Origin of the sequence: Sinobacterium norvegicum, from assembly GCF_923077115.1 — a bacterium.
In the GTDB taxonomy this organism is placed as follows: domain Bacteria; phylum Pseudomonadota; class Gammaproteobacteria; order Pseudomonadales; family Sinobacteriaceae; genus Sinobacterium; species Sinobacterium norvegicum.
The window spans coordinates 460,755-691,440 of the sequence record NZ_CAKLPX010000001.1; the positions used below are offsets into that span (position 1 = coordinate 460,755).

Annotated in this window: 211 protein-coding genes (2 of these 211 only partly in view); 62 read left to right on the top strand and 149 right to left on the bottom strand. The window is 48.2% G+C overall.

Features of this window, described 5'->3' with window-relative positions:
• A protein-coding gene (locus L9P87_RS01985; RefSeq protein ID WP_237442994.1) for a carboxy terminal-processing peptidase crosses the window boundary here: on the top strand, positions 1–1,288 show its 3' portion. The gene continues 809 nt to the left of window position 1, outside the view; the window shows 1,288 of its 2,097 coding nt (coding positions 810–2,097); its start codon lies beyond the left edge, outside the window; the stop codon is at positions 1,286–1,288.
• 61 nt (positions 1,289–1,349) lie between these two features.
• Here L9P87_RS01985 and gorA read toward each other — a convergent pair whose 3' ends face one another.
• The 7 genes from gorA to L9P87_RS02020 all read right to left on the bottom strand — a co-directional run bounded on the left by gorA (position 1,350) and on the right by L9P87_RS02020 (position 10,284).
• A complete protein-coding gene (gene gorA / locus L9P87_RS01990) occupies positions 1,350–2,714 on the bottom strand; it encodes a glutathione-disulfide reductase (protein ID WP_237442995.1) in 1,365 nt (454 codons plus the stop codon).
• Positions 2,715–2,734: 20 nt separating this feature from the next.
• Entirely contained in the window at positions 2,735–4,138 is a 1,404-nt protein-coding gene (gene cysG, locus L9P87_RS01995) for a siroheme synthase CysG (RefSeq protein ID WP_237442996.1), read from the bottom strand.
• A gap of 93 nt (positions 4,139–4,231) precedes the next feature.
• Entirely contained in the window at positions 4,232–5,515 is a 1,284-nt protein-coding gene (gene serS, locus L9P87_RS02000; protein ID WP_237442997.1) for a serine--tRNA ligase, read from the bottom strand.
• A gap of 16 nt (positions 5,516–5,531) precedes the next feature.
• The gene (gene crcB / locus L9P87_RS02005; RefSeq protein ID WP_237442998.1) at positions 5,532–5,924 is read right to left on the bottom strand and encodes a fluoride efflux transporter CrcB; all 393 of its coding nucleotides are present in this window, start codon (positions 5,922–5,924) and stop codon (positions 5,532–5,534) included.
• A 14-nt stretch (positions 5,925–5,938) separates the two neighbouring features.
• Positions 5,939–7,285 carry a replication-associated recombination protein A gene (locus tag L9P87_RS02010; protein ID WP_435531792.1) on the bottom strand — a complete coding sequence of 449 codons (1,347 nt, stop codon included), beginning with the start codon at positions 7,283–7,285 and terminating at the stop codon, positions 5,939–5,941.
• Positions 7,282–7,926 (bottom strand): outer membrane lipoprotein periplasmic chaperone LolA, encoded by a 645-nt coding sequence (lolA, locus tag L9P87_RS02015; RefSeq protein WP_354001873.1) that lies wholly within the window; start codon positions 7,924–7,926, stop codon positions 7,282–7,284. The genes L9P87_RS02010 and lolA overlap by 4 nt, the downstream gene beginning before the upstream one ends.
• A 27-nt stretch (positions 7,927–7,953) precedes the next feature.
• Positions 7,954–10,284, bottom strand: coding sequence for a DNA translocase FtsK (locus tag L9P87_RS02020; protein ID WP_290368475.1), 2,331 nt, complete (start codon positions 10,282–10,284; stop codon positions 7,954–7,956).
• A 209-nt stretch (positions 10,285–10,493) separates the two neighbouring features.
• Between L9P87_RS02020 and trxB the strand changes: the two genes are divergently transcribed.
• The 4 genes from trxB to infA all read left to right on the top strand — a co-directional run bounded on the left by trxB (position 10,494) and on the right by infA (position 13,265).
• Positions 10,494–11,444 (top strand): thioredoxin-disulfide reductase, encoded by a 951-nt coding sequence (gene trxB, locus L9P87_RS02025; RefSeq protein WP_237443000.1) that lies wholly within the window; start codon positions 10,494–10,496, stop codon positions 11,442–11,444.
• 40 nt (positions 11,445–11,484) lie between these two features.
• Positions 11,485–12,210: a leucyl/phenylalanyl-tRNA--protein transferase gene (aat, locus tag L9P87_RS02030; protein ID WP_435531793.1), complete on the top strand. Its 726-nt coding sequence runs from the start codon at positions 11,485–11,487 to the stop codon at positions 12,208–12,210.
• A complete protein-coding gene (locus tag L9P87_RS02035) occupies positions 12,198–12,911 on the top strand; it encodes an arginyltransferase (RefSeq protein ID WP_237443002.1) in 714 nt (237 codons plus the stop codon). The genes aat and L9P87_RS02035 overlap by 13 nt, the downstream gene beginning before the upstream one ends.
• 135 nt (positions 12,912–13,046) lie before the next feature.
• Positions 13,047–13,265, top strand: coding sequence for a translation initiation factor IF-1 (infA, locus tag L9P87_RS02040; RefSeq protein WP_237443003.1), 219 nt, complete (start codon positions 13,047–13,049; stop codon positions 13,263–13,265).
• Positions 13,266–13,338: 73 nt separating this feature from the next.
• On the opposite strand, the gene clpA is transcribed toward infA, so the two are convergent.
• Entirely contained in the window at positions 13,339–15,618 is a 2,280-nt protein-coding gene (gene clpA, locus L9P87_RS02045) for an ATP-dependent Clp protease ATP-binding subunit ClpA (RefSeq protein ID WP_237443004.1), read from the bottom strand.
• A gap of 23 nt (positions 15,619–15,641) precedes the next feature.
• Positions 15,642–16,010: an ATP-dependent Clp protease adapter ClpS gene (gene clpS, locus L9P87_RS02050; protein ID WP_237443005.1), complete on the bottom strand. Its 369-nt coding sequence runs from the start codon at positions 16,008–16,010 to the stop codon at positions 15,642–15,644.
• 237 nt (positions 16,011–16,247) lie between these two features.
• On the opposite strand from clpS, the gene cspD reads away from it, so the two are divergent.
• Positions 16,248–16,499, top strand: coding sequence for a cold shock domain-containing protein CspD (gene cspD / locus L9P87_RS02055; protein ID WP_237443006.1), 252 nt, complete (start codon positions 16,248–16,250; stop codon positions 16,497–16,499).
• Positions 16,500–16,550: 51 nt separating this feature from the next.
• Here the strand turns inward: cspD and icd are convergent, their stop codons facing one another.
• The gene (gene icd, locus L9P87_RS02060; RefSeq protein WP_237444354.1) at positions 16,551–17,804 is read right to left on the bottom strand and encodes an NADP-dependent isocitrate dehydrogenase; all 1,254 of its coding nucleotides are present in this window, start codon (positions 17,802–17,804) and stop codon (positions 16,551–16,553) included.
• Positions 17,805–17,907: 103 nt separating this feature from the next.
• Here icd and L9P87_RS02065 point away from each other — a divergent pair, with 103 nt between their 5' ends.
• Positions 17,908–18,531 (top strand): pseudouridine synthase, encoded by a 624-nt coding sequence (locus tag L9P87_RS02065; protein ID WP_237443007.1) that lies wholly within the window; start codon positions 17,908–17,910, stop codon positions 18,529–18,531.
• Positions 18,532–18,611: 80 nt separating this feature from the next.
• Here L9P87_RS02065 and L9P87_RS02070 read toward each other — a convergent pair whose 3' ends face one another.
• Entirely contained in the window at positions 18,612–20,843 is a 2,232-nt protein-coding gene (locus tag L9P87_RS02070; RefSeq protein WP_237443008.1) for an NADP-dependent isocitrate dehydrogenase, read from the bottom strand.
• A 300-nt stretch (positions 20,844–21,143) separates the two neighbouring features.
• Between L9P87_RS02070 and L9P87_RS02075 the strand changes: the two genes are divergently transcribed.
• The 6 genes from L9P87_RS02075 to L9P87_RS02100 all read left to right on the top strand — a co-directional run bounded on the left by L9P87_RS02075 (position 21,144) and on the right by L9P87_RS02100 (position 26,542).
• Positions 21,144–21,602 (top strand): NUDIX domain-containing protein, encoded by a 459-nt coding sequence (locus tag L9P87_RS02075; protein ID WP_237443009.1) that lies wholly within the window; start codon positions 21,144–21,146, stop codon positions 21,600–21,602.
• A 10-nt stretch (positions 21,603–21,612) separates the two neighbouring features.
• Positions 21,613–22,704 carry a tRNA 2-thiouridine(34) synthase MnmA gene (mnmA, locus tag L9P87_RS02080; protein ID WP_237443010.1) on the top strand — a complete coding sequence of 364 codons (1,092 nt, stop codon included), beginning with the start codon at positions 21,613–21,615 and terminating at the stop codon, positions 22,702–22,704.
• A 62-nt stretch (positions 22,705–22,766) separates the two neighbouring features.
• Positions 22,767–23,381, top strand: coding sequence for a high frequency lysogenization protein HflD (gene hflD / locus L9P87_RS02085; RefSeq protein ID WP_237443011.1), 615 nt, complete (start codon positions 22,767–22,769; stop codon positions 23,379–23,381).
• A 112-nt stretch (positions 23,382–23,493) separates the two neighbouring features.
• Entirely contained in the window at positions 23,494–24,861 is a 1,368-nt protein-coding gene (gene purB, locus L9P87_RS02090; protein ID WP_237443012.1) for an adenylosuccinate lyase, read from the top strand.
• Positions 24,862–24,969: 108 nt separating this feature from the next.
• Entirely contained in the window at positions 24,970–26,127 is a 1,158-nt protein-coding gene (locus L9P87_RS02095; protein WP_237443013.1) for a cupin domain-containing protein, read from the top strand.
• Entirely contained in the window at positions 26,099–26,542 is a 444-nt protein-coding gene (locus L9P87_RS02100) for a GNAT family N-acetyltransferase (RefSeq protein WP_237443014.1), read from the top strand. The genes L9P87_RS02095 and L9P87_RS02100 overlap by 29 nt, the downstream gene beginning before the upstream one ends.
• A 14-nt stretch (positions 26,543–26,556) precedes the next feature.
• On the opposite strand, the gene L9P87_RS02105 is transcribed toward L9P87_RS02100, so the two are convergent.
• The 3 genes from L9P87_RS02105 to L9P87_RS02115 all read right to left on the bottom strand — a co-directional run bounded on the left by L9P87_RS02105 (position 26,557) and on the right by L9P87_RS02115 (position 28,252).
• A complete protein-coding gene (locus L9P87_RS02105) occupies positions 26,557–27,087 on the bottom strand; it encodes a DUF1285 domain-containing protein (RefSeq protein ID WP_237443015.1) in 531 nt (176 codons plus the stop codon).
• Positions 27,087–27,818: a MiaE family protein gene (locus L9P87_RS02110; protein ID WP_237443016.1), complete on the bottom strand. Its 732-nt coding sequence runs from the start codon at positions 27,816–27,818 to the stop codon at positions 27,087–27,089. Before L9P87_RS02110 ends, L9P87_RS02105 begins: the two co-directional genes overlap by 1 nt.
• Before the next feature lie 62 nt (positions 27,819–27,880).
• On the bottom strand, positions 27,881–28,252 hold the full coding sequence (locus L9P87_RS02115) for a hypothetical protein (RefSeq protein WP_237443017.1): 372 nt from the start codon (positions 28,250–28,252) through the stop codon (positions 27,881–27,883).
• A gap of 120 nt (positions 28,253–28,372) precedes the next feature.
• Here L9P87_RS02115 and L9P87_RS02120 point away from each other — a divergent pair, with 120 nt between their 5' ends.
• Complete coding sequence (locus L9P87_RS02120) at positions 28,373–29,197, top strand: DNA replication terminus site-binding protein (protein WP_237443018.1); 825 nt, start codon at positions 28,373–28,375, stop codon at positions 29,195–29,197.
• Here L9P87_RS02120 and L9P87_RS02125 read toward each other — a convergent pair.
• Complete coding sequence (locus L9P87_RS02125) at positions 29,194–29,637, bottom strand: hypothetical protein (protein WP_237443019.1); 444 nt, start codon at positions 29,635–29,637, stop codon at positions 29,194–29,196. The two genes, L9P87_RS02120 and L9P87_RS02125, sit on opposite strands and share 4 nt — an antisense overlap.
• Before the next feature lie 2 nt (positions 29,638–29,639).
• The gene (locus L9P87_RS02130; RefSeq protein ID WP_237443020.1) at positions 29,640–31,292 is read right to left on the bottom strand and encodes a hypothetical protein; all 1,653 of its coding nucleotides are present in this window, start codon (positions 31,290–31,292) and stop codon (positions 29,640–29,642) included.
• 386 nt (positions 31,293–31,678) lie between these two features.
• Between L9P87_RS02130 and acnB the strand changes: the two genes are divergently transcribed.
• From acnB to L9P87_RS02165, 7 genes are all read left to right on the top strand, one after another.
• The gene (gene acnB, locus L9P87_RS02135) at positions 31,679–34,291 is read left to right on the top strand and encodes a bifunctional aconitate hydratase 2/2-methylisocitrate dehydratase (RefSeq protein ID WP_237443021.1); all 2,613 of its coding nucleotides are present in this window, start codon (positions 31,679–31,681) and stop codon (positions 34,289–34,291) included.
• 259 nt (positions 34,292–34,550) lie between these two features.
• Positions 34,551–35,606, top strand: coding sequence for an LbtU family siderophore porin (locus L9P87_RS02140; protein ID WP_237443022.1), 1,056 nt, complete (start codon positions 34,551–34,553; stop codon positions 35,604–35,606).
• Between the two features lie 48 nt (positions 35,607–35,654).
• Positions 35,655–36,902 (top strand): imelysin family protein, encoded by a 1,248-nt coding sequence (locus L9P87_RS02145; protein WP_237443023.1) that lies wholly within the window; start codon positions 35,655–35,657, stop codon positions 36,900–36,902.
• A gap of 82 nt (positions 36,903–36,984) precedes the next feature.
• Complete coding sequence (locus L9P87_RS02150) at positions 36,985–38,391, top strand: di-heme oxidoreductase family protein (protein ID WP_237443024.1); 1,407 nt, start codon at positions 36,985–36,987, stop codon at positions 38,389–38,391.
• A gap of 11 nt (positions 38,392–38,402) precedes the next feature.
• Complete coding sequence (locus tag L9P87_RS02155; RefSeq protein WP_237443025.1) at positions 38,403–39,524, top strand: imelysin family protein; 1,122 nt, start codon at positions 38,403–38,405, stop codon at positions 39,522–39,524.
• Positions 39,514–40,653, top strand: a complete 1,140-nt coding sequence (locus L9P87_RS02160) for a DUF1513 domain-containing protein (protein ID WP_237443026.1) — start codon at positions 39,514–39,516, stop codon at positions 40,651–40,653. Before L9P87_RS02155 ends, L9P87_RS02160 begins: the two co-directional genes overlap by 11 nt.
• 28 nt (positions 40,654–40,681) lie before the next feature.
• A complete protein-coding gene (locus tag L9P87_RS02165; protein WP_237443027.1) occupies positions 40,682–42,058 on the top strand; it encodes a multicopper oxidase family protein in 1,377 nt (458 codons plus the stop codon).
• A 60-nt stretch (positions 42,059–42,118) separates the two neighbouring features.
• Here L9P87_RS02165 and L9P87_RS02170 read toward each other — a convergent pair whose 3' ends face one another.
• The 3 genes from L9P87_RS02170 to L9P87_RS02180 all read right to left on the bottom strand — a co-directional run bounded on the left by L9P87_RS02170 (position 42,119) and on the right by L9P87_RS02180 (position 45,629).
• Positions 42,119–42,982: a hypothetical protein gene (locus tag L9P87_RS02170; RefSeq protein ID WP_237443028.1), complete on the bottom strand. Its 864-nt coding sequence runs from the start codon at positions 42,980–42,982 to the stop codon at positions 42,119–42,121.
• 124 nt (positions 42,983–43,106) lie between these two features.
• Entirely contained in the window at positions 43,107–44,249 is a 1,143-nt protein-coding gene (locus L9P87_RS02175; RefSeq protein ID WP_237443029.1) for a glycerate kinase, read from the bottom strand.
• Between the two features lie 36 nt (positions 44,250–44,285).
• Complete coding sequence (locus tag L9P87_RS02180; protein WP_237443030.1) at positions 44,286–45,629, bottom strand: GntP family permease; 1,344 nt, start codon at positions 45,627–45,629, stop codon at positions 44,286–44,288.
• A gap of 103 nt (positions 45,630–45,732) precedes the next feature.
• Here L9P87_RS02180 and L9P87_RS02185 point away from each other — a divergent pair, with 103 nt between their 5' ends.
• Positions 45,733–46,293, top strand: coding sequence for a DNA-3-methyladenine glycosylase I (locus tag L9P87_RS02185; RefSeq protein WP_237443031.1), 561 nt, complete (start codon positions 45,733–45,735; stop codon positions 46,291–46,293).
• Positions 46,294–46,353: 60 nt separating this feature from the next.
• Here L9P87_RS02185 and lipA read toward each other — a convergent pair whose 3' ends face one another.
• From lipA to leuC, 20 genes are all read right to left on the bottom strand, one after another.
• Positions 46,354–47,355, bottom strand: a complete 1,002-nt coding sequence (gene lipA / locus L9P87_RS02190) for a lipoyl synthase (RefSeq protein WP_237443032.1) — start codon at positions 47,353–47,355, stop codon at positions 46,354–46,356.
• A gap of 150 nt (positions 47,356–47,505) precedes the next feature.
• Positions 47,506–48,942 carry a glucose-6-phosphate dehydrogenase gene (gene zwf, locus L9P87_RS02195; protein WP_237443033.1) on the bottom strand — a complete coding sequence of 479 codons (1,437 nt, stop codon included), beginning with the start codon at positions 48,940–48,942 and terminating at the stop codon, positions 47,506–47,508.
• A gap of 28 nt (positions 48,943–48,970) precedes the next feature.
• On the bottom strand, positions 48,971–51,016 hold the full coding sequence (locus L9P87_RS02200) for a transglutaminase TgpA family protein (protein ID WP_237443034.1): 2,046 nt from the start codon (positions 51,014–51,016) through the stop codon (positions 48,971–48,973).
• Complete coding sequence (locus L9P87_RS02205; RefSeq protein WP_237443035.1) at positions 51,003–51,962, bottom strand: DUF58 domain-containing protein; 960 nt, start codon at positions 51,960–51,962, stop codon at positions 51,003–51,005. Before L9P87_RS02205 ends, L9P87_RS02200 begins: the two co-directional genes overlap by 14 nt.
• 4 nt (positions 51,963–51,966) lie before the next feature.
• Positions 51,967–52,881 carry an AAA family ATPase gene (locus L9P87_RS02210; RefSeq protein ID WP_237443036.1) on the bottom strand — a complete coding sequence of 305 codons (915 nt, stop codon included), beginning with the start codon at positions 52,879–52,881 and terminating at the stop codon, positions 51,967–51,969.
• A 114-nt stretch (positions 52,882–52,995) separates the two neighbouring features.
• On the bottom strand, positions 52,996–54,210 hold the full coding sequence (locus tag L9P87_RS02215) for an O-succinylhomoserine sulfhydrylase (RefSeq protein WP_237443037.1): 1,215 nt from the start codon (positions 54,208–54,210) through the stop codon (positions 52,996–52,998).
• A 6-nt stretch (positions 54,211–54,216) separates the two neighbouring features.
• On the bottom strand, positions 54,217–55,749 hold the full coding sequence (gene purF, locus L9P87_RS02220) for an amidophosphoribosyltransferase (RefSeq protein WP_237443038.1): 1,533 nt from the start codon (positions 55,747–55,749) through the stop codon (positions 54,217–54,219).
• A 94-nt stretch (positions 55,750–55,843) separates the two neighbouring features.
• The gene (locus L9P87_RS02225; protein ID WP_237443039.1) at positions 55,844–56,338 is read right to left on the bottom strand and encodes a CvpA family protein; all 495 of its coding nucleotides are present in this window, start codon (positions 56,336–56,338) and stop codon (positions 55,844–55,846) included.
• 76 nt (positions 56,339–56,414) lie between these two features.
• Positions 56,415–57,008, bottom strand: coding sequence for an SPOR domain-containing protein (locus tag L9P87_RS02230; protein ID WP_237443040.1), 594 nt, complete (start codon positions 57,006–57,008; stop codon positions 56,415–56,417).
• The gene (gene folC / locus L9P87_RS02235) at positions 57,005–58,264 is read right to left on the bottom strand and encodes a bifunctional tetrahydrofolate synthase/dihydrofolate synthase (protein ID WP_237443041.1); all 1,260 of its coding nucleotides are present in this window, start codon (positions 58,262–58,264) and stop codon (positions 57,005–57,007) included. Before folC ends, L9P87_RS02230 begins: the two co-directional genes overlap by 4 nt.
• Positions 58,265–58,303: 39 nt before the next feature.
• Positions 58,304–59,179, bottom strand: coding sequence for an acetyl-CoA carboxylase, carboxyltransferase subunit beta (gene accD / locus L9P87_RS02240; RefSeq protein ID WP_237443042.1), 876 nt, complete (start codon positions 59,177–59,179; stop codon positions 58,304–58,306).
• Between the two features lie 88 nt (positions 59,180–59,267).
• Entirely contained in the window at positions 59,268–60,083 is an 816-nt protein-coding gene (trpA, locus tag L9P87_RS02245; protein WP_237443043.1) for a tryptophan synthase subunit alpha, read from the bottom strand.
• Positions 60,084–60,114: 31 nt separating this feature from the next.
• The gene (trpB, locus tag L9P87_RS02250) at positions 60,115–61,335 is read right to left on the bottom strand and encodes a tryptophan synthase subunit beta (RefSeq protein ID WP_237443044.1); all 1,221 of its coding nucleotides are present in this window, start codon (positions 61,333–61,335) and stop codon (positions 60,115–60,117) included.
• Between the two features lie 3 nt (positions 61,336–61,338).
• Positions 61,339–61,971, bottom strand: a complete 633-nt coding sequence (locus tag L9P87_RS02255; protein WP_237443046.1) for a phosphoribosylanthranilate isomerase — start codon at positions 61,969–61,971, stop codon at positions 61,339–61,341.
• A gap of 105 nt (positions 61,972–62,076) precedes the next feature.
• Positions 62,077–62,907 carry a tRNA pseudouridine(38-40) synthase TruA gene (gene truA / locus L9P87_RS02260; RefSeq protein ID WP_237443047.1) on the bottom strand — a complete coding sequence of 277 codons (831 nt, stop codon included), beginning with the start codon at positions 62,905–62,907 and terminating at the stop codon, positions 62,077–62,079.
• Positions 62,908–62,914: 7 nt separating this feature from the next.
• Positions 62,915–65,830, bottom strand: coding sequence for a FimV/HubP family polar landmark protein (locus tag L9P87_RS02265; protein ID WP_237443048.1), 2,916 nt, complete (start codon positions 65,828–65,830; stop codon positions 62,915–62,917).
• 294 nt (positions 65,831–66,124) lie between these two features.
• Positions 66,125–67,237: an aspartate-semialdehyde dehydrogenase gene (gene asd / locus L9P87_RS02270; protein WP_237443049.1), complete on the bottom strand. Its 1,113-nt coding sequence runs from the start codon at positions 67,235–67,237 to the stop codon at positions 66,125–66,127.
• Positions 67,238–67,300: 63 nt separating this feature from the next.
• On the bottom strand, positions 67,301–68,383 hold the full coding sequence (gene leuB, locus L9P87_RS02275; protein ID WP_237443050.1) for a 3-isopropylmalate dehydrogenase: 1,083 nt from the start codon (positions 68,381–68,383) through the stop codon (positions 67,301–67,303).
• A 32-nt stretch (positions 68,384–68,415) separates the two neighbouring features.
• Positions 68,416–69,054, bottom strand: coding sequence for a 3-isopropylmalate dehydratase small subunit (gene leuD / locus L9P87_RS02280; protein WP_237443051.1), 639 nt, complete (start codon positions 69,052–69,054; stop codon positions 68,416–68,418).
• Positions 69,055–69,067: 13 nt separating this feature from the next.
• A complete protein-coding gene (leuC, locus tag L9P87_RS02285) occupies positions 69,068–70,492 on the bottom strand; it encodes a 3-isopropylmalate dehydratase large subunit (RefSeq protein ID WP_237443052.1) in 1,425 nt (474 codons plus the stop codon).
• 199 nt (positions 70,493–70,691) lie between these two features.
• Here leuC and L9P87_RS02290 point away from each other — a divergent pair, with 199 nt between their 5' ends.
• From L9P87_RS02290 to L9P87_RS02300, 3 genes are all read left to right on the top strand, one after another.
• Positions 70,692–71,555: a LysR family transcriptional regulator gene (locus L9P87_RS02290; protein ID WP_237443054.1), complete on the top strand. Its 864-nt coding sequence runs from the start codon at positions 70,692–70,694 to the stop codon at positions 71,553–71,555.
• Positions 71,556–71,636: 81 nt separating this feature from the next.
• Complete coding sequence (locus tag L9P87_RS02295; RefSeq protein ID WP_237443055.1) at positions 71,637–72,281, top strand: 2'-5' RNA ligase family protein; 645 nt, start codon at positions 71,637–71,639, stop codon at positions 72,279–72,281.
• An 81-nt stretch (positions 72,282–72,362) separates the two neighbouring features.
• Positions 72,363–73,517, top strand: coding sequence for a GNAT family N-acetyltransferase (locus L9P87_RS02300; RefSeq protein ID WP_237443056.1), 1,155 nt, complete (start codon positions 72,363–72,365; stop codon positions 73,515–73,517).
• A 1-nt stretch (position 73,518) separates the two neighbouring features.
• On the opposite strand, the gene L9P87_RS02305 is transcribed toward L9P87_RS02300, so the two are convergent.
• From L9P87_RS02305 to L9P87_RS02400, 20 genes are all read right to left on the bottom strand, one after another.
• Positions 73,519–74,985, bottom strand: a complete 1,467-nt coding sequence (locus L9P87_RS02305) for a hypothetical protein (protein WP_237443057.1) — start codon at positions 74,983–74,985, stop codon at positions 73,519–73,521.
• Positions 74,986–75,115: 130 nt separating this feature from the next.
• Positions 75,116–75,571, bottom strand: a complete 456-nt coding sequence (locus L9P87_RS02310) for a flavodoxin family protein (RefSeq protein ID WP_237443058.1) — start codon at positions 75,569–75,571, stop codon at positions 75,116–75,118.
• 24 nt (positions 75,572–75,595) lie between these two features.
• Entirely contained in the window at positions 75,596–76,207 is a 612-nt protein-coding gene (locus L9P87_RS02315; RefSeq protein WP_237443059.1) for a transglycosylase SLT domain-containing protein, read from the bottom strand.
• Between the two features lie 11 nt (positions 76,208–76,218).
• Entirely contained in the window at positions 76,219–78,237 is a 2,019-nt protein-coding gene (gene ligA, locus L9P87_RS02320) for an NAD-dependent DNA ligase LigA (protein ID WP_237443060.1), read from the bottom strand.
• An 81-nt stretch (positions 78,238–78,318) separates the two neighbouring features.
• Positions 78,319–80,310 carry a cell division protein ZipA C-terminal FtsZ-binding domain-containing protein gene (locus L9P87_RS02325; RefSeq protein WP_237443061.1) on the bottom strand — a complete coding sequence of 664 codons (1,992 nt, stop codon included), beginning with the start codon at positions 80,308–80,310 and terminating at the stop codon, positions 78,319–78,321.
• A 217-nt stretch (positions 80,311–80,527) separates the two neighbouring features.
• Entirely contained in the window at positions 80,528–84,037 is a 3,510-nt protein-coding gene (gene smc, locus L9P87_RS02330; RefSeq protein ID WP_237443062.1) for a chromosome segregation protein SMC, read from the bottom strand.
• A gap of 268 nt (positions 84,038–84,305) precedes the next feature.
• The gene (gene ccmI / locus L9P87_RS02335) at positions 84,306–85,580 is read right to left on the bottom strand and encodes a c-type cytochrome biogenesis protein CcmI (protein WP_237443063.1); all 1,275 of its coding nucleotides are present in this window, start codon (positions 85,578–85,580) and stop codon (positions 84,306–84,308) included.
• A complete protein-coding gene (locus tag L9P87_RS02340) occupies positions 85,577–86,092 on the bottom strand; it encodes a cytochrome c-type biogenesis protein (protein ID WP_237443064.1) in 516 nt (171 codons plus the stop codon). Before L9P87_RS02340 ends, ccmI begins: the two co-directional genes overlap by 4 nt.
• A complete protein-coding gene (locus tag L9P87_RS02345; protein ID WP_237443065.1) occupies positions 86,092–86,646 on the bottom strand; it encodes a DsbE family thiol:disulfide interchange protein in 555 nt (184 codons plus the stop codon). Before L9P87_RS02345 ends, L9P87_RS02340 begins: the two co-directional genes overlap by 1 nt.
• Before the next feature lie 2 nt (positions 86,647–86,648).
• Positions 86,649–88,640, bottom strand: a complete 1,992-nt coding sequence (locus tag L9P87_RS02350; RefSeq protein ID WP_237443066.1) for a heme lyase CcmF/NrfE family subunit — start codon at positions 88,638–88,640, stop codon at positions 86,649–86,651.
• The gene (ccmE, locus tag L9P87_RS02355) at positions 88,637–89,116 is read right to left on the bottom strand and encodes a cytochrome c maturation protein CcmE (RefSeq protein WP_237444355.1); all 480 of its coding nucleotides are present in this window, start codon (positions 89,114–89,116) and stop codon (positions 88,637–88,639) included. Before ccmE ends, L9P87_RS02350 begins: the two co-directional genes overlap by 4 nt.
• A 54-nt stretch (positions 89,117–89,170) precedes the next feature.
• Positions 89,171–89,368 carry a heme exporter protein CcmD gene (gene ccmD, locus L9P87_RS02360; protein WP_237443067.1) on the bottom strand — a complete coding sequence of 66 codons (198 nt, stop codon included), beginning with the start codon at positions 89,366–89,368 and terminating at the stop codon, positions 89,171–89,173.
• A gap of 3 nt (positions 89,369–89,371) precedes the next feature.
• Positions 89,372–90,121 (bottom strand): heme ABC transporter permease, encoded by a 750-nt coding sequence (locus tag L9P87_RS02365; protein ID WP_237443068.1) that lies wholly within the window; start codon positions 90,119–90,121, stop codon positions 89,372–89,374.
• Between the two features lie 108 nt (positions 90,122–90,229).
• Positions 90,230–90,937 (bottom strand): heme exporter protein CcmB, encoded by a 708-nt coding sequence (gene ccmB, locus L9P87_RS02370; RefSeq protein WP_237443069.1) that lies wholly within the window; start codon positions 90,935–90,937, stop codon positions 90,230–90,232.
• Entirely contained in the window at positions 90,934–91,563 is a 630-nt protein-coding gene (gene ccmA / locus L9P87_RS02375; RefSeq protein WP_237443070.1) for a cytochrome c biogenesis heme-transporting ATPase CcmA, read from the bottom strand. The genes ccmB and ccmA overlap by 4 nt, the downstream gene beginning before the upstream one ends.
• Before the next feature lie 227 nt (positions 91,564–91,790).
• Positions 91,791–92,129: an Hpt domain-containing protein gene (locus L9P87_RS02380; RefSeq protein WP_237443071.1), complete on the bottom strand. Its 339-nt coding sequence runs from the start codon at positions 92,127–92,129 to the stop codon at positions 91,791–91,793.
• Between the two features lie 41 nt (positions 92,130–92,170).
• Positions 92,171–92,470, bottom strand: coding sequence for an STAS domain-containing protein (locus L9P87_RS02385; RefSeq protein ID WP_237443072.1), 300 nt, complete (start codon positions 92,468–92,470; stop codon positions 92,171–92,173).
• A gap of 87 nt (positions 92,471–92,557) precedes the next feature.
• Positions 92,558–95,710, bottom strand: coding sequence for an efflux RND transporter permease subunit (locus L9P87_RS02390; protein ID WP_237443073.1), 3,153 nt, complete (start codon positions 95,708–95,710; stop codon positions 92,558–92,560).
• The gene (locus L9P87_RS02395) at positions 95,703–96,935 is read right to left on the bottom strand and encodes an efflux RND transporter periplasmic adaptor subunit (protein ID WP_237443074.1); all 1,233 of its coding nucleotides are present in this window, start codon (positions 96,933–96,935) and stop codon (positions 95,703–95,705) included. The genes L9P87_RS02390 and L9P87_RS02395 overlap by 8 nt, the downstream gene beginning before the upstream one ends.
• Positions 96,936–96,957: 22 nt before the next feature.
• Positions 96,958–98,340, bottom strand: coding sequence for a TolC family protein (locus L9P87_RS02400; protein WP_237443075.1), 1,383 nt, complete (start codon positions 98,338–98,340; stop codon positions 96,958–96,960).
• Between the two features lie 294 nt (positions 98,341–98,634).
• Between L9P87_RS02400 and L9P87_RS02405 the strand changes: the two genes are divergently transcribed.
• Positions 98,635–99,675, top strand: coding sequence for an LLM class F420-dependent oxidoreductase (locus tag L9P87_RS02405; RefSeq protein WP_237443076.1), 1,041 nt, complete (start codon positions 98,635–98,637; stop codon positions 99,673–99,675).
• Between the two features lie 143 nt (positions 99,676–99,818).
• Positions 99,819–100,514, top strand: coding sequence for an EthD domain-containing protein (locus L9P87_RS02410; RefSeq protein ID WP_237443077.1), 696 nt, complete (start codon positions 99,819–99,821; stop codon positions 100,512–100,514).
• Positions 100,515–100,625: 111 nt separating this feature from the next.
• Here the strand turns inward: L9P87_RS02410 and L9P87_RS02415 are convergent, their stop codons facing one another.
• Positions 100,626–101,816 carry a DUF1254 domain-containing protein gene (locus L9P87_RS02415; protein ID WP_237443078.1) on the bottom strand — a complete coding sequence of 397 codons (1,191 nt, stop codon included), beginning with the start codon at positions 101,814–101,816 and terminating at the stop codon, positions 100,626–100,628.
• 208 nt (positions 101,817–102,024) lie between these two features.
• Positions 102,025–103,035 carry a tryptophan--tRNA ligase gene (locus L9P87_RS02420; RefSeq protein ID WP_237443079.1) on the bottom strand — a complete coding sequence of 337 codons (1,011 nt, stop codon included), beginning with the start codon at positions 103,033–103,035 and terminating at the stop codon, positions 102,025–102,027.
• 267 nt (positions 103,036–103,302) lie between these two features.
• Between L9P87_RS02420 and L9P87_RS02425 the strand changes: the two genes are divergently transcribed.
• On the top strand, positions 103,303–104,094 hold the full coding sequence (locus tag L9P87_RS02425; protein ID WP_237443080.1) for an enoyl-CoA hydratase/isomerase family protein: 792 nt from the start codon (positions 103,303–103,305) through the stop codon (positions 104,092–104,094).
• A gap of 55 nt (positions 104,095–104,149) precedes the next feature.
• Here L9P87_RS02425 and L9P87_RS02430 read toward each other — a convergent pair whose 3' ends face one another.
• The 4 genes from L9P87_RS02430 to L9P87_RS02445 are packed head-to-tail and all read right to left on the bottom strand — an operon-like array spanning position 104,150 to position 108,992.
• Entirely contained in the window at positions 104,150–105,454 is a 1,305-nt protein-coding gene (locus L9P87_RS02430; protein ID WP_354001874.1) for a M18 family aminopeptidase, read from the bottom strand.
• Between the two features lie 44 nt (positions 105,455–105,498).
• A complete protein-coding gene (locus L9P87_RS02435) occupies positions 105,499–106,293 on the bottom strand; it encodes an undecaprenyl-diphosphate phosphatase (RefSeq protein WP_237443081.1) in 795 nt (264 codons plus the stop codon).
• A 29-nt stretch (positions 106,294–106,322) separates the two neighbouring features.
• Entirely contained in the window at positions 106,323–107,015 is a 693-nt protein-coding gene (tsaB, locus tag L9P87_RS02440; protein WP_237443082.1) for a tRNA (adenosine(37)-N6)-threonylcarbamoyltransferase complex dimerization subunit type 1 TsaB, read from the bottom strand.
• A gap of 6 nt (positions 107,016–107,021) precedes the next feature.
• Entirely contained in the window at positions 107,022–108,992 is a 1,971-nt protein-coding gene (locus L9P87_RS02445; RefSeq protein ID WP_237443084.1) for an ATP-dependent DNA helicase, read from the bottom strand.
• 106 nt (positions 108,993–109,098) lie between these two features.
• On the opposite strand from L9P87_RS02445, the gene mobA reads away from it, so the two are divergent.
• The gene (mobA, locus tag L9P87_RS02450; RefSeq protein WP_237443085.1) at positions 109,099–109,728 is read left to right on the top strand and encodes a molybdenum cofactor guanylyltransferase MobA; all 630 of its coding nucleotides are present in this window, start codon (positions 109,099–109,101) and stop codon (positions 109,726–109,728) included.
• Here the strand turns inward: mobA and hemH are convergent.
• From hemH to cysM, 5 genes are all read right to left on the bottom strand, one after another.
• Positions 109,725–110,711: a ferrochelatase gene (hemH, locus tag L9P87_RS02455; protein WP_237443086.1), complete on the bottom strand. Its 987-nt coding sequence runs from the start codon at positions 110,709–110,711 to the stop codon at positions 109,725–109,727. The genes mobA and hemH overlap by 4 nt on opposite strands.
• 92 nt (positions 110,712–110,803) lie before the next feature.
• The gene (adk, locus tag L9P87_RS02460) at positions 110,804–111,448 is read right to left on the bottom strand and encodes an adenylate kinase (protein ID WP_237443087.1); all 645 of its coding nucleotides are present in this window, start codon (positions 111,446–111,448) and stop codon (positions 110,804–110,806) included.
• Between the two features lie 206 nt (positions 111,449–111,654).
• Entirely contained in the window at positions 111,655–112,473 is an 819-nt protein-coding gene (gene mazG, locus L9P87_RS02465) for a nucleoside triphosphate pyrophosphohydrolase (protein WP_237443089.1), read from the bottom strand.
• A gap of 4 nt (positions 112,474–112,477) precedes the next feature.
• Positions 112,478–114,727, bottom strand: a complete 2,250-nt coding sequence (gene relA, locus L9P87_RS02470) for a GTP diphosphokinase (protein ID WP_237443093.1) — start codon at positions 114,725–114,727, stop codon at positions 112,478–112,480.
• A 72-nt stretch (positions 114,728–114,799) separates the two neighbouring features.
• Entirely contained in the window at positions 114,800–115,690 is an 891-nt protein-coding gene (gene cysM, locus L9P87_RS02475) for a cysteine synthase CysM (RefSeq protein ID WP_237443094.1), read from the bottom strand.
• Positions 115,691–115,861: 171 nt separating this feature from the next.
• Between cysM and L9P87_RS02480 the strand changes: the two genes are divergently transcribed.
• Positions 115,862–118,666 carry an ATP-binding protein gene (locus L9P87_RS02480; protein WP_237443095.1) on the top strand — a complete coding sequence of 935 codons (2,805 nt, stop codon included), beginning with the start codon at positions 115,862–115,864 and terminating at the stop codon, positions 118,664–118,666.
• On the opposite strand, the gene acpS is transcribed toward L9P87_RS02480, so the two are convergent.
• From acpS to rpoE, 12 genes are all read right to left on the bottom strand, one after another.
• Complete coding sequence (gene acpS, locus L9P87_RS02485) at positions 118,663–119,040, bottom strand: holo-ACP synthase (protein WP_237443096.1); 378 nt, start codon at positions 119,038–119,040, stop codon at positions 118,663–118,665. The two genes, L9P87_RS02480 and acpS, sit on opposite strands and share 4 nt — an antisense overlap.
• Before the next feature lie 5 nt (positions 119,041–119,045).
• Complete coding sequence (gene recO / locus L9P87_RS02490; protein ID WP_237443097.1) at positions 119,046–119,765, bottom strand: DNA repair protein RecO; 720 nt, start codon at positions 119,763–119,765, stop codon at positions 119,046–119,048.
• Between the two features lie 18 nt (positions 119,766–119,783).
• A complete protein-coding gene (gene era / locus L9P87_RS02495; RefSeq protein ID WP_237443098.1) occupies positions 119,784–120,695 on the bottom strand; it encodes a GTPase Era in 912 nt (303 codons plus the stop codon).
• Entirely contained in the window at positions 120,692–121,372 is a 681-nt protein-coding gene (gene rnc / locus L9P87_RS02500) for a ribonuclease III (protein ID WP_290368476.1), read from the bottom strand. The genes era and rnc overlap by 4 nt, the downstream gene beginning before the upstream one ends.
• An 18-nt stretch (positions 121,373–121,390) precedes the next feature.
• Positions 121,391–121,753 (bottom strand): DUF4845 domain-containing protein, encoded by a 363-nt coding sequence (locus L9P87_RS02505; protein WP_237443099.1) that lies wholly within the window; start codon positions 121,751–121,753, stop codon positions 121,391–121,393.
• A gap of 70 nt (positions 121,754–121,823) precedes the next feature.
• Positions 121,824–122,705 carry a signal peptidase I gene (gene lepB, locus L9P87_RS02510; protein WP_237443100.1) on the bottom strand — a complete coding sequence of 294 codons (882 nt, stop codon included), beginning with the start codon at positions 122,703–122,705 and terminating at the stop codon, positions 121,824–121,826.
• 17 nt (positions 122,706–122,722) lie between these two features.
• On the bottom strand, positions 122,723–124,525 hold the full coding sequence (gene lepA / locus L9P87_RS02515; protein WP_237443101.1) for a translation elongation factor 4: 1,803 nt from the start codon (positions 124,523–124,525) through the stop codon (positions 122,723–122,725).
• Between the two features lie 158 nt (positions 124,526–124,683).
• The gene (locus tag L9P87_RS02520; protein ID WP_237443102.1) at positions 124,684–126,072 is read right to left on the bottom strand and encodes a Do family serine endopeptidase; all 1,389 of its coding nucleotides are present in this window, start codon (positions 126,070–126,072) and stop codon (positions 124,684–124,686) included.
• 29 nt (positions 126,073–126,101) lie between these two features.
• The gene (locus tag L9P87_RS02525) at positions 126,102–126,566 is read right to left on the bottom strand and encodes a SoxR reducing system RseC family protein (RefSeq protein ID WP_237443104.1); all 465 of its coding nucleotides are present in this window, start codon (positions 126,564–126,566) and stop codon (positions 126,102–126,104) included.
• A 2-nt stretch (positions 126,567–126,568) separates the two neighbouring features.
• On the bottom strand, positions 126,569–127,624 hold the full coding sequence (locus L9P87_RS02530) for a MucB/RseB C-terminal domain-containing protein (protein ID WP_237443105.1): 1,056 nt from the start codon (positions 127,622–127,624) through the stop codon (positions 126,569–126,571).
• On the bottom strand, positions 127,617–128,267 hold the full coding sequence (locus L9P87_RS02535; RefSeq protein ID WP_237443106.1) for a sigma-E factor negative regulatory protein: 651 nt from the start codon (positions 128,265–128,267) through the stop codon (positions 127,617–127,619). The genes L9P87_RS02530 and L9P87_RS02535 overlap by 8 nt, the downstream gene beginning before the upstream one ends.
• A 71-nt stretch (positions 128,268–128,338) precedes the next feature.
• A complete protein-coding gene (rpoE, locus tag L9P87_RS02540; protein WP_237443107.1) occupies positions 128,339–128,926 on the bottom strand; it encodes an RNA polymerase sigma factor RpoE in 588 nt (195 codons plus the stop codon).
• 277 nt (positions 128,927–129,203) lie between these two features.
• Between rpoE and nadB the strand changes: the two genes are divergently transcribed.
• Positions 129,204–130,805, top strand: coding sequence for an L-aspartate oxidase (gene nadB / locus L9P87_RS02545; RefSeq protein WP_237443108.1), 1,602 nt, complete (start codon positions 129,204–129,206; stop codon positions 130,803–130,805).
• 17 nt (positions 130,806–130,822) lie between these two features.
• Here nadB and L9P87_RS02550 read toward each other — a convergent pair whose 3' ends face one another.
• Both L9P87_RS02550 and L9P87_RS02555 read right to left on the bottom strand, forming a co-directional pair.
• Positions 130,823–131,299 carry a protein YgfX gene (locus L9P87_RS02550; protein WP_354001875.1) on the bottom strand — a complete coding sequence of 159 codons (477 nt, stop codon included), beginning with the start codon at positions 131,297–131,299 and terminating at the stop codon, positions 130,823–130,825.
• Complete coding sequence (locus L9P87_RS02555; protein WP_237443110.1) at positions 131,217–131,480, bottom strand: FAD assembly factor SdhE; 264 nt, start codon at positions 131,478–131,480, stop codon at positions 131,217–131,219. The genes L9P87_RS02550 and L9P87_RS02555 overlap by 83 nt, the downstream gene beginning before the upstream one ends.
• A 159-nt stretch (positions 131,481–131,639) precedes the next feature.
• On the opposite strand from L9P87_RS02555, the gene ygfZ reads away from it, so the two are divergent.
• From ygfZ to L9P87_RS02570, 3 genes are all read left to right on the top strand, one after another.
• Entirely contained in the window at positions 131,640–132,650 is a 1,011-nt protein-coding gene (gene ygfZ / locus L9P87_RS02560) for a CAF17-like 4Fe-4S cluster assembly/insertion protein YgfZ (RefSeq protein ID WP_237443111.1), read from the top strand.
• 50 nt (positions 132,651–132,700) lie between these two features.
• Positions 132,701–134,476, top strand: coding sequence for an ABC transporter transmembrane domain-containing protein (locus L9P87_RS02565; RefSeq protein WP_237443112.1), 1,776 nt, complete (start codon positions 132,701–132,703; stop codon positions 134,474–134,476).
• Positions 134,477–134,784: 308 nt separating this feature from the next.
• On the top strand, positions 134,785–135,999 hold the full coding sequence (locus L9P87_RS02570; RefSeq protein ID WP_237443113.1) for an OmpP1/FadL family transporter: 1,215 nt from the start codon (positions 134,785–134,787) through the stop codon (positions 135,997–135,999).
• 75 nt (positions 136,000–136,074) lie between these two features.
• Here the strand turns inward: L9P87_RS02570 and eat are convergent, their stop codons facing one another.
• From eat to L9P87_RS02670, 20 genes are all read right to left on the bottom strand, one after another.
• Entirely contained in the window at positions 136,075–137,478 is a 1,404-nt protein-coding gene (gene eat / locus L9P87_RS02575) for an ethanolamine permease (protein ID WP_237443114.1), read from the bottom strand.
• Between the two features lie 57 nt (positions 137,479–137,535).
• Positions 137,536–138,084: a BMC domain-containing protein gene (locus L9P87_RS02580; protein WP_237443115.1), complete on the bottom strand. Its 549-nt coding sequence runs from the start codon at positions 138,082–138,084 to the stop codon at positions 137,536–137,538.
• A gap of 2 nt (positions 138,085–138,086) precedes the next feature.
• Positions 138,087–139,421, bottom strand: coding sequence for a 4Fe-4S dicluster domain-containing protein (locus L9P87_RS02585; protein WP_237443116.1), 1,335 nt, complete (start codon positions 139,419–139,421; stop codon positions 138,087–138,089).
• The gene (locus L9P87_RS02590; RefSeq protein WP_237443117.1) at positions 139,418–139,747 is read right to left on the bottom strand and encodes a BMC domain-containing protein; all 330 of its coding nucleotides are present in this window, start codon (positions 139,745–139,747) and stop codon (positions 139,418–139,420) included. Before L9P87_RS02590 ends, L9P87_RS02585 begins: the two co-directional genes overlap by 4 nt.
• A gap of 1 nt (position 139,748) precedes the next feature.
• Entirely contained in the window at positions 139,749–140,405 is a 657-nt protein-coding gene (gene eutL, locus L9P87_RS02595) for an ethanolamine utilization microcompartment protein EutL (RefSeq protein WP_237443118.1), read from the bottom strand.
• A gap of 48 nt (positions 140,406–140,453) precedes the next feature.
• Positions 140,454–141,419 (bottom strand): ethanolamine ammonia-lyase subunit EutC, encoded by a 966-nt coding sequence (eutC, locus tag L9P87_RS02600; RefSeq protein WP_290368477.1) that lies wholly within the window; start codon positions 141,417–141,419, stop codon positions 140,454–140,456.
• Positions 141,397–142,758: an ethanolamine ammonia-lyase subunit EutB gene (locus L9P87_RS02605; RefSeq protein ID WP_237443119.1), complete on the bottom strand. Its 1,362-nt coding sequence runs from the start codon at positions 142,756–142,758 to the stop codon at positions 141,397–141,399. Before L9P87_RS02605 ends, eutC begins: the two co-directional genes overlap by 23 nt.
• Before the next feature lie 10 nt (positions 142,759–142,768).
• Positions 142,769–144,208, bottom strand: a complete 1,440-nt coding sequence (locus L9P87_RS02610) for an ethanolamine ammonia-lyase reactivating factor EutA (protein WP_237443120.1) — start codon at positions 144,206–144,208, stop codon at positions 142,769–142,771.
• Positions 144,195–145,451 carry an iron-containing alcohol dehydrogenase family protein gene (locus L9P87_RS02615; protein ID WP_237443121.1) on the bottom strand — a complete coding sequence of 419 codons (1,257 nt, stop codon included), beginning with the start codon at positions 145,449–145,451 and terminating at the stop codon, positions 144,195–144,197. The genes L9P87_RS02610 and L9P87_RS02615 overlap by 14 nt, the downstream gene beginning before the upstream one ends.
• Positions 145,438–146,310: an ethanolamine utilization protein EutJ gene (gene eutJ / locus L9P87_RS02620; RefSeq protein WP_237443122.1), complete on the bottom strand. Its 873-nt coding sequence runs from the start codon at positions 146,308–146,310 to the stop codon at positions 145,438–145,440. The genes L9P87_RS02615 and eutJ overlap by 14 nt, the downstream gene beginning before the upstream one ends.
• A gap of 21 nt (positions 146,311–146,331) precedes the next feature.
• Positions 146,332–147,720 carry an aldehyde dehydrogenase family protein gene (locus L9P87_RS02625; RefSeq protein ID WP_237443123.1) on the bottom strand — a complete coding sequence of 463 codons (1,389 nt, stop codon included), beginning with the start codon at positions 147,718–147,720 and terminating at the stop codon, positions 146,332–146,334.
• A 103-nt stretch (positions 147,721–147,823) separates the two neighbouring features.
• Positions 147,824–148,126 (bottom strand): EutN/CcmL family microcompartment protein, encoded by a 303-nt coding sequence (locus tag L9P87_RS02630; RefSeq protein ID WP_237443124.1) that lies wholly within the window; start codon positions 148,124–148,126, stop codon positions 147,824–147,826.
• A 7-nt stretch (positions 148,127–148,133) separates the two neighbouring features.
• Complete coding sequence (eutM, locus tag L9P87_RS02635) at positions 148,134–148,415, bottom strand: ethanolamine utilization microcompartment protein EutM (protein WP_237443125.1); 282 nt, start codon at positions 148,413–148,415, stop codon at positions 148,134–148,136.
• A gap of 24 nt (positions 148,416–148,439) precedes the next feature.
• On the bottom strand, positions 148,440–148,730 hold the full coding sequence (gene eutM / locus L9P87_RS02640; RefSeq protein WP_237443126.1) for an ethanolamine utilization microcompartment protein EutM: 291 nt from the start codon (positions 148,728–148,730) through the stop codon (positions 148,440–148,442).
• Positions 148,731–148,757: 27 nt separating this feature from the next.
• Positions 148,758–149,735, bottom strand: a complete 978-nt coding sequence (gene pta, locus L9P87_RS02645; protein ID WP_237443127.1) for a phosphate acetyltransferase — start codon at positions 149,733–149,735, stop codon at positions 148,758–148,760.
• Positions 149,732–150,556 carry an ethanolamine utilization cob(I)yrinic acid a,c-diamide adenosyltransferase EutT gene (gene eutT, locus L9P87_RS02650; protein ID WP_237443128.1) on the bottom strand — a complete coding sequence of 275 codons (825 nt, stop codon included), beginning with the start codon at positions 150,554–150,556 and terminating at the stop codon, positions 149,732–149,734. The genes pta and eutT overlap by 4 nt, the downstream gene beginning before the upstream one ends.
• Before the next feature lie 4 nt (positions 150,557–150,560).
• Complete coding sequence (gene eutQ / locus L9P87_RS02655) at positions 150,561–151,214, bottom strand: ethanolamine utilization acetate kinase EutQ (RefSeq protein WP_237443129.1); 654 nt, start codon at positions 151,212–151,214, stop codon at positions 150,561–150,563.
• 22 nt (positions 151,215–151,236) lie between these two features.
• A complete protein-coding gene (locus L9P87_RS02660) occupies positions 151,237–151,689 on the bottom strand; it encodes a EutP/PduV family microcompartment system protein (protein ID WP_237443130.1) in 453 nt (150 codons plus the stop codon).
• Positions 151,690–151,708: 19 nt separating this feature from the next.
• Positions 151,709–152,065, bottom strand: a complete 357-nt coding sequence (gene eutS, locus L9P87_RS02665) for an ethanolamine utilization microcompartment protein EutS (protein WP_237443131.1) — start codon at positions 152,063–152,065, stop codon at positions 151,709–151,711.
• A 21-nt stretch (positions 152,066–152,086) separates the two neighbouring features.
• A complete protein-coding gene (locus L9P87_RS02670) occupies positions 152,087–152,272 on the bottom strand; it encodes a hypothetical protein (protein ID WP_237443132.1) in 186 nt (61 codons plus the stop codon).
• Between the two features lie 280 nt (positions 152,273–152,552).
• Here L9P87_RS02670 and L9P87_RS02675 point away from each other — a divergent pair, with 280 nt between their 5' ends.
• Together L9P87_RS02675 and L9P87_RS02680 are read left to right on the top strand one after the other, a co-directional pair.
• Entirely contained in the window at positions 152,553–153,974 is a 1,422-nt protein-coding gene (locus L9P87_RS02675) for a coniferyl aldehyde dehydrogenase (protein ID WP_237443133.1), read from the top strand.
• Positions 153,975–154,032: 58 nt separating this feature from the next.
• Entirely contained in the window at positions 154,033–154,599 is a 567-nt protein-coding gene (locus L9P87_RS02680; RefSeq protein ID WP_237443134.1) for a TetR/AcrR family transcriptional regulator, read from the top strand.
• A gap of 7 nt (positions 154,600–154,606) precedes the next feature.
• On the opposite strand, the gene L9P87_RS02685 is transcribed toward L9P87_RS02680, so the two are convergent.
• Complete coding sequence (locus tag L9P87_RS02685) at positions 154,607–156,613, bottom strand: transporter substrate-binding domain-containing protein (protein WP_237443135.1); 2,007 nt, start codon at positions 156,611–156,613, stop codon at positions 154,607–154,609.
• Positions 156,614–156,836: 223 nt separating this feature from the next.
• Between L9P87_RS02685 and L9P87_RS02690 the strand changes: the two genes are divergently transcribed.
• The gene (locus L9P87_RS02690) at positions 156,837–157,925 is read left to right on the top strand and encodes a hypothetical protein (RefSeq protein ID WP_237443136.1); all 1,089 of its coding nucleotides are present in this window, start codon (positions 156,837–156,839) and stop codon (positions 157,923–157,925) included.
• Here the strand turns inward: L9P87_RS02690 and L9P87_RS02695 are convergent.
• The gene (locus L9P87_RS02695) at positions 157,897–158,520 is read right to left on the bottom strand and encodes a 3'-5' exonuclease (RefSeq protein ID WP_237443137.1); all 624 of its coding nucleotides are present in this window, start codon (positions 158,518–158,520) and stop codon (positions 157,897–157,899) included. The genes L9P87_RS02690 and L9P87_RS02695 overlap by 29 nt on opposite strands.
• Before the next feature lie 182 nt (positions 158,521–158,702).
• On the opposite strand from L9P87_RS02695, the gene L9P87_RS02700 reads away from it, so the two are divergent.
• A complete protein-coding gene (locus L9P87_RS02700; protein ID WP_237443138.1) occupies positions 158,703–159,848 on the top strand; it encodes a GGDEF domain-containing protein in 1,146 nt (381 codons plus the stop codon).
• Between the two features lies 1 nt (position 159,849).
• Here L9P87_RS02700 and ttcA read toward each other — a convergent pair whose 3' ends face one another.
• Complete coding sequence (gene ttcA / locus L9P87_RS02705) at positions 159,850–160,794, bottom strand: tRNA 2-thiocytidine(32) synthetase TtcA (protein ID WP_237443139.1); 945 nt, start codon at positions 160,792–160,794, stop codon at positions 159,850–159,852.
• Positions 160,795–161,163: 369 nt separating this feature from the next.
• On the opposite strand from ttcA, the gene L9P87_RS02710 reads away from it, so the two are divergent.
• Both L9P87_RS02710 and L9P87_RS02715 read left to right on the top strand, forming a co-directional pair.
• A complete protein-coding gene (locus L9P87_RS02710; RefSeq protein WP_237443140.1) occupies positions 161,164–162,144 on the top strand; it encodes a malate dehydrogenase in 981 nt (326 codons plus the stop codon).
• A gap of 166 nt (positions 162,145–162,310) precedes the next feature.
• Entirely contained in the window at positions 162,311–162,706 is a 396-nt protein-coding gene (locus tag L9P87_RS02715; protein WP_237443141.1) for a hypothetical protein, read from the top strand.
• Between the two features lie 17 nt (positions 162,707–162,723).
• Here L9P87_RS02715 and L9P87_RS02720 read toward each other — a convergent pair whose 3' ends face one another.
• The 6 genes from L9P87_RS02720 to L9P87_RS02745 all read right to left on the bottom strand — a co-directional run bounded on the left by L9P87_RS02720 (position 162,724) and on the right by L9P87_RS02745 (position 168,193).
• Complete coding sequence (locus tag L9P87_RS02720) at positions 162,724–163,536, bottom strand: crotonase/enoyl-CoA hydratase family protein (RefSeq protein ID WP_237443142.1); 813 nt, start codon at positions 163,534–163,536, stop codon at positions 162,724–162,726.
• 140 nt (positions 163,537–163,676) lie between these two features.
• Positions 163,677–164,498, bottom strand: a complete 822-nt coding sequence (gene rluB, locus L9P87_RS02725) for a 23S rRNA pseudouridine(2605) synthase RluB (RefSeq protein ID WP_237443143.1) — start codon at positions 164,496–164,498, stop codon at positions 163,677–163,679.
• A gap of 20 nt (positions 164,499–164,518) precedes the next feature.
• Positions 164,519–165,577, bottom strand: a complete 1,059-nt coding sequence (gene scpB, locus L9P87_RS02730) for an SMC-Scp complex subunit ScpB (protein ID WP_237443144.1) — start codon at positions 165,575–165,577, stop codon at positions 164,519–164,521.
• Positions 165,574–166,542, bottom strand: a complete 969-nt coding sequence (locus L9P87_RS02735) for a segregation and condensation protein A (protein WP_354001876.1) — start codon at positions 166,540–166,542, stop codon at positions 165,574–165,576. The genes scpB and L9P87_RS02735 overlap by 4 nt, the downstream gene beginning before the upstream one ends.
• Positions 166,543–166,632: 90 nt before the next feature.
• Positions 166,633–167,256, bottom strand: coding sequence for an L-threonylcarbamoyladenylate synthase (locus L9P87_RS02740; RefSeq protein WP_237443145.1), 624 nt, complete (start codon positions 167,254–167,256; stop codon positions 166,633–166,635).
• Positions 167,257–167,317: 61 nt separating this feature from the next.
• Positions 167,318–168,193 carry a PHP domain-containing protein gene (locus L9P87_RS02745; RefSeq protein ID WP_237443146.1) on the bottom strand — a complete coding sequence of 292 codons (876 nt, stop codon included), beginning with the start codon at positions 168,191–168,193 and terminating at the stop codon, positions 167,318–167,320.
• A 110-nt stretch (positions 168,194–168,303) separates the two neighbouring features.
• On the opposite strand from L9P87_RS02745, the gene L9P87_RS02750 reads away from it, so the two are divergent.
• The 5 genes from L9P87_RS02750 (at position 168,304) to L9P87_RS02770 (ending at position 171,644) form a co-directional block, all read left to right on the top strand.
• Complete coding sequence (locus L9P87_RS02750; RefSeq protein WP_237443147.1) at positions 168,304–168,891, top strand: inner membrane-spanning protein YciB; 588 nt, start codon at positions 168,304–168,306, stop codon at positions 168,889–168,891.
• Positions 168,892–169,191, top strand: a complete 300-nt coding sequence (locus L9P87_RS02755; protein WP_237443148.1) for a YciI family protein — start codon at positions 168,892–168,894, stop codon at positions 169,189–169,191.
• Between the two features lie 203 nt (positions 169,192–169,394).
• Complete coding sequence (locus L9P87_RS02760) at positions 169,395–170,099, top strand: TIGR04211 family SH3 domain-containing protein (RefSeq protein ID WP_237443149.1); 705 nt, start codon at positions 169,395–169,397, stop codon at positions 170,097–170,099.
• 45 nt (positions 170,100–170,144) lie between these two features.
• Positions 170,145–170,819 (top strand): peptidylprolyl isomerase, encoded by a 675-nt coding sequence (locus L9P87_RS02765; protein ID WP_237443150.1) that lies wholly within the window; start codon positions 170,145–170,147, stop codon positions 170,817–170,819.
• A gap of 57 nt (positions 170,820–170,876) precedes the next feature.
• The gene (locus L9P87_RS02770; protein ID WP_237443151.1) at positions 170,877–171,644 is read left to right on the top strand and encodes a pyridoxine 5'-phosphate synthase; all 768 of its coding nucleotides are present in this window, start codon (positions 170,877–170,879) and stop codon (positions 171,642–171,644) included.
• On the opposite strand, the gene L9P87_RS02775 is transcribed toward L9P87_RS02770, so the two are convergent.
• The gene (locus L9P87_RS02775; RefSeq protein WP_237443152.1) at positions 171,634–172,692 is read right to left on the bottom strand and encodes a tetratricopeptide repeat protein; all 1,059 of its coding nucleotides are present in this window, start codon (positions 172,690–172,692) and stop codon (positions 171,634–171,636) included. The two genes, L9P87_RS02770 and L9P87_RS02775, sit on opposite strands and share 11 nt — an antisense overlap.
• Positions 172,689–174,083: an adenylate/guanylate cyclase domain-containing protein gene (locus L9P87_RS02780; RefSeq protein WP_237443153.1), complete on the bottom strand. Its 1,395-nt coding sequence runs from the start codon at positions 174,081–174,083 to the stop codon at positions 172,689–172,691. The genes L9P87_RS02775 and L9P87_RS02780 overlap by 4 nt, the downstream gene beginning before the upstream one ends.
• A gap of 313 nt (positions 174,084–174,396) precedes the next feature.
• Here L9P87_RS02780 and L9P87_RS02785 point away from each other — a divergent pair, with 313 nt between their 5' ends.
• Positions 174,397–175,407, top strand: coding sequence for a polysaccharide deacetylase family protein (locus L9P87_RS02785; RefSeq protein WP_237443154.1), 1,011 nt, complete (start codon positions 174,397–174,399; stop codon positions 175,405–175,407).
• Positions 175,408–175,459: 52 nt separating this feature from the next.
• Here L9P87_RS02785 and L9P87_RS02790 read toward each other — a convergent pair whose 3' ends face one another.
• Complete coding sequence (locus L9P87_RS02790) at positions 175,460–176,281, bottom strand: glucosaminidase domain-containing protein (RefSeq protein ID WP_237443155.1); 822 nt, start codon at positions 176,279–176,281, stop codon at positions 175,460–175,462.
• A gap of 236 nt (positions 176,282–176,517) precedes the next feature.
• Here L9P87_RS02790 and L9P87_RS02795 point away from each other — a divergent pair, with 236 nt between their 5' ends.
• The gene (locus L9P87_RS02795; RefSeq protein WP_237443156.1) at positions 176,518–177,120 is read left to right on the top strand and encodes a TetR/AcrR family transcriptional regulator; all 603 of its coding nucleotides are present in this window, start codon (positions 176,518–176,520) and stop codon (positions 177,118–177,120) included.
• A 6-nt stretch (positions 177,121–177,126) separates the two neighbouring features.
• Here L9P87_RS02795 and L9P87_RS02800 read toward each other — a convergent pair whose 3' ends face one another.
• Both L9P87_RS02800 and recQ read right to left on the bottom strand, forming a co-directional pair.
• Positions 177,127–177,819, bottom strand: a complete 693-nt coding sequence (locus L9P87_RS02800; protein ID WP_237443157.1) for a M48 family metallopeptidase — start codon at positions 177,817–177,819, stop codon at positions 177,127–177,129.
• Entirely contained in the window at positions 177,820–179,967 is a 2,148-nt protein-coding gene (gene recQ / locus L9P87_RS02810; RefSeq protein WP_354001877.1) for a DNA helicase RecQ, read from the bottom strand.
• Positions 179,968–180,078: 111 nt separating this feature from the next.
• Between recQ and bioA the strand changes: the two genes are divergently transcribed.
• Entirely contained in the window at positions 180,079–181,356 is a 1,278-nt protein-coding gene (gene bioA, locus L9P87_RS02815; RefSeq protein ID WP_237443158.1) for an adenosylmethionine--8-amino-7-oxononanoate transaminase, read from the top strand.
• Positions 181,357–181,462: 106 nt separating this feature from the next.
• Here bioA and L9P87_RS02820 read toward each other — a convergent pair whose 3' ends face one another.
• Positions 181,463–182,749 (bottom strand): NCS2 family permease, encoded by a 1,287-nt coding sequence (locus tag L9P87_RS02820; RefSeq protein WP_237443159.1) that lies wholly within the window; start codon positions 182,747–182,749, stop codon positions 181,463–181,465.
• Positions 182,750–183,307: 558 nt separating this feature from the next.
• Between L9P87_RS02820 and L9P87_RS02825 the strand changes: the two genes are divergently transcribed.
• Complete coding sequence (locus tag L9P87_RS02825) at positions 183,308–183,970, top strand: TetR/AcrR family transcriptional regulator (RefSeq protein ID WP_237443160.1); 663 nt, start codon at positions 183,308–183,310, stop codon at positions 183,968–183,970.
• Here the strand turns inward: L9P87_RS02825 and L9P87_RS02830 are convergent.
• Positions 183,967–184,743: an alpha/beta fold hydrolase gene (locus tag L9P87_RS02830; protein WP_237443161.1), complete on the bottom strand. Its 777-nt coding sequence runs from the start codon at positions 184,741–184,743 to the stop codon at positions 183,967–183,969. The two genes, L9P87_RS02825 and L9P87_RS02830, sit on opposite strands and share 4 nt — an antisense overlap.
• 126 nt (positions 184,744–184,869) lie before the next feature.
• On the opposite strand from L9P87_RS02830, the gene L9P87_RS02835 reads away from it, so the two are divergent.
• A complete protein-coding gene (locus L9P87_RS02835) occupies positions 184,870–185,646 on the top strand; it encodes a hypothetical protein (protein ID WP_237443162.1) in 777 nt (258 codons plus the stop codon).
• Between the two features lie 170 nt (positions 185,647–185,816).
• Entirely contained in the window at positions 185,817–186,920 is a 1,104-nt protein-coding gene (locus L9P87_RS02840) for a phosphoribosylaminoimidazolesuccinocarboxamide synthase (RefSeq protein WP_237443163.1), read from the top strand.
• A gap of 28 nt (positions 186,921–186,948) precedes the next feature.
• Here L9P87_RS02840 and L9P87_RS02845 read toward each other — a convergent pair whose 3' ends face one another.
• From L9P87_RS02845 to dapA, 4 genes are read right to left on the bottom strand one after another with little or no spacing between them, the layout of a single operon-like run.
• Complete coding sequence (locus L9P87_RS02845; RefSeq protein WP_237443164.1) at positions 186,949–187,878, bottom strand: peptidylprolyl isomerase; 930 nt, start codon at positions 187,876–187,878, stop codon at positions 186,949–186,951.
• A 33-nt stretch (positions 187,879–187,911) separates the two neighbouring features.
• The gene (locus L9P87_RS02850; RefSeq protein WP_237443165.1) at positions 187,912–188,679 is read right to left on the bottom strand and encodes an MBL fold metallo-hydrolase; all 768 of its coding nucleotides are present in this window, start codon (positions 188,677–188,679) and stop codon (positions 187,912–187,914) included.
• Entirely contained in the window at positions 188,679–189,770 is a 1,092-nt protein-coding gene (locus L9P87_RS02855; RefSeq protein WP_237443166.1) for an NlpB/DapX family lipoprotein, read from the bottom strand. The genes L9P87_RS02850 and L9P87_RS02855 overlap by 1 nt, the downstream gene beginning before the upstream one ends.
• Positions 189,771–190,649, bottom strand: a complete 879-nt coding sequence (gene dapA / locus L9P87_RS02860) for a 4-hydroxy-tetrahydrodipicolinate synthase (protein ID WP_237444361.1) — start codon at positions 190,647–190,649, stop codon at positions 189,771–189,773.
• Positions 190,650–190,826: 177 nt separating this feature from the next.
• Here dapA and L9P87_RS02865 point away from each other — a divergent pair, with 177 nt between their 5' ends.
• On the top strand, positions 190,827–191,333 hold the full coding sequence (locus L9P87_RS02865; protein WP_237443167.1) for a DUF3806 domain-containing protein: 507 nt from the start codon (positions 190,827–190,829) through the stop codon (positions 191,331–191,333).
• A gap of 6 nt (positions 191,334–191,339) precedes the next feature.
• On the opposite strand, the gene L9P87_RS02870 is transcribed toward L9P87_RS02865, so the two are convergent.
• From L9P87_RS02870 to sdhC, 16 genes are all read right to left on the bottom strand, one after another.
• Positions 191,340–193,631 carry a DUF1631 family protein gene (locus L9P87_RS02870; RefSeq protein WP_237443168.1) on the bottom strand — a complete coding sequence of 764 codons (2,292 nt, stop codon included), beginning with the start codon at positions 193,629–193,631 and terminating at the stop codon, positions 191,340–191,342.
• Between the two features lie 305 nt (positions 193,632–193,936).
• A complete protein-coding gene (locus tag L9P87_RS02875) occupies positions 193,937–194,701 on the bottom strand; it encodes an SDR family oxidoreductase (RefSeq protein WP_237443169.1) in 765 nt (254 codons plus the stop codon).
• Positions 194,702–194,921: 220 nt separating this feature from the next.
• Positions 194,922–196,055, bottom strand: a complete 1,134-nt coding sequence (locus L9P87_RS02880) for an NAD(P)/FAD-dependent oxidoreductase (RefSeq protein ID WP_237443170.1) — start codon at positions 196,053–196,055, stop codon at positions 194,922–194,924.
• The gene (torD, locus tag L9P87_RS02885; protein ID WP_237443171.1) at positions 196,048–196,686 is read right to left on the bottom strand and encodes a molecular chaperone TorD; all 639 of its coding nucleotides are present in this window, start codon (positions 196,684–196,686) and stop codon (positions 196,048–196,050) included. Before torD ends, L9P87_RS02880 begins: the two co-directional genes overlap by 8 nt.
• Entirely contained in the window at positions 196,686–199,184 is a 2,499-nt protein-coding gene (gene torA / locus L9P87_RS02890; RefSeq protein ID WP_237443172.1) for a trimethylamine-N-oxide reductase TorA, read from the bottom strand. The genes torD and torA overlap by 1 nt, the downstream gene beginning before the upstream one ends.
• A 12-nt stretch (positions 199,185–199,196) precedes the next feature.
• On the bottom strand, positions 199,197–200,375 hold the full coding sequence (torC, locus tag L9P87_RS02895; RefSeq protein WP_237443173.1) for a pentaheme c-type cytochrome TorC: 1,179 nt from the start codon (positions 200,373–200,375) through the stop codon (positions 199,197–199,199).
• Positions 200,376–200,418: 43 nt separating this feature from the next.
• Positions 200,419–200,589 carry a periplasmic nitrate reductase, NapE protein gene (locus L9P87_RS02900; protein ID WP_237443174.1) on the bottom strand — a complete coding sequence of 57 codons (171 nt, stop codon included), beginning with the start codon at positions 200,587–200,589 and terminating at the stop codon, positions 200,419–200,421.
• 299 nt (positions 200,590–200,888) lie between these two features.
• Positions 200,889–201,770, bottom strand: a complete 882-nt coding sequence (gene sucD / locus L9P87_RS02905) for a succinate--CoA ligase subunit alpha (protein WP_237443175.1) — start codon at positions 201,768–201,770, stop codon at positions 200,889–200,891.
• A gap of 6 nt (positions 201,771–201,776) precedes the next feature.
• Complete coding sequence (gene sucC, locus L9P87_RS02910; RefSeq protein WP_237443176.1) at positions 201,777–202,937, bottom strand: ADP-forming succinate--CoA ligase subunit beta; 1,161 nt, start codon at positions 202,935–202,937, stop codon at positions 201,777–201,779.
• Between the two features lie 161 nt (positions 202,938–203,098).
• The gene (gene lpdA / locus L9P87_RS02915; protein WP_237443177.1) at positions 203,099–204,547 is read right to left on the bottom strand and encodes a dihydrolipoyl dehydrogenase; all 1,449 of its coding nucleotides are present in this window, start codon (positions 204,545–204,547) and stop codon (positions 203,099–203,101) included.
• A 132-nt stretch (positions 204,548–204,679) separates the two neighbouring features.
• Positions 204,680–205,879, bottom strand: a complete 1,200-nt coding sequence (gene odhB, locus L9P87_RS02920; RefSeq protein ID WP_237443178.1) for a 2-oxoglutarate dehydrogenase complex dihydrolipoyllysine-residue succinyltransferase — start codon at positions 205,877–205,879, stop codon at positions 204,680–204,682.
• 117 nt (positions 205,880–205,996) lie between these two features.
• Positions 205,997–208,825, bottom strand: a complete 2,829-nt coding sequence (locus L9P87_RS02925) for a 2-oxoglutarate dehydrogenase E1 component (protein ID WP_237443179.1) — start codon at positions 208,823–208,825, stop codon at positions 205,997–205,999.
• A gap of 285 nt (positions 208,826–209,110) precedes the next feature.
• Positions 209,111–209,818 (bottom strand): succinate dehydrogenase iron-sulfur subunit, encoded by a 708-nt coding sequence (locus L9P87_RS02930; protein WP_237443180.1) that lies wholly within the window; start codon positions 209,816–209,818, stop codon positions 209,111–209,113.
• Between the two features lie 18 nt (positions 209,819–209,836).
• Positions 209,837–211,606, bottom strand: coding sequence for a succinate dehydrogenase flavoprotein subunit (sdhA, locus tag L9P87_RS02935; protein ID WP_237443181.1), 1,770 nt, complete (start codon positions 211,604–211,606; stop codon positions 209,837–209,839).
• A gap of 1 nt (position 211,607) precedes the next feature.
• Positions 211,608–211,976, bottom strand: a complete 369-nt coding sequence (sdhD, locus tag L9P87_RS02940; protein ID WP_237443182.1) for a succinate dehydrogenase, hydrophobic membrane anchor protein — start codon at positions 211,974–211,976, stop codon at positions 211,608–211,610.
• On the bottom strand, positions 211,973–212,347 hold the full coding sequence (gene sdhC, locus L9P87_RS02945; RefSeq protein ID WP_237443183.1) for a succinate dehydrogenase, cytochrome b556 subunit: 375 nt from the start codon (positions 212,345–212,347) through the stop codon (positions 211,973–211,975). The genes sdhD and sdhC overlap by 4 nt, the downstream gene beginning before the upstream one ends.
• 473 nt (positions 212,348–212,820) lie before the next feature.
• Between sdhC and gltA the strand changes: the two genes are divergently transcribed.
• Positions 212,821–214,101, top strand: a complete 1,281-nt coding sequence (gltA, locus tag L9P87_RS02950) for a citrate synthase (protein WP_237443184.1) — start codon at positions 212,821–212,823, stop codon at positions 214,099–214,101.
• 240 nt (positions 214,102–214,341) lie between these two features.
• On the opposite strand, the gene nhaA is transcribed toward gltA, so the two are convergent.
• The 3 genes from nhaA to L9P87_RS02965 all read right to left on the bottom strand — a co-directional run bounded on the left by nhaA (position 214,342) and on the right by L9P87_RS02965 (position 217,829).
• Positions 214,342–215,724 (bottom strand): Na+/H+ antiporter NhaA, encoded by a 1,383-nt coding sequence (gene nhaA / locus L9P87_RS02955; RefSeq protein ID WP_237443185.1) that lies wholly within the window; start codon positions 215,722–215,724, stop codon positions 214,342–214,344.
• A gap of 185 nt (positions 215,725–215,909) precedes the next feature.
• Positions 215,910–217,073, bottom strand: coding sequence for a TonB family protein (locus L9P87_RS02960; protein WP_237443186.1), 1,164 nt, complete (start codon positions 217,071–217,073; stop codon positions 215,910–215,912).
• 120 nt (positions 217,074–217,193) lie between these two features.
• Complete coding sequence (locus L9P87_RS02965) at positions 217,194–217,829, bottom strand: TetR/AcrR family transcriptional regulator (RefSeq protein ID WP_237443187.1); 636 nt, start codon at positions 217,827–217,829, stop codon at positions 217,194–217,196.
• Positions 217,830–218,004: 175 nt separating this feature from the next.
• Here L9P87_RS02965 and L9P87_RS02970 point away from each other — a divergent pair, with 175 nt between their 5' ends.
• Positions 218,005–218,649 (top strand): hypothetical protein, encoded by a 645-nt coding sequence (locus L9P87_RS02970; RefSeq protein WP_237443188.1) that lies wholly within the window; start codon positions 218,005–218,007, stop codon positions 218,647–218,649.
• A gap of 4 nt (positions 218,650–218,653) precedes the next feature.
• Here the strand turns inward: L9P87_RS02970 and L9P87_RS02975 are convergent, their stop codons facing one another.
• Positions 218,654–219,190: a YaeQ family protein gene (locus L9P87_RS02975; RefSeq protein WP_237443189.1), complete on the bottom strand. Its 537-nt coding sequence runs from the start codon at positions 219,188–219,190 to the stop codon at positions 218,654–218,656.
• 22 nt (positions 219,191–219,212) lie between these two features.
• Here L9P87_RS02975 and L9P87_RS02980 point away from each other — a divergent pair, with 22 nt between their 5' ends.
• On the top strand, positions 219,213–219,662 hold the full coding sequence (locus tag L9P87_RS02980; RefSeq protein WP_237443190.1) for an SRPBCC family protein: 450 nt from the start codon (positions 219,213–219,215) through the stop codon (positions 219,660–219,662).
• Here L9P87_RS02980 and L9P87_RS02985 read toward each other — a convergent pair.
• Together L9P87_RS02985 and L9P87_RS02990 are read right to left on the bottom strand one after the other, a co-directional pair.
• A complete protein-coding gene (locus L9P87_RS02985; protein WP_237443191.1) occupies positions 219,659–220,558 on the bottom strand; it encodes a DMT family transporter in 900 nt (299 codons plus the stop codon). The genes L9P87_RS02980 and L9P87_RS02985 overlap by 4 nt on opposite strands.
• Positions 220,559–220,847: 289 nt before the next feature.
• Positions 220,848–222,503: an FAD-binding protein gene (locus L9P87_RS02990; RefSeq protein ID WP_237443192.1), complete on the bottom strand. Its 1,656-nt coding sequence runs from the start codon at positions 222,501–222,503 to the stop codon at positions 220,848–220,850.
• A gap of 208 nt (positions 222,504–222,711) precedes the next feature.
• On the opposite strand from L9P87_RS02990, the gene L9P87_RS02995 reads away from it, so the two are divergent.
• From L9P87_RS02995 to dusA, 5 genes are all read left to right on the top strand, one after another.
• A complete protein-coding gene (locus L9P87_RS02995) occupies positions 222,712–223,497 on the top strand; it encodes a dioxygenase family protein (protein WP_237443193.1) in 786 nt (261 codons plus the stop codon).
• A gap of 207 nt (positions 223,498–223,704) precedes the next feature.
• Entirely contained in the window at positions 223,705–224,256 is a 552-nt protein-coding gene (locus L9P87_RS03000; protein WP_237443194.1) for a YtfJ family protein, read from the top strand.
• 136 nt (positions 224,257–224,392) lie between these two features.
• Positions 224,393–226,054 carry a GMC family oxidoreductase gene (locus L9P87_RS03005; protein ID WP_237443195.1) on the top strand — a complete coding sequence of 554 codons (1,662 nt, stop codon included), beginning with the start codon at positions 224,393–224,395 and terminating at the stop codon, positions 226,052–226,054.
• Between the two features lie 171 nt (positions 226,055–226,225).
• Positions 226,226–226,708, top strand: a complete 483-nt coding sequence (locus L9P87_RS03010; RefSeq protein WP_237443196.1) for a DUF6942 family protein — start codon at positions 226,226–226,228, stop codon at positions 226,706–226,708.
• Positions 226,709–226,812: 104 nt separating this feature from the next.
• Complete coding sequence (gene dusA, locus L9P87_RS03015; protein ID WP_290368492.1) at positions 226,813–227,820, top strand: tRNA dihydrouridine(20/20a) synthase DusA; 1,008 nt, start codon at positions 226,813–226,815, stop codon at positions 227,818–227,820.
• Positions 227,821–227,835: 15 nt separating this feature from the next.
• Here dusA and L9P87_RS03020 read toward each other — a convergent pair whose 3' ends face one another.
• A complete protein-coding gene (locus tag L9P87_RS03020) occupies positions 227,836–228,222 on the bottom strand; it encodes a hypothetical protein (protein WP_237443197.1) in 387 nt (128 codons plus the stop codon).
• A 168-nt stretch (positions 228,223–228,390) separates the two neighbouring features.
• Between L9P87_RS03020 and tal the strand changes: the two genes are divergently transcribed.
• Positions 228,391–229,341: a transaldolase gene (gene tal / locus L9P87_RS03025; RefSeq protein WP_237443198.1), complete on the top strand. Its 951-nt coding sequence runs from the start codon at positions 228,391–228,393 to the stop codon at positions 229,339–229,341.
• Positions 229,334–229,777 carry a tellurite resistance TerB family protein gene (locus L9P87_RS03030; RefSeq protein WP_237443199.1) on the top strand — a complete coding sequence of 148 codons (444 nt, stop codon included), beginning with the start codon at positions 229,334–229,336 and terminating at the stop codon, positions 229,775–229,777. The genes tal and L9P87_RS03030 overlap by 8 nt, the downstream gene beginning before the upstream one ends.
• Positions 229,778–229,787: 10 nt before the next feature.
• On the opposite strand, the gene L9P87_RS03035 is transcribed toward L9P87_RS03030, so the two are convergent.
• Together L9P87_RS03035 and L9P87_RS03040 are read right to left on the bottom strand one after the other, a co-directional pair.
• Complete coding sequence (locus L9P87_RS03035) at positions 229,788–230,285, bottom strand: STAS domain-containing protein (RefSeq protein ID WP_354001878.1); 498 nt, start codon at positions 230,283–230,285, stop codon at positions 229,788–229,790.
• 3 nt (positions 230,286–230,288) lie between these two features.
• Positions 230,289–230,686 carry the end of a SpoIIE family protein phosphatase gene (locus L9P87_RS03040; RefSeq protein WP_237443201.1) on the bottom strand. The gene runs 787 nt beyond the window's last position, so only the last 398 of its 1,185 coding nucleotides appear in the window; its start codon lies beyond the right edge, outside the window; its stop codon occupies positions 230,289–230,291.

A 230,686-nucleotide genomic window follows, 5' to 3' on the forward strand; every position in this document is an offset into this window, starting at 1 on the left:
CGCTGAGAAAACCGGTAAATTGCAACCCTCTGACCGCATTGTTGGCGTTGGACAGGGCAATAATGGCAACATAGAAGATGTCATCGGCCTTCGGCTTGATGAAGTGGTAGATCAGATCCGCGGAAAAAAAGGCAGTACGGTCAGGCTTGAAGTCATTCCCGTTGATGCCGAAAGCGACGACAAGACCAAAACCATTAAAATTGTTAGAGATAAGGTCAAGCTTGAAGACCAGTCAGCACAGAAACAAATGCTTGAACTCTATGATGACGGCAAGATTCGAAAAGTCGGCGTTATCAGTGTGCCAACCTTTTATATCGATTTTGCCGAATTGCGTAAAGGCAATCCAAACTATAAAAGTACAACCCGTGATGTCAGCAAATTACTTAAGGAGTTAACTGATGATGGTGCTGAGGGCATTATCATCGACTTGAGAGAGAATGGGGGCGGTTCACTACAAGAAGCAAACGAGCTGACTGGTCTGTTTATCTCTTCTGGCCCAACGGTGCAAATTAAGAACGGTGACGGTCGAATGGGCCGCCAGGGGAAAATGCCTGGAAAGCCTTATTATGATGGTCCTTTGGTTGTAATGATTAATAGAATGAGCGCCTCTGCCTCTGAGATTTTCGCCGGTGCAATCCAAGATTATCGACGTGCAGTCATCGTCGGAAGCCAGTCCTTTGGTAAAGGTACCGTTCAATCACTAATGCCTTTGCAACATGGTGAATTAAAAATAACGGAGTCAAAATTTTACCGTATATCGGGTGACTCTACACAGCATCGTGGTGTTATTCCCGATCTGAAATTCCCAGCTATTTATGATGTGGAACGGGTAGGAGAATCGACACTGGAAGATGCCCTTGCCTGGGATGCAATCTCGCCAGCTAATCATGACTTCTATTTTGAAATCACTTCTATGCTGCCCGAGTTATCGAAGAACCACCATAAAAGAATGGCAGATGATCCCGATTTTACCTATCTCAACGACCAACTAGCACTGCGTGATCTTATTAATAGTCGCACCTCGATATCACTTAACGAGGCGATTCGAGAAAAACAAAAGATTGACCATAAGGAACAGCAGCTAAGTATCGAAAACAAAAGAAGAAAAGCAAAAGGCCTTGAACTGCTAACATCGATCGATGATAAAGAAAAATCCGATAATGACACAGATCACAAATCAGGTGATAAAGGGGCTGATGATTCAACAAATGATGACGATGACATCTATTTGACTGAAAGTGGCTATATCTTAATCGACAGCATCAATATTCAACAACGTCAGCTCTAGCAGACGTAAAAAAGCCGCTAAACCCAATCGGGTTTAGCGGCTTTTTTACGCCGGTCGCCAGTTAGCTCGGCTCCCTCATGGTCACCAATTCTTCAGCCGCCGTTGGGTGGATACCAATAGTGGCATCGAAGGTCGCCTTTGTAGCCCCTGCTTTGAGCGCCACGGCAAAGCCCTGGACTATCTCACCCGCATCACTGCCTAAAATGTGCAAACCAAGAACCTTATCGGTATCAGCATCAACAATAATTTTCATCAGTGTCTTTTCCTCATTGCCACTAAGCGTATGCTTCATGTGACGGAATTTACTTTTGAAAACGTCAATATTACTGTACTGCTCCCTGGCTTGTTCCTCTGTGAGGCCGACCGTACCAATGTTAGGGTGCGAAAACACTGCCGTTGCAATATCACGATAATCGACTGGCTTTGACTGCTCTGAATATAGCTCATGGGCAACAGCCATGCCCTCTGCAAGTGCCACAGGCGTCAATTCCATGCCGCCGATTAAGTCGCCAACAGCATAGACGTTATCGATCGACGTCTTGAAGTTATCATCGACCACAACATAACCACGCTGATCGGTGCTCAATTGATCCGCCAAGCTGCCGATAAACTCGAGATTTGGCGAGCGCCCGACAGCCGTCATCAGCTGGTTGGTTGCTATGCGTGTACCATTAGCCAGGGTCAGTGTTAGGTCTCCCTGCTCACCCTCGACACTGCTCAGCAGTGTTTCTGAATGTATGGTAATACCTTTTTGTTGCATCTGTGCCGTTAACTCATAGGCAATCTCGTTATCAAATCCGCGTAACACTCTGTCACCACGACAGATTAAATGCACCTCAGCGCCAAGGCCATTGAAAATACAGGCGAATTCAACAGCAATATAACCTGAACCCAAGATAGTCAGTACCCTTGGAAAGGTATCCAAATCAAATACCTGATCTGACACCACCGATTTTTCAATGCCCATAATCTCAGGCAAAACAGGCTTGCCGCCGGTGCCCAACAGTATATTCTTGGCCGTTACCGTCTGTTTGTTTCCATCACTGTCGACAATCTCTAGTTCATGCTTTGTCAGCATTGTGGCATAACCATGAATGAGTTCTACACCCGCGTTAGAGAGCATATTGGTGTAAATACTGTTCAGTCGTTTGATCTCTTTGGTCTTATTATCGCGCAGCGTTGGCCAGTTAAAACTGGGCTTGTCGACTAACCAACCAAAGCCACGAGCATCGGTGAAATCTTCATGGTAATGAGCTGCGTAGCTATAGAGTTTTTTAGGTACACAGCCAACATTGACACAGGTACCGCCCCAATACTGGCCTTCTACTACGGCTACCTTGGCACCAAAACTGGCAGACATACGTGCACAACGTACACCACCAGAACCCGCACCTATAACTAATAAATCGTAATCAAATGAAGTCATAACTCACCCAAATAATAAAATTAACTGCTACCAATAGCGCCGAAGGCAGGATCAAACCAGGCTAATTGCTGATGTAAATCCACTACTGAACCAACAATAATTAACGTTGGCGCCCTTACTTCTTTTTCTGCAACCAAGTTGACAATGGTCTCTAGGTTGCCAGTAATCACGCGATGGTGACGCGTTGTCCCCTGCTGCACCAACGCAATTGACGTGGTCGGTGCTCGACCGTGCTCAATCAGCTTCTGACAGATAATAGGAAGACCCGTTAAGCCCATATAAAAAACAACTGTCTGATCGCTATAGACAAGCTTTTGCCAATTTAAATCCGTGGTATTATTTTTTAAGTGGCCTGTTACCAGCGTGACCGATTGAGAATGATCGCGGTGTGTCAATGGAATACCACTGTAACTGGCACAACCAGAGGCGGCAGTAATACCAGGAACAACCTGAAATGGAATGCCTAAATCCGCTAACTGTTCGATCTCTTCGCCTCCACGACCAAAGATAAAGGGGTCCCCACCCTTTAGCCTAACGACCTTTTTGCCCTGTTGTGCATAGTTCACCAACAAGTCATTGATTTCACCCTGAGGCACTGAATGATTCGATCTAGCCTTGCCCACATAAATCCGCTCGGCATCTTTTCGGCAAAGATCGACAATTTCATCTGCAACAAGGCGGTCGTATAAGACCACATCGGCTTTTTGCATTAGCCGTAACGCCTTAAAGGTTAATAGATCAGGGTCCCCAGGGCCGGCACCGACGAGGTATACTTCCCCGCGCTCATAATCTGTATCGTCTTGAAGATTTTGTGCCAATAGTTTTGCCGCCGCCTCTTCCTTGCCAGCAAAAACCAATTCAGACACGGGGCTGTCGAGAGTTTCCTCCCAAAATAGTCGACGTTGATCGATGGTTGAGAAGCGTTTTTTTACCTGTTCTCTGAAAGAGCCGACCAAGCCCGCTAAGCGTCCGTAGGCTGAGGGGATAAGCGTCTCTATTTTGGTCCGAAGTATGCGCGCCAAAACGGGTGATTGGCCACCACTGCTCACCGCAACAACAACCGGAGACCGATCAATTATCGCGGGCAGAATTACACTACAAAGTGCAGGGTTATCGACCACATTAACAGGAATATTATTGGCCTGCGCATCACGTGAAACGGCGGCATTTATCTCGTCATCATTCGTAGCAGCAATAATCAGTGTATATTGTTGGGCCAGTTCAGCACTGTATTTAACACGATGTAGAATACCACCTATGTTTGTAATCAGATCCGCTAATGTCTGATCAACCTGTGGGGCGATGACATCGATAATGGCCCCAGACTTTGCAATTAACTGCGCCTTTCTGGTGGCAATAGATCCACCACCAACAACCAGACATTTTTTCGATTTCATATCATAAAACAGCGGTAAATATTCCACGTAAAACCTCGGTAATGCTCATTATTCTTTGTTATGACAACGCTTAAAACAAAAATGGGCACCTAGGGGTGCCCATTATTTTTGCCTGATTGATCAAGATATTTTTTCTAGTCCACCCATATAGGGCTTTAACACCTCTGGCACCGTCACGCTGCCATCGGCATTCTGATAATTTTCTAGGACCGCAACCAGGGTTCTACCGACAGCCAGCCCAGAACCGTTCAGTGTATGCAGATATTCATTTTTTCCCGTCTCAGGGTTTTTCCAGCGAGCCTTCATTCTGCGTGATTGGAAATCACCAGTGTTTGAGCAGGAGCTGATTTCGCGGAACTTAGCCTGCCCTGGCAACCATACTTCTAAGTCATAAGTTTTACGTGCAGAGAAGCCAAGATCACCACCACAGAGTATAACCTTTCTATAGGGCAGTTCGAGTGCCTGCAATATAGCTTCAGCATGGCCGGTTAATTCTTCCAGGGCATTATTTGATTCTGCCGGTGCAGAGAAATGAATCAACTCAACTTTCTCGAACTGGTGCTGCCTAATCATGCCGCGAGTGTCACGACCAGCAGAGCCTGCCTCGCTGCGGAAACAGGCAGTATGTGCGGTAAACTTAAGGGGTAATGTATCCACAATCTCATCACGATAGAGATTGGTAACCGGCACTTCTGCTGTAGGCGCCAAGTAGAAAGATCGATCTCCTTGCAACTTAAAAAGATCTTCTTCAAATTTTGGCAGCTGTCCAGTACCCCGTAAGGAATCAGCATTGACAATAACCGGCACGTTGACCTCGGTGTAGCCGTGCTGATCGACGTGGGTGTTGAGCATAAACTGTGCCAGCGCACGGTGCAGTCGGGCAATGCCGCCCTTCATCACGGCAAAGCGTGAGCCCGCAAGCTTGGCGCCAGCGGCAAAGTCTAATTCGTTACCGATGCTTTCACCGAGAGAAACGTGATCAACAACATCAAAGTCAAAGACCTTTGGCTCACCATAGGTTGACACCTCAATGTTATCGTCCTCATCAGCACCGGCGGGTACTTCGGCATCGGGCAAATTAGGAATGGCCATGATCCAATTATCGAGTTCCAGTTGAATACTGCTTGCCACTGTTTCAAGCTCACCTAATTGCTGATCAATCTTCGATAACGTCTCATTGACCTCAGCCTTGGCCTCGTCCACAGACATGCCGGAGCCAACCAATTGACCAATTTTCTTAGAAGCCGCCTTGCGTTCGGCACGAAGACTTTGAGTTTCAACATCGGACTGCTTTCGGCGTGCCTCTAGCGACTTAAAGCTCGCTACATCGAGTTCATACCCTTTGATTTTTAGTTTTTCAGCTATTTCTTCGGGGTTGGCGCGCAGAAGTTTCGGGTCTAACATGTTCGTTCCTAATAAATTAAATCATTCTCGTTGCAATTATCGCTACCCAAGCAGCGGCAATCGAGAGCAACACACTGGCTAAAACATAGACAATCGCCACCTGAGGGTGGCCATTCTCAATAAAATTTATAGTCTCGATCGAAAAGGTCGAGAAGGTGGTGAAAGCACCGAGCAATCCTACCATTAATACGCCCTTAAAATCAGGGTGCAGATGTGCTTTTTCTGTAATCAAAACATACATAATGCCCATTGCAGCAGAACCGATAACATTAACCATTAATGTGCCGATCTGTAGATGCTGATGAACAATCACGTTTTTGTTAATATGGGTGCTCAAGGCAAAGCGCAGGCAGGCACCAATAGCGCCACCAGCGGCAATACTAAGCCAGGTGAAAAGGGAGTGTACCATTCCGCGTCCTCTGTTTAGTCATCAGGGTATCGCCGCCAATCGCTGGCCTCATCCAGTGCATTGAGATGCTCAATCTTTTGAGCAATTTTAATCTCCAGTCCTCTATCACTGGGCTGATAGACCCGCAGTGCGTGCAACGGTTGCGGTAGATAACTCTCACCGGCGGCAAACGCCCCGGGATAATCATGGGCATAGCGGTATTCTCCGCCATAATTTAGGTCTTTCATCAGAGATGTTGGTGCGTTGCGTAAATGCATCGGTACATCGTAACCCGGGGTACTTTTTACCAACGCCATCATTTCATTTAAGGCAGTATAGACTTTATTACTTTTAGGCGCCGCGGCAAGATACAGCACAGCCTGAGCCAGAGCCCGTTCACCCTCACCGCTGCCCAAACGCTTAAAGGCCTCCCAAGCATTGAGTGTGATTTCCAGGGCCCTGGGATCGGCATTGCCAATATCTTCACTGGCCATGGTCGTCAGGCGACGCGCAATATAAAGAGGGTCACAGCCACCATCAATCATTCGGCAAAACCAATACAGCGCACCGTCAGCCGAACTGCCTCGGACAGCCTTGTGCAGGGCTGATATCTGCTCATAGAAAATATCGCCGCCCTTATCGAAACGCTTAACCTCACCGGCCAACACTTGGTCTAATAATGCTTGATTGATCTCCGTGTTACCGCTGTCAGGTGACATGAGATCGGATGCCACCTCAAGTATGTTAAGCGCTCGTCTAGCATCACCATCGGCTGCGATGGCAATACTGTTGACCACCTGCTTATTTGCCGTAATATTTCGCTGGATCAACCCTCCACGGGGCTCGGTCAAAGCACGCTGTAATAACTGTTCGATATCGGCCACTTGCAGCGACTGCAAAACATAGACTCGACTACGAGATAATAAGGCGTTGTTGAGCTCAAAAGACGGATTTTCTGTGGTCGCACCAATGAAAATAACAGTACCGTCTTCAATGTGCGGCAAGAAAGCATCCTGCTGTGATTTGTTAAAGCGGTGAACCTCATCGATAAACAATATGGTGTTGGTACCATGCATCGCGCGTCGTTGCTTGGCCCGCTCAACTGCCTCACGGATATCCTTAACGCCAGCCAAAACCGCTGATAGAGTGTCGAAATAGGCATCGGTGACATGGGCAATCAATCTTGCCAACGTGGTTTTACCCACACCCGGAGGACCCCATAAAATCATGGAGTGCAACTGACCGCGATCGAGCGCATCCCTCAGTGGCTTACCTTTTGCCAGGATGTGTGTTTGACCGCTGTAATACTCCAATGCCTCAGGACGCATGCGCGCCGCTAATGGCTGGTTATCATGATTAGTGCTATCAAACAGCACCGTTATTGCTCGACCAAAACATCGGTACCCTGTGGAGGGGTAAAGCTGAACAGGTCATCATTAACCGCTGCGTTAACCACAACCTCTGAGAACTGTATATCCGTGGTCTGGCCAAAACCATCTAGCAAGATCATAGCGCTGACCCGCCCCTGATTAAAACGAATGACTAAGCTGTCAAACAGAGAATTAGTCGATGTTGGTATCAGGGTAAACTGCCCGTTTGATTGCTCATCAATCTGGCCTGTGACGGTATATTGCTGGTCAAGCTCTTCCACCTTGCCGCTCAGTATCATTGCTGGAGTCTGCGCTAGATCGATACTAAACGAGCCCACGGACGCTTGCTCCAAATCTTCATCATAGCGCCACAATTTGTGGCCATCGGTGACGACCAGCTGTGCAAACGGTTGCTCAGTTTGCCAGCGTAACTTACCACTATTGATCACAATCATAGTGCCGCTACTTTGTTGCATTATTTGATTATCCTCATCACTGAGTCGTTGCTCAAAGTTTGCTTGAAAGCTGTGCGTACCGGCCAACAGTTGGCTCAATTGCACAGAGCTACCGTCATCTGATCGCGCCATGACCGAAGCTGAAACAGCGACAAACAAAACGCCCAATTGGATCGATTTTAATACTGATTTAATCAATGGAAGCTCACTATATAGGGTAAAGAATTAGTTTTTAGGGGGCGCTGCGGCCAATACTTCTCTGGCGCCATTGTGCCCGGGCCCAGAAATAACACCGGCCATCTGCATCGCATCGACGAGATTAGCTGCGCGGTTATAACCGATACGTAAGTGTCGCTGTACCGATGAGATCGACGCCTTGCGAGTTTCCGTTACAAAGGCGACGGCTTGATCGTAAAGCGCATCTTGCTCAGACTTTTCGCCATCTTCACTGGCCACACCGGGCACCTCTGTATTGGCACCGTCGTCGAGCAGACCGTCGATATACTGCGGAACAGCCCTTTTCTTCCAGTCTTCCGCCACTCTTACCACCTCATCATCATCGACAAAAGCGCCGTGAACGCGGATGGGGACTCCGGTACCCGGAGGTAGATAGAGCATATCGCCCTGCCCCAATAACTGTTCAGCACCGCCTTGATCTAAAATGGTTCTTGAGTCAATTTTTGACGAAACCTGAAAAGCGATACGAGTGGGTACGTTAGCCTTAATAAGCCCTGTAATAACATCCACAGAAGGACGCTGTGTAGCTAAAATAAGGTGAATACCTGCCGCGCGTGCTTTTTGGGCAATACGAGCGATCAACTCCTCGACTTTCTTACCCACTATCATCATCATATCGGCGAACTCATCGATTACAACGACGATCGATGGCAGTGTTTCCAGCTCGGGTATGATGTTGAGCTGCGCATTGGCACTGAAGGTATCAGCCGGCTGCCATAAGGGGTCGGTTAGTGGCTCACCCGCTGCTATGGCATCTTTCACCTTCTTATTATATCCCGCTAGATTTCGGACCTTCATTGCCGCCATTAATTCATAGCGACGTTCCATTTCTGCCACACACCAACGCAGGCCATTAGCCGCATCTTTCATATCGGTGATCACCGGGGTAAGCAAATGAGGAATACCATCGTAGACCGAGAGTTCGAGCATTTTCGGATCTATCATAATCATCCGAACCTCATCGGGTGTCGACTTGTACAGCAGGCTCAATAGCATTGCATTGACGCCGACAGATTTACCCGAACCCGTTGTACCGGCGACTAACAAATGCGGCATTTTACCCAGGTCGGCTACCACCGGTTGGCCACTGATGTCATCGCCCAATGCCATGGTAAGATTAGACCGGCTATCATCGAAGGTCTTTGACGACAATATTTTCGCCAACGATACCATCTCTCTGTCTTCATTAGGGATTTCGATGCCGATAAACGATTTGCCCGGAATGACCTCAACCACTCGCACACTCACAATCGCCAATGAACGTGCTAAATCCTTCGCCAAGCCTGATATCTTGCTAGCCTTAACGCCAGCGGCAGGTTGTATTTCGAAGCGTGTGATAACCGGCCCCGGTGCCACCGACACCACCTCAGCCTTGACACCGAAGTCGAGCAGCTTGAGTTCCAGCATTCTTGACATCGCCTCCAGCGTCTCGCTGCTATAACCGCTGTCTTCACTGGGCTCTCTCGCCGTCAACAACTCTAACTTAGGGAGAGTTCCCTCTCCCATACCAGAGTCTTCAAATAAATCTGTCTGTTTCTCCTGCAAAATACGCTTCGATTGCTCTACAGCCTTCACCGGGGGGGCAATTTTCACCACCGGTTTGGCTTTAACCCGCTCTATTTCATTGGCAACCGCTTGCTTGCGGCTGAGCTTACTTCTATCGGCCAGCTTCCTTTCATGCCGGCGCTCCATAAACTGTCGATATAAGCCGCCACAGCGTTGAGACACATTGATCACCGCAAGCCCGATTTGCTCCATTAACCAAAACCACGATAAATCCGTAAACAAGGTTAAACCAACCAAAAATATAGCCAGTAAAACAAGTTGAGCGCCAAATACATTGAAGGCAGACAGGGCAAAACCACCGATCGCAATGCCGATGCCGCCACCATCGCCCATAGGCAGTAGCGACTGTGTTTCAACCGTGGCGATATGACACATCCCCGTCAAACCAATAACAACAAAGACAAAGCCGAAAAGACGAATTAAAATTAACCAACCGGGAATAGCAATAGAGTCATAGCGCGCCTTGAACAAAATCACGCCACGATAAGCCAGCATGATAGGCACTAGATAGGCGCTATAACCTATCATTGAAAACAATACATCAGCCAACCAGGCACCCGCACGGCCGGCAGCATTATCTACCTGAGCAGCCGTGCCAATAAATGACCAGCCTGGATCAGAGCCGGAATAACTCAATAAAGCCAGCATCAAATAACTCGACAAGGTGACCAGGGAAATTAACGCACCCTCTCTAAGTCTGGGCGAGAGGCCTCGATCGGATGATTGTGCTGCTGTAATTGACTGCTTTGCCACGGTAATATTTTTACTCTTCAGGTGAAATCAACAGAGTTAATATCCTAACAGATAAGTCAATCATCACTAAATAGTTAAAGTGATTGTATCGACAGGATAAAAAATAAGTCCGATGCCTTTAAATATGTCGACACCGCCCTAACATTCTACTTCAATAACTATTTTTCAATCTGGTTTCACTACCTTCAAGTTTTTATTGGGATTTTACAATGAGCGAAGTCATTCACCACAACTTAATCATTCTTGGTTCTGGCCCTGCCGGATACACCGCTGCAGTCTACGCAGCACGTGCCAACCTCAATCCAGTGGTTATCACCGGTATGCAACAAGGTGGCCAACTGACCACCACCACCGATGTCGACAATTGGCCCGGTGATGCAGAAGGCTTACAAGGTCCCGAATTGATGATGCGCATGCAGGCACATGCTGAGCGTTTTGATACCGAGATACTATTTGATCATATCGACAGTACTGATTTATCACAGAAACCATTTCGTCTAATGGGCGGCAACGCCACCTATACCTGTGACTCATTGATTATTGCCACCGGCGCCTCAGCTCAGTATTTAGGTTTACCCTCTGAAGAAGCTTTCATGGGTAAAGGCGTGAGTGCCTGTGCCACCTGCGATGGTTTTTTCTACCGCGGCAAGAAAGTTGCCGTCATCGGCGGCGGCAATACCGCTGTTGAAGAGGCCCTTTATCTTTCTAACCTCGCCTCGGAGGTGACACTTGTCCATCGTCGCGATAGCTTGCGTAGTGAAAAAATACTGCAAGACAAAATCATGGATCGCGCCGAAAATGGCAATATCAATCTGATGTGGAACCATACTCTGGACGAGGTCTTGGGCGATGATAGCGGTGTAACAGGCCTGCGTCTTAACAGCACTGTAGATGGTGCCGCGACAGAGATTGATGTTGATGGCGTCTTTATCGCCATTGGTCACAAGCCAAACACGGGGATTTTCGAAGGTCAGCTAGACATGAAAGATGGTTACCTTAAAATTAACAGCGGCACGGAAGGCAATGCCACGCAATGTAGCGTCGATGGCGTGTTTGCCGCTGGCGATGTAGCTGACCACATTTATCGTCAAGCAATTACCTCGGCGGGCTTCGGTTGCATGGCAGCCCTTGATGCCGAGCGCTTCTTAGATAACCAATAAGAGCTGCAGGCCGACAACCCAAACAGGTTGTCGGCCAAATATTATGCCGATACCGTGGTTACACGATGACGACCTCAGTTTTCCTGCCGTCGAAACAGCCCTAGAGGATCCCGACGGCTTACTCGCGGCGGGTGGCGACCTAACACCTGCTAGGCTGCTTTACGCCTATAGCCTGGGTATCTTCCCCTGGTACAACGATGATCAGCCAATCCTCTGGTGGAGCCCTAATCCAAGAACAGTACTACAACCAAGCAATCTGCATCTTGCCAAAAGTTTTAGGAAATTTCTTCGCAAAACGACTTTTGAATGCTCTATTAATGCGTCATTTGGCCAAGTAATGCACCACTGCAGGCAAAGCCGCGAGCAGTTAGAGGGCAGCTGGATCAGCGACGACATGGAAGCCGCCTACAACCACTTACATCAATTGGGCCACGCCCACAGTGTCGAGGTTTGGGATAAAGGAGAATTAGTTGGCGGCCTCTACGGCATCGCAATAGGTAAGGTGTTTTTTGGCGAATCTATGTTCAGTTATCGTAGCAATGCCTCTAAACTCGCTCTGCACACATTGGTTCAGCAATTATCCGCATGGGACTTCACCCTGATTGACTGCCAAGTGGCGACAGACCATCTATTATCATTAGGCGCCCAAGCAATATCACGGGGTGAATTTTCTGCACGATTAGCAACGGCTGTGCAAGCCCCAAATAGTCATTGGCCGAGCCCGCCAATAAATCAAACGGATAGTGACATACCATGGCCGATTTAAAGGTATATGCCACCCACCCACACAACTGTAGCTATCTTGATGGCCAGCAAGCTGTCACGTTGTTTGTCGACCCCAGCGCCGAGGTCGACAAGCACCTTTACAGCAAGCTTTCAGATATCGGCTTTCGCCGCAGCGGTAGCCACATCTACCGACCTCACTGCGACAGCTGCACTGCCTGCCTCGCCGCCAGATTGGATGTTAATCGCTTTTCCCCCAGCCGCAGCCAACGAAGGGTAATAAACAAGAACAAAGACTTAAGCTGTGAAATCATTGATGACATCAGTAGCGACGAGTTTTACCATTTATATGAAAGCTATATTAATCAAAAACACAGCGACGGAGACATGTTCCCACCCAGCCGAGAGCAATACGAGTCTTTTCTGTCATCACAGTGGGGAATTACTCAGTATCTTTGCTTCCGAGACACGGAAAACCATTTAATGGCTGTTGCTGTTGTGGATCAGATGAATAATGGTCTTGCGGCAGTCTACACCTTTTATCAAGTCGCAGCGCAAGAACGGAGCCTTGGAACTTACGCAGTACTCAGACAAATTGACCTAGCCAAACAATTACAGCTTCGATACATCTATCTTGGTTACTGGATTGAACACTGCGATAAAATGTCCTATAAAAGCAAATTCCAGCCGCTTGAAGTTCTTAAAGAAGGTGAGTGGTGCGAATTAATCGGCATATCTGGCTAGAGTCTTTGCTTATTTTATTAATTTAAGGCAAAATTGCGCGAAATTATTTTCTCAGTGATTTGGCTTCCATATATGGCCTGCTGGGAAATTGCACAATTAAAACACAACGTTTTTAACACAAAGGTGAAGCGCCGCATGGCAAAAGAAGACCAGATTGAAATGGAAGGGGAAGTTGTTGACACCCTTCCGAACACAACTTTCCGCGTTGAGCTAGAGAACGGACACATTGTTACCGCCCATATTTCTGGCAAGATGCGCAAAAACTATATCCGCATTTTGACTGGCGACAAAGTTCGCGTAGAGCTAACACCTTATGATTTGACCAAGGGCCGCATCACATACCGCGCTCGTTAATACTTGGTGAAAAATCAAAAAAATAGCGGCTAATGCCGCTATTTTTTTGACTGATCTTAGCTGATGCAAAGCATCAAGCAACGACCATCTCTTCAGTTTCCAACACCAAGCCATCATTCTCAACAGTAATGTGGACACTGCCTCCAGACTGCGCCAATTCACCAAAAAGAACCATCTCTGCAAGCGGCTTTTTTATGTGCTCCTGGATAATGCGAGCCATCGGCCTCGCCCCCATGTGCACATCATAGCCCTTCTCTACCAGCCAATGGCGGGCGCTGTCATCGATCTCTAACACTACTTTCTTGTCATCCAGCTGTGTTTGCAGCTCGACAAGAAATTTATCGACAACGGTCAAAATCACATCAGTGCTAAGGCTTGAGAATTGAATAATGCTGTCAATCCTATTGCGGAACTCTGGCGTAAAGGTCTTGTTAATGACCTCCATACCATCTGTTGTGTGATCCTGCTTAGAAAAACCAATCGAGCGCCGACTGATATCTTGGGCGCCAGCATTAGTTGTCATAATCAAAATGACGTTGCGAAAATCTGATTTACGACCATTGTTATCTGTCAGTGTACCGTGATCCATTACCTGCAGCAGCAGGTTAAAAACATCCGGGTGCGCTTTCTCAATTTCATCAAGTAAAACAATACTATGCGGAGCCTTGCTAACAGCCTCTGTCAACAGACCGCCCTGGTCATAGCCCACATAACCCGGTGGCGCACCAATAAGACGAGAAACGGTGTGACGCTCCATATACTCCGACATATCAAAACGAATCAACTCAACCCCGAGCTGCTTTGATAGCTGCTTGGTAACCTCCGTTTTACCAACTCCAGTAGGACCGGCAAACAGGAAAGAACCAACGGGCTTATCACCAGTTTGCAGGCCAGCACGAGACAATTTGATCGCAGTAGACAACACAGTAATCGCATCATCCTGACCGAAGATAGTCATCTTGAGATTATCTTCAAGCTTGGACAACACCGCTTTATCCGTGCTGGATACATTCTTAGCGGGAATACGGGCAATCTTGGCAATGATTTGCTCTATATCACCGACACCTATCAATTTCTTCCGCTTACTTATAGGCTGCAATCGCTGGAATGCACCGGCCTCGTCAATCACATCGATGGCCTTGTCAGGCAAAAAACGCTCATTAATATAACGATCCGCTAACTCTGAAGCCGCTTTCAGCGCCTTGGAAGTGTATTTAACCTCATGATGCGCCTCAAAACGAGACTTCAGACCTTTCAAAATCTGATAGGTTTCATCTGTTGATGGCTCAAGTACATCAATCTTCTGGAATCGACGAGCAAGTGCCTTGTCTTTCTCAAAGATACCTCGGAACTCTTGAAAAGTCGTTGACCCAATGCAGCGCATATCACCTGAGCTTAGCAGTGGCTTAAGCAAATTAGAGGCATCCATCACACCACCGGAGGCGGCGCCAGCACCAATTATCGTATGTATCTCATCAATAAAAAGAATCGCATGCTGCTGCTTTTTAAGCTCAGCCAATAAGCCTTTAAAACGTTTTTCAAAATCACCTCGATACTTAGTTCCCGCCAACAACGAACCGAGATCCAACGAATAAACAACACTTTCCAATAATATCTCTGGTACATCACCGTCGACAATAAGCTTGGCCAGGCCCTCTGCTATGGCGGTCTTACCAACGCCAGACTCACCGACTAACAAGGGGTTATTCTTTCGACGACGAGTTAATATCTGCGCGACACGAAGCACCTCACTGTCTCTGCCAATCAGCGGGTCAATTTTACCAAGCCTAGCCTGTTCATTAAGGTTGGTGGCATAACTCTCAAGCGCCGTCGCCTCTGCGCCCTCCTGAGCAAAACCTTCTTCACTATTGATCTCACGCTCAGAATTTTCTCCATCCAAGGGACTTTGTCCGCCTTCGACCTTAGAAATTCCGTGAGTAATATAATTAACGATATCGAGCCGAGCAACACTCTGTTGCTTGAGTAAAAATACGGCCTGGCTTTCCTGCTCACTGAAGATGGCGACCAACACGTTCGCACCGGTCACTTCATTCTTGCCGGAGGACTGCACATGAAACACGGCACGTTGCAATACCCGCTGAAAGCCTAACGTTGGCTGTGTCTCACGTTCCTCATCACCGACCGGAATCAATGGCGTTGTAGTATCGACAAAATCAATTAAGGCAGTTCTTAATTTACCAAGATCGGCGGCGCATGCGTTTAATACAGCCTGTGCGGCACTGTTATCTAATAGCGCTAGTAATAAATGCTCAACCGTCATAAATTCGTGACGCTTAGTTCTAGCACCCTTGAACGCTAAATTGAGTGTGGCTTCTAGATCTTTACTCAACATAAATTTTGAACCTCACTTTAGTATTATTCATCACTCGAGACTTCTATTTCACACAACAGTGGATGCTCATGCTCCCTGGCATAGTGATTGACCTGCACTGCCTTGGTTTCAGCAACATCCTTGCTGAAAACACCGCAAACCCCCTTGCCCTGATGATGTACTGCCAGCATAACTCTCGTCGCAGCTTCTTCATCAAGGTTAAAAAAACCTTGCAATACATGAACAACGAAATCCATTGGTGTGTAATCGTCATTCAATAATACAACTTGGTATTGAGGCGGTCGCTTTAATTGAGGCTTTTCAGTCTCTACAGCGAGGCCGCCACGACCTCCTTCAAATGCGTCCTCAGACCCCATACTCAATGTTAGTCGAAGATTATTAACTTTACCCATCTCACACTTTCTCACGAATAATTAGGCTTTTAATCGAAGTTAATATACTAACACTCTATTGACCATTAATTGATACTTGACTATAGAAAGCTTTGAGGTTAAATAATGTATACAGTTTACAATTAGTTGACCTAATGACTGGGTCTAAGGTTTTGACCAACTATTCAAGTAATAGTTCGATGAAATTTATAATCGTAAACACAAGACGTAATAAAAATATTAAAAAGGATTGATGTCATGCAAACTGGGACTGTGAAGTGGTTCAATAACGCTAAAGGATATGGTTTTATCTTACCCGACGAAGGAGAAGGTGACATTTTTGCCCACTACTCCTCAATTGAAATGGAGGGATATAAAACCCTCAAGGCGGGTCAAAATGTTGTTTTTGACACAGTACCAGGCCCCAAGGGCTTACATGCCTCTGTGATTATGAACCCCGATGGCGTAGAAACCCCAGCGGGACAGGTTACTCTTGAACCCTCCATCTAAAAATATTTAGACCTACATCTGAAGCACTGCCAGCACATGCTGGCAGTGCTTTTACATTCCTGCAATAATATCATCACCAAACTCAGAACAGCTACGTAAAACCGCGCCATCCATCAGACGATCGAAATCATAGGTCACTGTTTTGTTGGCAATAGCAGCATTCATGCCTTTGATAATTAACTCTGCCGCCTCATTCCAACCCAGATGACGCAACATCATCTCAGCACTAAGAATTAAGGAACCCGGATTTACCTTATCCTGACCAGCGTATTTTGGCGCAGTGCCGTGTGTCGCCTCAAACAGCGCTATATCATCACTGAGATTCGCTCCTGGGGCTATTCCTATACCGCCGACCTGTGCCGCCAGGGCATCCGACAAATAATCCCCATTGAGGTTAAGTGTGGCAATCACACTGTACTCTTCAGGGCGAAGTAAGATCTGCTGCAGCATGGCGTCAGCAATCACGTCTTTGATAATAATCTGCTCCCCTGTATCAGGATGGCTGAATGACATCCAAGGCCCGCCTTGATAGGGTGTGGCACCAAACTCTTCCGCTGCCAACTCATAGCCCCATTCCTTAAAGCTACCCTCGGTGTACTTCATAATATTGCCCTTATGAACAATCGTTACCGACGGTAGATTTTGCTCAATCGTATATTGAATCGCCTTACGGACTAATCGGCGAGTACCATCACGAGACACTGGTTTAATACCAATGCCGCAGTGATCAGAGAAGCGAATTTTAGTAACCCCCATATCCTCTTGCAGAAACTTGATCACAGCCTTGGCCTCATAGCTATCAGCCTGCCACTCAATACCACAGTAAATATCCTCAGCATTCTCTCTGAAAATAACCATATTGGTCTTTTCCGGTTCCTTCAACGGCGATGGCACCCCGTCGAACCAGCGAACAGGCCGCTGACACACATACAAATCCAACTCTTGGCGAAGAGCCACGTTCAGCGATCTAAATCCACCGCCAACAGGTGTGGTTAACGGCCCCTTAATACCAACAGAGAACTCCTTGATAGCATTAAGCGTTTCTGCAGGGAACCAATCCCCCTCGTAAAGCTCAGCCGCCTTTTCACCGGTGTATATTTCCATCCACGATATGCGCTTGGTGCCGCCATATGCCCTATCGACGGCCGCATTGACCACATCAATCATCACAGGGCAGATGTCGATACCAATTCCGTCACCCTCGATGAACGGTATAATCGGGTTATCAGGCACTGTTAATGAATAATCTTCATTGACAATTATCTTGCTGCCTTCAGTTGGTACCTTAATATGCTGAAAACCCATAACTCGCTCCGTTGTATTATTCATCCATACTGTATCGTTGTACTATACGGTAACAGTTTAAGAAATACAGCCACCTAACGCTGGCCATCTACCAGAGAGAAAAATGAGCGAAATACTGATATTAAACAAGCCCTTTAACGTATTGAGCCAATTTACTGACAAAGAACAAAGAAACACCCTCGCCGACTATGTCAACAAACCAGGATTCTATGCCGCCGGGCGTCTTGATTATGATTCAGAGGGTTTATTGTTACTGACCAATGACGGCCAATTAGCCAACCGTATAGCGGATCCAAAACACAAGCTAGAAAAGACTTATCTTGTGCAACTTGAGGGTGACATCAGCAACGATGCCATTGAGCAGCTAAAGGACGGCGTCTTGTTGAAAGATGGTAAGACGCGACCGGCGCAGGCCAAACGTGCGGATCAACCTAGCTGGCTATGGCCGAGAACCCCCCCTATTCGACAGCGTAAAAATCAGCCGACGTGTTGGATAGAGCTGAAAATAAAAGAAGGCAAAAACCGGCAAGTGCGCAGAATGACCGCCGCCGTGGGTCACCCTACTCTCAGGCTGATACGGGCACAAATAGGCCAATGGCATTTGAATGATTTACAGCCTGGTAACAGCCGCTTGGAAACAGTTCACCTGCCAAAACAAAAACCGGCCACAGCGCGAGCTAAGAGAGGCTCAACACCAGCAAGAAAAGCAAGCCATAAACGACGGTAAATATGACACAAAAAAGCCGCCACAGATGTCCTGCGGCGGATTTCCTCAATCACTAATTAACGCAACGGTTGATGCTGTCGCTACACAACTGCGGCCAAGGCCGCATTAAGCAGAGCGCTAGGTCGCATTGCTTTTTCAGCCTTCTCATCATCGAGCTTATAATAACCACCGAGATCAACCGCGACACCCTGGGCATTATTTAACTCATCCACTATCGCCTGTTCGCTACTCGCCAAGGTGGCAGCTAAAGGAGCAAAGATACTCTGCAAACCAGCATCAGATGATTGCTGTGCCAGCGCTTCAGCCCAGTACATGGCCAAGTAGAAGTGACTACCCCGGTTATCAAGCTCATTCACCCGACGCGACGGCGACTTATCGTTGTTAAGAAACTTACCAGTGGCAGCATTCAATGCATCCGCTAATACCTGCGCAGAGGCATTGCCCGTCTTAACCGCCAAATCTTCTATAGACACCGCCAGAGCCAAGAACTCACCCAGCGAGTCCCAACGAAGGTGGCCTTCCTGCTCGAACTGCTGAACATGCTTTGGTGCAGAGCCACCGGCACCGGTCTCAAACAAGCCTCCACCGGCCAATAGCGGTACAATAGACAGCATTTTAGCACTGGTACCCAACTCAAGAATTGGGAACAAATCAGTCAGGTAATCACGCAGAACATTGCCTGTTACCGAGATTGTATCCTCACCATTCTTAACGCGAGCCAGCGTATAGCGCGTCGCCTCAACAGGGGCCAGGATCTCAATAGTTAAGCCAGTGGTGTCATGGTCGGCCAAATAGGTTTTAACCTTGGCGATTAAGTTGCTGTCGTGGGCACGGTTTTCATCTAACCAGAACACGGCAGGAGCGCCAGTCGCCTTGGCGCGGTTAACGGCAAGCTTGACCCAATCCTGGATTGGCTCATCTTTAACCTGACACATTCTCCAGATATCGCCCTGTTCTACAGTATGCTGCAGCAACACACTGTCATCTTTCTGGTTAACAACTCGGATAATGCCATCGGCAGAGACTTTAAAAGTCTTGTCATGGGAGCCGTATTCTTCTGCTTTCTTAGCCATCAAACCAACGTTGGCAACATTGCCCATCGTGGTAACATCAAAGGCACCGTTCTCTTTACAGAACAAGATAGTCTCTTGATAAACGCCGGCATAGCAGCGGTCGGGAATCATCGCGATGGTGTCGTGCAACTGACCATCAACACCCCACATCTTACCGGAGGAGCGGATAGCCGCAGGCATTGAGGCATCGATAATCACATCGCTGGGAACGTGTAGATTGGTGATGCCGCGATCGGAATCAACCATTGCAAGCTCAGGACGCTCGCCGTATACAGCATCGATGGCGGCGGTGATTTCTTGCTGCTGAGCCTCAGGCAGGCCCTGAATCTTGGCGTAAACATCGCCTAGGCCGTTGCTGGCATCGACGCCTAGCTCAGCGAATAAATCAGCATATTTCTCAAACACTGCCTTGTAATATACGGTGACAGCGTGGCCAAACATGATGGGGTCAGAGACCTTCATCATTGTGGCTTTCAGGTGGAGTGACAATAAAACGTTGCTATCTTTGGCGGTCTGCATTTGCTGCTCGAAGAAGGCGCGCAGTGATGCTGTACTCATCAACGCAGCATCAATAACCTCTCCAGCTAGTAGAGGATTGCTGCTCTTTAAAACCTGCACCTCACCATTAACCACATGCTCGATGCGAATATCAGTGTCTTCACTCATTACCACAGACTGCTCACTGGCGTAGAAATCACCGGCGTCCATATGCGCAACTGTCGACTTTGAATCCTTTGACCAAGCCCCCATCGAATGCGGGTTCTTTTTGGCATATTCCTTTACTGGAGCAGCCACACGTCGATCGGAATTGCCTTCGCGTAAAACAGGGTTTACTGCACTACCCAGCACCTTGGCATACTGGTCTTTAATCTGTTGCTCTGCAGCATTTTGCGGCTCTTCAGGGAAATCAGGAATATCATAGCCCTTCGCCTGGAGCTCGGCAATTGCCGCATTAAGCTGAGGAATAGAGGCACTTACATTGGGCAATTTAATAATATTAGCCGCAGGGGTCTTGGCCAGTTCGCCTAGTTCAGCCAGTGCATCACTCTGCTGCTGCTCAGCGCTTAAGTTGTCTGGGAAGTTAGCCAAAATTCGGCCGGCCAGAGAAATATCTCGTGTCTCAACTGCAATCCCTGCAGCCTTGGTGAAAGCTTGGACAATCGGTAACAGTGAGTAGGTAGCCAATGCTGGCGCCTCATCTGTTTGAGTATAAATTATTGTTGGGTTTTCTAATGTCATGTCTGTTCCTACAAGTCTTTTGGCGCTTAAGGCGGGTTCGCCGGAGGCTAGATGAAAGACGACTCGTGATCGGCTTTGTCAACAATGCTCTAACCTCACCGTTAATTCGCGGACAGGAATATAACATCATTCACGTTGATATGCTCATTCATTTGGATGATTGAAATGGCAAAGCATGACAGCAGGTAACAGTTTAGCTTAGTTGCGGAGAACACAATCATGCTTTAATTGATTGTTTTATAATGATAAGTTATCGAAGCTATACTGGATGTCATACATTTTTATTATTGAGCAACTGCGATGATTCAATTTACCCCCCATGTCACCGTTGCCACTGTTGTGGTAAGACAAAAAAATGATCTAAAAGAATTCCTCTTGGTTGAGGAGCGCTGTAAGACAACCGGAGTAATGGTGCTTAATCAACCTGCAGGTCATGTCGAAGAGGGCGAAGAATTGGCCGATGCTGCACGACGTGAAACACGGGAAGAAACGGCCCATCACGTCAAACTAACGGGATTACTGGGCAGTGCTCGCTATGTTGGCGGTAATGGGATTACTTATTTTCGTACGACGTTTCTTGCAGAGGTTGAAAACCACGACAAAACCCTCCATTTAGACACTGACATTACCGCAATACATTGGCTTAACTTTGACCAAATCACTGCCTTGTCTGCTAGAATGCGCAGCCCATTAGTCATTTCATCTATAGAGCGCTATCTTAACGGCCATTGTTACCCGCTTAGCTTTATTTACTCGTAAAGGTTACCCCATGAATACACAACAAAAAGTCATAGTCGGCATGTCCGGTGGCGTCGATTCTTCTGTCTCTGCACTACTGCTGCAGCAACAGGGCTATCAGGTTGAAGGCTTATTCATGAAAAACTGGGATGAAGATGACGGTACGGAGTACTGTACTGCCAAGGACGACTTAGCCGACGCGCAGTCGGTTTCTGATAAACTAGGAATCAAACTGCATACCGCAAACTTTGCCGCAGATTACTGGGATAATGTGTTTGAGCATTTTCTTGCTGAGTACAAGGCCGGACGCACTCCCAACCCCGATATATTATGTAACCGTGAAATCAAATTTAAGGCCTTTCTCGACTATGCACTGACACTGGGCGCAGACTTCATTGCCACTGGTCACTATGTACGCCGCTTGGATGACGACAGCGGTACCCATTTACTCAAGGGGCTGGATAACAACAAGGATCAAAGCTATTTCCTTCATGCCGTTGGCGAGCACGAGATAGCCAAGACCCTCTTTCCCGTCGGTGAACTTGAGAAACCGGAAGTCAGACGTATCGCTGAAGAATTTGGCCTTGCCACAGCCAAGAAAAAAGACAGTACCGGCATCTGCTTCATAGGCGAGCGCCGTTTTAAAGATTTTCTCGCACAATACCTACCCGCACAGCCTGGAAAAATCTACTCCGTTGACGGTATAGAGATGGGCGACCACTCCGGCTTGATGTACCACACCCTGGGACAAAGACAGGGGCTTGGCATTGGCGGCGTCGCTGGCAACAACAAACATGATGCCTGGTATGTGGTGGACAAAGACCTGGACAACAATATTTTACTCGTTGCACAGGGTAGCGACCACCCTCGCCTATTCAAGAACCGTCTTACCACTAAACAGGTTTTTTGGGTCGATGAAAAAGGCCCCGCACAGAGCCTGAGATGCAAGGCAAAAACGCGCTATCGCCAACCAGATCAAGACTGTTTAATTGAACGCACAGACGATGGATACAGCGTCATTTTCGATCAACCACAACGAGCAGTCACACCGGGGCAATCTGTTGTATTCTATCTTGAAGAAGTTTGCCTAGGCGGTGGTGTAATTGAAGAAATATTCGACTAATCAAATATTTATCGTGCGAATATAAAGAGAATTCTATCTTTAAATCAAGGTGCATCAGCAGCATGAATCAAAAGCAACAACAGGCGATAGCGCTGGCTGGCATTGTCCAAGCGGCAAAACTGGTCGACCAAATTGCACGTACAGGCGTCTGCAATGAAAGCGATTTTCATACTAGTATTCGTAGCCTATTTGCCTTTGATGCTGCCACTACCGAGGCCGTTTATGGTGGTATTGATCAGCTGCACAGTGGCTTTGAATTGATTGAAAATCTACTGGGCAAAGGTGAAATTGAGGGTAAGCAGGAAATATTACGCTACACCATGAGCTTGCTACATTTAACACAGCGAGTCAGTAAGAATAACAGCATGCTTGGTGTTATTCATTCGCGCCTACAACACGCCAGCTTTAACCTAGAGAATTTCGACAGCAACCCAAAACCGCTGATCACATCTGTCGCCGGTCTGTACCAAGACACCCTATCCACACTCAGCTTTAGAGTCCAGGTCACCGGTAATGTTGAGCATCTCAAATCTCCGGCTAATGCCGACAAGATCCGCGCCCTGTTACTCGCTGGTGTTCGCTCGACAATGCTGTGGCGCCAGGTCGGCGGCAAGCGTTGGCAGCTGTTATTTCAGCGTCGCCAAATAGTGAATAATTGCAAGCAATTAGCCAAATAAGCAAGGATTGCGATTAACCGAGATACAAAACTACTGTATACTCACGCGCTTTTAAAGCACCCTCATTCCAACTGACCGACACGCTGTCGGCTAAAGCAACTCGGGAAAGCCCATGAAGCTATCTGCACTCACCGCTGTATCACCCATTGATGGACGTTACGGTAGTAAAACTGAAGTACTTCGCTCTATATTTAGCGAATATGGATTGATTAAAAGCCGCGTCACCGTTGAAGTTCGCTGGTTACAACACCTGGCAAACCACCCTCAGATCACCGAGCTCCCGGCCTTTAGCGATGACGCCAATCAGTTACTGAACAACCTAGTCAGTAACTTCAACACCGATTATGCAGATCGCGTCAAAGAGATTGAGCGCACAACCAACCACGACGTAAAAGCAGTTGAATACCTCATTAAAGAACAATTTGCTGGCAACGAAGAGCTTCTCGCCATCAACGAGTTTGTTCATTTCGCTTGCACCAGCGAAGACATCAACAACCTCAGCCACGCATTAATGCTGAAAGAAGGTCGTGAAGACGTTATTATTCCTACTTGTCAAAAGTTGATCGACAAGCTTCGCGATATGGCCCATGACCTGGCCACCGTCTCTATGCTGTCCCGTACTCACGGCCAAACAGCCAGCCCCACAACTGTGGGCAAAGAAATCGCCAACGTGGTAGCTCGCCTTGACCGCCAACTGGATCAGATTAAAGCCGTTGAGCTGCTTGGTAAGATCAACGGCGCCGTCGGTAACTATAATGCTCACATCAGTGCCTACCCCGAGATCGATTGGGTTGCCAATGCGCAAGCGTTTATTGAAGGCCTCGGCTTGACATTTAACCCCTATACAACCCAGATTGAGCCACACGATTACATCGCCGAGCTGTACGATGCCATCGCTCGCTTCAACACGATTTTAATCGATTTGGATCGTGATATTTGGGGCTATGTCTCGATGGGCTTCTTCAAGCAGAAGACCATTGCAGGCGAAGTCGGTTCATCGACAATGCCACACAAGGTCAACCCAATTGATTTCGAAAACTCAGAGGGTAATCTCGGCATCGCCAACGCAGTGATGAACCACCTCTCTACCAAGCTTCCAGTCTCTCGTTGGCAACGAGATTTAACCGACTCCACGGTATTGCGCAACATGGGTGTGGGTCTGGGCTACAGTGTTATTGCTTACGAGTCGACACTCAAAGGCTTGAACAAGTTACAGCTTAACGAGGCTCGCATCTCGCAAGACCTAGATAACGCTTGGGAAGTTTTGGCAGAGCCAATTCAAACCATCATGCGCCGCTATCACATTGAAGAACCTTACGAGAAACTCAAGGCTTTAACCCGTGGACAGGACATTAACAAAGACACTATTTTGGCCTTTGTTGAGACCCTGGAAGTACCCGAAGAGGCGAAGCAAGCCATGCGCGAATTGACACCGGCCAATTATATTGGCAACGCTATCAAACAGGCACAAGAGGTGTAACCCTCAAGGGTAATCACCCTGTGTGTCATAGAGGCCGCTTTTAGCGGCCTTTTTTTTGCTGCTATGATTGTTATCTAGTAGTTATCAGCCACGTTTAATAGGTTAGCTATGAATATTTTCGGTTCAATCAGTGCAGAGCATTTCATGCAGGAGTACTGGCAAAAAAAGCCGCTACTGATAAAAAATGCTTTCCCAGACTGGCAAAACATCGTATCACCTGAAGAGCTGGCTGGACTCTCCCTCGAAGACTTTATCGAATCAAGATTACTGATAGGCAACAGCGCATTTGACCACTGGCAATTAGAACATGGCCCTTTTCAAGAGGAACGCTTTAGCCAGCTCGATAAGAAACACTGGACGCTACTGGTACAAGGCGTCGACCAGTGGGTTGAAGAGGTCGGCATCTTACTGGATCAATTCCGCTTCGCACCCAACTGGCGGGTAGATGATGTAATGATTTCCTATGCCGTCGATCAGGGCAGCGTCGGGCCACACTTCGACAACTACGATGTATTTTTAATTCAGGGGCTGGGCAAACGTGAATGGCAGGTTGGCTCAGAGTGTGATGCATCGACACCACTGACCGATAATCAACAGCTCAAAATCCTCAAAAATATGGAAACGGTAGACCGCTGGGTATTAGAGCCTGGAGACATGCTCTATATCCCCCCTAAGTTTAGCCACTGGGGCAAGGCCATTGGTGAGTCGATGACCTATTCGATTGGCTTTACATCCCCTACTGAGAGCCAAATCATCAACCACATTTGTGATGATTATGTCAGCCGCTCTGATGACAATATCCGCTACGCTGACCCAGAACTAACATTGACCAAAACCCCAGGCGAGATAACCGCACAGGCAATAGACAAAATTAAAGCAATGCTTAACAATGTGCTCAACGATGAGGCGCAGCTTATTCGCGCCTTTGGCGAAATGGTTACCGAGCCCAAAAACCCAGACCTCTTTCAACATACTGACACACCGAGTGAAATCGAAATAAAACAGCAGCTTGAAAGCCACGCCGTCATCACAGTAAACAGCAGCTCAAATTTTAGCTATTTTGTACAGCAAAATAACTGCATACTCTTTGTTGATGGTCAAAGCTTTATCTGTACCAGTGAAGGCAGTATTGCCGTTGCTAAGCAACTGGCCGATGCCGGTGGCTTGATGATTGACGAAATGAGCAATCAGCTCAGCGACAATCAAACAATGATCTTACTCAGCGAGCTAATGTCACATGACAGTATCGAATTCATCAACGACTAAAGTCATTCCGGTAGACTGGTATGATCAACAGAAATCACTGACAGCAATACGAACAGAGGTTTTTGTCGAGGAGCAGAACTGCCCTCCCGAGGAAGAATGGGATGAATTTGACCGCAGTAGCAAACATTTCATTGCCTACGAGGGCGATAAAGTCTTGGGCTGTGGCCGACTAATGGCCAGCGGACAAGTTGGCCGCATGGCTGTACTCAAACACGCCAGAGGGATGGGCGTGGGCGGCTCAATACTCGCCTGTATTATCAAATATGCGCGTTCAAATAACATTGATCATATAAAGCTCAATGCACAAAGCCACGCCATTGATTTCTACCGCCGCTTTGGTTTCGAAGCTCAGGGGGAAACCTTTATGGAGGTAGGCATAGAACACCAGACAATGGTGCTAAAAGCACTCAGCTAAAGTAGCGGACACTGCTAGCTAGGCAATGCAAACTGCTGGCCAGCCGAGCGGAGATAAAACTCCCCCTTTTCCTCATAAGCAAATTCAGCTAAGTGGTAATAACAGGCGCGGTTCAAACGAACGTCAACACCCTTTCTTAGCTGCACCAATGGCACCCCTTGCTCAAATCTCAGCGGGTGATCGCAATCAATACGAACGATCTCGTCAACATTGGTACGTAGCCAAACAACCTGTTCACCCTCAGTTTCAACCTCAACCTCAACATCAATACCCACAAATGGAGCCGCAGCGACCGCTATTTTCCATTTCTCAACCGGCGTGACCAGAACAAAGCCATGATCGGCCTCGAAACGTAAGATAGAAGCAAACAATTTCACCAGCTTATGCCGCTCAATTTCACCGCCCTCATGAAACCAGCGACCATCCTTATCGATACGCATATCCATGTCGCCAGAAAGCTCAGGATTCCATTGATCAAGCGGTGGTAGCGACTGCTGCTCGCCGTCCACTTGTGTCAGCAGTTGGTCCAAGGCTGTTAAGGCCATTACTCACCCTCCTCTTCAGATTGATATACGCCACTATGAAACCGAAACTCAGTGTCGTCTGAACAAATCAATTGGCGTTCAAGTTCAGCGAAGTGATCGATACGTAACTGTAAATTCTCTGCACTACAATATTGCCCTGCTAAGTTGATATAATCTTGATAATGACGCGCCTCGGATTTGAGTAATGAGAGGTAGAATTTAGACAGTTCCGCATCCAAAAAAGGAGCAAGCTTGGCAAAACGCTCGCAGGAACGCGCTTCAATAAAGGCACCAATAATCAACGTGTCGACTAATTTATCGCGAAAATTTTTCCGGGTTTTACTGTGCAGCTGCTTGGCGTAGCGCGAACCCGAAACCACTTTGTAAGTGATCTCTCGCTTTTTCATAATAGCCATCACCTGCTCGAAATGCCTGAGTTCTTCGCGGGCCAACTTTGACATCTTATTCAACAAATCCATGCTGTCGATATCATTAAATTCAGCCGTAACTGCTGCACCAATGAATTCCCCCCCCTTTCCCTGAGAGGCTTCACTATCAGGGCAACGCCCTAAGGTTTGCCGAATCAAGGTCATCGCGGCCTGCCCAGCCATGATTTCAAGCTGCGCATGCTCTCGCAGTAGCAATGCTAAGCGCTCAGGCTTTGCTGCCTCAGCCAACCACAACTCTGGGGTCTGACATCGTAAAAAGGTATAAATAGGAGCCAATAGCTCGTCAGTTGTGTTAACCGCCATGCATTTCACCGCAAAATAAAACGATTATACACTAGGCAGATACCATAAGTTAACGGTTCTACTCAGCGAAAGTTGCGTCGTCTTGACGCTGGCGAATAGTCCCAGCGTTCCTCTCCCCTGGACTCGATAGAGCCATGCTTATTGCACTTATAGCTTCTTTTTTTCTTGTCTTCATCAATTTGATAGCGCAAATCAATTTCAAAACTACCGAATACGTTTTCCTCGCCACGGGACTGATAGCCAATAAAGTCGAAACTATCGCTATACCTAAGAGAGTCTCGCTTTTGCTTCTTTGTGGCGGCCTCGACACATTTTTGAAGAGAATTACTGGCTTGGGCTTCATACATGCTGCTCAACGATACTATCGCCATCATTAACACCCATACATTCAAGTTGCACTTGATGAGACAGCCTTTAACCGATAATTTCATCATCATAATTCCGTGATTTAGTAACCTAATATCCAGCTCAATATTAGCAAATATCCTAACTAACCTGTTATTACAGGATCATTTATCTTATTATCAACCCATCTAGATAACGGTATAATAACCATGCAAAAATTATCTCAATGCTTTGATGATTTAATTCAGTCTAATAATGAGCTTAATTTGGCCATCGAGTCTAATGATTCTGCAGGCTGGGTCTGCGGTAATACAGGAGACATTCAACAGGCCTTACAAGCGGCGTACAGTGATTACTGGTATACAGGCGATGGAGATGGGCGAAAAACAAAGAATTATCACGGCTTGTACTTGGCAGACGATAGAACAGTTGCCTGCGCCATCGACGTCAACGCAATGAAGTCTTCGTTTAAGCATGCGGTTCAACAGATACAAAAAGAGGATAAGCAACAATGGCTGCTAGAGTATGGAATGATTAACAACCGGTATAGAGAGCAATTAACAACAGCTCAACTAAGCCGATTAAACCTCAAGCAAACCTATCGACACATTCCCATACTGAATACATCTCCCGCTAAAATTGGCTTTAGCTGGTATACCCAGGGCAAAAGCATAACGCGGGTCAGTAAACAACAGGCTTACGACAGGTTGGCTAAATTTGGCGACAGCAGTCATATTCGCATTCAACAGCAAAAACTGGCCACACTTAACGACTATGAGAAGCTGGCTATTGTGCAAAAACAAGCACCTTTGGTCAGGGCAAACATCGTCTATCAGCAGGGAACAGAGATTATCCGCAAGGCCACCAACAGTTCCCTGCCCTTTATCATTGCAGACACTCATCACGGCAGGCTGCCAGAATTCAATCAAATTAATGAGTTGCCGCCCCAAACACATACCCGATTGCGACGCAGCGATAGCAAAATATCAGATGATGTCTTTTTACCAAGTATTAGGGCTTACCGCTATATTTAACGGTAACTTTCTTGGGCATTGTAATCGCTCTCACCGGCATCATCCTCAGACCTCGGTATTACCGACTCACTGCGCACCGATACGACTTGGTATAAATGCAGGTTGAGTACGGTGTTATTTACGGAGTACTCCAAGGCGAAGGTAACGACAACGCTTTGCTCATCCAACGACTCCAGCGTTGTTATAAAATCGAAATAGCCGTCTGTGTTGGTGACGACAGTCACCGTGTTCAAACCTATTAATTTGGCATTATCAGCGACAATGATATTCATCGTAAGGCCATCAACTGGAGCCGGCGCGTATAGCCGCCAAGACACGTTTATATAGCCATTATCCAGCTCAATGACCTCAAGTTGCTGCAGTTGCATCGGTGGCTGCACCTTGGCCATGCCCTGCGGGGCAAATAATGCGAACGCTAAAACCAATAACAGTAGCCTCATCCTTATCCCCTGAATGAAATATTATAACAACGGCTTGATGGATCCCGTTGAAACAGGTCAACCACATAATTACCCACAACAAGATTCAAATCTAATTGGCCATTAACCGATGTTTGAAGTGGCTCGCCAAGCCGATATACTGTCGCGGATAATTCACTACTAAAAATCAGTTCACCATCAATCGGACTGCTTACCTTCAAAAGAACTAACCGGTGGCCCGTTAACTCATTCGCGGAAGATGGCTGCCTTAGGCGACGGTCGAAGCACAGTGATAAATCGGTATTATTGACCACGATCGAATACAACGGCAAGACGCTGTCGGACAACATCAATCGAGTATCATTAACTTCATTGACGGCAAAAGTATCATCAACCACGTTAATACCAAACTCCCCAGCCAATATCTGCAAATCAGCCTGCCTTTCAGTTGGAATCTGAGCAACTATCTCTGCCAATAAGCTATAAACGGTAATCGATGACTGCTGGTCTTTTTGCCTTGCCAGTGCAGTAAATAAAACCGAAAGCGGCAGCGAGAATACATCCATGCCCTCATTATTTTGATCAAATAAATCAAATACCAGCTCTGTAATTGCCCCCTCATTGTACCAGCCGTAATCACTGTGCCACTGCACCAGGCCATCACTTGGCTGATCAATACCAAACGACCAACCACCGCCAGTCGGCAGCCCCGTATCAATGTAGAGGTTATCACCAGAAACCAGACCTGCTATTGCTGTAGCAACACCCTCTGAATAGGCGCTTCGGGGTTCAAGATAACTGGTTAAGCTATGGCGCCCACCCAAGCCATCTGAACGACCCAGGCTATCAACAACAAAGTGCGCCAACTCATGATTGACCACGTTAATATCAAACTCATCGGTATTGTCACCCGCCAAGCCTAAAAAATAGATGGCATTAGCCCCTGAATAATACTTCGATGATGCAATATTCCCCTGCGCATCATCACCGGCCTGGGTAGAATTCTTAACACTCCAAAATATGTTCAATGGCTCAAAGCTGGCGCTGGGATAATGATCAACGACCAAATCAAGCATCGTCATCGCTTGGTCGAGCAGGTAAAAGGGGGCGGCCAGCCTCGCTGCTCCATATCCGTTGCCTGTCCATCCGGTTGCCGCGTGTAAATCCCTGATTGGAGCATCTTCGGCCCTCAAAGACTCGCCGTAGATGGCATAAACCGCCCCTGACTGCGTATTGTCTGCAACAGCAATCTGCCAGTCTGGTGTGCTTGAAAAAGCCACCACTCTGATTTTTACAGCGATGTTATCGGGCACAGATAACTTGTACTCTCCTTGTGCATCGGTGATAGCTGCGCCGACAACCTCACAGGAACCAGCTTCTAGCGCTTCAACATTGGCATACCGTATCGGTCTCGCTTCACTGCGAGCAAAATCTAATCGTATCGGATCACTCGCCACCGGAACATATTGATAACTGACGGCGCCGGTAATACCTAGTAGAGTCTCACTCAGTTCAGGCAGACCTTGCTCGGACTGGCAGCCCAGTATGTTATTCGTCTGACTCTGCTTAACCTGCGGAACAGCATCAGATGAAGAGGAACCTGAACCAGAACCAGAACCACAGGCTGTCAGCACCATAAAAATGAAGATAGCAATGCAGTAGTGAAAACCGGACATTATTTCTTCCTTAGCGTAGCCAATATATCTTCCGTACTTAGTAGGCATACGCACAAACTGTGGTCTTGGATCGGTGAATATAATGAAAGTCTAGCCAGCTTTTGCCGTCGTAATGGTCAGATTTGAATTATTTGGCAGTACTATGATCGCTATTCACTAACAAAATAAACCGTCGCAGACTACCAATTACTAACAATAACAAATAGCTGGCGGGGTTAAACACCAACATCTGCCAACGCCCAAGCGACTCTGCCACTTAACTTACCGACGATTATCCTATATACTTCGGCCGCGTTTCACCTGTTCCAAAAGAACAAAACCTCGTATATAACGAAGGCCAAAGCAGCCTTTTGAGATAGAGTCAGGATCTGATAGGAGTCCCAATCGTGTTAGAAGCATACCGCGCCCATGTGGCAGAACGAGCCGAACAAGGCATCCCCGCGAAGCCACTTGATGCCGAGCAAGTTGCCGGTCTGGTAGAGCTGCTTAAAAACCCACCTGCGGGTGAGGAACAAGCACTACTAGAATTAATTACCGATCGTGTGCCACCAGGTGTTGATGAGGCTGCTTACGTTAAAGCTGGCTTCCTATCTGCCATCGTCAAAAACGAAACAACTTCTCCGCTGATCACCAAAGAAGACGCTGTCAAGCTGCTGGGCAATATGCACGGCGGTTACAACATCGAAACCTTGGTTGAGCTATTAGACGGCGACTTGGCCGCCCTAGCAGCCGACGAACTAAAGCACACCCTGTTGATGTTTGACGCCTTCCATGACGTTGAAGAGAAAGCCAAAGCCGGTAACGACTTCGCCAAGCAGGTTGTCCAATCTTGGGCCGACGCAGAATGGTTTACCGGTCGTAACAAAGTTGCCGAGTCTATCAAGGTTACTGTGTTCAAAGTCACCGGCGAAACCAATACCGACGACTTGTCACCGGCACCCGATGCCTGGTCACGTCCAGACATCCCGCTGCACGCCCTGGCCATGTTCAAAATGGAACGTGATGGCCTGACTCCTGATCAGCCTGGCACTGTTGGCCCAATCAAACAGCTTGAAGAGCTTAACAAAAAGGGTCACCAAATTGCCTTCGTTGGCGATGTTGTAGGTACTGGTTCAAGCCGTAAATCTGCGACTAACTCTGTTCTTTGGTTCACCGGTGAGGATCTACCTGGCGTACCAAACAAGAAGGGTGGCGGTATTTGTATCGGTAGCAAGGTTGCTCCTATCTTCTTCAACACCATGGAAGATGCCGGCGCACTTGTTTTCGAAGCCCCTGTTGAAAAACTCAACATGGGCGATGTTATCGAGATACGCCCATATGATGGCAAGATTCTAGCCGAAGATGGCACCGTGCTTTCTGAATTCGAGATGAAGTCAGACGTGCTATATGACGAAGTACAAGCCGGCGGCCGTATCAACCTTATCATTGGCCGTGGCTTAACCAGCAAGGCCCGTGAGTCTCTAGCTCTTAGTAGTTCTGACTTGTTCCGTCAGCCAACTCAGCCCGCCGATACCGGTAAAGGTTACTCGCTGGCTCAGAAAATGGTCGGCCGCGCCTGTGGCGTTGAAGGTATCCGCCCTGGCACTTACTGCGAACCCAAGATGACCACCGTTGGTTCTCAAGATACCACTGGTCCAATGACCCGTGATGAATTGAAAGACTTGGCCTGCCTCGGCTTCTCTGCCGACTTAACCATGCAGTCCTTCTGTCACACCGCTGCTTATCCTAAGCCAATTGATATCGATACACAGCACACGTTACCGGATTTCATCCGCAACCGTGGTGGCGTTTCACTTCGCCCAGGCGACGGTGTTATTCACTCTTGGTTAAACCGTATGCTGCTACCTGATACCGTCGGTACTGGTGGCGACTCACATACTCGCTTCCCAATGGGTATCTCATTCCCGGCCGGCTCTGGTCTTGTTGCCTTTGCTGCCGCCACCGGTGTTATGCCGCTGGACATGCCTGAATCTATCCTGGTTCGCTTTAAAGGCGAAATGCAGCCTGGCATCACACTGCGTGACTTGGTTCATGCCATTCCTTACTACGGCATCAAGCAGGGCTTGTTGACTGTTGAAAAGAAAGGCAAGATCAACGAATTCTCTGGTCGCGTACTAGAAATCGAAGGCCTAAACAACCTCAGTGTTGAACAGGCATTTGAGCTATCTGATGCCTCAGCCGAACGCTCAGCCTCAGGCTGCTCTATCCAGCTTTCTGAAGCCGCCGTTAGCGAATACTTGTCGTCAAACATTGTGCTACTTCGCGCCATGATTGCCGATGGTTACGGTGATCCACGTACGCTTGAGCGTCGCGCTGTGAAGATGGAAGAATGGTTGGCCAAGCCAGAATTGATGAAAGCTGACGCCGATGCTGAGTATCACTCCATCGTCGAAATCGACCTAGCTGACATCAAGGAACCGATTGTTTGTGCTCCTAACGATCCTGATGATGCTCGCCTTCTTAGTGATTGTTCTGGCGTTAAGATCGATGAAGTCTTCATCGGTTCTTGCATGACCAACATCGGTCACTTCCGCGCAGCCGGCAAGCTGTTAGAAGCACACTCTGGCGGTTTGGACACGCGTCTTTGGTTAGCCCCACCTACCAAGATGGATGCCAACCAGTTAATGGAAGAAGGCTATTACAACACTTTCGGTAAGGTTGGTGCTCGAACTGAAATGCCAGGCTGCTCACTTTGCATGGGTAACCAGGCACGAGTAAATGCTGGTAGCACGGTGCTGTCTACGTCTACTCGTAACTTCCCTAACCGTCTCGGTGATGGTGCTAACGTCTACTTGACCTCTGCAGAGCTTGCTTCTGTTGGCGCCATACTTGGCAAGCTTCCAACACCGGCTGAGTACCTCGAGTACGCACAAAGCCTCGACACCATGGGTGAAGAAGTTTACCGTTACTTGAACTTTGATCAGATGACATCGTTTACCGATGCTGCTGAAAAAGGCAAGCAAATCTCTGCGGTTCAAATCGAAGAAGTTCGCTCTTAATACGCATAAGACATCTTTTATAAAAAACGGCGCTTTTTAGCGCCGTTTTTTTTGCCTTAATATCTCTAATCCGAATCGTTAGCCCTAACAGGTGGCTATAGTCATTATTTTTACTGTAATTACATATTGACTATGAACAAGACTTTAATGATAATGATTCTCAGTTAGCTTACCAATAACAATACGGTTAGCGATAAAGGTCATTAGAATCTTAGGGTTACCCCAGAGCTGACACCCTACCTTGAAAAGAAGAATTGCTATGATGAAGAAAACACTGTTAACCAGCGCTATTGCTGCACTTACGATTGCCCCTAATTTTACCTTTGCCGATGACACTGAACTCAAAGAAATAAAACAACGGTTAGCGCAGTTAGAGGCTGAAAAAGCTGCGACTACATCTAACGTATCTTGGATAGACCAACTAGCATTCGCTGCATTGATCGAAATGGAAGCCAGCGCCAATGAATTCGTTGATGACAATGGCAAGATTGATAGTGAAAATGACCTGGTTGTTTCTACTGTAGAGCTTGGTCTTGAAGCCGTGGTCAATGACTACACAACGGCTACGATTATCGGTCTTTATGAAGAGGACGGCGATGGCCTTGATATCGACGTTGTGACGATCACCTTTGGCAATGAAGAGAAAACACCTTTTTCATTGGTACTGGGTCAGGACTACCTACCGTTTGGCTCCTATGAAACCAACTTAGTTAACGATACCCTAGGTTTAGAAATAGGTGAAACACTGGCCACAACGAGCATCGTTGGAGTTGACGTCAACGGTTTCAGCGCCAGCGCTTATATTTACAATAATGAACGTGATGGCCAAGACAATGAAGTCACTGCCACTGGTTTTTCCGCCGGTTATGCCAGCGATACATTCAGCATCGGCGCCGATTACATCAACGATATTCTGTCCTCTGACAGCCTCCGTGATTTAGACCTATCTGCCGTCGATGATACCTATGCCATCAGCTTACACGCCACCGCCCAGTTAGGTGACTTCAACCTAATCGGTGAATATATTGTTACCGACACCATCGAAGAAGCTGGTGTAAAGTCTGACCTCACCACTGCTCAGCTTGAAGCTGCCTACGCCTTTGGTGATTTCACCCTTGCAGCGGCTTATCAAGTGACAGAAGACGCAACTGAACTACTGCCTGAAGAGCGCCTTTCTATTGGTGGTAATTATGATGTGCTAGATAACCTCAACGTAGGTGTTGAATTCTGGCAGGACAAAGATTACAACAAAAATGATGGCGGCACCGGTGAGTCGCTCAATAATGTAGCAGTGTTGGTCGCTGTTGAATTCTAATCCACCGGGGGCTAAACAGGCCCCCGCCTTTGTTAAGGTGTTATCACAATGAAAAAAACACTCATGGCTGCGGCCATTCTTGCCACGACGGTTACTCATACTGCCAGCGCAAAAGAAAATGCTGTATTGGTTAATTACACCACGATTGCCCACGCAGTATTTGAAGATTCATTACTCACAGCCCAGGCACTTGAAACCTCTATCGATGCACTTATCGCCAGCCCCAGCGAAAAGACACTGAACGCAGCAAAAGTAGCATGGAAGGCATCGCGTGTGCCCTACCAGCAGAGCGAAGTATTCCGTTTTGGCAACAGTAATGTTGATGACTGGGAAGGACAACTTAATGCCTGGCCACTCGATGAGGGCTTGATTGACTACACCTCTACACAATACGAATATGAAATGGGTAATGTTGGCGCACAGGCCAACATCATCGGTAATGTGACCCTTGAAATCGGTGGCGAAGTCATTGATATGAGCACTATTACCCCGGACTTACTGGCCAGTTTGAATGAACTTGGTGGCTCAGAGGCAAACGTCGCTACTGGCTACCACGCGATCGAATTTTTATTGTGGGGACAGGATTTACATGGCTCTAATGCTGGTGCTGGCGAACGCCCATACACTGACTATGCCACAGGCAACGATTGCACCAACGGCAACTGTAATCGTCGCGCTGAATACTTGAAAGCCACTGTTGCACTACTCATTAACGACCTACAAGATATGACGGCACAATGGGCACCAAACGACCAGAATAACTATGCCGCCAGCTTCCTACAACAGGACAACTCCGAAGGCATGACTAAGATGTTCTTCGGTATGGGCAGCCTGGCACTGGGCGAACTGGCAGGTGAGCGCATCAAAGTTGCACTGGAGGCGAACTCGCCTGAGGATGAGCACGACTGCTTTAGCGACAACACTCATTTCTCACATTATTACAATGCCAAGGGTATTCAAAACGTTTATCTCGGTGAATATACTCGCATTGATGGCTCGGTCATCACAGGTGCCAGCCTATCGGATGTTGTTGCCAAGAAAGATAGCAAGGCAGACAAACAACTCACCGCAGCATTAGAGCTTAGTCAACAAAAGCTGCAGTTGTTGGTGGATAGCGCCGAACGAAAAGGTGGACAGAAATTTGACCAAATGATTGCCGAAGGTAACTCGGTTGGTCATAAAATCATTACCGATGTAATCTCGGCACTTGTGGCTGAAACCGCATTGATAGAAGAGGCTGCAATAGCCGCTGGAATTACCAATCTAAACCCTGACACTGCAGATCATCAATTTTAATTTCAAGTTGATAGCAGTATGATAATAAGCCAGTCAGGGTGACGCCTGTGCTGGGTTATTTTTTAATGTGGTATTCATAATCATGTCCAACTTCACCTCTGCAATACTGTTGGTTACGCTGCTCATTACCAGCGGCTACAGCAGATCGGCACTGCCTAACGATAGCGTTAAACTTGGTGGCGCCACCACCATCAAAGCCAGCGGAAAAAATGCCTATTCGATGCCGGCAGCTAATATGCCTATGGCCTCAAGACTGGATTTTAGTGTCGGTAATAGTTTTTTTAAAAACCCCTGGGTATTCGCTCCAGCAACTACCACGGCAAGAGACGGTTTGGGGCCTCTGTTTAATACCAATGGCTGCCAAAATTGCCATATCAAAGATGGCAGGGGCAACCTCCCCTTGCCAGGAAGCACTCATTCAGTATCGATGCTGGTCAGACTCAGTATCAAGCCTCAGGGTAACGAGGCAATATTAATCACCGGCGGCAATATTAACGAGCCTAACTATGGCGGCCAATTACAAGATTTTTCCGCCCCCGGCGTTAAACCAGAGGCCCAGCTCAATATTAGCTATCAATACCACTCGGTCAGCTTTGCTGATGGTAGTAGCATCGAGTTACGAAAGCCGGTGTTGCAATTTGAACAGCTTAACTATGGTGCGTTTCACCCTCAATTAGAAACCTCGCTGCGCATGACCCCGGCAATGATCGGCCTGGGATTACTGGCAGCCATTGATGATAAAACACTGCTCGATTTAAGCCAGGTTCAGTGGAATAACGGCGTCAACGGTAGACCAAATAAAGTTTGGGATGTTGAACATCAAAAGACAGTCATCGGCCGCTTTGGCTGGAAGGCGGGACAACCCAGCCTCAGACAACAGAACGCCGCGGCGTTTAATGGCGATGTTGGTATCACCTCCTCCCTTTTTAGCAATGAAAATTGTACCGCCATACAGAAAGCCTGTCTCAACACCCCCAATGGTAATGGCTCTGCCAATAAGCAGGGCTATGAACTGGCTGACAAGCTACTCGATGCCGTCACCTTCTACACCCACAATCTGGCCGTGCCCAGCCAAAGAAATGCCTCAGCCCCACAAGTAATAAGCGGTAAAGCACTGTTTAAAAAGGCGCAGTGCCATAGCTGCCATGTAGAAACGCTGACCACAGGCGATGCTGAGTTTAGTTGGCTAAGCCATCAAACCATCCACCCTTACAGTGATTTATTATTGCATGATTTAGGCGATGGCCTGGCCGACAATCGCTCTGAGTTTATTGCCACCGGCAACGAGTGGCGAACCCCGCCATTATGGGGTATAGGCCTGGCTAAAACAGTTAACCCCAATACCAGCTTTCTACATGATGGCCGAGCGCGTACCTTGCTAGAGGCTATAATATGGCACGGCGGAGAAGCAGAATACGCACAACAGCAGGTATTAAACATGAACGAAAAAGACCGCGGCGCACTGATAGCGTTTCTTCAATCTTTGTAAAAGAACAGACTATGAATACGATTAAAAAGACTCTTTTAACCGGCGTAATTACCTTTTTGGCAGCCTGCGAACAACCGGCAGACCAAAAGCAGTTGTTTCTTGAACAACAACTGGACAGTTTTATTCTGCCTCTGCATCAGCAATTAAGTCTACAAAGCCAGCATTTCATCAATCAAAGCACGCAATTTTGCCAGCAGCCTAACCAACAACATTTACAACAGGTGCAACTGCAGTGGTTGGCAACGATGAAGGCTTGGCAACAGGTACAAAGCATCAACTTTGGTCCGATCACCGATGACAATCAGGCCTGGAAAATGCAGTTCTGGCCGGATAAGAAAAACTTAATAAAACAAAAAACTGTCAAATTATTACGATCTGAAGACACAATCAATGTCGACAAAATTGAACAGAGCAGCGTTGTTATTCAAGGCTTATCCGCCGCAGAATACCTGCTTTTTGACCAGCAGCAATTAGTCGAACAGCAAACAATATTATCCAGCTTTGACGATAACAGCCGCAACGCCCAACGGCGCTGCCAAATGCTGACAGCCATCAGTCAACACAGTTTCAACGTGGCTGAGTTTCTACAACAACAATGGGGAAGCTCAACTCAGGGGTACGGTGCAGTATTTATCAACCCTAACAGCGACAATCTTGAGTTTGCCAGCCAGAATGAGTCGATCGCCAGTCTTATTCAATCGATTGTCAGTAGCTTGGAAGTCATACAGAAAAATAAACTCGGTGGCCCGCTTGGATATAATAATAAAAAGTCTATCCCCAGGCCGTATTTGGCAGAGGCCTGGCGTAGCCAGCAATCCCTGCTGCTGATTGCGGCCAATTTATCCGCTGTAGAACGTTTTTTAACCGATCAAAATGCAGGCTTATTTCAACTGATGGCTGACAATACCCAGGCCAAAACCTTGATCCCCGCTCTGCAACAAAAGCTGAAGGCCACTAAACAGGCTCTCAACGATATCGACCAACCACTGTTTACCGCCGTCACACATGAAGCCAGTAAATCTCAGGTAGAAACGCTGTATAAGCAGAATCAAAGCTTATTACGACTGATTAAACATGACGTGGTCACCAGCCTCGGACTAACACTGGGGTTTAACGCCAACGATGGCGATTAATCTCACACGGCGTAATGTGCTTAAAGCGCTGGCCAGCACCGGCGCAATCGGCCTAAGCCCACTGTCTTTTTCATCAGTCAGTACCGGCAGGCATTCGTTGCCTGTCGATTATTCCGACGTCATCTTAAGTGCCGCCAGCGATGGCGATAACAATCATTTTCTAACGGCATTTACACCGCAACGACAATTGCTCAAGGCCCCACTCCCCCACCGTGGTCACGCCTGTGCGATTAATAAAAAATATAATCACTGGGTGTTTTTCAGCCGTAGACCCGGACTAGAGCTGACAATCTACGACGCTAACAACAAAATCAAAGATGAAGTAACAAGCAGTGAAAACCGTCATTTCTTCGGCCATGGCTGCTTTTCAGCCGATCAAAACACCCTATACTGCACCGAGAACGCCTTTACACAGGCCAGCGACTCCAGCACAGGTGTTATTGGCATCTACGATGTGACCTCAGGGTATCGTCGTATTGGTGAAATCGATTGCCAGGGTATCGGCCCGCATCAGCTCGTCCTTTTGCCGGACAACAAGACCCTCGCCGTTGCCATCGGCGGCATCCTAACTCACCCCAGTAAGCCGAGGCAGAAACTCAACCTCGATACCCTACACAGCGCCTTAGTCTTCATTGACACGACGAGCCGTCGTGTGACTAAGCGGCTACTCTGTCCGGAGCCACAACTCAGCCTGCGACATCTGGCCATTGCCAGCAACGGTGATGTGATTATTGCTGGCCAATATCAAGGTGAGCCATCCGATAACATACCGCTGTTGTATCACTGTCGCGAACAACAATTACACCCTATGCAACTACCGCAACAGCAATGGCTGGGCTTTAATCAATACATTGCCAGTGTTGCAACAAGCCCTAATGGTATCGCCGTTACCACTTCGCCAAGGGCCAACAGCATCGAATTATGGGACCTCAGCAACAATGTTTTGTTGAGCAAGCATCGCATCAAAGACTGCGCCGGCATCACGTGGTCAACCTCACTCGCTGGCTTTATACTGAGCAACGGCAGTGGCCAATTACTATTGTTGACACTGGATGCCGACCAGAGCGCCAGCATTAAACGATTACAGCATCACGCATCACTGCGCTGGGACAATCACCTCAGCAGCTAATTACTGAACACGATAAGGGGACAAAACCTTGTTAACCCGCCGACAATTTATCCAGACCACGGCTATCGCTACAACGCTGACCTCATTGCCCGCTATATCTGTGGCCATGGGCTCTGGCCCGGATTATCACTATGATCTGATTGCCGAAGAATCTGCAATCAGCATACTACCCAATACACAGACACCGGCATGGACGTTCAATCAACAATTTCCGGCGCCGGTCATCCGTGCCAAACAGGGGCAACCGCTGACCATTCGCTTTACCAATAAACTCAAGGAGCCCACCACTATTCATTGGCATGGCTTGCGAATACCGATAGCCATGGATGGAGTGCCGTTTCTCAGTCAGCCGCCAATTATGCCCGGTGAAACCTTCACCTATCAATTCACTCCCCCCGATGCAGGCACCTTCTGGTACCACCCCCATATGAACAGCGTCAAACAACTGGGCAAGGGCCTGGTTGGCGTACTCATTGTTGATGAGGCAGAAAAGCCGGAGTTCGACCACGATGTGGTTATCGGCTTAAAGGATTGGCGGCTTGAGGATGACGGTAGTTTTTTACCGCTGTCGATTCCCCGCTATGCCGCCAGAGGTGGCACCTTGGGAAATGTTAAAACGGTTGAGGGGAAAATTAAACCGATATTCGAGATCCCTGCAGGGGGCCGTGTACGAGCGCGATTTGCCAATATGGATAATACCCGTACTTACAACCTCAGCATGAAAGGGTTTAATGCGACCGTAATCGCCGAAGATGGCAATGCAGTCGCCACGCCCTACCCACTCGTCGACAGAAAAACAGGGGTTGGCATGCGATTAGATCTTGGCTTTATCGCACCTGAGGAGGTTGGTAAAGAGGTCATTGTTTACGACAAGAAAGGTAAACTCCATTTTGAGATCTTTCGTTTCAAAACCGTTGCCTCAACGTCCAAGAAAATACACCGTGACATTCCCGTGTTGCCGGTAAACCCTATTGCCAGCGTTGATATTGAACAGGCAGAAAAACTCAGCTTTGTCTTCGAGTGGGCCGGAGCGTTGTCACCGACCAAAAAAGATGGCAGTGTTAAACACCAGTTTTGGACCATTAATAAACGCGCTTGGAAAGGCATGTCGGCAAATAACTTGCCGGAGCCGTTAGCAAGGCTTGAGCTGGGTAAGACCTACTTGATCACGCTGACCAATACCACCCCTCATCATCACCCCATCCACTTACACGGCCATACTTTTACGGTGCTAAAATCGACCAAACGTGACATTACGCCCTACCATACTGATACCATCCTACTGGCCAAGAACGAGCGCGCGCAAATTGCCTTCGTCGCCGACAACCCGGGTCAATGGATGTTTCACTGCCATGTGATCGAGCATATGAAGACGGGGTTGATGGGATTTATAGACGTTACTTAAATAGCTGTGACAAAAAAGCCAGCTTAATGCTGGCTTTCAAAGACAATCACAGCCTATCCATTAAAAACGCACCTGAGCAGCAAGCTTATAGCTGAACAGATCTTCTTCAATCTCCTCGTAGCCCGTTTCATCGTAGTTAATATCACCACGACCCAGCTCAACACTGACGCCGATCAACTCATTAAAATCATAGCTGGCATTAGCGACAAACTGTACCGTCGTTATATCCTCATAACGGCCATCAACACTGTCGACAATCAGCTGACCACCGAAGCCAAACTTCTCGGTGACATACCATTTAACAAAGCCATTGACCTGTGATAAATCGTCATCGTCTAGGCCTTCTTCTACGCTGCCTACAGATGCACCCCCACCGACAGACAGATGACTATTATTCAGTTTAATAATTTGCTTATAGCCAACACTGAATAGATCTTGGTCGACATCGACACGGCCATAGTCACCGCTTTCATTGCTGTAGGTGAAAGATAGCAAACCCAGTTCAGCCACATGCCAACCGAAGGTTAAGTCGAAGACATCACCGTCATAATCTCCATTGGTATGGCGACCGTAACCACCGCCTACTCTGAAAGGACTTTCACCAATGCGGATATCTGCAGCAACGCCATATAATTCACTTTTGAAGTCGGCATAAGAGGGCTTGGTAATCTCGTCCTGCATATAGCCAATGCCAATCTTAGACTGACGCCCCATGAAAGCGGCCTCACGAATAGGCTTGCCGTCAATTGACACACTGTCTAGATAATAAATCGCAGAAATACCAGTGTTTTCAGTTTCGATGTCGGTGTAATCAGTATCGATTTCAACACCCCCAAAATAACCATCAACCTGTAGATTAAAATCTGCTTGCGCGGAACCACACGCAACCAAAAGGGCCAGCGCAGGAATAAACTGCTTATTCATTGTTCTCTCCATAAAACTTTTTTTAGAATATCCGGCAATCAATTGCCTTAGGCGATGGAGAATAACAAGATATTAATATGATAAACACCCTAATAAAGGTGGAGTCAGCCGATAATATCGTTTTCTAACAAGCCTTTAATGTGGCAATTTTAAGTATCTGGCAAAGTTCCTCGATGACCTCTTGCAATAACACCTCACTGTTGGACATCGCCTGATCTAACGACATAGGCTTGTTACATAACGGCAACACCGTGGTAACGCCATACTCTCTGCCTTCACGGTAGCCATCGCCTCTACAACCGGTGACCACTACCACGGGTACTTGGTGCTGCTTGGCAAGATTCGCCAAGGCAATGGGAAGCTTGCCGGCAAAGCTTTGGCTGTCGAAGGCACCCTCACCAGTAATCACTAAATCAAGCCCTTGCTTAAACACGTCATCTAGGTGTAAATGCTCTCTAATAATATCAAAGCCTGGCTGCAACTTCGCTGGTAACAGCGCCAACATGCCTGCGGCCATGCCGCCGGCGGCACCGGCACCCGGTGTATTCACCACATCCTTGCCATACTGTGATAACAGCGAACTGAACTGAGTTAAAGCTTGTTCGAGAATAATTAAGTCGTGGGCATCGGCGCCCTTCTGCGGTCCAAAAACAGCCGTCGCCCCATCGCCGCCCAATAAGGGGTTGGCAACATCACAGGCAATAGTAAACTCACAATCAGACAGCCGTTGATCCAGGCCTTTAAGGTCGATGGTTACTAGTTGGCTCAATGCTTCACCACCGCGTATTAACACCTTATTATCCGCATCGAGTAGGCGACAACCCAAGGCTTGTAATGCACCTGCGCCACCATCATTAGTGGCACTCCCACCCAAGCCAATAATAAATTGTCGACAGCCCTTATCCAGCGCATCAACAATCAACTCACCCACCCCCCAAGTAGAGGCCTTAAGAGGATTTAGTGACGTTTTTTCGACCAGGGTGATACCTGCAGCGGCAGCCATTTCAATCACCGCCACTCCATTGTTGAGCTGACCCCAGACAGCATCGACCGGGCAGCCTAGTGGCCCTTTAACAGTACACTGATGGTAACGGCCACCTGCCCCTTCAATAATAGCTGCCACCGTGCCCTCACCACCATCAGCCATGGGGCGACAAATCACCTCTGCATTTGGCAGTTGCTGAGCGATCACCTGCTGACTAATTCGGCAAAAATCGACAGCCTCTAAACTACCCTTGAATGAATCTGGTGCCACTAAAATTCTCACCCACTGACTCCTCGTATTTTTGCCACAACAAGATCACTACAATAAGAACAGCGATAGTATCAAGATTACCGCCAAGGCAACAAAGCCCTGTATCAAGGTAGCCACAGTATGGGTACGATAGGCTGTCGCCACATCCATACCACTGAACTGCGTAACCACCCAGAAATAACTGTCGTTGGCATGGGATATTGTCATGGCACCGGCGCCAACGGCCATGACCGCCAATACAGCGCCCATATCACTGGCCAGTCCTAAGTCGCCTAGTAGCGGCGCGATAATCGCTGAGGTTGTCACCATGGCCACCGTTGATGAACCCTGTGCCGTTTTCAGCGCCGCGGCCAAGATAAATGGCAGCAATAGGCTGATGTTCATACCGTCCAAGCTACCGCCAATCAATTCAGCCATCGGCGTTGCCTTAAGGACTTGGCCAAAGGCACCGCCAGCACCGGTAATCATAATAATCAGGCCGGCGCTCTGTAGACCATCACTCATCCAGTCGTTTAGGGTTTCTTTATTCAAGGCAGGCATCAGGCGCATAGCGAGGAAGAAACCAATGATAAGGGCGTTAATTGGCTTACCGAGAAAGGCAAACAGGGTAAACAAGCCTTCTTGTCCAAACGGATGACTGGGGAAGTTGGCAACCGAGCCCAATGCAATCAACAAAATTGGCACGAAGATTGGGGCAAAGGCCTTGCCTGTCGAAGGCAGATTGGCGGGTTCTTCATAATCGGTTACCGACAGCTGAAGGTCTTCATCGGTTTTATAGCGATCACCAATATAGCGCGACCAGCTATAACCGGCTAAGGCAGCACACAGCGATACCAGCAAACCGACGACAATCACCATGCCGAGGTTATCGCTGATACCTAGGTTGGCCGCAGCAGCGATGGGACCAGGTGTTGGCGGTACAAAGGTATGGGAGGCATACAGCCCGGTACTCAATGCTATCGTCACCGCAACCGCTGAGGCGCCTGTTTTACTGATTAAAGACTTTCTCAATGATGACAAAATAACAAAGGCCGAATCGCAGAACACTGGAATCGATACGATATAACCGATTAACGTCATGGCCAGGGCCGGATGACGCTCACCGAGTCGGCGCTGAATAAAATTGGCCATACTGATAGCGGCATGGCTCTTCTCCAGTATGGTGCCAATCAGCGTACCAAAAAGGATGACAAGGCCGATATAGCCTAAGATATTACCAAAACCAACACGGATGGTTTCGCCCAGTTTTAACAGCGGCACACCGGTCGCAATACCGACACCATAAGCGGCAAAAATAAGCGCAAGAAACGGGTGTAAATGCCACCGTGTGGTTGATATCACAATAAAAACAATTGTTACAATAAAGATGATACTGAGCGTTAATAGATCCATGCTTGAAGCCTCGGTTTTGCCAATGGTTGTCATACCACGTTTTTTATCTATGCAGTATAGTAAGAAATCTCAATAAGTCGTTGATCTAATGAAAGGAAAGATAATGAAGCAGGTTATTCGCTGTGACTGGGCCGGAACGGATCCACTGTACCAGGCCTATCATGATCATGAGTGGGGCATCGCCGTCCACGATGAACGGTTGCTATTCGAGTTTATCTGCCTTGAGGGTCAGCAAGCGGGTTTAAGCTGGATTACTGTGCTGAAGAAAAGAGAGCGCTATCGTCAGTGTTTCCATAATTTTGAGGTCGAAAAAGTAGCGAATATGAGCGACGAATACATCGAGCAACAATTGTCCGACCCTGGATTGATCAGAAACCGGCTCAAGCTGTTCAGCATCCGAAAAAACGCGCTAGCGTTTATAACCGTGCAACAGGAATTTGGCAGCTTCGACCGTTATATTTGGCAATTTGTTGGCGGCCAAACACAGGTAAATCAGTACGAGACTATGGCTGATGTCCCCGCCAATACTGCCGCCAGCGACGCCATGGCAAAAGATTTAAAGAAACGTGGCTTTAGCTTTATCGGCACCACTATTTGCTACGCCTTTATGCAGGCAGCCGGCCTGGTCGATGACCACCTCACAACTTGCTATAAGCGCTGCTGATGTTTTTTTAGACGAAAAAAAACGCTGCAATGGCAGCGTTTTTATATCGGCAAAGCAGCCTTAAGCCGGCGTACCCAGGCCAACATTGTTCTTCAACAACACCTGCTCTGCCCGATAGCTCGAGCGGACAAATGTGCCCGAGACCACCTCCAAAAAGCCTTTTTCAAGCCCCCATTGACGGTATTTCTCAAATTCCTCAGGGTGAACATAGCGCTCGACCGGTAAATGATTTTCTGTCGGTTGCAGATATTGTCCCAGGGTCAAAATGTCGACGTTATTCGCACGCAAATCATCCATTGTCTCGATAATTTCTTGTTCACTCTCGCCCAAACCTAACATCAGGCTGGTCTTGGTCAACACCGACGCCCTGTGTTGCTTGGCATGGGCCAACACGTCCAGTGTTTGCTGATAGCTGGCTCGCGGATCACGCACAGGGTGGGTCAAACGTTTAACCGTTTCAACATTCTGGGCAAATACCTCGATACCACTGTCAACCACGACTTCAACATCGGATAGCACCCCTTGAAAATCAGGTGTCAATGCCTCAACGGCGGTCTCGGGGTTGTCCTGCTTAACCTTTTTGACCACGGCAGCGTAGTGGGCTGCGCCACCATCTTTGACGTCATCGCGGTTTACCGAGGTTAACACCAGGTATTTTAAGTTCATTAAACGCACCGAATCAGAAGTATGCTGGGCCTCATCGGGGTCGAGTTTACCCTGGGGGTTACCAGTATTAACCGAGCAAAATTTACAGGCGCGGGTACAGGTTTCGCCCATCAACATAATTGTGGCAGTGCCCGAACTCCAGCACTCACTGATATTGGGGCACATTGCCTCTTCGCAAACCGTGGCCAGCTTATGGTCATGAACAATACCCTTAACCTTGTCAAAGCCCTTGCCACCCTTGGCTTTGATGCGCAACCACTTTGGTTTCTCTAAGCGCTCTTTTTTTACTCGATTAGTGGCTTTGACACCATTTTTGATCGCGCTAACACCCTTGTTATTGACGAACTTTTTTCCGCTCTCTATATTTTGAACGGGAATCAAATTGTCTGCGGCCATGTTTACAACCCTAACTGTACGAAGTAACTATCAATTTACGCAAGAATATGCAGGAATGCCGGGCAGTATAACACGGCTTTATCGTCAAACGTTACCGGCACAACTACTTAGATTGATGCGCCAGAGTGCTGTATACATAAACAGCTGTTACTAGCGATACGGAAACCACTGCCGACCGCCTCTTTCTAATAGTGCGTCTGCCGCCGCTGGCCCCTCACTATGACTAACATAACTATAGAGTGGGCTGTTGTTTCTTCGCCAGCAATCAATGATTGGATCAACCCACTGCCAGGCAGCGACGATCTCATCGCGATGTATAAACAGCGATTTATCACCCTCAACCACATTCAACAACAGCGTTTTATAGCCATCGGATAGCTTACCTGTAAATTCTGTGGCTAGATTTAAATCCAAGCTAACGGGTTTTAACTTGTTACGAGAAGAATGAAGCTCTTTGACCATCAAACTCATCTTAATACTTTCTTCTGGCTGCAGACGAATAACCAAACTATTGGCTTCTAACGGGCCTGCTGAGGGAGAAAATACATTGTACCTGACAGGCCGAAACTGAATCACAATCTCAGCATAAGCATTTGCCAAACATTTCCCTGTGCGTAAATAGAAAGGCACCTTCGACCAACGCCAATTATCAATATGCGCTTTGATCGCCACATAGGTTTCTGTATTACTTTGCTCGCCAAGCTGTTGACAATAACCTGGTTGCTTTGCCGAGGCTTGGTATTGCGCCCTGATGGTTGCTCGGTCAATTTTCTCCGTGGTTATACGACGCAGAGACCGAAGCACCTTAATTTTTTCCTGTCTAATCGACTGTTCATCCAAGCGAGATGGCGGCTCCATGGCAACAAAACAAAGCAGTTGCAGCAAGTGATTTTGCACCATATCACGCAACGCACCGGTATGATTATAATAACCAAACCTGCCCTCGACCCCGACTGTTTCGCAAAGGCTAATTTGAACATGGTCAATACTGCTGCCATCCCACTGACGCTCTAGTAAAGCATTGCCAAAGCGGAGGGCAATCAAATTCTGTACGGTTTCCTTGCCCAGATAATGATCGATCCGATAGGTCTGCTGCTCGGTGAAGTATTGACTGATACGCGCATTAATTTCCTCTGCGCTGAGCTCACTGTGACCAATGGGTTTTTCAATAACCACCCGACATTGATCAGAGATCAGACCATGTTCGGATAAACGCTGACTGGCTTGACCATACAAACTCGCAGACAGGGCAAAATAATACAGAGTAATTTTAGTGTGCGGGGATAGACGTTCGGTAAGTTCACCCCAGCCGCGCTCACCATCAACATCGATAACCAGCATGTGTAAACGCTGACGAAAACGTTTCAACGTCGCGGCATCACACTCGTGGTCAGATAAAAATGCTGTCATCTTACTGATTGAACCTGCCAAAAATTCACGGGCACTTTGCTCTCGATGAACCGTCAGTATGATCCGGGTTTTAGGTGCCAGTGTTGACTCACAGCGATATAAGGCCGGTAAAAGTTTTCGTGAGGCTAAATCACCACCACCACCGAAGATTACAACATCAAAAGCCTGTACTGACATAACAACTCCAGTGAATGATTACGCGGCTCTATTTTGCGGGTACGATACGCTGCCAAAACCTCTTTAGGGTCAATTTAACCATAGCGTAGCGAAGCTGTTTTAGCTGTGTATTTACCACCACTAATTCAGAATCTTGCTGACCATATATGCAACGCTGGTAAGAGTCAGCAAAAGATATAAAATGTAGCCTTAACGACGGGAATTCAAGCGCCATTCGGCAGCAGTAATCATATTCTCCCTCCGCCGGTAATATGGGTTGACCCAGCCAGCTCATCAATCTCAGCAAACGGTCAAAATGAGATTGAGCACGCTGCGTTTTACCGGCTGGACGATAGCGCAGTATGGCGGGTAACAATGCCAGCAACGTTGCTAAAACAATAGCAAAGAGAATAAACAGTACGATACGTAATGGATTTATCTCACCCAGTAGTTTCTCCAGAATTCGTACTTGTTGCTGGCCATCAAAATTCAATATCCATGTATTCCACCGGTGGTTGAACGCATCATATTGTCTGTCTAGCTGCCTGAACCAATTACTATTAGCCAAACCAATCACCTCACTCAGACCGCCGGCAAGGAATTCATTACGCTGACGCAGCATCTCCATCGCCCCTTGTGAAACCCGCTCCGGTGCAATTGCTGCCGTCGGGTCTACTCTTACCCAGCCCCGGTCTTGCTGCCAGATCTCTGCCCAGGCATGGGCGTCGTACTGCCGAACTACCAGGGTGCCATCGCTGTTCAATTCACCACCCTGGTAGCCGCCAACAACGCGTGCCGGCACTCCAGCAGCTCGCATCAACAAGACAAATGCCCCGGCATAATGAGAACAATAGCCCTGGCGACTATCGAACAGAAAACGATCAACGCTATGATCTGTATTTACCTCTGGCGCCTGAAGAGTGTAGTAATAATCTTCCCGGTTAAATTTATCGACAATATGTTGGACAATATTGCCTGTTTGACCCGCATAACGCTCGGCTAGTTGACGACCATAATCGATGGTTCTCGGGTTGTTGGATGGTAACTGCCGATTAGCCAACAAAATATCTGAAAACTCTTTCGCTGCATCGGCCTCTACACCTGGGGGAGTCACATCATAGGCAAACCGCTGGCTGATATCACTGTCACGAAACAGCAGCTTGGCAGAGCTTTGCTTAATCGTTGCTGTCGATGAAAAGCTACCCCGCTGAGCATAAATATACGGCTGAAATGTTGGCTCTATAGTGACGCGATACAAACTCTTTTCTGTCGTCGTCTTTGTTACTCCCCCTTTTGGTAGTACTCGATGCAAGTTTTTATTAATCGTCCAGCGACGACCATCAAAGTCCTCTAGCACCATTCCCCGCCAGTAGCGGTCGGATCGCTTTGGTACCTGGACACTAAAATCAATTCTAAAGGCCACATCGCTGCTTTGACCCAGCAATGACATGGTGGCGCTATCTATCGTATCGCCCAAGCCTGATGTTTGCTGTGACGACAGATTCGGAATCGACCAAAGTGGAGGGATCCTAGGGATAATAAGATAAAAAACCATCATCACGGGCAGCGCCTGCAGAGCAATGGCCGCTGACTTCTTGGCACTGAACAGTGTCAACGAAACCTGCTGATTATTGACGTTTAACGTGACCAAGGTCGTGAGTAATAGCCATAAAGTCAGCAGGCAATAGAGTACCGTTAAAAAGTGCTGGTCATACAGCAAGCGCGAAGCGATAACCAAAAAGGAAATAAAAATATAGACATGGGCATCACGTCGATGCTTAGTTTCTAATAGTTTAAAGCTCAGGGCAAACAGCAACAGCATAATAAACTGATCGAGGCTGCCCCAGCGGAAATTAGCATTAATAACAGCCGCTATTGCGAGAACAACAAAAACTAGACGCAACCAAAAACCGGGTAAAAACCATCGCCCAATGGCGACAAAATATCGCCAAAACACTGCCACCGCTGCCACGCCATAGACCATTAAGGGTTGCTGCTGATAAAAGGCTATCAGCAAAAACACGTGGCAGCATAACAGCATAAAAATACTCTTACGCTGAACCGAGTTGAAGGGGCTGACCCTATTCAAGACCATATTCCCGGCCTCGAAACAACGCCAATGCCGTCAACAACTGCTGCTTGTGCTGCTCTCCACTGTTCGGTTGAATTTCTACGCCGGGAAGCCTTAATCCATAATTATTGGTGGTCAGAGACAACTGCAGAATGGCATAACTCAGTGTGGCTAAGTTCTTTTCAGTTCCCTCGTCTATTAGCTCGTCATAGTCCAGCCATAATGGTCGCCCCTCGGGCTCATCAAATTCTATCGACTGTAACGGCTGCTGCTTGGCCAACGTTTTCCACAACACATGCTTAAGAGAATCCCCTTGACGATAGCTACGCAAGTTGACTAATTCTTCCTGCCCCTGAGTCTTATGGTTATAACCTTCATCGGACTGACCACTGAACGGTAATGTGTCAACAGCGTTAGGGCGAGGATAGACGGGAATTTTAATTTCTAGGTCTAACCAACTCCAACACTGAAAAACAGACAATGGGAAGTGACTAAAAATTTTGAAACGCCCAGGATTTAACACACCACGATGGCCCGCAGGTAGATTGATTTTAACCCTGGCATCAACATCAGGCTCAACATCAAAACGTGTTAATGGCTGACCTGGCCATTGTATTTTAAGATCACTGTGTTTAGTGCCAGGCCGCCCTATTACCATTAATTCAATCTCGACTAAATCGCCACTGAAGTTCCCTTCAATAGCGTGCAGAGTTATACGCAGCCCCGACAGATTGCGGTAGGTATGAAATATAGTCACATGAATAATAGCCAGTAACCAAAAGAATAAAATAAAGACTGAATTGTTGACGAAATTATTTGCCATTAGGTACAGGCAGAAAACAACAACAATATAAATGCCGCCGAGGCCACTGACAAAGATAAACAATTGCTTTTGATTCAACTCAACACTGGTACTGGCTGGAATACGGCGCTGTACCCAGCGCTGAAACCATCGCTGATAAATATTCATTACCTTAAAAGACACTGACGCTATTGAGCACATGTTCCGCCAAGGCAGTGCCCGTTGTATTCATATCAACACTGCCTATTAGTCGGTGACCGGCGACAGCAACGAACACCTGCTGTATATCTTCAGGGGTGACATAGCCTCTTGCGTTGATATATGCCCAAGACTTCGCGCATTGCAATAACCCTAACGCTGCTCGTGGTGATAGACCCACTCCGATTCGCTTATCTTCTCGGCTAAACAATACCAGTCGATGCAAGTATTCTAATAACGGCTCGGAAGCCGTTACCGCATCAACCGCTTGCTGAATAGCCAATAACTGCTCGGTATTAATGATGGCTTTTAGGCTCTGCTTGACTGAGCGGCTAGCAGCATTTTTGTACATACTGATTTCGGCCTCTTTAGCAGGGTATCCCATTTGCATGCACATCAAGAACCGGTCTAACTGAGACTCAGGCAAAGCAAAGGTACCAGATTGAGAGGTCGGATTTTGCGTCGCGATCACGATAAATGGCTCGGGCAGCCGACGGCTACGGCCATCACTACTCACCTGCCCCTCGGCCATAGCCTCCAAAAGTGCGCTCTGGGTTTTAGGCGTTGCCCGATTGATTTCGTCAGCCAATAACAGCTGGGTGAAAATAGGCCCGGGTTTGAACACAAAACTCTGCTTCTCTCGAGCAAAAATTGACACGCCAATAATATCACTGGGCAGCAAGTCACTGGTAAATTGTACCCGGTTATATTTCAGCGACAACACATCGGCCAAGGCGTGCGACAAGGTCGTCTTGCCCATACCGGGTAAGTCTTCCAACAACAGATGACCGCCAGCAAAAATACAGCATAACGCGGTTTTTATTTGCTCTCTCTTACCCAGCAATACTTTGCTAATTTGATCTGCTAACTGATCAACGACTGTACTCATACCAGCACTCACTTTTATAAAGGTCACTGTAGATCAATATAACAGTTTTTATCGGCCTAAAAATAATAAAGGCGATCAATAGATCGCCTTTATTATTAAGATGCTAGACAAAAATTACAGCGCATCGAGGCCGCGTTGCATATCGGCAATTAAATCATCGATGTGCTCAAGGCCTACCGCTAAACGGATCAGGTTATCCTTAATACCCGCAGTTTGACGTAATTCAACCGTCAGTCTGCCGTGTGTCGTCGTTGCAGGATGAACAATAGTGGTCTTGGCATCACCGAGATTGGCGGTCAACGAAACAATACGCGTAGCATCGATAAATTGCCAAGCCTGTTCCTTGCCACCCTTGACCTCGAACGACAACACACCACCAAAGCCTGACATCTGCTGACAGGCCAGCTGATGTTGCGGATGATCCGATAAGCCTGCGTAGTGAACCTTATCGATCTGAGGCTGCTGCTGTAACCACTGAGCCATTGCCAGAGCATTATCACAATGCGCCTTCATGCGTAGGTTGAGTGTTTCCAGGCCTTTCATAAACACCCAGGCATTAAACGCACTCATGGTTGGCCCACAGGTGCGTATAAAACCCAATACCTCTGCCATATGCGTTTGATTACCTACGACTACGCCGCCAACACATCGACCCTGACCGTCTAGATATTTGGTGGCTGAATGCACAACAATATCGGCACCCAGCGCCAAGGGCTGCTGTAATACTGGCGTACAAAAACAATTGTCAACCACTAGCAGAGCCTTGTGACTATGCGCCAGTGCAGCAAGCTGCTGAATATCCGCTAACTCACACAACGGGTTAGATGGCGTTTCCATGAAAAACATTGCCGTTTTATCGGTCACAGCTTGCTGCCACTGCTCGATGTCAGTCAACGAGACAAAACTGATGTTGACGCCAAATTTTTCCATGTATTTGGTAAATAGCACTGTTGTGGTACCAAACACACTGCGTGAACACACAATATGATCACCCGACTTCAGCAGTGACATCACCGTACTGAGTATCGCTGCCATACCCGAAGAGGTGGCGACCGCGGCCTCAGCCCCCTCCATCGCAGCAATACGGTCTTCAAACGTCCGCACTGTTGGGTTGGTATAACGGGAATAGACATTGCCCTCTTCCTCACCACTGAATCGCGCGGCGGCTGAGGCCGCGCTATCAAAGACGTAAGAAGAGGTGGTGAAGATAGGTTCGCTGTGCTCGCCCTCTGGTCCACGTACTTGACCAGCTCTCACGGCCAAGGTATCAATGTGACAGGCGGCCAGCGCCTCGTCTCTCAATTGTTGCGGGTCTTGCTGGTCACTCATAGCGTGTTAATTCTCCTGTGACGCCTCGTTATGTATCTCGAGAAAGGCGCCATCGCCACTTTCTTCAGCAGCATTTTCTGATTTAGTTGAGTCATTTCGACTGGCATGAAGACGCTCTAAATAGGCGCGATCAATATCTGCGGTAACATAATCACCATTAAACACTGAGCAATCGAACGCTTTCACGTTTTCATTCATACCACTAGAACACTCAATCAAATCATCTAAGTCTTGGTATAACAAGAAGTCAGTACCAATCAATTGACCCACTTCGTCAATGGTACGCCCACCGGCAATCAACTCATCGACCGACGGCATATCGATACCGTACACGTTAGGGTAGCGTACCGGCGGCGCTGCCGAGGCGAAATACACCTTGTTTGCCCCTGCTTCACGTACCATTTCAATAATTTGACGACAGGTTGTGCCACGCACAATGGAATCATCAACCAGCATAATATTCTTGCCCTCAAACTCACTACGCACGGCATTAAGCTTTTGGCGAACAGACTTTTTACGCTGCGTTTGCCCTGGCATGATGAAGGTGCGACCAATATAGCGGTTTTTAACCAAGCCCAGGCTGTACTTAACGCCTAATTCCATCGCCATCGCCTCTGCCGCAATGGTAGACGTATCGGGGATAGGCACAATGGCATCGATTTTTAGATCACTGTAATCGCGATTGATTTTCTGTGCTAATTTAATGCCTTGCTTAACGCGAGACTGATAAACGCTGATACCATCGATGACGCTGTCGGGGCGAGCAAAGTAAACATGCTCAAAAATACAGGGCACCAACCGTGTGTTCTCGGCACATTGCTGGCTGTGAAGATTACCCTGCACATCGATATAAACCGCTTCACCGGGAGCAATGTCTCGGCTAAAGCTGAAGCCAAGTACATCGAGAGCAACCGATTCGGAGGCAATCATATACTCCTTACCCTCTACGCCATCACGCTCACCGAGGACCAGTGGTCGTATACCATTAGGGTCACGGAATCCCACCATGCCATGATTTGCTATCATCGCCACCACAGCGTAGGCACCACGGCACCGGCTATGCACGTTTTTAACCGCTGCAAATACGTCACGATATGTCGGCGTTAGTTTACCAAGGGTCTGCAACTCATTGGCGAAGACATTCAGCAACACCTCCGAATCCGAATCGGTGTTCATATGACGAAGGTTGGTTTTAAACACCTCCTTTGTCAGTTGTTCGGCATTGGTTAGGTTGCCATTATGAGCCAGGCTAATACCGTAGGGAGAGTTGACGTAAAAAGGCTGTGCCAAGGCTGGGCTTGAGCCACCGGCCGTTGGGTATCTGACATGCCCAATACCCATCGTGCCCACTAAACGAGTCATGTGCCGGGTTCTAAATACATCTCGAACCAACCCATTTCCCTTACGTTGATGCAAAGAACTTTGATCGCAGGTCACCATGCCTGCCGCATCTTGTCCTCGGTGTTGTAAAACAGTCAACGCATCAAATAAAGATTGGTTAACATTACTCTTGGCGACAACGCCCACTATTCCACACATGCGAGTTAACTCCGGCCTACATTGTAATAGCGATTATTCAGCATGAAATCATGCCCTAAAACCATTGCTGCGAAAGCCGCAGCAACGAGAAAACTTAAAACTTGCTGGTAACCCAACTGAACACAATTGAACCTGTTTCACGCCCCCAGGTCTCTAGCACCAAAAACTGCGGGATCAGGGTAGATTCACGCCACCAAGTGTCTTGGTCTATATGCAGTATAGGTGGCGCCAAAATTAAAACGGCAAGCACTAAAATAACCCCCCTCATGGCACCAAACACTGTACCCAGTAAACGGTCGGTGCCGCTTAAACCGGTCATTTTGACCAATTCACCGACCAAGAAATTGACCATCGAGCCGACGATAAGTGTCAATACAAATAAGATACCGAAAGAGGTTATTTGGCGGAGTGAGGCCGTTGCGATACTGTCGGACAGGAACGTGTTCATACCTTCGGCAAAAGTCATCGCCACAAAGAAGGCCAACGCCCAGACGACAAGAGACAGCGCTTCTTTAACAAACCCGCGCCAAAGGCTGATAACACAAGAAATGACGATAACCGCCACAATAATCCAATCAGCAACATTCATAGTGAAAAATAGTCAAATATCTATCTGTTCAAAGAGGCTGTGGATTGTAACAAACAGTCGATTCAAATAGCTACAATTATGGGACAAAGCGAACAATTAGGCCGCTAAATTGATGCGTCTTTGCTAATTTTTTATTTATTGCTAACGCATCCGATTTGTTGACCATCGGGCCAAGAAATACCCGCCATACCGGCTTCTGCTGTAACTTCGCCTTTTTCACATAGACAAGATAACCGCTATTTTTAAGTGACTTTTCAATCGCTCTGGCGTTTTTTTCACTTCCGAAACTAGCCACTTGAACTGTCCAGGCTATCGGCAGCCCCTGCGCATCCAATACCGGCTGCTGACGCTGCATATCAGACGTCATTGCCGGCACCTCATCCACCGCCAATCTCACTGGCGTATCAGTCTTATCAGCTGGGGCTGGCAACTGTGAACTAGCCGAGACATTCAGAGGCTCAATCTGGCGCTGATAGCTACCGACTGTCCCGCTGTCTTTAACAAGCCTGGGGTTATCGATAACAAAACGCTGAAGATCAGGCGAATTAAGTTTCATCTCGACAACAATCTCTTCCCCGTTTTGCGGGTTGAGTAATATCGGCAAAAAAATAACCGCCAAACCGGTTAAAATAATTGCGCCAATAACACGCTGTCTGATGTTTCTTGTCACCGCTTAGCCTCTTTCCGATTAAATAATGCTAATGCTTCTGATACGGTGAAAAACGAACCGCAAATAACAACCGTATCATCCTGCCCTACCAGCGTCGACAACCGGGCTAACGCTTGGCTTAAATTCTTGTTAATACTAACCATCTTTATATTGTTTTGGTACAACACATCGGCCAGATCTTCGGCTTTAGCAGCACGATCAACCTTTAAGTTAGTCACAAACCAACCGCCATCGACAACCTTTGCCAGTGGCTCGATTAAACCAGCCACATCCTTATCAGCCATTGCCCCAAGCAGTACATGACAGCGCCCAATAATGCCGTCATCAGACTTTAGCCGTCGAGCCAAACGTTCGGCAGAAGCAGGGTTATGAGCAACATCTAAGATAACCGAAAGCGTCTGATACTGTAGGCGCTGATATCGACCAGCCAGCTTGATCGAAGACAATACCTGCGAAGCATTCGGTGGCATGGTGAATGGCGATAATTCGATAACCTGCGCAGCCGTTGCGGCGGCCTCATAGGATAATGGCAGCTCATCGATAATTAACTCACAGCCAGATTGCGTCCAGAGCTGATCAGTGTCAAAACCAAAATCACGACCGATCCATAGCGGCTTGGCGCCTATCTGAGCAAAACTGGTAGACAAACTTTTGGGGGGATCTAAATCGGCACAGATGACGGGCCGCCCAATGCGGCATATACCGGCTTTCTCCGGCCCTATAACTTCTCGGTCGCTGCCCAACCAACTTTCATGATCTATCGATATATTGGTTACGACTGCGATATCTGCGTCGATAATATTGGTCGCATCCAAGCGACCGCCCAGACCGACCTCAAAAAGAATGACATCGACGCCCCTATCAGCAAAGCAATACAGCCCTGCCAGCGTGGTAAATTCAAAAAAGGTGAGATCTATTTCGCCTCGCGCTGATTCAATAGCCTCAAAAGCCTCGACCAAGGTATCGTCATCGATGGCAATGCCACCAATTTTAATACGCTCATTAAACCGTAAAATATGGGGGGAGGTATAGCAGCCAACCGACTGGCCGCTGGCTAAAAGAAGCGCCTCTAATGTCGCAACGGTTGAACCCTTACCGTTGGTGCCGGCAACCGTTACCACAAAAGAGCAAGGCTGCAGTAGCTGCAACCTTTTCGCGACTTCATTTATTCGGTCAAGACCGAGTTCTATATCAGCAGGGTGCAGCGCTTCTATACGCTGCAGCCAATCATTCACCGCAATCTTAGACTGCACCATAGCTAATTAACACTCCAATTCAGCCTTACAACAATCGCATTATGCGACGTTGCGGTGTGTCAACTTAGACAAGACTGAATAGAGCTTATCGCGCATTTCGTATCGAGGCACGATCAAATCGATGGCACCGTGCTCCATCAAGAACTCACTGAGCTGAAAACCTTCAGGCAATTTCTGGCGAATGGTCTGCTCAATAATGTTTGGCCCAGCGAAACCAGCCCGTGCATTAGGTTCAGCAACATTAATATCACCCAGCAGAGCCAAACTGGCAGAAACACCACCGTAGGTAGGGTCAGTTATCACCGACACATACGGAACACCCGCTTTTTTGAGTTTACGAATAACAGCACTGGTTTTGGCCATCTGCATCAGCGAAATTAACGCTTCCTGCATACGAGCACCACCGGTGGCGGAGTAACAGATAAACGGTACACCCTGTTCCAGCGCAGCGTTTGCAGCACGAGTGAATCGCTCACCAACGGCATAGCCCATTGAACCGCCGTGGAAGTTAAATTCGAAGGCCGCAACAACGACAGGCATTCCCTTCAGGTTGCCTTGCATTGCCACTAGCGCATCATCTTCACCGGTCGACTTCTGCGCCGCAGACAGACGATCTTTATACTTCTTTAAATCTTTAAACTTCAAGCGATCAACCGGCTGTACCTCAGTAGCAAGCTCAGTACGGTCACCTTCATCAAGAAAAATATCGAGGCGGCGACGGGCACCAATACGCATATGATGATCACACTTGGGACAGACATCCAGCGCCCGCTCAAGCTCAGGGCGATACAATACCGAATCACATTTGATACAGGTCTTCCATAGACCTTCAGGGACATTGCTGCCTTTATCGCCCTTATTAGAACGCTCTTCACCACGACCCATTGAGGGTAAAATCTTATCTAACCAGCTCATATTCTTCCCGTAATCCTCACTCAAAATAACGGTTTATCGTCCTAATACGCTTACAGTGGCCGGTGATTATATCGCCGACCCATCACTTTTATTTGTTATTATCGATCGCTGTACGCATATCTGCAATAAGTTCAGCCCCATATTGGGCCAACTCACTATTGTTCATTTTAGTAGACTGTTGATAGATACGCTGAACCAATGCACTACCCACAACCGCCCCATCGCTGACACTGGCTATCGCCGCGGCGGTGTCAGCATCTTTGATACCAAAACCTACACTGATCGGCAAATCGGTCATCGAACGCAGGCTGCTAACCCGGCTCGAGACCTCCTCAACATCAAGGTTACCAGCGCCTGTCACACCTTTTACTGATACATAATACAAATAGCCTGAAGCAGCATCACAAATCTTCTGCGCTCTAGCATCGGTTGTTGTCGGCGCTAACAAGAAAATATTGTCAATACCAACCTGCTTGAGCTCACTATCCAAACTACCAGCTTCCTCTGGCGGTAAATCGACGGTTAACAAACCATCAACCCCAGCCTGAGAGGCTGCTTTAGCGAATTCAGCATGCCCCATGACCTCAACGGGGTTAGCATACCCCATCAAAACAACCGGCGTAGTATTATCCTGCTGTCGGAAACTCGCTACCATAGCTAAAACATCTTTTAGGCCAACATTGTGCTCCAGCGCACGTTCGTGCCCCAATGCAATAGTCGGCCCCTCAGCCATAGGGTCAGAAAAAGGCACCCCGAGCTCGAGGATATCCGACCCCTTTGCCACCAGCTCATGCAGGGCTTCTACGGTAAATTCTGGGTTTGGATCACCCGCCACAATATAGGGTATTAATGCTTTACGACCCTGGGCTTTAAGTTCATCCCACTTATCACTTAATCGACTCACGTATCACTCCTCAATTCTTTACCTACTGGGACTAGACTTCTAAACCGTCAATAGCCGCTACAGTATGAATATCTTTATCACCACGACCAGACAAATTAACCAACACCGTTTGGTCAGGCCTCATTGTCGCGGCAAGCTTAGTGGCGTATGCGATGGCATGGCTGGATTCTAGCGCAGGGATAATCCCCTCAATCCGGGTCAAATCACGGAAGCCTTTAAGTGCCTCATCATCGGTAATCGACACATACTGAGCACGACCGATATCTTTCAACCATGAATGTTCAGGTCCAACACCGGGGTAATCTAGGCCAGCTGATACTGAATGAGTATGAACAATTTGGCCATTATCATCTTCCATCAAATAAGTGCGGTTGCCGTGTAAAATACCGGGCTGACCGACACTCAACGGTGCCGCATGCTTACCGGTTTCAACCCCATGACCACCGGCTTCAACACCGTAAATAGCAACGTCTTTGTCATCAAGGAACGGATGAAACAGCCCGATAGCATTTGAACCACCGCCCACACAGGCAACCAGCGCATCAGGCAAACAACCGGCCTGTGCCAGCATCTGCTCTCGGGCTTCGCGCCCGATCACACACTGAAAGTCCCTGACCAATTTAGGATAAGGGTGTGGGCCTGCGGCGGTACCAATGATGTAGAAGGTGTCATCGACATTGGTCACCCAATCCCGCATCGCTTCATTCATGGCATCCTTTAAGGTTTTTGAACCAGAGCTGACAGAGATCACCTCAGCACCCAATAGTTTCATACGATAGACATTCATCGCCTGACGCTGAATATCTTCCTCACCCATAAATACCTGGCACTCAAGCCCAAGTCGAGCAGCAATCGTTGCCGTGGCAACACCGTGCTGACCGGCACCGGTCTCTGCAATAACACGCTTTTTACCACTGTATTTGGCTAATAATGCCTGACCAATGGTATTGTTGATCTTATGGGCGCCGGTATGATTTAAATCTTCTCGTTTTAGGTATATCTGTGCACCACCAACAGACTTACTCAACCGCTCGGCATGATATAACGGCGAAGGGCGGCCGACATAGTGGGCTAAGTCATGATCAAATTCACGCTGGAACGCCTCTGTCTTTGACAGCGTCTCATACATGACATCGAGATCATCCAATGCTGCCATCAGTGTTTCTGAGACAAAACGGCCACCATATGCACCAAAACGACCATTGTCATCGGGCATGTTTCGTATTGTATCTGTCGTTATTTTATCGCTCATTATTTACTCCGCGTAGGTGAAACTGGCGTTTACACGACGACAGAATTCACTCACTTTACTTTTATCTTTAACCCCAGGGCGGGCTTCAACACCACCACTGACGTCAACTGCGTAGGGTTTGGCCGTTGCTATCGCCTGCCCTACATTTTCACTGTTTAAACCGCCGGCCAAGACAATGCGCGAAGCCAAATCAGCGGGTATCTTATGCCAATCAAAACGTTCACCTGTTCCTCCTGGAACACCTTTCTTATAAGCATCAAGCAACAGTGCTTGAGCTTGGTTATATCGTTGCGACGCCGCAATCAAATCAACGTCGTCCCGCATTCTTATCGCCTTGATCCACGGGCGATTGAATTGTTGGCAAAACACTGCAGATTCATCACCATGGAACTGTAAACAGCTTAATTTGACGTCAGCCAACACCGCATCAACAAAGCTCGCATCCGCATTAACAAATAAACCCACGCAGGTGACAAAGGGAGGCAGTGCCTGCGCAATCACTGCCGCTTGTTCTATAGTGACATTGCGCGGGCTATCGGCATAGAAGACGAGACCGATAGCATCTGCACCCGATGCCACAGCATGTAGAGCATCTTCTACCTGGGTAATGCCACACACTTTGATACGGGTTAACAAGAGTCCGACCTATGGCTTAAAAATTCAAGCACGTAGTCTACCAGAAGCTAACGACCAAACACCATTGCGGCCGAGCTATTTCCAATGATTTTACCTGTTTATGGGTCAATCAGTAAAAAAACAAGGACCTAATGGCATCACTGGTATGGCATAGCGCTCCGGGTAACCCACCTTGACCAAGTAGAGGCCGTTGGGCGCAGCTGTCGCTGCCGCCACAGAGCGGTCTTTACCTGCCAGCAATTCAGCCATCCACTCTACAGGTTGTCGACCATCACCAATTGCAAGAAGACTACCGACAATATTGCGTACCATATGCAACAAAAACGCATTGGCTATGATATCAACGACGATCAGAGGCCCCTGCCTGGTGACCGTTATATTGTGTACGTTGCGAAAGGCGGTTTTGGATTGGCAGGCGAGGGCTCGAAAAGAGGTAAAGTCATGCTCCCCTAACAATGCCTGGGCAGCCAGATGCATACGACGCTCATCAAGCGGGAAGCCGTGCCAGGTTAAGTTATTAAAGGCAATGGCTGGTTTGACGTCAGAGTTGGTGATGACATAACGGTAGCGACGCGAGGTGGCGCTGTGGCGCGCATGAAAATCATCGGCCACCTCCCTTGCCCATAACACTCTTACACTGCTTGCCAATTGAGTATTAGTACCCTTAACCCATGCTTTCATCGGGCGCTCAGCAGTGGTTTCAAAATGCACAATCTGACCGGTACCATGCACACCGGCATCGGTACGACCGGCGCAGTGTACTTTAATTGAATCGGTTGCAATTGCGGCAAGTGCTTTTTCTAAGGCCGCCTGAACGGTAGCCACGGGAGGTTTTCGTTGTATTTGCCAGCCATGATATTGGCTGCCGTCATACTCAACGCCCAATACAATCTTTCGTATTGGGCGCTGCAGGGTGTCGATACTACTTTTGGGCATTACATACTCAGTTGATACGGGCTAATAACTCTTCAGCTTCAACGCGCTGACTGTCATCCCCTTCTTGGACGACTTCTTCCAGTATATCACGAGCACCGTCATCATCACCCATATCAATATAGGCACGAGCCAAATCAAGCTTGGTAGCAACCTCATCGTCATCACTGACAGCGGGCTCCTCACCCTCGCCAGCAAGTTCAAGATCATCATCCGTCAAGTCGACAACCAAATCTTCGTCAACAGACAAATCATCGAGCTCAGTCGACTGCTCAGCCGAAGTTTCATCGAAAGCCGTCAGATCGAGATCGCCCAGATTAAGATCTTCAGACAGATCTAAATCATCAGACATTTCCAACCCTTCCGACAAATCGAAATCATCCGCCGCATCAAAATCTGCCAAGTCACCCGCAGACTCCTCCGACTCAGAATCCAACTCTGCCATCAACGACAGGTCGTCCAACTCAGGCAAATCCTCATCATCAAGATTAGGCAGCTCACTGTCATCCAAACCAGAGATAAGCTCAATGTCGGCCTCACTCATCTCAATATCAAGATCATCCAAACCCTCAGGCAAAGCCGACTCAGGAGCTTGCTCACCGTCTAGGTCATCCAGCGCCAGCGATAGATCATCATCACCTTCATCCAGCGATAAAGATAATTCTTCATCAAAGCCATCCAGTGATAACTCAATCTCATCAGCGACAGCAGCCTCATTTCCCTGATCTGTGTCTTCCAACTCATCCAGTAACATACTGTCTAGTTCAGCCAAGTCAGCAGAATCATCGACGACGACATCTTCAGACTGAACAGCCTCTGTAAAGTCCTCAATGTCATCGAGCTCCAAGTCATCACCGAGCGCAACATCAAGATCGAGATCTTGCTCCAGCTCAGTACTGCTGCTCACAGCGTTGATATCTTCCGACCATTGCGCACCATCACTGACACCGGACAACAAATCTTTTGCTTGCGCCAACGCACCGGTCCCAACAAGACCTGCCATCAGGTGATAGTGTGCGACAAAGCCTTCACGCTGACCGCTGTTTGCCAGCACCTCCATCTTCTTCAGATGCAGTGCCTCATCATCAGGACGTACAGCCAGCGCAGTATCCAATATCTCAACCGCCTGCTCATAACGGCCATAAGCCATATAAACATCGGCCTCACCGGCGGCATCCTCTGACACCTCTTGTTCCAGTGGCTCATCGTATTCACTGATGAAATTCTCATCCGCTAACGTCTCATCACCGGATAAGGGTTCAAACTCCTCGTCCAGCATAAAGTCTTCTTCTTGAGCATCACCCTGTTCAGCATACTCAGACTCATGCGTCTCATCCGTTTGATCGACATCGAGATTTTCAAACTCATCGAAGTCATCAAGTTCGCTCTGCTCAAGCTCATCAACCAACGGGTTCGGAGTCGTCTCAGCCGGGTCAAAACCTCCATCGATCTGATCGCCCTCATCTTTCTTACGACGACGCATAACAACCAGCAACAGCGCCAACAACGCTAAGCCACCTGCCGCTCCCAAATAAGCCGGATCTTCAATCAGCTCATCGATGAACGAGCCATCTTCTGGCAGTTGCGCAGGCAACACCACCGGCTTGACTGGCTCCGCCTTCGGCTCTTCAGCTACGGCTAATTCTTCCACCACCTCCTCGGTGACAGCAACACCGCCGTCGGCATCGGTTGTTATTATCTCGGTGTCGACAACCTCATCGACAGCAACAACCCCACCCTGTTCGTCAACGACAACAACGTCAGTATCCGTGACTAATGTCGCCTCGCCAGATTGGGCCTGTAGACGTTCAAGGCGAGCGTTTTGTAAATCGATAACACGCTGCAGATCCTCGACCTGACCATCCATGTCATTGAGCCTTGATCGCAGCTCTTCATTTTCGCGCTGTACTTTATTAAGGCTTTCCTGACTGCCAACCAAGGCTGTTTCAACACCACTTTCACCGGCACCACTACCCGTTCCGGCTGAGCCGCCATCTTCGGCTGGCGTTTTTAGACGAAGTTGGCCAGACTCACTATGCCGACTCGTTTCCACTGAGTTACTCGCATTATCACCCGCTTCAATAACTCGGTCTGCACCGCCATCAGCATTGCTGTTTTGCTGCTGAACATCGGCAACAGCCTGCTGACGTGAACGTCGTCTGATCTCTGCGAGATCTGGCAACTGTAAATTCTTGGCAACCTTAAGACGGTTAATATTACCGTTGATAAAGGCGTCTGGATTTTTTTGCTGGATAGCCAGCATGGTCTGCTGCACAGAAACACTGCTATCGGGGCGCGCCTTGGCGGCAATATCCCACAGCGTATCGTTAACCTGAGTAGTGTAGCTGTCGCCGTCGATAGTCGACTGGCGCTTAACCCTGACATTGGCAGGCTTATTTTCTAATGATGCAGGCTGAGAGGTTTCAACCTGTGAACTCGCCTGCCGAATAATCGTACCACTGGAGGCGGTATCAGGCTGGGCCACAACCTGTTCTGCCGGCTTGATATTGGCTGCGGGCTGAGCGTCGCTGTATACCGGCAAATCTATTAGCACGGTATATTCGCGCATTAACCGGCCTGAGGGCCAGCGGGTTTCCATGATAAAATTGAGGAAAGGTTCGCGAACCAGCTTATGACTGCTGATGAATAAGGTACCACCGCCCTTGCCGTCGACTTCGACACGAAAACGTAAATCGGTCAAAAAGAATAAACGCTCAACACCGGCACGGTTAAAATCATTCTCAGTTGCAAGGTTGATGCGGATTTGGCTGGCATCCAATTCGCCAACACTTAACAATTTAACCTCTGCATCCAACGGCTGGTTCAGCGTGGAATTTAACGTGAGATCACCCAAACCTAATGAGTGAGCTACTTGAGCATCTAACACACTGAGCGTTAATAACGCGCCTGCTAACTTGCGTACCATAAACCCAACCTATCCTTCTCGACTTTACTTCAGTCTTTTTATATTGAAAAGAAACGTTCACTGGCAATATTTGAATCTACTGCTACACAGAAAACTTTCATTTTATTTGTCGCCTAAGTATTCATTATCTTAGTGTTTTTAGCAATATATGACACCCAGTTAACACTTTTTGTCAGTATTTTTAACGAATAATCTGACTGATTGCACAAAAACGAAATTAACTTAGCTCAAAAAAAAGCGCCAAAGACTGCTTTGACGCTTTATTTAAGCACATAACGGTGTCAAGCCAGCGAATCAGCCCTGTTGTAGAATGCGCAACATTCTTCTCAGCGGCTCTGCAGCACCCCACAATAGCTGATCACCCACGGTAAAGGCAGACAAATATTCTCCTCCCATGTTCAGCTTACGTAGACGCCCCACAGGGACTGTTAAGGTGCCCGTGGTTGCCGTAGGCGTCAGGTCACGCAGCGTTTCTTCACGGTCATTAGGCACAACCTTTACCCAATCATTCGCTGAGGCGATGATTCTTTCGATCTCAGCAATTGGCAAATCCTTGGTCAATTTAATCGTCAATGCCTGACTGTGACAGCGCATTGCACCGATGCGTACACAGCTGCCGTCAATCGGGACAGGTGTATCGGTTTGCCCGAGAATCTTATTGGTCTCTACCTGCCCCTTCCACTCCTCCTTACTCTGACCATTGTCACGCTGCACATCAATCCAAGGCAACAATGAACCCGCTAACGGGTGGCCAAAGTTATCGGTCGGAAACGCATCCGAGCGCATCACCTCAGCGACCTTGCGGTCAATATCTAAGATCGCAGAGCGAGGGTCGGCCAGCTCATCGGCAACACTGTCTCGAATAGCACCCATTTGGTTGATTAGCTCACGCATGTTCTGCGCGCCAGCGCCTGAAGCCGCCTGATAGGTTTGGGCGCTAACCCATTCCACCAAGCCCTCGCGAAACAAGCCGCCAATCGCCATCAGCATCAAACTGACGGTACAGTTGCCACCGATAAAGTTTTTAACACCATCGGCCAAACCTTGGCGAATAACATCATCATTGACCGGGTCCAGCACAATAATGGCGCTGTCATCCATACGCAGCGATGAAGCGGCGTCTATCCAATAGCCGTCCCACCCCGTGGCACGCAGTGGAGCAAAAACTTGCTTGGTATAATCACCGCCCTGACAGGAAATGATGACATCCATAGCCTTTAAGGCATCAATATCCGCAGCGTCCTTTAATGCCGGCGCAGACTTACCAACTTCCGGACCCTGGCCACCGACATTACTGGTGGTGAAAAACACCGGCTCGATATCCGCAAAATCATTTTCCTCACGCATGCGGTCCATCAACACTGAACCGACCATGCCACGCCAACCTACAAACCCAACTTTTTTCATTTTAAGTACTCCAACACTTCAGCAAAGCGAAGCGGGCAGAAATCAACTCTGCCCCATCGATTTTCAGGCCTGTAAGGCCGCTAAGACGGCATCGCCCATTTCACTGGTAGATACCAGCTGACAACCCTCAGAGAAGATATCACCCGTGCGGTAACCTTGGTCGAGAACCACCTCGACAGCCTTCTCGATAACATCTGCAGCCCCACCTTCGGCCAGCGAGTAACGCAACATCATCGCCACAGACAAGATAGTGGCGAGCGGATTGGCCTTACCTTGACCGGCAATATCGGGGGCACTGCCGTGACAGGGCTCATACATACCGCGACCGTTAATATCCAAAGAGGCAGAAGGCAGCATACCGATTGAACCGGTCAGCATTGCCGCAGCATCCGATAAGATGTCACCAAACATATTTCCGGTCACGATAACATCGAATTGCTTCGGCGCTCGCACCAACTGCATAGCGGCATTATCGACGTACATGTGACTGAGTTCGACATCCGGATATTCTTTACCCAGCTCGATCATCACCTCGCGCCACAACATAGTCACCTCTAATACATTGGCCTTGTCGACACTGCAGAGACGTCCACCGCGCTTTCGAGCAGCCTCAAAGGCTTGACGACCAATACGCTTAATCTCAGACTCTTTATAAACATAGGTATTGAAGCCTTCACGCTCACCGTTCTCCAACGCACGAATACCGCGGGGCTGGCCAAAATAAATGCCACCGGTTAGCTCACGCACAATCAAGATATCCAAGCCAGAGACAACCTCAGGCTTCAGACTTGAAGCATCGGCCAACTGCGGGTATAGAATCGCTGGACGCAGGTTACCGAATAAATCCAGTTCAGAACGAATTTTCAGCAAACCACCTTTCTCAGGGCGATCCGCTGGTGGCAGATTATCCCATTTCGGACCACCAACCGCGCCGAGCAAAATAGCATCGGAGGCCTTGGCTAAATCGAAGGTACGCTGAGGGAGAGCCGTGCCCTCTGCATCAATCGCGGCACCACCGACCAGACCCTGATCAATCGTAAGGTTAAGACCAAATTTACTGTCGACAAAACGCAGGACTCGCTCTGCCTCGGTCATAATCTCAGGGCCAATACCATCACCGGGAAGGACTAATACTTTCTTGCTCATGCTGATCTCACTCACTCTAAATTTGTTATTAATTAACCGAACAACCACGGCGATTTCTGCTGCCACTGCTGTTCAAATGCCTTGATATCGTCGCTGTCTTCAAGCGTCAGGCCGATATCATCTAAACCGTTCAGTAAACAGTGACGGCGAAATTCATCAACCTCGAAAGAGATCGTCTCACCACTGGGTTTAATCACCACCTGCTGCTGCAAGTCGATAGCCAGCTCATAACCCTTAGCAGCTGCCACCTCAGAAAACAATTGATCGACAATTTCTTCAGGTAAAACAATAGGTAATATGCCATTCTTAAAGCAATTATTGAAGAATATATCGGCGTAACTTGGCGCGATCACAGCCCTAAAACCGTAATCGTCTAATGCCCATGGCGCGTGCTCCCGGCTGGAACCACAGCCGAAGTTTGCCCGCGAAAGCAAAATATTACAGCCCTGATATCGCGCCTGATTGAGCACAAAATCCGTGTTTAACGGACGCCCTTCACAGCTCTGATCAGGCATTCCCTCGTCGAGATAACGTAATTCATCAAACAAGTTTTTTCCAAAGCCGCTGCGCTTAATCGACTTTAAAAACTGCTTAGGAATAATCATGTCGGTATCGATATTGGCGCGATCCATAGGCGCCACAATACCTTTTTCAATCGTAAATGCTTTCATTGTTTATTCCCTATTAAGCCATTAATTCACGGACGTCGATAAAGCGACCAGTAACCGCAGCAGCAGCAGCCATTGCAGGGCTGACCAAATGCGTACGACCACCAAAACCCTGACGGCCTTCGAAGTTACGGTTAGAGGTTGAGGCGCAATGCTCACCCTGACCCAACTTATCAGCATTCATCGCCAAGCACATAGAGCAGCCTGGCTCACGCCACTGCAAGCCCGCCGCTACAAAGATCTTATCCAGCCCCTCAGCCTCAGCCTGCTCTTTCACCAAACCGGAACCAGGCACGACCAATGCTTCAATAATATTAGTGGCGACGGTACGCCCCTTTACAACCGCGGCCGCCTCTCGTAAATCTTCGATACGCGAGTTAGTACACGAGCCGATAAAAACACGATCGAGTTGAATATCGGTGATCGCCTGCCCCGCAGACAAGCCCATATATTCGAGCGCACGGGTAATCGCCGTCTGCTCTACCTCGTCCCGGCCATCCTGCGGCGCAGGGACAACAGCATCGACCGGCAGTACCATTTCTGGCGAGGTACCCCAGGTGACTTGGGGCTGTATAGCGGCGCCATCAAGCTCAACAATGGTATCGAAATGCGCATCGACATCGCTGACCAAGTCACGCCATGCTGCCTCAGCTTGCGGCCATGCGTCATCACTTGGCGCAAAAGGGCGGCCTTTAACATAGTCGAGAGTAATATCATCGACAGCGACCATACCGACACGGGCACCGGCTTCAATCGCCATATTGCAGACTGTCATACGGCCTTCCATCGACATCGCACGGAAAACTTCACCGCCAAACTCGATGGCACAGCCATTACCGCCAGCCGTACCAATTTTACCGATAACCGCCAACACCACATCTTTCGGTGTCACGCCGGCGCCGAGCTTACCTTCAACCCGTACCAGCATATTTTTCATTTTCTTCTGGATAAGACAGCCCGTGGCCAACACATGTTCAACCTCAGAGGTGCCGATACCGTGCGCTAACGCCCCTAAAGCACCGTGGGTTGCCGTATGAGAATCTCCGCAGACAATCGTCATGCCCGGCAGTGTTGCGCCCTGCTCTGGGCCGACGACATGAACAATACCCTGACGAATATCACCCATATCAAACTGCTGAATGCCGAAGTCCTGGCAGTTATCATCCAGCGTCTTTACCTGAATCTTGGACACCGGATCTGCAATACCCTCAATGCCTTGGCTACGCTCCTGCGTTGTGGTGGGGACGTTGTGATCAGGCGTCGCCAAGCTGGCACCTATACGCCAAGGCTGACGACCGGCAATGCGCAGCCCCTCGAAGGCCTGCGGTGACGTCACTTCATGCAGTAATTGGCGATCAATATAAATCAACGCGGTACCGTCATCGCGCTCTTTAACCACGTGTGATTGCCACAACTTGTCATACAGTGTTTTTCCAGCCATCTCTATCTCTCCGCGCCCTATCTTGGCAAGCTTGTTCTTAACCGTTAATCATAACGCCAATGTCTTGTTAGCAAGTATTATCTACATCAATACATATTCAATGTTGCAAATAATAATACCGCTATTAAAATAAAACAAATTCATATTTTTCATCTTTTGTATAACTTTTGGTAATGCGAAGCATCGGAGCAATCAGCCTATGGACAGCCAGGCATTAAAAACATTTGTAGCGATTGCTGAATGCGGCTCGTTTTCCATCGCCGCCGAGCAACTCCACCTCACGCAGCCTGCCGTTAGCAAGCGCGTGTCGGCCCTCGAAGAACAGCTAGACACCCCTCTGTTTGACCGCGTTGGACGACGGGTATTACTGACGGAGGCTGGCCGAAAATTACTGCCTCGCGCCCAGGGCATTCTAAACCAACTCAAAATAGCCACACAGGAGATTCATGACCTGCAGGGCGATATCAGTGGCCTGCTACAGATGGCCACCAGCCATCACATTGGCATGCATCGTCTGCCAACAATATTGCGTCAATATGCAGAGCAACACGCTCAGGTCGTACTCGACATTGATTTTATCGACTCTGAAAAAGCCTATGACAAAGTACTTAAGGGCGAGGTCGAACTGGCCGTCATTACTTTATCTCCTGTGCCCCAACCCCCGATAGAACAAAGGCTATTATGGCAGGACAAATTGGTTTTCGTCGCCCACAAACAGCATCCAATCTTCGATGGAAGAACCATTAGCCTGAAGGAACTGAGTCAACATCGGGCCATCCTGCCCGGCCTCAATACCTATACAGGTCAGATAGTTAGCAGTTTATTTGCCGATAACAAACTACAGCTCAACTCGAGCATGGCAACCAACTACCTTGAGACCATAAAAATGCTGGTGGATATCGGCCTCGGTTGGAGCGTAATTCCTGCCACCATGCTCGATGATGACGTGGGCGTCATCGACATCCATCAAGTCAACATCAACCGCAGCCTGGGGTATATTTTTCATCAGGATCGTAGTTTGTCCAATGCTGGCCAGGCTTTTATCGCGCAATTAAAGCGTTAAAAGCTATTTGAGCGTTCAACTAAAGCCTGTATTTGGTTAAGCTGATGTCGGTCAGAATAAATAAGCTGTTGAGGCTAAGCAATGTACGAGCAATTTCTGCAACACTTAACCACCACCGCCCACCAGGATAGGAACTTTGTCGAGTGGCATGGCGGTATCAAACATTACGGTTTCTGGGCCATTATCATTCAGAACCGGCCCTGGGAAAATCTTTTCAACGCTGCATCAGACCACATTCAAGGTCTTACTCTGAAAGGCTATCGACGCCAGCCCCACATTACGATCAGCAGCAGCGGCTTACTTGACCCTAAACACTTCAGCAAAGAACAGTTTGAGCAACAATATGAAGCACTGATACAGGCTGACATCGCCGCCTTCACCCTGACGGCGAACAGCTTAAACAGTTTTGCCGGCTCACCTTATATTTCTATCGATGATCAACAAGGTGGCCTTTCAGCTATCCGACGAGTACTGCATAGTATTATTGAAGAAGACAGCCCTGCCACTGAATACACGCCACACATTACCCTCGGTCTCTACGACGAGGCATTCAATTGCCCACTAGTGGTAGAGTGCCTTGAGCGTTTTGAACCAAGATCAGTCGCGGATTTATATGTCGATAAAATAGCCTTCTGCAGCTATGAAACCGACAGTATTCAGGGGCCGTTAGTGGTAATAGATAGCGTTAGATTAACACCCAACCATGGCATGCAAACCGGCCAGTGAGCTGGTTACCAAGACAACGAATACCATAATGCCAGTTTCACAATTGCAGCTTGTTCCCCGACAATAAATCAGACTCATTTTATGATTAACATCCAATACATTGACTCTATCAACGCCATCGATAAGGCGCTATGGAATAACACCGTCAACGCTGACTATCCCTTTTTACAACATCAATTTTTACAGGCACTGGAAGACAGTGGCGCAGTGACGACTGAAAAAGGCTGGCAACCTAACCACGGGCTTATCTATGATGATGAGCGATTAATTGGCATCATCCCGCTCTACTTCAAAAGCCACAGTTACGGTGAGTATGTTTTCGACTTTGAATGGGCCAACGCCTATCATCGCAACCAACTACAGTATTACCCCAAGCTGTTAAGCGCCATCCCGTACACCCCGGCAACGGGTCCCAGGCTCTGCCTGATCGCCCCGTATGACAATGCTGAAACAGTATCCGCCGTCTGCGAACATCTCATCCAATACGCGCAACAACACCGACTATCCAGCTGCCACATTCTATTCAGCGACCCACATCAATCCAGCCAGCTAAAAGATGGCGGCCTGAGCCAGCGTCGGGCCGTTCACTTCCAGTGGCACAACAAACAATATCGCGATTTCGACCACTACCTATCGACTTTCAACGCCAGAAAACGTAAAAACTGCCGCAAAGAAAGACGCTGTTTAGCACAACAGCAATTGAGCGTTGAGTATTTTAACGGCGACCAAATTGATGATCAGCTATGGCGGCAGTTTGGTCAGTTCTATCAGGCAACCTACGCAAAGCGCAGTGGCCACGGCGGTTATCTGCCTGTTGAATTTTTCAGCCAACTCGGCCGGAATATGGCCGACAGTATCGTGTTGATGACCGCACGAGGCCGCCATGGCATCATCGCTGGCGCATTGTATTTCAAGGATGCAACAACTCTGTATGGTCGCTACTGGGGCTGTGCCGAGGAGTTCGACAACCTGCACTTTGAGCTCTGTTATTATCAAGGCATCGAATACTGCATTAACCACAAATTACAGCGCTTTGACCCAGGCGTTCAAGGTGAACATAAGATTCAACGGGGCTTTGAACCCAACTACACCTATTCAAACCATTGGCTTGCACACCCCAGTTTTGCTGAGGCAATTGATAATTTTTTGCAGCAAGAATCTCCTCACATCGAACAATACAAGGCGGACTGCGAGCAGTATCTGCCGTTTAAAAGCGTGCTGAATAGTGCCGAATAGGTTATAGCGCCCGATCAAATATCGCCACGCCCTGCTGGCTTTGTATGACCTCTTGCAGCCGTAAATTTTCATCCGTCTCACCAAGGGCAACCGATAGATTGATGTATTCTAAGGCTGGCTCTGGTTGATTAGAGCCGGAATAGCACCAGGCAATTCGTTCTGCCCAGCCTGCCGTCACGCCGTATTCGAGTGCTGCCTTCATATGTTCAATGCCCATCTGACATTGTTTGTCGCGTTTAGCATACCAGGCCTTGTCTGCATGAGAGCGCCCCAGCAACAAATACAGCTTTGGGTTGAATGCCAGGTATTGCTGCTGCTCTTCAGCGAAGCCATCCATTTTGCTATATGAGCCACCCCAGCGTGGTTCTAATTTGTTAATATAGGTGCTTCGTACGTAATAGCTGCCCGGATTCTGCTCGATGGCTGCGTCAACAACCTCCCGTCGATCAACCCGAACACCCCTGGCAGTACTGATCGCTATTAATAATGGATACACCGGCATCATATCGGGCCGCTCTTGCAATACATGATTAAAATCATTAATCGCCAGCCGGCTATATTTTGTCTGATCTTTAAATTGCTGTTCGGTAACACATCTAGCCAAACAACTCCCTCTGGCCTCCATGGCCTTATCAGCAAACCACGCCCCTCTGGCGGTATAGGCATAAATTGAATCAGTTTTAGCCACCCAACCATTAACCATCTCGAAGGTAATACCGGCCTCAACCAAATTTAAAAATGAAAAATAATAGGCGGTTTCCCACTGAATATCTTTGCGGTAATCCATTTCAAGCGCAGACAATTCTGTCTCAAGAGCGTCATAATCTGCCACCAGCAAATAAGCAGACATATTAATTTTTTGATTGCTGAGCTGGTTGCTTTGGTAAACCGCTTTGCCTGCCGCCTGCGCCTTTGAAGATTGGCCGATGAGACTAAAGTCTGGCGGGTTAAACAGAGACAGTTTGCCCGCATAAACAACCACCAACACCACGACCGCAGCTATTATTTTACCCCATGGCAGCGGCGGATGATCAACAGCCTTAACAGCCTGACCTATCTGCTGCTCATTCTGCGGCACCTGCTCTTGCTGTACCGCTTGGGCGGCATTGAATTTAGCAAAGAAAATACCACAGTGCCGACATTCTACAGCCTTCTTAGCAACCTGTTTTTGGCACTTTGGACAGCTGCGACGCACTGACACCTCAGAGCTATCGTTAGAAGACTCTACCGCCAGTGCACTGACAGATGTCGACTGGGGTGGTCGATGCTTGTTGATCACCACCTGCAAACCGGTGGCCGAGAGCTTTCGCTGATAGGCAAAAGCCGTTTTATGGGGTAAATCTTTCTTAATTAACTGCTGTTTTCCAGCGAGTAATCGCTGGGCATTGGTCGCCGACATATTCAAATCAGCCAAGGCTTTTAACACCGATTCTCGACTAGCGCCCTCAGTCGGTCGACCTAGACTCAATACATCCCATGTAGTCTCGATGATTACTCTCCGCTAACAATGCATTCTATTTATTATTCGGCGAATCTAGACAGCAACGCCAAAAGTCAAAATAGTCTATCAAATCAGTCGGTAAGTTACGAAATAGATTTTAATAAATACCAAAAGCCAAGCCCACTGCCAGCTGTTGTCCCAGCTCATAACACCGTTGCAATGCCTTGTTGTCTGGAATACCTTTGACCACTATTTCCGTGGCCACCTTTTTCAGCGGATAGCCCTTACAAATTCTGTCAACATCACGCACCGCACCACTACCATCATTACCCGCACTGACCAGCAAGGCATAACTGAGGTTCATCTGCTGCTCAATACAGGCATAATAGGTTCGATCGAAAAAATCTTTTAACCCCCCTGACATGGTACCGAAGTTCTCGGGGGTGGCGAAAACAACCGCATCACTACTTCTCAGCAATGCAGCATCAGCTTCAAAGGCGCGACAGAGAACCGTTTCAATCTCACTTTCCGTCAAGGCACCACGATAAGCCGCCTGGGCGAGACTTGCAGTGGAGCCGCTCTGGCTGTGATAGATAATCAACAGTCTTTTCACACTCTTCCCCACTAAAAAATTAGGTTAAAAAAACCACAGAAATTTACTGTCTCTGATCAGTTTAGCCTCACAAACTTCGAGCTGTTTGCGGTAACGCCAGGCGTTATCGGCAACACCCTGTGAAACATTAATTAACCACTGTTTGTTTTTATAAGTGCCGCGGTTATAGCCACCGGGGCCATCGTGATAGGCCAGGTACAACGCCTTATTGTCCCAGGGCTTAATATTAGTTTGCTTGACCGTATTGCTGTTATACCAGGCTATAAAATCAGCAGCATCACCAAAGTTTTTACGACTGGCTCCACTGTTACCCGTTTTGCTCTTATAGTCATCCCAGGTGCCATTGAGCGCCTGGGAATAACCTAAAGCGTTAGAAGGCCTAGAGCCAGGAAAAATCCATAGAAAAGTTCCCCGCTGAGGCCGTGCATCATGAACGAAACGAGACTCTTGATGCATAAAAGCCATGATGGTTGGAATCGATCCACCCCATTTCTTGGAGGCCTTGCTGGCATCTTTATACCAGCCACTCTTCTCCTCGAAGATATCGCAGACATTATCCGTATTGCTCGGCGGCGTGGTCGCACAACCTGACAACAATAAAGTGATGGCGATAGTCTTTAGATAAGGTATGTTCATCTGTTATCGGCCTATTGATGCTGCGCTATTAGACTTAACAAGCCATCTTCATCGATGACGTCGATACCCAGATCCTGCGCCTTGGTCAGCTTCGAACCCGCACCCGGCCCCGCCACCACACAGTGAGTTTTTTTGGATACACTGCCTGCAACCTTGGCACCCAAAGCTTGTAACCTGGCTTTGGCATCGCTGCGTGAAATACTTTCAAGGGTACCCGTCACCACATAGGTCTGGCCCTCTAACGGCAATTCGGCCTGCTCATCTATATCGATATCGGACCAGTGTACACCCCGCTCCTGCAGCGCACTGATCACCTCTAGGTTATGCTCTGCGCGCATAAAACCATAAAAATATTCGGCGACTACTGCACCAACGTCAGGGGTAAGCTGTAACTGCTCCCGATCGGCATCGACCAACGCCGCTAGACTGCCAAATTGCTGGCTTAATGATCGTGCTGTAGCCTCGCCAACTTCACGAATACCGAGAGCATATAAAAATTTATCCAGCGTTGTAGCCTTTGCCTTATTAATTGCAGCCACCACATTTGCCGCTGACTTAGGGCCCATACGGTCCAGACTGGCAAGCTGATAGTCATTGAGTAAAAATAAATCCGAGGCATTTTTGATCAACTCACGATCAACCAGTTGATCGATGATTTTGTCACCTAACCCGTCGATATCCATCGCCTTGCGAGAGGCAAAATGCTTGATTGCCTCCTTCTGCTGGGCCGAACAATATAAGCCACCGGTGCAACGAGCCACAGCCTCGTCGGCCGAGCGTTCGACAGGGGATTGGCAGACAGGACATTGCTGAGGCAGAACCAGATTTTCCGCGCCACCTTGACGCTTATCAATAACCACACTGACAATTTGAGGAATCACATCACCGGCTCGGCGTACGATGACAGTGTCACCAACACGAACATCGAGCCGCTCAACCTCATCCATATTGTGCAAGGTAGTATTGCTGACGGTGACGCCACCGACAAAAACTGGCTTTAAACGAGCCACTGGCGTAATGGCTCCTGTACGCCCTACCTGAAATTCGATTCCCTCGACTGTGGTCAGCTCTTCTTGAGCGGGAAATTTATGGGCAATGGCCCAGCGGGGTGCTCGCGAAACAAAGCCCAACCTCTGTTGGTCCGCAATGCTATTGACCTTAAACACTATGCCATCGATATCCATCGGCAGCTGGTCACGACGCTCGCCGAGGCGAGAATAATAGTTCATACAGGCTTTGGCTCCAGAGACTACCGCCGAATCAACATTAATCCTCAACCCCCATTGATTGAGTTGTGCGAGGATTTCACTGTGCCTGGCTGGTAGATCACCACCCTCAACCAAACCAACACTGTAACAACACATCTGTAACGGTCGCTTGGCGGTAACAGTTGGGTCGAGCTGACGGAGGCTGCCTGCGGCAGCATTACGTGGGTTAACAAACTCCTTCTCGTAGAGTTCACGCGCCTTATCATTGAACGCTTCAAAACCACTTCGCGGCATATAGATCTCTCCCCGCACCTCTAGCACGTCGGGATAACCGCTGCCAATCAACTTCAACGGGATAGAAGGTATTGTTCGTACGTTGGAAGTGATATTTTCGCCTACCTGACCATCGCCTCGGGTGGCGCCTCGCTCTAGCACGCCGTTACGATATAACAGGCTGACAGCCACACCATCAAGCTTGGGTTCACAGGCATATTCTATGTCATCGTCACGACCGAGTAGCTTTTTCAGCCTTGTGTCGAAGCTATCGAAGTCTTGCTCATTAAAGGCATTGTCCAGCGACAGCATTCTAACCTCATGCCTTACCTGCTCAAAGCCATCGAGGGGGGCGGCCCCTACTCGCTGCGTTGGCGAATCGCTACGCCTCAATTCGGGCTGACGGTCTTCTAACTCTTTGACCGCATGGAAAACACGGTCGTATTCAGCATCGGGCACTGTCGGTGCGTCCAACACATAATACTGGTAATTGTATTGTTCTAATAATGATCGAAGTTGGGTGATTTGTTCGACGACAGTCATCGCCATAATTGACTCCAATTACACCAAAAATAAGGGCGGATATATCCGCCCTTATTGTCACATTTATATAAATCGTTAGGAAGTCTATCAGCTAGACTCAGCCAGATGCTTTCTTGAAAATTCTTTAATATCTTGACGGAAATAATCCAGCACCTGCTTATTAATATCGCTGCCGTCCTTATCTTTCATCACACCATCAAAATTATTCGCTACATATTCCGCTGTTTGAATCATTGCCTCAAGTGCAGCCAGTGGGTCGGCAGGACCCGGCAACCCCAAATAGAAACTTACCCCAGGGATGACCAACTTCCCCTCCTCCTCGGCCATAAAAATTCCCGATTGAACCTGGTTGGCCACGTTAAACTCTATCGCCCCTTTGCCATTGGCCTGCTCGTTACGCTGATAGACCTTGTGCCTGTTCAACTGAATGTCGCAGGCCTTGAAAAAACCATGCAGCTTATCCGCGTCAAAGCCAGCTGTGGCTTTAGCTCGAACGTTAATGATTTGTACATGTTGGTAGTCGGCTACACTTGGTTCCTCAAAGCCATCGCTGTCGTTGGAATCATCACTTGGCGGCTGAACAACCGCTGAGGGTTTACCAAATACGGGGATGTCTGCTAAGCGGTCTAGCAGTGTTTTATTAGCCGTTTTTGTGTTTGAAATCACCGTCGCTTCGCTTGTCACCTTCGGATCATTGGCCGGCGCAGCATCTTCAACCTCGTCAGCGATAACTGTTTCACGGCCAGCCTCTACAGCCGGTGATAGCGTCGTCTCTTCGCCGGCCGTCGTTTCTTCCTTTGCAATAGCAGGTTTTGATCTATCGGTAGAGCGCTCTGCCTCTATCGCTGGCGGCACTTCAACCGATTCAGTCACCTTGCGGACGGACTTCTTCGGTGTTTTACGCGGCACAAAACCGGTTTGCTCCGCCAGGTCAACAACCTCATCCTCATCCTTGGCAACAGAGTCAATCAGCATTGGCACACTGCCATCACCCAGGTCAAAGCTTTGCTGTTCAGGAACCTTGAAAGGATTGCTACGATACTTTTTCTGTTGGCTGGTCGCAGCAGCTTCTTGCTTACCGGGTTGACTGGATAACGACAAATTTTCATACAGTGTCTCGGCCGTCACTTGGGACTGCCCAACATCGAGCTCTGACTGTTGCTGATCAGACTCTTCGATTTTCGCTAATATGCTGTCAGTAGCCCGTTCGTCATCGTTCAAATCGCCCTGCGCAATCACTGTCTGCGGCTCGCTATTGTTGGAGGCATTGTTTTGATCAGACTCGACGATGACATCAGTGATTTCAATGTCATTGCCAACGGTGACATCTGACTCGTCTGCAATAACCCGTGAATCCGCAGCATCTTCGTCGACGTCGTTAGAGAGCTCTAGATCAATGTCTTTTAATGAGGGCAAGTCGTCAACGGTATCGTCAAGTTCAGGTTTTATTGGCTCTGTTTTTATTGGCTCAGCATGCACTTCAGAAACTTCTGGCACGGACAAATTATCACGAACATCTTGCTCAACCTGCGCTAGCATTTGATCAAAAATGGCATCAGAGCTGGTACCAAGGTCGGCACTAACATCATCAATTTTATCCGTCATGTCATCGCTATCCACCACCTGTTGCAGTGTCTGTTCAGCAGAAGACAGCAGTTCTGGTACAAGGTCAGGTGATTGTTCTTTTGACGGGGTCGGGTCGCTGCTCACCGTCGATGGTTGACTGGGATTTATCGGCGCCGCAATACTCGACACGCTCTCGACCGCCGCATTGTCTTCAACCGGCGGGTTGAAGACAAAATCTGCAGCCAGGTCATCCTCGATAGTGGAAGCCAAAGCTTTTTTGCGCTTGTTATCTAAACTTAGGCTATCAGCAGCGGTGTCTTTACTGTCAGAAACTACACGCGCCCCGCCATTGGGTAGCTCGCTGAGATAATCGTCTATGGGGTCTTTACTGGCGACCTTCATACGCATGTTGGAACGCCGATCTTGAATCACTCGGCGAACACCATCGGCCAGAACCAACAAAATTAGCAAGGCGCCGATCAGCAGCATCCATTCGCGCATTCCTAGTTCCATAACCATGACTCCAAAACTGTCATATTTCCTCGACTTATCCTATCTCAAATCTATCACTTAGACTGTAACGCGAACACATACAGCCAAGCAATGTTATCGTTTTATTGTACCGATCCGTCGCGTATTTTCTATCGACCAAATCTTACGATAACTCCCTATTATTTATAACGCATGGCATTTTAATACAAGTTCATCAAACTGCAATACCACGGGCCTATTATAGTGCAGCCAGCTCAGCAGCCTCTTCAATATCCACCGTTACCAGACGAGAAACACCGGCTTCCTGCATAGTAACACCCATTAATTGATCAGCCTTTTCCATAGCGATCTTGTTATGCGTGATATAAATAAACTGTACAGTCTGTGACATTTCTTTCACGATGTTAGCGTAGCGCCCAACGTTGGCATCATCAAGTGGCGCATCAACCTCGTCCAACATACAGAATGGCGCTGGGTTTAGCTGGAAGATAGAAAAGACCAATGCCAGTGCTGTCAGCGCTTTTTCACCACCACTTAATAAATGAATCGTTGAGTTACGCTTACCCGGTGGTCGCGCCATAATAGTGATACCAGTACTTAATAAATCATCACCGGTTAGCTCCAGGTAAGCACTGCCGCCACCAAAGACCTTTGGGAACAAGTTCTGCAGGCCATTATTGACTCTATCGAAGGTCTCCTTGAACTTGCTACGGGTTTCTTTATCGATGCGACGAATGGCCGACTCCAATGATTCCAAGGCCTCCATTAGATCATTGTGCTGATCATCAAGGTACACCTTGCGCTCAGACTGTGTCTTATACTCTTCGATTGCCGCCAGATTGATCGCGCCAAGGCGCTGTATTCTGGTTGCTATACGCTGCAAGTCTTCCTGCCAACGCCCCTCTTCGGCATTTTCTGGCAGCCCCTCAAGTACCTCTGCCAAGACAAAGTCGGCCTCGACAAGCCGGTCTTCCAATGCTTTTCGGCGTACCTCAAAGCTCTGACCTTCGAGCCGATGTTTTTCTAATTCACTGCGCAACTGCTGAGCTTTTTCCTCGCAATCACCGCGCTTCTTCTCATTGCGCCGCATGTCACTGTCGACGCCATCGAGACTCTCACGTGCCTTGCTTAACTTTTCCTCAACTAATAGTCGCTGCTCAAGCGCTGTCTCCAGCTCTAACTGCACCTCATCTGCAGGCATTCTTGACTCTGCCAACGACTCGGCAATCTCCGCATGGTTTGTCTCGTATTGACTGCGCTGCCCCATCAGACGCTGTAGCCCCTGGGCAATACCCGAGATCTTGGTCTTTAGTGACTGACCACGCATCTCGAGCTGGTGAGCACCGTCTTTATTTTGTCTGGCCTGATGACGCATTCGCTCGAGAGATTCACGGCTGCTGTCGCGCTGCGCAATCAACTGCTCACGACGCTCCGCATCATTTTCCATCGCATCCAGCGCAGTCTGCAGCTCAAGGCGAGCCTCACCAAGACTTTCTTGTTCGACGTGTTGTAACTCTTGCTGCTCAGCAATCTCTGCGGCGATATTATCTCGACGAACCACAACCTGCTCAAGTCTGGCCTGCAAGCCACTGTATTTTGCCGATAACTGTGATTGCTGCTGCGACTGTTGTTTTAATTGTTGCTGTAGTAGTTCTCGCTGTTGCTCGGCCTTTTTCAGCGATGCTTGCTGCTCGCCCTGTTGCTCGCCCAACTGTTCAATCTGCTGTTCTAAATAGCTCAGTCGCTCGGTCAACTGCTCCAACTCTTTTGCCCGTGCAATGACACCGGACTGCTTGTCGTCGTCTTTGCTAACCCGCAGCCACTGAGCCCCGAGCCATATACCCTGTTTAGTCACCACCGACTCGCCAGCTGCCAATTGTGGCTGTAGCTGCTGAGCCTGAATGACATCGTCAACCACATAGACACCGCTCATCAGATTGGCAACATCAAAGCCAGAGGTCTTGTCAGCCAACAAGGATGCCGACAGGCGAGGCAATGTTGACTGTGGCTGCGGGTTATCGACGACAAAACCAATACTGCCTTTACTCAACTGATCCAGAGCCTGCGAAACACTGCCGATACTGTCGACGCATACTGCCTGTAAATAATTACCCAGTACTGTTTCAACCGCCAACTCAAACCCCGGCTCGGTGGTCAACGACTCACCCAACCTGGCCGCCTTATCCAAAGCCTGGTCTGCCAGCCACTCGCTGACAACACCGCCAGATTGTCCCAGCGCTGCCTGCTGAAGCGTTTCGAGGGAGCTAAAACGCCCTTTTTTAGCCTGGTATTCTTCCCGATACCTGTTGAGCTCTTCAACAAGCTGTTGAGATTGCTCACGCTTCTTGTCCATACCCTGTCGCAGTGAATCTACCAACTGCTGATCGGACTCAGCCTGCAATTCAATCTCGGCCAGTTCTTCTTGCAATAATTCAATCTCTTCACTTTCACCATCGCTGACCAGGCCTTTTTGCTCCTCACTGAGTTTCTCAACGCGAAGATCAATGCGGCGTAATACCTGCTCGATGTGCTGTATTCTCGATTGCTGAACCTCTGCCTGCTGACGCGGCTGCTGAGCCTGCTGATTGAAACTATCCCAGGCCTGCTGCCACTGCTGCATCAACTCTTCAGCATGTAATAATTGTTCCGCCGCCTCTTCTTCTCCGGCACTGAGCATCTCCAGCTCAGGCTCAATCTCAAGTAACTCCTGATTGAGTTGCTCAAGCTCATCCTCGTCCAGCTTTAACTGTTCGACAACCTCTTCAATAGAGGCGCTGACGCGATGCAGGTCACTTGCCAACTGGGCCTCACGTTGTTTCTGGTGCTGAATATTTTGTTCGCTGCGCGCAATCTCGGCACCCAGTGTGTAGAACTGTCCCTGGACCTCATTAAATTGGTCTGTTAACTCTGTATGCTGTGTGCGCTGGGCATCTATCATTGATTCGGCAGCTAGACGCTCAGTAATCACATCTTCCAATGAGTGTTCCAGCTGTTTGACCACGTCTTCTTGACTGCCGGCAAGTCCATCCAACTGCTGCCACTGAATGGCCTGTAATTGCGCCTTGAGTAAACGTTCCTGTGACCTGAACTCTGTGTATTGCTCTGCCGCTCTGGCCTGACGTTTGAGGTGAGACAACTGACGCTCAAGTTCTTCGCGTATATCGGTTAATCGTTCGAGGTTTTCATGGGTACGGCGCATGCGGTTTTCGGTGTCTCGCCGACGTTCTTTGTACTTCGATATACCCGCCGCTTCTTCGATAAAGACGCGGAGTTCTTCCGGCTTTGACTCGATCAGTTTACTGATCATGCCCTGTTCGATAATGGCATAAGAGCGCGGCCCTAAGCCGGTGCCGAGAAAAATATCAGTAATATCACGACGACGGCATTTAACACCATTGAGGTAGTAACTGTTTTGAGCCTCTCGCGTAACTTTTCGCTTAATCGATATTTCACTGAAGCGGGCATATTCTCCCGTCAGGGTACCGTCGCTATTATCAAAAACAAGCTCTATCGTCGCCTGTCCGACAGGCTTTCGTGCGTTAGAACCGTTAAAGATAACATCGGTCATATTCTCGCCACGTAAATTCTTGGCTGAACTCTCCCCCATTACCCAACGTACCGCATCGATGGTATTCGATTTACCACAACCGTTAGGACCAATAATGGCTGACATATTACTGCTAAAGCTAACAGTAGTCGGATCTACAAATGATTTAAAACCAGCGAGTTTTATAGACTTTAGGCGCATATAGAATAAATTCAAATATTCCCGTCGCACAGGCAACAGGAGGTCAATTAAAGAGTCATGGAGTGGCTGTAACAGCCGTTATATCGGCAGCCAATTATTATTTGAGTTATTGGCAAATCCCTAACAAACAGTACAACATTGGTAAACTAACCACTGCTAACTAGTGTATAGCTTTTCGACCCCAACAACTACGCTCAATCCACAAAGCTTGAACAAATAAATAGCCCAGCAATACCTTTGCGATATCGCGAGCTAAAAAGTCCGGTCGCTATTGTACTACCTGGCTAATTTCCAGGCTTAATGGCGACGCTTTTGATGGTTCAAAGGCGCCACTGACTATCTGATAATCACCGGCAGATGGCGTTACCTGACCACTTCTTGAGACCCTGGCAACAACCTCAACCTGAGGAAAGCTGGAAATGTTAACATCGGGCATCATCGACATGGTGTCATCCAGCGTTACTGTCAGTGGAAGTTTGCCGACAGTGGTGCGATGAATAGCCAGTGGCATCTTGGGGCCACCGGCAGCGCGAACATAGATAAACACGGTATCGGCGCTGGAGACATCGATGGAATCGGCCAACGATACGGTCACGGCAACTGAGGCAACCGCACTGTCATCAGCAGTCGGTGCTACAGCCTTATTTTGATCGCTAACAGTTGCCTGCTCACCGGCACCACCACTGGCAATCAGCTCCTGGACATGGACGATAGTGTCAGCCAACAACTGTCCGTTCTGAGTATCAGGCGGTGTCACACGCTGCAGTTGCTGCCAATATTGTAGCGCCTTGGTGTAATCTTCCTGGCCATAGGCATCCATGGCTACCAGCGCAAGCAGAGTTGGCTGCTGCGGATCCGCGGTCAACACACGACTAATAATCATTTCGAGCCGGTCGTCAATTTGTCGATTATTGGCCAGGTATTCTGCCTGTACGTACTCCGCAGCCAATTGCATATCTTGGGGCATTTTCTTAACCAGTGCCTTCAATAATACAGCCGCCTCACTGTAATTCTTTTGACGCATTAATAGCGAGGCCAGTAAATACTGATTGCCTTGGTTATCGCTATTTTCTAGATGACTGACAAGGTCTTGTTTCATCATATCAATTTGCGCTTGAGTCTTTTCACCAGACTGTGCCGCGGCGGAGATCTGCTGCCACTTATCGGCAACAATAACATCGTTAATAGCACCCACTTGGCTGTAGGTAAAAATTGCCAAGCCGGCAAAAACAACGGCACAAACCACAATCGAACCACGTCCGCCTTGGTAGCTTGCCACCACCGCTTCACTGGTGCCGGCATCCTCTAGCAGAGCCAGCTTCAATTCCGCAGATAAACGATCAGCATCGTCCCGGCTGATCAAGCCTTGAGAGCAATCAGCCTCTATCTCAGATAGACGCTGCTTATAACTGGCAATGTTGAATGCCTTACGCTCGGCCTCCATATCGACTGTCGCACTACTGCGGCTCAACAGGGGTAATATGATAATCACCAAGGCAAACACCAGCATAATTGCTGCAATTATTACAAACTCAGTCATCATGATTGGTCTTTACCGTCTATTAGAAGTTGATCTAACTTTTTCTGTTGTTCGCTCGATATGGCGGCAGGGGCCGGATCGGTGCTGGCTTCGTTCGCCTGCGTCGCATTGCTCAATGCCGCTTTCTGACTGCGCCGAACCACCACAATCAGCACAATGCCGGCGAATAATAAAAGTACACCAGGGCCAAACCATAAAATCATTGTTTCAGCGTTAAGTTGCGGACGATAAAGAATAAACTCTCCATAGCGGGCAACCATAAAGGCCGTGATTTCAGTGTCACTTTTGCCATCATCGATCAACAGGTGCAACTGCTCCCTTAAATCTGCTGCAATCGGCGAATCCGAATCTTTCAAGTTTTGATTTTGGCACTTAGGACAGCGCAACTCATCAAGAAAATGCTGATAACGTTTTTCATCAACGGTACTGGTAAATTCATAGGTTTCAATAACCGCAAAACTCATTGGGCTGATCAATACCGAGAAAAAACCGATGAATAATAGTGCGATTCTCATTACAGCACTCCCTGGGGCTGATTGTATTTATCAACGACAGGTTTCAATACTTCCAGCCAAACCTTTTCATTCACTTCACCAACGTGTTTGTAACGGATTACTCCGCGTTTATCGACAACATAAGTCTCTGGCGCGCCGTACACACCAAGATCTAAGCCAAGACGGCCATTAACATCCTCGATATTATAATCATAGGGGTTACCTAACTGCTCCAGCCACTGCAATGCCTTCGGCTTATCGTCTTTGTAGTTAAGGCCGATAATAGGCACCTGATAACGGTTGGCTATATCCATTAAATAAGGGTGCTCAACCCGACAGGTGGGGCACCATGTCGCCCATACGTTCAACAGCACCACCCGGCCGGTCAAATCAGCCTCCGTCACTAACCGCTGGGGATCTTCCAGCGATCGAATTGAAAAAGCAGGTACCTGACGATCAATCAAGGCAGAAGGCAGCTCTTGTGGGTTGTAATCCTCCGTGGTCAACACGGAGAAAAAAACACCGGCCAAGGCAATGAAAAACAACAGCGGTAAAAACAAGCGTAGACGAGCCATTGTTACGCCTCCCTTGTCGCAGCGGCAGAATCTAGCGGTTGCGATTGTGCGACAGCCTTCCTCTTCAGCCGATAACGCTTATCACAGACCGCAATAGTGCCACCGAGGCCCATGAATATTGCGCCTAACCACATCCAACGAACAAAGGGCTTATAATGCAAACGTACAGCCCATGCGCCGCCGCCAAGAGGCTCACCCATGGCAATATAAACATCACGCCAGATTCCGGCATTGATTGCGGCCTCAGTCATAATCTGTCCTGAGGCAAAAAACTGGCGTTTCTCTGGGAACAACTGAAACTCATAGCCATACCCATCATCAATGGTGAAGTGACCAATTTCAGCACTATAATTTGGCCCATCGACGTGTTCAGTACCGTGAAAAGTAAAGTGATAACCAGAGGCCTCGAGAGTATCGCCCTCGACCATACGTACATCACGCTCAACGGTGTATTGCGATGTTAAGCAGACGCCAATAATCGCTGCAGCCATGCCCAAATGTCCAAGCTGCATCCCCCAATAAGACGGCGTCAGCTTTGTAAGCCCACGAACAAAACCAGGGCTATTACGGGTTTTATCGCGCAGGTCGGCAATCATCACAAACACCAACCAACCGGCAAAGGTCACAGCCATCGCCGCTGGAATGCTGTAACCATCGGCATCGTAGAACAAAGGAAATGCAATGCCGCAAACAATGGCAATCAACAGTGGCAGCCACAGCTTCAATTTCAGTGAAACAGCGTCTGTCCGCTTCCAACGCATCATAGTAGCCGGCGCCATAAATACCACCAACAAAGCCATCAAAGGCACAAACAAGGTATTGAAATACGGTGGCCCAACGGAGTATTTACCGAGGCCCATGGCATCCATTAGCAATGGATACAGCGTGCCCAGCAATACCATAATCGTCGTGACGACTAAGATGGCATTATTGATCAACAAGAATACTTCTCGTGATAAAAACTTAAAGCTCACCTTGCTGGCCACGGAGGGAGCACGAAGAGCATACAGCAGTAATGAGCCTCCGACGACGACACCGAGGAACGCTAAAATAAACAACCCACGCTCTGGATCTGCGGCAAAGGAATGCACGGAGGTCAATACCCCGGAGCGGACCAAGAAGGTGCCCAACAGACTCAATGAAAAGGCAAAAATTGCCAGCAGTACTGTCCAGCTTTTAAAGGCGCCGCGCTTTTCTGTCACCGCCAGCGTATGCATCAGCGCCGTTCCCACCAACCAGGGCATAAAGGAAGCGTTTTCGACAGGATCCCAGAACCACCAACCGCCCCACCCGAGCTCGTAATATGCCCACCAACTCCCCAGCGCAATACCAAGGGTTAAGAAAGCCCAGGCGATATTAGTCCACGGGCGAGACCAGCGTGCCCAAGCTGAATCTAAACGACCAGATAGCAAGGCTGCAATAGCAAAAGCGAAGGGCACAGAAAAACCAACATAGCCGAAATAAAGCATTGGTGGGTGAACAATCAAACCGAAATCTTGCAATAAAGGATTGAGGTCAGAACCTTCTGTTGGTGAGAATGGTAGCTCGCGACCAAAGGGATTTGACGTCAACAATATAAACAGCGTGAAGCCAATGGCAATCATTCCCATAACAGAGAGCACACGGGCGACCATATCATCCGGCAGACTCTGTGAGAATAACGCCACAGCCAGCGTCCAGGAGGCAAGAATAAGAATCCACAATAGAAGTGAACCCTCATGACCACCCCAAACGGCACTGAATTTATACGCTGTTGGCATCAATGTATTGGAGTGATTGGCCACATAACTGACCGAGAAATCATCCCCTATAAAAGATAAAGTAAGACAAAAAAAACTGATTAAGACAAAGACAAAAAAACCGTGTGCAAGAGGGCGAGACATCCGCATCCACATCAAATTATTGCTCGTCGCTCCCGCCATGGGTATAACAGCCAGCGCGACACTCAAACAAAACGCGATGACAAGGGAGAAATTACCTAACTCTGGAATCATACGCCGTCATTTCCTAGTACAGAGGCAGGCTGCTGCTTCATCGTCTCGGTATGACCGGACTTTTCTAACGCCTCACTGACCTCGGGTGGCATATACTGCTCATCATGCTTGGCCAATACCTCAACCGCATGAAACACACCGTTTTCATCAAGTTCACCATGGCAGACCACACCCTCACCCTCGGCAAACATATCGGGTAGAATACCCTCATACACAACCGGCACCTCGGCTTCAAAATCTGTCACGATAAAATCCACTCGCAACGATTGACTGTCGCGCACGACACTGCCTTTCAAGACCATACCACCGGCACGAATTTTCTTATCGACCGGGGCCTCACCCTGCGCGATTTGTGTCGGCGAGAAAAACAGGTTCATATTGGAACCTAGGGCATAAAAAACCAATGCTGCGGCAAGCGAGGCGCCTAACACAATAAAGGTGACAATAATGAGCCGCTGCTTGCGCAGAGGGTGCATAGCCATTGATCTACTCCTAACACTTAACTTTACGTTATTGTTCAAACAGGTAAATTACTGATGAGATACCTTACTCTGACTGCGTTGCTGCCGTCTAAGTTCATTTTTTTGCACACGGATAAACTGCTTTTTTGCCCTTAATGGCTGAACAATCAACGAGAGCAGTACCACAAACGCAATGGCATAGGCTGTCCAGACATAACTACCGTGACCATTCATCTCTATCAATGCTTGCATGCTGTCAAAATGCATTGTTTACCCCTTCTCAATGATGTCTTTAACCCAGCGTTGATTGCGGTGACGCCGCAATACTTCGGTACGCATGCGAAGCATCAGTGCCACGCCATAAAATATGTAAAAACCCGCAATCATAATCATCAGCGGATACCACATCGAAGAATGCATGGTAGAGGGTTCGGTGATTTTGATCGTCGCTGGTTGATGCAGGCTATACCACCAGTCAACAGATTTGTAAATAATAGGGATATTCACCGTACCAACAAGCGCCAATACAGCACAGGCCTTGGCTGCGACCTCTTCGTTTTCGAAGGCCTCATACAGTGCGGTAATCCCCAGATAAAGAAACAGTAACACCAACATCGACGTGTTGCGTGCATCCCATACCCAGAAGGTACCCCAAGTAGGCTTGCCCCAGATACCACCGGTCATCAACGCCAATAATGTCATTGCAGCACCAATGGGCGCAGCACATTTCACCGCCGCATCCGCCAACTTCATCTTCCAAATCAGACTAACGCCTCCGGCAATCGCCATCACATAGTAACTGGCAAGGGCAATAAAGGCAGCCGGCACATGAATATAGATGATGCGGTAGCTATTACCCTGCTTGTAATCGATGGGGGCATAGGCCAAGCCCCAAACCGCACCGGTAATCAATAAAACACCAGCAATCACGGCAAACCATGGCAGCAACTTATCGGTAAGCTGATAAAACCATTTGGGTGAGCCAAACTTATGGAACAACCGAACTAAATACTGTCTCATAAAAACCATACACACTGTAAAAAACTCAAGGAGTGTAGCATTGTTAAAGTGGATTTTGACAATAAAACCCACCCTCGTCACTACAATTTTTATCCACTTTGCAGTAGATCAACCCTCTACGCTGATTCGTAAAGCACCGGCAATAGCAAACGGCGAAAGACAGACCGCCAGCGCTAGCAGCGCCCCCAAAATAGCCAGATGACCACCGAACATATGCCCCTCGGCAGCAGCCGTTACGGCACTGGCACCGAAAATCAACACCGGCGTATAAAGGGGCAATACTATCAGGGAGATGAGTATACCACCGCGCCGTAAACCGACGGTTAGTGCAGCGCCAATAGCACCGACAAAACTCAACACAATTGAGCCAATCAGCAAACTCAAAACCAGGGGCAGGATTGCCGTGATCGGCAAATACAACATCAAGGCGAGTAATGGGGCAAATAATGTAATCGGCAAACCAGTAGTCAACCAATGTGCCAACACCTTGGCCAACACTAAGATATACAACGGCTGGGGTGACAGCAACAAATGCTCTAACGTACCGTCATCAAAATCACTGCGAAATAGACTATCCATCGACAACAAACAGGACAACAAGGCCGCAACCCACACTACCCCCGGTGCCAAGCCCGCCAAGACCAGCCGCTCAGGGCTCACACCCAAAGGGAACAATGCAACAATGATCAAGAAGAAAATCAAAGGGTTGAAAATATCTGAGCGGCGGCGATAAGCCAGCGATATATCCCGCAACAATACACCATAAAATGCCTGCCACAGCCCAGGTAGCTGCATCACATCGAGTATCTTGCTCATGTCCAGCTACCTAACTGCAACTTTTTAACCTCTGCCGGGATGGTGAGCTTATGGTGAGTCGTGAGAATCACTGCCCCACCCTGCTCGGAATGATTGGCAATAAACGTTTCAAGCTCGGCCACACCCTGCTTATCAATTGCCGTAAATGGTTCATCGAGTATCCACAGTGGCGAACTACTTAAATGCAGCCTAGCCAAGCTAACTCGTCGCTGCTGGCCAGCAGAGAGCGAGTGGCAGGAAGAATCCTCGAAACCATAAAGACCCACCTCATCGAGCGCCTGCATCAACTGCTGATCAGTGAAATCCTCTCGACTAGAGAAATACCAGCGTAGGTTTTCCATTGGAGATAAAACGGCCTGATTACCGGCCGCATGCCCCATGAACACCATATTTTGCTGATACAGCTGACGATGTTGGCGGATATTGTGTCCACCGAAGAAGATGTCGCCACGATAACGGTTTGACAGCATTGCTAAAATTCTTAACAACGTGGTTTTACCACTGCCATTGGGCCCTTCTACCTGCAGGATGTCAGAACAATCAACCTTGAATGAAAGATTTTCGAACAGTTCGCGGTCTGACCAACCGCCGGTCAAGCCTTCTACATTTAACAGTGTTTCGAGCAAAATAAAGACAGCCTCATAATAAAATCGACAATCACAGTGATAGCCAATGAAAATCGCAGTATTTCTGAATACATAGTCAACAGGACTGTCCACGCCATCTAGGTTTTCAATAAACGAGGCTTGTAGTCATAGATGATAAGAATATCGGTTATAAATCTAGGTGTAAATTTATAACGTGGAATTCTCTCACAATTGGAAGGTGAGGCAAGACAATGCCAACACCCTGGTTAAATCGCATCTAACAAGTCAGCTATTTTGTCGAACTCTGTTTTTATATGCTCAAACTCACTGACCGCTTGATCCAGGTTTCCTGCGCCGGCTGACTGCTCTAGTTGATGACAGTACTGGCTCAACAGCGGTGCCCCCATATTGGCCGAACTCCCCTTCAAACTATGGGCGCTGGCACGGACTAACTCGGCGGTTTTGGCGGCCAAACCCCGTTCAATGCTATCGATTCGACACTGTGAGTCCTGACAAAATGTGACGACCAATTGATTAAAATCATCACCCATGACCTCTTTTAAACTGCCCAGCATTTCCTCATTCAATTGCGTTGTATTCGCCATCAACTCCCCCTTTTTTTCATCACCTTAACAAACAACAATGCTTAATGTAATGATGACAGGTGCAAGTCGTCGGTTACACCGCTGATCACCGCGGCCTTAACCAGGGCCTTCGAAGGCTGCTGCCAACTCACCTGACCAAGATGGCCAGACTCATAACGCTTGATAAAGGCAGCTAACAATTGCAAACCTGCAATGTCTATTCTCTCAACGCAAGAACCGTCCAACTCAATGCTGGCGGAGGGCTTAAAATCATTGATATCTCGCAGTGTTTGCTGCAGCGACGCCAATGTAGCCGCGGTTAATTGGCTGGGAAGGCCGACCAGATGAACGGGCGAGGACATAACTACCACCTAAAATGTGCTATCACACCCTAAGCTTAGACAGCCAACCCAAAACTGCTGAGCCAGAGCGCTAAAACATCGACTGGTTCAACTAACAACATTTTTTAGCTTATTCGACACAGCCATTTTTATGCCCCCTATTGCTGCCTTTAAATCTTCTAGTACCAAGTACATAGCAGGGACTAATAACAGGCAAATCAGGGTCGCGAAAACAATGCCAAAACCGAGTGAGATTGCCATCGGGATGAGAAATTTGGCCTGCATCGAGGTCTCGAAAATCATCGGGGCCAAGCCACCAAACGTCGTCAGCGTGGTCAACAGGATAGGCCTAAACCGTCGCTTACCCGCCTCACTGATTGCCACAATTGGGGTGGCACCTGCAATACGTTGTTTGTTGGCATAATCAAGCATAACCAACGTATCGTTAACTACCACACCCGACAGCGCTAAAATCCCGAGTATACTGATCATACTGAGGCCATAACCCATAATAAGATGACCAATAATCGCACCGATGACGCCAAAGGGAATAGCCAGCATCACCAACAGCGGCTGACTGTAGCTACCAAAGGGGATGGCCAGCATCACATAGAGCACGACCATGCTGACGAAGCCGGTAATCATTAAGCTTGATGCCCCCTCTTCGGTGTCCTGCTGTTTACCCCGGTAACTAATTAACAACGACGGGTATTGCTGCTGAATATCGACCAGTGCCCGCTCTTTCAGTGAAGAGAGCACAGCACCGGTTGCCTCTATAGGCTCAACATTGGCTGTTACGTTTATCGTTCTGCGACCACTACGGCGAGTAATATCAGTAAACGCATGACCATAATGCACCTCTGCCACCTCAATCAGCGGCACATAATCACCACTGGGAGTCACAATATTGAGTTGTTCTAAATCATACTGTGACAACCTATCCGCCTCGTCCATCCGCACCATCACCTTAACTTCATGACGGCCTCGCTGCTGCCTTAGCGCCTCGGCACCATAGAAAGCACTGCGCAATTGACTGGCAATAGCATTGTTCGTCAAGCCAAGGCTCTGCCCCTTAGGTAACAACGCAATATCGAGCTGAGGCTTGCCGAGACTGTAGCCATCAGCTATATCGCTGACTTCAGAAAACTCAGTCATTGCCGCGGCCAAAGCCGCACTGGCCTGCTGTAACACTGCATCATCACGGTGAGAAAGCTCAATAGTAATCGCCGCACCTTGCCCCGGACCACCGCGATCACTTTCAAATTTTATCGAATCGACACCGACGACATCAGCACTGAGTTGACGCCACACCTTCGAGACCTCCCCCGTCGATACTGGCCGCTGCCCCTCCTCTGTTAGTTGCAAAACGATATCCACTTGATTGTCAGTAACCTCAGCCCGCACCCCTTCCAGCAGCGCTGAACGCTCTGTGTAGCCACCATCACTACGATTGACAGTAAAACCATCAATTGTTTGATACGCCGTCGCCAACAACTGGTCTCGGATGATCACCGCATCAGTCATTGGGCTACCCACCGGCAAGATCGCCGTTACCGACGAACGATCCGACTCCACCCTCGGCATCAACGTAAAACCCATTCTTCCACTCATGGTATAAGCCAAGGTAATAACGAAAACAGCAACGCCAATTGCAACAGTGATATAGCGAAAGTTCAGCGCTTGTTTGAGCACCATGAGATAACGTAGAGTCAGTCCTCGCGTTAAGAACTCACTGAGTTTTTGTTGCCGAGCATGGATTTTATAAAACCATTTAGACTCCTTTTTCTCACCACTGTGCGCCAAGTGGGCCGGCAGGATAAACAGCGCTTCCACCCACGAGATAACAAATACCGAGGCAACCACCAGAGGCACGACACCAAACAACATTCCGAGAAAACCCGGCAGAAAATACAGCGGAATAAAGGCCACAATATTCGATAAAATACTGTAGGTCAGCGGCACCGAAACCGCCTTGATACCCTCAATTGCAGCCTGGCTATTGGAGTAACCAAGTTTGCGGTACTCGTGAATATTCTCCCCGGCAATAATGGCATCATCGACAACAATACCCAGAGCTAGAATAAAGGCAAACATCGACACCATATTGATCGACACATCGAAGAACGGTAGAAAAATTAGCCCGCCCAAGAATGCCGTTGGTATACCCAATGTCACCCAGAACGCCAGTCGAATATCGAGAAAAATGCCAAGCAGAACCAGCACCAACAGCAGGCCAAGAAAAGCATTTTTCAACAGCAGATCAAGTCGTGCCTCATACATATCTGAGCGGTCATTGAACACTTGGATTGAGATACCCGGAGGCATAGACTGGCGAATATTTTCCAGTCTGTCATGCACGGCATCGGATACGCCGGTCGGTGTTTGGCTGCCGGTTCGAAACACTTCCAAGGCAACAGAAGGTTGATTATTGAAGCTATAAAGCACCTTGTCGTCGACAAAGCTATCGCTAACTGTGGCAATATCACCAAGTGTTATATAGCTTCCGTCAGGCTCACTGATAATAACGATATTGGCAAACTCTTTGGCCCACAAACTTCGGTCTGACACGCGTAACATAATTTCACCGGCGACAGTATCGATGCTGCCGCCGGGCAATTCAACAGATTGGCTGTCTATGCGACTGGCAATATCGCGCAGTGTTAAACCGTAGCTCTCCAATGTCTGGCGACTGATCTCTACCTCAATTTCATAATCACTGGCACCGCGTAATTCTACCTCGCTGATCCCCCCACTTTGTAATAATTGGTCGCGAACATCCTCCACCACCTCTCGTAACACCCATTGCTCCACCTCACCAAAAACGACTAAGCGCAATACACTTCTCGCCCGCGAACTCATTGAGACCACCGGTGTTTCAGCCCCGTCCGGCAAGGTCTGTAGCGCCGACACCGCCTGTTGTACATCTTGATAGACAATGGCTCTATCGCTATCGGATAACAGCTCACCGTTAACCGTTGCTGCCCCCTCACGTGCTGTCGAAGTTATTTCCTTGATACCATCGACGCCCCGCATCGCCTCTTCAACCGCCAGCACAATACCTTGCTCTATCTCGGCTGGGCTGGACCCGGGGTAGCTGACATTGACGGAGACATACTGGGTTTCAAATTCAGGAAATACTTCTTTCTTGATCAAGCTTGAAACCACCAGTCCACCGACAATTAACACCATCATCAGTAGATTGGCGGCTACCTTATTTTGGATCATCCAAGCAATGGGGCCACGGCGCAATGATTCACTCATGCCCATCACCCATCACAGGTTCAGCAGCCGTTGTATCGCCTGAGTCCTGTGCATTGCTTTTAGGGTCAAGCAGCATACCAATAATAGGCGTTTTCAACAGTGAGCTGACCACCCGATCACCTGACTCGAGACCGGCACTAATGTAAGCCACAGTATCGGTACTTAACACAATATCCACGTCACGCATTTGTAAGCGATTATCACCATCAACCAGCCATACCTTCCCGCCTTCACGAATAACCCCCCGCGGTAAAACGACAATGGCATCAATGGTACGCCCCTGAAGACTGACCTCGACAAATTCATTGGCCATGAATACCGGTTTACCCTGATTGGCTGCCAACAGTGACAGGGGATCCTGCAAGGAGATGAGCAATTGAGCCTGCTTGGTATTCGGCGTTAATTCAGGCAACAGACGTAACACTTCTGCATCCCTGGACAAGGCATTACCCTGTTTATAAAGCGTTACTGAGGCACCATTGCTGCGGTTGTTAGCGGGAATATCCAGCCACGGCAATTGACTTGGCGGCAGGGTTACCGTCAACCAGAACTCTTCACTGGCTAAGATAGAAAACAGGGGGGTATTAATCGCCACAGAGGTACCCAAATCCACCTCCTTTGACACTAATATGCCATCGAAAGGCGCCGTTACCGTAGTGCGCTGTAAATTTTTCTGCGCTTTCTGCAACGCCGCTTCGGCAGATTTTAGCTGCGCCTTACTACTCTGTAATTGCGGCTTACGTAGGATTAATGAGCGCTGATCTGCGGGTAATTCTTCGCCGATTAATTCATATTCCTGCAGGGCCACCGACTGCTGACCCTGTTCGATTTGAAAGTCGGCCTGGCGCTGAGCCAAGTCAGCCTCAGCCTGGGTCACAGCAGCACTATAATCAACAGGGTCAATCTGTATCAGCTGCCGGCCCTTTTTAAGCACCTGGCCCGGAATCAGCTGCGCCGAGACGTCAATAATTTCCCCCTGAACCTGGGCCAAAACATCGACTTTTCTCGAAGGTGCAATCAACCCCCTGGCACGAATTGTCGGGGAGATTGTCTGTGGCAGCACAGTGATAACCTCAACCCACCGTGCCGGCTCAGGCTGTGGCCCAGAGCGCTGTGCCCGCGTCGGTTTAGCCATCAACATCCAGACTAACAATACCGCAAAAAGCAAAATAATTATCGGCAATAACCAGCGGGCACGCTGCTGCATAAAAGGGGGTAACGTCATTATTAATCTCATCAAATGATTGTCAGATTGAGTCAGTTTCGCCAGCGTCTGGTAGCGACCATCCACCGGCCAGTGAACGGTATAAATTGATACGATAATTAACTAATTCACGCTCTGCTGTAACCAGGTTAAGCTCAAGCTCCTGCGCCGATGTCTGCGCCGCTAATACATCCAAATAACTGGTGGTTCCACTGTTATAGTAAATACGCTTACGCTGCAGTGTGAAGTAGGCCAGTTCTTTCTGCTTGGCGACACTGGCCACATAAGCTGTTTGATGTCGTTCATTGGCCAGCGCCGTTTCAACCTCGGCAATCGCCTCAAGCATCGCGACATTATAATTGTGTACTGACTCGCGTAATCTAGCCTGTTGCCGACTAACCTCTGCTCGCCGCTGCCCACCGTCGATAACCGGCCCTACCACGCCCACAGTCAGTTGCTGCAGCCAATCATTAAACAACTCAGCGGTCGACATCGACTGACTCTGCGCACTGTAACCCAAGGTGATACGCGGATAGCGGTCTTTGATTGCCGCTGCCAAGGAGGCTTCTCTTGCCTCGATCAATGACCAGGCAGCCTGTACGTCGGTACGCTGAGCCAACAGCTCTAACGGTAAGCCTGTTGCTGGTGCCGGCCCTATGGTGAAATCAACATGATTTGGCGGCGTTAATTCTGCTCCTGGCGTTCGTCCCAATAAGATATTGAGTCGATAACCGGCGGTGGCGATATTAGCTTCTGCGCGGGTGAGTTTCGCCTTGCTGGATTCAACTTGCTGGCGCTGTTGAGTCACATCGGTGATATTGACAGCGCCTAATTTAAAGCGAAGATCAACCACTGCCAGGGTTTTTTCATTAGCCTTCAACTGGCTGATTAACACCCGCTGCTGCTGGCGAAATTCCAACCACTGATACCAGGCATCGGCAACCTCGGCCGACAAACTGATTGCCGCCGTTTGGTAATCAAAGGCCGACGCACGATACTCACCCTCGCTTTCTTTGATGGTAGCGTCGATGCGGCCCCACAAATCGACCTCATATTGCGCCTCACCATAAACACGGTAATCACTATCGCCGCTATCGACATCAACGACATCAGAGGCGCCGAAATCAACAGTAAACCAGCGTCCTGACTCAGCCTGTGACCGCAATGCCGCCGACTGTTGCAGCCGCTGATAGACCGATTGTAATTCCTGATTGCCCGTCAAGGCCTGTTCGATCAGCGCCGACAAATCATCGTTGCCGTGCTGCAGCCACCAACGTTGCTGATTATTTGCCACTGCAAGGCCTTGCTGACGAAAGGATTCACTGGGCTCGAGTAACAAGGGGGCAAGCTCAACATCTTGCGAGGCACAAGCAGACAGCAACATCGAAGCCACTACCAGTAGATATATTTTTCTGAAAAATTCCAATAGCACATTCCTACTCTTCTGTCGCTTTCACAGCAGAAGCATATTCGACAAATCAATAAACATGATGTTCTTGGATGATTATCATTACAGTAAACCTTGCAAGAATTATGACTTTATCAAATATAGACCTTTAAAAATCCCGTTCTACACTAAACTGATGAAATATTGGTAAATATAAACAAACGCCGAGGTAGGTATAGACAAGATTAAACATATGCATTTGCTTGCATATTGATGAGATTTTATTCACACTCGAAAAAAATAACCGCTACGCGATAATTAAAGGTCAACACTATGAAGCTCGGACTCCTACTCGGCTATTCTGGTAAGCAAGTAAAGCTACCAATGGAAATGATTCAACACGCAGAAAATCTGGGCTATGACTCGGTGTGGACAGCGGAATCTTACAGCAGTGATGCCGTCAGTACCGCAGCTTGGATATTAGCCAACACCACAAAAATACGTGTCGGCACCGCTATTATGCAAATGGTGGCAAGAACACCAGCCGCCGCCGCTACCACGGCCATGACACTAAGCCAGTTGTCTGGAGGTCGATTCATCATGGGGCTTGGCGCCTCTGGACCGCAAGTGGTTGAAGGTTGGCATGGTGTAGGCTATCAGCGCCCCATTACCAGAACGAGAGAATACATTGCCATCTGTAAAAAAATTATGGCCCGTGAAGAGGCGGTCACCTTTGACGGGAAAACCTACCAATTGCCCTATAATGGCCCCGGCAGCGTGGGCCTGGGCAAGCCTCTGAAAACTATATTGCAGGCAGATACTTCTATCCCCATTTACACCGCCTCCATCACCCCAGCGGGCCTTAGCGCCAGCGCCGAAATTGCCGACGGTGTGTTTCCTGTCTGGATGGACCCCAACAATTTTGACGTCATCGGTAAGCACCTCGACAAAGGCTTTGCCAAGGCCGGTGGCGGCAAAAGTCTGAAAGACTTTGAGATAGCACCGGCAGTCACCGCCATCATGGGTGACGATCAAGCTGCCTGTGAAGGACCCGCTCGCGATATGATGGCCCTCTATATCGGCGGCATGGGCGCGAAGAATAAAAACTTCTATACCGATTATGCCACCGCCATGGGTTATGGCGCCGAAGCCGAAAAAATTCAAGATTTATACCTGGCCGGCAATAAAGCCGAGGCCGCTCAGGCAATCCCTCAGGAACTGCTCGACGCAGTTGCACTTATAGGTCCAGAGGGGCGTATCCGCGAACAACTGCAGGATTGGAAAGCCTCTGACCAGCGTGGTGAAATTTCAACCATGCTGATTGGCGCCATCCAAAACGAAGTGCTCGAAGTTATCGCCGACGAAATGTTATAAGCGCATAATGCTGGACGGCCCATTAGTTTGATGAGCCGTCTCCCTCCCCCTGCTCTATATCCCCTCTGCTTATTTTCTAACATGGCCGTCATTATTATCTGTTTTTATTTTCCGTTAGACTAAAGGAAAAAAGAGGCCATACCATGCAAAAATACATCCTACTGATAAAGCCTGATAGCCACAGCAACCATAACAACTTCCAACAACAGCTGTTAAATGCCGCCCAATCCTTAGCCAATACCGGTGCAAAGCATGTTCGCCTGAATAAGGTAGATCAGGCCGTTGCCGGTGCGGACAGCTTGCGCATCAGCCAGCAGCAAAATCCCTATCAGGCAATGATCAGTTTCTGGCTGTCCGATGAGCGCTTTTTCAATACCGTCATCGACTGCTTCTCTGGCTTCAGCACCGACCTTGCTGGTTATCGGGTTCAACAACACGAGCCTATCCTCAACGAACAATACCCCAGCTCTGCAGGCCAGCGTACCGAAGGGATGAACCAGGTAGTGCTACTTGAAATACCGCCGCGACTCGACCGTGAACAATGGTTAGATATCTGGCTCAATAGCCATGGTCAAATCGCTTGCGACATCCAATCAACCTTTGGTTATCGGCAAAACATCGTAACCAAGGTAATGACCCATAATGCGCCAACAGTGGACGCCATTGTTGAAGAAAACTTTCCCGCAGCAGCGATGACTGATAGCAGCGCGTTTTACGGCTGCCCCGGTGACGAGCAAGAAACACAACGCCGTCAACAGCAAATGATCGACAGCGTCGTGCGCTTTATCGACTTCGATAAAATCGAATGCCTGCCGATGAGTGAATATAATTTCGACTAGAGATAAATTGAAATATCACGCCACTCACCCAACAGTGACGTGAAACTTGATCAGCCCTCGACCATCGCAATTTTGTTTTACTCGCCACAGTTACATTGAAATGCCGGCCAACTACTCGGCAAGCTCGGAGTACTTAACCAGCTGCAACGTTGGGCTCGCTGTACCATCAGATTGCTGATAACGGATCGCCAGCATGCCTTGCCGATATCCGGCGGTACTGATCCAATTACCGCTGCCCGGATTCACTCGGGAGACGATCACTCGGTAACGCCCTTGGGACGTTTCTATTTGCTGATCGTTCAGCGCTACTGGTTGATGCTGATAATCTAACGATTGCATCCAGCGATTCATTAATGACACCGACCAATAAGGTGCGTTAGGGACATCACCCTCAATAATCAGCGCCTCATCATCTTGAAGGTCAAACCAGGCACCATAATAATCGTTGTCATGGGTCGGGTAAAAAACACCGCCAAAGTCCTGGCTGTAACTCTTCGGGACATCGGTGCTATTGACGGCGCCAGCGAACATCTGACTCATTGCCAGACTCCCCCTTAAGGTATCATTGAAAAACTCAGTAGCAGAGGCCAAGCCCTTGGCCAAAATTTTGTCGTTCAACTTCACCGGATGCTGACTATCGAGGTTAACAATGTTCAGGGTTGCCGGCTCTTGCTTGCTGCGCTGATGAAAGTATTGACGCATCATAACCAAATGCACACTGTCACTCATGGGCAGCCAATCAATACTGCCATCCTCGGGTTTGTGCTTACTCAAAATAACGTTAAATCCACCGTTGGCATCCAGTCGGATATCCGGCGTGGCAATATTGGCTTCTGCAGAATTCCAGCCATTTAAAGCCTTACCATAGAGCATCATGCCGAGATATTCGGCATCGGCGACGGTGCCGCTGATTTGGTAGCGGTAATCCGAAGATATTTCAGCGGTGTGGTAAATGGCATCGGGGCTATCCCCTAAGAATTTTCGGTAGTCTGCCATCCAGTCAGTAAAGGCCGGCTCCGCTTGATTGCCCTTGGACAGCTTCATTTCTAACGACGCTGATAAAAGCTGGGTTAAGTACAGCAGACCATCGATTTGTTCTTGCTGATCAGCGGAGGCCTTAAACACCTCCTCACCTGCAGCATCCATTGCCACCGACAATTGACGCCATGCTTTCGCAGCCTCGCTGTCTTCAGCCCAAGCCGCTGAGGGCGCTTGAATAGTGGTACTGCCATTAAAGGTTCCGAGCAGATAACTGGTGGCCAACGCTGCAACGACCAACAGCGTTAATATCGTTTTTTTCATTACGGCTCTCTTATTATTTTTATTCAGTATGACGCCCATCTATGATGGCGACAAGAACCATGAATAAACAGTCATCATTGAGCAATGACTGAGTAGCGACTCGGCCAAAAAACACCATAACCTCATTGAGTCGCTGGCGTAATTCGTTCTGTATTGACCGCGCATAAAAAAACCGGCGACTTGCCGGCTTTTAAAACAGAATAACGAACTACTTTGCAATCGGGCCAATACCCACTTTGCGGCGCACATCGTCTAGCAACGGCCGAGCATAAGCACGGGCTTTTTCAGCCCCCTTTTGCAATACCGCCTCTATCTCCTCGCCGTTTTCCATCAAGCGATTGTATCGCTCTCTGGCCTCACTGATCTGACCATCAATCAGTGCGCAAAGCTCTTTCTTTGCCTGGCCCCAAGCGATGCCATCGGCATACTGCTGGCGCATGTAAGCAATTTGCTCTTCGTTGGCAAAAGCCTCCCAGATTTCGAAGACGGTAGAGTCTGCCGTGTCTTTCGGTTCACCAGGCTCTAACAAATTGGTGACAATTTTATTGATATGCTTTTGTAATTTCTTCGGTGGCAAAAATAACGGTATGGTATTACCGTAGCTCTTACTCATCTTGCGCCCGTCCAAGCCACTCAATACCGCAACATTATCGTCAACAACCGCCTCGGGTAGAGTAAAGGTTTGGCCATAGAGGTGATTGAAACGCTGAGCAATGTCTCTTGCCATCTCTACGTGCTGAATCTGATCGCGACCAACGGGAATATGGCTGCCCTGAAACATCAAAATATCCGCTGCCATCAGAATAGGATAACTATACAGCCCCATGAAAATAGCTTTATCGGTGTCATCGCCAGCATCAACATTAGCCTGAGCGGCCGCTTTGTAAGCATGCGCCCGATTCATTAAGCCCTTGCCCGTCAAGCAGGTTAGCACCCAACACAGCTCAGTAATCTCTGGCACATCGGATTGACGATAGAAAACAGCATTGTCGGTATCGAGCCCGAGAGCCAGCCACGTAGCAGCGATTTCCTTACTCGACTGCTGAACCGCCACGGGGTCAGTGCATTTAATCAGCGCGTGGTAATCGGCCAAGAAGTAAAAGGATTTGTCGTCGGTGTTTTTGCTGGCATCGATAGCCGGACGAATCGCACCAACATAATTACCCAGGTGAGGAGTACCGGTTGTGGTGATACCGGTCAAAACGCGTCTCTGTGTCATAATAATCCCAAGATACAGCAGCTAATCGACTGCTGTACGATAATCTCAATAGTCTATACCGCCTATGAATCGACGATTTTTGTGCGCTGTATTATGGCATAAACAACGCTAACTAACAGGGCTAAATCAGTTGTCCTAAGCCCCTGTCAGAGCGGCATCGCAACGAGAGACTGACAGCACTATTGAATCTTGCAGACGCTTGCTCTAGAGTCTTGCCCAACTGCAGCACTTCACTGTGATGAAATAACAACGAATTAGAGAGTGATCATGAGCGAATTCAACACCATTAGCCTCAATATCGACAACCAAATCGCCACCCTGACGCTGAACCGACCCAATGCCGCCAACAGCATGAATGTTGAACTCAGTCGCGAAGTGATGCTCGCCTCAATTGAAATTGATGAAAACCCTGATATTCGTGCTGTCATTATTACCGGTGCCGGTAAAATGTTTTGTGCCGGTGGTGATCTCAGTGCCTTTGCAGCAGACCCAAGCAAGGCCAGTACCATTATCAAGGAAATCACCACTTATATGCATGCCGCCGTCGCCCGCTTTGCCAGGATGGAAAAACCTGTCATTGTAGCGATTAATGGTATGGCTGCTGGCGCAGGGTTTAGCCTTGCTGTTGCGGGTGATCTTGTTTTGTGTGCTGACAGCGCCAAATTTACCATGGCTTATACCGGTGCTGGCCTTAGTCCTGATGTTAGCGCCAGCTATTACCTACCACGCCTTATCGGTATGCGGAAAACCCAGCAATTAATGCTGACGAATAAAGTACTGACTGCCGAACAAGCCTACGACTGGGGCTTGGTCACCGAGGTGGTAGCGGCCGATGATCTTCAGCAGGCAGCTCAGACTATGGCGGCCCAGTTGGTCAATGGCCCAACACTTGCCTATGGCCAAATTAAACAACTATTATTAACCAGTTATGACACCGGCCTAGAAAGCCAAATGGAGCTTGAGGCCCGCGGTATTGGTAAAATGGCTAACACCAATGACGGTCTTGAAGGCGTCAGTGCATTTCTTGCCAAGCGAAAGCCTGTGTTTACCGGCAGCTAAAATCATTAAGGTCAATAAAAAAAAGCCGCTAATGCGGCTTTTTTTATCTCTGAATTTAGCACCAAGGCAAATCACTTGTATTATAAAACTGCCAACAGACCTTGTGTAAGCCAAAGGCATCCTCACTACCTGCTAATTCACGGATCGAGTGCATGGCAAAGGTCGGCACCCCGATATCAATAGTACGCACGCCAAGCTCCGTTGCCGTAATCGGACCAATGGTACTGCCGCAACCCATATCACTTCTCACCACAAAACTCTGCACCGGCACATCAACCTGATCACTGAGATATCGATACAGTGCCGCCGTCTCACTGTTGGTGGCATAACGCTGGTTGGCATTTATTTTAATCACTGGTCCCTGATTAATTTGAGGTCCGTGGTTACCATCATGCTTAGCAATAAAGTTAGGGTGAATGGCATGGGCGTTATCCGCTGATATCATCATCGAGCGCTCGATCACCCGAGCAAAGTCCTCAGTGGTTTGACACATACGCTGCAATAAATGTTTCAGCATAGGCCCCTGTGCACCGGCGGCAGATGACGACCCAACCTCCTCGTGATCGTTGCACACCAAAATACTGGTCATCTCACCGTCGGCCTGCAACAGCGCCTGTAAACCAGTATAACAACTGAGTAGATTATCCAGACGGGCGGCACTGACAAACTGCTGCCTTAAGCCAGTCATAGCCGAGGGCTGGGTATCATAAAAACTTAATTCCCAATCGAGGATTTTGCTGACACTGACATCACTATGCTGTCGTTCAATTTGCGCAATAACAATATCGTTAAAATTGAGTTCATCGCCATCGACGATAGCCAGCATAGGTGGCATGTCGGTTTGCTTGTTCACCGTTCGATTGGTGTTAGCCTCACGATCTAGGTGAATAGCCAGGCTTGGGATAACAGCGATAGGATTTTCGAAATCGATCATCACTGAGATCAACTCACCTTTGTCGTTAGTTAAGCTTACCCGGCCGGCCAGTGATAAATCACGGTCAAACCAGGGATTAAGCAAGGCACCACCATAGATCTCAACACCCAGCTGTAAATAGCCTTTTTCAAGCATATCCGGATTGGGCTTCACTCGCAGACAAGGACTGTCAGTATGCGCACCAACCATCCGAACACCGTGATCCAGTATTGATTGCTTACCACAAACAAAGGCAATTATTGATGAGTCATTACGACACAAATAATAGCGTTCACCGGCAACTAAATCCCAGCTATCCCCTTCTCTTAACCGGACAAAACCGGCCTTGGTTAACGTTGCCACCATGGTCGAGACCGCATGAAAAGGCGTAGGTGAGGCATCGATAAACGACAAGAGGCCGCGATTAAACTGTTGGATATCCATCATTCTTCCATCTCTTTATTAGCACGCTATCGACTCAATGGAGTAGCTTACGACAACACCATCCAAAACAAACCCGCTGCCAACAGCAGTCGATAAACAACAAACGGCATAAAGCCTATCTGATTAATCAGTTTCAAAAAGTAGTGTATACATAAATACGCAGTAATGGCAGAGACCAACGTTGCCACCGTCATCTGCAGCCAATCAATCGCTATGCCCGACTGCACCGCTTCTAGCCCCAGCAAAGCACCGGCAGCGACAATTAACGGTATAGATAACAGAAACGAGAACTGCGCAGAGGCCTGACGATTAAGCCCCATTAGCAGCGCCGCAGTCATTGTCACCCCGGAACGGGACGTGCCTGGAATTAACGCCAGCGCCTGAGCAAAGGCAATCACGGCCACAACCTTCCATGTTAATTCGACAACATCACTGCTGCCTTTACGGTCGGCAAAACCCAACAACAGCCCGAAAATAAGTGTGGTACATGCAATCACTGTCATTGAGCGCAGATTCTCTTCAATGAATCCACCAAACAGCAAACCGGCTAAGCCGGCCGGAATCGTGGCCCAAATAACCGCCCAGGCCATATGACTCTCTGGCGTGTGTTGACGATGAAAAACACTGCCAAACCAAGCCTGCGTCATATTGCGAATATCTTGCCGAAAATACACAATCACTGCAGCCAATGAGCCAACGTGCATTGCCACATCGAAGGCCAACCCCTGATCAGGCCAGCCTAATAACTGCGAGGGAAAAATCAAATGAGCGGAGCTGGATACCGGTAAAAACTCGGTTAATCCCTGAATAATTGCTAAAACAAAAACCTGTAACCAATCCAAAATGACACTCCAAAATAGCAAAATGCTCGCTACGAACTCTTCTGCCAAGCAACAGAGTCACGTAAATATACCGGGCTGACCTCGGCGGCGGCAATAGTATCACCACTGACGAAACGGGCTAATGACAATTCAGCAACAGCCGCAGCAGTCGGTATCGCATTGGTGTCGCATGCTAGCAGATCCATACACTTTAAATCGCCAAATTGGTCACGGTATGACCAACCACTGCCTGCGGCGATCAGCGCATTGCCTGGCGTGGCCTGTGCCAGCAATTGCTGACTCATACTCTCCGGCGCCAACAAATACTCTTTGTCGACAACGGTAAACCCCTCACCCTGCCCCTGAAACACAGCGGTATAGAGCTCATTCATTCTGGCATCGACACTGGCCACCACGGTGATATTCTCACCGGCAAAGGGGTAAGCCAATGCCGCTAACGATGACACCGGCACGACTGGGAGATCGGCACCAAAGGCTAAGCCCTGTACGATACCACCACAAATTCTCAGACCGGTAAATGAACCCGGACCACAGCCAAAGGCAATGCCATCGAGTTCCGATAGCGTAATACTATTGTGCTGTAAAATATTCTCGATCATCGGCAGCATATGTTTGGTGTGTTCACGGGGTAATAGACGGTGATCAGAGATCAACTCACCGTCGAGCCACAGTGCTACCGAACAGGCATCAGCCGCAGTATCTAATGCTAAAATTTTACTCATAAAGTACTACCTTGTGTCCAATTTAACGTCGCTATTGCTGGCTGCAGACGGGGTATAGTGATCGGCCCGTGATTCTATAAAGCTTAGCGCCTGCTGTCGATCCATAGTTGTTGGATAATGAGGTAAAGCCGCCATTATTTTTTCACCGTAGCCTTGATAGTGCAGTCGGCTGTCACCGATTACCACAACACCGCCATCATCGTCACTGCGTATCAGCCGACCGACCCCCTGGCGCAAACGCAGAATGGCCTGAGGTAGTTGCCAGTGATTGAAGGCATCGATTCCTTGTTTGGTCAGTACCTTTGAACGCGCCAAAACACGAAAATCATCAGGCGGCGAAAACGGTATTTTATCGATGATTATCAGTGATAAATCATCGCCCTTAATATCGAGGCCGTCCCATAGACCGGCGGATAACAACAGCGACAGGGGGCGGCTTTTAAAGCGGCGAACCGCTTGCGCAGCACTCCCTTGGGCCGCAATACACAAATGAAAACCGGTATATTCCTTCAACCACTGCTCGGCCTTCAATCGGTTGCTAACACTGCTAAAGAGCAACAATGCCCGCCCTCTATTCGCCGACAGCAAGGGTAAAACATCAGATAATAACAGTGCAATATGCTCTGGATTGCTCGGTGGCGGTAACGCTGTCGGATGGTAATATAATGCCCGAGGGTTCTCTTGCTTCGTCTCCGCCACCTTAAAACTATGGTATTGGGGTAATTTTAAGGTCTCTGCAAAATCACTAAAATCATCATTGACGCTCAGCGCTGACGACAAATACACCTGTGTCGCTGGCAGCGAATGCAACACTTGTAGGTGATTCACCTCAACACTGTGGACCGACCAAGCTGCGCCCTGTCGATTAAACCAAAGGCTTCGCTCAGATTTAACCGGCCGGTCTACCGCTATGGTTTCAGCCATATCGAAGCGTTTTAAACGACGTGCGAGCAAGGCCAATGACGGACTTCGTTCACTTAAAATGGCGCTATACGCCAGTAATACAGTGATTTGCCGCTGCCACAGACGCCAAAGACGCGCCATCGTTGCTGATTGCAACAACAGCGCCGACCAATCACCGGCACCTTGCTCCCTGTTTTTATTAACCTTTTCATCCATCGATTTGGCAATGGCAAGACACCGCCTTGCCGCTAACAGACTGGGCCGACTATCCCCGGCATCACGGCGCACAACCGCGGAAAATTGCGCCAGTAATTTTAATACGACCAGACTGTCAAAACATACGGTCGCTCGATCAATAGACAACTGGTCAAGCCTGTGAGCCTCATCAAACACCACGGCCTGAAAGCGTGATGCCAATTTATTTGTTGATGCCGATGGCGCCATTAGAAAGTTTTCACTGCTGAAAAACAGCGCATGATTGACCACAGCGATGTCTGCAGACTGCAGTTTTTTTCGTTGATTAAAATACGGACAGCGTGCGTATTTTGGGCAACTCATCGACTGACACTGGGCATGATTAGTTGCACTGTATCGCGAAACCTCTGACGACGAAGCTCCCACACGATCAGCCACCAATCGCCATTCTAATGATTGACTGTGATGGCGCTGCCAATATTGATGCATGGCCAGTAACATTGCAGCCAGTTGCTTATCAACCCCCTCAGCCAAACTGTCCTCGAGCCGCTTCGGACAGAGATAACTCGCAATCCCCTTGAGTTCGATTACCTCGGGTGTTTTATCCAGTATTTTTGCCAGCTGAGGAATATCTTGCCGGACTAACTGATACTGTAAGGCGTGACTGGCAGTAGAGATAATAACTGGCTCTGCACTGTTCAACACGCTGGCTAAATAGGCAAAGGTTTTGCCCGTTCCTGTTGGCGCCTCAGCCAATAAAATATTGCGCCGAGCAAAGGCGGCCGATATCTCAGCGGCTAACTGCTGCTGTCCTTGTCGATAAACAAAGAGTGGCCATTGCTGGGCAATCAAGCCGTTTTCTGCAAATAACGTCGACATCGGTCCTACTGTTGGACTGTAAAAAAGCTTATCATACTAGCACCATTTAAATATTTCACGGCGTCAATCACTATGACTTCTCAACCCCGTTTTAGAAACCATCCTAATGAATACTACACCACCTAAAAATGCCATCACGGCGGTCATTCTTGCCGGTGGTCAAAGCCTTCGCTTTGGTCAACAAGACAAGGCTTGGGCGATGATTGATCAACAGCCGATGGTGCAGCTGATTATTGACAAGCTAAAGCCTCAGGCCGACTCACTTATTATTAACTGCCCAGCCGAAGCGCTTCGATACCTGCCCTTAGGCCTACCCTGCATCCACGACCACCGAGACGGACACCAAGGCCCTCTGGCTGGTATCGAAGCCGTCTTGCAGCAGCTGTCAGAGACACTCAACAAAGAAAGTATTATTAGCTTTGTCCCCTGTGACACACCGAATATTCCTAACAATTTGATTCAGCAACTAACCGAACCCCTGCGTCACCATCAAACCGATATCAGCTTTGCCGCCGACGGCAAGCGCAACCACTACCTCTGCTGCGCCATTAAACTGCGCTGTTACCCAGTATTAAAAGCCTATCTAGACCAAGGCCAACGTTCGATGCGGGGGTTTATTGCACTGCTCGATAGTCAAAGCGTGACATTCAACCAAACTCATTACTTTGACAATATCAATTCCCCGCAGGACCTCGCACAATTGACGGTGGCGAATCAATCACTAGAACCTGCCTAATCGATGAAAGACTGTAATTGACGCTGACAGATGTCCTCCATCATATCAATATGGCTGCTCTCACTATTTAACGCTGCAATATAGCGGTATTCACCACCCCCGGCCTGTTGATATATTTCTTTATTTTCAATGGCCATTTCTTCTAAGGTCTCAAGACAATCCGCTGAGAATGCCGGGCATATAACGTCTAAGGTTTTAATTTTTTTGGGGCCATATTGTTGGAGAGTATCTGCGGTGTAAGGCGTCAACCATTGGGCTCGACCCAGGCGTGACTGAAAACTCATCGTCCAATCTTCTACCGCTAAACCCAACTTATCAGCGACCGCCTCGGCGGTTGCCAAACAGTGATCATAATAAGGGTCACCCTTGTCAACATTGGCCTGAGGGATGCCGTGAAACGACATCAACAAATGCTCTGCCTTTCCGTGCAACTGCCAATATTGGCTAACGGATTCAGCTAAGGCGGCAATATAGCCAGGGTGCTGGTAATAACTTTTCACGATGCGTAGATCGGGGATATCACGGCAACGCTGAAGCATCTGACAAACTTGGTCCGTTACGGCTGCCGTTGTGGTGGCTGAATACTGAGGATATAACGGCAGAATAACAATTTTCTCGATACCCTCTTGCTGCAGGGCATGAATTTGACTCTCAACCGAAGGCGCCCCATAGGTCATGGCGGTTAGCACCCTAACCTGTTGCGAATCAAAACGCTGCTGTAACGCCTCTTGTTGCTGCTGCAAAATAGCACGCAGTGGCGAGCCTTGTTGCCACCAAATAGATTGATAGGCTTGAGCAACTTTTTTGGGTCGAAAAGGTAAAATAACGCCATTGAGAATCAGCCACCAGATTGGTTTCGGGACTTCGACCACACGCTTATCAGATAAAAAGGGTTTTAAAAATGCACGAACGCCGGACACTGTGGGCTGCTCTGGAGAACCCAGATTGACCAAAATAATCGCTTTCTTTGTGTTTGTTGACACTGGCTAAGCACCTTCATAGATTGACAAGGTACTTATAGTAAAACAAAAAAAGGGCCAATTGGCCCTTTTTTCAATGATAGTTACAATATTGCTTAAGCCAGTGCGGCAAACATTTTATCGCGTATATCATCAACACTGCCTACACCGGCAATATGGCTATAAACTGCCGCCTTATCACCCGTCTGGCCTTGATAAAAAGCAACCAAAGGCTTGGTTTGATCATGATAGATGGCCAAGCGGTTACGCACAGTCTCTTCGCTATCGTCTTCACGCTGAATCAAATCTTCGCCGGTCTCATCATCCTTGCCTGCCACTTTGGGAGGGTTATACACGGTATGATACACACGACCCGATTCGGCATGAACACGACGACCACCTAAGCGGGCAACAATTTCTTCATCGGCAACATCAATCTCAACAACATGATCAATATCAACACCGGCTTCGACCATCGCTTCAGCCTGTGGAATGGTGCGCGGAAAACCGTCAAACAAGAAACCCTTAACACAATCATCCTGTGAGATACGGTCTTTGACCAGATCGATAATAATTTCGTCGGTAACCAAGCCGCCACTTTCCATGACCGACTTTACCTTTAGACCAAGCGGGCTCTCGGCTTTGATAGCAGCACGCAACATGTCACCGGTTGAAATTTGCGGAATGCCAAACTTCTCAACCAAATATTGTGCTTGCGTACCTTTACCGGCACCAGGGGCACCTAATAAAATAATTCTCATATTTGTCTCTCTTTAATAAGCAAGGTATTGGTAGTGGCAATACCACAGTCGCTGCTATGACGACATGCGCTTGGAATAGTCACTGCCAATAACTTCTTTTTTTGTTCAAAGGCTTTATTTGCGGCTACCACAGCAGCATCGCAAGGCAGCACACCTTACACATGTTGACGCCTAAGAGCAAGATTGACACCTACGCCATTCCCTGACTATGCGTCGCCAGCCAAGCGTTTTTTCACCTCGTCCCAAAGCCTATCTAACTGTTCAAGCTCAAGCTCGTCTAGCTGCTGTTGTCGTTCACTGGCAAGGGCTTCTACTGCATTAAAACGCCGCGTAAACTTGTCGTTGGCTCGACGCAGGGCTGTTTCAGGATTAATGTCCAACTTTCGCGACAGATTGGTCACTGCAAACAACAGATCACCGATCTCATCCTCGATAGCGTCGGTATTTTTGTGGCTTACCGCCTCAATAACCTCGGCTGTTTCCTCTTCAATCTTGGCGATTACATCCAGCGGTTCAGCCCAATCGAAACCCACAGTGGCCGTGCGTTTTTGCAACTTTACCGCCCGACTCATCGCCGGTAATGCCTGCGGGATATCATCCAATAAACCGCCCTGCAACTTACTCTTGCGCTCCTGCTGCTTAATCCGCTCCCAGTTTGCCCTAATCTGTTGATCACTTAAGTTATCATCACTGGCATGGCTCTGCAGCGTACCATCTGGAAAGACATGAGGGTGGCGGCGCAACAATTTACCGACAATACCGCTGACCACTAAACCGAAGTCAAATAATTGCTGCTCTTTGCCCAACTGTGCGTAGAAAACCACTTGAAATAGCAGGTCGCCAAGCTCCTCGGACAAATGCTCAAAATCCTGCTGTTCAATTGTATCGACCAGCTCATACACCTCCTCCAGCGTATGCGGCACGATACTGGCGAAGTCCTGTTTTAAATCCCAGGGGCAACCATCCTCAGGGTTGCGCAGCCGTGCCATCAACAACAGCAAGTCATCCATTGTGTATGGTGTCACTTTCTCATCCCTCACCCTTACGCAACGCACTAATAACATTAGGTAGAGAGTTGATCTTGTTGAGTAACTGACTTAAGACTACCAGCCCTTCAACCTCTAAGCTCAAATCCATAGAAGCAGTATTGCTTCCTTTATCAGATTGCGTGTTGATGGATGTGACATACACTTTTTCATTCGCTAACAACATGGTGATGTCGCGCAGCAAACCGTACCGGTCATAGGCCTCAATGTGGATACCAGCGGTAAAGCTATTGTTAGTTTCCTCGCCCCAATCCACTTCTATTATGCGCTCAGGATCACTGCGTTGATGCCCCAGCAACTTGGAGCAGTCTTGACGATGAATAGAAACACCCCGTCCCATGGTGATATAACCTGCAATCTCATCTCCGGGTACCGGGCTACAGCAGCCAGCCATTTGGGTCAGTAAATTACCGACACCACGCACTTGAACACCCGTAGTTCCATCCTGCTTTGCCTTATATTGGGCAGCACGGTTGAGGTTAAGGTTCAGTGTTTCCTGCTTCTTGTCCTCATCCTCTACCATCCGCTGTGCAGCATTTAAAACCTGGTTATGACTGAGGTCACCGGCGCCAACCGCAGCATACATATCCTCTACCGAGTTATAATTTACCTTCGACGCTACCTCTTTAAAATCTACACTGGTCAGTGCCAAACGTTTGAACTCTTTCTCAAGCAAAGACCTGCCAGACTCAATGTTCTGGTCTTTGTCCTGCACCTTAAACCAATGCAATACCTTAGAGCGGGTGCGCGAAGAATTAAGGTACGACAGGCCAGGACGCAGCCAATCACGAGAAGGCTTGGCTTCTTTAGCCGTTAAGATTTCAACTTGCTCACCGGTTTTCAGCTTATAAGTCAGCGGCACAATACGGCCATCGACCTTGGCTCCACGGCAACGATGCCCTACCTCAGTATGCACTTGATAGGCAAAATCCAGCGGTGTACAGCCCTGCGATAAATCAACCACATGGCCATCTGGAGTAAAGACATAGACTCGGTCCTGAACGGCATCAGTAGTCAATTGCTGCGCTATATCACTATTGCCATCCATCTCCTCATGCCAATCGAGTACTTGCCGCAACCAGGCAATACGCTCTTCATAGCCACCGCTCTGCGAGTTTTCGTCGGTGCCCTTGTAACGCCAGTGAGCACAAACGCCTAGCTCTGCATCATCGTGCATTTGCTGGGTGCGAATCTGCACCTCTACGACTTTTCCCTGCGGCCCTATCACTGCCGTATGTAAGGATTGGTAACCATTTTCCTTAGGGTTGGCGATGTAATCGTCAAACTCATTGGGAATAATCCGCCACATTGTGTGAATAATACCGAGGGCGGTATAACAGTCGGCCACTTTCGGCACTAAAATACGAACGGCTCGAATATCATAGACCTGTGAAAAACCAATATTCTTGCGGTGCATCTTTCGCCAAATACTATAAATGTGCTTTGCACGGCCCTGCACATCGGCGTCGATACCGGCCTCCAACATTTTACCCTTGAGTGTGGCAATAATATCGGTGATAAACTCCTGCCTATCCAACCGCCGCTCATCAAGCAATGAGGCGATGCGCATATAAGCATCATCATGCAAGTAACGGAAAGCCAGATCTTCGAGTTCCCATTTGATATGGCCAATACCTAAACGGTGAGCTAGTGGTGCATAGATCTCAGAGACTTCTCTGGCCACTTTCTTACGGTAAGCTTCCGGTTGGTTTTTGGCGGCACGAATGGCGCAGGTTCGCTCTGCGAGCTTGATCAACGCCACGCGCACATCATCGACCATTGACACCAACATACGGCGAACATTATCAACCTGACTAGCACTTTGCCCCAACACAGACGCATCTTTACCCGAGGTAACCACCTCGCTGATGGCTACCATCTGCTGTACACCGATGATGAGGCCGCTGACAGCCTTGCCAAAAATGGCCTCTACTGTCGATATCTTTAATTTTTTCTCTCGCACCGCACGGTATAGTACTGCCGCCACCAGAGTCTCATGGTCGAGATGCAATTCACTGAGTATCTCAGCCATTTCCAAGCCAACCTCGTAGCTGTTTGTCCAGCCCGGGTAGTGATCCTTGGTGCGTTGGGACGCAGAATTAGCGATATCACAGGCTTCTGTCAGCTGCTCACGGTTGAGATTGCTGGGGTGCCTGGGTAATCGATCAATCCATTCATCGATTTTGACCCGTCCCTCATCATCGATGGGGTATGCCTTACGAACTTGAACCATTATTATTCCCTAATATACGACGTCGCATTGCTGTCTTGATGTGAATCTTAGACAGCAATACTTATACCAAGTTTATTGGTCAAAAACACCCGTGCTTAAGTATCGGTCACCACGGTCACAAATTATGGCAACTATGACGGCATTTTCGACTTGCCTGCTGAGCGCCAAGGCGCCGGCTACAGCCCCGCCGCTCGACACGCCACAGAAAATCCCCTCTTCTGTGGCCAACCTCTTCATTGTCAGCTCAGCACTCTGCTGATCAATATCTATAATCCGATCGACTCGACTGCGATCAAAAATCTTTGGCAGATATGCCTCTGGCCACCGACGAATCCCGGGAATAGCTGCACCATCTTGGGGCTGAAGCCCGACGATTTCGATGTCTGAATTTTGCTCTTTTAAATAGCGCGAGGTGCCCATGATGGTACCCGTTGTCCCCATAGAGCTAACAAAATGGCTGATATTGCCAGCCGTTTGCTGCCAAATTTCAGGACCAGTACCGGTGTAATGAGCCATTGGGTTGTCGTCATTACCAAACTGATCCAATACCACGCCCTGCCCCAAACGTTGCATCTCTGCCGCCAAATCTCTTGCCCCCTCCATGCCCTGCTGTTGAGTCACTTCAATCAGCTCTGCACCATAGGCTGTCATCGCCAGCTTCCGTTCGGCACTCATATGCGTAGGCATGATTAAGACCATTTTATAGCCCTTAATAGCGGCCGCCATAGCCAATGCTATGCCTGTATTGCCGCTGGTTGCCTCTATCAGAGTGTCGCCGGGCTTGATATCGCCTCGAGCCTCAGCCCGAGTAATCATCGACATCGCCGGCCGGTCTTTGACCGAGCCTGCCGGATTATTACCCTCGAGCTTGACTAATATAGTATTACTCGTCTCTCCTGCCAAGCGTTGCAGCCGCACCAGCGGAGTGTTGCCAACATAAGCCTCTATAGTTGGGTAATTCATTGTTATCTATTGCCTTTATGGGGGTTTTTGACACGACAAATATCGATATGACTGGTAATAGTGATCAAACGACGGCTATTATACCTGACATCAAAAATTCTTGGCGAATATAGCCTAAGATGATAACGAATAACATCGTTAAGCTAATAATTAATATAAAGAGTTGGGTTTATGGCTAATTGGAGTTTGCGCAAGAGAATTATTTTACTTGCCCTCACCCCCTCCGCGTTAATCACCTTACTACTGGGTAGCTATCAGGTGCTTAATCGCATCGAAGAACGCAACCTCTTACTTGATCAACGTGCCTATGCCAGCACCATCCAAATTGCCGCTGTCAGCAAGACCCTGCTAGCGCTCGACGATAACATACTGCTCAAGGAGCTGTTGCGCAACGCACTCGAAGAACCCGGTGTCAGAGCCATTCGCCTGTATGACCAACAGCGACGACTGATTAATCGTAGCGGACCAAAAATGATCGCCGTCAACGTTGCCGACCAACAGCGGCTGGGCGACGGCATTCAAAGCTACTCATCTGAGCTTACCCGGCGATACTCTCGGCCAATATTAACTCGAGATTTGATTATTGATAGTGCTGACAAGGCGGAGCCCATTGGCTGGGTCGAAATAGAGTACGATCTTCACAGCCTGACATTACAAACCTACCGCAACGTCATAATCAGCGTGTTACTGATCATTGCCAGCCTCACCGCCTGCTTAGTTATTGCCATAAAAGTCGCCAATAGATTCAAATCTGCCACCGATCAGATTGGCGAGGCCATTGACAACATCATCGACGGGGATTATGAGACCTTACTTACCGTCCATGGCAATGACGAACTCAGCCAGATCAGTAACCGACTCAACCTTCTCAGCGACACCTTATTACAGCTCAATATTGAAACAGAATACAATATCGAGCAAACCACCGGCGACCTTCGTCAGACGCTGGAGACGATTGAGGTTCAGAATATTGAACTGGACATTGCCCGACGCGAGGCGCTGGAAGCCAGCCGCATCAAATCTGAATTCCTCGCCAATACCAGTCATGAAATAAGAACACCACTGAACGGTATTATTGGCTTTAGCAATTTGTTACTCAAAGACATTACCGATGGTCGCCACCGAGACCAGTTGGAGACCATACGACTCTCGGCCGAGGGCTTACTGGCCATTATTAATGACATTCTTGACCTCTCTAAAATTGAGGCCGGTAAGCTGGTACTCGACAATGCATCGATTAACATTCGTGAGATTATCGAAGACTCACTCACCATGTTGGCACCCTCGGCCCACGATAAGAATTTAGAACTTATTTTGTTGAGCTACAGTGATATACCAGCCTGCGTCATTGGCGACCCGCTGCGCATCAAACAAATTACGACCAACCTGCTAAGCAATGCGATTAAATTCAGTGAGCAGGGCAATATTATTGTGCGCATTAAGCTCAAAGAAATCCATGACGGCCAAGCACTGCTTGTTATCAGCGTTACCGACTCCGGTATTGGCCTCTCTGAGCATCAACAACTCAATATATTTAACGCCTTTACCCAGGCGGACGCCTCTACATCAAGAGACTACGGCGGCACAGGGCTGGGACTGGTCATTTGTAAGCGCTTGGTCGAACAAATGGGTGGCGAGATCGGCCTGGACAGCGAGCCCGACAAAGGCGCCACTTTCTGGTACACCTTGCGGGCAAAACTGCCCAACAAGGTTGCCTCACTGCCCCCGATGGATGCTTTGGTCGAAAAGAATATCGGCCTGTATTCATGCAACAGTGCAGTCAGCTTAGCACTACGACACCAATTAGAGGGCTGGCAGGCACATGTCTATTGCTTTAACAGCAGTGAAGAGCTCATTCACAATGACAATAATATCGATTTATCGGCAACGATTATTATCCCCGATGAGGATGAGCTTGATGAACAAACCCTGACTACCATGCTGGCCAATGTTAATCAGCGGTATAACTGCCGCTCCGTGGTGCTGCTACCAACCGCCATTGGCTCTCATTACGAGTCCTTATTTGGCCAGGACCAATGTATTGCGTTAAGCCGTCCAGCGCCACATGCAAAGCTTTATCAGGCACTGGACACCATCAGTAATGACTACGACCTCATCGCAGCAGAGTTCCAACAACTCAGTGAAGATGGCGTAAAATTCAGCGTGCTGGCTGTCGATGACAATGACTCCAACCTTAAATTATTGCTCGTGTTGTTAGAAGATCTTGGCATGCATGTCACCCTGGCCCATGACGGCCAGCAGGCACTGGACCTCTGCGACCAACAGCGTTTCGATATAATCCTAATGGATATTCAAATGCCTGTGGTAGACGGAGTACAAGCAACTCGAGCGATTCGCATCGGCAACAGCCCAAACCGGACAACCCCGGTGATCGCCGTAACTGCCCATGCCCAGGCTGAAGAAAAGCGCAATCTCATGCAGGCTGGCTTTAATGATCATCTCAGCAAACCCATCGATATCGCCATCCTGGAAAAAACGCTGCACACTTGGACCAATAGCTCACAGTTTATTGAGCATGAGAGAAAATCAACAGCGCCTGTCAGCCCTCAGATACCAACCGCAAACGCTAAACCTGTCGATATTCAGCTGTGCCTTCAACGAGCCAACCAAATACCCAGCCTTGCCGTCGACATGCTGTCTGGTATTCTCAGCCGCTTGGATGAAGATGTCGACCACATTAGTCAAAACGCGGACAGCCAGCAGCTACAGACAATGATAGAAGCCGTACACAAGCTACATGGTGCCAGCTGCTACACCGGCACCCCCGCTCTTCAAAGTGCTTTATATGAACTCGAAACAGAGTTAAAGAGTCACTGTCAAGACGGCTTAACCAGCAGAGCCGGCGAATTATTAGGAACGCTGAAAACCGCAGCCAAGGCATTAAAACAATGGCACCAACAGTGTGATTTAGAGGTTATTTTTGAAGATGTACAGCGCGGCCAAAAAGCCAATTAGGCGCTGAGAACAACAAAAGCCAGGGCATACTCCTGCTCATCTGAAATCGAAACATGACAGTGATTTGCTCCCAACTCCGCCATGCGTTCAGCGGCAAAACCGTTAAGCTTGGCTACCGGTGCCCCGAGATCATTATTCAATATCTCGATATGCTGGAAACTAAGCCCCCTACCAATGCCGGTTCCCAAAGCCTTAGCCATCGCCTCCTTGGCTGCAAAGCGACGACACAGATAGGCCGCACCATCACCACTTTGATGATAACGCTGTAATTCTGTCGCGGTTAAAATACGTTGAGCAAAACCCAACCCGCGACGCTGTAAGATATCACGGACCCGCGAGACCTTTGCTAAATCAGTACCAATGGCCACGACCATCTAAATTACCCCGGACCCGATTGTGCAGTGAATAATGCTCTCGATTTAAGCGGTTCGCTGCCTAAGTGTGGCGACAGCAATAATCGCGTCAACTGCTTCGTCGTTGAAGCAATGGCGGGATTGTTAACGCCAAAATCGCCGGCTGAAATCGCCAAAATATGCTGACCAGAGAAGGTTTGTTGTTGCTCAGCCGCGACAGGGATAAAGCCACGGCCAATATCCAAGCGATAGAATGATTCAATCGCAATAGGCTGGGCGGATATATCTTGCTCAAAATCAATACCGTAGCCCAGACAAAAAAGCAGCTTGAATTCGAACCGCCTGAGAATAAATTCTAAGCTGCCCTCACCTTCCAGCAGATGCAGTGCCTGCTCATAAGCCTCAAATATCTCAATAACGACCTCGCCAACAGGCAGCGTTCGCATGAGTATTTCATTGAGGTAAAAGGCACTGAACAGTCGCGTGCCTTTGAGGCTATAACGCTTACCTGCAGCCTCAACCGAGGTCACTGTTTTTAAATCACTTTTACCCCGCCAGCTAAGCTGCAACAAGGTTAACGGCTGCAAAATGGCTCGGGTTGAGTTTTTCTTACTGTTGCGTAGATTTTTAACCACCGCCCGCTGACGGCCATTATCATGGCTGATAAAATCGGCGATAACACTGTGATCCTGAAACGGATAGGTGTGCAAGATATAGCAGCGGTCAAATTCTACTTGGTTCATCATCGTACTGTCGAACAGTACTTAAACGTCATCATAACCTAGGCTGCGAAGAGCGCGATCATCATCACTCCAGCCACCCTTGACCTTGACCCACGTCTTCAACATCACCTTGGCATCGAACATCCGCTCCATTTCTTTACGCGCTTCTTGCCCGATGAGTTTTAAACGCTTGCCACCCTTACCTATAACAATCGACTTTTGACTGTCTCGCTCGACAAGTATCAGCGCATTGATAGAAATAAGCTCACCATCATCCTCAAAACTTTCAATCTCAACCGTCATCTCATAGGGCAGCTCATCACCGAGTTGTCGCATGATTTTCTCTCGAACCAATTCAGCTGCCAAAAAGCGAGAGCTGCGGTCAGTCACTTGATCTTCAGGGTAAAAATGCTCCCCCTCAGGCAGCAGCTTACCAATTTCTTCCTCTAGATTTGATAGGTTATGCCCATCGAGCGCCGACACAGGCACTATCGCCTTGAAATCCATTTTAGCCGTTAGTTTCTGTAAAAAAGGCAATAATTTCTGCTTATCTTCTATCTGATCGACCTTATTAACCGCTAAAATAACCGGGCAGCGAGCCACCATCAACTGCTCTAATACCAATTGATCCTCATCGGTCCATTGGAGTTTTTCGACCACGAAGACAATGACATCAACCTCTTTAATACTGCTGCTGGCCGCGCGATTCATATAACGATTGATCGCTTTCTTCTGCTCCTTATGCAGCCCCGGGGTATCGACATACATCGCCTGTATCAAGCCTTCAGTCTTAATACCCAAAACCCGGTGACGAGTGGTCTGAGGCTTGCGTGAGGTGATGCTGATTTTCTGGCCAAGAATATGATTCAAAATCGTCGATTTTCCGACGTTAGGTCGCCCGATAAGAGCGACATAGCCGCTGCGTTCTACCATGCTGGATTTATTCTGACTCATTTTAATTCCCCTAGTATCTCCAGCGCCAGTTGCGCCGCCTGTTGCTCTGCTTGACGACGGCTGCTGCCGACACCGATGGTTGGCTGCTTTAACAGTTTATGCTGACAGCAGATGGAGAACGTCTGTTCATGGGCTTCACCAGTGACATCCTTCATCTGGTAAACCGGCAGGGCATGCTTGCGAGACTGCAATAGCTCCTGCAGCAGTGTCTTGGCATCTTTACCGCTACGCTCCAGTGACGTTTGCTGCAAACGCTCAGCATACCAGCGCAGTACATGCTCTTTACAGGTAGCCATGTCACTGTCGAGATAAATAGCACCAATCAAGGCCTCGACGGAATCGGCGAGGATAGACTCACGGCGAAAACCGCCACTTTTGAGTTCACCAGAGCCAAGGTTGAGGCAGTCACCGATATCAAATTCACGGGCAATTTTAGCCAGCGTCTCACCTTTGACCAAACTCGAACGCAGACGGCTTAACTGACCTTCCTTAGCCTCAGGGAAACGGAGAAAAAGTGCCTCCGCAATAAATACACCCAGTAACGAATCGCCGAGAAATTCCAAACGTTCATTATTGGTATTACCACAGGAGCGGTGCGTTAACGCCAACTCCATTAAACTCTTGTCTTCAAATTGATGGCCTAAACGGCGCTCTAACTGACTTTTAATTAAGTCCACTGTTACCTGCTTGCATTGCTATTTTGGGGTGTCGTAGATCAAATCATCAAACGTTAACACCACGTCTATATTGTACATAAACGGCACCCTAACCTCGTAGTTAGAGTTAACCCTATAACCACCATCGATGGCTTCAAAGGTTATCTTTTTGGTATCAATAGATTTGACCAAACTGATACTAAAGCTCTTTCTGATGGCATCGCGTATATCGTTCTTTGACTTACCTTTTGACTCCGATACAACTTTCTCAACAATCGATTTAGCCGTCATACTCTCGACGTACTTAGGTGCCAATTTCACCGCAGCAGTGGCGAAAAAAGCTGCCACTAACAACACCAAAATCATTACCGACATCGACATACCCTGTTGACGCTTTAACATTACCAAGTTCCCCATACACTATTGTTGTTATCAGCACCCATATACAGACGCTATCTTGTTGTATTGTATATTAGTCTATAAAACCAACACGTGAAAAAGTTGGCAATTTTAGGCCCGGCTCTTTATGCATCCAAATAGCAAATGCCCTGCCAACGATATTCTCCTCTGGCACCTGTCCCCAGCATCGACTATCACTGCTATTATCGCGGTTATCACCCATCATGAAGAAATGACCAGCTTTAACGGTAATCTCGAAATCAGGTTTTAGCCCCGCGACACAGCCCTGGTTTTGTAGTCGACTAAAATCTGAAGAGCGGCGCAGGTTTACACGCGAGGTGTGCTCAATGCCGTTAAGGTTCTCTTTCAAATCAGCAAACGCAGGCCGCCCAACCGGCAACTGTGCGATCAACTGCTGTTCGACAGCCTCACCGTTGACGAACAGCTGCTTTCCTTTATAAGCAATTTGGTCACCGGGTATGCCGACAACTCGTTTGATGAAATAGCGCGGGTCATGGGGAGGGAAAAACACCATGACCTCACCCCGTTGCGGCTCATCATTTTCCCACACCTTGGTTCTTATCACCGGTAGACGCAGACCATAGGAGAATTTATTCACCAGAATAAAGTCGCCTATTTGCAGTGTCGGCTCCATTGAGCCCGAGGGGATTTGAAACGGCTCAACAATAAACGAGCGCAGTACCAACACCAACGCTAATACCGGTGTTAATGACTTACTGTATTCAACGGCAACAGGGTCTTTCCCTATCGAATCAAAAGCCTGATCATAGTTGCGCTGATCCGCACTGCCCTGCTCCTGGTAATCCGGATACTGCTGGGTCAATGATTCAATACGCTGCCGGCGCTGACGCGCAAAAAATAGCGCATCAACGAGCCAGATAAAGGCACCAGCAAAAACCAGCACCACCATAATTAGTGGAAAATTAATGTCCATGATGTCCCTGTATTATTTTAACTATCGACTTTCAAGACGGCGAGGAAGGCGCTCTGAGGAATCTCAACATTGCCAACCTGTTTCATGCGTTTTTTACCCGCTTTCTGCTTTTCAAGCAGCTTTTTCTTACGACTGATATCACCACCATAACATTTAGCAGTAACATTTTTTCTCAGCGCTTTAACAGTAGAGCGAGCACAGACTTGACCGCCAATTGTCGCCTGGATAGCGACGTCGAACATCTGACGCGGAATCAACTCCTTCATCTTCTCAACCAACAAGCGGCCACGATGCTGCGCCTGATCACGATGTATAATCAATGCTAGGGCATCGACTCTGTCGCCATTTATCAATACATCAAGTTTAACAAGCTTGGCCGGTTCAAAGCGTACAAAGTTATAATCGAGCGAGGCAAAACCGCGGCTACAAGACTTTAAACGGTCGAAGAAATCTAACACCACCTCGCTCATGGGCAGTTCATAATTAATGGACACCTGATTACCGATAAATTGCATATCTTTCTGCACGCCGCGCTTTTCAACACAGAGCGTGATGACATTACCGACAAATTCATTGGGTACGAGAATATTGGCCTCGACTATCGGTTCACGCATCTCTTCGATGACACTGGGGTCAGGCAATCTTGAGGGGTTATCAACCCGGGTTAGATTTCCCTGTTTATCAACTATCTCATAAACAACGGTCGGTGCCGTTGTGATAAGGTCGATATCATATTCACGCTCGAGTCGCTCCTGAATAATCTCCATGTGCAGCAGGCCAAGAAAGCCGCAGCGGAAACCAAAACCGAGTGCATCCGATACTTCTGGCTCGTAAAATAATGAGGCATCATTCAGCGTCAATTTACCCAGTGCATCTCGGAAATCTTCATAGTCATCAGAGCTAACAGTAAACAAACCGGCAAAAACCTTGGGCTTAACCTGCTCGAAACCCGCCAGCGACTCAACCTCATCAATGGTTTTCAGGTGTGTAATGGTATCACCTACCGGGGCCCCTAAAATGTCTTTGATGCCGGCAATAACATAGCCCACTTCACCGGCCCGTAAACAATCAACGGGAACCCGCTTAGGGGTAAAAATACCAACATCATCAACACCATGCGCCTTGCCCAACGACTTGGCAACAATCTTATCTTTTGGTTTCAGAGTACCGTTAACAACGCGTACCAACGAGACTATACCAAGATAATTATCAAACCATGAATCAATGATTAGGGCTTGCAATGGCGCATCCGCATCACCGACTGGCGGTGGTACTTCACGAACAATAGTCTCAAGTGCATCTTCGATGCCCAGGCCAGACTTTGCACTGACCTGACAAGCCTCCATGGCATCGATACCAATAATCTCTTCGATCTCAATAGCAACACGCTCAGGCTCGGCCTGGGGCAGGTCCATTTTGTTCAAGATGGGCACGACTTCCAAGCCCTGCTCGATAGCGGTATAGCAGTTGGCAACCGATTGAGCTTCGACACCTTGGGCTGCATCAACAACCAACAACGCACCCTCGCAGGCAGCAAGCGAGCGAGAGACCTCGTAGGAAAAGTCGACATGGCCTGGGGTATCGATAAAGTTTAACTGGTAAGTTTTGCCGTCTCTGGCCTTGTAATCCAAGGTGACACTCTGAGCCTTGATGGTAATGCCGCGCTCACGTTCGATATCCATCGAATCAAGAACCTGCGCCTGCATTTCCCGCTTACTTAAACCCTCGCAGTGTTGAATAAAACGATCGGACAAAGTCGATTTGCCATGGTCGATATGGGCAATAATAGAGAAGTTGCGGATATGGGTAAGATCAGTCACTCGTTCACCAAGTTAATATACATCTGTGAGCATGCCCTATGCAAAAGCACAGGCCATTCTAAAGCGCCACATATTACCTGATTGCTCTAAAATTGGCTATGAAACCTTTGGTTTGATAGCGGCAACGAGTAAATTAGCCGCCAGCTCGGCAACAGCGGCTATTTATCGATCCGAATCGCCACAAAGCCAGGTCGTCCCTGTCGAATAATCCGCACAGGAATTGAACGTTTTATCGGCAGCTTTTTAACGATTTTATTAAAGCTTTCAGCACTATCGACAGGAAAACCGTTAATGGTAGTGATGACGTCACCAAGCTGCATGTGCGAACGCGCTGCAGCACTTTCGGGCGCTATTTCGGTAATGACCACCCCGCCCTCAAATTGCCACTGCTGAGCCAATTGATCGCCAGCAGCTTCAATCGCCACGCCAAGACGGTTCAACTTGTCATGATGCCCGGCCTGCGCCTGTTTCAGCTGCTGTTTATCTAAACTACCAATGACCACCGTCAGCTGTTGCGTCTTGCCGCCACGAATCAGCTGCACTGCAGCCTGACTACCTGGCCGTGTCAGGCCGACAATATGAGGCAGATCGCCAGAGGCCTGGATCGGCTTCCCATCGAAGCTGATGACAATATCACCCTCGGCAATACCCGCCTTATCGGCGGGACCGCTGGGCTCAACAAAGGTAATCAAGGTACCTTGAGGCTTGTCCAAGCCAAACGATAAGGCCAGCGCCTTATCGACATCCTGAATACCGACGCCTAACCAGCCTCGGTCGACATCGCCATTTTCTTTCAGCTGCCTCACCACCTCCCGTGCCAAACTTGACGGGATGGCAAATGACAAACCTATTGAGCCACCGCCTCGGGTAAAAATTTGTGAGTTAATACCGACAACTTCACCCTCGAGATTAAACAGCGGCCCCCCCGAATTTCCGGGGTTAATCGCCACATCTGTCTGAATAAAGGGTACATAATTTTCATTTTTTTCATTGGGCAAGCTACGTCCAATGGCACTGACAATACCCGCAGATACTGAGTAATCAAGGCCAAATGGCGAGCCTATGGCCAGCACCCACTCACCGACTTTGATCTTATCGTCCTCTGCAAAATTAACAAAAGGCAGCCCTTTTCCGTCGACTTTTAACAGTGCCAGATCTGAACGAGGATCGGTGCCAACGACTTCGGCATCAAACTCTGTTCTGTCTGTCATCCTAACGGTTATTGTATCGGCACCTTCAACCACGTGATGGTTAGTCAACACATAACCATCCGATGAGACAAAGAAACCAGACCCCAAAGAACCACCCTCATTCTGTGGCGGCTGCCCCTGTTCGAAGAGTCGACGAAACATCTCCGGCAACTGCTCAGGAGCAATACCGTTTATCGACGGCATATTCTGCTGGGGCTTAGCAGTCACAGTCGTATTTATTTTCACCACTGCTGCGGCGTTATCCTCAACAATTTGAGTAAATTCCGGTAACGATGCTCGAACGCCAACGGAGACCACCAATAAAATAGACGTGAACATCAAACAATAAAAACGCATTCTTAGTAGCTCCAATACCGTACTGAAAATTAACGGACCTCAACGGCCTGTGTTGTGACCAGTCCAGGTCGAACCGCCACGATCTCTGGCTGAAGCCGACGACAATTGGCATCCTGATTAATCAACTTTTTGCTGACCCACAAACCGGCACAAAAACCAATGATAGCAGCGGCTATAGCACCGCCATCGCCAGCATAACCATCACCGATAGCCGCCCCCACAATCATCGTGAGCAGGGGTAGGCTATAGATTTGAAGAGACCCCTTAACAATTGCCTCACCCGGCACCATAATCTCAACAATGTCACCAACATTGGCCTGCATTTCAGGATGTTGGTCGACCTTTATATAGTGCGCATCTTTGGCGCCCAACTCTGCCAACACTTTTTGGCTACAGCCTTTTTTGGCGGCACAGGTGCCGCAGCTAGTCTGCCGCTGCGTTACCAACCATAACAAGCCGTCTTCTTTTGCAACGACCCTTGCCTCTTCGTTCATTGTTACTGCTCTTTAATCTGTTGCAACATGACTGATCGCGCGACCTTGGCCGCTGTTATCAAGGGTACCTCACCGACCACCGTGACGAGAAAACCTTGCTCACCTATAAAAACGGTTCTTGATAGCGCCACCGTGCCACCATATCTTGCCTTGCCTTCCAAATCTTGTGGCACACCATTCTGCGGTGGAATCGGCTCAACAATTAGCGAGAGTGTCGACAAGCCATCGGTAAATGTTGTCACCTCGGCCCCCGTATTGATGACCGTATCGATGCTGCGAGCTGCGAGCTTAAAACCTGCTGGCAGCCACTGAGGCTGCATCGAGACAGCTAATTCAGGTGACGCTGATTTTTCCGGCATGTGATGATGGAGGATGACTGCACTATTATCGCTGGGCGATACATCAGCAGCCGTGACCCCATTAAATACAATGGATACATACTGGAAACGCTCCAACATTTGACCGTCAGAACTGAACAACACTGTCTTCAACGGAATCTTCGTCGCCTTGTCCAGATAAAACTGATAGCCATGGCGATATGCATCACGTGGCTCCAGTGTAATCTTAACCACTTCGCGGTTAGCCACTCTGTCGGATCCACTGTACATCACCCGATAAAAGTCTTCGATATCAAAATCAGAAAAATCTCTATTACTGAAAAACTTCGCGGCATCTGAGCTGCGCTCAACGGCAACCAACTGCTGCCCGGGATGAACACAGCTGATATCGTGCCCTTGGCGGACATATTCACGGTAACTCCCCGTTAAAAATATCAACCGTTCATGCTCTACCTCATCAACAACACGGTGAGCAATACGAATCGCCTCAAGCTCACCGTTACGCTCGAAGGTAAACTCACCACTATAATCTAGCTGACGAACAGCTTCTGCCATCTCAGCCAGCATCGTACGAGCTGGCACATCCGCCTGCTCAGCCTGGGTATTGACCGAGAAAAGCGACAGGGTAAGGAAAGCTAAAAAAACGGCTTTAATGCCGCCATTACGAAACGAAAAAGCGGCATTGAAGCCGCTATTATCTTCGCTTGAGCAACTACTCATGCTGGTCAACCATGCGTGCAAACTGCATCATTCCTTGACCCGAATTAAGCGCCGAGTGCTCAGCGTGACTATTCATATACCAATACAGTCTCTGCCTGGCTACCGCATCGGCTGCCGCAGAGCTACTTCTAACCGATGTATTGATGTAGGCCTGTGGCGAAACCTGTCCCGCCGAGGCCTTAAGACCACCACCAAACACCGGGGTTGTGGTCGACTGCGAGGCTAGGTATTGCGTACTTTGCGTCACTGGCTGCGACAGCGCTACCGCATCGATCTCGGGTGATTGCTGCTGATTGACCATATACGTCGTCGTCAGCACTGCCGCCATGACAGAGGCGGCAACGGCAAACTTAGCCGCGGGCAGACGCCAAGATGCCTTGCCTGTCGACTCTGCCTGATATTCATCAGCAACAGCTGAACCAACCCTATCCGCGAAGCTTAAGTCCAACATGGCGACATCAACACCCTCCCCCTTAATAGCAGAGCGCGTTAATTGCTGCATCGCCCACTGTTGGCGCACGGCATTATCGTCTGTGGCAGATTTTAACAATTGTCGCAGCTCAAATTCACTGGCCTCGCCATCGAGAGCCGTCGATAATAGCTCTGCCTTTTGATTGCTTTGTGTTTGCGCTTTATTGCTCATTTAACACCTCAACTTTACAGCCGAATCGTACATTTCTTATCACTAATTCTGTCATTGTTGTTGCTCTAGCATCAGCCAAATATTCTGCCACCGTAGACCGGGGCCACAGCCTTGTCGATAGACTCACGAGCACGAAATATTCGCGACCGCACAGTGCCCACAGGGCAGTTCAAAATGGCAGCAATTTCGTCATAACTCAAACCATCAAACTCACGTAACGTTAAAGCCGCTCGTAACTCCTCTGGCAGCGATTTGATCGCACTGTTTACTGCACCCTGAAGCTGCTCAGTAAAGATGACATTCTCAGGGGTTTGCTGGTCCTTCAACGCCTCATCATATACAACGGCGTCACTATCAAGCTCCAAGTCGCTGGCCGGCGGCCTTCTACCTTGAGACACCAAATAATTCTTCGCAGTATTGATAGCAATGCGATAAATCCACGTGTAGAAAGCACTGTCACCTCGAAATTTGGGTAGCGCCTTATAGGCTTTAATGAACGCTTCTTGAGCCACATCTTGGCACTCCGCATGATCACGAATATAGCGGCCAATAACCGACAACACCTTGGTCTGATACTTGATCACCAATAAGTCAAATGCTGCTTTATCGCCTTTCTGCACCCGCGATACTAATTGACGGTCTTCATCGTTACCGCTCACCGCCGCGTCACCCGCGACGAACTCTTACTGTTAATAATCTCATCTCCGGCCACGAACTCTGTCACTTATAGAGTACAGTCGAGGCTATAAGTTCAATCTTTCGATTGATTTAATCTGACATCTTGAAAAACACAGCCAGCTTGATATAAATCTGATAAATCACCGACATACTCTACAGTGACGGCGAGGTTGTATATACTAGCGGCATTAACAGACTAATACAGCCCTTGGACTCGGCTAATTTAAGCCGCCGCCACACGACAAGTATCACAGCACGATGAATAGTAGTAACTACCAGCCAGACATTTTAATCATAGGCAGCGGTGCCGCAGGACTGACTTGCGCCCTCCAATTAGCTGAGCATTTCAAGGTCACCGTGATCTGCAAAGGCGAACTTAACCAAGGCAGCACCTACTACGCCCAAGGTGGTATTGCCGCCGTTATCGATGACGCCGACAGCATTGATCAGCATGTTAGTGACACACTGACAGCCGGCGCAGGCATCTGCAGCAAACAGGCCGTTGAATTCACGGTACGCAATAGCCGAGAAGCGATCGAGCAATTAGTACAGCGCAATGTTAGCTTTACCCGCCGCGACGACAAAAAACGTGAGGGGATAGCAGACTATCATCTCACCCAAGAAGGCGGACACAGCCATCGTCGCATCATACACAGCGCCGATGCCACCGGCCGAGAGGTCTCTGTAACACTGACTGAAGATGCCCTTCGCCACCCCAATATTACTCTGCAAACCAACCGTGTCGCGGTCGACCTCATCGTAGACGACAACACCATACCGAAACGGTGCACGGGTGCCTACGTACTCAACCGCTCGACCAGCAGCGTCGAACTCTATCAATCAAAGTTCACCATCCTGGCCACCGGCGGAGCCAGTAAAGTCTATCTTTATACATCAAACCCCGACGGCGCCAGCGGCGACGGCATAGCCATGGCTTGGCGTGCTGGCTGCCGCGTAGGCAACATGGAGTTCAATCAATTCCATCCCACATGCCTCTACCACCCCCAGGCAAAATCATTCTTGATTACCGAGGCCTTACGAGGCGAAGGGGCAGTATTAAAGCTGGCAAATGGCGAGCGGTTCATGTCTCGTTACCACCCGAAAGCTGAACTCGCTCCTCGCGATGTCGTCGCGCGCGCCATTGACCACGAAATGAAACGCCTGGGCGAAGACTGCGTATACTTAGATATCAGCCACAAGAGCAGAGAATTTTTACAACAGCACTTCCCCACTATCATGGAGAGATGTTTAGAACTCGGTATAGATATAAGCCAACAGCCGATACCTGTTGTACCAGCAGCCCACTACACCTGCGGTGGCGTCATGGTGAACAACAGTGGCCAAACTGACATCCCAAGCCTTTATGCCATCGGCGAAACAACCTTTACCGGTCTGCATGGCGCCAACCGACTTGCCAGCAACTCCCTGCTGGAGTGCCTGGTCTATGGTGGCTCCACTGCAGGCGATATTATCGCCAATTTCGATAGTACGCCCGCCCCTACTAACGCCCCCGCCTGGGACGAGTCTCAGGTAACCAACTCAGACGAAGATGTTGTTATTTCACACAACTGGGATGAGCTGAGAAGATTCATGTGGGATTATGTTGGGATTGTAAGAACCGATAAGAGGCTGAAGCGAGCCCTCAATCGTGCAGAGTTGTTACAGTACGAAATTGACGAGTATTACAGCAACTATAAAGTCTCTAACGATTTACTTGAGTTACGCAATCTTGCCCAAGTGGCACAGCTGATTATTCGCTCTGCCATGCTAAGAAAAGAAAGCCGCGGCCTTCATTATACACTGGACTACCCCGAGACATTAGCGCATAGCCAAGACACCATTCTACGGCCAAACAACTGATCTTTTAACAGGCCGGGCTATACAGCACCAAACTGTAAAGCCAGCTTTAAATCATGAAAGTCTGTAGCCGACATCATGTCTGCCGCCAAAAATAGATACCCGACCCGAGACCGATAACGGTATTTTAAGGTGACGACACGCGGGGATAGTAATTTAACCGACGGGATATCGACAGTACAACCCTCAGACTCAAGAAACCATCCCGCCTCAGAAACGCCGATACAATGGAGCGCTCGCCCCTCGAACCGGCATTGCCGAGAATAGTTAATACGAGCAGTAACAAGTAAACCCAATACCATGATTAACCGAACAAAGGCAGGTAACGGCAGACAAGATATCGCCACCACCGCCAGCATCAATACGCAGAGGTAAAACGCCAGCACCGAGGGGGACCGCTTTAAATAAAAATGCTTATGACTTAACGAGGCTGCGGTTATAGTCGAGAATGATTTGGACAATTTTGGCAATATCCTCTTGCTGAGGAATTTCCGCACTCAAAAACCAGCGGAACATATCCTGGTCTTCACAGGTTAGCAGTTTCACATAAAGCTGCTGCTCTTCGTCATTGAGCGTCAACAGCTGATGCTGATAAAATGGGGCCAACACAAGATCCAGCTCCAGCATACCGCGGCGACTGTGCCAACCTACTCTTTTATACTCTTTATCGTCTAACATCGCATCTCAACTCGGGTTTGATCATGGCTTGATAATTCGCGGTATTATACACAAAAACAGTGATAAATAAGCATTGAAGCTGACACTCCGGCGATTTGCCATTATCATTGACCCACAAAAGTATATAACTCCTATTGATTCGTAATCTCGAGATTTCAGATGGCCGACATTTCCAACCTACTCTCCTCAATTGGCGCCACACTAGATTCGCACGATAACGTCGACTTCAATGCCGGCACGCACACCAGTGAATATATGACACTGATCAACCACCGCGGCCTGTTAAGTATTTGTGGAGTAGATAGCAAGAAATTCCTCCAGGGCCAACTGACCTGCGACATCGATCTTCTGACTGACCAACAGGCCATTACCGGCGCCAGCTGCAGCCCAAAAGGCAGGGTAATTGGCAATTTCACCCTCAGCCAATGGGACGATCAACAGCTGTGTTTCAGCGGCCACCGCGGGTCAATGTCGGCGCTTCACAATCATCTCAACAAATACATTGTGTTCTCTAAGGCCGATCTGAATCTCATTGACAACTATGTCTGCCTCGGCATTAAAACCGATAATATTACAGCGGCCACCGGCCTATTATTTGATCAGGTGCCAGTAAATAATTTGACCCAGAGCCATCACAATGACCGTAAATTATTGCTAATCGATGCTGCACAGGGTTTGTTCGAAGTTTGGCTGCCACGTGATCAGCTAGCAACCAGCTGGCAGCAACTGAGCAGTACATTATCCCCGACAAACAGCAGCGACTGGGATCGCGACATCATCGCCAGCGGCTTTGCCAACACGGATCAAAACACCTCAGATCTATTCATCCCTCAGCACCTGAATATGCAATTAAATGGGGGCATCAGTTTTACCAAGGGCTGCTACACCGGGCAAGAAGTCGTTGCCCGAATGCAATATCGGGGCAAACTAAAACGCCACATGTATCGCGTCACCGCCACGACCCTGCCGCCATCCGGGTCCCCTCTGTATGATGGCCAAGGCGAACAGAGTATTGGCAATATGGTTCAAACAGCACATGACGGTGAAAAAATGGTTGGCCTGGCCGTGCTGGCAGACAAAAGCGTTGCAGCAAACAGCGTCTTTTGTGATCAGGCTGGAGAGCTGCCACTGACGGAACTCTCTCTACCGTATAGCATTACTGCAGAATAACCAGAGACGGCAACACTAATGCCGCCACAGCACACAACCTTAGGATGACGATGAAAGCCGACACAAAACAGCAGACCACTCTCAACGTGGTCAAGTCGATCAGTCGCTACCTACTGCCTTACAAGAAAACCATGCTTGCCGCCGGTATTGCCCTGATTGTTACCGCCGGCATCACATTATCAATAGGCCAGGGCTTACAACAGCTTATCGACCTTGGGTTTGCCACCGGTTCACGGCAACAACTCAGCCAGTCAATCGTATTTATCATGATCTTAATCGGCCTGATGACCATTGGCACCTTTGTGCGCTTTTACCTGGTTTCCTGGCTCGGCGAACGTGTTAGCACCGATATCAGAAAAGACGTGTTTGACCATGTCATTACCCTGCATCCCAGTTACTTCGAGACCAACCGCAGCGGCGAAATCATGTCGCGACTGACCACCGACACCACACTACTGCAATCCATTATTGGCTCATCTCTGTCAATGGCCCTGCGCAGCGCCCTGATGTTGGTTGGCGCACTTATATTACTGATTGCTACTAACTGGCAGCTGACGCTGATTGTGTTTCTCGCAGCACCGCTGGTACTTCTACCGATTATCGTTATTGGTAAGCGAGTTCGCAAACTGTCGCGACTATCGCAGGATACCGTAGCCGATGTAGGCACCCGGGCTGGCGAAGCCATCGAACACATCAAGACGGTACAGAGTTATAGCCAGGAACAGTACGAACAGGCCAACTTCGCCAGCGATGCTGAACACGCATTTGATGTCGCCAAAAAGCGAATTCGTCAACGCGCAATTCTCGTATCTGTTGTTATCAGCTTGGTCTTTTCCGCCATTGCCACCATGCTATGGATTGGTGGTAATGACGTACTTGAGGGGCGAATGACTGGCGGCGAGCTCGGCGCCTTTATTTTCTACGCCCTAATGATGGCCATGTCGATGGCCACTATCTCCGAGGTCTATGGGGAAGTACTGCGAGCTGTCGGCGCGGCGGAAAGACTGTTGGAATTACTGGCGGTAGAAAATGAAATCACCGCCGCAGAATCAGGCAACAGCCCAGTCATCAACAATGCCCAGATAGTACTGAACAATGTCACCTTCCACTACCCCTCAAGACCCGACACCGCTGCCCTTAACAATATAGACCTGACAATCACAGCCGGCCAAAGCCTGGCACTTGTGGGCGCCTCAGGGGCGGGCAAATCAACCATATTTGAACTGCTGCAACGCTTTTATGATCCACAACACGGCACCATTACCCTCGATGGCAAAGATATAAGGAGCTTTCAGCCGCAATCACTGAGGCAACACATGGGGCTGGTCGCACAACAACCCGCCCTGTTCAGCCATGACGTCTTCTACAATATCCGCTACGGCAAACCGGAGGCAACAGAGGCGGAGGTTATCGCCGCCGCCAAGGCCGCCTATGCCGATGAATTTATCAGTAAACTACCCGAGGGATACAACAGCTACCTAGGCGAGCGTGGTGTCAGATTATCAGGCGGTCAGCGTCAGCGCATTGCCATTGCTCGAGCCATTTTGAACGACCCTAAGATACTCCTGCTCGACGAAGCCACCAGCGCCCTCGACGCAGAGAGTGAGCTGAAAGTGCAGCAGGCACTGGAACAACTGATGCGTAACCGCACCACCGTCATCATCGCACACCGTCTTTCTACGATTATCCATGCCGATAAAATAGCGGTGATTGACCAGGGAGAAATCGTCGCCATAGGCAGTCACCAACAGCTTTTAGACACATCGGAACACTATCAAAAGCTGGTTGCCATACAGTTCAATAAAACCGCAGAAACACTGGACTAAGCAGTCTAAACTAACGGCCCTGCACCACCTTTCGGGTATATAGGTAACACTTTTTGTGTCGCTTCCACACCTAACTTTACAGGGTGTAAGTTATTTCGTTAATTTCTAATGTTGTCGTTGATTACTTCTCGCCTACCACCTTATGATGCCTGCAATTGCATTATACGTGTAAGTCAGTAGATCTATCCGTATAACCAACGTTTGGTTATATAATATTTGCGACATTTACCAATGCAGCTAGCTTAGCCAAGAGTCCAAAGAGATTAGGCCAGTAAACAACTAAAGATATTCAGTTAAGGGTGTACTCCATGTTAAAACTTCGTCAACTTCCTCTAGCACTTGCGATCGCTGCGGCGACATCACAGGTTAACGCTGCTGGCTTTGCCATTAATGAACACAGCGCAGCAGGCCTAGGCCGCGCCAATGCCGGTGAAGCCGCCATTGCCGATGACGCTAGCACCATCTCTCACAACCCTGCCGGCTTAACACGCATCAAAACCAACACCGTTACCGGTGCTCTTGCCTATGTTGACCCCACCGTCAAAATCGATGGCCCAACAGACTCATTGTCCAGCTCTAGCTCTGCTCCGTCTGCGGTTGTCCCTGCCGGCTATTTCGCCGCGCCGATCAATGACAAGTTGGTACTTGGCTTGGGTATGTATTCAGACTTCGGCTTTAAAACTGACTATGATAAAGATTTTGGCGCCCTGGCCTCTGCCGATGTTTCTGACATCGTCGCCTACTACCTCACCGGTAGCATGGGCTATAAAGTCACCGATCAGTTAAGTCTTGGTTTAGGCATCAGTGTCGTTCACGCAACGGCAGAATTAAGCTCAGCATTGCCTGGTGGTGAAGTAAACCTAATGCAACTCGAAGGTGATGACACCACTTATGGCTGGAACGTTGGCGCACTTTATGAATTCAATGAAGCGACTCGTGTTGGTTTGAGTTATAAGTCTGAGGTCAAGCTTAGCTTTGATGGTGATATTAAATCAGACTTCATCCCTGCCTGGAACGCCGGCGGCAGCGCTGATCTCGATTTACCGGCAATGCTAGAATTGGCTGGTTATCATGACATTAACGATCAGTTTGCTGTCCACGCCAGCATCCAGCGCACTTACTGGAGCAGCTTCGAAGAGCTGGCCATTAAGGTTGATAATAACGGCGGCACACAAGTCCCTGTTGTTATTGAAGACTACCAAGATGTTATGCGCTATTCAGTAGGTGCAACTTACACGCTTAACCCAGAGTGGACCTTGCGTGCCGGTATTGCCTACGACGAAACCCCTAGCACTGACGAGCACCGTACTCTTCGCCTACCGGATAGCAGCCGCGTACTCTACAGCGTTGGTGCAACCTGGAACGTCAGCGATAAGATGAATATCGATGCCGGTTATCAGTATGTCGATGGTGAAACCAGTTCTATTGAAGAACCAACATCACCAATTGCACCTAACGACACCACTTTTTCTGCAACCAACTCAGCTCACATCCTTTCTGTCGGTGGTAGCTACAAGTTCTAAGACGAACTTATACTGCCCCATAAAAAAACCGCGCTATGGCGCGGTTTTTTTTGCTTCTATTTTACCGACAAAATATCAGCCCAAGTCTTCCTCTGCAGCCGCCAACATCTCGAACTCTTCCTCGGCGGTCTTGGCAACCAGATGATTCTTGCTGTACAAGAAGAAGTACAGGGCACCCACCACATACAACACTATGGTGTAATTAAACGCTCTCGGGTCGAAGGCATAGACACCGGTCAATGCCACTATCGCCAACACCAGAGAAATTCCCGAGGTGAAAATTCCCCCAGGCGTCTTATAGGGGCGGTGCATTTCTGGATGGTTTAATCGTAGTAAAATATGCGATATTGCCATCAGTGCATATGAAATCGTTGCGCCGACAACCGCCATTCCTAAGATCAAATCGCCCTCACCGGTCAACGAAACCAAAAAACCAAAAATTGCAGGGATGACCAACGCCCAAGTTGGGGCCTTACGCTCACTGGTCAAGGATAAAAACTGGGGCAAATAACCTGCTCTCGACAGCGCGAACACCAGACGGCTATAACCGTAGATAATCGAGAAGAACGAGGCTATTAAGCCGGCCAAGCCCAAGACATTGACCGTTGTCGCCAGCGTCGTATGACCTGTTGCCTTCAAGGCATCAACCAGTGGGACGGCACTATCACCAATCACATCGGCACCGGCGGCGCCGGCTAATAGAAAGACCACTAAAACAGCAGAGATCAGCAAGAACAACATCGCTCCAATAATCCCCTTAGGCACATCGGTGGCCGGATCTTTTGCCTCCTCCGCCGCCAGCGGCACACCTTCAACCGCTAAGAATAACCACATACCAAAGGGTAAGGCAGCCCAGACTCCGTGCCAGCCAAAGGGCAGAAATTCAGTCGCCCCGGCGATGGTAGGGTCCGGCGCAATGTTAAACAGGTTGGCTGAATCGAAGCTGCCAAATAAGGCAACAGACGTTGCAATAATGGCAAAGATGGCCAGCGCAGTGATCACCATCATCAATTTTAACGCCTCACCGGCTCCGACTAAATGCACTCCGACAAAGATAATATAAAAAGCGGCATAGACGATAGGTCCGTTAAGCCCCGTCAATTCTTCCACCGCTGAGCCAATAAACACCACAATAGCCGCCGGAGCCAATACATATTCTATCAGCACGGCCAAGCCGGTTAAGTAGCCACCGCTCGGGCCCATAACCTGACGAGCAAAACTATAGCCACCACCGGCAGCGGGGATTGCCGCTGACATTTCAGCCAGAGATAGCACCAGAGTAAAATACATTACCGCCATCAAGGCTGCGGCAACGGCAAAGCCGCCCCATCCTGCCACCCCGATACCAAAGTTCCAACCGGCAAAATCACCGGATATAACATAGGAAACACCGAGGCCAGCTAATAACATCCAGCCCGCTGTTCCTTTTTTCAACTGTCTCTTTGCTAGATAGTCTTGATCTATATGATGTTCTGACATCGTGTCACCTCCTCAGGCATTGACGTTTCACTACATCTTGATTACAACGGTTTTCTTTTAGATTTTATCGCGCAATATTTCTTCTCTTGGCTGTGGAATCACCACCTTTTGAACCAGCAATCCCCGCGTTGCCACCACGGCGCTGCCCGCATCGATGGCCGCGGTAACCGCCGCCACATCTCCGGTTAACGTCATATAACCTTTGCCACCGATCGCCATGGCTAAATGCACATCAATTAATTCCACATTTGCTGCCTTTACCGCGGCATCCGCAGCTTCGATAACCGAGGCAACCGAGAAGGTTTCAATAATACCCAGAGCACCGGTTTCTGTGATCACACGGGTTCCCGATATCGCCGGAAACACATCTTGATGAACGTTGGGGATTAACAGGTCATCAATAACCGTATCGTCACCAATCGCAAGCCCTGTTTCGACCGCCGCTTCAACCGCCGCCACATCGCCACCCACCATGACCATAAATTTTCCTGGGCAAATTGTTCGGTTAAACAGTACATCGACATTTGCCGCTTTTAACATCGCGTCACCGACTTGATAGCCTTTTGCTATCGATGTCAGTTCAATCATTCCAATTGCATTGACCATTATTATTTTCCGCCTTCAATTTCAATGGACCCATTATCTATCGATACCACCTTGCCGCAAATACTTGCATGCACAGGCACTGACAAAGAGGTTGCCGCCTCCTCTGCTATTTTTTGACCGACGGTGACCCTGTCACCAACACTGACAACCGGTGTCGGCGGTGCGCCTATATGCTGCTGTAATGGAATAATAACGGTGCTGGCAGCTAACGGTTGCTCGATAAACTCCGCATAGGTTTTCATAAAACGCCCCAGGGTAAGACGACGAGCAAGGCGGTCAGCTGGTACCGCGCGATACTCACGCATAGGGTGAGGCTCAACTTGTAACTTTTGTAATTCTTCTGGCGGCAACCAACGTCCTTGCTCACGTAAATCTCGGGCCGTGGTTTGGCAAATATTTCTCGGATCCAAACCTTCTGGGCAGGCCCAGAAAGTACAAATATTGCAGCCGCAACAGGCCTGCGCCCATACAGCCAAGCTTTCACTCATCTCACCCGAGGTAAGTAATGAACGCATCACCAGGTGAGGTTTGATCGGATAGCCCATCAAGTAGCGGGGACACATTTCAGTACAGTCACTACACTGATCGCAGGCTGATTTTCCGATTCGGCGATACTCCGCCTCTGGCGCCAACTTTCTAGCAACAAAATTATTGTCCCGCGGCAGCACGATAATCCCACTGGAAAGCCTGGTGACTCTGGTCATCACATCATCAATAACAGGCCCCATCATAGGCCCGCCATCAACCATGACAAAATCATCCACCAAGGCGCCACCAGCGGCATCAATCAGCTCACCATAAGTCATCCCCAGCGGGGCCCATACTGTCACGGGCTTGGCAACATCACCATGGATAGTCACTAACGAATGGGTAACAGCCTTGCCCTCTACCGCATTGGCTATGTTGTAAAGGGTTTCCGGGTTTTGAACAATACAACCTACTTGCATAGGCAGCCCTTGAGCCGGTATTAATCGTCCTGTCGCCTGATACACTAACTCGTATTCATCACCCGCCGGATATTGATTGCTCATTTGAAAAATGGTGATATCTGCTGGCAGCATTGATGATAATGCTTCGATGCTCTTGGCGTTTTTGGATTTAACGCCAATAATCCCCCTCTCTGCCCCCGCATTAGCCATCACCAGTTTCATACCGACAATGACTTTCTCAGCGTAGTGCTGCATCATCATCTGATCTTTATTCAGTAGCGGCTCACACTCAGCACCATTGCACAAAACCGTGTCAACTGAGGCATCGACTTTTACATAGGTAGGAAACCCCGCACCACCGGCACCGACGACACCTGCTGCCCTCACCTTATCGACAAAATCGTTCATTTCTTCACCTTGCTATTTTTTCGCCTGCCACCAGTTGTTTTCTTTGCCTGTACTGTTTCTGGATGCAATATGAGATCTATATCATCCATTGGTCTTGCAATGACATGACTACAGATTAACGCCTGTTGCTCATTTGCCAGCGCCGTCCCTGCATCAACAGCGGCAATAACAGAAGCCAGATCCCCCTCGATTAATACCGTAACGTAGGCCGAGCCAATCAATCGTTTGTCAATTAACCGCACCATTGCCGCCTTGACCATGGCATCACTGGCATTAATCGCACAGGTCAAATTATTAACCTCTAAAATTCCTAGACTGTTATCCACGCTAAACCTCTTTCGGTAAGCTGGCACAGTCGAGCACCGCCTGAGTAAATGATTCACAAGCTGCCTTGCACGCCGCCTGCGAGCCCGATAAAATAGCCCCGGCAAAGTTAGTTTCTGAAGGCGGTGCGAAATAGTCGCAAAGTTCAACGTCAGCGGCTTTTAATGCCGCATCAATCGCAAAGATTGCCTCTAACGGTGGCGCGATAAGATAGGCCAAGGCTGTGCCTGCTGCCACCTCACACTGTGCTGATAAATAACTGCCTGAAGCCGAAACAACATGGGCAAAAAAAGCCATATCTCCTGTCTCATTGGCTGTCTGAAAAGCGGCTTCGTTTTCAATCACCTCAATAGCACGACTTAAACCGGCTCTCACATCAGATGGGCCTGGGCCTGCAATAATACCAATGACCTCACCAGAGGTTGGCCCGGAAGCATGATCGGCGCCGGCGTAAAACGAGTGCGCATAGACAACATTGACATTGGCCGCCTTTGTCGCCTCATCCAGAGCCACATAAGTCACATCGTCGCAGTCACTGGTTATCATGCCGATACTGTATTGGTTTTTTCCCAGTCCAAGCTGCTGGGATAATGCCGGAGAAACAGAAGCCACCATTCTCGTTGCTAAAACCGTTGCAGGTATTGCCGATAAAACCGCCATAATAATGTCCTTGTTATATTGCTTTAACTTGCAAAACCAAGCATCAAGCTAGCCTTTTAAACCAATACCACTTGCTTTTTTAGCAAGCATTTCTCGCGCCAGCTCTACAATAACAGCTGCCGCTTCAACCGGCGGTGTACCACCTGCGTGGATGTTAGAGATTACCGTTCGATCTGACTCAACTGTTGTAGTAGTGTTTGGCCGATAAATAGCATAACAACTGAGGCTTTCCGATTGGCCAAGTCCAGGGCGCTCACCGATCAACAACAAGTTGACCTCGGCATCTAACAGCTCACCTATCTCGTCCTGCGCTTTCACACGCCCGTATCTTAAAAAGAACGGGGTACCGACATTCAGCCCTGCATTTTCAAGCCCTTTTAGCAGCGGCGGTAAAATCTCATCATAGTTATTAGTAATGGCATCTGTACTCAAACCATCTGATACCACCAATTGAACCTGCGGTGATTTTTTACAGTTTTCTAGTATTAACTGTTTCGATTCCTCGTCCAAACGACGCCCCAAATCCGGCCGGGTGAGATACTGTTCTTTATTTGTAATCTGGCTTTTCACCTCCAGTAAACGGTGCTTTTCCAGCCATTCAGGCGCGACCTCCTTAATCACCGTGTCTTTTGATCGAGAGTGATCGGCGCTAAACCTTAACAGTGGAATTGTGGTCGGTCTTGGGCCACAACGACCAACTAATATTCTCGCCGTTGTTTGCTTACGCATATTTTCATTGACGTCAGGTTTGTTGGCATTTTTTACACCGATCCAGTTTTTAAATTTATCGCTTGCCAAGTCATCCGTTAGCTCGATACAACCTAAACCGTTAGATCTAGGTGCCTGCGTCGCCTTACCCGTTGCGTCCAGCTGACTGACAATACCTGCAGCCACCTCGGTAATTGTGCCAGAGTTTTTGGCCTCACCAAGCTCTCCTAAAACAGCCTGAACAATACTTTCAATCTGTGCTTCGTTCATTGTGAATCCTCTGTTAAAAGAAAATTGACGGGTCACCGGCTCTCGCCGTTAATCGACCATTCTCCATCAAACCCATTGTTTCCATCCAAGCCTCAAATTCGGGTGCCGGTCTAAGCCCTAATAACTGCCGAGCAAAAGCAACATCATGGAAAGAGTTAGTCTGATAATTGAGCATGATGTCATCACCCATCGGCAGGTTAACCGCAAAGTTTAGACCCGCTGATGCCAGTAATACGAGTAGGTTTTCATTAGAGTTCTGATCAGTATCGGCATGATTGGTATAACAGCAATCGCAACCCATTGAGATACCAGCAAGCTTCCCCATAAAATGATCTTCCAAACCTGCACGAATAATTTGCTGGTGATTGAACAAATACTCCGGTCCAATAAAACCAACAACCGTGTTAACAAGATGTGGTCTGTATTTTTTGGCCAACGCATAACACCTGGCCTCCATCGTTGTCTGGTCTGCATCGTAGTGCGCATTAGCCGATAATGCTGAGCCTTGTCCTGTTTCAAAATACATATGTGCCGGACCAGCGTTAGTGCAGTACTGGCGACCAACATCATCGGCCTCGTCAAGCATCGCCACAGTAACGCCAAACTCCTCCAGGCCTTTTTGGCTGCCAGCAATACTCTGGAAAATCAGGCCTGCACCAGCACCTTGACGGATAGCGTCCATTTGGGTTGTGACATGCGCTAAGACACAGGGCTGTGTCGGAACTTTTAGTTTATCAATAATTTCTTGCAAGGCATCGAGCATCCGCCGAGTGTTTTCGACGTTGTCGGTAACAGGGTTAATACCCAGCACTGCATCTCCAGCCCCGTAGCTTAAGCCTTCATAGACCTGGACTACCATGCTATCGATATTGTCTCGGGTATCGTTGGGCTGTAACCTGCTGCCGAAGCGTCCAGGTAAGCCGATAGTTGCATTAGCCTTAGATGGCACAATAAGCTTTTTCCCGGCATACATTAAATCGCCGTTAGACATCAATTTGGCACAGGCTGCTATAATCTCACTGGTCAAACCCTTGCGTAGTCTCTCATAATCTTCAAGGCTGGGTTCATCAGATAGTATATATTCCCGCAAATCCGCCACCGTCCAATTCTTGATCTGCTCAAAGATGTTACGGTTCACCTGATCTTGGTCAATCCGAGTTATTTCGTCCTCCTCATAGGAGATAACAGGGTTTTCTCGCAGCGTATTAAGCGTCAATTCACTCAGTACATGCTTGGCAGCAACCCGCTCCTGTGACGTTTCCGCAGCTACGCCAGCCAAGACGTCACCCGACCTCAGCTCACTCGCCTTAGCCAAGACCTCTTTAACATCGTTAAATTGATACCCCTTTCCAAAAAGGATGGTTTTATAAGCCATTCGTTACTCCTTACGATGGAAACGCTAATGATTTGACGGTAAGCGGTACAATATCGCCACCGAAATAACTTTTTCCAATATCAACGTAATCTCCCTCTTGGGTGAATACCTCGTCAATAATGGCCAAATTCCTATTTTTGAGATGACCCTGCATCTCCATCCCTAACACTTTTCCTAAATCGTTATTCAATACAATAATGATAGGCTTGCTAGCATCGCTATGACCTCGATAGAATTGCGCCAACGATTCAGCAACGCGGTTAACCGAGGAATAGTTCATCGGCATCGTCTTATCGATCCCCAAAGCATAGGTAGAACTGTGCTGATCTAAGTCCATTCTTTTGATGGCTGTCATCACCGCTTGTTTTATATCGCTGCCCGGTTTAGACCAATTTATCTGAGGGTGGACAACAGGAATATTTTTAATGGGTAAATCAGTGTGATTAAGCCAGATAGTGCTGCCTGACAATGTTAATGAGTAAGCCCCCGCACCGATTACCGTAGCACGGACTGTTTGCAGCGGTTGTTTGATCGTGAAGTTCTCTTGTTTGAATTTTTTCACCAGCTTTAACGCTAGATGTGCTCCAAGATCATCAAAGTTAAAATCCTCAAGTTCAGCCCCATTAACTAATTTATAATAACAGTCACCGACCCCACCACTGATAAAAACAGCATCATAGTGATGGTTAGATAGAGCCTCTGTCATCATCAATTTATTCGTTAACTCAGACCTAATAGGCCCACAGGACTCGACAACGGCATCTGCAAGTGCATCAACAAATTTATCAAGCTGTTGCTTATTTAACTCGTTAGCCGAGATATTTTTCTTAAATATCGATGCGATAATTTCGCCACCAACTTTTGTTACCCAATCAGGTTTTCCGTCCATCATGCGTATCAGTCGGCCGCCAACATTTAGGCAGCAACTATCAGCCACTTTACCCGCCTCAAATACTGCATAGTTTGACGTACCCCCGCCTATATCAATATTCAATACAGTACAATTATTTCTTAACGAATACTCCGCTGCGCCTGATCCCCTGCCTGCAATAATTGACTCAAGATGAGGCCCAGCAGTAGCAACGACAAAATCCCCCATCGCATCTGACAATGACATCACGGCCTGACGGGCATTCTCAGCCTTCGCCGTCTCGCCAGTGATAATGATAGCCCCTGTTTCTACATCTGATTTATTGATACCTGCAAGTTCAAACTGTTGATTAACGAAGTCAAAAAGCTGTTCAGCATCAACAACACCGCTTTGGTCAATGGGTGTAATCCGGATCTCACTTTCAAAAATAATGGCACGCTCAACAAACTCGTAATGGGGAATTTGACTGGCAGAAGCTCTATTCACTAACACTAACCGAGAAAAAATTACCTGGCTCGTCGTGGTACCAATATCAATACCCAAGCTATGAATTATTTTTTGCTGCTCAAATACCGACATGATGATCTCCGGTATTGACTGAACTCACCTGAGCCTGCCTATATAGATCAACTATCTGCTCGCAGGTGGTCGTTCGTGGGTTTGTTAGAATACAAATATCATCGATGGCCTGCTTTGCCAAACCATCGAAAGTTGATGCACAAACATCAAAGCTCTTTAAATCGGCAGGCAGCCCCAAACGCAGTATTAAATTTGTCACAGCGGTAATGAAAGCATCAGAACGTTGTAGCTTGGTTAAGCCTTGTAATGGTAAATCGATTAATTTAGCCAAGGCAGAAAACGCATCAGCACAGACCAAACTATTAAAGCGCATCACAGGTGGTAACATAATAGCATTAGCCACACCATGCGGGATGTGATACTTAGCGCCTATTTGGTGGCTCATTGCGTGCACTAATCCTAGGCCTGCATTAGAGAAAGCAAGGCCTGCCATATAGCTGGCTTCAGCCATTTTTTTCCTAGGATAAACACTGCTGCCGTCACCAACACACTTGGCAAGCCAGCGAAAACAAATACGAATTGACCTAGCAGCCAGCGCCCTAGCCAACGAACAACTATCCTTAGCCACATATGCCTCAATAGCATGGCATAGTGTATCAACACCCGTTGCCGCAGTTATTGGCGCGGGTATTGCCAACATCAGATTCGGATCAAGTATGGCCAGGTCTGGTATTAATTTCGGGTGTTTAATCACCACTTTTTTATTATTTTTTTTATCTAATATAACCGCTACATCAGTTACTTCAGAGCCAGTTCCTGCTGTTGTTGGCACTGCGCCCAGACCAATTCTCGGCTTAAATTTTTCACCGACAACAGCAATACTGTCTAGTGATTTGGGATGATCTGCTAATACTGCAATAGCCTTGGCCGCATCGAGAGCTGAGCCACCACCAAAGCCAATAATATAATCTGCATTTGATTTCTTTAGCGCTTCTATTCCTTCATATACAACAGCATCACAGGTTTCTCCTTCCACCCGATCAAATACCGAAACTCGAATGCCCACATTTTCACAGGATCGGATAGCCCCATCAAGCAAACCTAAATGATGAACTATTCGGTCGGCAACAAAAAGCACTGAAGCAACTGCTTCATCTTGTAATGTTGAACCAAGCTTTGAGCTGGCTCCTTCACCGACGTAGGTCAATAGAGGCGCACGAAATGAATAAATAGACCGTGTAGACAATTGGTCTATTGTTGACAAAACAATGTGTTCGACATCATCAATACTAGGCAACGCCATTCACCCCTACATTGCTTGATGTTTCATCTGCATATGGCTGAAGCATGCTGGTATGACTTAAACCACTACACGCTATGGCCAAGGGCGTTAAATAGAGAGGAAAATCAGGCAGAATAATATTTTTGTCATCCATCACTTCAGCAAAGACTCTGTCTATCTCAGGAAAACAGCAGGTACCTCCGGTCAAATATATTTCATCAATGTCATGATCTGAAACATGCTGTGTAATGATGTCTGCAAACTTTTCAATCACCGGTTTAACGATAGGCATTAGCTGTGCATTTTTAGATGATTTCTTTAATCGCTCTGCCTCGTCAAAACTAACATGTCTATTGCCAGCAATCGTTAGCGACATATGAGTCCCACCAGTTGGCTCATCGAAGGAGTGGGTAATTGTATGATTTTTAATAATTGCAGTGCCCGTGGTGCCACCGCCAATGTCAACTACGGCACCAGCAGAAACATTGAGTAATTCCGCAACACTAGATGGTTCATCCCGAACCTCCCCAATCATAACCCCTGCAGACTCAATCACATTGGTAGATATACGAGCATCGGTACCTGGCGGGAAAGAAGTATTGACCACTTCAACAGAGATATTCAGTTTCTTCTCTACTTTATCAAGCTGCTGCCGTACTAATTTACACGCATTATAATAATCGACGACAACGCCATCTTTGACAACACTTGCCCAGTCCAAGAAGCAGGCGATAGGCCAACCCGATGGATCAACAACCATTGTCACAATATCAGCAGTACCCAAGTCTACCCCGACAGTGTAATCACCGTCGCAGTGAAAAGGGCTGCAGTCATTGACAATAGTATGAGCCCTCATAAGTCTTCGATTTATAGCTTCCATGACAACAACCTATTTCGATTATTATACGATTCTAAATGAGTCGATCATGGTACAGCGGCGCTTGCGCACAAATGTAGCGGCGTTAGTTACCCCCTCACCTGTGGGAGTCGATATAGTCATTGATGTCCACCCCTCACCTCCCGCACCCAAACCAGCTAAACATGGTCCGTTTTTTACAAATAATGAGCAGTTAATCTCATAAGCCATGCGTGACAGATTATCGATATTGGTAGAGTGCATGGCTGCGGTGTGCCTGTTACCCTGCTCTAACGCAACACCCCAGTCAATTGCTTGATCTACATCCGATGCGCGAATAAACGCTATGACAGGCATCATTAACTCGGTTACTGCAAACACATGATCTTTATTCCCCTCAACCACTAACAAACGGGTTTCTTGCGGTACATTAAAACCCGCAGCCTCGGCAATAACAGCAGCATCTTTACCCACCCACTGAGAGTTCACTCTTGGATTTTGTGGATAATCTTTGAGCACTAATTTGGCAACGGCCTCCGCTTGGGATGAAGTGATTTCAACAGCACCATGACGACACATGGCAGCCATTAACTGATCTGCGACTGACTCAACGACAATAATTTCTTTCTCATCAGCACAGATAATATTGTTATCAAAAGATGCGCCCTGAACAATACTGACTGCCGCACGCTCAATATTTGCGGTTTCATCAACGACCACTGGAGGATTCCCCGGGCCAGCTGCAATCAAACGCATATGAGTCACAGCGCGTGCAGCATCGACAACCGCATCGCCGCCGGTCACCACAAGTAGCTTCAAATCATCATACGTGAACAGTTTATTCGCGTTATCTAAGTCGGGATTGGTTACTGTGGTGACGAGGTTAGCTGGCCCGCCAGCACCCACCACAGCCTCGTTAATCAGCTGTACCGCTTTTTGGCTAACGGCCTTCGCCGCTGGGTGTGGTGCAAAAACAACAGCATTACCGCCGGCAATCATGCTAATCGAGTTATTGATAACCGTTGCACTTGGGTTGGTGGATGGTGTAACCGATGCAATCACACCCCATGGAGCGTTTTCCAATAAAGACAGGCCATTGTCTCCGGAGATAGCCTGAGGAATAACGGCTTCAGTACCTGGCGTTCTCATAGCTTGCAGGCGGTGCTTTATGTATTTGTCTTCTACTCGGCCAAACCCGGTCTCTGCCACAGCCATTTCTGATAACAGTCTTGCATTAGCCATGGTTGTTTTACGAATCGCATGGATAATTTTATCTCTTAAGGCCACCGAACCAATCTTTGTCTGAGCTAATTGCGCCGCTGATACGGCATCTTCGAGACGATCAAAAATACCGCAGCTATCGCCATCTATTTGTGGGCTATTTAATTGCTCAATAACGCGTTGAACAACCAGTGCTATTTCCTGTTGATTCATATTCACTCATCCATAAACTCGCACGGAGGCACAGGTTTACCCATAACAGTTACAATTAGCCTGTCAATGCCAATAGCCTGTCCCCAGGGTTAACTCATCCCTTCTATGTCAATTTTTTGCTGTAATCAATACCCGTACTGCTTGATACCTGGTCAATGATGCCAACGATCAATAAATCGATCGGCGGCGGCTGATCGGCATTTGTTAATACAACACGAGCACTACTGCCTGAGACAGTAAAAACCCATTCGCCAACTCCTGCCCCGATGATGTCACAGGCAACGGCAATTTCAGATTCCGCCTCCCCTGATGCATCCAGCATTTGTATCAGTGTTAATTTTCCCTGAGACAAACCGTCGAGTTTGGCGGTTGAGACAACCTGTCCAATCACTTTTGCTAACCGCATCGTCTAATCAGCCCTTTGCTTGCAGGGGGAATATCGCTTCAAGGTCATCATGTGGGCGCGGGATAACATGAACAGCCACCAATTCACCTAAACGTGTAGCCGCTGCTGCACCCGCATCCGTTGCCGCCTTGCACGCCGCCACATCTCCACGCACCGTTACGGTAACCAGGCCAGAGCCAATCTGCTGATAACCCACCAGCTGAACTCTGGCTGCCTTTACCATTGCATCTGCGCCCTCGATAAGTGCAGTCAGGCCCTTAGTTTCCAAAATCCCTAATGCTTCGTTCATTGTTGAGCTCCTAATAAAATGTTTTTATTTCTTTGACGTTTTTTTGATTGAAATAGGGAAAATATTCTCTAAATCACCATGTGGACGGGGAATAACATGCACAGCCACTAACTCCCCCAGCCTCTCAGCCGCTGCAGCTCCAGCATCAGTAGCAGCCTTGCAAGCTGCGACATCACCACGAACTAATGCAGTCACTAAACCACTACCTATTTGATGGTAGCCCACCAACTCTACTCTGGCAGCCTTCACCATGGCATCAGATGCCTCGATCAAGCAGGTTAGTCCCTTGGTTTCTAATATTCCTAATGCTTCCATAACTATTGCTTCCTCTGGTTAAAAAAATTATGCCATACGTGATGCTAGGACAGTAATGTCGATGATGTCGTCGGCACTACAACCCCGAGATAAATCGTGAACAGGTTTAGCCAAGCCCTGCAACATAGGGCCCAATGCATCGTAACCACATAGTCGCTGGGCTACTTTGTAGGCAATATTTCCTGCGTTTAATGACGGAAAAATAAGTACATTCGAGTCACCCATTAACGGGCTATCCGGTGCCTTTTTTCTTGCAACATCTGGAGACACCGCTGCATCAAATTGTAATTCGCCATCCACCAACAGCCCCGGCTCTCGTGACTTTACCTGCTCGAAGGCATCGCGAACCTTTTGCACCATCGGATGCTCTGCACTGCCCTTGGTTGAAAAAGAAAGTAATGCAACCCTAGGAGAAATGCCGGTTAACCGTTGAAAATTATTCGCTGTGTCAATTGTAATATCGGCAAGCTGATCCTCATTTGGCAGCGGCACAACTGCGGCATCAGAAAATGCCCTTACCTCACTGCCATCGGGTGAAACCATAATAAAAAAACTCGATACCGTATTGGCCTTTTCCGCAAGGCCTACACAACGCAGCGCTGCCCTGATCACATCACCCGTGGTTGATAAATTTCCGGCAATACAGAAATCTGCATCCCCTTGGTCAAGCATCATTGAGGCAAAGAAGAGAGGATTCAGTAGCGCATTAATACACTCTTGCTGAGAAAAGTTTTTCTTGGAATTTTTGACACGATAAGCTTCACAATACGCGTCAAATTTTGCACTGGAGGCTGGATTGATAATTTGAATACCGGTGAGTGAGATACCACCATCAATGGCAATATCTCGTAACACAAAGGGGTTCCCGATAAGAACCGGAATCGCCAACCCCTGTGAACTCAGTTGTGACGCCGCCTCAACAACTCGTATATCGTTAGCGTCAGGGAGAACCACACGCTTTGGGTTTTTCTTACAGCTTTCTTTGCATTGCTCAATAAGTGTCATCGTGCAGTCACCTGCTGAAATATTTGTCGGTTACCGTTATAAAAAACCAGCAACATAATCATGATGATGTAGAAGGCACTGCTTAAACGATTCAACCCATTGGGAATATCTTCACGCTCGAGACGATTAGAAGTATCTATATAAGTTTGAATCGCTAGTAATTCAGTTTCGCGGCTCAAACACCTCAGTACGTTCAGCTTCGCAATACTCATACCCTGTGCCGTATCAGGCACAATATGATCATGCCCTAGGTGCTTCATCGGATTATGCGAAACCTGATGAATGAGGTTTTCATCAAGACCTCCCATAGTGAGGCTGTTAAGCATTTCCCCCGTCACCTCAGACTTCAGCATATGGCCGAGATACGATCGAATATCTTTAAGATAGCCCTCGACGACTAGCAAATCCGGGTGCTGTGAAAAGTCACACTGCGCCACAACAACCTGTGCTATCAGGCTGTCTATCTGGCCTCGCAAAACAATCTGGCGATGTGTTTTTAATACCAACTGGCTGCCATCGAGATGCGTCATCAAACCAGACTTATCGTGAACGCCGGAGCCGCAATACGAACATACCGTTTGCTGTCCGGCATCGACTGTGTTCAATGGGTGGACTCTGTCCCTTTGTTCCGGAGACTCAACACTATCTACATATACCTTGCCATCACTATCAATCCACTTGATTGTAATCGCCTTATCACTCAGCAACTGGCGTGCAGCAGGCGTAAGCAAATAACCCGCTGGCAAGCGCACTTCACCACCCTCACTTAAACTGAGGTGATCGTGAAGGTATTTGGGCGTGATATAAGCCTGCTCAGCCATCGCACTAAGCCCAATCTGCAGGATAAGTCACATAGACAAAACGCACATGCCCAGGACTACCGAATTCAATACTGGCCCCTTGGGGAATAAACATCACATCACCGGGCTTGCCAATAAATACCTGTTCACCTGATTTGATATGCAACTCACCTTCAAGTACAACGTCAATTTCGTCATAGGTTAAGGTCCACGGAAAAAAAGCATTGTTCCACTCTAGAAAACCCGTACCCATCCTGCTTTTATCAGCACTGCCTATAACATCTGCAATTTTGATATTCTTAACACCTGCTTCTTCGAAGTCTGCGAGAGATACACTCCCCCCTTTAACCAACACCACTCCGGCATCAGATACCAGCTTCACACCATTGCTATCCGAACTGTCTGTTTGAAACTCTGACACAGCCTTTTTAACTAATTGCTCAATTAATTTTGAATCATGTTTTCCTGGTGGCAACTTCCTTTTTACAGCATCAGTCACACTGTCATGGCTTGTGGTTGACGCCGCATCATCAGTACCGGCAATCAACTTAATATTGAAGCTGCTCATCAAGTCCTTTGCTTCAGGTGTAATGATTACCTGCTGCAAGTTGACCGACAACTGCACCTCTCCCTGCTTGTGCAACTTTCTAATACAATCTGCTGTTACTAACCGCTTCATCTTTATCTCCTAAAGATAAAATTTAGCGCATTAAAAAATTTTTTAATGCCACGATAGTTTCCTGATCTTTTTGGCTAATTTCAAAAATTGGCTCTTTTATTCCATGGTCGACCAGCAACCTCTTTGAAAATTCTATATCAGCATCTTCTAAGTCTGTTTTAGTGATGACCCCAACGATTCTCTTATTCGCATAGACATGCAAAAGGTCAATAGGCATGCATAAGCTACGAGAATTCGAGGGGTGCAAATAGAGAATAGTATCAATGCCTATCAGGGCTGTTAGTAGCGGTCCATAGTAAGAGCGACGACTAATATACTCACCGGGCGTATCGATTATGTTATTCCGATAGTGCTCAACCGCCTGAGTTTTCACCGCAGTGCCATCGACCTCTAGAAGGTTCATCAGCAGCGAGGTTTTGCCAGCGTCAACCTCTCCGACTAACACAAAATCACCGATATCGACTATTTGATTCAAACCGACTCCCCCTGTGCCACTATGTTTTAGTCCGCTCGCAAGCGGTAAAGCCCAGCACTCTATTCAATGTTGAAAGGACGGCAGCAAGACTTTCTTCAACCGCACCAACAGAGCCTCCAATGACCAGAGCTCCAGAAAACCGGTCAAGAAAACCAATGTCGACAACGGCAGCCTTGGTGGCGATGTCTCCTGCAATAATGGCTGTCTCTCCCGGCGTCAATGTTAAGATGCCAATAGCATCAGCATAGGGAACACCTACTTTGATACAAAGATCCTCTGTTGGGCTGGCTATCATATGAGCAAGGGTGATTTGCTTGCCCGGTACATATTCCTGAATAATCCGCTCTGTTGCAGAGCCATGTTCATTAACTGACATAAGCATTAGACCTATTAATTTTTACTTTCGAGGCTGTTGCACTGAGCATTGGTACACCTCAACAAGGGCGGTTAAGTCGATAAGATCTTTTAAGTTGCCGACACTGACAACTTCCGATGCGATAACCACACCAACCAGTAATTCTTTTCTATCCCAAGTCGACATCGCCTGCTTAAAAGTTTGATATTTATCACTATCTATTAACAACTTAATTATCCGCCATTACAGAATCAGAGACTTAAAATAGTACACTGCTAAAAACCTTGAATTTTCAGCATAGACAAGAATCTTGACTCTGCTAGTTTTAAACTCAAATTTCTCATATAGATGAAGCACTAAGACGATTTAGATCAATTTTATTTACCCCCTCTCTAGACGACATTACTAACCAGCAATTGCGTCATGCTAAAAAAGGCGATAGGATAAAACCGACTAGTCAGTCAGTGGCTGGAATTTGATCGATGTAACCACACTTAGAGAATTCATAATGACCAATAATACGCACTCCGAAAGCTTGGACTTGAATGTTTTATTAGCCAATCAACAGCAGGCATACCGAGCTAATCCTGCCGCTGATCTCAACTCCCGCATCCTGGCCCTGAAGAACCTGAAGCAGGCAGTACTAACAAATCAAAAAGCACTGACCGATGCCATGGCTACCGATTTCGGCCACCGCAGCGAGAACGACAGCATTATCGGTGACATCATGCCAATTGCTAACGCGGTTAACTATACCGTCAAGCAATTAAAGAAATGGATGAAACCCAGTCGCCGCCATGCTGGCATGCTGTTATCACCAGCCAAGGTGAGCGTACATTATCAACCACTGGGGGTCGTGGGCATTATCGTGCCTTGGAATTTCCCTATTATGCTGTCCCTCGGACCACTGATTACCGCTCTCGCCGCTGGCAACCGCGCAATGCTGAAAATGTCTGAGTTCACACCGGCAACTAACAAGGTTCTGGGCGAGATTTTGGCGGGCATTTTCGACACCAATCAAGTTGCCATTGTTGAGGGTGAGGCCGATGTTGCAGCAGCATTTTCTAGCCTGCCATTCGACCATATTATTTTCACAGGCTCTACCGCCGTCGGTAAGCATGTCATGCGGGCTGCTGCAAACAACCTAACACCGGTCACCCTTGAATTAGGTGGTAAATCACCGGTGATTATTGCCGATGATATTGATATAAAAACAGCGGTTGAACGGATGATATACGGCAAGTGCCTCAATGCCGGCCAAATCTGTGTAGCACCAGATTATGTTCTGTGTCCAGAATCGAAAGTCGACGCCTTTATCAGCGAATACTGCGCCCAATTCCAAAAAATGTATCAACAGTCTAACGACAACGACGATTACAGCAGCATCATTGACGATCGACAATATTCAAGATTGGCCGATTGGCTAGAAGATGCAGAAACAAGGGGCGCAACGATAGTCAGCGCCGACGGCAGCAAACCCGACCAGGTTAAGCGACGCATCGCAACGCATTTAATAACAAATGTTAGTGATGATATGGCGTTGATGACAGGTGAAATTTTTGGCCCCTTGCTGCCTGTTATCCCCTATCAATCACTTGATAGCGCCATTGACTACATCAATAGTCGTCCACGTCCCCTGGCACTGTATTTAATGAGTCACAACACACAAACTCAAAACACAGTACTTAATCAAACTCACTCTGGTGGTGTCTGTATTAACGAAACAGTCTTCCATGTAGCCGCGGACGATGCCCCTTTTGGCGGTATTGGCCCCTCTGGTATGGGGCATTACCATGGTAAAGAAGGCTTTCTTGCCCTATCAAAAGCCAAAACCGTATTAAAACGTGGCAAAACCAATACAGGAAAGTTAGTATTCCCTCCTTACGGCACCGGCATTCAGAAACTGATGTTTAAGCTATTCCTACGTTAAACAAACATCAAAAATTGGCTGCCTATGGCAGCCTTATTTTTTTTCCGATGAATATTTCATGAATGTAGATAAACGACAAAAAATTCTCAATACTGCCCTCACTCTGTTTGTCGAGCAAGGCTACCACGCCACCTCAACCGCTTCGTTAGCAAAAAAAGCTGGAGTAGCAAATGGTACGGTTTTTCATCACTTTGGTTCAAAGAAGCAACTAATCAACGAGCTGTATTTGTCGATAAAAACTGAGCTTGCAGATAACATTTTACCGAAAGAAGAACCTGAACTACTGATTGATCAGGCGAAACTACTTTGGAACAATGCGATTAACTGGGCCATAGTCAACCCGAAGAAACATTTGTTTTTTGACACTTTCACCCACACAAAGGTCATTGATGCAACTGTTCGACAGGAGGCTATGAATAATATTCTCGGCTTTATCTGTCAGATGATTCAGAAAGGGCAACAACAGAAAATCATCGCCGACTTTCCTATCGAGCTGATGTTAGAAAATTGTTATGGCCAATATATTAATGCCGCCAGTTATTTTATTGAGCACCCCGAATTTTGCCAATCGGAACATCACCGTGATGCATCATTTAAACTGTTTTGGAATGCAATGCGGCTATAATAGCTCACTAGTGACTGTGTGTATAAATACGATAACGCTCTCTTATTTCTCTGACATAGGCCACCGGTTCTTCCCCTCTGACATAACCATATCGTGCTTGTTTATAGTATTTGGGGTCACCCAACAACAACATGGCCTGCTCTACGTTTCCCTCCCATATTTCATCGTTGAGCCCCCTCTTGCGGGCCAACGCCATAGCATCTCTAATATGACCGTGACCTGCATTGTATGCCGCCAGTGTAAACCAGAGTTTCTCCGATGATAGCTTGACCGTAGGGAAACGGTCATACAGCCATCGTAAATGCTTCGACGCCACAATAATTGACTGTTCTGGGTCATACAATTTGGTAACGCCATAAGATCTACCCGTCCTTGGCATCACCTGCATCAAGCCTTTCGCCCCCTTATGACTGGTGGCCTTGGCATTAAAACGACTTTCTTGAAACGCTTGCGCTGCCAACAAGCGCCAATCGTATTGGTATAAATCCGCATACTTCTTAAACAAATCATCATAGGGTGAAAGCGGCTGTCCCTCGACAACCTCGGTTGGGACATTCTTAGCCTTAACTTTTTCGAAATATTGCTTATATAAAATATTATAGTTTTTACCGCGGTATTCTTTTTTAATAAAACTATTCAGAGCTTGATTAAATTCATCATCTTTACTGTGATACCAAACGTGGGGCAAAGGTTCCTCACTCAGAGGTTTAAGCGTCACGTCAGGGTAAACGACTGCGATTAATTTAGCGAAATGCCCATTCACCACGGTCGAGGGGTAAAAACCTTGCATCACTCGATAGGCTAGCGAGCCCGATGAACTCAGCGGTACACCATCAACTTGATAGCCCATATTCAGCAATGATTCGACATAGGCACTTTTCGGGTTCAAAGCAACAATTGGATTTTCAATATCATCCTTAGACAACAAAAACGGCTTACTGTAAAGATAGGTATCTGTCGCTTGCATTGTTGCAGAGCGCTCATTGGTTGGCCGCAAACCAGCAGCAACAATGTCAACATCACCCTCGGCAAGGGCTGAAAACAATTTCTCTAGATTATCGACCAGCATGACACGGATCTCTAAACCATTCTGCTTGGCAAACATATGCAACAAGTCATATTCAAAGCCCTCATGATACCCCTGCGTCATATAATAAGTCGTTGGGCTGTTAAAGGTAGCAATCCGCAAGACACCTGACTGCTTGATTTGCTGCCAGCCTCGTTGTTCCTTGGGGTAAAACAACAGATCAGATGAGATTAAAAACTGATTGAGCACCTCTTTAAACGCAGGGGATTGCTGGCGAAAAGCCCAGCCAATTTCCCTTGCTTGATCGAGAGAGCCGAAAGTCTGTAAACGTGGATAACTACTAATCAGCCCTGCAACCAAGTCATCGTCCATCAATGTAAATACGGCATCTTGCTCATCACTGATCCGGTCTAGAATCTCATCTTCTGTGGTAGAGCCCTTCAGCAAAATAAGTGTGTAATCTGTTTTTGACAAGGTATCGAGATAGGATGAATCGACGGTGACTGCAAATTCAGAATAGTCCTGTAATACCTTCTCTCGTGGGCCTACGATGATTTCATCAACAAACATAAGAGGTCGGCTAAAATCTACCTTATAACGCTGACGTCGTGTTTCAGTAACGGTGATGTTTGACATAACCAAATCACTTAAACCAGCGTCAGCACTGGCCAAGGCCGATGACAAATCATCATAGTGAGACCAGACGGGGGTCAGCTCGAGACTCTTGGCAAAGGCATCAGCATAATCAAGGTAGGTGACAGCGGGTAAACCAGAGCGGTTCAGCTCTGCTGCATAATCGTTTTTGACCCCGGCAATACGTAAAACACCACGCTGACTAATCGCCGACAAATCGCCTCGATAGACCTCGTTAACGACAACCTTTTCATCCGTGCCTGCTGCAGCCACCTCCTCGTCGCCAGAGCAACCAAAAAGCATGACAACCAGCATCAGCGCTAATAAAACCAATGTATTTTTATTACTCGCCATATTCCATCCCTAACTATGCTACTCAGTTGCTTTTTTATTGCTGAGTTTGGCCTTTCTGTTTATACGATGACAATAATTAGCAATAAAAACAACCCATACAGCCAGTAGCAGCATTATGCCCAATGACTATCTCCATCAAATCGCTTACACTGGCGACAAATAATAATGAAAACGTTAGCCTAATGAGGGCGCTACTATTTTTACTCTGCTTCGCCGCCCTGTATTGTTACTTTTATTACTCGCCAGCGTGCCATCTCTTGCTGAGCAAACATTAATTAGCAGTATTAGCCCTATTGGTAGCGGTATCACTAACGAAACTGACGCCGATAGTCATTATACCGACTGGCTCGACATCACCGAACAAGCAATCACTGGCCGTGTCAGCTCTACAACCAGCAGCCTCGACCGCTATATTGCCCGCGAAGAGTACGACGAGAACGCCGTGGACAAAAGTTACCTCTCCCTGCAGTTCATCCAAAACTTCGCTAAATCGGGCAACCATAACTTTAACGTTCGCATTCGTTCTCGTATCGACATGCCTAGCAGCAAAAGCAAGTGGGGTCTGTTCTTTGACTCTGAGCCTGACGACTTCGACAGTTTAGAAGAGAAGGTGCGAGATAGTTTCAGCGGCTCTGAATCACTGGAGGATGCCAGCGATACAGCCACAGCAGGCCTGGTTTTCGATAACCAGCGCTCAATTTGGGATAACCGACTTCATGTTGGTGCCCGAATTAAATCACCTTTAGACCCTTATACAAAAATACGCACCAGCAGGGTCGACTACCTGGGCAGCGCCTGGACCAGCCGCTTCGGGCAACAAGTCTATTACTATCACAGCGAAGGCTGGGGCGCTAAAACAGATATCAGCTTCTACCGCCCTATGGGCGCAAAGTATTTGTTTCGATTTTCTAACTCTGGTCAGTTCGATGATAAAGAAAACAACTGGAACCTATACCAGGGGCTGTCGCTGTATCAACCCATCAACAGCGATCGCCTTATTGAATATCGCTCTGGCTACGTCGTCGATACCCGACCTAATTTTAAAGTCTCTAGCTATTGGGTGGCTGCCGATTGGTACCAACACATCTACAAACAGTGGCTTTTCTTAAAAGTAACACCTGGGCTCAATTTCTATCGTGACAATGACTTCAAAGCCTCTCCCACGTTTCGTATTGAGCTAGAAGCATACTTCAGCCCTCATTCACGCAAAGATGTATTCAATGTCGCCGCACCACTGCGCAAAGGTGACCTCACTCGTCAGCAAGGCTTATCGCGCGAGCAAGCTATTCCAGCGCTGCCAAAAAACGACTGACCTTGGCTTTCGGCTGCTTTTGCAACCCCAGCATCATTTCTACCGTGGGTCGATTAATACCGTATTGCTGCGATAAATCTGCCAGCATCACCTGCCACAGGGCCGCGGTCATTTCGGCATCCGCCAGGGCTCTGTGAAAAACACCGTGGTGATTTATCTTCTTTGCCGCTACTAAACTGGATAGCTTATGACTGGTCAAATCCGGGTAAATCCTTCTTGAGATCAACAGCGAACACATAAAATCGGCCTCGCGCGTTCGGCTAATTCGTGCAAGCTCAGCATCCAAGAAACTACGATCAAACGATGCATTATGCGCCAATAAATGGCTGCCAATGATAAATTGTGCAAACGATGCCATCACCTCTTCATTTGCCCTCGCCGTTGACAGCATCTCATTACTGATACCAGTAAAATCCTCGATAAAGCTATCGACTAGTACACCGGGATTCATCAACGACTGAAAGGTATCGACCACCTCACCATCAACCAGCTTAACTGCACCAATCTCAATTGCTCTCGCACCCTGAGCAACAGACAATCCTGTTGTTTCAAAATCGAGTACCACCACGCTATTCGCCGACGGGTTTAATATCATCTCTCATCCATTCTAAATATGTACGATAGTACAAAAAAGTTATCTAAACGCACAGAACAAGGTCGCTTTTATAATTAGACTTGTGTATAAAATAAACTAGTCATGTAAAAAACGTCACCAGCCATCTAAAATAATAACCACAAGCAACTGATTATTAAAATAAAAACAAAATCGGCGCCACCATGATCACAAGGCTGTTAACACTATTCATCCCAAAACCAATTCGCGATGATCACCAGTTAATTAATCGCAGCTATCTACTCGTTGGCGCTATTCTCACCAATATCGCCACCAGCTTAGCCGTTTTGATCTCGCTGTACACCATTTTTGACCTCCCCGCCGGTAACGAGATTATCGCCAGGGACATCACGCTTTTCTGCCTATTCAGCTACACCTGTATATTGGTGTTGTTTCGCTTTTTTGTCAGCTATCAATTCACCGCCCACTTAACGGTATTTTTATTACTGGCCCTCGATTTTTATGGCGTTCAAATTACCGGCGGTTACTACTATTCACCCGTGGTCCCAATGCTGGTCATCACGCCTATTATGGCCTTTTTATTACTGGGGCTTAAGCCCGGTATTGGCTGGCTTGTTGTCGCTGTTATGTCTAATGTGGCGCTCTTACTGTCGGTTGAATTCGACTTTGGTTACACTCAGCTAATGGAAAGGCAGCGCGACATTGAAATTCTTTCCAGCTATGTCCAGTTTATGCTGTACGTCATGGCCGGTGGCACGCTGGCTATCTATGAAGTCATTAACCGTCGCTTAAATCGACACCTGAAGGAACAAAAAGATCGCTTTGCCCACGAAGCTCGCCACGATAATTTGACCGGCATACCCAATCGTCTTGAGTTGTTTCAACAGGCGCAACAACTGTGCAAGCAAAGCGATCTTCGCGGCAGTAAATTTGCCATGATTTTTATCGATCTCGACGATTTTAAGAAGATTAATGATCAATATGGACATAATGCTGGCGACGAGGTGTTAAGAGTTATCAGCTCAAACCTAGAACACAGTCTTCGTCGCATGGACACTATTGCTCGCATGGGTGGGGATGAATTCGTCATCCTGCTGCCCGGTATAGACAGCAAGCGTGATTGCCAGAGAACAATCGATAAAATAGAACAGGCGATTGCTCACCCCATTGCCATCGACCATAAGACCACTGTCATTATGCAAGCCAGTATTGGCCTCGCCATCTATCCCGATGACAGTAGAGACATCGACCAGCTTTGCCACATTGCAGATCAATCCATGTATCGACAAAAAGATGAGCATCATCGCAACACGGCTGAAAACGCCCTCTGTGTTAATGATACCGCTTAACCTACTCCCCGGCTGGCGCCAAACCATCAACATTGACAAATTGAACCGCCGACACACTCTCGCCACCCTCGCTGCCAAAAATATTCATTGGTAGCTGTTGCGCAGGTTGCGGTTGTTCACCGGTTCTATCAATCGATAAACCAGCAAAATCAAACAACGATAAATCAGCCAACTGTGAGGGGGACACATTTTTTAAGGCGGCAAAAATAACATCTAAACGGCCGGGCTGCTGCTGCTCCCAGCCCTGCAACATAGCCTTGATGTTCTGGCGCTGAAGATTATCCTGCGAGCCACATAAGTTACAGGGGATAATTGGAAATGCCTTCATATCTGCATAACGAACCAGATCTGCTTCCTTACAGTAAGCCAGCGGTCGAATAACGATGTTGCGTTTGTCGTCGCTCAACAGCTTAGGCGGCATAGACTTTAATTGACCACCGTAAAACATATTTAAAAACAACGTTTCTATCATGTCATCTCGGTGATGCCCCAATGCTATTTTCGTCGCACCGATTTCCTCAGCAAAACCATAAAGCGTGCCTCGTCGCAATCGCGAACACAGGCCGCAGGTTGTCTTGCCCTCTTCTACCACCTCAGTAACAACGCTGTACGTATCCTTCTCTAAGACATAATACTCAACACCCAGAGCATCTAAATATGCCGGTAAGATGTGCTCTGGAAACCCTGGCTGCTTTTGATCGAGGTTAACCGCTACCAGGTCAAATTTTATCGGTGCGCTGCGCTGCAGCCCCATTAGAATATCCAGCATGGCATAGGAATCTTTGCCACCCGAAAGACAGACCATGACCTTATCACCCTCTTCTATCATCTGGTAATCGACAATAGCGCTGCCAGTAAGACGACGAAGTTTCTTTTGCAGCTTATTCAACTCCGTGGAGCTCTTTTTACCAGCAGAGCCTTGCGGCGACGAGGTTTGATTAGTCATAACATTAAAACACTGACAACAGATAGGGGTCGGCATTTTACAACAGCGCGACGATAGCACCAAGTAAAACCCCGACGACTAAGCAAACAGCCTAAAAAAATCACAAACAGGGGGTTTATCAATGCGATAAATGGGCATCATAGCGATAACCCAGGTATAAACCACTATCTGACCGTGATTTTTGCCTAGAAATTTGGCCTAAACATGCATACAATAAGCCGCGCAAACGATATGGTCGAAGCGTAGGCTCGTCTTCGAAGACTGTTTTACTACCGCTAATACAGTCTTGGCTGAAGGCATCGCGTCCCAACCCAGGGGCCTAACGTAGCCACCTCGAATCCCAACTTGCTATAACTATAGGAATGTTCGATGAAAACCCCAGTACGTGTTACCGTCACCGGCGCAGCCGGCCAAATCTCATACGCTTTGTTGTTCCGTATTGCCTCTGGCGCAATGCTTGGTAATGACCAGCCTGTCATTCTTCAGTTGCTAGAAATCACTCCAGCACTTGACGCGCTTAAGGGCGTGGCAATGGAGCTAGATGACTGCGCATTCCCTCTACTACAGAACATCATCTGCACCGATGATGCTGAAGTCGCCTTTAAAGATTCTGATTACGCTCTACTTGTTGGCGCCCGCCCACGCGGCCCAGGCATGGAACGTAAAGACTTGCTTGAAGCCAATGCTGCTATCTTCTCAGCACAGGGCAAGGCAATGGATAAGGTCGCCAGCCGTGACATCAAGGTATTGGTCGTTGGCAACCCAGCAAACACCAACTCTTTGATCGCTCAACGCAACGCGCCAAGCCTTAACCCACGTAACTTCACTGCTATGACCCGTTTGGATCATAACCGTGCGCTGACTCAGCTAGCTCAGAAGACTGGCAGCAGCAGCGATAAGGTAAGCCAGATGATCATCTGGGGCAACCACTCAGCCACTCAATACCCCGACCTGCACAACACCTTGGTTGACGGTAAAGATGCCATGGGTCTTATCGAACAGAACTGGTATGAAGACGATTTCATCCCTACTGTTCAGCAGCGTGGCGCAGCCATCATTAAGGCGCGCGGACTATCTTCGGCAGCCTCTGCAGCCAACGCCGCCATCGACCACATGCACACCTGGGCACTGGGCACTCCTGCCGGCGACTGGACATCAATGGGCGTATACAGCGACGGCTCATACGGCATCCAAGAAGGTCTGATCTACTCCTTCCCTGTTACCTGCAAGAATGGCGACTGGGAAATTGTTCAAGGCCTAGAAATCAACGATTTCTCTCGTGAAAAGATGTCTGCGACTGAAGCCGAGCTTGCCGGCGAGCGTGACGCAGTAGCACACTTGCTACCGTAATCAGTCCCGTATAAAAAAAGGCGTCTTCTTAGACGCCTTTTTTTATTCAATCAACAATGGATTAACAATAGTTTAGTATTCGATAGCTCGGTTTTTAACGATCTGATATGCTGTTGCGCAGAATTTGTCGCACTTTGTACTTCACCAACCCCATTGAGATATCACTATGCTGCACCCGCGCTCGCTAACGATTGTGCTTTGGGTTACCTTTATGTTCGCCCTACCCTGGCCGATATACAGCCGCGGCATAACACTGCAACCACTGCTGTTTACTTTTAGCCAAACTGGCACTGCGTTTTCTATTGCCGCAGTATTGTCTCAGGCGGTTCTTGCCGCTATTACACAGTTACTACTGACTACTTTCATAGTGAAACAGCTTTGCCGATTTAACTCACCACTGCCTATTAGTTTTGTCGGGTTAATCATTTTTTCTCTGCTGTTTATCGCCCGTACCTTTAACATCTACGACCTCAATCATCTCGAGCATTATGATTTACAGCAAATTTATCAGTATTCTCCAGAGCAACAGATTTTCCGACCTACCACCCCAGAGAACTTCTAACAGCTAGATTCCGAACATCAGTCTTGATATTCAGGTTTCTCGCCCTTCATCTGTGCCATCACCGACCCCATTAAGTCCTCTTGGCTCAGCATGCCCGCATTCCAAGTCGCGATATAATTAAGCGAGTCAGCCAAACTGTGGTCACGAGAATAATTAAGCATTTCTTTGCTACCTCTGATCGCCAGTGGTGATTTTTGGGCAATAGTCACCGCCATTTCGGCTGCATGACTATACATGGCATCCACGCTGTCAAAGCAATGATTGACCAACTGCGCTCTCTCTGCCTCTGTGCCAGATAACTCACGCCCGGTATAGGCCAATTCACGCAAAAGACCGCCCCCTATAATATAAGGCAGACGCTGAAGGCTACCGACATCGGCAGTCATGCCCAAATCAATCTCTTTAATCGAGAACTTTGCCGAGCTTACAGCCAGACGGATATCACAGGCCGCCACCATTTCTAAGCCAGCTCCTACACAGGCACCTTGTACAGCAGCAATTACCGGTTTGCGGCAGCGGTCGATGGCCACAAAGCAATCCTGAAGCGCTAGAATCAACTGACGCATCTGCTCGCCACGTCGGCCATTTTCCTGCGGCAGCGACTCCATAATTTGCTGAAACACAGACAAATCCATGCCAGCACAAAAATTGTTACCGCTACCCTTGAGTACAATAACGCGCACATCACTCTGACTATCGAGCAGGATAAAACATTGACGAATTTCATCCCACATTTTATGACTCAGTGCATTCGCCTGCTCGGGCCGATTTAATACCACCGTGGCAATGCCGTCCTCAACCGTCAATTCAAGTAGCTCAAAGCTCATCATATACTCCCATTTTTACGCATTATTATTTAGCAACGTGCCGTGATAACCATAAAAAAAGGAGGCCAAGCCTCCTTTTTTTATGGTGACAGTGAAAACATACACCATCGTTAGTTTGTCGTCTATCGACGCAGCTAAAAGTATTACTTTTTGCTGCCACCACGTCGTAATTTACGTCGATGTCGATCTTTTGCTTCTTTTTCGGCACGGGTTAAGGTGCGCTTCTCTTCCTGCTCAGCTCCCCCCATATCAGCCAATGCATTCACCTCTGATTGCTCAAGTTCAATCCACTGACCTGAACGCACATCCGACGGGATAAAAACATTACCGTAACGAACCCGCTTCAAACGGCTGACAGTTAATTCCTGCGACTCCCACAGACGACGAACCTCGCGGTTACGCCCTTCCATGACCACGACATAGAACCAACGGTTAATGCCCTCACCACCACTTTCGACAACATCGGAGAATTTCGCGACACCATCATCGAGCATTACACCTTCCTTCATCGCCTGAATATTTTCGGGCTTTACATCGCCCATGACGCGACAAAGGTATTCCCGCTCAATGACGGAAGAGGGGTGCATAAGATGATTGGCCAACTCACCATCGTTGGTAAACAACAACAAGCCACTGGTGTTGTAATCGAGACGGCCGACAGAGATCCAGCGCTCACCATGTAAGCGTGGGAGGCGCTCAAATACCGACTTGCGCCCCTCGGGATCATTGCGCGAGCAAATCTCACCTTCGGGCTTGTTATATAACAACACGCGGCGACGCTTTTTCTCGACACTACGCTGCAGCGCCTTGCTGTCAACACTGATCTTATCTTCCTGCTCAACACGGTCACCTAAGGTGGCAACCTTGCCGTTTACTGTAATTCGCCCAGCGGTGATCCAGCGTTCCATTTCACGCCTAGAACCTACGCCATATGCGGCCAATACTTTCTGTAACTTTTCACTCATTCACGCATACTCAATGGTATTTAAACATCTTCGGAGGGGTCGACTGCATCTTCATCCAACACCTCTGCCAATAAAGCTAATTCTGATTGCTGCTCTTCAACACCGTCAGCGACATCAATGTCATCGTCGCCTGCAACACTAAAAGACGCGTATTCTATGGCCGACGACGCCTCGATACCAGCGCTTTGATCGTTTTCATCATCATCGATGTCCAAATCAGCAACAGAGGCCAGAATATCTAACTCATCAAACTCGGGTTTGGGCTCAACCGGCTCACTGCTGACGCCGTTATTCGTTTGATCGGATTCTGCCGGCAGCACAGCTCCATCCCTAATCCTAGCCTCATTGCCCTCATCATGCTTGTCATCCGGCGACAGATTCGACTCCTGCGCCAGTGGTTCAACGGAGACAGGTGGTATGTGATCATCGACCTGCTGATCTTGTACGTCCTGCTGTTGCTGCTGGTAATCAAGCTCACGCTGCTCCATCGCCCTGGCCTCAAGAACAATTTCCGCATCGAACTGCAGCTCTTTCGCCACCGCTTCTAGATCACGAATTTCAGATAAGCTAGGCAGTTGATCGAGGTTTTCCAGATTGAAATAGTCGAGAAAAGTGCGAGATGTGGCGTACATCGCTGGGCGACCCGGCACATCTTTATGCCCCACGACTCGAACCCAATCACGCTCACTCAGCGCTCGTATAATATTGGAGCTGACGGCAACACCACGGATATCTTCAATCTCACCCCGAGTAATCGGCTGACGATAGGCAATCAAGGCCAGGGTTTCCAGCATCGCACGAGAATACTTCTGCGGTCGCTCCTCCCACAGACGCCCTACCCAATGGCCATAGCTCTGCCTCACCTGCAATCGATAGCCAGAGGAGACCTGTTTCAACTCAATACCACGCCCCTCTAAATCGGCTGACAGCTGGGTTATTGCCTGCTCCAGCGCTGTCTTGTTGGGCACATCGTCGTCACCCTCAAACAGTGACTGGAGCTGCCTTATATTCAACGGCTTACCCGCTGCAAGCAGCGCACCTTCAATGATATTCTTCAACGTTGTAGCATCTATGCTCATACGATTTTAGCCTTTACGTGTATGGCACCGAACATTTCGGTTTGAACGATTTCCAGCAGCGACTCTTTAATCAATTCCATAATCGCCAAAAAAGTAACCACCACCCCTAAACGCCCTTCATGGGCCTTGAACAGAGAGACAAAGGGGAGAAAGCTACGGCCCTTGAGCTGTTCGAGCACGTCACTCATCCGCTCACGGGTAGACAATGTCTCTTTCTCAACCTGATGCGACTCATACATGTCAGCACGGGCCAATACCTCTCCGAGCGCCATTAAGATCTCACGCATATCGACATCGGGCTCTAATCGACGCTTTTCAGTGTCGGGCGGCTCAGCCGAAGCCACATGAATATCACGCCCCATACGAGGCAAATGATCAATGTCTTCCGCCGCAGTTTTAAACCGCTCATATTCCTGCAACCGCCTAATCAGCTGGGCTCTCGGGTCGTCCTCTTCCTCTTCAACATCCACCGAGCGAGGCAGCAACATACGCGACTTTATCTCGGCCAACATCGCCGCCATTACCAGATATTCCGCTGCCATTTCGAACTGCGCGGCATCCATAAGCTTGATATAAGCAACGTACTGCTTGGTTATTTGAGCGACGTTAATTTCTAATATATCGATGTTTTGACGACGAATTAAATACAGTAGTAAGTCCAGCGGGCCTTCAAAAGCATCGAGAAATACCTCCAAGGCCTCGGGCGGAATATACAAATCTTTTGGTAGCTCCGTCACCGCCTCACCGTTAACCAAGGCGAACAATTCACCCTGACCGGAACCCATTTCTTGTCGGGCAGACTCTAAGCGAGTAAGCACATCGTCGAGTTGTTCCGGGCTGACCGCATCCTCGTCGGCATACTCATCATGATAGGGGTCATCACCAGACTCGATGATATCCGACCTCTCCTGACCACGCTGATTATTGTGTTGCGACTCGGCAATATCGTCGTCTAGCTCTGACATTCATCCACCTAAAAATTCTCGATCCGACATTATAGCCCGCTATATTTGCAACCGTATAGCCGGCTGTAATCAACAGTCTAATTGAGGCCGCTAAGCAACAAAATCCGAAGTATCACCCAAGCCTTGACGAACAACTTCGATCTCATCATCCACCATCGAAATCACCGTCGACGGCTCAAAGCCGCAATAGCCGCCATCGATGACCAATTCAACGGTATGCTCTAATAGATCACGGATTTCATAGGGGTCTGTTAATGGCTCATTATCGTTGGGCATGATCAGCGTTACACTCATCATCGGCTCGCCCAGCTGCTCCAGAATTGCCAGCGCGATATTATTATTGGGTACTCTCAAACCAATGGTGCGCCTTTTGGAGTGCATCAAACGGCGAGGCACCTCGCTGGTTCCCTTGAGAATGAAAGTATAAGGCCCTGGTGTGTGGCTTTTGATCAAACGATAAGCCGTATTATCAACCCGGGCATAGGTGGCTATCTCAGAAAGGTCACGACACATTAACGTAAAGTTGTGCTTATCATCCAACTGCCTGATGCGACGAATAGTCTCAGCAGCCCGTTTATCGCCCACCTTACAACCCAAGGCATAAGCAGAATCTGTCGGGTATACAATAACGCCGCCGCTATTGAGAATTTCAACGGCCTGATTAACAAGCCTCGACTGGGGGTTTTCTGGATGAATCTGAAAAAACTGACTCATTATTATTCCTTGATCTATCAATTATTACGCGAGGCTACATTATTACCGCGCTTTCGCTAAGTTACTGTACTACGGGTTTAAGGTGCTGCCAAACTGGGGTGAGGTCAGCCGGTATACTGGGTACTGAGGCCAAATCATTCCAGCGGTATTCTGGGTTGTGAAAGTCACTGCCCACCGAGGCCAGCAACTCGTATTGAGCACACAATTTAGCAATATCTCGCTGGGTGTTGATATGCTGTGCCTTGCCCGCCATTTCAATGCCCTGCCCGCCGGCATCGACAAAGCATTGCAATAGTTGGCAAAGTTTTGTTCGGGTTAATTTATAACGCTCCGGGTGGGCCACCACTGCGATACCACCAGAATCCTTAATCCAGCCAACGGCCTCTGCCAAGCTAGGCCAACCACTCTTCACATCGCCAGGTTTACCTGCACCTAAATACTTAGTGAAAGCCTGATTAATATTACTGACATACCCTTGGGCCAACATATATTGCGCGAAATGTGGCCGGCCAATTTGGCAGCCATCAGCAATGGTTAATGCCCCCTCGTAACAATTGGGGAAGCCCAATTTAGCGAGTCGCTTACCGATGGTAACTGCTCGTTCATTTCTAACCGCCGTCTGTCGACTAACAGCATCCGTCATGACCTCGCTATCGAGATCGAAACCGAGACCGATAATGTGAATACCGCGCTTGTTCCACAGGCAAGACAACTCAATACCACTGATCAATTCAGCCCGTTTGACGATACGACCGTCATCGATTGCCTGCTTAAGTTCTAGGCAGCCGGCGATCGTATCATGATCGGTTAACGCCAGCTTATCGACACCATTATCACAAGCCCGATTATAGACCTCCGCTGGTTCCAAGGTGCCATCTGAGGCCTTACTGTGACAATGTAAATCCACTATTGGTCGCACAATATCATCAGTCTCCATTGGTGAAAGCGTTAGAATTCGCTATGATGTCGCCGCGAACGATAAATAACAGCGGTATATTAACACTTTTGCCGACGCCTCACCGTACTATTACCAGGTATATTATTGCTATGAAGCAAATTGCTGAACTCATCCCCATTATTCTATTTTTCATCACCTACCGGATGGATGGCAGTCAAATTTCAGTGGCCGGCTTCGACTACACCTTCGATGGTATCTACAGCGCCACCACCGTGCTGATTATCGCCACTATTGCTGAAGCCGTCATCAGCCGCATTATTACCGGCAAACTAGAAAAGCGTCAATTATGGATGGTATTAGCCGTCTGCGTCTTCGGCGGCCTCACCCTCGTATTACGCAACAACGCCTTTATTATGTGGAAACCCACTATTTTTAACTGGGGGATGGCAGCCGTATTCATCGCCAGTCAGTTGATCAGCCATAAGAATTTGCTTGAACGCATGCTTGGCAGCCAGCTTAATCTTCCGAAGAAAGTCTGGACGCGACTATCCAATCTCTGGGTAGCCAATTTTATTATCGTCGGCGCCCTTAACCTGTTTGTCGCCTACCACTATAGCGAAGAATTCTGGGTCGATTACAAACTGTTTTCATCCATTGGCTTTACCGTACTATTATCGATTATCACCGTTGCCGTTTTGGCGCCGCATCTTAAAGACGAAACTAAAGAGAACGAATAAATGCTATACGCCATTATCAGCCAGGATATTGAAAACAGTCTAGAAAAGAGATTAGCCGCCCGCCCGGATCATCTTGCTAGGTTACAGCAACTGCAACAACAGGGGCGGCTATTTGTCGCCGGCCCTCATCCGGCTATTGACAGCGAAGACCCCGGACAAAACGGCTTTACTGGCTCTCTTGTTATCGCCGAATTCGACAACCTCGCCGCCGCCCAGCAATGGGCCGACAACGACCCTTATATTGCCGCCGGCGTATATCAACAGGTTACCGTCAAACCGTTCAAAAAAGTATTGCCGTAAACGCCGCAGCCGGCGAGGTTGCCGCGCCGGCTTTTCAAACTGCGTCTGATTTCAACCACGCTCATGTTGACAGCGCGCCTAGTTTATTAAATTATGCCGTTTACCTCCCAATGGGTTATTATAACTTTTTGAGGTCATTGCTTTAACATATTAATGTTACAGCGATTTTATCTTCTACCTTAATTTATGCGCAGATCAACCATATGAAATCAGTCTTTAAATACCTCAGCCGAAGCCTTTTGACACTTTCTGCCGCGGCTGTCTTCGCCAGCGCCACTCTGACCAGCCAAATAACGGCAGCCGCCGATACTCGCTACGTATCAGACATATTATTGATCAACCTGCGCAGTGGCCCAACCAACAGCCACCGCATTATCAAACAACTAAAAAGCGGTGCGGCACTCGAGGTAATCTCGCTCAGTGACGATCAAAAATTTTATCAGGTAAGTACCACCGACGGCACCACAGGCTGGGCACCGGCTCAGTACCTGATACCAGAGAAAAGCGCCCGCTTACAACTTGCGGAAGCCCGCGCAAGAATCGCCACACTGTCACAACAGGCCGGCCCTATAGCCGCCCAGCTTGATCAAAGCAAAACACAGAACACCGAGCTCAACAGCAAAAACAAAACCTTGAATGCTGACAACCAACGTCTTAGCAGCGAACTCGCAGCTCTAAAGAAACTTTCCGCCAATGCAGTCAATCTTTCAAACAGCAACAAAACGCTGGGCGAAAATAACCAGATGTTAAAAAATGAAATCGATGTATTAACCGCCGATAACGATCGACTCAAAGACAAATCTGATGTCGAATGGTTTATGAATGGCGTTGGTGCCGTCGGTTTTGGCGTGCTATTAGCCTTGATCATCCCCCGCCTCAGACCTAAAAAACGCAAATCTGAGTGGTAAGCTCGTCATAACCATCATCTCTGCAACGCAACAGGAACCCTATTCATGAATGCTATAAAGTCTTTTATCGCCGCCACTTTTCTCATCGGCTTACTCAGCGGTGTCAGTCACGCAGAGAACCCCACGGTTGTCTTAGAAACAACCAAGGGCGATATCACTGTTGAACTTTTCGAAGACAAAGCGCCGATTACTGTTACCAATTTCTTACAATATGTAGACAGCGACTTTTATAACGGCACAATATTCCACCGTATTATTCCTGGATTCATGATTCAAGGCGGCGGATTTACCGAGCAAATGTCCGAGAAAGCCACGCTCTCCCCAATCAAAAACGAGGCCAATAACGGCCTCTATAACGATCGTACTACGCTGTCTATGGCCAGAACATCTGACCCCGACAGTGCCACCTCTCAGTTTTTTATTAATGTGCGAAGCAACCTAAGCCTTGACCGCCGCGCTGGCAACGATGGCTACGCTGTATTTGGACGCGTTATCGATGGTATGTATGTGGTTGACGACATTGTGATTCAAGACACAACACGCGTCGGCGGCCACGCCGATGTACCTGTCGAGCCTATTATCATCACCAATGTCTACCGCAAGGCTGACGAGGCCGCTCTTACCATCGACAAGGAGAAAGCTATCGATGCGGATGCCACGAGCGAAGAGGCAATCAGTCACCCCCCCGTCGACCAAGACATCCCACAAAATAACGGCTAAACCCTTTCTATTGTGTGCTACCGGTCGGTAGCACTCCGACAAAACAAGGCTATACAGATGACTGCGCTGAGTATCAACCTTAACAAAATTGCACTGATTCGAAACTCACGAGACACGCTATACCCCGATGTCGTTAAACACGCCCAAATGTGTATCGATGCTGGCGCCCACGGTATTACTGTGCACCCTCGCCCTGACCAGCGCCACATTCGCGCCGACGACTGTTTTGCACTCGCCAAGGCCATCGATGTGGAACTGAATATTGAGGGCAATCCCTTTGCACCACCAATGGCCAGCGATCGCCCTGGTGTCAGTGACTACCCTGGCTTTATGACCTTAATCCGACAAATAAAGCCGGCTCAGTGCACCCTAGTGCCCGACAGCAACAGCCAACTGACCTCAGACCACGGCTTCGATTTGAAGCAAGATTTTAATCGATTACAGCCCATTATTGATGAGCTAAAAAGCCTGGGGGTTCGCAGCAGTTTATTTATGGATCCGATTGACGACCAAATTGAACTGGCAGCAAAGCTTGGCGCCGATCGCATCGAGCTTTACACCGGACCCTACGCCGAAGCAGTAGACACTGGCGGGGATATTGATGCATCGATTGCGCAATTTGCCCAGGCTGCTAAAACTGCCAAAAAATGCGGGCTTGGACTCAACGCAGGGCACGATCTTAACACTCAAAATCTACCGCTATTCTGCCGCCATTTACCTCATTTGTTAGAAGTATCTATTGGACATTCTTTTACTATTGACTGTATAGAAGTTGGTCTGCAGCAAGCCATTGCCAATTACCTGGCAGCACTGTCTACTCGCTAGTCAACTTGTCACCCTGCAGGCTTTCATAGTAATTTTTGAAAGCCTTGGCACGGGCAAGCTTCTCGACCACCACCGAATTATTCGGCTGCAATACCAACGCCTGCTGCCAATCTGCAATAGCTGCCTCTATCTCTCCGAGCGTATAGGCAGTGTTAGCCTTCATCACTAAAATTGAGACAGCTCTAGCCACCTTCTCATCGAGCACCTCACGATAACCCTGCAAGCGCTGGCTATCAATACCTAGCGCTGCGATGTTAGCCAGCTGTTTTTCCGCCGCCTGTAATTCACCACTGGCAATTGACGCCAAAAACTGCGCCTCTAATTTTTGTTTCTGTTTCAACAGAGACTGCTGCTTCTGTTTCTTTTTCGCCTGCTGTAGAGCCAATAATTTGCCATCTAAACGACGCATCTCATCGCCATATTGCTTGTCGAGCGACAGCAATTTAGCCAATTGATAATCAGCCTTTGCTGCGGTATAGCGTCCCCGTCCCTCATTCATCTCCGCCGTTTCAACGACAAATTTCAACAATTCTAAAGACTCTTGGGCGTATTGCTTCGAGAGATTTTGTGCCTGCTTATCACCCGGCTGTGCCGCTAATAACTTATTAACCTCAGCAATGTTGTCTGGTATCACTGAGGCCCTCTGATAATTTAACTGTCGCCAGTGCTTCTCCAGATAGGCTTCACGGCGCAAAATAATGCTGTCGTATTGGCTGCGCATTTCCTCACTGGGATAGTTATTCACCCCCTGCGACATTAATGCCTCTGCTTCAACCCAGCGAGAATTTTTAGCCAAGCCGTTTACTTGCGCCGCCAAACTTCGACGGTAGTGCTCTGCTCCATCGACCAGCCGACGGTGTTGCTGCTCCAGTTTGGCTGTCTGAGGTTGCTGTTTAGCAACCAAGTCAATAGCCCTCTGATATTTCTGGTTAGCGAGCAAGTCATCTACGCGCAACTGCAGCACATCTTCATCGAGGTGTCCGGGCATTTGACAGCCCTGCAGAACCAGCATAATAACGGCCAAGCTGAAGACTTTGATGATGTTCATAGGGATTCCCGAATACTCAGTAAGTCATCGATTAAGGTATTCATCGTGAGCTGATACTCAGAGGCAATATCGGTGATTTCAAATGTTTGTACGGGCACCGCCTTGCCTCTTATTTTAATCCGCTTTTGCGAGTTTAAGCAGACCCGCTGTGGCTCAAGCAGTGATGTTTTATACTCTTCAGTGACAATAATTTGGCCACTTTCAGCCTCGCTACACAAACGTGACGCCAGGTTTACCGAGTCGCCGACGACGGTGTACTCCATTTTTTTATCGCCACCAAGCACACCTGCCAACATCTGACCAGAATTAATACCAATACGCAGCATCACCTCAGGCAGCCCCTCATCACGACGACGATGATTAAGCGCCTGGGTCAACCGCTGCATCAAGAAAGCACAGGCTGCCGCATTGAATCGATGATCTTCGTTGGCCTTTGGTGCGCCAAATACCACCATGACACAGTCACCGATAAATTTATCAACGGTGCCAAAATACAAATCAGAGCAGTGGGCAAAATATGAAAAATATTCATTGAGCAGCTCTGCCACTTGCTCAGGAGTCAGCGTCTCTGACATCGATGTAAAGCCGACTATATCGGCAAACAATACCGTCGCCTCAACTCGCTCGCCCTTAATATTGACCGCATCAGCCTTGCTAATCACCTGCTTAGCAATATCCTGATTAACAAAACCGCCTAACATCGTCTCAACTTGATCACGCTGATATAAACCCTGTCCCATATCGCTGATGGCACTGAGCAACTGGCCTATTTCATCATCCCGGCGCTCAGAGGGCACCGCCACTCTGTAGTCACCAGCACCGATTTTTTCTGTCGCATCCAGCAACATGTTAATAGGCTGATTTATCTTGCGGGCAATGAGCAAGGCAATAAATAAAGCCGCCACCGTTACCCCGCCACCAACAATCAACACCAGCCTTAGTATATGCTCATAGGTCTTGGCCAGCTCATTGGACTCCAAAAGGATTTCAACACGACCGCCTGAGGTCTCACGAAAACTAACATCACTGGTAAAGTAATAATGTTCTTGTGCTGACACTGCGTCGGCAAGGGCGTTAACATCGCCGGCGAAGGCTAAAATATCACCACTGCTAGAGCTGATCTGAACGGCCTTTATTCTCGCCAGGGCAATACTCTGCTCCGCCTGCAACTGAAGAGAGAGGCTGTCACCCGTAAATAGCGGCTCGGTGGCTGTTGCCGCAGTCTGCGACGCCAAAGCCTGACCAAGCGCCTCTAGCTGCTCATCCTGCAGCTGATTCTGCTTATTTAACACAGACAAGCCGAGTACAGACATCCCCCCGACCACGAGGACGGCGATAACAGCAGCTAATTTGATTCCTAACGACAACCGGTTGTTTAAAGCTGCAGACATGGACTACTCTTGTTGCAAAACAAAATCGATTAACACCTGAATTTTAAAAAAACACTCAATAACATACACTTGTGCAGCTGCAAGGCTACAGAAAAAAATACCAACCACTAAAAGCCCAATTATTAACAGGCGATAATAAACTCAGCCCGGAAGCAAAGCTTAAATAGGGTAAAATCAACGTCACTGCCACTAACAGAACAGACCAATTATGAATATGTTTTTAACAAAATACACTCAGTACTTACGCCTAAGACGTTTTGGCACTCTTATTATTCTTATACTTTTCACTGGCTTAAGCCTTAGAGCTAATGCTGTGACAGTATTACTATACCACCATATCAGCGATACAACACCGAGAATCACCTCCACAACCCCGGGTGAATTCGCTCAACACCTGCAAATGATTGAAGACAACGGCTTTGAGGTTTGGCCGCTAAGCAAAGTGGTTCGTTACTTACAGCAGGGGACTACGCTGCCCAGTAGAGTAACCGTCATCACCTTCGATGACGCCTATGACTCCATCCTCACAACAGCGACGCCAATGCTCGAAAAACGTGGCTGGCCATTTACTGTCTTTGTCAATTCAGCAGCGGTCGATGAGCAGCACCGACACATTATGAGCTGGCAAGAATTAAACAGTTTACAAGACAAAGGTGGTGAACTCGCTAACCACAGCCACCATCATAGCCACATGGCCACCCGTCTAGAGGGGGAGACAGAAGAGCAATGGCAGCAACGTATGCACGATCAAATATTAATAACCAAGGACAAATTAAAACAACACACCAATAGTGAGCTCCCGTTATTTGCCTACCCCTATGGCGAATTCGACCAGCCACTGCAGGCAATCATCAGCGAGCTAGGCTACGTTGGTTTTGGCCAACAATCCGGCGCTCTGTCCTCGGCATTGGATTTTACCGCGCTGCCACGATTCCCCGCCGCCGGCGTCTATGCCAACCCAAAAACCCTGCGGACAAAACTGAAATCACTGCCCATGCCAATCAAATCAGTTGAGGTATTAGTCGGCGAAGATCAGTCCGGGCTGACTTCCTATGCGGTCAAAAAACCCTCTATTCGTATCACTCTGGAGCCTGGTGATTGGCGCCTCTCAGAGCTTGCCTGTTATGTCAGCAACCAGGGCACTGGCGACATCACTAACATTGATACCAACAACAATAGCTTTGTAGTGACCGCAAAAAAGGAGATTATTACTGGGCGCTCTCGGTATAACTGCACAATGCCCAGCCAAGAGGGCGGACGGTATCACTGGTACTCCCATGCCTGGTTGCGTTTCAACGCCCAGGGCGAGCTACCCACCGACTAAACCATCGCAGAGAAATGACAAAAAAAAGCCGCTGATTCAGCGGCTTTTTTCTCTAGAAGTCATTTTTGTCGAGTATATCGAGCTTGTTGAAGATAATCATCTTTTGAATTTCTTCAACATATTGCTCACCCCGCGCTGAATAACTCCGCAGACCCACAGCAAGATCAACACCGGTAATCACCTGATTGCCTTGCCTGGCCTCTGCGCGAATTGCTCGCAGCTGACGATAGGCGCCATGGGTATTTAAATTAAGAAAATATGCTCGCACCGATCCACCGGCATCCTCAAATCTGGCCACCTCGTAAATTTCACCCTCAGGCCTTGATTGAGGCACAATGCCACAGCCTGAGTTAAAGCACCATTGACCAAAATAGTTATTACCCTGCGTGGCAAACCTAGAGGTTCCCCACGCCGACTCATTGGCAGACTGCGCCAAAGCCAGCGAGGGTGGTACGATATCAACACGGACCATTAACTGCTCTAGTTGCTCCTGAATAGACAGCGCCTCAGACAATTTGTAACGCTTTGCCAATCCCTGCAGCACCACAGACTGCTGTTCAGACAGCTGTCCTACCCGCAAGGCTTGCTGAAGAGTGACAACCTGCCTTCTCTCCGCTGTTATATAGCTATTTTCTGATGCGATATAGGTCAGTAGATAATTAAAAAATTGCGCCTTCTTCTCTTTGACGTCGGCTATTTGAGCAAAGCTTGGCGTTTCAGAGAACTTGGTTTCAGGCCTTTTCAGCTGTTCATCTGCCGTCTTGTCAGTTTCAACAACCACCTCTTTGATCTCTTCCTTCTGCGGTTCGGCGCCACAGCCAATCAACATCAAAACAACGGCGACCACACACCAATAACGAGAGCTGCATCCCATTTTCAACCCCTGAGTACAAAAAATTGGCTGAATCATATACTAAATCCCTAAACCGTGACAACTTTCAAACACTTCCATCGGATGGAGGCGCACCTTTTATACGTTAATTTGAATGAGTTTAGACCGGTGACACTAGCTGTCATTAGAAAAAAACGGCATAATGCCTTGGACAAACGCATGTCAACATTGCATCCAGCCTTGCTGTGATAATAGATACCACTGAGAATTATAAGATTATGGCAGACAGCACCTACCACCACGGCAACCTACGCGAGAGCTTGATTAACTTAGGTATAGCCCACCTCGACGAAAAAGGCGCTGAAAATATCAGCCTGCGCGCCCTGGCCAGAGAAATTGGCGTTTCGCAAACAGCCCCGTACAGACATTTTGAAGATAAAAATCAACTGCTATCCGCCATCGCAATTAATGGCTTCGATATTATGGCCCATAGCATTTCTGACGCCATCACCGACCTCGATGACCAGCCGCCAAAATATCTTAAGGCCATGGCCAGAAGCTACATCTTATTCAGCCTGGAAAACACCGAAGTCTTCAAGCTCATGTTTGGCCCTATCTTAGGTGATAGAAAAAGCTACCCAGAATTACTTGCCGCCGGACAACGCAGTTTTAAGTTAATTGAGAAAAGCCTACAAACAGGGGTGGATACGGGCATATTTTCAATCGAGGACATCACCATCACCGCCAATTCTGTCTGGGCATCTATTCACGGCGTTGCCAGTTTGATGCAGGACAGGTTCGACCGCTTCCCTGATGCCAGCGGCGATAAGCAAATCGACTCTATGTTCGACATCTTACTCAATGGTATATGTAGCAAATAGCACGAGCTAACGATGCAGGTATGACTTGATCTGCATCACCTCCACCCCTGTCTCAATCTGCTTTAAGTACTCTCTCTTCAACCGCCAATCTGGCTGCAACACTTGCATCAATTGATAAAAACGCGGGCTATGATTAAAAACCCTGAGATGGCACAGTTCATGGGCAATAACATAGTCACAAAATTCAACAGGCAACTGCACCAAGGTTGTACTGAGATTCACTCTACCCGATAGACTGCAACTACCCCATCGGCTGCGCATATAACGAACACGTAACTCGGGCTTATCAACGCGCAGCACATGACACCAATCAAGGTTCGCGACTAAGCGTCGAGCTAAATATCGCCGAGCAATGACCAACAACCAAGCCTTCAACTGCTGCCTCATTGCCTCATCATCATCCCCAGGCAGTATCACAATACGTAACTGGCGAGCAGAAAGCCTGATATATCGACGCTGACCCAACTCGACCAACACCTGGCGCGGGCGACCAAAAACATTAAACGGCCGCCCCTTTCGCTGTTCTGCCAAAGCCATTCGCTGCTCTATCCACTGGCGATTACCCGCCACAAAAGTAGCGATCGACTGCCGCGTTGTTCGCTTGGGCGCCCTCACCTCAACGACACCGTCTGGCAAAATGTATATGCCAATAGTCTTACGGCGCATTAACTTGATCTGATAATCGATAAAGCCGTCCATTTAATTAGACTTGGCCATCATTGCTGCGGCAATGCAGCGTAACTGGGCATAATCTACCAACCCTCCCAGCGCTTCATAGGCAGGCTTTACTCTAATGCTGCCATCACTCTGTAAACCGTGCTCATGTAAAGCGTCAGATGCCAACTGCAGGTGCTTTTTATCGATCTCAACAACTGCTTCGAGAGATACTCTACCCTCGCCTAACAATTGTGCGCAGTGGTTAAAAATAGTCGTTTCAGAAAGCTGTCGCTGAGCAGCAATGGCAACAACATTCAAACCAGCTAATAACAACGCTTGCGTTTCCCATACCGTATTACCTGCGCTGGAGATACTGGCATTTCCGTGTGTCTGCAAATAATCTTCGATGACGGCCATGAAGTTTTGACCGTAACGCTCGAGCTTAGTGGCTCCTACGCCGGTAATGGATAAGAATTGTTGCTCGGTTACCGGTTTCACAGCCAACATCTCCATAAGGCTGGCATCGCTAAAAATGACGTATGGCGGCACACTCTGCTCTTCGGCTAATTGCTTACGAGTATGGCGTAGTGTATTCCAAAGCAACTGATCACTAGAGGCTACCGACTGAGAGCTTCGCTTCTTGCGCCCAGACGCGGCTTCCAGTATAACTGCATCACGCCTTAGCGAAATAGATTGCTCACCGCGCAACAAGGGTCGGCAGGACTCCCCCAGCTTGAGCGCCCCCCAGGATTCGACGTCAACGTTCAGCATACCTCGGGCCACCAGCTGGCGAAAAACTGAGCGCCACTCTTTTTCATTCAACTCCTTGCCGATCGAGAAGGTTGATAACTGCTGATGACCAAATTCCTGCACCTTGGTTGTCGACTTACCCAGTAAAACATCGACGACATGACCGGCACCGAAGCGCTGCCCGGTTCGGTAGACACAGGATAACGCTTTCTGCGACGAAACCGTTGCATCCCACACCTCCGGTGGCGTAATACAATTATCACAGTTCCCACAGGGATCGGTTTGTTCGCCAAAATAGCGCAGCAGCACTTGCCGGCGGCAGGAACTGATTTCACACAGGCCAAGCATCGCATCGAGACGCATTCCCTCCACCCGTTTGAAATCTTCGTTACCGGCCGAACCGGCCATCAGCTGTTTCATGCCAATAACGTCCTGCAAACCATAAACCATCCAGGCAGTGGCTGGTAAGCCATCACGCCCGCCTCGCCCCGTTTCCTGGTAATAAGCCTCTATTGATTTCGGCAGGTCCAAATGGGCAACAAAACGCACATCAGGTTTGTCAATGCCCATGCCAAAGGCGACAGTAGCCACCACAATAATCCCCTCTTCACGCAGAAACCGCTGTTGGTTCTCTGCACGAACCTCCTTCGATAAGCCGGCGTGATAAGGCAGCGCCTTAAACCCTTGCGTACACAGCCACGCGGCAGTCTGGTCAACCCGCTTACGCGACATACAATAGACAATACCGGCATCGCTGGCATGTTCCAGCCGAATAAACGATAACAATTGCTGACGAGCATTTTGCTTTTGATTAATACGGTATTGGATATTAGGGCGATCAAAACCACAGATAAACTGTTCGGCGGTATCCAGATGTAGACGGGCAACAATATCCTTTCGCGTGCGATCATCTGCGGTAGCGGTCAACGCTATGCGAGGAACGGCGGGAAAACTTTCCAGCACGGCCCCTAGCTGCAGGTAGTCACTTCTGAAATCGTGCCCCCATTGACTAACACAATGCGCCTCATCAATGGCGAACAACGACACCTGACAGCCCTGTAACAAAGCCGTCGTACGCGGCTGTATCAGTCGCTCTGGCGCAACATACAACAGCTGTATGCGATTATCGCGCAGGGCATCTTCGACGGCACGCTGCTGATCAAATTCCTGCGTCGAATTCAAAAAGGCTGCGCTGACACCTAATTGCTGCAGCGCTTGTACCTGATCCTGCATTAAGGCGATCAATGGCGAAACCACGATGCCGACACCACCACGGGCTATTGCCGGTATTTGGTAGCACAGTGATTTACCGCCACCGGTTGGCATGATGACAAGCGCATCTTTACCCTCAACAATGGTTTCAATGATTTCACCCTGGGGGCTACGGAACTGGTCATAACCGAAAACGGTCGATAGTATTGATTTAGGATCTGTTAACATAGCAGCATTATACTGGCCGGCTGGCAAAAGTAACTAAACATCGGGGGCATCTCAGCTTTAGTTTTCTAACCATCGGCTACAGTCATTTTTCACCTACGGTATCGCGTGATTATGTTTGATAACCAGCAATTGATTAACGATGATAAAGAAGCCGTCTGGCACCCCTACTCATCGACCAATAATCCCATCGACAACTACCCCGTCGTGTCCGCCGATGGCGTGCGCCTGACGCTTGCCGATGGCCGACAACTGATCGACGGCATGTCTTCTTGGTGGTCGACCATCCACGGCTACAACCATCCGGTACTGAACGAGGCTGCTCAACAACAACTGAGCAAGATGAGTCATGTGATGTTCGGCGGCCTGACCCACCCCCAGGCCATTACTCTGTGTAAGACCCTGGTAAAAATCACCCCAGCCAACCTCGACAAGGTCTTTCTCGCTGATTCAGGTTCGGTGGCTGTCGAGGTGGCAATGAAAATGGCATTGCAATACTGGCTATCCCAAGGCATCAACACTAAAACCAAGCTGCTGTCACTGCGCAACGGTTACCACGGTGATACCTTTGGCGCAATGAGTGTCTGTGACCCCGTTACCGGCATGCATCACCTGTTCGAAAAGTCGATGCCACAACACCTGTTCAGTGAGGCGCCGCCGATGGGCTTTGATCGCCATTTCACAGAAGCTGATATCGCAGATTTTACCCATCAATTACAACAGCATCACAGTACTATTGCCGCGGTTATTTTAGAGCCAATCGTCCAGGGCGCCGGCGGTATGCGGTTTTACTCGCCTCAATATTTGGCGCGCATCAGAGCGCTTTGTGATGAGTTTAACGTATTGTTAATCGCCGATGAAATTGCCACCGGCTTTGGCCGTACCGGTAAACTATTCGCCTGTGAGCACGCCAATATAAGCCCCGACATCCTCTGCCTCGGCAAGGCGATCACTGGTGGCTATATGACCCTGGCGGCGACGCTATGCTCAAACCGTGTGGCCGAGGGTATATGTAGCGGCGAGGCTGGCGTGTTAATGCACGGCCCTACTTTTATGGGCAACCCTCTTGCCTGTGCAATTGCCAACGCCAGCATAGACCTACTGCTTGACTCACCATGGCAACAAACCGTGGCCAATATTGAGCAGCAATTATTGTCGGCATTACACCCGGCTCTCGCATACGACAACGTTGAAGATGTTCGGGTATTAGGCGCCATCGGTGTTATTGAAATGAAACATGCCGTTAATATGGCCGACATCACCCCCAAATTTGTCGAGGCAGGCATCTGGGTCAGACCCTTTGGAAAATTGGTCTATATCATGCCACCATTTATCATATCCGACGACGATCTTCACTATTTGTGTAGCACTCTACTGTCTATTATTGAATAAAATCACGTCGTTTGACTGGCAAAAAAAAACCCGCAACCGACTCTGAATCAGAGCGGGATGCGGGCTTTTCGACTCTCAACTATTGCGAGAGCACGATGGCGCTTTATTAGCTAAGCGTCTTCGTCGCAAGACCAATAATATACAGCACAGCAACAATGGCAACGGCTGGCTTAATATCAGAGAACTTACCCGACATAATCTTGATCGCGGTATATGCAACAAAACCCATGCCGATACCGTGAGAGATCGAGAAGAACAATGGCATGCCGATCGCCGCAATCCAAGCTGGCGCCGCCTCAGTCATATCATCCCAGTGGATGTTACTCATGTCGGACGTCATCAACAAGCCAACAAACATCAGTGCTGGTGCTGTCGCATAGGCAGGCACAAAGCTCAAGAGTGGCGAGAAAAACATCGCAATCAAGAACAGGATACCAATCACAACAGAGGTTAGACCTGTTCGGCCACCGGCAGCAATACCCGCACCTGATTCAACATAGGTCGTCACCGAAGACACACCCAGGGCAGCACCAATGGTAGTCGCCGCAGAGTCAGAGACCATGGCGCGCCCCATGTTATCAAACTTACCGTTTTCGTCGGTTAAGCCGGCCTTAGAAGCCGTCGCCATCAACGTACCCGAGGTATCGAACAAGTCAACGAAAACAAAGGCCAGGATGACTGAAATCATACCCACTTCTAGCACACGGCTAAAGTCCATCGCCATAACCAGCTCGGACATTGAAGGCGGAGTAGAGACCAGGCCTGAAAAGTGAGTCATACCCAAAATAGCGGCGATAACACTGACGGCAAGAATAGAGATCAATACGGCACCCGGTACTTTTTTACTGTCCAGCGCAATAATGAGCAACAAACCAAAACCAGCAAGAATAGGACCCACTTGCGTGAAGTCACCCATTTTGATGATAGTTGGGCCAAAGGCAACAACGATACCGGCGTTCTTCAGTGCGATAATAGTCAAAAATAAGCCGATACCAACAGTGATACCGTGACGCAGACTAGAAGGAATGCTGGTAATAATCCATTCACGGATCTTAAAAGCGGACAATAAGAAGAAGACAATACCGGAGACAAAAACTGCCGCCAGTGCCTGTTCCCATGTGTAACCCATACCGCCGACAACGGCAAATGCGAAAAAGGCGTTCAGACCCATGCCTGGCGCAAGACCTGCCGGGAAGTTAGCCCACAGCCCCATGATGAAACAACCAATGGCTGCAGCCACCGCTGTGGCAACAAAAACAGCACTGGCATCCATACCTGCCGCACCCATGATATCTGGGTTAGCGAACAAGATATAAGCCATCGTTAAGAAGGTGGTCAAACCGGCAACAATTTCGGTTCTAACCGTCGTGCCGTGAGCCTTCAATTTAAACATTTTTTCCAACATGGTCCCGTGAACTCCTGGATCCGAACAGTATAGTGATAGCCTCTTTACCGCATCTTACTATCTACACGACTGTTTCATTAGTGTATTTAATCGTTTACTAAAGTACGTGTTACATATCTTAATCGGGCGCAGATCAAAATAGCTCTATGGTAAATCTTCATTTAACACAAAAGCTGAATACCCCGACTGCAATTACGTAGTATCACGTATTCTTAGAAAACAACTTATATCAAAAACCTGTCCTTTACGACAAGTTTTTGCCATTTTTATTACCATCTGGTGATTTACCGATAAATCAGGCGGGATTCTAAGGCCATTTCACCCCCTAAACCTAGTCTCAAGATCAATAAAACTCTAGCCAAACTGATAGAATAAACAAATGTTTAATCTGCATTAACCCGTGATAAAACAACGTTAATTCAATCGGCCAAAGTGTTGAAAACTACATTGATAGCCAATCAGTCAGCATTACCCCCGTTACTGCTGACCTTATAAAGCTGCCAACCATTCTTACTGACCAATCATATAGTCAGTATGTTAGAATAGATGCATTACCAGCCATCTACCGACACCATGAATCAACGACAACGACAACGCCTTGCAACCCGCACTAAAATTTTAGAATCTGCTGCCAGCGTATTTGCCGAGTTAGGCTTTGAGGCGGCATCAATGGGTGAAATAGCAAAACGCGGTGATTTAAAAAAAGCCCTGGTGCAATATCACTTTGAGACCAAGGAGCAACTCTGGAAGGAAACCGTCGATAGACTTTGGCAGGAACGTAAAACCGCGCTACCGAGTATCGACCTCAGCCAATGTAATCAGGAGAGCGATCAGCACTTACTCACTGACATTCTAAAAAGCATTATCATTTTTGCCAAGGCACACCCCAAATGGCTCTATATCATGTTTCGTGAGTCTTCAGGCAAGGGGCAGCGCCTGGAGTGGTTTATCAATCATTATATGCGCGAGGACTACGACAGCAGTATTCGTTTTGTTGAGAGTTTCCAGCAAAGGGGCTTACTGCCCGCCGGCAACCCTTTACACTTGACTCATATTATTTGTGGCGCCCTCACCTATGTGCTGTTTATTGCCCCTATGTCGACCAAGGTAACCGGTATTGACCCAACCAGTGACGAGGCCATCGATGGCTTAGTCTCGATGCTGGTGGGCTTGCTCCAACACTCCTTACCTGGCAAAAACACTTCCTAAGCGGATGACTGAGCGAGAAACCTCACAACCAATGCATTGAATATCAGTGGCTTCTCTGCATGCAACCAGTGACCAGTATTCGCAATCATTTTAAAGCTGAAGGCGGGAAAATAGCCGCGCATAGCCTGCTGATGATCTGCGGTAATGTAGTCTGAGTTTTGCCCCTTGATAAACAGGCATGGCCCTGAGTACCGACTGTCTAACTGCGGCCCCTGCGCGATCTCATGGTAGTGCTGTTCCAGCGATTTGATATCAGCGCGCCAACGAAATTGACCATCCTCCCCCTTATACAAGTTCTTTAGTAAGAACTGCCGAACGCCAGGTTCCTCAATATACTCAGCCATCTCGGCGTCAGCCTCGCTGCGCTTGTTAAGTGCCTGCAGATTGACCGCTCTTAAACCAGTAAAAACACCACGATGACGATGCTGCTGATAATGCACCGGAGCAATATCAGCAACAACAATAGCCTCAACCATACTCGGGTGCAGCAAAGCAATTTGCATCGCAATTTTACCGCCTAACGAATGACCGACAAGAGAGAATTTTTCAATACCCAGCTGCTCAAGACAGCTCACTATTGATTGCGCCTGCTGGCTGTGAGAAAAACCGCCTTGCCAAGGAGACTTGCCATGATAGGGCAAATCTATCAATAGCACTTGATAATGCTCTGATAACTGTTTTGCCAGCGCCAACAGGTTATCACCCATACCCAGCAAGCCATGGATCAGCACCACAGGATGCCCCTCACCGAGCGTTCGAATATGCAACATCATAATCTCTACTAACAAATTAATGGTTTCAGTGTCGCCACAATTATAACCTCCAGTTGCTGCAATATGTGAGTATTCCCGTTAGAATCTTGACCCTACATTTTGCTAGCAAACTCCATGAGGCTTTCCGTGCGATTTTTTATAGTAGCTCTAACCATACTGCTTTCAGCCTGCTCTTCGACGCCACACAACCCAACAACCTTTCAGTATCAAATCGCTGAGGGGAAAGATGAGAAGCAAATCCGTGGCGATATTAAAAATGTGGTCATCGCCTCTATCAACTTTGGCAGCCCCTCTCGCCACTACTTACAAAAAGAACAATACAAAGTTGATGCCGCAGTAAAGTCCTATCTCACCAAAAATGGCTTCAACTTATTGCCCGAGCATCATTTTGAGAATGCCCTTCGCAAAGCCACCTATGAATACGGTAAATACTATGACGAAAACACTGGCAAACTAAACCGTAATACGCAACAGAAAGTGTTGCTCTCTGTATTGCAGCAACTCGAAGAAAGCACCGACGCCGATACCATTATTTTTACGGATTTGATTGAACGTAAAATTAGCTTTACCGCTAATATGCAGCGCCAAGCACGGTTTGACGGCGTCACCCGCAAAGTAACGCTTCAGGGTCCCAGCAACAGCGTGCCGGTGGACTTTGACTGGAATCAGCTGGTTGATGCCGTGTCACTGCAGGTCGCCATGTTTGACATCAAAGGTAATGTTCTATTCTCGTCACTTGGCGGAATCAGCGCAACTCAATCGGTCGACACCCGCAAGTCCCCGCCTCGCTTTGTTCGCTCTCGCAATGTATTGAGCAGCACCAGCCAAATTGAAGAGGGTGTCGAGTTAGCCTTCCACCCTATTATTACCATGAAGAGTTACCCAGGAAAAAAAGCACAGTAAAACTGTCCATTTCGTCAACTAATTGATTAACCTTCCGATTTTCCGTCAAAGGGTAATCAATTAGTGCCTCTCTCTGCTCTATTTGATAAAATCCGCCACACCGATAGCCCTATGACGACGCTATCTCATCACCGCACTGCTAACGTATTGATCGATATAGGACACCTGTAATGAGTACCGCTAATTCTGTCTTAGCTGTGAACAACGACCTGCCAATCCGCACCGACAAAGCTGTCCATAGCGGCAAGGTTCGCTCTGTTTACTGGCTGACTGAAGCCGACAGCGCACGCCTTATTCAACAAAAAAACTACGATGTCGCCGCCGACACACCGCTGGCCATTATGGTCATCAGTGACCGCATCTCTGCCTTTGACTGTATATGGCATGGGGAGAACAATTTACACGGCGTACCGGGAAAAGGTGCGGCGCTAAACGCAATATCGAATCACTGGTTCCAATTGTTCAAAGATCACAACTTAGCAGACAGCCATATACTCGATATACCGCATCCTTTCGTCTGGATAGTGCAAAAGGCCAAGCCGGTGATGATTGAGGCTATTTGCCGCCAATATATTACCGGTTCAATGTGGCGCGCCTACCAAAATGGCGAACGTAATTTCTGTGGCAATTTATTACCAGAAGGGCTGAGTAAGGACCAGGCCCTGCCAGAATTGATTATCACCCCATCAACAAAAGGCATACTCACTGGCATTGACGGCGTCCCTGAGGTCGACGATGTCAATATCAGCCGATCGGATATTGAGAATAATTTCGCCGCTTTTAACTTTCGCAGCGCCGATGACATCGATAGCTATGAACGCTTATTGAAAGAGGGCTATCACGTGATCAGCAAAGCCCTGAGTAATATTGACCAAATTTTTGTCGATACTAAATTTGAATTTGGCTACGTCACCGACAAAAACGGCGATGAAAAACTTATCTATATGGATGAAGTTGGCACACCAGACTCCTCTCGTATTTGGGATGAAGCCTGCTATCAACAGGGAAAAATTATTGAGAATTCGAAGGAGGGCTTTCGTCAACTGCTCCTAAACCACTTCCCCGACCCTGACATTTTGTTGAACAAGGATCGGATGGATGAACGTTGCGCACTGGCTCGAGATAACGCCTTACCTACCGACGTACTGATGAATGTCTCCGCCACATATATGGGGATTGCGGAAAAGATTACCGGTGAGAAAATTGTCCTTTCTGACAACCCGAAACAAGAGATCATCGAGATTCTTAAACGTGACTATCAATTAGTCGACTAAGCCATCGCGAGCCGGTTACCCCGCACTATTAGCGGGGGTGAGCATAATGTTGCAGCAGCGCCTGTTGCTTGTGATATAAACGCTGCTGTTGCCACTGTTCTTGTAGTATTACCACAATCTCTGCCGCCACCTCTGACAGCGGCTTAGGCTGTTCCACGCTGCGCTCTTTTAGTTTAACAACATGCCAGCCAAATGATGACGCTATAGGCCCCGACCATTGCGACAGTGTCAGAGACTGAATAGCGCGGGAAAAATCTCCCCCAAAAATACGCCGATATTGCCGCTCTGTTTGCAGCGGTAAGTGTTGACCATGAATAAACATTTCGCCGTTTAAAGCACCGGCTACATTGCCTCCAGACAAAGCCTTAATCGCGGCTTGTGAGCGCTGGAAGGCCACCTCAGTACCGCCATTATCAGCAGCGAAGAACACGTGCTCCAAAGCAATTTTTGTCTCTTTTATGAAAGAGCTCTTATGCTGATCATAATACTGTTCTATCTGTCGATCTGAAAACATAACAACCTCTCCGAGCATTAGGTTTTGCTCTAACAATTGCACCATGCGACGACGCACCACAAGATCACTCTCGACCATGCCAAGCGCAATCGCTTGATCGATATGATATTGCTCGTCACCTTGCATGACCTCACTTTCAATAAATTGCATATTGAGTAACAATCGTTGACGGACCACCGAGTCTTGCAGGTGAAACCCTCTGGCTATCGCCTCTGCGACCATAACCCGCTCGAGTAATTGCTCCTGCATCAGTGCGGCCAGGATTTTTTTGTCGGCAACCTGACCCTGTTGCAACTGCCACTCTGCCGCCAACTGTGCAATCTCTTCTGAGCTGATCGGCTCAACCATGTGTTGATGGGAGTCGCCGTCCATGCCAGCAACAACAAAGATAAACAAACCAATCATCAAAAAATGTAACAACGGCGAGTAGATAAATTTTAACAAAATCGCAGCCAAGATAGCCTCTTACTAGTCACGTTAGTGCGCGTCGATAAAGCCTAACACGTGTTCCTGCTGTGCGTAATATTGGGTAACAGCATCGGCCACCACCGGTTCTAGCGCAGCTTTTACACACTCCGTGGTATTATTTTTTTCGCTGATATGAGCCATCACAAGCATCTTTAATACGCCCGGGCTTTGACTATGATGAAGGCTGAGAAAATCTGCCGTCTGACGGTTCGACAAGTGGCCATAACGGCCACCTACCCGCTGCTTAAGCATTGCCGGATATGGGCCTCTGGCCAACAATTGTTCGTCATAATTTGCCTCTAGAATTAAGCTGGTACAGCGTTGATAAGCGCTAAAAACAGCATCATCAACACAACCCAAGTCTGTCAGCATGCCCAATCGTATTTGACCGTGTGAAAATATAAATTGGCAGGGCTCCCGGGCATCATGCATAACAGGGACCGCTAAAACATTGATATCACCAATTGAAAAATCAGCCGATTGATCGATGATATTGAGCTCATTAACAGCGCCTAGCCGGCTAGAACCTGCTGTTCCCTGCGTCATCCATACAGGCAGTTGAAAGCGTCGACTAACAACACCCACGCCACCAATATGGTCACTGTGCTCATGGGTTACCAGTATTGCATCAAGATGCTCTACACCACACCCAATGCTGGCAAGCCTGCGCTCAAGCTCTTTACCAGAAAAGCCATTATCGACTAACAAAGTAGTTTGGCCGCAGCGGATAATTGTTGCATTACCCCTGCTGCCACTACCCAGTACCGCAAACTGCACTAAGACAGATGCCCACGAATATCAATCAACAGATTCTCGAGCTGCTGCTCAGTCAATATGTTACTACCGCTTTCAACAGCAATACGAACCTCAGACCATCCTTTTCGCTCTTTACTGGGCATCACATTGATTCGATAAACCGTATCACTTTCCAGCTCATCCTCACTGGATGCACCAAATAGACGGGCGAAGAAACCAGGCTTGTCATCCTCATCAACAACCTCAACATATCGAGCGAAGATGTTACCGCTGCTCTGGTTGATATCGGTAATTTTAAAGCTGGCCTTGGTCAACGCTTTTTGGGTCGAGGCCCATGCACGATATTGGTCGAGATCGACAAGTATGCGCGCATCGTCACCACGATAGAGCTTTATCCGCCCCTTGGTATCGATACCCTGTGCCAATAAAGAAACTGATTCAGCTCCTTGGTCACTGGCAACATAACCGGCAAATTCCCGCAGCATCCACTGCTCTCGCTCAGTGTCATTCGAGGCACTAGGCCAATCTGAACGACTGACCACAGAGTCACGGGGAGACTGCCACTGCAGAACTCTTACCTCTGAGCTACCACGCTGAACACCCTGAACAACGGTGAAACGAAATTTCTCACGGTTGTCGGTTTCCTCACTTTGCAGCAACCAAGGTGTTTCTAAAATGCCGGCCACACCATCGGCGTATTCGGGATATATGCTATTTCTAATCAAAAAGTCACGCAGGCGAGGCCACACCTGACCAGGCTGCAACTCAATAATCACCCAGTGCTCGCCTTTTAAGCTTTGAATTCTGACCATGTCATCATTGGCACCCGTGGCCAGCGGTGCCGGCCTGGGAGTCTCTACAACACGCCCTAGATCGTCACTCTCAGCGATTTCAGGGATGACATAGGCATCGTCAATCGCTGCTTGGCTCATCTCGGAAGAGATATTAATCCGGCTGGTCTCTTCAGATTTAAGGTAATCACTGCTTTTATCCGGGTAGAGACCGTCGTCACCAAAGAAAAAACTACAGCCTGATTGTGTAGCAATAAGCCCGGTCACTACAACAAGGCCGAAAAGTCGACGGGTTGCTCTTATTATATTAAGGTTTTTCATTTAGTTAAGCAGCTCCGCTGCCACTAACGCAGCACGTACTTGCGCATGATATTGCTGATCAAGCACTGTTAATGGCAGACGAATACCTAGGCCTATTTGCCCCATTTCAGCCAACGCCCACTTCACAGGAATAGGATTGGCCTCAACAAACATACTTTCGTGAACCTCTAACAGCGATTGCTGAATTGCACGGGCCGCATCAGCCTCACCCGCAATAGCCAGACGACAGAGATCTGACATTTGCTGAGGAGCAATATTGGCCGTCACCGATATATTCCCGTGTCCGCCCAAAATCATCAGCTCAACAGCGGTTTCATCGTCACCGGAGTAGATCGCGAAATCAGCAGGCGCAGCATCGATCAATTGTTTCGCGCGTGCCAAATCACCCGTCGCCTCTTTGATACCGACAATATTTTCAATAGCCGTTAAACGCAGCACGGTCTCAGGCAACAAATCGCAGGCTGTTCTACCCGGCACGTTATAAAGAATCTGTGGAATATTAACGGCTTCAGCAACTGCCTTGTAGTGCAGATACAAACCTTCTTGAGTCGGCTTATTGTAGTAAGGCGTCACTAATAAACAGGCATCAACGCCAGCATTCTTAGCCGCCTCAGTCAGTTCGATAGCCTCTGACGTCGAGTTGGCGCCAGTACCCGCAATCACAGGAATGCGCTTGTTAACGCGATCAACAACACGGGTAATAACCTGGCAATGCTCTGAAACATTCAATGTCGCAGATTCACCACTGGTGCCTACAGCAACGATAGAATCTGTGCCATGTTGCAGGTGAAAATCGACCAATTTGTCTAACGCATCCCAATCGACTAAGCCTGAGTCCGTCATTGGGGTAACGAGCGCAACAATACTGCCCTTGATCATTTCATTTCTCCGCAACATTCAAAAAAATGCTATGGTACTTAGCCTCAGGCACAAGCTCAAGTCACCAGAGCTAAAAGTCGTTGATTTTATCAAATTAAATGATATAAAGCTGAAATAGGCCGTCAAACAAGGCACCCCCCCTCTCATTTAACTGGCTGTTAACCATTGCTTAAAACTATGAAATATCTTGCTATCCTGGCCCTGGTCTCTGCTTTTTTCAGCCCAGCTAGTCTAGCCCTTACTGAGCAGCACTCTATTACAGAGTTAGCGCCAAATGACCAGCGCTACCTACAGTACCAACGACAGCGTATAAACGACTTATTCATGAGTCAGCTGGGGCAAAACATACGCGGAGATAAGAGCGATCTTATTGCGATGCAGAAACTGATAGACCAGCACATTATTAAACGAGATGACACGCTGATGAACCAGGCTTTGGGCGTGGTTTTTGGCGACTTGCTGGCGAAAGATCTTAATATGAAATGGGTGGTCTATACCGACCAAATTGGCCGCTCGCGGGCACTACAACTTGGCCATAGCGAGTATCTATTATTCCCTGTTTCGATTATTTCACGTCGAACCGATGCTGGTATTACCCCTGATATACAACAGCTTTACAGGCAAACTGTTGAGCGGATACAGCCCCATATTACTAAGAACCCGTACTACAAACCCGTACATTAAGCCCTGTTAGTGGTGATGCGCCACTTCCTTTTTTAAACCAAAACGGCTTAGCACCATTTTTAACGCTCGCTCCATGAAGTTCATCGGTACTTCGCTCACCACAGACACCTTCTTGGACAACACACCATCGACCAAATCAGTTAATGGCTGCACCAATGTCTTTATGCCGACGGTATTAACAAACATAAAATTATGACTCACCGAAGAGTACCAGGCTAACTTTAACTGTTTTTCTTGCTGGTTATCGAATAGAAACCAGGTGCCAAATGGCAGCGCCTCTAGGAGCGCAACAACATCCCGCTCCTCACTGGTCCACTGCTTATCTGGCTGCCTCTTTTCAACAACGGCATTCTTAACCTTAACAACCACACTTTCTTGCTCGGTTATATCAACAAGGTCTTTCGGCTTGGCACCATTAATTACCGCCGACATTGCCTGTTCAAGCTGGGTTAGTAATTCAGCAGCCTGTGGCGGCGCAAAGCCAACCATATCAATACCTTGCTGTAATTGGTCTATAAGTTTTTTATTTACTCTAAAGCGCTTTGCCTTCGCCGATTCGGACAGTGTCACTATAGGCTGAACACTGATCATTAGGCCTTTAGCAACTAAGATGGCCTCATTCCACTCGGCACTTTTGGCTCCGTAGCGCAGACAACTAAAAGATAAATAATCGACCCAAACTTGCTCTAGCAACAACCTCAAACACAGGGGTATAGTCGTTCCTTTGATTAATTGGGTAATGACCTCTGCCGCGGTTTCTTTGGCATCAACAAGACGGTCCAAGCCCCGCTCTGTTTCCAGGCTGCGCTTTTCCGAGAGCTGGATACGCTTTTCTGTTTCGACAACAAAGTCATTAAAATCAGCAAGTAATTTGGGAAAAATCGATAAATCATCAACAAAGTCGTCCAAAACCGTTTTTACAATCTGTTTCAACTTGTTATATATCCGCTTGCTCTGTCCAGGCTGATTCCAACGGGCACCGGCCTCAGCCATTGAATTCAACAGCTTACGCGCAGGATGACTAACATCATTGACAAATTCTGGTGACAATAACGCCACCTTTAAATAGGGCGTGTGAAGGTAACTCAACAAGGCTTTAACTTTGTCGGGTATCAACTCATCTTCAAGCAGATAGGAGAACAGCATACCCACTAGATCGACGATATCTGCATCGTGACTGGTTAAAGTGTTGCGTCCCGCTGCTTTGCCCAGCTTCTGTAACTGGTCGACAAAGTCAGCCTCTGCATTACCAATAGACAACCCCTTACTGCCCTCGACACTGGATATCGCTGTCTTGGACTGCACCACAGACAAAGCCAGAGCGTAATCTGATTTTTCAAAGCTCTCATCAGGGGAATAATTGTTAACATCCAAGCCGGCCAAACTGACCCCACTTGTGGTTTGCTGTCGCTGCTCGCCCGCAAAAGTCTTACTTAGTTGCAATTCGCGAATGCTAGACATTAATTCTGACTGTCGTTGCGCCGAATCATTATCAGCCTCGGTCAACGACCGACTCGCAATCGGTTTTGCCCGATTGCTGCGGGCCAACACGCCTTTCTCAGATTCCTTAACGTCAGCCTGCACGATACTACTTTTGGTTACCTCACCGGCCTTAGACTTGGCTAACAATGCAGAATCCAAACTCCCTGCCTGTACCGTGCTTTTTTTGAACTGGAATTTTAAATTGGCCAGCACGCCAGCATCTGCCAAGTGCTCATTCAAGCTTTCATAGAGCGCAGCAAGCTCTAACATTATAGTCTTGTCGAATATTTTATAGAAAACCAACTTCAACTTGGTGTCTAAATCAACCCCATCCATTGCCTGCCTTAATGCATAGGTAATATGCGCTGGACCACAGGGGTTGCTATCGTCGTTTACCTTGCCACTGCCTCTGAGCACCGACAACCGCTGATTAAGCTTCCACAACACTTCGGTAAAACGCACATTGGCCCGTGACACCATGACGGTAATGGCAATTTCATCCTCAAGCTTTTCATCTTTAACAAGCTCGAGAACGGTAATACCTGGCGCGGCTGTATCCGGAATGAAATTACTGTCTTTTTCTTCAAAATCTTTGAAAGATTGCACGTTGTAGGACACAACAACTTCTTTAATGAAATCTTTCTTAGTGCGAATTTCGTTAATCGCCTCAAAAAGGCGGCCTTGCTGAACACTGTTTTTGGCTTTTTCGGCAAAGGAAAACACCAAGTCATCAAACTGAGAGAACACACTGTCCCAACGTTCATCGATGAACTCCGCTGTTTGCTGTCTGCAAAAGCTAATTATTTCCCTAGACAAATTCCATTTCCTTTTAGACGCGGACAACCATAGACCGCTAAACTCCCGCTCTTTGCTGCTCATTTATTGTATTTATTCTGACAAGCCCCACAAATAATAGCGAATTTGTGGCCACCAAGACAAGTAGAAGCTGCTAAAAGCTTAGCTCTATTTCAATAAATAGCACCAAAACACCGAACATCCTTGCCATATCAGTGTAGAACAGTATCGCTAAGTTGTAACAGACTAAAATTAGGGGGGGGGGCGACGAGACAATGAGAGGAAAACAACTCGGGCAGACTGATACCTTACCCGAGTTGAGAGCGCTAGAACTGATCTGGGCGCAGCATCGCGTCATGACCACCATCAACAAAGATGACCGAACCACACATAAACGAGGCTTTTTCGCTCAGCATAAAGCTGACCGCATCGGCTATCTGCTCTGGCTGCCCCAGGGAACCAACCGGTACAGTATCGCCGAAATCTTTCATCATTTTACCTAGCTTTTCATCTGCCATGACTTTATCCGACAGCGGTGTTTGGATAATACCTGGAGCAATTGCATTCAACCGAACACCCTGCGCCGCGTAAGCTGTTGAGTTACGACGCATCCAGCGGGTCAGCGCCAGCTTAGAACCACCATAGGCATTCTGTGGCTCACCGATCTCATCAACAATCGCGCAAGCCTTGGTCTCATCTAATGCCAAACAGGCATCTACGTAGGCGGCATCAGCTCCCATAGGCGCCGAGTTTGATGAAATCATCACTACGTTACCCTGCTTCAGCACCAACAAATCCTTAAGCGCCTCCAGCGTTTCCACCGCACCAAAGAAGTTAACCTTGGTAATCAGTGATGGCGGATTGACTGAAGGGCCTAGACCAGCACAGGGAACGTAACCATCCAAGCCCTGAGGAGCTTTTTCACGGATAGCGGCAACAGCCGCCATGCGGCCCTCAGAGGTAGAGAGATCAGCAATAATATCGGCGTCCTTAATATCGACAACAATGACCTGATGACCACCATCTAACAATTGCTGCTTAATCGCTGCACCAATACCGGTTGCACCACCGGTCATAGCATAAATTCCCACGCTTTCTCTCCTAAAGTCAGGTTGTTGTACAGCCCATTACTGACTGCAAAATATTATTCTCTTAAGTAACCAAACAAAACGTCGCTGGCACAGCAACAATGCGCCCGCGCAATACCATGGTTTGTCTGGATTCAAATTATATCGACCTCACTATAATTGGCTATTACCATCCGGTAACACCCCATATCGATTATATTATTGCGAATAATGAAGGTTTGCGTCAGCCCAAAAGATCGACAACGTAATCAGCAATGGCCAAGGAGGCCGTCAGACCTGGGGACTCGATGCCATAAAGCATAACGAGACCATGAACACCGTGCTGCAACTCGCCGAGAACACAGAAATCTTGCTCAATCGAACCATCAGGACTGACAGCCTTGGGGCGAATTCCACTATAGGCCGGCATCAATTTTTTGACCTCTAGCGCTGGCCAATAAGTGGATACCTGCTGGGCGAAAGCCAACACGCGGCTCTCGTCAACACCGTATTCCTCTTCTTCAAGCCACTCTACATCAGGCCCAAAACGAAGCCCACCCAGGATATCCACAGTGGCATGGACACCCAACCCATCCTGCTCAGGCAATGGATAGACCAAATGCTGAAATAAGTGGCTGCCTGTATATTGAAAATAGCTGCCTTTACAGAGCTTTTGCTGCCTAACCGCCGATAGAGGAATACCCGTCATCGTTGCCGCCACGTCAGACGCACCGAGACCGGCTGCGTTGATTAACCGATGGCAGTTAACCGTGTATTTACTGGCACCACCAATAGACAGCTCAAAATCATTGCCATCATAAGCCGTTGACAGACATTCCGCATTGAGTACGGCAATACCACCAAGCCGCTGTATATCAGCCAGAAGAGACAATGCATAGGCGGCACTATCAAAAATTCCAGTATTGGCTGAGTAAATAGCGGACTGCGCTATTACACCTGCGGGTAGGCCATCAATAGGTGGCCGCTCAATCAGAGCCAATCCTTCGACACCATTGTTTAAGCCCTGCTGGTGGAGTGCCTTCAATGCCTCAAACTGCGTCATAGTCGAGGCGATGATATACTTGCCGATGCGATTAAACGCGATATTATTAGCCGCTAGGTAACGATATAATTTCTCGGCACCAGCGACACAAAGCTGCGCCTTGAGGCTGCCGGTTGGGTAGTAGATTCCCGCGTGAATGACTTCAGAATTACGCGCCGATGTCGCTGTGCAGAATGCGTTGGCTTTCTCTAACACAACCACTTCATCGCCTGCCAACAAGAGCGCTCGAGCAATAGCCAAGCCAACAATACCACCACCAATGACTACCGTCTGAGCATCTACAGTATTTAAGTCAGGCGTAGCCCGGCTAACCATCTCTAAGCCACTGTTTATCCAACTGCAACCACAGACCATAAAACTTGGCTAAACAAACGTAAAAACCACCTTGGTCAAAGCGTTCAATCTGAGTACTGAAATCGTCCTGCCACGACAGTAAATAGTCTGTCATAAACTGCTGCTGTTGAGCGCCGCTGCCCTGCTGACAAAGCTCTGCCATATAGGCTAACAACACACCAATATGATCCGCAGGCTCGGGAAAACTCTTATCAACCTCAAACCCCATAGTCTTGAGGTTTACCACAATATGTTGATGCATCGGACCAAACAATGGCGGGTCTTCACCACTGTCTAACCTCTGTAAATAAGCACCGGCATAGGGAGAGACACAGAACTTTCCGGCAACAATAAAAAGGCCACAGTAATCTGCTGCCAAATGCAATCGTTGCTCCTCCGTCAGTATCCCCTTAAGCCTGTCCTGCAACGCTAAGCTGGTGTCACGCAACTCTGGCTGAAAGCTAAGTTGGCGAAACAGTAACTCGCCCTCCTCGCCCTGTAACAACGCTAACGATTGGCTTTCTATTTCCCGGCTGAACAATGAGGACAGCCATCGGTAAATCATTGCTCGAGCATTATTTTGTTGCTGCTCGAGCGCTGCTACTTCGACCATTATATCTTTATCTCAACCGGTCCGGAGAACGATGCAACCTCAGGCAATTTACCCTTAAATTTCTCGAACTGGACGTTACAGGTGTAGGCCGAACAGGCTTGAGCCAACTTAGAAGAGCCAATATCCATGGTCAGTGTATTGGGGTCGCCATAGCTACACAGCGCACCGATTTCACTGCCCCCCTCCTTACGACCATCTTTACCGACCGGCCCATACCAAGCGCCCTCTTCAATGCGCAGTACACCGGGCGGGAAGTTGTCGGAGACAACAGCACCAGCAAGCAACTGACCACGGTCATTAAACACCCTCACCACATCGCCTGGCTTGATGCCTCGCTGCTTAGCGTCATCGGGATTGATATAGCAGGGTTCTCGGCCTTGAACAGCATAGCTGTTGCGATACTCTTCTGACTCACACATCTGCGAGTGCAGGCGATGGTTAGGGTGACAGCTCTGCATCCAAACAGGGTGTTTATCAGAGCCTGGGCCGCCATGGCTACGCTCAGCCTTCTCCATCCACATTGGGTGCCCCTGACAGTCATCATAGCCAAAGCTGGCAATCTTACGACTAAAGACCTCAATCAAACCAGAGGGTGTGCCCAGCGGGTGAAATTCAGGGTCTTTACGGAAATCGGCTTGACGCGTCCAGGTCTCCCCCTCACCAAAGTGCACATAGCCCTGCTGCCAAAAGGTGTCAAAGTCCGGCATTTCAAACTTGCCCTCATTGGCCGCTTTACAATCGTTATAGAGCATTTTTAACCAGTCAAACTCATCCATTCCACGACTGTATTCTTTGTCTTTGCCCGGGCCTAAAACACTGGCAAAACGCGTGAAAATCTCAAAGTCTGACAGGCTATCGAACAGCGGTTCGACCATTTTTTGCATCGCGATAACTCCGCGGCCAGCATAGGCACCGTAGACATCGAGATCATTGCGCTCAAGCGTGGTACAGGCAGGTAAAACTATATCGGAAAAACGCGCCGTCGCCGTCCAGTTAACCTCTACCGTCACCACAGCCTCTAACTTATGAAAGGCTTTTTTCATCCGGTTACGATCTTGGTGATGACTCCACGGATTATTACCCGAGAAAACCATCATCTTAATATCGGGCAAGGTGACCTTGGAACCATTGGCATCAATAACCTTGCCGGGTTCCAAAATGGCATCAATAAAACGAGCCACGGGAATGGTATTACTGAAACCTTTAAAATCTGTACTGGGATATAGTGGCTTTTGGTCTTCATCTAAATTTCTGGGAAAAGCGCCCGGCGCCGCAGCACCAGTGGCAGGTACACCAATTGAGCTATAGTGATGACCGTAGGAAATACCACCACCGGGCAAGCCAATCTGACCCAGCATCGTCGCTATAACAGCGCCCATCCAATAGGGTTGCTCTCCATGCTGTTGACGCTGAATACACCACCCCATAAGGATCTGAGTGCGGTCTTTTGCCATGAGTTCAGCAAGTTCTATAATTTGCTGTTCGCTGACACCACAGATTTCTGACGCCCAGGCCGGAGTCTTCTTAACGCCGTCGCTCTCCCCGGTAAGATAGGGGACAAAACGCTCAAAACCTAGGCTGTAACCCTCAATAAACTCTTCATCGTGTAGCTTATTAGTATAGAGGTGGTAGGCCATGCCCAACATCATCGGCACATCGGTCTGTGGGTTGACATAAATGCGCTCAGAACCCAGATACTCCTGGGTTTTAGAGACTACCGGGTCGATGTGAATAACGCGTATTTCACCGGCCGCGACCCTCTCCTTCAATTGTGCCAAATATTCAAAGGATTCATGGGTTTCAGTGTTCCAGCCAACCTGCAGGTTTTTTACCGGATCATTGGCCCACATTACAATGGTCTTGGCATTTTCAAGAATTAATGGCCAGGAGGTACCCTGGGCATAAACCTCAGTGGTGCCGAGGATGTAAGGCATGATGGTCTGACCAGCGCCGGTCGAATAATCGCCGATTTTCTTCACATAATCACCGTGCATCGAGACTGCACGCTGCATGTGGCTGGTACAGCTATGGAGCTGACCAACGGCACGCCAGCCGGTCTGACCCGCGTGCAAGCCAGAAGGGCCATAGTTGGTTTGAACCTCATCCAGAGACTGCTTAAATAAATTCAGCGCCTGATCCCAGGTCACTCTTACGAAGCGGCAATCGCCACGTTGCGTGGTGTCTGATTTATGGCCATTGAGTAGAAAATCCAAACGTACCATTGGATAGCGAACTCGAGATGGGTTATACACCAAGCCTCGCACACCGTTAATCATATCCGTTGGATATTTGTCCCTTTCGAAGGGCACAACCTGATCAATCACGCCATTCTTACGACTCATTTTAAAAGCACCCCAGTGGGTGCCCGTGGTCAGCCATTCTTGCTCTGGTTTCTCGTCCGCCAAAGCAGACAGCGGTGCCAAAACAGAAGTGCCAGTCAATGCCGCAGCAGAAGAACCTACTAAACCCTTGAGGAAATCACGTCTAATTATCGTCATAAGGCCTCCTTATTAATGTTTTTCATCGGAAAAAGTGGACGAGTGCTGCTGCAAATATTTCTGCACCAGAGCCTGCGTATCTTGATCGAAGTTGACGAAGGCCAGCATCCCCTGGAACATACCAGGCCAGGTATTGGCATCGAAGTGTGCCTCAGCAGGCTGGGTATGACACACCGAACAGGCCGTGCTGTAGGTAGACTTAGCGTAGTCCCACAGCGGCTGTACATCGGCCAGCATGTAGTCGGCATCGGTCCAAATAGTCAGCTCTACCCGCTCCCAGGTTAGACCCGTCAGTGGGTCTTCTTTTTCTTCGAACACACTGATCACACCGTCAGTCTTCGCCGCATCCATCGTCAACTGCGCAGAGTTCATGTTGATACCAAAATCGAAATAAATGACCCGTCCGGCACCGATCCGTTTACGCCAACCATCAACATGCAACTTAATTCGTTCACCACTGGAATCGATGACCGTGACCTTGGTAGCAATATTCAACAAGCCCGCTTCAACATCGGTATCAGCCGATAAATATAGCGGCTTGGTCAACGAGCTGTAATAACTGGCATCGTTGTCAAAACTTCTGGGGCCACTGCCCACCTCGGCAATTAACTGTGGCGCGCGCGAGGCCCCCATGTCGGGTAGATGGTGGGCAATACCCTTGTGGCAGTCGATACAGCTTTGATCATTTTCAGCCGCTCGCTTCATTTGCTTCTGAGCCAGCTTCGACATATCTTCCCATTTCATCGAATCATAGCTATGGCACTGTTTACACTCCAAAGAGCCGTTGGCATCAAAACGTGCCCATTCATGGCTGGCTAATTCAAGGCGCTTCTCTAAGAATTTTTCACGGGTGTCGATGGCACCGGTCAATTTTGCAAACACCTCTTTGGAGGCCTGCATCTTCCGGGCGATTTTATTGGTCCAGTTGTGAGGAACATGACAGTCCGGACAGGTCGCTCGAACACCAGAACTGTTCGAATAGTGGACGGTTGATTTGAGTTCTTCGTAAACGTTGTCACCCATCTCGTGACAACTGATACAGAATTTTTCTGTGTTGGTGACCTCAAGCGCAGTATTAAACCCACCCCAGAAAATCACACCCATAATAAACGCTGACAGCGCAATGGTGCCAAGGGTTAGATGCTTGGCCGGCGTCGTCAATGAGCGCCAAATATTCTTCATCCAGTTCATGCTCTGGTTTCCTCTTTAAGCTGAATAGTTGTATTCGGTATCGCTACATACCGTGACCAGGAGGGCCTAATATTATTTGCATAATCCAAATAATAAAGCCGTAGCCTCCGACACCTATAATGCTGAGGATTGGAAAGAGGAAAACCGCGATAAAGGCCAGCGCCTTCAACTCATCTTTCTTTTCTTGCTGCTCAGTTAACGTCTCATCCTGCATGATTCACTCACCCTTAAAGCTGTGTTACTACCAAGTAAAGCTATACCTGATAGGGCCTAGTATTAGATTTCTTTATCTTCGCCGCAATTATAAAAATAGCCGTCCATGTAGCCATTGTCATCAAAATACAGGAAACCAGTCAAAAATCAGCGCCATCATAACCGCGTCAACATTTAAGCCACTGACGTGTATCAAGTTACCAGATATTAAAAATAAATCATACATCGGCATTCAGCGTTCTACAGGCACAAAAAAAGCCGCTAAGAAGCGGCTTTTTTTAATGTGAACTTAAGCAAATATTATGCTTTTGTCCAACCAGTGATCTCAGAAAGAGCATCGCCGATTTGCGCGAGAGAGCGGACAGTTTTAACACCGGCGTCTTCAAGTGCAGCAAACTTTTCATCAGCAGTACCAGCACCGCCAGAGATGATTGCGCCAGCGTGACCCATACGTTTACCAGCAGGTGCAGTAACACCGGCAATGTAAGAGACAACAGGCTTAGTAACATTAGCTTTGATGTAAGCTGCCGCCTCTTCTTCAGCAGTACCACCAATCTCACCGATCATAACAATCGCTTCGGTCTGTGGATCGTTCTGGAACATTTCCAGTACATCGATGAAGTTAGTGCCTGGGATTGGATCGCCACCGATACCAACACAGGTAGACTGACCAAAACCGTAGTCGGTGGTCTGCTTAACTGCTTCATAAGTTAGTGTACCTGAACGTGATACGATACCAACCTTACCTGGCAAGTGAATGTGACCTGGCATGATGCCGATCTTACACTCGCCCGGTGTGATAACACCTGGGCAGTTAGGGCCGATTAAGCGTACGCCTAGCTCGTCACACTTAACTTTACACTCAAGCATATCCAATACAGGAATGTGCTCAGTGATAGTTACGATTAACTTGATACCAGCGTTAGCAGCTTCAAGGATTGAATCCTTACAGAAAGGAGCAGGAACGTAGATAACAGATGCATCAGCACCGGTTGCCTCAACAGCTTCAGCAACAGTGTTAAACACTGGTAGACCTAAGTGTTCAGTGCCGCCCTTGCCTGGTGTAACACCACCAACCATTTGCGTACCGTAAGCAATTGCTTGCTCAGAGTGAAAAGTACCCTGGCCGCCAGTGAAACCCTGACAGATGACTTTAGTATCTTTATTTATTAATACAGACATTGATAATTACCCCGCCGCCTTAACTGCTTGCTCAGCAGCATCAGTCAGACTTGTTGCTGCAATGATGTCCAGGCCAGAGTTCTTAAGAACTTCTTTACCCAAATCAGCGTTAGTACCTTCCAAACGAACAACAACAGGAACCGTAACACCAACTTCTTTAACTGCGCCAATGATGCCTTCAGCAATCATGTCGCAACGTACGATACCGCCGAAGATGTTAACCAATACACACTTAACTTTTTCATCAGACAAAATAAGTTTGAATGCATGAGCAACACGCTCTTTCGTTGCGCCGCCACCTACGTCAAGGAAGTTAGCTGGGTTGCCACCGTGTAGGGCAACGATATCCATAGTACCCATAGCCAGACCAGCACCGTTAACCATGCAGCCGATGTTGCCATCAAGTGCTACGTAGTTAAGATCCCACTGAGCAGCCTCTGCTTCACGAGCATCTTCCTGCGAAGGATCGTTCATATCGGCAATCGCTTTCTGACGATACAGAGAGTTGCCATCGACGCCCAGTTTGGCGTCTAGACAGTGAAGGTCACCGTCTTCTTTAATCACAAGAGGGTTGATCTCGATAAGGGCAAGATCTTTCTCTTCAAACAACTTAGCCAGACCCATGAAGATCTTAACAAATTGGCCAACTTGAGTTTTGTTGAGACCTAGCTTGAACGCCAGCTCACGACCTTGGTATGGCTGCGCGCCAACCAATGGATCGATTTCACACTTAAGAATCTTTTCAGGCGTCTCGTGTGCAACAGTTTCGATTTCAACGCCACCTTCAGTAGATGCCATGAAAACGATACGACGAGATGAACGGTCAACAACCGCGCCTAGGTATAACTCGTCAGCGATATCGGTACAGGTTTCTACTAGAATTTTAGAAACTGGCTGACCATTTTCGTCCGTTTGAAAAGTCACTAGGTTCTTACCTAACCACTGTTCAGCGAAAGCTTTTGCTTCGTCGGCAGACTTGATGAGCTTAACGCCACCCGCCTTACCGCGACCACCAGCGTGGACCTGGGCTTTAACAACCCACATATCACCGCCGATTTTTTGAGTTGCTGCTGCAGCTTCTTCTGGAGTATCGCAAGCGAAACCCTGAGAAACTGGCAGTCCGTATTCAGCAAACAACTGCTTGCCTTGATACTCATGCAGATTCATATCTTATTACCGTTTTTTATGTGCTGACAATCAGCACCTCACTCTTTCTTGCACTACCCCGATTTTATATATTTATCGAAATAGCGCCCCCAAGACAACCAATGCCTACTAAAAGCTGCACCGATTGTCCCGTTTATTGACGCAATGCGCAAATAAATTCGTTATTTTTTACGCTTTTTCTTATTACCAATATGTATGGCGTGACCATCGGCCGCCAAAGCTGCCTCGTGGACCGCCTCAGACAGCGTTGGGTGACCGAAGACAATAGTCCCCAGATCTTCCGCACTGGAGCCAAATTCCATCGCAATCACTATCTGCTGACACAGGTCGGCAGCGCTGGGGCCAATGATGTGACCACCGAGAATACGGTCAGTCTCTTCGTCGGCTAAAATTTTGACGAAACCAGCCGTATCATTAGCGGCCATCGCACGACCCGAGGCAGCGAATGGGAAAACACCGACTTTATATGCCTCACCACTGGCCTTTAATTGCTCTTCAGTCTTACCAACTGCAGCAATCTCAGGATGGGTATAGATGACGGAAGGTATGCAATCATAGTTAATCTGGGCCTTCTTACCGGCGATACGCTCGGCGGCGACAACACCCTCTTCTGAAGCTTTATGCGCCAGCATTGGACCACGAACCACATCACCAATCGCGTAAATACCCGGTGCATCCGTTTCACAATAATCGTCAACAAAAATGAATCCACGTTCATCCAACTTGACACCAGCATCTTCTGCCAACAAATTTTCAGTGTGCGGACGGCGACCGACAGCAACAATCAACTTATCGAAAACCTCGCTGTGCTCTTCATCGCCGCTCTTGTAAGCTACGGTAACCTGACGTGCCTTCTCATCAACCTCAGTACCAGTGACCAAAGCACCGGTGCGAATATCCAAGCCCTGCTTCTTGAAGATTTTGCGCGCTTCCTTAGAAACCTGCTTATCCATCATGGCGAGAAAATCATCCATCGCCTCAAGCACCACAACCTCAGTACCCAAGCGGGCCCAAACACTGGCCATTTCGAGGCCAATAACACCACCACCGATAACACCTAAACGCTTAGGTGCCTCATTGATTTTAAGGGCACCAGTAGAATCGACAATAACATCTTCAAACAACGGTGCAGGTGGGATGTTGACTGGGCTGGAACCTGAAGCAATGATGATATTTGCGGCTTCGACAACAGTGACACTGCCGTCCTGCGCAGTGATTTCTACCTGCTTACCCGCTAATACCTTGGCAGCACCTTCAGCCAATGCGACGCCATTACCCTTAAACAAACCGGCAACACCAGAGGTTAATTGCGTAACAATCTGGTCTTTACGGGCAATCATGGTCGGTACATCGATCTTCATTTCACTGTGGCTGATGCCGTGAATAGAGAAGTCATCCTTGGCTTCATGATATTTGAAGCTCGAGTCCAATAACGCCTTAGACGGAATACAACCGACATTCAAGCAAGTACCACCCAGAGCAGTCTTACCTGCATCATTGCGATATTTCTCGATACACAGTGTTTTAAGACCTAATTGAGCAGCACGGATAGCGGCAACATAGCCACCTGGGCCGGCACCAATAACAACGACATCGTATTTATCTGACATGATTAAACCTTTAATTGTCTATATTCGACTTTGAATAGCATATATAGAGCAAGCTTTAAGCTGTTTCAGCCAAAGCCTCTTACAAAAAGAAAGCGGCACAGAGCCGCTTTCTGCTTTTATTGACGAAAGCTATTAAAGCTCAAGTAAGATGCGGGCTGGATCTTCCAGCAACTCTTTGATCGCAACCAAGAACTGCACAGAATCTTTGCCATCGATCAGGCGGTGATCGTAGGAAAGCGCCAAGTACATCATCGGGCGAACAACAACCTGGCCATCGACGACCATGGCACGTTCTTGAATCTTGTGCATACCGAGGATCGCAGCCTGTGGCGGGTTAATAATCGGTGTCGACATCAGTGAGCCAAACACACCACCATTAGTAATGGTAAAAGTACCACCAGTCATCTCTTCGATACCCAACTTGCCGTCTCTGGCACGCAGACCAAAATCACGGATGCCCGATTCGATATCAGCCAAGCCCATATAATCGGTATCGCGAAGAACAGGAACAACCAGACCCTTTTCCGTTGAAACAGCGATACCAACATCCTGATAGCCGTGATAGACAATATCCTTGCCATCGATAGAAGCATTAACCGCGGGGAAGCGCTTAAGTGCCTCCGTTGCCGCCTTAACAAAGAAGCTCATGAAACCTAACCGGGTGCCATTGTTCTTCTTTTCAAACAGGTCTTTGTATTTGTTGCGCAACTCCATCACAGGCCCCATGTCGACTTCATTAAACGTCGTCAACATCGCCGTGCCCTGTGAGGCCTCAAGCAAACGCTCAGCAATACGAGCACGCATGCGAGTCATCGGTACACGCTTCTCGACGCGGTCACCACTGGCCACATCCACCGCCACCTTGGCAGGGGCTGGTGCAGGTTTTGCCGCCGGAGCAGCAGCCGGTGCCTTCACAGCCGCCATCACATCTTCTTTTGTGATCAAGCCACCCTTACCTGTGGCAGTGATCGTCGCTGCGTCGAGGTTGTTTTCTTCAATCATCTTGCGAGCAGCTGGGCTGACTTTTACATCACCGGCGGCAGCTGCGGCAGGGACTGCCTCAGGGGCTTCTTCGACGGCAGGGGCTGCTGCTGCACCCGCTTCAAAGCGAGCAATCAACTCTTCGCTGAGAACAGTATCGTCCTCGCCTTTAATAATCTCTACGATAACACCGTCGGCAGGAGCCAATATTTCCAGTGTCACTTTGTCGGTTTCCACTTCTGCCAATAACTCATCGCGGGTACAGGCTTCACCTGGCTGCTTAAGCCATGCTGCGATAGTGCCATCTGCCACTGACTCTGGGAACTGAGGTGCTTTTATTTCAATAGCCATTTTCAATCCTTAACTCTTTCTCAAATTGCGCTTATCGAAAACGCGAATACGGTTTGCTCAAAATATCGGTTAGTTAAACGACAAAGGCTCTTCCTAATACTCGGAAGAGCCTCGCTGTTAACCTAACGCCAATGCGTCTTTTATCAATTGCTCTTGCTGAGCCAAATGCAATGCCATGTAACCAGCGGCGGGGGAAGCCGAAGCCTCTCGCCCCGCATAGTTCAATTCAGCCACTGGCTTAACAGCCTGTAGCACACGACGCATATGGTGTTGCGAGCTATACCAAGCACCCTGGTTCTGAGGCTCATCCTGACACCAAACCAATTCTTCAAGGTTAGGGTATTTCTCTAGCTCTTGCTGCAAATCATCGGAAGGGAATGGATACAATTGTTCAATACGAACAACAGCAATATCGCTAATGCCCTCTTCCTGACGCTTATTATACAAGTCGTAATAAACCTTGCCGCTACAGAGCACAACGCGCTTAACAGCGTTATTATCGACCTCATCGACTTCGCCGATAACCGTTTTAAAGCTGCCTTCGGCTAATTCGTCCATAGTCGAGACAGCCTGTTTATGGCGCAACAAACTCTTGGGCGACATAACAATCAGTGGCTTACGAAGCGGACGGATGATCTGGCGACGTAGCATGTGATAAACCTGAGCAGGTGTCGATGGAACGCAGACTTGAATATTATGCTCTGCAGACATCTGCAAGAAACGTTCAAGACGTGCCGACGAGTGCTCTGGCCCCTGCCCTTCATAGCCGTGAGGCAACAATAAGGTCAAACCACACAGGCGCTGCCACTTGTGCTCACCACTGGTGATAAATTGATCGATAACTACTTGCGCACCGTTGGCGAAATCACCAAACTGTGCCTCCCAAATGATTAATGCATTGGGTGTGGTGGTTGAGTAACCGTATTCAAAAGCCAACACCGCCTCTTCAGACAGTAAGGAGTCATGAATCGTAAAGGTTGGCTGATTTTCAGAAAGATTTTGCAGCGGTACATAACTCGCTGTCTCCTTCTGATTATGAAGAACCGCGTGGCGGTGGGAGAAAGTACCGCGACCGACATCCTGCCCGGTCAAACGTACCGGGTGCCCCTCTTCCAACAAAGTGGCATACGCCATGGTTTCAGCGAAACCCCAGTTGATCGGCAAGGCACCTGCAGCCATTTTCTTGCGGTCTTCGACAATTTTGGAGACCTGTCGCTGCAGCGGGAAACCTTCCGGAATCGTATGCAGACGTGCGGCCAAATCTTTGATCGTCGAGGCGTCAACACGGGTATCGGCAAATGCCGTCCAATCGTGACCAACATACGGATTCCAATCGACAAACATACCGGTATTGGGTTCAAGTACTAAAGACTTGGCCACGTGCCGACCATTATCCAACGCATCACGATAGCCGTCAGTCAACTGCTTATCCTGCTCAGCTGAAATCACACCCTCGTTGACCAATGTCTCAGCATAGAGGTCACGGGTAGTCGTCTGATTACGAATCTTCTCGTACATCATTGGCTGAGTGCCCGACGGTTCATCGGCCTCATTGTGGCCACGACGACGATAACAAACCAGATCCAGAACCACGTCTTTCTTAAATTCCTGACGGAAGTCTAATGCCACTTGAGTAGCAAACAGAACAGCCTCAGGATCATCACCATTCACATGAAAGATAGGCGCCTGGATAACCTTGGCAACGTCTGTACAGTATTCTGTGGAACGAGAATCCTCGACATTACTGGTGGTAAAACCAACCTGGTTATTGATGACAATATGCACCGTGCCACCGGTCTTATAACCACGGGTCTGTGACATCTGGAATGTTTCCATCACGACACCCTGACCGGCAAAGGCCGCATCACCGTGTGCGACAACAGGCAAGACCTGATTGGCATCACCTCGGCGGTCCTGACGCGCTCGCACAGAGCCCTCGACAACCGGGGATACAATCTCTAAGTGTGATGGGTTAAATGCCATGGCTAAATGCACTTCGCCACCACTGGTCATCACATTAGAAGACAAACCTTGATGGTACTTAACGTCAGCAGAACCAACATATTTTGCCTTACCATCAAACTCATCAAATAGTTCTTTTGGACTCTTACCCAGAGTATTGATCAAGACATTGAGGCGACCACGGTGCGCCATGCCAATCACAACTTCTTGTACGCCGTATGAGCCCGATCGTTGAATCAGCTCATCGAGCATGGGAATCAAACTCTCAGCTCCTTCTAAGCCAAAACGCTTGGTACCTGGATAACGTGAGCCAAGGTACTTCTCCAAGCCTTCCGCAGCGCTCAGTCGTTCAAGCACATGACGCTTAACCTCATCCCCATACTGAGGATTAGAACGCACAGATTCCATGCGATTCTGTAGCCACTGCTGCTCTTCAGCAGAGTCAATATGGGCAAATTCAACACCAACATTGCCACAGTATGTGGCTTCCAATGTCTCGATAATTTCTTTCAGCGTTGCTTCAGATTTACCGGTATAAAGATTGGAGGTTTGAAAAGTGGTATCGAGGTCGGCTGCTGACAATTGATGAAAATGGGTATCCAAATCAACCGGCGGCTGGCGCTGCCATAGACCAAGGGGGTCTAGATTGGCTTTTTGGTGTCCACGGTTACGATACGCGGCAATAAGATTGACGACTCGAACCTGTTTACGCTCATACTCAGTACTCACACCTTCAACCGGTGCCGCAGCGGGACGCAACTTGGATTTACCGAGTAATTCGAAATGTTCTACGATAGGAGAGTGAGGCGTGTCTTGACTAACAACCCCCTCTACTCGAGGAAGCTTTTCGAAATAGGTACGCCAGTCTTCGGCGACCGAATTTGGATCTAAAATGTACTGCTCATAGAGGTCCTCTACATACGCAGAGTTACCGCCACTAATATGCGAACTGCTTCGTAGCAGTTCCATTATGCTCTCTTGCATTATCACACACCTTAAGATGGGAGCAATTACTAAACCCATAAGACAGGCACTGGTGGTGCGCCCCAAAGAAACACTGTCACATCGATAGACGACAGCGTTCTCAGTCTTCGTTAGTAACTAGGATTTTATCCAAAACCCCCGGGAGATATAGCCTATGTTTAGCCACATAATCGCTAAAACTACGATTGTTTCACCCTTTTATTAAGACGGGTCTCACTCTGCCTTAATAGGACGGGAGGCATTGTAAAACACCTCCACCCAAACCACTAGAGCCAATTCAACAATTTATGTTGCATTAGCCAATAGCATGTTACGAATGTGACCGATGGCCCGTGTTGGGTTAAGGCCTTTCGGACATACGTTTACGCAGTTCTGAATACCGTGACAGCGGAATACGCTGAACGGATCATCCAATGCTGCCAAACGCTCTTCGGTAGCCGTATCACGACTATCCACGAGAAAGCGCCAAGCCTGCAACAAACCACTTGGACCGATGAAACGATCTGGATTCCACCAGAACGACGGACAAGAGCTTGAACAACACGCGCACAGAATACATTCATAAAGACCGTCAAGCTTAGCACGGTCCTCAGGGCTCTGAAGGCGCTCAATAGCTGGCGCCGGCGTATCATTAAGCAGGTAGGGCTTAATTTTCTTGTACTGGTTGTAGAACATTTCCATGTCGACAACCAAGTCACGAACAACCGGCAAGCCAGGCAGCGGACGAATAACTAACTTACCGCCCTTCAAACCCGCCTCAGACAATGGCGTCACACACGCCAAGCCATTCTTACCGTTAATATTCAAACCGTCAGAACCACACACACCCTCACGGCATGAGCGACGGAAAGAGATACTAGAATGCTCAGCTTTTAACTGCTCAAGCACGTCCAATACCATGATATCTTTACCCTGTGTATCCAACTCATAGTCCACCATGGCGGGCTCTGAGTCAGTCGCAGGGTTATAGCGATAGATAGATACTTTTAACATCTTTTGCTGCCCCTCTTATTAGTACTTACGTTCTTTAGGCTCAAACACTGGCACAGTCTTCGGCTTAAAGTTCACCGCACGCTTTGCCACACGCTTTTCACCGGGGTAGTACATAGAGTGACACAACCAGTTTTCGTCATCGCGATCCTGGAAATCGTCACGGGCATGCGCACCACGACTCTCTTTACGTACTTCAGCTGCAATCGCTGTCGCTTCCGCAACCTCAAACAAGTTCTGCAGCTCTAAAGCCTCGATACGCGCAGTATTAAAGGCGTCAGACTTATCGTCAAGACGGACATTTTCAACACGTGGACGAAGATCGGCAAGCTTCTTAATACCTTCCTGCATGAAATCACCACGACGGAATACGCCGAAATGGTTCTGCATAATGGTTTGCAGCTCTTTACGTAGATCGGCAACTTTCTCGCCTGAATCTGAGGCGTTGAGCGTATTCAAACGCGCCATCGCTTTATCGATATCAGCCTCGGTTGCGCCATCCAGCTCAATGCCTTCACGCAATGCCTTCTCGATATAAAGACCGGCAGCACGACCAAAGACAACCAAGTCCAGCAGCGAGTTACCGCCCAGACGGTTGGCACCGTGAACAGAGACACAGGCAACCTCACCACAGGCGTACAAGCCGTTGATAACGGTATCATTGCCATCTGCATCCATGGTCAATACTTGACCGTGAATGTTAGTCGCAACACCACCCATCATATAGTGACAGGTTGGCACGACAGGAACCGGCACCTTAACAGGGTCGGCATGGGCAAACGTCTGTGATAACTCACAGATACCAGGCAGCTTACTGTGCAATACTTTTTCACCGAGGTGATCAAGCTTAAGGAATACGTGATCGCCATCAGGACCACAACCACGCCCCTCTAAGATCTCAAGCGTCATTGAACGAGCAACAACATCACGACCCGCAAGATCCTTCGCGTTTGGCGCATAACGTTCCATGAAACGCTCGCCATCCTTATTAATCAGATAGCCACCCTCACCACGACAACCCTCAGTAACCAGAACACCGGCACCGTGAATACCCGTTGGGTGGAACTGCCACATTTCGATATCCTGAACAGGAACACCGGCGCGTAGCGCCATACCGATACCGTCACCGGTATTAATGTGAGCATTAGTAGTAGAAGCATAAATACGGCCAGCACCACCTGTTGCCAAGACTGTCGCCTTAGACTTAACAAAAACAGTCTCGCCATCTTCAATACAGATCGCGATAACACCAACAACTTCACCGTTGGCATTCTTTACCAAATCAACCGCATACCATTCATTAAAGAACACTGTATTGTTCTTAAGGTTGCTCTGATAAAGCGTGTGTAATAGGGCGTGACCGGTACGGTCTGCAGCAGCACAGGTACGCGCAGCTTGTCCACCATTACCAAAATCCTTCGACTGACCACCGAAAGGACGCTGATAAATACGCCCCTCTTCGGTACGCGAGAAAGGCATACCCATGTGATCCAACTCGAAAACAGCCTCTGGACCGACAGAGCACATATATTCGATCGCGTCTTGGTCACCGATATAATCAGAGCCCTTAACGGTATCGTACATGTGCCAGCGCCAATCATCGTTCGGATCATCACTGGCAATTGCACAGGTAATACCACCTTGAGCAGAAACAGTATGAGAGCGTGTTGGGAAAACCTTGGTAATAACCGCAGTCTTATAACCAGACTGAGCCATTTGTAGCGAGGCACGCATGCCTGCACCACCACCACCAATTACGATGGCATCAAAAGAAATAGTGCGAATAGTCATGCTATACACTCCACAGGATCTGTACGCCCCAAACAAGGTACGTAAAAGTGACAATAGCGACGGTCGCTTGGAACAACCAACGAACAACATTACCCTTCGAACCCAGCATGCGCTCGGTGAAGTAATCGGTGGAAACCGACCACAAACCAATCCAAGCGTGAGCACATAATGCAATCAGCGCCATAACACTGAACACACGCATCCAAGTCTGAGCGAACAGCTCCGACCAGACGACAAACGTAATATCATTACAGGCAACAAAACCCGCTAGAAATACAAAATAAACAACCAAAATTAAGGCTGTTAAACGCTGAATCAACCAATCGGCCAAACCGCTGCGACCATAGCTAGTGACTGAAGTTACATTCATAGTATCCACACTCCTGCAGCAATGATTAATACAGCAGAGACAACAACAGTTATCTTTGCGCCCAACAAACCACCTTCAAGAGTCTCGCCAATGCCGAGATCCATAACCAGGTGCCTAACACCGGCAACAGAGTGGTAAATCAAACCAGCCAGCACCAGCCACAAAGCAAACTTTGCAACAGGCGACTGCAAACACTCAACAGCAGCCTTAAAGCTTTCTTCACTCTCTAATGAAGAAGACAACAAGGTCAACAACAGTGCCACACCGGCAAAAATGAACACACCTGATATCCTGTGTAGGATTGAGGTGTATGCGGTAAGAGGGAGGTTAATTGTCCCAATATCTAAGTTAACAGGTCTATTATCTTTCACGACTCATTTACACTTCTTTATATTGCCAATTTATGCAGGCGGTTTATCGGAAAGTGCCAAGGCTGCTTTTAACGGCAAACCTCATACGTCTTATTGTAGAATCATCAATTTCTCACCCACTAAATTACGCATTCAGATAATGAGCACTGAAAATTCTGGCGAAATTATATGAGTAACATAACGAAATTACAATGTTATAGACCAGTTAAAACAGCTCTTGTATAGATACTTATACGTATTATTCCCCATAGTGATACTTGCACTGAATCAGTGCTACAGGGCACCGTTTTCGTACACATTCAATACATTAAACGACAGTAAGCCGATTTTTTACTATTTTTCGTTAAATTGGAGCCTAAATTTACGTCCACCAAGCATCGACAGAATTGACAAACGCTTTTATCTCTTTATAGTGATGCCGTCCTCATGAGGGACACTTTCTGAATGTAATAATAAGTTGACAGGAGCCAAAAATGAGTGAGCGTAAAGCAACTCTGACGTTGGATGGACTAGACACACCCCTTGAATTACCGGTAATGTCCGGCACCATAGGCCCAGACGTCGTTGACGTAGGCGGACTTACAGCAAAAGGGTATTTCACATACGACCCTGGCTTTGTATCCACCGCATCCTGCGAATCAAAGATCACCTATATCGATGGCGGCAAAGGTGTTCTATTACACCGCGGCTACCCTATCGAGCAGCTAGCAGAGAAGTCAGACTTCCTCGAAACCTGTTATTTACTGGTTTATGGAGAGCTTCCCAATGCTGAACAAAAAGAACAATTCGATAACAACATTCGTTATCACACCATGGTTCACGACCAGTTAACCCACTTTTTCAATGGTTTCCGTCGTGACGCCCACCCGATGGCCATTATGTGTGGCGTAGTAGGCGCCCTTGCTGCCTTCTACCACGATTCGCTCGATATCAATGATGAGCGTCACCGCGAAATATCAGCTCAGCGCCTTGTCGCCAAGATGCCGACGCTGGCCGCCATGACTTACAAGTACAGTATTGGCCAACCTTTCGTCTATCCTCGCAACGACCTGAACTATGCAGAAAACTTCCTGTATATGATGTTCAGTAATCCGTGCGAAGAATACAAGGTAAATCCTGTTCTATCTAAGGCTATGGATCGCATCTTCCTGCTTCATGCCGACCACGAACAGAACGCCTCTACTTCTACCGTTCGCCTTGCTGGCTCAACAGGCGCCAACCCGTTCGCCTGTATCTCTGCCGGTATCGCAGCGCTTTGGGGACCCTCACACGGTGGCGCTAACGAAGCTGTTCTGGACATGCTTGGCGAAATTGGCGATGTTTCTAACATCGATGATTTTGTTGCTCGCGCCAAAGACAAAAATGACCCATTCCGCCTCATGGGCTTCGGTCATCGCGTCTACAAAAACTTCGACCCACGTGCACGCGTGATGAAGCAAACCGCTGACGAAGTACTGGCTGAGCTAGGCCTCGAAAACGATCCTCTGTTGAAGATCGCCAAACGCCTAGAACAAATTGCCCTTGAAGACCCTTATTTTGTTGAGAAGAAACTCTACCCGAACGTAGATTTCTACTCAGGCATCATCCTTAAGGCACTTGGCATCCCAACCAGCATGTTCACTGTAATCTTCGCCCTAGGTCGCACACCGGGTTGGATTGCTCACTGGCATGAAATGATTAGTAGCCCGTACAAGATTGGCCGTCCTCGCCAGCTTTACACCGGCTCTGATGCCAGGGACTACCCTGAGAAGTAACGCTAACGCGCTACCTCTAATATAAAAAAGCCGCCTTGTGCGGCTTTTTTATGCCCGCAAGTAATACCTGCCTGCCCTTATTATTCATCCACGCCCTACCCACTATTATCTATTATCCTCACTCAGCCGGTGCCAATTTATTGCGCCCAGCTCGGCGCAATAAAGCCAGCCAGATTATTACGCACACAAAAAAACCGGCATCACTGCCGGCTTTAATCACTCTAACAATCCAGCGCAGTCTTAACGACCAGGTTGCTTCCTCTTTGACGCCATTTTCAGCACAACAAAGCCAGCAATACCTGATATCAGCGAGGCAATAATAATACCGCCCTTGGCCAAGACTAATTGCTCGCTGCCTGCAAACGCTAATTCCGCGATAAAAATAGACATGGTGAAGCCGATACCAGCCAGCAAGGCGACACCGACTATATGCAGCATACTACAGCCCTTTGGCAGCGCACCCAGCCCCAGACTTTTACCAATCCACGTAGCACCTGCCACACCGATCAACTTACCAAAAACCAAACCAATAATGACACCAAAGGTCACGTCGTTCATTAACGATACATCGCCACCGAAGGCACTGACAGGAATACCCGCATTTGCCAAAGCAAACAACGGCACAATAAGATAGGTTACCGGCATATGAAGACTGTGCTCCATGCGCTGTAATGGTGCCTGCGATAAATGGATACCGTTCTTAAGCGTTTGAATATGTGCTCTCAGCTCATCGTTTCTCATGATATTGACACCGCTTTTTGCGCTATCGATAATACGCCCGGCACTTCTTTCAACTCGGGTCGAGAAAGCGCGGACATCAAAACGCGGCATTGCAGGTGTAGCAAAGGCCACGATCACACCAGCCAACGTCGCGTGGACACCAGTCTTTAACAGCGCAAACCACAGAAAAACACCGATAATCATATAGGGTCCTGTACGACGAATACCGCCAAAATTCATTGCCACAAGGGCAAAGGTAAAAATACCAACCCAAGCCGCCGCAACGAGATTCAATTGCTCGGTATAGAAAACAGCAATGACTGCAATCGCACCCAGATCATCAACAATCGCCAATGCAACCAAGAAAGTGACCAATGAGCGCGGCACACTATTGCCCATCAGGGAAATAATACCCACGGCGAAGGCAATATCTGTGGCCATGGGAATACCCCAACCGGCAGCACCAACACCACCAACGTTGAAGAAGGCATAAAAAGTAGCCGGCACTAACATGCCGCCAATAGCCGCCATAATTGGCAGTGTCGCCTGTTTAATATCAGCCAACTCGCCGACGAGGAATTCACGTTTGAGCTCCAAGCCAACAAGCATAAAGAAGTAGGCCATCAAACCATCGTTTATCCAATGCTGCAAAGATAGCTTTAACTCGAAATCACCAAAAGATAATTTGAAATAAGTCTTTAGAAGCTCATCATATTGTGCTGCAAAGGCAGTATTGGCCAAGATCAAGGCGATAATGGCCGAGGCCATCAAGATTAGACCGCTGGTAGACTGGCGATGTATAAACTCATCGAAAGGGGTTAGCACCCTCTCAAAGGCCTTTTCCCAAGGCGCCGTATAGACCTTACCTATTTTCTTTTCTTCACTTCTGTTAACACCAAACATGACTCTCCTTCAATAATTCCATAAAACGAAACAGATAATATAAGCTTTGTCATTATAACCAATACGCATAAGTACCAATTATAAGGATTTTCAACATTCCCTTTGTATAGCTCAATTTTCGGCGCCCAACAATGGCAAAAAAGAGGCTATAAAAGCCTCTTTTTATCATCAACTCATTGCAGCCTTTAATTTAACGCAAAGCGAATCGGTACTTTGACCGAAATAATCTCACCCTTGATAGCTACGGGGGCGGCAGGAAAGGCATCAACGGACTCAACCGCCGACATAGCGGCTTTATTCAAGATGCCGTATTTAGCCGACTCAACACGCTCCACAGAGATTTTTTGACCGGCGCGATCCAGCTTGATTTCAACAACAACCAAGCCCTCTAAATTGCGCTTGATGGCGCGACTAGGGTATTGCACCTTACGCAGGGTCTGCTTAACAATGCTTGAGCTATAAAGCTTTAACATCATCTCATGCTGCTGCTTGATAATCTCCGGGTCTATATCGAAGTCATCATCTAAATCAAACTCATCAATCACTGGCGCGGCAACAGCAATCACCGGTGCCGGCGGCTTCTCGGCTACCTCAGTAGGCTCAACAACCTCCTCAGCCTTGACCTTCTGGGCATCAGGGGCTGCCACTGCTACAGGGGCTGACGCCACAGAACCCGAAGACTCCAAGCCAGCCAACGCCACAGCTGACCCCGAGGCAACAGCTGCTTTTTCGCCCTCATCTGCCCACTGCAACACAATATCTTGGCGCTCAGACTGTACTGGAGTTTGCTCATATAATGCCAACGCTTCGGCATAATCATCCTGACCAAGAATTTGCTGTTTAAAATCGGTAGACGGCGGACGCTTTCCTATCCACGTATTAAGTAACATATCAAAACTACCGATACGGTTATAGGATGCGGCTTCTACACCGTTGATATAAATTACAATATGACCATTTGGCTGCTGATCAAAAATCAATTGATCGCCCTGCCTAAGTGTATAGCGCGCGATATTATTGAAGGCTATAAATTCTTCACTATAACGGGCCAATAAATCTTCATCGTTATTGGCAACAATTAACTGAGTCCACTGCATTGAGAACTTTCTCGGGCTCCAACGCTTTGCAGTAACACGTAACGCCATGACGCGACGAGTATTTGATAGGGCCTGTACCGCCTCAGATGTATTGGCTGCCTCCTCTAGATAGAGGGCACCAACGAAATAACTTCGGTTTAATTCACTAAACTCAGATACACCATTGAGCACCATACCCTCAGTTAAAGAGGAACCTTGTGCATTGGCGAGATGACAGAATAGAGCAACAATGACAACTGCTATTTTTTTCATTATTAAAGGCCTTCGGTATCCAAACCACTTCACTTTGTTATTATTTTTCACGCTTACCTTATACTGAACGTTTTTGCTGCCGTTGTCGATACCAAGCAACGCAACAACATCAATATAATGTTAGACCGAATAAGACTGTATTTTAGGTGACAAAGGCTGTGTCAACCCACCCTGAAGAAAGTCAATCAATGTCTCAGTAAACGCTGTCAAGTCAACACTTTGCCCACTTCTTATTTGAGTTTCACAGGCCGCAATACTATGAATTAACTGAGCCCCCATCAGCGACAATCGTAACGTCACAATGGGTTGCGGCAAATAATTCAGCTGTTTGGATATTTCAGCGGTTATAGCCAAAACACCAGACATCCAGGGCTGATCGATGGAAGAAAATCCTGCGCCCGAGCCACTATAGCTGTAAAATCTAGCGAGGAAATTGACATAATAACTGGCTTCGTTTGTTCGAATAAAATCGACAAAGGGGTAAACAAAAGCTTCTAACAGCCCTCGCAAATCACCTGTCCTGCCCTCTCCCGCCAACACCTCTAGCAATATTAATCGCTTATCATTCAGTGGCGTCATACGATAAGCTAAAATAGCCTCTAACAGCTTATCTTTGCCGCCGAAATGGTATTGCAGTGCTGAATTATTTTTTTGACCAGCTTGCGCACTAATCCGACGCATTGATACCGCTTCTATTCCCTCTACAGAAAATAGCTTCTCTGCCTCTAAAACAATGCGCACCTTTGTCTCTTTCATTCAACACCTCCATTTAAGCCGATGATTATAGCAAGATTTGTCAATGCACCGTTAACGATTATGGGGGACAAACAGGCAATATCAGTCGCATCAATTAACAACAATTTAACCATTTTGGGCCACTTTGACTTATAATCCTGCGATATTGATTGCCACCCATTAATTGAGAGCACCCATGTCGCTAAACCTACTATTTCGCTGCGCAGGCCTGACTATTATTGCATTGCTTGTTGCCGGCTGCGCATCGGCGCCAGCCAAACAGGCTGAACTACACGGGCTATGGCTTAAAGACAATCTTGATGGCAGCACCGAAGGGTTTTATCTCGCCCCTCAAGGTGAGCTACAGTTTTACAACATCTACACTTGGCTTGGCGACAGCTGGTCTGTTGATGACAACGAGCTATTGTGGCTCAGCTTCAGTGATGAACATCCTCTGCCCGAGCTGAGCCAACTGCCTTATATACGCCAAAAAAAGCAGTTGGTTATCGAGGGAGAGTCTTACTTTCAGGGCAGCTATACCAGCCGTCCCTTTGTCAGCATCTGCGGCCAAATCAATCTGACGACATCTTCTGTCGAACGCATGAGTTTAAACATCACCAGCCAAACTACGGCGGGAAAGCCGACATTGTTGGTTCGTAAAGTGCTCCGCAACCCTCTCAAAACAAGCTTTTATGACCTGGCCTTAGCCGAGGCCGACATCAACACTGCCGCCAGCTACACCCTGACCATCAATATTATCGATAATCAGCATCAAAACCTTTCCAAGAGCATCACCTTACAACCCAACAACACCGCCTGTAATCCAGCGATTAAGCTGTAGCAAACTACGCTTGATCCAAGCGCTGTAACTCAAATTCAAAATTAAGGTCGCCGGTGATCATCACAGACTGCTCGCTGAGCATAATATGCAGATTGGTTTGACGGCCAATAGCCTCAGCTTGCTGCTTTAACAACTCTTCCGGCAACAAATAAAATTGGCAATGTTTCAACTGCTGCAACGCCTCTGCATTCTTTTGCCACCAGATCTGAGCCGACTCCTGATAGCTGTACACAGCAAAACTATCGGCCTTACCCCTTAACCATTTAATACGATCAACACTGGGGTTGCCCATTTCAACCCACAGTTTAACCAGCCCAGTATCATCTTTTAACCACAGAGCAGCATCCTCAACCTCGGATAACCCCCGACCAAACTGCAAACGCTCATCGGCATGCACGGCAAATGCCAATACTCTTGCCAGCATCCTCAACGAGGATTCTGACGGGTGACAAGCCACCGACAACAAATGCTCTGCATAGTAGTGGTTATTCAAATTTGAAACTTGTAATTGAATTTTATAAACCGTAGATTTAAGAGCCATAATCACTATTACCAAAATAAGAATGGCTATTGTAACACTGTCCGAAGAGAGAATAATCAACGCCACCCCGACTCAGGTGTACCAAGCACTGATAAATTTCAGAAATTACCATCTATGGAACCCATGGGTTCGAGAAGCTGATGGCAATGCCAGAGTTGGCGGCAGTGTCAAAGTTGCCATCGACCTTGGCCGCAACAAACTGGAACATTACAACCACAATATCCTAGCCTGCGAGACTGATCGCTATTTTGCCTGGGAAGACAAAGGCTGGTTCACTCTTTTTGCCAAAGGCTCTAGGCACCGATACCTACAACTTACCGAAGAAGGCAGCACGCTGTATAAAGTCGAACTGCCTATTCACGGCATTTTCGCCAATGTTGCCCACAAGAAATTTGGTCAAGCAATGGCCTCTGGGCTCGCCGCAGAGGCCGATGGCTTAAAAAAGTTCTGCGAAAAATCACCGTCAATTTAGCAATCACCACGCCACTTCGGCAGCTCGTGCAACAACAGACCAAGCAATATTAATACCGAGCCGAGTACCATCATCAGTGTTACTGGCTCTCCTGCCACAACCGCCCCCAGCCACACGGCAATACCCGGTGTAATCAGCGGGATCAGGCCAGAAACCGATACAGGCAAAGCAGACAGCACATAAAAGAAAGAGAAATATGCAATCAACGATCCGACGATAGCCAAATAGAGTGTCGACATCATCGCCTCAGTACTGATCACTTGCGGAAAACTACCGTCCAGCAGCAACCAGCTGAGCACAAGACCCGGTATGGAAAACGTCAACGTACCCAATGTCTGCTCTAATGGGTCTATATTTCTTGGCTGATATTTGACCAGCACACTGCTCAACGAAAACAATACAGTGGCACCAAATACCGCCAATATTGCCCAGGCAATATCGACAAATGGATAGCCCCCTTCTACACCCGACTGCAACCATTGGTCGATACTGACCAGCAACAAGCCTCCCAGGGCGATAGATAGCGCCAAATATCGCATAATACTCCACTGCTTGGCGCCAAAAAAGACAACCGTAATCAGGGTTATTAAGAATGGAGACAGGGCATATATAACCGATATCAAGCCAGATGGAATAAATTGCGCCCCCCAATACACCAGTGGCATCGTTGGAAATATCCCCAAACTGGCAACGCAATAATGTTTTATATTTTCTCGTTTCAGCCCGGCATTAGCACGAAATAAGGCCACTACAACACAGGCAATAACAGCAGCAATAAACATTCGAGCAGAGACTGCAGCAAATGGCGTCACACTGCTATCGCTGCTCCATTTAATGGCCAAAGGGGTTGTACTCCAAACAACGACCACAGCCAAATACGCAATAGGAACTGACATTTTTTATACTCTTTACTTTTAAAAAACCAAAAAAAAAGCCGCAGTTTCAAGCTGCGGCTTTAGTTTTAATGCATTGAGAACATCACATTAAACGTCGGCCACGCTCAATTCGGCGCGCGCACACAGGTTTGTGCCAGCGAATCATCGCTGACATCACAAGCTGTGACCAAAGTATGAGATTTAAAAACATAATTTCTCTGCAAATTTAATACTGTTAATTCGATAGTAATCGCTTGCCAACAATAAATACATTAGTTTTTTAAAAAAATATGTGCGCCATGCTAATACACTATTTTTTACAAATAGTATTGGCCGCTCGGCGACCAGAAAAAACGCAGTCGGCGATGGACAAACCACTGACATAGAGGTTAGAGGCCACACCAACTGCTGAACGGCCCGCAGCATACAAGCCAACCACTTCATTACCGCTTTCGCCTATAACTGCACCGCTATCTTCATTCACTTTCAAACCACCAAAGGTAATCGCTGGACAGGGGAAAACTTGACTATCGACAGAAATATCCATCGCATAATAAGGCCCCTCACTCATATCTGCCATGAAATCATCAGATTTTCTGAAATCATCAACATTATTGCCCAATGCTGCTTGGTTATAGCGGTCAATCGTCGCTGTTAGCTGCTCGACCGGCAAACGACACTTAGCAGCCAATCCCGCGACGGTGTCAGCTTTTTTTGCATTAAAGAATATGTTGAGTAGAGCCGGCAGCATTTGAAAGGCCCAAATCTTCCCTGGCGGTAATATTTGTTTCAACGTCTTTTTGCGCAGCGCCTCATTAATGATCAAGATAGCCTTGCCCTCTTGCTCTTCACACATATGGTAACCTAGCTTAGCACCGTAAACCTGCTCATTAACATATCGCTGCCCCTGGCCATTGACCACAATTCCTTGCGGCCACGCCTGCGGAGGATTGATAAAACGCCACGCTGAGACAGAATCCATTTGATCGACAGCGCCACCGACAGACTGCCCCAGACGTATACCAGAACCATTACAGCCAGCGGTGCCCAGGGCCATTGCCTTTCGGTATTTCGGCGCATACTCCTTGACCATTTCACGGTTATTAATAAAACCACCCGACGAAATAACAACCCCTTTTTTAGCACGGATCCTCAGTGTATTTCTGTGGCATTGTTGCTCAATCGCAAGAAATTTTTTGCGAGCCAATACCGCAAGAGGTGGCATCCACATCCGCGCATTATTCGATAGTTGATACCAAAAGAAATGCTTTTTTTGCTGTGACTCAGGCAGTTGCAACAGCTCAACACCAACAACCCCACCACTATCATCGGTGATTAAACGCTGCACCTCGCTGTGGAATTGTGGCTTAACCCCCTTATTTAGCGCCGACTGATTCAGCGGATCATAAAACGCGGCTCCACTTAGCCCTTTACCAAGCGCGCGATGGCCTCGGGGTGCCGGTTTCGCCTTCTCTTTATACTCCGCCACCACCTCGTTGCCAGAATAGTACAGATAGTATTTATCGGTGGGGTAAGACGTTTTTACCGGGCTCATCGACCCCTCAAACTTGACCCCATTGCCCTGTAGCCAGCTCAGGTTGTCCAGTGAGGTCTCACAAAAACGCTGCAGCGTTTTATCGCTGACCACCCCCTGCACCTCCATCTGCAAATACTTAAACATCTCTTCGGCGCTATCTTCAAAATTAGCCTGCTGCTGGAACTCACTGCCACCACCGCAGTAAAAAATACCGCCACTGATCTGTGTCGCTCCACCGCCTTTAAAGCGGTCGATGGCAATGACATCAGCGCCCTGCTCAACCGCCTCAATGGCCGCCGATGCGCCCGCACCGCCGAAGCCAACAATGACAACATCGGCACTTCTATCCCATACACAATCGTCAACATTATCGACAATCAATGGTTCTGCAACGTGGGAAAACCAATTCTTATCATTAGGTGATGGCATAATATATCCTTCGTCAATAGCGATATTCAGGCGCATAACATGCCCAAGCTAATATTAATTCAGTGAGATTAACTAACAACGCGCGGACAGCGCAATAGTCTTCTAGACAATCTTCAAACACATCACCGATATCGGTTACTTAATCGTGACAAGTGAGTGATAAATTAGCGATTCAACTCGACGACGAATTATCCAAGCGGATAACACTATGACAAAATCACGCCGTATTATGCCCTGTTTATTCCTCGCTCACGGCAGCCCAATGAATGCCGTTGAGAGCAATCGATTCACCGATGACTGGAGCATATTGGCCGGCAACATGCCTCAACCCGACGCCATAGTAGTGATCTCCGCCCACTGGCAAACCCCGTCACCCATGGTCACCTCGACGCATAAACCCGCCACAATTCACGATTACCGTGGCGGCTCGCAAGCTCTGCGAGCAATTCGTTACCGCTGCCCAGGCGCACCCGACTTGGCACAGCAAATGATTCAGCGACACCCCGAGATCAGTGCCGATAGCAATAGAGGCTTGGATCATGGTAGTTGGACTCTATTGAATAAGCTCTACCCCGCTGCCGATATCCCCACACTTCAACTCAGCCTAGCAACGGACTACTATCCGCAACAGCACATCGCCCTTGCCCAACAGCTCCGATGGCTGCGGGATAACAACACTCTGCTGATAGGGTCGGGCAATATCGTCCACAATATTGGCTATTGGATGGCTTGGGCACAGGGCAAGGTGACCAACACCCGTTGGGCCCATGACTTTGATCAAACAATATTTGAAGCTATTTGCAGCCAGCGCTTGGATATATTGGCCGATTACCAGGCAATCGATGGCGCAGCCCTTGCTGTACCTACGGACGAACATTATCTGCCACTGCTATACGCTGCGGCTATCGCCGATACAGACGATACAATCACCACCTCCCAATTTACCAGCACCGGCTTCGAAGCCGATTGCAGTCGCTCGATCCGTTTCGGCTGATTGACCAAACACCAACACCAACACCAGTTGGTAACATGCTGTGACTGTTGCCATTCTTACGATACAGCACCGAGCAGCATAAAAACCGGGGAGGATAAGAATCGAAAAACTCTTTATCTAGCCACTGAATGCCATTAAAGTAGTATCCACGAAAAATAAAAGCACTGTAAACATGCAGTATACCGTGCCCAAAAAATGGATCGAGTGATGATAAAAAAAATACTACTTAGCCTCAGCCTACTGACCGCAAGCTCTGCACTTTCTGCCCTCGATGTTGGCGAAACCCTCCCCGCTGTTTCTATCAATGATCGGGGTGAATTATTACTCGAAGAAAAAACTATCGCCTTTGATAGCTGGAGTATCGATGAACTCGACAGCTCTAAAACCAATATTATTATGTATCTAGCCGGTCGCATGTCCTCCGACAAGATGATTCGCCCCTTTACCGATGCATTAGAAGCGGAGAATATCTCGCTGGACAAGATACACAGTACGACTATTGTCAACTTAGATGACAGCTTATGGGGCACCACTGGCTTTGTTATCTCCGAAGTTAAATCAAATAAACAAGAACACCCTGAAGTGACTTTTGTGCTGGAAGAAAGCGGTGAGACACTGAAGAAGTGGCAGCTTGACGAAGGCAGCGCAGCGATTATCATCCTGACCAACAAGGGTGAGATAGCCTACCTCAAACAGGGTGCTTTCGATGATGCTGAAGCTAAAAATGCATTGGCCGTTCTGAAGAAAAACCTACCGTAGGCGATAACCGTCACTATTCTTAGCTGATTGGCGTTACATTTAGGCAATACGTACTATTTTTTCTTGCCTGTGACGCCTTCTGCCAGCAAAATAGTCCGAGATAAAACTAATGCTCGTTAATATGATAGGTACCCCTATGGCTCAAGCTTATGATTACATTATTGTTGGCGCAGGCTCTGCCGGCTGCGCCCTGGCCAACAAGTTGTCCGAAGATAGCAATAACTCAGTCTTACTACTTGAAGCCGGCGGCAAGGGCAAAAGCCCGCTGATTGGCATGCCACTAGGTTTTGCCTTTTTAATGAAAGACCCCAAGCACAATTGGTGCTACCTCAGTGAGCCTGAGCCGGAAATGCATGGTCGTCAGCTTGAACAGCCAAGGGGCAAGGTTCTCGGTGGCTCAAGCTCTATTAACGGCATGGTATATATCCGCGGACACAAAGAGGATTACAATGGTTGGCATGCCGCTGGCTGCCCAGGCTGGAGTTATAACGATGTACTGCCCTACTTTAAGCGCAGCGAACATAATGTTAACGGTGCCAACGAATTTCATGGTGTCGGTGGGCCACTGTGGGTCGACAATCCAGTCAACAAATATGCCCTTGGCGAACTCTTCATCAAGGCTGGCGTGGCGATAGGCATCCCCTTTACCGAGGACTTTAACGGCGCCCAACAAGAGGGCATGGGACGCTATCAGGTCAACATTAAAAACGGCAAACGCCAAAGTACTGCAGCAACCTACTTAAAACAGGCCAGTAAGCGCAGTAACTTAACGGTGATAACTAACGCCCTCAGCGATAAGATCAATTTCGATGGCAATCGCGCCTCAGGTGTCAGCTATACCATCAAGGGCCAGCATCATGCAGCCAGCGCGAATAAAGAGGTCATCCTCTGCGGCGGTACTATCAACTCACCACAACTACTTGAGCTATCCGGTATCGGTGCTGAAAAAGTGCTAAGCAAACAGGGCATTAACGTCATTCAAGAGCTGCCCGGTGTTGGTGAGAACATGCAGGATCACCTCACTGTCAATATTCAACAAAAGCTCAAAGACGTGGTGACCTTCTATGAAGAAACCCGTCCTCTTGCTTTCGTCAAAAACCTATTTAATTACTTCACCAAAGGTACCGGACTGTTTGCTCACCCCGCTTCCGAAGTCGGCGCATTCTTTAAAACAGATGAAAATCAGCCCCGCCCCAATGCCCAGATTCACTTTGCCCCGGCCGCCAGCGAAACCGACAGCAAAGGCAATATGATCACTGTCCCAGGCACCACTGCCACTGTTTGTATTACCCAACCAAGCAGTGTCGGTAGTGTCCATATAAAAAGCCCTAAATCAGACAGCTACCCAAGCATAAAGTTTAACTATCTGTCGACAGAGGAGGACCGGGTCAATACCGTCGCGGCCATTCGTAAAACCCGTGATATTTTTGGCTCTCCGGTGCTCGACAAGCACCGCGAAGAAGAACTGCTCCCCGGGCCTGACTGTCAAACTGACGAGCAGTTGCTCGACTATGCTCGCCGTGAAGCCAACTCGGTATATCACCCGGTCGGTACCTGCAAAATGGGCGTCGATAATATGGCTGTTGTTGATCCGGAACTGCGCGTCTACGGCGTTAAAGGGTTGCGTGTTGCCGACGCCTCCGTCATGCCAAATATTTTGGCCGGAAATACCAACGCCGCCTGCGTCGTCATCGCTGAAAAATGCGCCGACTTCATTCTTAATAAGATAGATAGCCTGCCTCAAGTCGATTATCTGCAGCAAACGGCGTCAACCGACCAAGCCACAATCGACGCCTAACCCCCTACTCGCGAGGCTGATATAACAGCCTCGCGGCCTTAGGATGATTGACAGGCCATAGTAACAGGGACGTTTATATCACCGTTTAATACCCCGGCGGACAGCGGCCATAGCCAACAACATCCCAGTCCTCTATTATGCTTTCTTGATTAGAGCAACACCGAGACCATCGTGATATCAGGCATAGGCAATAGCAAGGCGAGCTTCACTGTATACATCGGTAATACACCACCACTGTCACCCTACCAACAGCTAACATCGATTTCCCCCCTATTACCCGGCGAAATAGCCCATATTGCCAACGAGACAGGCAATCACTGGCGTAAAGTCTTTAACGTCTTCGCCAAACTCCTCTTCCAGCTAAACAGCAGCAATCATACTAGCTGGCAACAACTGCGTGATAATGAATTGTTGCAGGCGAACAGCCATCAGCGCATGATTTTCTCACCTCATTTAAACCCCAGCCTAGGGCTGGACATTATTGCCGGCAAACACCATGGCCTGTCGATGGTAGAGTCCAGCCAACTAGACTGGCTTGATAACGATTTCGCCCTCCACCGCCAGCGCGATTTAATCGTCACGCCCTACTTCGATTATCGACAGTTAAGCAATCATAAAATTGACACCCTTTGTCGGCTGATAGAGTCACTGTAATAAGCTGTGGTACAATCGCCGCCGAACACCGTCCCGGCTCAGCGCCCAGCCGGTAGATTCGTCAAGTGACACTCAGCCCATGCGCACAGGCCAGCGATAAATTTATGCTCGAAGATCTTATTTCAATCCCTGCTCGACGCGATATTGACCGACGTTTCTGTGTCGCTCCAATGCTCGACTGGACCGACAAACACTGCCGTGTGTTCCATCGTCAACTAACGCAACAGGCGGTGCTATACACCGAGATGATTACCACCGGCGCCATTATTCATGGCAAGGGCGGGGCCGAGCGCTTTCTTGGTTTTAACGCCATTGAACACCCGGTGGCGCTGCAACTGGGCGGCAGCAATCGTGACGATTTAGCGCACTGCACTAAATTAGCTGCCGACTGGGGCTACGATGAGGTCAACCTAAATTGTGGTTGCCCCTCAGACCGCGTGCAAAACGGTATGTTTGGCGCCTGCTTAATGGCCAAGCCGGCGCTGGTTGCCGACGGCATTAAAGCCATGCAAGATGCTGCTGACATCGATATTACCGTCAAACACCGTATCGGCATAGACGATATGGAGTCCTACCAGGAACTGGTAGACTTTATACAACCCATTGCAGACACCGGCTGCAAGACTTTCATTGTGCATGCAAGAAAGGCCTGGCTACAGGGCTTAAGCCCGAAGCAAAACAGGGAAATTCCACCACTGAATTATGACATGGTCTACCAGCTTAAACGCGACATGCCCGACCTAGAGATCATTATTAACGGCGGCATTAATAGCTTGCAAGAAAGCAGGCAACACCTACAGCATGTCGATGGCGTAATGGTCGGACGCGAGGCTTACCACAATCCATCGATGCTACGTTTTGTCGACAGCGAAATTTATGGCGGCCAGGGTGATATTATCGACCCGATTACCGCCATTCGACAGCTCTACCCTTACATTGAACAGCAATTAGCCACCGACAATGTGCGACTCAACCACATTACCCGCCACCTGCTGGGCATTTTTCAAGGGATGCGTGGCGCCAAGATATTCCGCCGTTATATCAGCGAGAATGCACACAAGCCAAACGCCGGCATTGACGTATTAGAACAGGCGCTGAGCGCTGTCGAATAACCCCTGACGTGATCCCTACTCAAACCACACTGGCACTATTTTATCGATATAGTCTTGTTCATTGAGCGCTTCCAGCACCTGACGGTAGTCCGGGCGCTGGGTGTCGCTGACCATAAGCCACTGATCTTGACTGCAACCTATACGCCCAGGTGAACGGCCGTATACCTGAGCTTTGACATCAATCATCTGCACCTGCTGCAAATTTTCCCTGTCACGGGGGATACAGAACTCATAACTGAGACTGCGCAAACCATCAGCTGGCCCATATAAACCATGGTTATCGAGCATCGATAAATCGACATAGAGCTTATTCACTGCATTCGAATGGCCTTGCCTGAAACTATCACAGCCGCTCACCAGCGTTAACATTACCAGCACGACCAATACACTACTTGTTTTCATTATTACTACGATTTTGAAGAATTGACGTGCGCTATTATCAACTAATTCTCAGGCAAATACAGTGCCGAAATCATCATCATTTATTCATCTCACGCTATAGCGGCAATGAACACCATCAGGTAGCATGATAGCCACAGTATTTAACCCTCAATATTTCACGTGGTTCAAATGACAAATAAATTAGTACAACTGAAATCCATGACCAGTGTGGTTGCCGACACCGGTGATGTAGAAGCAATCGAGAAATTCACCCCCCTCGATGCCACCACCAACCCATCGCTACTGCTAAAAGCGGCGGCACTGCCCCATTATCGCAAGCTCGTCGACGAGGCATTAACCTGGTCGAAACAGCAGTCATCAAACAATAACATCAGCCTCTGTGTCGATTATCTTGCCGTGGCGATAGGCGCCGAAATCCTGAAGACTATTCCCGGCCGCATCTCGACAGAGGTTGATGCCAGGCTGTCGTTCAACACTGCAGAGACGGTCGCCAAAGCACATCAGCTCATCGACATGTATCAGCAGCGAGGCATCGATAAAAGCCGCGTACTGATTAAGATTGCATCGACTTGGGAAGGCATTAAAGCCGCGGAAGAATTAGAGAAAGAAGGCATAAATTGTAACCTGACTCTGCTATTTAACTTCGCTCAGGCTGTTGCCTGTGCTGAAGCCGGGGTGTTTTTAATCTCTCCGTTTGTCGGTCGCATTCTCGACTGGTTCAAGGCTAATAGCGAACAAAAAGAATACACCGCCGAGCAAGACCCTGGCGTCGTTTCTGTCAGCCGCATCTATCATTACTACAAGAGCCAGGGCTACAATACGGTGGTCATGGGTGCTAGTTTCCGCAATATCGGCGAGATCGAACAGCTGGCTGGCTGCGACAAGCTCACCATCAGCCCAGCACTTCTACAAGCTCTTGAGGCCGACAACGGCACTCTGCAGCAACAACTCGATGCCAACAAGGTCAACAGCGAGGCCCGAGTCAATTTCGATCAAGCCAGCTTCCGCTGGGCAATGAACCAGGATCCAATGGCCACCGAAAAACTCTCCGAAGGTATTCGTAACTTTGCTGCCGACCAAGATAAACTGGAAGCATGGCTGTTAACCCTCGATGTTTAAACGACTCGCCGACCTCTTCAGCCCTGTTGAGCAAGAACAACAGCAAGACAGCCTCGAGCTAGCAGCCTGTGCACTGCTGCTAGAGCTCTCGATGGCAGATAATACGGTGACTGAAGCCGAGATTGCTGTCAGCCAACAGGCGATGGAGGCGTTGTTCGGCTTGAGCCATGAGGCCATTGAGGACATCACTGTCATCGCTAAGCAACGTCGCAGTGACAGTGCCGATCTCTATAGCTTTACCAAGTTGATCACCGAGCATTATAGTGCCGAACAACGGCGTCAGTTCATTTATAAGATGTGGCTGGTTGCCTACGCCGACGGTGAGCTGGATAAATATGAGGATTCGTTGATTCGCAAGGTTTCAGAATTGATTTACGTACCGCACTCTGCGTTTATTCAAACTAAATTAGAAGCCGAGCAGTCCTACCGCCAATAGTCACCTGAGTTTAGTGCTCGCTGTGAATACTCGCTTCCAGCGTCGAAACCAATTGCTCAAATTTAACCCGGTTTTCGTCGCTGAGCCCCATTAATACACGGTGCGCCTCGATGACTTTTTCTCGCATATCAGCTTCGCTGCAATCGCATAACGTCAGCCCTGTTTCGGCCATCGTTACCTCGTCAATCTGCGAGAGGATTTTAAATACCTTATCAAAGCTCATACTCTCCAATAGACGGGTAATACTGGCATCGGGAGAGTAAATAGTGGGTAGGTAGTCGAATTCTTGCTGCGCTTTGATTGATAACTTGGCCAGCATACCCAAGGTCGTGCTATCGATGCCCTCGGCAGCCGACAAATCGACCAAAATGCTCTCAAAGGCAGAGTCGGCAAGCATTGCCTGAAGGTATTCATCAAAGGCAGCACACCAGGTGACACGCACGTCCCCGGTCAATTTGATCATGTACGCACCCTGGTGTTTGGCCACCAAAATCTTTCCCGCTGCCATAAGCTACCTCTTGGAAATCATTAATACTGCAATATCATCCGGCGCATCTTTAACCTCATCCAGCTTAAAAGCTCGACTCAATTGCTGCATTGATTCTGGTCTATTAGTAAACAACTGCAACAAGTATTGTTCTTTATCGGTTAAATTTTTCGGCGGCAGTATCTCTAAAATTCCGTCGGAGAACAAGCTCAGCGTGAACGATGGCGGCAGAGAAATGGTTTGCTCGACGAAATCAGCCTGCTCAAACAGCCCCACCGGCATTCCCTTACCCTCGATAAACCGTGGCTTGTTGGCCTCTGATACAATCACAGGCAGCGGCAGGTGACCGGCAATAGAATAACGTAAACTGTTGTTTTCCATGTCGATAACGCCGAAAAACATCGTCATATGTTTATCAAATC

Coding starts and splice junctions, on each gene's coding strand:
- L9P87_RS02580 (WP_237443115.1), bottom strand. CDS start 138,084: ATGGTCAATGCAATTGGAATGATTGAACTGACATCGATAGCAAAAGGC.
- L9P87_RS02365 (WP_237443068.1), bottom strand. CDS start 90,121: ATGAGACAGTATTTAGTTCGGTTGTTCCATAAGTTTGGCTCACCCAAA.
- L9P87_RS02585 (WP_237443116.1), bottom strand. CDS start 139,421: ATGAACGATTTTGTCGATAAGGTGAGGGCAGCAGGTGTCGTCGGTGCC.
- leuB (WP_237443050.1), bottom strand. CDS start 68,383: ATGAGCAAGAAAGTATTAGTCCTTCCCGGTGATGGTATTGGCCCTGAG.
- L9P87_RS02980 (WP_237443190.1), top strand. CDS start 219,213: ATGGCTATTGTAACACTGTCCGAAGAGAGAATAATCAACGCCACCCCG.
- L9P87_RS02075 (WP_237443009.1), top strand. CDS start 21,144: ATGATTCAATTTACCCCCCATGTCACCGTTGCCACTGTTGTGGTAAGA.
- L9P87_RS02605 (WP_237443119.1), bottom strand. CDS start 142,758: ATGGCTTATAAAACCATCCTTTTTGGAAAGGGGTATCAATTTAACGAT.
- L9P87_RS02535 (WP_237443106.1), bottom strand. CDS start 128,267: ATGAGCAATAAAGCGCAAACACAAAGCAATCAAAAGGCAGAGCTATTA.
- L9P87_RS02970 (WP_237443188.1), top strand. CDS start 218,005: ATGTCGCTAAACCTACTATTTCGCTGCGCAGGCCTGACTATTATTGCA.
- L9P87_RS02380 (WP_237443071.1), bottom strand. CDS start 92,129: ATGGCGAATACAACGCAATTGAATGAGGAAATGCTGGGCAGTTTAAAA.
- L9P87_RS02315 (WP_237443059.1), bottom strand. CDS start 76,207: ATGAACATACCTTATCTAAAGACTATCGCCATCACTTTATTGTTGTCA.
- L9P87_RS02100 (WP_237443014.1), top strand. CDS start 26,099: ATGACAGTATCGAATTCATCAACGACTAAAGTCATTCCGGTAGACTGG.
- L9P87_RS02425 (WP_237443080.1), top strand. CDS start 103,303: ATGAGCGAATTCAACACCATTAGCCTCAATATCGACAACCAAATCGCC.
- bioA (WP_237443158.1), top strand. CDS start 180,079: ATGTTTGATAACCAGCAATTGATTAACGATGATAAAGAAGCCGTCTGG.
- L9P87_RS02960 (WP_237443186.1), bottom strand. CDS start 217,073: ATGAAAAAAATAGCAGTTGTCATTGTTGCTCTATTCTGTCATCTCGCC.
- L9P87_RS02105 (WP_237443015.1), bottom strand. CDS start 27,087: ATGGCCTTAACAGCCTTGGACCAACTGCTGACACAAGTGGACGGCGAG.
- L9P87_RS02415 (WP_237443078.1), bottom strand. CDS start 101,816: ATGAAAAAAACGATATTAACGCTGTTGGTCGTTGCAGCGTTGGCCACC.
- L9P87_RS02265 (WP_237443048.1), bottom strand. CDS start 65,830: ATGGTACGCAAGTTAGCAGGCGCGTTATTAACGCTCAGTGTGTTAGAT.
- L9P87_RS02390 (WP_237443073.1), bottom strand. CDS start 95,710: ATGAGTGAATCATTGCGCCGTGGCCCCATTGCTTGGATGATCCAAAAT.
- L9P87_RS02525 (WP_237443104.1), bottom strand. CDS start 126,566: ATGAACGAAGAGGCAAGGGTCGTTGCAAAAGAAGACGGCTTGTTATGG.
- cysM (WP_237443094.1), bottom strand. CDS start 115,690: ATGAATTACCCAACTATAGAGGCTTATGTTGGCAACACTCCGCTGGTG.
- L9P87_RS02430 (WP_354001874.1), bottom strand. CDS start 105,454: ATGATGGATATCCAACAGTTTAATCGCGGCCTCTTGTCGTTTATCGAT.
- L9P87_RS02480 (WP_237443095.1), top strand. CDS start 115,862: ATGGCTAATTGGAGTTTGCGCAAGAGAATTATTTTACTTGCCCTCACC.
- L9P87_RS02680 (WP_237443134.1), top strand. CDS start 154,033: ATGAATGTAGATAAACGACAAAAAATTCTCAATACTGCCCTCACTCTG.
- eutM (WP_237443126.1), bottom strand. CDS start 148,730: ATGGAAGCATTAGGAATATTAGAAACCAAGGGACTAACCTGCTTGATC.
- recQ (WP_354001877.1), bottom strand. CDS start 179,967: ATGTTAACAGATCCTAAATCAATACTATCGACCGTTTTCGGTTATGAC.
- L9P87_RS02865 (WP_237443167.1), top strand. CDS start 190,827: ATGAAATATCTTGCTATCCTGGCCCTGGTCTCTGCTTTTTTCAGCCCA.
- tsaB (WP_237443082.1), bottom strand. CDS start 107,015: ATGAGTAAAATTTTAGCATTAGATACTGCGGCTGATGCCTGTTCGGTA.
- L9P87_RS02760 (WP_237443149.1), top strand. CDS start 169,395: ATGAAATCAGTCTTTAAATACCTCAGCCGAAGCCTTTTGACACTTTCT.
- ccmB (WP_237443069.1), bottom strand. CDS start 90,937: ATGAGCAAGATACTCGATGTGATGCAGCTACCTGGGCTGTGGCAGGCA.
- L9P87_RS02715 (WP_237443141.1), top strand. CDS start 162,311: ATGCTGCACCCGCGCTCGCTAACGATTGTGCTTTGGGTTACCTTTATG.
- L9P87_RS02395 (WP_237443074.1), bottom strand. CDS start 96,935: ATGACGTTACCCCCTTTTATGCAGCAGCGTGCCCGCTGGTTATTGCCG.
- clpA (WP_237443004.1), bottom strand. CDS start 15,618: ATGTTGAGTAAAGATCTAGAAGCCACACTCAATTTAGCGTTCAAGGGT.
- L9P87_RS02900 (WP_237443174.1), bottom strand. CDS start 200,589: ATGCAGGATGAGACGTTAACTGAGCAGCAAGAAAAGAAAGATGAGTTG.
- L9P87_RS02800 (WP_237443157.1), bottom strand. CDS start 177,819: ATGGACGGCTTTATCGATTATCAGATCAAGTTAATGCGCCGTAAGACT.
- L9P87_RS02350 (WP_237443066.1), bottom strand. CDS start 88,640: ATGATTCCAGAGTTAGGTAATTTCTCCCTTGTCATCGCGTTTTGTTTG.
- L9P87_RS02615 (WP_237443121.1), bottom strand. CDS start 145,451: ATGGCGTTGCCTAGTATTGATGATGTCGAACACATTGTTTTGTCAACA.
- trpB (WP_237443044.1), bottom strand. CDS start 61,335: ATGAGCGATAAAATAACGACAGATACAATACGAAACATGCCCGATGAC.
- L9P87_RS02965 (WP_237443187.1), bottom strand. CDS start 217,829: ATGAAAGAGACAAAGGTGCGCATTGTTTTAGAGGCAGAGAAGCTATTT.
- L9P87_RS02445 (WP_237443084.1), bottom strand. CDS start 108,992: ATGTCGACGTTATTTGCAGAAAACGGCTTGATTGCCCAGCAATGGCCA.
- trxB (WP_237443000.1), top strand. CDS start 10,494: ATGAGCGAAGTCATTCACCACAACTTAATCATTCTTGGTTCTGGCCCT.
- eat (WP_237443114.1), bottom strand. CDS start 137,478: ATGTCAGAACATCATATAGATCAAGACTATCTAGCAAAGAGACAGTTG.
- L9P87_RS02345 (WP_237443065.1), bottom strand. CDS start 86,646: ATGGCTCGTCTACGCTTGTTTTTACCGCTGTTGTTTTTCATTGCCTTG.
- gorA (WP_237442995.1), bottom strand. CDS start 2,714: ATGACTTCATTTGATTACGATTTATTAGTTATAGGTGCGGGTTCTGGT.
- L9P87_RS02115 (WP_237443017.1), bottom strand. CDS start 28,252: ATGATGAAATTATCGGTTAAAGGCTGTCTCATCAAGTGCAACTTGAAT.
- ygfZ (WP_237443111.1), top strand. CDS start 131,640: ATGGCCGACATTTCCAACCTACTCTCCTCAATTGGCGCCACACTAGAT.
- L9P87_RS02995 (WP_237443193.1), top strand. CDS start 222,712: ATGACAAAATCACGCCGTATTATGCCCTGTTTATTCCTCGCTCACGGC.
- L9P87_RS02610 (WP_237443120.1), bottom strand. CDS start 144,208: ATGTCGGTATTTGAGCAGCAAAAAATAATTCATAGCTTGGGTATTGAT.
- L9P87_RS02555 (WP_237443110.1), bottom strand. CDS start 131,480: ATGTTAGACGATAAAGAGTATAAAAGAGTAGGTTGGCACAGTCGCCGC.
- lepB (WP_237443100.1), bottom strand. CDS start 122,705: ATGGACATTAATTTTCCACTAATTATGGTGGTGCTGGTTTTTGCTGGT.
- L9P87_RS02065 (WP_237443007.1), top strand. CDS start 17,908: ATGAGCGAAATACTGATATTAAACAAGCCCTTTAACGTATTGAGCCAA.
- L9P87_RS02410 (WP_237443077.1), top strand. CDS start 99,819: ATGCAAAAATACATCCTACTGATAAAGCCTGATAGCCACAGCAACCAT.
- adk (WP_237443087.1), bottom strand. CDS start 111,448: ATGAGAATTATTTTATTAGGTGCCCCTGGTGCCGGTAAAGGTACGCAA.
- L9P87_RS02770 (WP_237443151.1), top strand. CDS start 170,877: ATGACTGCGCTGAGTATCAACCTTAACAAAATTGCACTGATTCGAAAC.
- cspD (WP_237443006.1), top strand. CDS start 16,248: ATGCAAACTGGGACTGTGAAGTGGTTCAATAACGCTAAAGGATATGGT.
- lpdA (WP_237443177.1), bottom strand. CDS start 204,547: ATGTCAGATAAATACGATGTCGTTGTTATTGGTGCCGGCCCAGGTGGC.
- truA (WP_237443047.1), bottom strand. CDS start 62,907: ATGCCCAAAAGTAGTATCGACACCCTGCAGCGCCCAATACGAAAGATT.
- tal (WP_237443198.1), top strand. CDS start 228,391: ATGACAAATAAATTAGTACAACTGAAATCCATGACCAGTGTGGTTGCC.
- L9P87_RS02710 (WP_237443140.1), top strand. CDS start 161,164: ATGAAAACCCCAGTACGTGTTACCGTCACCGGCGCAGCCGGCCAAATC.
- L9P87_RS02565 (WP_237443112.1), top strand. CDS start 132,701: ATGAAAGCCGACACAAAACAGCAGACCACTCTCAACGTGGTCAAGTCG.
- sucC (WP_237443176.1), bottom strand. CDS start 202,937: ATGAATCTGCATGAGTATCAAGGCAAGCAGTTGTTTGCTGAATACGGA.
- accD (WP_237443042.1), bottom strand. CDS start 59,179: ATGAGCTGGTTAGATAAGATTTTACCCTCAATGGGTCGTGGTGAAGAG.
- mnmA (WP_237443010.1), top strand. CDS start 21,613: ATGAATACACAACAAAAAGTCATAGTCGGCATGTCCGGTGGCGTCGAT.
- torA (WP_237443172.1), bottom strand. CDS start 199,184: ATGACGATAATTAGACGTGATTTCCTCAAGGGTTTAGTAGGTTCTTCT.
- L9P87_RS02290 (WP_237443054.1), top strand. CDS start 70,692: ATGGACAGCCAGGCATTAAAAACATTTGTAGCGATTGCTGAATGCGGC.
- eutJ (WP_237443122.1), bottom strand. CDS start 146,310: ATGGAAGCTATAAATCGAAGACTTATGAGGGCTCATACTATTGTCAAT.
- L9P87_RS02695 (WP_237443137.1), bottom strand. CDS start 158,520: ATGATATTAAACCCGTCGGCGAATAGCGTGGTGGTACTCGATTTTGAA.
- leuD (WP_237443051.1), bottom strand. CDS start 69,054: ATGAAAGCATTTACGATTGAAAAAGGTATTGTGGCGCCTATGGATCGC.
- L9P87_RS02795 (WP_237443156.1), top strand. CDS start 176,518: ATGGCAGACAGCACCTACCACCACGGCAACCTACGCGAGAGCTTGATT.
- lipA (WP_237443032.1), bottom strand. CDS start 47,355: ATGGCCGCAGACAATTTGATTCCCGTTCAAAATATAGAGAGCGGAAAA.
- nhaA (WP_237443185.1), bottom strand. CDS start 215,724: ATGTTTGGTGTTAACAGAAGTGAAGAAAAGAAAATAGGTAAGGTCTAT.
- L9P87_RS02880 (WP_237443170.1), bottom strand. CDS start 196,055: ATGGTTAGCCGGGCTACGCCTGACTTAAATACTGTAGATGCTCAGACG.
- L9P87_RS02120 (WP_237443018.1), top strand. CDS start 28,373: ATGCAAAAATTATCTCAATGCTTTGATGATTTAATTCAGTCTAATAAT.
- L9P87_RS02780 (WP_237443153.1), bottom strand. CDS start 174,083: ATGTCTGCAGCTTTAAACAACCGGTTGTCGTTAGGAATCAAATTAGCT.
- mobA (WP_237443085.1), top strand. CDS start 109,099: ATGAATACTACACCACCTAAAAATGCCATCACGGCGGTCATTCTTGCC.
- L9P87_RS02720 (WP_237443142.1), bottom strand. CDS start 163,536: ATGATGAGCTTTGAGCTACTTGAATTGACGGTTGAGGACGGCATTGCC.
- L9P87_RS03005 (WP_237443195.1), top strand. CDS start 224,393: ATGGCTCAAGCTTATGATTACATTATTGTTGGCGCAGGCTCTGCCGGC.
- L9P87_RS02110 (WP_237443016.1), bottom strand. CDS start 27,818: ATGGCGGTTAACACAACTGACGAGCTATTGGCTCCTATTTATACCTTT.
- recO (WP_237443097.1), bottom strand. CDS start 119,765: ATGATGAACCAAGTAGAATTTGACCGCTGCTATATCTTGCACACCTAT.
- pta (WP_237443127.1), bottom strand. CDS start 149,735: ATGACACTTATTGAGCAATGCAAAGAAAGCTGTAAGAAAAACCCAAAG.
- L9P87_RS02385 (WP_237443072.1), bottom strand. CDS start 92,470: ATGTCCTCGCCCGTTCATCTGGTCGGCCTTCCCAGCCAATTAACCGCG.
- L9P87_RS02625 (WP_237443123.1), bottom strand. CDS start 147,720: ATGAATCAACAGGAAATAGCACTGGTTGTTCAACGCGTTATTGAGCAA.
- clpS (WP_237443005.1), bottom strand. CDS start 16,010: ATGGGTAAAGTTAATAATCTTCGACTAACATTGAGTATGGGGTCTGAG.
- L9P87_RS02740 (WP_237443145.1), bottom strand. CDS start 167,256: ATGAGTCAGTTTTTTCAGATTCATCCAGAAAACCCCCAGTCGAGGCTT.
- L9P87_RS02185 (WP_237443031.1), top strand. CDS start 45,733: ATGAAGCAGGTTATTCGCTGTGACTGGGCCGGAACGGATCCACTGTAC.
- L9P87_RS02700 (WP_237443138.1), top strand. CDS start 158,703: ATGATCACAAGGCTGTTAACACTATTCATCCCAAAACCAATTCGCGAT.
- ccmE (WP_237444355.1), bottom strand. CDS start 89,116: ATGCACCCTCTGCGCAAGCAGCGGCTCATTATTGTCACCTTTATTGTG.
- L9P87_RS02820 (WP_237443159.1), bottom strand. CDS start 182,749: ATGTTTAAATTGAAGGCTCACGGCACGACGGTTAGAACCGAAATTGTT.
- L9P87_RS02145 (WP_237443023.1), top strand. CDS start 35,655: ATGAAAAAAACACTCATGGCTGCGGCCATTCTTGCCACGACGGTTACT.
- torD (WP_237443171.1), bottom strand. CDS start 196,686: ATGGTCGAAGTAGCAGCGCTCGAGCAGCAACAAAATAATGCTCGAGCA.
- L9P87_RS02985 (WP_237443191.1), bottom strand. CDS start 220,558: ATGTCAGTTCCTATTGCGTATTTGGCTGTGGTCGTTGTTTGGAGTACA.
- acpS (WP_237443096.1), bottom strand. CDS start 119,040: ATGGTCGTGGCCATTGGTACTGATTTAGCAAAGGTCTCGCGGGTCCGT.
- hflD (WP_237443011.1), top strand. CDS start 22,767: ATGAATCAAAAGCAACAACAGGCGATAGCGCTGGCTGGCATTGTCCAA.
- L9P87_RS02340 (WP_237443064.1), bottom strand. CDS start 86,092: ATGAGAATCGCACTATTATTCATCGGTTTTTTCTCGGTATTGATCAGC.
- L9P87_RS02205 (WP_237443035.1), bottom strand. CDS start 51,962: ATGAATATTTATCAGCGATGGTTTCAGCGCTGGGTACAGCGCCGTATT.
- gltA (WP_237443184.1), top strand. CDS start 212,821: ATGAGTGAGCGTAAAGCAACTCTGACGTTGGATGGACTAGACACACCC.
- L9P87_RS02630 (WP_237443124.1), bottom strand. CDS start 148,126: ATGCGGTTAGCAAAAGTGATTGGACAGGTTGTCTCAACCGCCAAACTC.
- L9P87_RS02685 (WP_237443135.1), bottom strand. CDS start 156,613: ATGGCGAGTAATAAAAATACATTGGTTTTATTAGCGCTGATGCTGGTT.
- L9P87_RS02530 (WP_237443105.1), bottom strand. CDS start 127,624: ATGAGTAGTTGCTCAAGCGAAGATAATAGCGGCTTCAATGCCGCTTTT.
- L9P87_RS02745 (WP_237443146.1), bottom strand. CDS start 168,193: ATGGAGACTGATGATATTGTGCGACCAATAGTGGATTTACATTGTCAC.
- L9P87_RS02140 (WP_237443022.1), top strand. CDS start 34,551: ATGATGAAGAAAACACTGTTAACCAGCGCTATTGCTGCACTTACGATT.
- L9P87_RS02225 (WP_237443039.1), bottom strand. CDS start 56,338: ATGAATGTTGCTGATTGGATTATTGTGGCGGTTATCGTCATTTCTTGT.
- L9P87_RS02200 (WP_237443034.1), bottom strand. CDS start 51,016: ATGGTCTTGAATAGGGTCAGCCCCTTCAACTCGGTTCAGCGTAAGAGT.
- scpB (WP_237443144.1), bottom strand. CDS start 165,577: ATGAGCATAGATGCTACAACGTTGAAGAATATCATTGAAGGTGCGCTG.
- L9P87_RS02765 (WP_237443150.1), top strand. CDS start 170,145: ATGAATGCTATAAAGTCTTTTATCGCCGCCACTTTTCTCATCGGCTTA.
- L9P87_RS02215 (WP_237443037.1), bottom strand. CDS start 54,210: ATGAGTGACCAGCAAGACCCGCAACAATTGAGAGACGAGGCGCTGGCC.
- L9P87_RS02570 (WP_237443113.1), top strand. CDS start 134,785: ATGTTAAAACTTCGTCAACTTCCTCTAGCACTTGCGATCGCTGCGGCG.
- L9P87_RS02405 (WP_237443076.1), top strand. CDS start 98,635: ATGAAGCTCGGACTCCTACTCGGCTATTCTGGTAAGCAAGTAAAGCTA.
- L9P87_RS02855 (WP_237443166.1), bottom strand. CDS start 189,770: ATGAAAAACCTTAATATAATAAGAGCAACCCGTCGACTTTTCGGCCTT.
- L9P87_RS02975 (WP_237443189.1), bottom strand. CDS start 219,190: ATGGCTCTTAAATCTACGGTTTATAAAATTCAATTACAAGTTTCAAAT.
- dapA (WP_237444361.1), bottom strand. CDS start 190,649: ATGATCAAGGGCAGTATTGTTGCGCTCGTTACCCCAATGACGGACTCA.
- L9P87_RS03035 (WP_354001878.1), bottom strand. CDS start 230,285: ATGGCAGCGGGAAAGATTTTGGTGGCCAAACACCAGGGTGCGTACATG.
- L9P87_RS02210 (WP_237443036.1), bottom strand. CDS start 52,881: ATGAGTACAGTCGTTGATCAGTTAGCAGATCAAATTAGCAAAGTATTG.
- smc (WP_237443062.1), bottom strand. CDS start 84,037: ATGCGCCTAAAGTCTATAAAACTCGCTGGTTTTAAATCATTTGTAGAT.
- serS (WP_237442997.1), bottom strand. CDS start 5,515: ATGTTAGACCCGAAACTTCTGCGCGCCAACCCCGAAGAAATAGCTGAA.
- zwf (WP_237443033.1), bottom strand. CDS start 48,942: ATGTCAGTACAGGCTTTTGATGTTGTAATCTTCGGTGGTGGTGGTGAT.
- L9P87_RS02840 (WP_237443163.1), top strand. CDS start 185,817: ATGAGTACCGCTAATTCTGTCTTAGCTGTGAACAACGACCTGCCAATC.
- L9P87_RS02160 (WP_237443026.1), top strand. CDS start 39,514: ATGGCGATTAATCTCACACGGCGTAATGTGCTTAAAGCGCTGGCCAGC.
- odhB (WP_237443178.1), bottom strand. CDS start 205,879: ATGGCTATTGAAATAAAAGCACCTCAGTTCCCAGAGTCAGTGGCAGAT.
- infA (WP_237443003.1), top strand. CDS start 13,047: ATGGCAAAAGAAGACCAGATTGAAATGGAAGGGGAAGTTGTTGACACC.
- ligA (WP_237443060.1), bottom strand. CDS start 78,237: ATGGCGATGACTGTCGTCGAACAAATCACCCAACTTCGATCATTATTA.
- relA (WP_237443093.1), bottom strand. CDS start 114,727: ATGGTTCAAGTTCGTAAGGCATACCCCATCGATGATGAGGGACGGGTC.
- L9P87_RS02130 (WP_237443020.1), bottom strand. CDS start 31,292: ATGTCCGGTTTTCACTACTGCATTGCTATCTTCATTTTTATGGTGCTG.
- eutL (WP_237443118.1), bottom strand. CDS start 140,405: ATGGCGGTTTTATCGGCAATACCTGCAACGGTTTTAGCAACGAGAATG.
- rluB (WP_237443143.1), bottom strand. CDS start 164,498: ATGAGTGAAAAGTTACAGAAAGTATTGGCCGCATATGGCGTAGGTTCT.
- folC (WP_237443041.1), bottom strand. CDS start 58,264: ATGGTGCAGTCTAAGATTGCGGTGAATGATTGGCTGCAGCGTATAGAA.
- L9P87_RS02520 (WP_237443102.1), bottom strand. CDS start 126,072: ATGCGTTTTTATTGTTTGATGTTCACGTCTATTTTATTGGTGGTCTCC.
- L9P87_RS02825 (WP_237443160.1), top strand. CDS start 183,308: ATGCATTACCAGCCATCTACCGACACCATGAATCAACGACAACGACAA.
- L9P87_RS02035 (WP_237443002.1), top strand. CDS start 12,198: ATGGCCGATTTAAAGGTATATGCCACCCACCCACACAACTGTAGCTAT.
- L9P87_RS02790 (WP_237443155.1), bottom strand. CDS start 176,281: ATGGGATGCAGCTCTCGTTATTGGTGTGTGGTCGCCGTTGTTTTGATG.
- torC (WP_237443173.1), bottom strand. CDS start 200,375: ATGAACTGGATGAAGAATATTTGGCGCTCATTGACGACGCCGGCCAAG.
- L9P87_RS02070 (WP_237443008.1), bottom strand. CDS start 20,843: ATGACATTAGAAAACCCAACAATAATTTATACTCAAACAGATGAGGCG.
- era (WP_237443098.1), bottom strand. CDS start 120,695: ATGAGTCAGAATAAATCCAGCATGGTAGAACGCAGCGGCTATGTCGCT.
- L9P87_RS02505 (WP_237443099.1), bottom strand. CDS start 121,753: ATGTTAAAGCGTCAACAGGGTATGTCGATGTCGGTAATGATTTTGGTG.
- eutT (WP_237443128.1), bottom strand. CDS start 150,556: ATGGCTGAGCAGGCTTATATCACGCCCAAATACCTTCACGATCACCTC.
- L9P87_RS02155 (WP_237443025.1), top strand. CDS start 38,403: ATGAATACGATTAAAAAGACTCTTTTAACCGGCGTAATTACCTTTTTG.
- sdhD (WP_237443182.1), bottom strand. CDS start 211,976: ATGAATGTAACTTCAGTCACTAGCTATGGTCGCAGCGGTTTGGCCGAT.
- ccmI (WP_237443063.1), bottom strand. CDS start 85,580: ATGATGACTGAGTTTGTAATAATTGCAGCAATTATGCTGGTGTTTGCC.
- L9P87_RS03020 (WP_237443197.1), bottom strand. CDS start 228,222: ATGAAAACAAGTAGTGTATTGGTCGTGCTGGTAATGTTAACGCTGGTG.
- L9P87_RS02755 (WP_237443148.1), top strand. CDS start 168,892: ATGCTATACGCCATTATCAGCCAGGATATTGAAAACAGTCTAGAAAAG.
- ttcA (WP_237443139.1), bottom strand. CDS start 160,794: ATGACTAATCAAACCTCGTCGCCGCAAGGCTCTGCTGGTAAAAAGAGC.
- sucD (WP_237443175.1), bottom strand. CDS start 201,770: ATGTCTGTATTAATAAATAAAGATACTAAAGTCATCTGTCAGGGTTTC.
- eutS (WP_237443131.1), bottom strand. CDS start 152,065: ATGTCAGTTAATGAACATGGCTCTGCAACAGAGCGGATTATTCAGGAA.
- crcB (WP_237442998.1), bottom strand. CDS start 5,924: ATGGTACACTCCCTTTTCACCTGGCTTAGTATTGCCGCTGGTGGCGCT.
- ccmD (WP_237443067.1), bottom strand. CDS start 89,368: ATGCATTTTGACAGCATGCAAGCATTGATAGAGATGAATGGTCACGGT.
- purF (WP_237443038.1), bottom strand. CDS start 55,749: ATGTGTGGAATAGTGGGCGTTGTCGCCAAGAGTAATGTTAACCAATCT.
- L9P87_RS02750 (WP_237443147.1), top strand. CDS start 168,304: ATGAAGCAAATTGCTGAACTCATCCCCATTATTCTATTTTTCATCACC.
- eutQ (WP_237443129.1), bottom strand. CDS start 151,214: ATGAAGCGGTTAGTAACAGCAGATTGTATTAGAAAGTTGCACAAGCAG.
- dusA (WP_290368492.1), top strand. CDS start 226,813: ATGCTCGAAGATCTTATTTCAATCCCTGCTCGACGCGATATTGACCGA.
- icd (WP_237444354.1), bottom strand. CDS start 17,804: ATGGGTTTTCAGCATATTAAGGTACCAACTGAAGGCAGCAAGATAATT.
- L9P87_RS02925 (WP_237443179.1), bottom strand. CDS start 208,825: ATGCAAGAGAGCATAATGGAACTGCTACGAAGCAGTTCGCATATTAGT.
- L9P87_RS02300 (WP_237443056.1), top strand. CDS start 72,363: ATGATTAACATCCAATACATTGACTCTATCAACGCCATCGATAAGGCG.
- L9P87_RS02295 (WP_237443055.1), top strand. CDS start 71,637: ATGTACGAGCAATTTCTGCAACACTTAACCACCACCGCCCACCAGGAT.
- L9P87_RS02180 (WP_237443030.1), bottom strand. CDS start 45,629: ATGGATCTATTAACGCTCAGTATCATCTTTATTGTAACAATTGTTTTT.
- L9P87_RS02095 (WP_237443013.1), top strand. CDS start 24,970: ATGAATATTTTCGGTTCAATCAGTGCAGAGCATTTCATGCAGGAGTAC.
- L9P87_RS02930 (WP_237443180.1), bottom strand. CDS start 209,818: ATGTTAAAAGTATCTATCTATCGCTATAACCCTGCGACTGACTCAGAG.
- L9P87_RS02170 (WP_237443028.1), bottom strand. CDS start 42,982: ATGAATAAGCAGTTTATTCCTGCGCTGGCCCTTTTGGTTGCGTGTGGT.
- L9P87_RS02325 (WP_237443061.1), bottom strand. CDS start 80,310: ATGGAACTAGGAATGCGCGAATGGATGCTGCTGATCGGCGCCTTGCTA.
- L9P87_RS02125 (WP_237443019.1), bottom strand. CDS start 29,637: ATGAGGCTACTGTTATTGGTTTTAGCGTTCGCATTATTTGCCCCGCAG.
- L9P87_RS02420 (WP_237443079.1), bottom strand. CDS start 103,035: ATGACACAGAGACGCGTTTTGACCGGTATCACCACAACCGGTACTCCT.
- L9P87_RS02830 (WP_237443161.1), bottom strand. CDS start 184,743: ATGATGTTGCATATTCGAACGCTCGGTGAGGGGCATCCTGTGGTGCTG.
- eutM (WP_237443125.1), bottom strand. CDS start 148,415: ATGAACGAAGCATTAGGGATTTTGGAAACTAAGGGCCTGACTGCACTT.
- L9P87_RS03000 (WP_237443194.1), top strand. CDS start 223,705: ATGATAAAAAAAATACTACTTAGCCTCAGCCTACTGACCGCAAGCTCT.
- L9P87_RS02735 (WP_354001876.1), bottom strand. CDS start 166,542: ATGTCAGAGCTAGACGACGATATTGCCGAGTCGCAACACAATAATCAG.
- nadB (WP_237443108.1), top strand. CDS start 129,204: ATGAATAGTAGTAACTACCAGCCAGACATTTTAATCATAGGCAGCGGT.
- L9P87_RS02150 (WP_237443024.1), top strand. CDS start 36,985: ATGTCCAACTTCACCTCTGCAATACTGTTGGTTACGCTGCTCATTACC.
- L9P87_RS03030 (WP_237443199.1), top strand. CDS start 229,334: ATGTTTAAACGACTCGCCGACCTCTTCAGCCCTGTTGAGCAAGAACAA.
- leuC (WP_237443052.1), bottom strand. CDS start 70,492: ATGGCTGGAAAAACACTGTATGACAAGTTGTGGCAATCACACGTGGTT.
- purB (WP_237443012.1), top strand. CDS start 23,494: ATGAAGCTATCTGCACTCACCGCTGTATCACCCATTGATGGACGTTAC.
- L9P87_RS02675 (WP_237443133.1), top strand. CDS start 152,553: ATGACCAATAATACGCACTCCGAAAGCTTGGACTTGAATGTTTTATTA.
- L9P87_RS02775 (WP_237443152.1), bottom strand. CDS start 172,692: ATGAACATCATCAAAGTCTTCAGCTTGGCCGTTATTATGCTGGTTCTG.
- sdhA (WP_237443181.1), bottom strand. CDS start 211,606: ATGACTATTCGCACTATTTCTTTTGATGCCATCGTAATTGGTGGTGGT.
- L9P87_RS02990 (WP_237443192.1), bottom strand. CDS start 222,503: ATGCCATCACCTAATGATAAGAATTGGTTTTCCCACGTTGCAGAACCA.
- asd (WP_237443049.1), bottom strand. CDS start 67,237: ATGAAAAAAGTTGGGTTTGTAGGTTGGCGTGGCATGGTCGGTTCAGTG.